The 196,750-nt window shown below is 71.9% G+C and carries 180 protein-coding genes and 1 pseudogene (1 of these 181 running past the window's edge); 100 read left to right on the top strand and 81 right to left on the bottom strand.

Annotation, left to right across the window (positions count from 1 at the left end; translation table 11 throughout):
• Together ABZ016_RS16475 and ABZ016_RS16470 are read left to right on the top strand one after the other, a co-directional pair.
• Positions 1–1,126: FUSC family protein (locus tag ABZ016_RS16475; protein WP_356917304.1), on the top strand; the 1,126-nt coding region annotated here is incomplete at its 5' end.
• 239 nt (positions 1,127–1,365) lie between these two features.
• Complete coding sequence (locus ABZ016_RS16470) at positions 1,366–2,031, top strand: MarR family transcriptional regulator (RefSeq protein WP_356917303.1); 666 nt, start codon at positions 1,366–1,368, stop codon at positions 2,029–2,031.
• 42 nt (positions 2,032–2,073) lie between these two features.
• Here the strand turns inward: ABZ016_RS16470 and ABZ016_RS16465 are convergent, their stop codons facing one another.
• Complete coding sequence (locus ABZ016_RS16465) at positions 2,074–2,835, bottom strand: VOC family protein (RefSeq protein ID WP_356917302.1); 762 nt, start codon at positions 2,833–2,835, stop codon at positions 2,074–2,076.
• A gap of 180 nt (positions 2,836–3,015) precedes the next feature.
• Here ABZ016_RS16465 and ABZ016_RS16460 point away from each other — a divergent pair, with 180 nt between their 5' ends.
• A complete protein-coding gene (locus ABZ016_RS16460) occupies positions 3,016–3,930 on the top strand; it encodes an N-acetyltransferase (RefSeq protein ID WP_356917301.1) in 915 nt (304 codons plus the stop codon).
• A gap of 1 nt (position 3,931) precedes the next feature.
• On the opposite strand, the gene ABZ016_RS16455 is transcribed toward ABZ016_RS16460, so the two are convergent.
• Positions 3,932–4,324 carry a VOC family protein gene (locus ABZ016_RS16455; protein ID WP_356917300.1) on the bottom strand — a complete coding sequence of 131 codons (393 nt, stop codon included), beginning with the start codon at positions 4,322–4,324 and terminating at the stop codon, positions 3,932–3,934.
• 71 nt (positions 4,325–4,395) lie between these two features.
• Between ABZ016_RS16455 and ABZ016_RS16450 the strand changes: the two genes are divergently transcribed.
• Positions 4,396–4,935, top strand: a complete 540-nt coding sequence (locus ABZ016_RS16450; protein ID WP_356917299.1) for a GNAT family N-acetyltransferase — start codon at positions 4,396–4,398, stop codon at positions 4,933–4,935.
• Positions 4,936–4,938: 3 nt separating this feature from the next.
• Here the strand turns inward: ABZ016_RS16450 and ABZ016_RS16445 are convergent, their stop codons facing one another.
• Positions 4,939–5,622 carry a glycerophosphodiester phosphodiesterase family protein gene (locus ABZ016_RS16445; RefSeq protein WP_356917298.1) on the bottom strand — a complete coding sequence of 228 codons (684 nt, stop codon included), beginning with the start codon at positions 5,620–5,622 and terminating at the stop codon, positions 4,939–4,941.
• A gap of 250 nt (positions 5,623–5,872) precedes the next feature.
• Here ABZ016_RS16445 and ABZ016_RS16440 point away from each other — a divergent pair, with 250 nt between their 5' ends.
• From ABZ016_RS16440 to ABZ016_RS16430, 3 genes are read left to right on the top strand one after another with little or no spacing between them, the layout of a single operon-like run.
• Positions 5,873–7,270 (top strand): DUF6421 family protein, encoded by a 1,398-nt coding sequence (locus ABZ016_RS16440; RefSeq protein ID WP_356917297.1) that lies wholly within the window; start codon positions 5,873–5,875, stop codon positions 7,268–7,270.
• 50 nt (positions 7,271–7,320) lie between these two features.
• Positions 7,321–8,070 (top strand): SDR family NAD(P)-dependent oxidoreductase, encoded by a 750-nt coding sequence (locus ABZ016_RS16435; RefSeq protein WP_356917296.1) that lies wholly within the window; start codon positions 7,321–7,323, stop codon positions 8,068–8,070.
• Entirely contained in the window at positions 8,067–9,137 is a 1,071-nt protein-coding gene (locus ABZ016_RS16430; protein WP_356917295.1) for a low specificity L-threonine aldolase, read from the top strand. The genes ABZ016_RS16435 and ABZ016_RS16430 overlap by 4 nt, the downstream gene beginning before the upstream one ends.
• 22 nt (positions 9,138–9,159) lie before the next feature.
• Here the strand turns inward: ABZ016_RS16430 and ABZ016_RS16425 are convergent, their stop codons facing one another.
• Positions 9,160–10,530 carry a hypothetical protein gene (locus ABZ016_RS16425; protein WP_356917294.1) on the bottom strand — a complete coding sequence of 457 codons (1,371 nt, stop codon included), beginning with the start codon at positions 10,528–10,530 and terminating at the stop codon, positions 9,160–9,162.
• A gap of 182 nt (positions 10,531–10,712) precedes the next feature.
• Between ABZ016_RS16425 and ABZ016_RS16420 the strand changes: the two genes are divergently transcribed.
• Entirely contained in the window at positions 10,713–11,285 is a 573-nt protein-coding gene (locus ABZ016_RS16420; RefSeq protein ID WP_356917293.1) for a transglutaminase domain-containing protein, read from the top strand.
• A 12-nt stretch (positions 11,286–11,297) separates the two neighbouring features.
• Here ABZ016_RS16420 and ABZ016_RS16415 read toward each other — a convergent pair whose 3' ends face one another.
• The gene (locus tag ABZ016_RS16415) at positions 11,298–12,026 is read right to left on the bottom strand and encodes a lysophospholipid acyltransferase family protein (protein ID WP_356917292.1); all 729 of its coding nucleotides are present in this window, start codon (positions 12,024–12,026) and stop codon (positions 11,298–11,300) included.
• Positions 12,027–12,214: 188 nt separating this feature from the next.
• Positions 12,215–12,631: a DUF4395 domain-containing protein gene (locus ABZ016_RS16410; RefSeq protein ID WP_356917291.1), complete on the bottom strand. Its 417-nt coding sequence runs from the start codon at positions 12,629–12,631 to the stop codon at positions 12,215–12,217.
• Positions 12,632–12,708: 77 nt separating this feature from the next.
• Here ABZ016_RS16410 and ABZ016_RS16405 point away from each other — a divergent pair, with 77 nt between their 5' ends.
• From ABZ016_RS16405 to ABZ016_RS16390, 4 genes are all read left to right on the top strand, one after another.
• Positions 12,709–13,122 (top strand): thioredoxin family protein, encoded by a 414-nt coding sequence (locus ABZ016_RS16405; protein WP_356917290.1) that lies wholly within the window; start codon positions 12,709–12,711, stop codon positions 13,120–13,122.
• 83 nt (positions 13,123–13,205) lie between these two features.
• Entirely contained in the window at positions 13,206–13,697 is a 492-nt protein-coding gene (locus ABZ016_RS16400; protein WP_356917289.1) for a flavin reductase family protein, read from the top strand.
• Positions 13,698–13,917: 220 nt separating this feature from the next.
• The gene (locus tag ABZ016_RS16395; protein ID WP_345662187.1) at positions 13,918–14,706 is read left to right on the top strand and encodes an electron transfer flavoprotein subunit beta/FixA family protein; all 789 of its coding nucleotides are present in this window, start codon (positions 13,918–13,920) and stop codon (positions 14,704–14,706) included.
• Positions 14,707–14,761: 55 nt separating this feature from the next.
• On the top strand, positions 14,762–15,724 hold the full coding sequence (locus ABZ016_RS16390) for an electron transfer flavoprotein subunit alpha/FixB family protein (RefSeq protein ID WP_356917288.1): 963 nt from the start codon (positions 14,762–14,764) through the stop codon (positions 15,722–15,724).
• A gap of 58 nt (positions 15,725–15,782) precedes the next feature.
• Here the strand turns inward: ABZ016_RS16390 and ABZ016_RS16385 are convergent, their stop codons facing one another.
• Positions 15,783–16,688 carry an endonuclease/exonuclease/phosphatase family protein gene (locus ABZ016_RS16385; protein ID WP_356917287.1) on the bottom strand — a complete coding sequence of 302 codons (906 nt, stop codon included), beginning with the start codon at positions 16,686–16,688 and terminating at the stop codon, positions 15,783–15,785.
• Positions 16,689–16,881: 193 nt separating this feature from the next.
• Here ABZ016_RS16385 and ABZ016_RS16380 point away from each other — a divergent pair, with 193 nt between their 5' ends.
• Complete coding sequence (locus ABZ016_RS16380; protein ID WP_356917286.1) at positions 16,882–18,183, top strand: aldolase/citrate lyase family protein; 1,302 nt, start codon at positions 16,882–16,884, stop codon at positions 18,181–18,183.
• Positions 18,184–18,318: 135 nt separating this feature from the next.
• On the opposite strand, the gene ABZ016_RS16375 is transcribed toward ABZ016_RS16380, so the two are convergent.
• Complete coding sequence (locus ABZ016_RS16375) at positions 18,319–19,134, bottom strand: hypothetical protein (protein WP_356917285.1); 816 nt, start codon at positions 19,132–19,134, stop codon at positions 18,319–18,321.
• 7 nt (positions 19,135–19,141) lie between these two features.
• Entirely contained in the window at positions 19,142–20,179 is a 1,038-nt protein-coding gene (locus ABZ016_RS16370; RefSeq protein WP_356917284.1) for a LacI family DNA-binding transcriptional regulator, read from the bottom strand.
• A 189-nt stretch (positions 20,180–20,368) separates the two neighbouring features.
• Here ABZ016_RS16370 and ABZ016_RS16365 point away from each other — a divergent pair, with 189 nt between their 5' ends.
• The 13 genes from ABZ016_RS16365 (at position 20,369) to ABZ016_RS16305 (ending at position 33,430) form a co-directional block, all read left to right on the top strand.
• The gene (locus ABZ016_RS16365) at positions 20,369–21,322 is read left to right on the top strand and encodes an ROK family protein (protein ID WP_356917283.1); all 954 of its coding nucleotides are present in this window, start codon (positions 20,369–20,371) and stop codon (positions 21,320–21,322) included.
• A gap of 121 nt (positions 21,323–21,443) precedes the next feature.
• Complete coding sequence (locus ABZ016_RS16360; RefSeq protein WP_356917282.1) at positions 21,444–21,884, top strand: AraC family transcriptional regulator; 441 nt, start codon at positions 21,444–21,446, stop codon at positions 21,882–21,884.
• Between the two features lie 10 nt (positions 21,885–21,894).
• Positions 21,895–22,311 carry a VOC family protein gene (locus tag ABZ016_RS16355; RefSeq protein ID WP_356917281.1) on the top strand — a complete coding sequence of 139 codons (417 nt, stop codon included), beginning with the start codon at positions 21,895–21,897 and terminating at the stop codon, positions 22,309–22,311.
• A 137-nt stretch (positions 22,312–22,448) separates the two neighbouring features.
• The gene (locus ABZ016_RS16350; RefSeq protein WP_356917280.1) at positions 22,449–24,842 is read left to right on the top strand and encodes an excinuclease ABC subunit UvrA; all 2,394 of its coding nucleotides are present in this window, start codon (positions 22,449–22,451) and stop codon (positions 24,840–24,842) included.
• Positions 24,843–25,003: 161 nt separating this feature from the next.
• Positions 25,004–25,279 (top strand): hypothetical protein, encoded by a 276-nt coding sequence (locus ABZ016_RS16345; protein ID WP_356917279.1) that lies wholly within the window; start codon positions 25,004–25,006, stop codon positions 25,277–25,279.
• A 50-nt stretch (positions 25,280–25,329) separates the two neighbouring features.
• Positions 25,330–25,554: a hypothetical protein gene (locus tag ABZ016_RS16340; RefSeq protein ID WP_356917278.1), complete on the top strand. Its 225-nt coding sequence runs from the start codon at positions 25,330–25,332 to the stop codon at positions 25,552–25,554.
• A 67-nt stretch (positions 25,555–25,621) separates the two neighbouring features.
• Complete coding sequence (locus tag ABZ016_RS16335) at positions 25,622–25,840, top strand: hypothetical protein (RefSeq protein ID WP_356917277.1); 219 nt, start codon at positions 25,622–25,624, stop codon at positions 25,838–25,840.
• 147 nt (positions 25,841–25,987) lie between these two features.
• On the top strand, positions 25,988–27,031 hold the full coding sequence (locus ABZ016_RS16330; protein ID WP_356917276.1) for an NUDIX domain-containing protein: 1,044 nt from the start codon (positions 25,988–25,990) through the stop codon (positions 27,029–27,031).
• Positions 27,032–27,335: 304 nt separating this feature from the next.
• Complete coding sequence (locus ABZ016_RS16325; RefSeq protein WP_356917275.1) at positions 27,336–28,367, top strand: ABC transporter permease; 1,032 nt, start codon at positions 27,336–27,338, stop codon at positions 28,365–28,367.
• Positions 28,368–28,443: 76 nt separating this feature from the next.
• Positions 28,444–30,120, top strand: coding sequence for an ABC transporter substrate-binding protein (locus tag ABZ016_RS16320; RefSeq protein WP_356917274.1), 1,677 nt, complete (start codon positions 28,444–28,446; stop codon positions 30,118–30,120).
• Between the two features lie 76 nt (positions 30,121–30,196).
• Entirely contained in the window at positions 30,197–31,189 is a 993-nt protein-coding gene (locus ABZ016_RS16315; protein WP_356917273.1) for an ABC transporter permease, read from the top strand.
• Positions 31,190–31,214: 25 nt separating this feature from the next.
• Positions 31,215–32,318: an ABC transporter ATP-binding protein gene (locus ABZ016_RS16310; RefSeq protein WP_356917272.1), complete on the top strand. Its 1,104-nt coding sequence runs from the start codon at positions 31,215–31,217 to the stop codon at positions 32,316–32,318.
• Between the two features lie 26 nt (positions 32,319–32,344).
• Positions 32,345–33,430, top strand: a complete 1,086-nt coding sequence (locus ABZ016_RS16305; RefSeq protein WP_356917271.1) for a dipeptide ABC transporter ATP-binding protein — start codon at positions 32,345–32,347, stop codon at positions 33,428–33,430.
• Here the strand turns inward: ABZ016_RS16305 and ABZ016_RS16300 are convergent.
• On the bottom strand, positions 33,427–34,143 hold the full coding sequence (locus ABZ016_RS16300; RefSeq protein ID WP_356917270.1) for an MBL fold metallo-hydrolase: 717 nt from the start codon (positions 34,141–34,143) through the stop codon (positions 33,427–33,429). The two genes, ABZ016_RS16305 and ABZ016_RS16300, sit on opposite strands and share 4 nt — an antisense overlap.
• A gap of 60 nt (positions 34,144–34,203) precedes the next feature.
• A complete protein-coding gene (locus ABZ016_RS16295) occupies positions 34,204–35,559 on the bottom strand; it encodes a dipeptidase (protein ID WP_356917269.1) in 1,356 nt (451 codons plus the stop codon).
• A 134-nt stretch (positions 35,560–35,693) separates the two neighbouring features.
• Here ABZ016_RS16295 and ABZ016_RS16290 point away from each other — a divergent pair, with 134 nt between their 5' ends.
• Positions 35,694–36,938: a geranylgeranyl reductase family protein gene (locus ABZ016_RS16290; RefSeq protein WP_356917268.1), complete on the top strand. Its 1,245-nt coding sequence runs from the start codon at positions 35,694–35,696 to the stop codon at positions 36,936–36,938.
• On the opposite strand, the gene ABZ016_RS16285 is transcribed toward ABZ016_RS16290, so the two are convergent.
• A complete protein-coding gene (locus ABZ016_RS16285) occupies positions 36,922–37,371 on the bottom strand; it encodes a nitroreductase family deazaflavin-dependent oxidoreductase (protein WP_356917267.1) in 450 nt (149 codons plus the stop codon). The genes ABZ016_RS16290 and ABZ016_RS16285 overlap by 17 nt on opposite strands.
• Positions 37,372–37,543: 172 nt before the next feature.
• Between ABZ016_RS16285 and ABZ016_RS16280 the strand changes: the two genes are divergently transcribed.
• The 3 genes from ABZ016_RS16280 to ABZ016_RS16270 all read left to right on the top strand — a co-directional run bounded on the left by ABZ016_RS16280 (position 37,544) and on the right by ABZ016_RS16270 (position 40,353).
• Entirely contained in the window at positions 37,544–38,257 is a 714-nt protein-coding gene (locus ABZ016_RS16280; RefSeq protein ID WP_356917266.1) for a TetR/AcrR family transcriptional regulator, read from the top strand.
• Between the two features lie 184 nt (positions 38,258–38,441).
• Complete coding sequence (locus ABZ016_RS16275) at positions 38,442–39,656, top strand: sensor histidine kinase (protein ID WP_356917265.1); 1,215 nt, start codon at positions 38,442–38,444, stop codon at positions 39,654–39,656.
• Between the two features lie 31 nt (positions 39,657–39,687).
• Positions 39,688–40,353: a response regulator transcription factor gene (locus tag ABZ016_RS16270; RefSeq protein WP_356917264.1), complete on the top strand. Its 666-nt coding sequence runs from the start codon at positions 39,688–39,690 to the stop codon at positions 40,351–40,353.
• On the opposite strand, the gene ABZ016_RS16265 is transcribed toward ABZ016_RS16270, so the two are convergent.
• Complete coding sequence (locus tag ABZ016_RS16265; protein ID WP_356917263.1) at positions 40,314–40,598, bottom strand: DUF6332 family protein; 285 nt, start codon at positions 40,596–40,598, stop codon at positions 40,314–40,316. The genes ABZ016_RS16270 and ABZ016_RS16265 overlap by 40 nt on opposite strands.
• Positions 40,599–40,678: 80 nt before the next feature.
• A complete protein-coding gene (locus ABZ016_RS16260; protein WP_356917262.1) occupies positions 40,679–42,160 on the bottom strand; it encodes an MFS transporter in 1,482 nt (493 codons plus the stop codon).
• Positions 42,161–42,246: 86 nt separating this feature from the next.
• On the opposite strand from ABZ016_RS16260, the gene ABZ016_RS16255 reads away from it, so the two are divergent.
• A complete protein-coding gene (locus ABZ016_RS16255; RefSeq protein ID WP_356917261.1) occupies positions 42,247–42,648 on the top strand; it encodes a MarR family transcriptional regulator in 402 nt (133 codons plus the stop codon).
• Positions 42,649–42,654: 6 nt separating this feature from the next.
• Here the strand turns inward: ABZ016_RS16255 and ABZ016_RS16250 are convergent, their stop codons facing one another.
• Genes ABZ016_RS16250 through ABZ016_RS16240 form a run of 3 tightly spaced genes read right to left on the bottom strand, consistent with a single transcriptional unit; the run spans position 42,655 to position 45,127 of the window.
• Complete coding sequence (locus ABZ016_RS16250) at positions 42,655–43,383, bottom strand: maleylpyruvate isomerase family mycothiol-dependent enzyme (RefSeq protein WP_356917260.1); 729 nt, start codon at positions 43,381–43,383, stop codon at positions 42,655–42,657.
• Between the two features lie 43 nt (positions 43,384–43,426).
• Positions 43,427–44,305 (bottom strand): SDR family oxidoreductase, encoded by an 879-nt coding sequence (locus ABZ016_RS16245; RefSeq protein WP_356917259.1) that lies wholly within the window; start codon positions 44,303–44,305, stop codon positions 43,427–43,429.
• A 33-nt stretch (positions 44,306–44,338) separates the two neighbouring features.
• Positions 44,339–45,127 (bottom strand): helix-turn-helix domain-containing protein, encoded by a 789-nt coding sequence (locus ABZ016_RS16240; RefSeq protein WP_356917258.1) that lies wholly within the window; start codon positions 45,125–45,127, stop codon positions 44,339–44,341.
• 156 nt (positions 45,128–45,283) lie between these two features.
• Here ABZ016_RS16240 and ABZ016_RS16235 point away from each other — a divergent pair, with 156 nt between their 5' ends.
• The gene (locus ABZ016_RS16235) at positions 45,284–46,789 is read left to right on the top strand and encodes an APC family permease (protein WP_356917257.1); all 1,506 of its coding nucleotides are present in this window, start codon (positions 45,284–45,286) and stop codon (positions 46,787–46,789) included.
• Between the two features lie 21 nt (positions 46,790–46,810).
• On the top strand, positions 46,811–48,478 hold the full coding sequence (locus tag ABZ016_RS16230; protein ID WP_356917256.1) for an amidohydrolase family protein: 1,668 nt from the start codon (positions 46,811–46,813) through the stop codon (positions 48,476–48,478).
• Between the two features lie 15 nt (positions 48,479–48,493).
• Here the strand turns inward: ABZ016_RS16230 and ABZ016_RS16225 are convergent, their stop codons facing one another.
• Positions 48,494–49,663 (bottom strand): MFS transporter, encoded by a 1,170-nt coding sequence (locus ABZ016_RS16225; protein ID WP_356917255.1) that lies wholly within the window; start codon positions 49,661–49,663, stop codon positions 48,494–48,496.
• A gap of 124 nt (positions 49,664–49,787) precedes the next feature.
• Here ABZ016_RS16225 and ABZ016_RS16220 point away from each other — a divergent pair, with 124 nt between their 5' ends.
• Positions 49,788–51,266: a glutamate--cysteine ligase gene (locus tag ABZ016_RS16220; RefSeq protein WP_356917254.1), complete on the top strand. Its 1,479-nt coding sequence runs from the start codon at positions 49,788–49,790 to the stop codon at positions 51,264–51,266.
• Between the two features lie 17 nt (positions 51,267–51,283).
• Here ABZ016_RS16220 and ABZ016_RS16215 read toward each other — a convergent pair whose 3' ends face one another.
• The 3 genes from ABZ016_RS16215 to ABZ016_RS16205 are packed head-to-tail and all read right to left on the bottom strand — an operon-like array spanning position 51,284 to position 53,988.
• The gene (locus ABZ016_RS16215; protein ID WP_356917253.1) at positions 51,284–52,405 is read right to left on the bottom strand and encodes a Gfo/Idh/MocA family oxidoreductase; all 1,122 of its coding nucleotides are present in this window, start codon (positions 52,403–52,405) and stop codon (positions 51,284–51,286) included.
• Complete coding sequence (locus ABZ016_RS16210; RefSeq protein WP_356917252.1) at positions 52,375–53,085, bottom strand: ThuA domain-containing protein; 711 nt, start codon at positions 53,083–53,085, stop codon at positions 52,375–52,377. Before ABZ016_RS16210 ends, ABZ016_RS16215 begins: the two co-directional genes overlap by 31 nt.
• 51 nt (positions 53,086–53,136) lie before the next feature.
• Entirely contained in the window at positions 53,137–53,988 is an 852-nt protein-coding gene (locus tag ABZ016_RS16205) for a methyltransferase domain-containing protein (protein WP_356917251.1), read from the bottom strand.
• Positions 53,989–54,065: 77 nt separating this feature from the next.
• Between ABZ016_RS16205 and ABZ016_RS16200 the strand changes: the two genes are divergently transcribed.
• Positions 54,066–54,494 (top strand): helix-turn-helix domain-containing protein, encoded by a 429-nt coding sequence (locus tag ABZ016_RS16200; protein WP_356917250.1) that lies wholly within the window; start codon positions 54,066–54,068, stop codon positions 54,492–54,494.
• A 107-nt stretch (positions 54,495–54,601) separates the two neighbouring features.
• Positions 54,602–55,870 (top strand): MFS transporter, encoded by a 1,269-nt coding sequence (locus ABZ016_RS16195; RefSeq protein ID WP_356917249.1) that lies wholly within the window; start codon positions 54,602–54,604, stop codon positions 55,868–55,870.
• 34 nt (positions 55,871–55,904) lie between these two features.
• On the opposite strand, the gene ABZ016_RS16190 is transcribed toward ABZ016_RS16195, so the two are convergent.
• The 3 genes from ABZ016_RS16190 to ABZ016_RS16180 are packed head-to-tail and all read right to left on the bottom strand — an operon-like array spanning position 55,905 to position 59,065.
• On the bottom strand, positions 55,905–56,714 hold the full coding sequence (locus ABZ016_RS16190) for a DeoR/GlpR family DNA-binding transcription regulator (protein ID WP_356917248.1): 810 nt from the start codon (positions 56,712–56,714) through the stop codon (positions 55,905–55,907).
• 57 nt (positions 56,715–56,771) lie between these two features.
• A complete protein-coding gene (gene pdxA, locus ABZ016_RS16185) occupies positions 56,772–57,824 on the bottom strand; it encodes a 4-hydroxythreonine-4-phosphate dehydrogenase PdxA (RefSeq protein WP_356917247.1) in 1,053 nt (350 codons plus the stop codon).
• Positions 57,821–59,065: a four-carbon acid sugar kinase family protein gene (locus ABZ016_RS16180; RefSeq protein ID WP_356917246.1), complete on the bottom strand. Its 1,245-nt coding sequence runs from the start codon at positions 59,063–59,065 to the stop codon at positions 57,821–57,823. The genes pdxA and ABZ016_RS16180 overlap by 4 nt, the downstream gene beginning before the upstream one ends.
• A gap of 219 nt (positions 59,066–59,284) precedes the next feature.
• Here ABZ016_RS16180 and ABZ016_RS16175 point away from each other — a divergent pair, with 219 nt between their 5' ends.
• From ABZ016_RS16175 to ABZ016_RS16130, 10 genes are all read left to right on the top strand, one after another.
• Positions 59,285–60,898 (top strand): ABC transporter substrate-binding protein, encoded by a 1,614-nt coding sequence (locus ABZ016_RS16175; protein ID WP_356917245.1) that lies wholly within the window; start codon positions 59,285–59,287, stop codon positions 60,896–60,898.
• 3 nt (positions 60,899–60,901) lie between these two features.
• On the top strand, positions 60,902–61,831 hold the full coding sequence (locus tag ABZ016_RS16170) for an ABC transporter permease (RefSeq protein ID WP_356917244.1): 930 nt from the start codon (positions 60,902–60,904) through the stop codon (positions 61,829–61,831).
• A gap of 3 nt (positions 61,832–61,834) precedes the next feature.
• Complete coding sequence (locus ABZ016_RS16165) at positions 61,835–62,761, top strand: ABC transporter permease (protein WP_356917243.1); 927 nt, start codon at positions 61,835–61,837, stop codon at positions 62,759–62,761.
• Positions 62,758–63,588: an ABC transporter ATP-binding protein gene (locus ABZ016_RS16160; RefSeq protein ID WP_356917242.1), complete on the top strand. Its 831-nt coding sequence runs from the start codon at positions 62,758–62,760 to the stop codon at positions 63,586–63,588. Before ABZ016_RS16165 ends, ABZ016_RS16160 begins: the two co-directional genes overlap by 4 nt.
• Positions 63,585–64,397, top strand: coding sequence for an ABC transporter ATP-binding protein (locus tag ABZ016_RS16155; RefSeq protein WP_356917241.1), 813 nt, complete (start codon positions 63,585–63,587; stop codon positions 64,395–64,397). The genes ABZ016_RS16160 and ABZ016_RS16155 overlap by 4 nt, the downstream gene beginning before the upstream one ends.
• The gene (locus ABZ016_RS16150) at positions 64,394–65,374 is read left to right on the top strand and encodes an aldo/keto reductase (RefSeq protein ID WP_356917240.1); all 981 of its coding nucleotides are present in this window, start codon (positions 64,394–64,396) and stop codon (positions 65,372–65,374) included. The genes ABZ016_RS16155 and ABZ016_RS16150 overlap by 4 nt, the downstream gene beginning before the upstream one ends.
• Before the next feature lie 28 nt (positions 65,375–65,402).
• Positions 65,403–66,197: an aldolase/citrate lyase family protein gene (locus ABZ016_RS16145; protein ID WP_356917239.1), complete on the top strand. Its 795-nt coding sequence runs from the start codon at positions 65,403–65,405 to the stop codon at positions 66,195–66,197.
• Complete coding sequence (locus ABZ016_RS16140) at positions 66,194–67,372, top strand: exo-alpha-sialidase (RefSeq protein ID WP_356917238.1); 1,179 nt, start codon at positions 66,194–66,196, stop codon at positions 67,370–67,372. Before ABZ016_RS16145 ends, ABZ016_RS16140 begins: the two co-directional genes overlap by 4 nt.
• Before the next feature lie 151 nt (positions 67,373–67,523).
• Positions 67,524–68,303: a carbonic anhydrase gene (locus ABZ016_RS16135; RefSeq protein ID WP_356917237.1), complete on the top strand. Its 780-nt coding sequence runs from the start codon at positions 67,524–67,526 to the stop codon at positions 68,301–68,303.
• A 111-nt stretch (positions 68,304–68,414) separates the two neighbouring features.
• The gene (locus tag ABZ016_RS16130) at positions 68,415–69,437 is read left to right on the top strand and encodes a LacI family DNA-binding transcriptional regulator (protein WP_356917236.1); all 1,023 of its coding nucleotides are present in this window, start codon (positions 68,415–68,417) and stop codon (positions 69,435–69,437) included.
• On the opposite strand, the gene ABZ016_RS16125 is transcribed toward ABZ016_RS16130, so the two are convergent.
• On the bottom strand, positions 69,434–73,393 hold the full coding sequence (locus ABZ016_RS16125) for a glycosyl hydrolase (RefSeq protein ID WP_356917310.1): 3,960 nt from the start codon (positions 73,391–73,393) through the stop codon (positions 69,434–69,436). The two genes, ABZ016_RS16130 and ABZ016_RS16125, sit on opposite strands and share 4 nt — an antisense overlap.
• 208 nt (positions 73,394–73,601) lie before the next feature.
• On the opposite strand from ABZ016_RS16125, the gene ABZ016_RS16120 reads away from it, so the two are divergent.
• The 3 genes from ABZ016_RS16120 (at position 73,602) to ABZ016_RS16110 (ending at position 77,944) form a co-directional block, all read left to right on the top strand.
• Complete coding sequence (locus ABZ016_RS16120) at positions 73,602–74,894, top strand: MFS transporter (protein WP_356917235.1); 1,293 nt, start codon at positions 73,602–73,604, stop codon at positions 74,892–74,894.
• A 15-nt stretch (positions 74,895–74,909) separates the two neighbouring features.
• Complete coding sequence (locus ABZ016_RS16115; RefSeq protein ID WP_356917234.1) at positions 74,910–76,373, top strand: L-fucose/L-arabinose isomerase family protein; 1,464 nt, start codon at positions 74,910–74,912, stop codon at positions 76,371–76,373.
• A gap of 254 nt (positions 76,374–76,627) precedes the next feature.
• Positions 76,628–77,944, top strand: a complete 1,317-nt coding sequence (locus tag ABZ016_RS16110; RefSeq protein ID WP_356917233.1) for a cation:proton antiporter — start codon at positions 76,628–76,630, stop codon at positions 77,942–77,944.
• Here ABZ016_RS16110 and ABZ016_RS16105 read toward each other — a convergent pair.
• Complete coding sequence (locus ABZ016_RS16105; RefSeq protein WP_356917232.1) at positions 77,911–78,570, bottom strand: response regulator transcription factor; 660 nt, start codon at positions 78,568–78,570, stop codon at positions 77,911–77,913. The genes ABZ016_RS16110 and ABZ016_RS16105 overlap by 34 nt on opposite strands.
• Positions 78,567–79,532, bottom strand: a complete 966-nt coding sequence (locus ABZ016_RS16100; RefSeq protein ID WP_356917231.1) for a sensor histidine kinase — start codon at positions 79,530–79,532, stop codon at positions 78,567–78,569. Before ABZ016_RS16100 ends, ABZ016_RS16105 begins: the two co-directional genes overlap by 4 nt.
• A 326-nt stretch (positions 79,533–79,858) precedes the next feature.
• Between ABZ016_RS16100 and ABZ016_RS16095 the strand changes: the two genes are divergently transcribed.
• A complete protein-coding gene (locus tag ABZ016_RS16095; RefSeq protein WP_356917230.1) occupies positions 79,859–80,146 on the top strand; it encodes a DUF3040 domain-containing protein in 288 nt (95 codons plus the stop codon).
• Positions 80,147–80,207: 61 nt separating this feature from the next.
• Here ABZ016_RS16095 and ABZ016_RS16090 read toward each other — a convergent pair whose 3' ends face one another.
• On the bottom strand, positions 80,208–81,104 hold the full coding sequence (locus tag ABZ016_RS16090) for a helix-turn-helix transcriptional regulator (RefSeq protein ID WP_356917229.1): 897 nt from the start codon (positions 81,102–81,104) through the stop codon (positions 80,208–80,210).
• Between the two features lie 107 nt (positions 81,105–81,211).
• Here ABZ016_RS16090 and ABZ016_RS16085 point away from each other — a divergent pair, with 107 nt between their 5' ends.
• The gene (locus ABZ016_RS16085; protein ID WP_356917228.1) at positions 81,212–81,592 is read left to right on the top strand and encodes a nuclear transport factor 2 family protein; all 381 of its coding nucleotides are present in this window, start codon (positions 81,212–81,214) and stop codon (positions 81,590–81,592) included.
• Between the two features lie 8 nt (positions 81,593–81,600).
• Here ABZ016_RS16085 and ABZ016_RS16080 read toward each other — a convergent pair whose 3' ends face one another.
• A complete protein-coding gene (locus tag ABZ016_RS16080) occupies positions 81,601–82,101 on the bottom strand; it encodes a hypothetical protein (protein ID WP_356917227.1) in 501 nt (166 codons plus the stop codon).
• A gap of 274 nt (positions 82,102–82,375) precedes the next feature.
• Here ABZ016_RS16080 and ABZ016_RS16075 point away from each other — a divergent pair, with 274 nt between their 5' ends.
• From ABZ016_RS16075 to htpG, 3 genes are all read left to right on the top strand, one after another.
• Positions 82,376–82,999 (top strand): hypothetical protein, encoded by a 624-nt coding sequence (locus ABZ016_RS16075; protein WP_356917226.1) that lies wholly within the window; start codon positions 82,376–82,378, stop codon positions 82,997–82,999.
• Between the two features lie 201 nt (positions 83,000–83,200).
• The gene (locus ABZ016_RS16070; RefSeq protein WP_356917225.1) at positions 83,201–83,842 is read left to right on the top strand and encodes a class F sortase; all 642 of its coding nucleotides are present in this window, start codon (positions 83,201–83,203) and stop codon (positions 83,840–83,842) included.
• An 87-nt stretch (positions 83,843–83,929) separates the two neighbouring features.
• Positions 83,930–85,831, top strand: coding sequence for a molecular chaperone HtpG (gene htpG / locus ABZ016_RS16065; RefSeq protein ID WP_356917224.1), 1,902 nt, complete (start codon positions 83,930–83,932; stop codon positions 85,829–85,831).
• A 12-nt stretch (positions 85,832–85,843) separates the two neighbouring features.
• On the opposite strand, the gene ABZ016_RS16060 is transcribed toward htpG, so the two are convergent.
• The 3 genes from ABZ016_RS16060 to ABZ016_RS16050 all read right to left on the bottom strand — a co-directional run bounded on the left by ABZ016_RS16060 (position 85,844) and on the right by ABZ016_RS16050 (position 87,394).
• The gene (locus tag ABZ016_RS16060; protein ID WP_356917223.1) at positions 85,844–86,095 is read right to left on the bottom strand and encodes a twin-arginine translocase TatA/TatE family subunit; all 252 of its coding nucleotides are present in this window, start codon (positions 86,093–86,095) and stop codon (positions 85,844–85,846) included.
• A complete protein-coding gene (locus ABZ016_RS16055) occupies positions 86,083–86,745 on the bottom strand; it encodes a hypothetical protein (RefSeq protein WP_356917222.1) in 663 nt (220 codons plus the stop codon). Before ABZ016_RS16055 ends, ABZ016_RS16060 begins: the two co-directional genes overlap by 13 nt.
• Before the next feature lie 73 nt (positions 86,746–86,818).
• Positions 86,819–87,394: a TerD family protein gene (locus tag ABZ016_RS16050; protein ID WP_356917221.1), complete on the bottom strand. Its 576-nt coding sequence runs from the start codon at positions 87,392–87,394 to the stop codon at positions 86,819–86,821.
• Between the two features lie 149 nt (positions 87,395–87,543).
• Here ABZ016_RS16050 and ABZ016_RS16045 point away from each other — a divergent pair, with 149 nt between their 5' ends.
• The 3 genes from ABZ016_RS16045 (at position 87,544) to ABZ016_RS16035 (ending at position 89,923) form a co-directional block, all read left to right on the top strand.
• Positions 87,544–87,930, top strand: a complete 387-nt coding sequence (locus ABZ016_RS16045) for a BlaI/MecI/CopY family transcriptional regulator (RefSeq protein WP_356917220.1) — start codon at positions 87,544–87,546, stop codon at positions 87,928–87,930.
• A gap of 6 nt (positions 87,931–87,936) precedes the next feature.
• Complete coding sequence (locus ABZ016_RS16040) at positions 87,937–88,959, top strand: M56 family metallopeptidase (RefSeq protein ID WP_356917219.1); 1,023 nt, start codon at positions 87,937–87,939, stop codon at positions 88,957–88,959.
• Positions 88,960–89,182: 223 nt separating this feature from the next.
• Entirely contained in the window at positions 89,183–89,923 is a 741-nt protein-coding gene (locus tag ABZ016_RS16035; protein WP_356917218.1) for a class I SAM-dependent methyltransferase, read from the top strand.
• Positions 89,924–89,970: 47 nt separating this feature from the next.
• Here the strand turns inward: ABZ016_RS16035 and ABZ016_RS16030 are convergent, their stop codons facing one another.
• The 9 genes from ABZ016_RS16030 to ABZ016_RS15990 form a co-directional block, all read right to left on the bottom strand.
• Complete coding sequence (locus ABZ016_RS16030) at positions 89,971–90,825, bottom strand: serine peptidase (protein ID WP_356917217.1); 855 nt, start codon at positions 90,823–90,825, stop codon at positions 89,971–89,973.
• The gene (locus ABZ016_RS16025) at positions 90,822–95,171 is read right to left on the bottom strand and encodes a hypothetical protein (RefSeq protein ID WP_356917216.1); all 4,350 of its coding nucleotides are present in this window, start codon (positions 95,169–95,171) and stop codon (positions 90,822–90,824) included. The genes ABZ016_RS16030 and ABZ016_RS16025 overlap by 4 nt, the downstream gene beginning before the upstream one ends.
• A 198-nt stretch (positions 95,172–95,369) precedes the next feature.
• Positions 95,370–96,386 (bottom strand): sporulation protein, encoded by a 1,017-nt coding sequence (locus ABZ016_RS16020; RefSeq protein ID WP_356917215.1) that lies wholly within the window; start codon positions 96,384–96,386, stop codon positions 95,370–95,372.
• A gap of 367 nt (positions 96,387–96,753) precedes the next feature.
• Positions 96,754–97,128, bottom strand: a complete 375-nt coding sequence (locus tag ABZ016_RS16015) for a hypothetical protein (protein ID WP_356917214.1) — start codon at positions 97,126–97,128, stop codon at positions 96,754–96,756.
• Between the two features lie 148 nt (positions 97,129–97,276).
• Positions 97,277–99,742: a CBM35 domain-containing protein gene (locus ABZ016_RS16010; RefSeq protein ID WP_356917213.1), complete on the bottom strand. Its 2,466-nt coding sequence runs from the start codon at positions 99,740–99,742 to the stop codon at positions 97,277–97,279.
• Between the two features lie 88 nt (positions 99,743–99,830).
• Positions 99,831–100,655, bottom strand: a complete 825-nt coding sequence (locus ABZ016_RS16005) for a carbohydrate ABC transporter permease (RefSeq protein WP_356917212.1) — start codon at positions 100,653–100,655, stop codon at positions 99,831–99,833.
• Positions 100,652–101,575, bottom strand: a complete 924-nt coding sequence (locus tag ABZ016_RS16000) for a sugar ABC transporter permease (protein WP_356917211.1) — start codon at positions 101,573–101,575, stop codon at positions 100,652–100,654. The genes ABZ016_RS16005 and ABZ016_RS16000 overlap by 4 nt, the downstream gene beginning before the upstream one ends.
• A 2-nt stretch (positions 101,576–101,577) precedes the next feature.
• Complete coding sequence (locus ABZ016_RS15995) at positions 101,578–102,909, bottom strand: ABC transporter substrate-binding protein (protein ID WP_356917210.1); 1,332 nt, start codon at positions 102,907–102,909, stop codon at positions 101,578–101,580.
• Between the two features lie 84 nt (positions 102,910–102,993).
• Positions 102,994–104,025 carry a LacI family DNA-binding transcriptional regulator gene (locus ABZ016_RS15990; RefSeq protein ID WP_356917209.1) on the bottom strand — a complete coding sequence of 344 codons (1,032 nt, stop codon included), beginning with the start codon at positions 104,023–104,025 and terminating at the stop codon, positions 102,994–102,996.
• A gap of 132 nt (positions 104,026–104,157) precedes the next feature.
• Here ABZ016_RS15990 and ABZ016_RS15985 point away from each other — a divergent pair, with 132 nt between their 5' ends.
• A complete protein-coding gene (locus ABZ016_RS15985) occupies positions 104,158–106,278 on the top strand; it encodes an alpha-galactosidase (protein WP_356917309.1) in 2,121 nt (706 codons plus the stop codon).
• 10 nt (positions 106,279–106,288) lie between these two features.
• On the opposite strand, the gene ABZ016_RS15980 is transcribed toward ABZ016_RS15985, so the two are convergent.
• The 3 genes from ABZ016_RS15980 to ABZ016_RS15970 form a co-directional block, all read right to left on the bottom strand.
• Positions 106,289–107,416 (bottom strand): acyltransferase family protein, encoded by a 1,128-nt coding sequence (locus ABZ016_RS15980; RefSeq protein ID WP_356917208.1) that lies wholly within the window; start codon positions 107,414–107,416, stop codon positions 106,289–106,291.
• A gap of 218 nt (positions 107,417–107,634) precedes the next feature.
• The gene (locus ABZ016_RS15975; RefSeq protein ID WP_356917207.1) at positions 107,635–109,266 is read right to left on the bottom strand and encodes a cellulase family glycosylhydrolase; all 1,632 of its coding nucleotides are present in this window, start codon (positions 109,264–109,266) and stop codon (positions 107,635–107,637) included.
• Between the two features lie 135 nt (positions 109,267–109,401).
• Complete coding sequence (locus ABZ016_RS15970) at positions 109,402–110,505, bottom strand: GDSL-type esterase/lipase family protein (protein WP_356917206.1); 1,104 nt, start codon at positions 110,503–110,505, stop codon at positions 109,402–109,404.
• A gap of 148 nt (positions 110,506–110,653) precedes the next feature.
• Between ABZ016_RS15970 and ABZ016_RS15965 the strand changes: the two genes are divergently transcribed.
• From ABZ016_RS15965 to ABZ016_RS15940, 6 genes are all read left to right on the top strand, one after another.
• Complete coding sequence (locus ABZ016_RS15965) at positions 110,654–111,790, top strand: CoA transferase (protein ID WP_356917308.1); 1,137 nt, start codon at positions 110,654–110,656, stop codon at positions 111,788–111,790.
• Positions 111,791–112,025: 235 nt separating this feature from the next.
• Positions 112,026–112,880 carry an ABC transporter permease subunit gene (locus tag ABZ016_RS15960; protein WP_356917205.1) on the top strand — a complete coding sequence of 285 codons (855 nt, stop codon included), beginning with the start codon at positions 112,026–112,028 and terminating at the stop codon, positions 112,878–112,880.
• Positions 112,877–113,764, top strand: coding sequence for a carbohydrate ABC transporter permease (locus ABZ016_RS15955; protein ID WP_356917204.1), 888 nt, complete (start codon positions 112,877–112,879; stop codon positions 113,762–113,764). The genes ABZ016_RS15960 and ABZ016_RS15955 overlap by 4 nt, the downstream gene beginning before the upstream one ends.
• A 17-nt stretch (positions 113,765–113,781) precedes the next feature.
• The gene (locus tag ABZ016_RS15950; RefSeq protein WP_356917203.1) at positions 113,782–115,431 is read left to right on the top strand and encodes an extracellular solute-binding protein; all 1,650 of its coding nucleotides are present in this window, start codon (positions 113,782–113,784) and stop codon (positions 115,429–115,431) included.
• A gap of 43 nt (positions 115,432–115,474) precedes the next feature.
• Positions 115,475–116,530, top strand: a complete 1,056-nt coding sequence (locus tag ABZ016_RS15945; RefSeq protein ID WP_356917307.1) for a LacI family DNA-binding transcriptional regulator — start codon at positions 115,475–115,477, stop codon at positions 116,528–116,530.
• A gap of 22 nt (positions 116,531–116,552) precedes the next feature.
• Positions 116,553–118,466, top strand: coding sequence for a DUF2264 domain-containing protein (locus tag ABZ016_RS15940; RefSeq protein WP_356917202.1), 1,914 nt, complete (start codon positions 116,553–116,555; stop codon positions 118,464–118,466).
• A gap of 52 nt (positions 118,467–118,518) precedes the next feature.
• On the opposite strand, the gene ABZ016_RS15935 is transcribed toward ABZ016_RS15940, so the two are convergent.
• Genes ABZ016_RS15935 through ABZ016_RS15925 form a run of 3 tightly spaced genes read right to left on the bottom strand, consistent with a single transcriptional unit; the run spans position 118,519 to position 121,533 of the window.
• The gene (locus ABZ016_RS15935; RefSeq protein WP_356917201.1) at positions 118,519–120,012 is read right to left on the bottom strand and encodes a tripartite tricarboxylate transporter permease; all 1,494 of its coding nucleotides are present in this window, start codon (positions 120,010–120,012) and stop codon (positions 118,519–118,521) included.
• 1 nt (position 120,013) lies between these two features.
• Positions 120,014–120,553 carry a tripartite tricarboxylate transporter TctB family protein gene (locus ABZ016_RS15930; protein WP_356917200.1) on the bottom strand — a complete coding sequence of 180 codons (540 nt, stop codon included), beginning with the start codon at positions 120,551–120,553 and terminating at the stop codon, positions 120,014–120,016.
• Positions 120,550–121,533 (bottom strand): tripartite tricarboxylate transporter substrate binding protein, encoded by a 984-nt coding sequence (locus ABZ016_RS15925; RefSeq protein WP_356917306.1) that lies wholly within the window; start codon positions 121,531–121,533, stop codon positions 120,550–120,552. Before ABZ016_RS15925 ends, ABZ016_RS15930 begins: the two co-directional genes overlap by 4 nt.
• 231 nt (positions 121,534–121,764) lie before the next feature.
• On the opposite strand from ABZ016_RS15925, the gene ABZ016_RS15920 reads away from it, so the two are divergent.
• Entirely contained in the window at positions 121,765–122,520 is a 756-nt protein-coding gene (locus ABZ016_RS15920; protein ID WP_356917199.1) for a response regulator, read from the top strand.
• A gap of 235 nt (positions 122,521–122,755) precedes the next feature.
• Here the strand turns inward: ABZ016_RS15920 and ABZ016_RS15915 are convergent, their stop codons facing one another.
• The 3 genes from ABZ016_RS15915 to ABZ016_RS15905 form a co-directional block, all read right to left on the bottom strand.
• On the bottom strand, positions 122,756–124,159 hold the full coding sequence (locus ABZ016_RS15915; protein WP_356917198.1) for an FAD-dependent oxidoreductase: 1,404 nt from the start codon (positions 124,157–124,159) through the stop codon (positions 122,756–122,758).
• Positions 124,160–124,166: 7 nt separating this feature from the next.
• Complete coding sequence (locus ABZ016_RS15910; protein ID WP_356917197.1) at positions 124,167–124,838, bottom strand: HAD-IA family hydrolase; 672 nt, start codon at positions 124,836–124,838, stop codon at positions 124,167–124,169.
• 151 nt (positions 124,839–124,989) lie between these two features.
• Positions 124,990–125,649, bottom strand: a complete 660-nt coding sequence (locus ABZ016_RS15905) for an SDR family NAD(P)-dependent oxidoreductase (RefSeq protein WP_356917196.1) — start codon at positions 125,647–125,649, stop codon at positions 124,990–124,992.
• Positions 125,650–125,815: 166 nt separating this feature from the next.
• Here ABZ016_RS15905 and ABZ016_RS15900 point away from each other — a divergent pair, with 166 nt between their 5' ends.
• Positions 125,816–127,159, top strand: coding sequence for an MFS transporter (locus ABZ016_RS15900; RefSeq protein WP_356917195.1), 1,344 nt, complete (start codon positions 125,816–125,818; stop codon positions 127,157–127,159).
• Between the two features lie 61 nt (positions 127,160–127,220).
• The gene (locus ABZ016_RS15895; RefSeq protein ID WP_356917194.1) at positions 127,221–128,780 is read left to right on the top strand and encodes a PucR family transcriptional regulator ligand-binding domain-containing protein; all 1,560 of its coding nucleotides are present in this window, start codon (positions 127,221–127,223) and stop codon (positions 128,778–128,780) included.
• A 12-nt stretch (positions 128,781–128,792) separates the two neighbouring features.
• Here the strand turns inward: ABZ016_RS15895 and ABZ016_RS15890 are convergent, their stop codons facing one another.
• Complete coding sequence (locus ABZ016_RS15890; RefSeq protein WP_356917193.1) at positions 128,793–130,337, bottom strand: alpha/beta hydrolase; 1,545 nt, start codon at positions 130,335–130,337, stop codon at positions 128,793–128,795.
• 339 nt (positions 130,338–130,676) lie between these two features.
• On the opposite strand from ABZ016_RS15890, the gene ABZ016_RS15885 reads away from it, so the two are divergent.
• The 7 genes from ABZ016_RS15885 to ABZ016_RS15855 all read left to right on the top strand — a co-directional run bounded on the left by ABZ016_RS15885 (position 130,677) and on the right by ABZ016_RS15855 (position 137,204).
• The gene (locus ABZ016_RS15885; RefSeq protein WP_356917192.1) at positions 130,677–131,801 is read left to right on the top strand and encodes a Gfo/Idh/MocA family oxidoreductase; all 1,125 of its coding nucleotides are present in this window, start codon (positions 130,677–130,679) and stop codon (positions 131,799–131,801) included.
• The gene (locus ABZ016_RS15880; protein WP_356917191.1) at positions 131,798–132,721 is read left to right on the top strand and encodes a PmoA family protein; all 924 of its coding nucleotides are present in this window, start codon (positions 131,798–131,800) and stop codon (positions 132,719–132,721) included. Before ABZ016_RS15885 ends, ABZ016_RS15880 begins: the two co-directional genes overlap by 4 nt.
• Positions 132,715–133,476, top strand: coding sequence for a cupin (locus ABZ016_RS15875; RefSeq protein ID WP_356917190.1), 762 nt, complete (start codon positions 132,715–132,717; stop codon positions 133,474–133,476). The genes ABZ016_RS15880 and ABZ016_RS15875 overlap by 7 nt, the downstream gene beginning before the upstream one ends.
• A 68-nt stretch (positions 133,477–133,544) precedes the next feature.
• Entirely contained in the window at positions 133,545–134,828 is a 1,284-nt protein-coding gene (locus ABZ016_RS15870) for an ABC transporter substrate-binding protein (protein ID WP_356917189.1), read from the top strand.
• Positions 134,825–135,763, top strand: coding sequence for a sugar ABC transporter permease (locus ABZ016_RS15865; RefSeq protein ID WP_356917188.1), 939 nt, complete (start codon positions 134,825–134,827; stop codon positions 135,761–135,763). Before ABZ016_RS15870 ends, ABZ016_RS15865 begins: the two co-directional genes overlap by 4 nt.
• Positions 135,760–136,620, top strand: a complete 861-nt coding sequence (locus ABZ016_RS15860; protein ID WP_356917187.1) for a carbohydrate ABC transporter permease — start codon at positions 135,760–135,762, stop codon at positions 136,618–136,620. Before ABZ016_RS15865 ends, ABZ016_RS15860 begins: the two co-directional genes overlap by 4 nt.
• Positions 136,617–137,204: a hypothetical protein gene (locus tag ABZ016_RS15855; RefSeq protein WP_356917186.1), complete on the top strand. Its 588-nt coding sequence runs from the start codon at positions 136,617–136,619 to the stop codon at positions 137,202–137,204. Before ABZ016_RS15860 ends, ABZ016_RS15855 begins: the two co-directional genes overlap by 4 nt.
• 287 nt (positions 137,205–137,491) lie before the next feature.
• Here the strand turns inward: ABZ016_RS15855 and ABZ016_RS15850 are convergent, their stop codons facing one another.
• Positions 137,492–138,193, bottom strand: coding sequence for a phosphatase PAP2 family protein (locus ABZ016_RS15850; protein WP_356917185.1), 702 nt, complete (start codon positions 138,191–138,193; stop codon positions 137,492–137,494).
• 165 nt (positions 138,194–138,358) lie between these two features.
• Between ABZ016_RS15850 and ABZ016_RS15845 the strand changes: the two genes are divergently transcribed.
• A complete protein-coding gene (locus tag ABZ016_RS15845; protein WP_356917184.1) occupies positions 138,359–139,015 on the top strand; it encodes a methyltransferase domain-containing protein in 657 nt (218 codons plus the stop codon).
• Between the two features lie 12 nt (positions 139,016–139,027).
• On the opposite strand, the gene ABZ016_RS15840 is transcribed toward ABZ016_RS15845, so the two are convergent.
• Entirely contained in the window at positions 139,028–141,280 is a 2,253-nt protein-coding gene (locus ABZ016_RS15840) for a heavy metal translocating P-type ATPase (RefSeq protein WP_356917183.1), read from the bottom strand.
• A gap of 3 nt (positions 141,281–141,283) precedes the next feature.
• Entirely contained in the window at positions 141,284–141,496 is a 213-nt protein-coding gene (locus ABZ016_RS15835; RefSeq protein ID WP_356917182.1) for a cation transporter, read from the bottom strand.
• Positions 141,497–141,687: 191 nt separating this feature from the next.
• Between ABZ016_RS15835 and ABZ016_RS15830 the strand changes: the two genes are divergently transcribed.
• Positions 141,688–142,647, top strand: a complete 960-nt coding sequence (locus ABZ016_RS15830) for a hypothetical protein (protein ID WP_356917181.1) — start codon at positions 141,688–141,690, stop codon at positions 142,645–142,647.
• A 3-nt stretch (positions 142,648–142,650) separates the two neighbouring features.
• Here the strand turns inward: ABZ016_RS15830 and ABZ016_RS15825 are convergent, their stop codons facing one another.
• Both ABZ016_RS15825 and ABZ016_RS15820 read right to left on the bottom strand, forming a co-directional pair.
• Complete coding sequence (locus tag ABZ016_RS15825) at positions 142,651–144,468, bottom strand: glycoside hydrolase family 15 protein (RefSeq protein WP_356917180.1); 1,818 nt, start codon at positions 144,466–144,468, stop codon at positions 142,651–142,653.
• Between the two features lie 70 nt (positions 144,469–144,538).
• Positions 144,539–145,318, bottom strand: a complete 780-nt coding sequence (locus tag ABZ016_RS15820; protein ID WP_356917179.1) for a DeoR/GlpR family DNA-binding transcription regulator — start codon at positions 145,316–145,318, stop codon at positions 144,539–144,541.
• A gap of 117 nt (positions 145,319–145,435) precedes the next feature.
• Here ABZ016_RS15820 and ABZ016_RS15815 point away from each other — a divergent pair, with 117 nt between their 5' ends.
• Both ABZ016_RS15815 and ABZ016_RS15810 read left to right on the top strand, forming a co-directional pair.
• Complete coding sequence (locus ABZ016_RS15815) at positions 145,436–146,317, top strand: SIS domain-containing protein (protein ID WP_356917178.1); 882 nt, start codon at positions 145,436–145,438, stop codon at positions 146,315–146,317.
• Between the two features lie 20 nt (positions 146,318–146,337).
• Positions 146,338–147,198, top strand: a complete 861-nt coding sequence (locus tag ABZ016_RS15810) for a class II fructose-bisphosphate aldolase (RefSeq protein ID WP_356917177.1) — start codon at positions 146,338–146,340, stop codon at positions 147,196–147,198.
• Here ABZ016_RS15810 and ABZ016_RS15805 read toward each other — a convergent pair.
• On the bottom strand, positions 147,188–148,330 hold the full coding sequence (locus ABZ016_RS15805) for a methyltransferase (protein WP_356917176.1): 1,143 nt from the start codon (positions 148,328–148,330) through the stop codon (positions 147,188–147,190). The genes ABZ016_RS15810 and ABZ016_RS15805 overlap by 11 nt on opposite strands.
• Positions 148,331–148,386: 56 nt before the next feature.
• Here ABZ016_RS15805 and ABZ016_RS15800 point away from each other — a divergent pair, with 56 nt between their 5' ends.
• The 4 genes from ABZ016_RS15800 to ABZ016_RS15785 all read left to right on the top strand — a co-directional run bounded on the left by ABZ016_RS15800 (position 148,387) and on the right by ABZ016_RS15785 (position 151,754).
• Complete coding sequence (locus ABZ016_RS15800; protein ID WP_356917175.1) at positions 148,387–149,028, top strand: alpha-ketoglutarate-dependent dioxygenase AlkB; 642 nt, start codon at positions 148,387–148,389, stop codon at positions 149,026–149,028.
• 36 nt (positions 149,029–149,064) lie between these two features.
• Entirely contained in the window at positions 149,065–150,303 is a 1,239-nt protein-coding gene (locus ABZ016_RS15795) for an ROK family protein (protein WP_356917174.1), read from the top strand.
• A 114-nt stretch (positions 150,304–150,417) separates the two neighbouring features.
• Entirely contained in the window at positions 150,418–151,302 is an 885-nt protein-coding gene (locus ABZ016_RS15790; protein WP_356917173.1) for an NAD(P)-dependent oxidoreductase, read from the top strand.
• A 29-nt stretch (positions 151,303–151,331) separates the two neighbouring features.
• Positions 151,332–151,754: a PPOX class F420-dependent oxidoreductase gene (locus ABZ016_RS15785; RefSeq protein ID WP_356917172.1), complete on the top strand. Its 423-nt coding sequence runs from the start codon at positions 151,332–151,334 to the stop codon at positions 151,752–151,754.
• A gap of 18 nt (positions 151,755–151,772) precedes the next feature.
• Here the strand turns inward: ABZ016_RS15785 and ABZ016_RS15780 are convergent, their stop codons facing one another.
• The 3 genes from ABZ016_RS15780 to ABZ016_RS15770 are packed head-to-tail and all read right to left on the bottom strand — an operon-like array spanning position 151,773 to position 153,830.
• Positions 151,773–152,681 carry a phosphotriesterase gene (locus ABZ016_RS15780; protein WP_356917171.1) on the bottom strand — a complete coding sequence of 303 codons (909 nt, stop codon included), beginning with the start codon at positions 152,679–152,681 and terminating at the stop codon, positions 151,773–151,775.
• The gene (locus ABZ016_RS15775; RefSeq protein ID WP_356917170.1) at positions 152,678–153,256 is read right to left on the bottom strand and encodes a DUF4865 family protein; all 579 of its coding nucleotides are present in this window, start codon (positions 153,254–153,256) and stop codon (positions 152,678–152,680) included. Before ABZ016_RS15775 ends, ABZ016_RS15780 begins: the two co-directional genes overlap by 4 nt.
• A 10-nt stretch (positions 153,257–153,266) precedes the next feature.
• Positions 153,267–153,830 carry a TetR/AcrR family transcriptional regulator gene (locus tag ABZ016_RS15770; protein ID WP_356917169.1) on the bottom strand — a complete coding sequence of 188 codons (564 nt, stop codon included), beginning with the start codon at positions 153,828–153,830 and terminating at the stop codon, positions 153,267–153,269.
• A gap of 203 nt (positions 153,831–154,033) precedes the next feature.
• On the opposite strand from ABZ016_RS15770, the gene ABZ016_RS15765 reads away from it, so the two are divergent.
• Together ABZ016_RS15765 and ABZ016_RS15760 are read left to right on the top strand one after the other, a co-directional pair.
• Positions 154,034–154,315 carry an SHOCT domain-containing protein gene (locus tag ABZ016_RS15765; RefSeq protein WP_356917168.1) on the top strand — a complete coding sequence of 94 codons (282 nt, stop codon included), beginning with the start codon at positions 154,034–154,036 and terminating at the stop codon, positions 154,313–154,315.
• Positions 154,312–154,452, top strand: a pseudogene (locus tag ABZ016_RS15760) (ABC transporter ATP-binding protein); the annotation flags it as partial. The gene ABZ016_RS15765 and the pseudogene ABZ016_RS15760, both read left to right, overlap by 4 nt.
• 56 nt (positions 154,453–154,508) lie before the next feature.
• Here ABZ016_RS15760 and ABZ016_RS15755 read toward each other — a convergent pair.
• Both ABZ016_RS15755 and ABZ016_RS15750 read right to left on the bottom strand, forming a co-directional pair.
• Positions 154,509–155,057, bottom strand: a complete 549-nt coding sequence (locus tag ABZ016_RS15755) for an ATP-binding protein (protein ID WP_356917167.1) — start codon at positions 155,055–155,057, stop codon at positions 154,509–154,511.
• Between the two features lie 183 nt (positions 155,058–155,240).
• Positions 155,241–155,564, bottom strand: a complete 324-nt coding sequence (locus ABZ016_RS15750) for a hypothetical protein (protein ID WP_345662070.1) — start codon at positions 155,562–155,564, stop codon at positions 155,241–155,243.
• A 354-nt stretch (positions 155,565–155,918) separates the two neighbouring features.
• On the opposite strand from ABZ016_RS15750, the gene ABZ016_RS15745 reads away from it, so the two are divergent.
• Positions 155,919–157,043, top strand: a complete 1,125-nt coding sequence (locus tag ABZ016_RS15745; protein WP_356917166.1) for a PLP-dependent cysteine synthase family protein — start codon at positions 155,919–155,921, stop codon at positions 157,041–157,043.
• Positions 157,044–157,140: 97 nt separating this feature from the next.
• Here the strand turns inward: ABZ016_RS15745 and ABZ016_RS15740 are convergent, their stop codons facing one another.
• Complete coding sequence (locus ABZ016_RS15740) at positions 157,141–157,971, bottom strand: DeoR/GlpR family DNA-binding transcription regulator (RefSeq protein ID WP_356917165.1); 831 nt, start codon at positions 157,969–157,971, stop codon at positions 157,141–157,143.
• Positions 157,972–158,260: 289 nt separating this feature from the next.
• On the opposite strand from ABZ016_RS15740, the gene ABZ016_RS15735 reads away from it, so the two are divergent.
• The gene (locus ABZ016_RS15735) at positions 158,261–160,606 is read left to right on the top strand and encodes a hypothetical protein (RefSeq protein ID WP_356917164.1); all 2,346 of its coding nucleotides are present in this window, start codon (positions 158,261–158,263) and stop codon (positions 160,604–160,606) included.
• A 4-nt stretch (positions 160,607–160,610) separates the two neighbouring features.
• Here ABZ016_RS15735 and ABZ016_RS15730 read toward each other — a convergent pair whose 3' ends face one another.
• From ABZ016_RS15730 to ABZ016_RS15715, 4 genes are all read right to left on the bottom strand, one after another.
• On the bottom strand, positions 160,611–163,046 hold the full coding sequence (locus tag ABZ016_RS15730) for a right-handed parallel beta-helix repeat-containing protein (protein ID WP_356917163.1): 2,436 nt from the start codon (positions 163,044–163,046) through the stop codon (positions 160,611–160,613).
• Between the two features lie 228 nt (positions 163,047–163,274).
• On the bottom strand, positions 163,275–163,880 hold the full coding sequence (locus ABZ016_RS15725) for a hypothetical protein (RefSeq protein ID WP_356917305.1): 606 nt from the start codon (positions 163,878–163,880) through the stop codon (positions 163,275–163,277).
• Positions 163,881–164,078: 198 nt separating this feature from the next.
• Positions 164,079–164,909, bottom strand: coding sequence for an MOSC N-terminal beta barrel domain-containing protein (locus ABZ016_RS15720; RefSeq protein ID WP_356917162.1), 831 nt, complete (start codon positions 164,907–164,909; stop codon positions 164,079–164,081).
• 44 nt (positions 164,910–164,953) lie between these two features.
• Complete coding sequence (locus tag ABZ016_RS15715; RefSeq protein ID WP_356917161.1) at positions 164,954–165,382, bottom strand: DUF6643 family protein; 429 nt, start codon at positions 165,380–165,382, stop codon at positions 164,954–164,956.
• Between the two features lie 296 nt (positions 165,383–165,678).
• Between ABZ016_RS15715 and ABZ016_RS15710 the strand changes: the two genes are divergently transcribed.
• Complete coding sequence (locus tag ABZ016_RS15710; RefSeq protein WP_356917160.1) at positions 165,679–166,950, top strand: TerD family protein; 1,272 nt, start codon at positions 165,679–165,681, stop codon at positions 166,948–166,950.
• A gap of 16 nt (positions 166,951–166,966) precedes the next feature.
• On the opposite strand, the gene ABZ016_RS15705 is transcribed toward ABZ016_RS15710, so the two are convergent.
• Positions 166,967–168,160 carry a glycosyltransferase gene (locus tag ABZ016_RS15705; protein ID WP_356917159.1) on the bottom strand — a complete coding sequence of 398 codons (1,194 nt, stop codon included), beginning with the start codon at positions 168,158–168,160 and terminating at the stop codon, positions 166,967–166,969.
• 39 nt (positions 168,161–168,199) lie between these two features.
• Between ABZ016_RS15705 and ABZ016_RS15700 the strand changes: the two genes are divergently transcribed.
• On the top strand, positions 168,200–168,985 hold the full coding sequence (locus ABZ016_RS15700) for an aspartate/glutamate racemase family protein (RefSeq protein WP_356917158.1): 786 nt from the start codon (positions 168,200–168,202) through the stop codon (positions 168,983–168,985).
• Positions 168,986–169,104: 119 nt separating this feature from the next.
• A complete protein-coding gene (locus tag ABZ016_RS15695) occupies positions 169,105–169,659 on the top strand; it encodes a hypothetical protein (protein ID WP_356917157.1) in 555 nt (184 codons plus the stop codon).
• Positions 169,660–169,695: 36 nt separating this feature from the next.
• Here the strand turns inward: ABZ016_RS15695 and ABZ016_RS15690 are convergent, their stop codons facing one another.
• A complete protein-coding gene (locus ABZ016_RS15690) occupies positions 169,696–170,769 on the bottom strand; it encodes an O-antigen ligase family protein (RefSeq protein ID WP_356917156.1) in 1,074 nt (357 codons plus the stop codon).
• 267 nt (positions 170,770–171,036) lie between these two features.
• On the opposite strand from ABZ016_RS15690, the gene lnt reads away from it, so the two are divergent.
• The 4 genes from lnt (at position 171,037) to ABZ016_RS15670 (ending at position 176,097) form a co-directional block, all read left to right on the top strand.
• Positions 171,037–172,653 carry an apolipoprotein N-acyltransferase gene (gene lnt, locus ABZ016_RS15685; RefSeq protein ID WP_356917155.1) on the top strand — a complete coding sequence of 539 codons (1,617 nt, stop codon included), beginning with the start codon at positions 171,037–171,039 and terminating at the stop codon, positions 172,651–172,653.
• 65 nt (positions 172,654–172,718) lie between these two features.
• Positions 172,719–173,198 carry an NUDIX domain-containing protein gene (locus ABZ016_RS15680; protein ID WP_356917154.1) on the top strand — a complete coding sequence of 160 codons (480 nt, stop codon included), beginning with the start codon at positions 172,719–172,721 and terminating at the stop codon, positions 173,196–173,198.
• Positions 173,199–173,252: 54 nt separating this feature from the next.
• Entirely contained in the window at positions 173,253–174,053 is an 801-nt protein-coding gene (locus ABZ016_RS15675; RefSeq protein WP_356917153.1) for a 3-hydroxybutyrate dehydrogenase, read from the top strand.
• Between the two features lie 73 nt (positions 174,054–174,126).
• The gene (locus tag ABZ016_RS15670; protein WP_356917152.1) at positions 174,127–176,097 is read left to right on the top strand and encodes a GAF domain-containing protein; all 1,971 of its coding nucleotides are present in this window, start codon (positions 174,127–174,129) and stop codon (positions 176,095–176,097) included.
• A gap of 45 nt (positions 176,098–176,142) precedes the next feature.
• Here ABZ016_RS15670 and ABZ016_RS15665 read toward each other — a convergent pair whose 3' ends face one another.
• Positions 176,143–177,525 (bottom strand): MFS transporter, encoded by a 1,383-nt coding sequence (locus ABZ016_RS15665; protein ID WP_356917151.1) that lies wholly within the window; start codon positions 177,523–177,525, stop codon positions 176,143–176,145.
• A gap of 189 nt (positions 177,526–177,714) precedes the next feature.
• Entirely contained in the window at positions 177,715–178,107 is a 393-nt protein-coding gene (locus ABZ016_RS15660) for a helix-turn-helix domain-containing protein (protein WP_356917150.1), read from the bottom strand.
• Positions 178,108–178,264: 157 nt separating this feature from the next.
• Between ABZ016_RS15660 and ABZ016_RS15655 the strand changes: the two genes are divergently transcribed.
• Entirely contained in the window at positions 178,265–178,996 is a 732-nt protein-coding gene (locus tag ABZ016_RS15655) for an alpha/beta fold hydrolase (RefSeq protein ID WP_356917149.1), read from the top strand.
• 120 nt (positions 178,997–179,116) lie between these two features.
• Here ABZ016_RS15655 and ABZ016_RS15650 read toward each other — a convergent pair whose 3' ends face one another.
• Genes ABZ016_RS15650 through ABZ016_RS15640 form a run of 3 tightly spaced genes read right to left on the bottom strand, consistent with a single transcriptional unit; the run spans position 179,117 to position 181,475 of the window.
• Entirely contained in the window at positions 179,117–179,371 is a 255-nt protein-coding gene (locus tag ABZ016_RS15650) for a non-oxidative hydroxyarylic acid decarboxylases subunit D (RefSeq protein ID WP_356917148.1), read from the bottom strand.
• Between the two features lie 33 nt (positions 179,372–179,404).
• Positions 179,405–180,829: a non-oxidative hydroxyarylic acid decarboxylases subunit C gene (locus ABZ016_RS15645; RefSeq protein ID WP_356917147.1), complete on the bottom strand. Its 1,425-nt coding sequence runs from the start codon at positions 180,827–180,829 to the stop codon at positions 179,405–179,407.
• 52 nt (positions 180,830–180,881) lie between these two features.
• Positions 180,882–181,475 carry a non-oxidative hydroxyarylic acid decarboxylases subunit B gene (locus ABZ016_RS15640; RefSeq protein WP_356917146.1) on the bottom strand — a complete coding sequence of 198 codons (594 nt, stop codon included), beginning with the start codon at positions 181,473–181,475 and terminating at the stop codon, positions 180,882–180,884.
• A gap of 179 nt (positions 181,476–181,654) precedes the next feature.
• On the opposite strand from ABZ016_RS15640, the gene ABZ016_RS15635 reads away from it, so the two are divergent.
• From ABZ016_RS15635 to ABZ016_RS15625, 3 genes are all read left to right on the top strand, one after another.
• A complete protein-coding gene (locus ABZ016_RS15635; RefSeq protein WP_356917145.1) occupies positions 181,655–182,551 on the top strand; it encodes an AraC family transcriptional regulator in 897 nt (298 codons plus the stop codon).
• A 184-nt stretch (positions 182,552–182,735) separates the two neighbouring features.
• Positions 182,736–184,103 carry an aromatic acid/H+ symport family MFS transporter gene (locus ABZ016_RS15630; protein ID WP_356917144.1) on the top strand — a complete coding sequence of 456 codons (1,368 nt, stop codon included), beginning with the start codon at positions 182,736–182,738 and terminating at the stop codon, positions 184,101–184,103.
• Between the two features lie 98 nt (positions 184,104–184,201).
• Positions 184,202–185,053 (top strand): alpha/beta hydrolase, encoded by an 852-nt coding sequence (locus tag ABZ016_RS15625; RefSeq protein WP_356917143.1) that lies wholly within the window; start codon positions 184,202–184,204, stop codon positions 185,051–185,053.
• A 177-nt stretch (positions 185,054–185,230) separates the two neighbouring features.
• Here the strand turns inward: ABZ016_RS15625 and ABZ016_RS15620 are convergent, their stop codons facing one another.
• The gene (locus ABZ016_RS15620) at positions 185,231–187,900 is read right to left on the bottom strand and encodes a SpoIIE family protein phosphatase (RefSeq protein ID WP_356917142.1); all 2,670 of its coding nucleotides are present in this window, start codon (positions 187,898–187,900) and stop codon (positions 185,231–185,233) included.
• A 96-nt stretch (positions 187,901–187,996) separates the two neighbouring features.
• Between ABZ016_RS15620 and ABZ016_RS15615 the strand changes: the two genes are divergently transcribed.
• The gene (locus tag ABZ016_RS15615) at positions 187,997–189,133 is read left to right on the top strand and encodes a PP2C family protein-serine/threonine phosphatase (RefSeq protein WP_356917141.1); all 1,137 of its coding nucleotides are present in this window, start codon (positions 187,997–187,999) and stop codon (positions 189,131–189,133) included.
• 26 nt (positions 189,134–189,159) lie between these two features.
• Here the strand turns inward: ABZ016_RS15615 and ABZ016_RS15610 are convergent, their stop codons facing one another.
• The 5 genes from ABZ016_RS15610 to ABZ016_RS15590 form a co-directional block, all read right to left on the bottom strand.
• Complete coding sequence (locus ABZ016_RS15610) at positions 189,160–190,590, bottom strand: Nramp family divalent metal transporter (protein WP_356917140.1); 1,431 nt, start codon at positions 190,588–190,590, stop codon at positions 189,160–189,162.
• A gap of 123 nt (positions 190,591–190,713) precedes the next feature.
• Positions 190,714–191,667, bottom strand: coding sequence for a phosphoglycerate dehydrogenase (locus tag ABZ016_RS15605; protein WP_356917139.1), 954 nt, complete (start codon positions 191,665–191,667; stop codon positions 190,714–190,716).
• A complete protein-coding gene (locus tag ABZ016_RS15600) occupies positions 191,667–192,449 on the bottom strand; it encodes an aldolase/citrate lyase family protein (protein WP_356917138.1) in 783 nt (260 codons plus the stop codon). Before ABZ016_RS15600 ends, ABZ016_RS15605 begins: the two co-directional genes overlap by 1 nt.
• 36 nt (positions 192,450–192,485) lie before the next feature.
• Positions 192,486–193,247, bottom strand: a complete 762-nt coding sequence (locus ABZ016_RS15595; RefSeq protein WP_356917137.1) for an aldo/keto reductase — start codon at positions 193,245–193,247, stop codon at positions 192,486–192,488.
• A 675-nt stretch (positions 193,248–193,922) separates the two neighbouring features.
• A complete protein-coding gene (locus ABZ016_RS15590; RefSeq protein WP_356917136.1) occupies positions 193,923–194,573 on the bottom strand; it encodes a carboxymuconolactone decarboxylase family protein in 651 nt (216 codons plus the stop codon).
• A 292-nt stretch (positions 194,574–194,865) separates the two neighbouring features.
• Here ABZ016_RS15590 and ABZ016_RS15585 point away from each other — a divergent pair, with 292 nt between their 5' ends.
• Both ABZ016_RS15585 and ABZ016_RS15580 read left to right on the top strand, forming a co-directional pair.
• Positions 194,866–195,873, top strand: coding sequence for an NADP-dependent oxidoreductase (locus ABZ016_RS15585; RefSeq protein WP_356917135.1), 1,008 nt, complete (start codon positions 194,866–194,868; stop codon positions 195,871–195,873).
• 54 nt (positions 195,874–195,927) lie between these two features.
• Positions 195,928–196,725 carry a maleylpyruvate isomerase family mycothiol-dependent enzyme gene (locus ABZ016_RS15580; RefSeq protein ID WP_356917134.1) on the top strand — a complete coding sequence of 266 codons (798 nt, stop codon included), beginning with the start codon at positions 195,928–195,930 and terminating at the stop codon, positions 196,723–196,725.
• Positions 196,726–196,742: 17 nt separating this feature from the next.
• On the opposite strand, the gene ABZ016_RS15575 is transcribed toward ABZ016_RS15580, so the two are convergent.
• A protein-coding gene (locus tag ABZ016_RS15575; RefSeq protein ID WP_003988209.1) for a DUF350 domain-containing protein crosses the window boundary here: on the bottom strand, positions 196,743–196,750 show its final stretch. 415 nt of this gene lie beyond the right edge of the window; the window shows 8 of its 423 coding nt (coding positions 416–423); its start codon lies beyond the right edge, outside the window; its stop codon occupies positions 196,743–196,745.

Genomic DNA, 196,750 nt, shown 5'->3' with positions numbered 1-196,750 from the left:
GTGGATCGGCGACAGTCCTGTGGCGATCCAGGTGCCCGGCGCGGCGGGCAGCTGCCTGGACGTCGCGGGCGGCAAGGAAGCCAATGGCACGCCCGCCGCGGGCTACGCCGCCGTGCACGCGGCCTGGCAGACGCTGCTCGCCACCGACGCCCGCTCCCGGACCCGGCGTGGCCTGGAACGGCTCGTGGTCCGGGCCGAGGTCGCCCTCGCCGCACCGACCGAGGCCGACGCCGGCCGGCTCCGCGCCTGGGCGCACTCCCTGCGCGGCACCGGGCCCGTCCCGCAGGCCGGTCTGCCCCGGGCGGCCGCCGACGAGCTCCTCGGCGTGGACGCGGCCAGGTCCCTCTGGACACGCCTGGGCCCGCTGGCCCCCCTCGCCACGCGTACCGCGCTCGGCTGCGCGCTCGCCGGTTACGCCTCCCTCGCGCTCGGCATCGGACGTCCCTACTGGGCGCTGGTCACCGCCGCCTCGCTGTACCAGGCAAACATCGCGCTGACCTGGAGCCGGGCCGTGCAGCGCGTCGTGGGCAACGTCGTCGGGGTGCTCGTCTTCGCGGCCGTCGTGCCGCTCGCGCACCTGGGCCCGACGGCCCTCGTGCTGTGCTGCCTCGCGTTCAGCTTCGGCGCGGAGCTGCTGATCAGCCGCAACTACTGGCTCGGCAGCGTCTGCGTCACCCCGATGGCCCTGCTCATCACCGAGTTCGCCGGACAGCAGAAGCCGGGCGAGCTGGTGACGGAGCGGGTCGTGGACACCGTCGTCGGCGTCCTCGTCGGCTTCGCCGCGGCCGTGGCCGTCACCAACCGGCGCGCGGGCGACCGGGTCGAACACGCCCTGACCACCGCCGACCGGGCCCGCGAGCGAACCGCCCGCCTCCTGGCCGAGCCGGACGCCGATCCCGCCGCCCTGGACGCCGCCCGTCGCGGTCTCGCCGTCGCCCTGGTCGACCTGCGGGCCACCGCCGACGCCGCGGCCGGTGAATGGTGGCAGCGCGCCCTTCCCCAGGAGCGGGTCGTGCTCACCGAGCAGTCCGGACACCGTACGCTCGCCGCGACGGTACGACGCCAGGGGCTGCTCCCGGACCGGGGCACGGGCACGGAGAACGAGACGGAGGACGTACGGCCATGACGGCGACGGATGGACCATCGCCCACAGGGGGAGCACCGGGGACCGGCCCGGATCCGGTGGCCGGGACCGCACCGGGGACCGGCCCGCTCTCCCCGGCCGGAGGAGAGCGGGTGACGGACGGCCGGGCGGACGCGGCACAAGCGGCGGGAGGCGACCTCGACGGCGGCCGGGAGGCCGACGAAAGGCCTTCGGCCGGTGCTGCGCCTTCGGCTGGTGGGGACCCGGCCGGTGGTGCCTCCGTGACCGGTGAGGGTCGGGACGGTGAGGTCTTCGCGGCTGGTGGGGATCCGGCTGGCGGTGCCTCCGCGGCCGGCGAAGGCCGGGACGACCGGACCTTCGAGACCGGCCGCGATCCGGCCGGTGAGCCCCTCTCCGGCGGGGACGGACCGGCCGGCGTCCGGCGGGGCGACACCGTCGCCTCCGTCGTCGGGCAGTGGCGGACCGTTCACCCCGGGCTCGACACCGGGCCCATGGAGATCATCGGGCGGATCAACCGCTGTGCGGCCCTGCTTCAGCAGGCCGAGGACGCCCCACTGCGCCGGGCCGGTCTCAGCCGCCCCGAGTTCGATCTGCTCGGTGCGCTGCGCCGCACCGGACACGAACTGACGCCGGGGGAGCTGGCCCGGGAGACCTTCTCCTCGGGAGCCGCCGTCACCAAGCGCGTCAAACAGCTGACCGAACGCGGTCTGGTCGAACGCCGTGGCGACAGCCGCGACCGCCGAGTCGCCCACCTCCGCCTCACGGACGCCGGACGTGACCTCGTCGACGCCATCCTGCCCGCCCAGCTCGCCTACGAGGCCGCCGCGCTGTCCGGTATGGACGCCCCCGACCAGGGCGAACTCGCCGCCCTGCTGGGGGCCTTGCTCGGCCAGCTGGAGGGCCGCCTGGGCGGGCTGCGGGTCTGAACCGGGCCGCCCCGGCCCTCCGCCCGCGCGGGCGGAGGGCGCTCAGCCCTCCTCGCCCGCCCGGTACACGCCGAACATCGCCCCCTGTGGATCCCGCAGCACCGCGATACGCGGCCCGTCGGGCACCGAGGTGGGCACCATCAGGACGTCGCCGAACTCCTGGACGACGGCGGTGGTGGCGTCCACGTCCGCCACGGCGAAGTACGGCAGCCAATGAGCCGGCACCTCGGGCGGGAACTTGTCGTCCATCGTCACCATGCCGCCGAAGTCCGCGCCTCCGACGCCCCACTGGGTGTAGCGCTCCGACGGGGCGACGGTCCAGCCGAACACCCGCGTGTAGAAGGCCACGGCCTGCTCCGGATCCCGGGTGTACAGCTCCACCCAGCCCAGTGCGCCGGGCGCGTTGAACAGTCCGGCGCCCGGGAACGTCCCCGCCTGCCACAGCTGGAACACCGCACCGGTCGGGTCCGCGGCCACCGCGAACCGGCCCACGTCGAACACGTCCATCGGGCCGAGCAGCACCGTCCCGCCCGCCTCGGTCACCGCACGAACGCCGGCGTCCGCGTCCGTCACAGCGAACGACACGTTCCACCCGACCGGCTGCGACGGCTGGTACAGCGGGGCGAGCGCGGCCACGGCCGCCTCCCCGAGGTGCGCGACGGTGTAGCCGCCCGCCTCCTGACGCTGATCGGTCTCGGGCCGCCAGCCGAACAGCCTGGTGTAGAACCGCTTGGCCGCCTCCAGATCCGTGGTCCCCAGCTCGGTCCAGCAGGGCCCGCCGGTCACCGGTGCGTCGAGCTTCATGGCGTTCCTTCCGCAGGGACAGCCCCGAGGCATGAGCTACCCCAGCACGCTAAGCCGCGGCCCGTTCCTTCTGCCATCCGGGCAAACCCACTGGTGTGCGGCTCCGGCCGCGACGTACTCTCGGCCCGTACCGCACCGAGTGGCGGCCACCGGCTCCTTCACCCTGCCCGGAGGTTTCCCATGCCCGCGCTCGAGGTGCGGCCCTTCCGCCGAGTCGACCGCGACCAGCTCACCGACCTGGTCAACCTGCACGTGGCGGCCGTCGTCCCCGGCGTCTCCGTCTCCGTGAACACCGTCCTCAGCGACCTGGAGCGGCAGCCCGGCGAGTTCATCACCGACCCCTGGGTGGCCGAGCGCACGACGCTCGTCGCGGAGCAGCGCGACCACGTCGTCGCCGCGGCGCACCTGCTGCGCTACCGAGCCGGCGCCGAGGTCGGCGAGGCCTACCGGGACGCCGCCGGGATCGAGTGGTTCGTGTGCCGTCCGGCGGCATCCTTCTGGCCGGACGCCGACCGGGCCGCGGACCTGCTGATGCGGGCGTGCCTGGCACAGTTCGCCCGCTGGGACGTCCGCGTGAGGTACGCCGACGGCGCGCTGCCCGCGCCCCTCGTGTACGGCCTGCCCCGCAACTGGCCGCACATCCGGGCCGTCTACGAGCGAGCGGGCTTCCGGCACGTCGGGGACACCGAGGTCATCCTGCTCACCCGGGTGGCGGACCTGCCGGAGCCGGACCCCCGGCCGGGCGTGACGGTCGAACGCACGCTGGGGGAGTGCGGCACCCGCTTCACGGCCCGCGCCGACGGGCACCCTCTCGGCTTCGTCGAGATCGACACGGCCCTGGCCCGGCCGGAACGCCACGCTCGCGCCGCCGGCCTGGCCGACGTCGGCAACCTGCATGTCGACCCCGGCCGGAACGGCACGGGCCTCGAGCACTGGCTGCTCGCCCAGGCCGCCGACTGGCTGCGCCTGTGCGGTGTCGACCGGCTCGCCGCCTACGCGTCCCCGGCCGACGGCACCGAGCTGGATCTCCTGACGGGCGCGGGCTTCCGGGAACTGACCCGAACCGACCGGGGCTGGGAGCACCGACCCGGGTGACTCAGATGCCCGGCCGGTAGCGCATCGGGTGGTCCGCCGGGACCTCCACCAGCACGATCGGCGTTCCGTCCGGATCCGCGATCCACATCTCGACCAGCCCCCAAGGTTCCTTCACCGGCGGCCGTACGATCTCCACCCCCTTCGCGAGCAGCTCGTCCTGCGCCGCCGTCACGTCGTCGACCTGGAGCCACAGCCGTGTGGCCGGCGCCGGGGGAGTCTCGGACCGCCCGGAGACCTCGAGGAAGCCGCCGCCGAGGAAGTAGACGGTGCCGCGTTCCGGTCCCGTGCCGAACTCGCGGTAGACGGCGAGGCCGAGTTGGCCGCCGTAGAAGGCCCGGGACCGCTCGGGGTCGGTGGGGCGGAGGAGGATCCGGCTGCTGAGTACATGCACCATGCACCGGAGCCTAGTGGTGGCGCTACTCTCGTCCCTGCCCGAGCCGTGCCAGAAGACGGAGACGTACGCCCATGGACACCACCGCCACCGGACTGACCTTCCGCGACGCCGCCGACGCCGACGTCGAGGAGCTTGTCGTGCTGATCGAGTCGGCGTACCGGGGTGACGCCAGCCGGGCCGGGTGGACCACCGAGGCGGACATTCTCCAGGGACAGCGGACCGACCCGGAGGGCGTGCTGGCCGTCATCAAGTCGCCCGAGAGCAGGCTGCTGATCGTGGAGCGGGAGGGGCGGATCGTCGCGTGCTGCCAGCTCGAGCACCGGGGTGACCACGCCTACTTCGGGATGTTCGCGGTCAGCCCGCGGCTGCAGGGCGCGGGGCTCGGCAAGGTGATCATCGCGGAGGCGGAGCGGCAGGCCCGCGAGACCTGGGGCGTGACGGAGATGCACATGACCGTGATCTCCGTACGCGACGACCTGATCGCCTGGTACGAGCGGCGCGGCTACCGCCGTACGGGACGCATGACTCCGTTCCCGTACGGCGACGACCGCTTCGGCATCCCGCAGCGCGACGACCTGAAGTTCGAACTGCTGGTCAAGGAGCTCGCGTGATCGCTAGGCCGTGAAACGGCCCGTGCGCTTGATGTCCGGGTGGTCGGTGGTCGCGCCGTCCAGACCGAACGCCCGGACGAGCCGCAGATGGTCCTGCGTGTTCACCACCCAGCCGATGATCCGCAGGTCGGCCTTGCGGGCGCGCTCCACGATCTCCAGGGTGAGCCGGCGGATGTTCAGGCAGACGGTCTCGGCGCCGACCGCGACGGCGCGGTCCACGATGTCGGTGCCGTAGCGACTGGCGATCAGCGCCGTGCGCACCCCCGGCACCAGTGGCTTGATCTCGGCGATCGCCTCGTCGTGGAACGAGGACACCTCCACCCGGTCGGCCAGCCCGCGCCGGTTCATGACCTCGGCCAGGGCCCGCGCCGCCTGCGCGTCCTTGATCTCCGCCTGCAGGGGTGACTGAACAGCGTCGAGGACCTCCTCGAAGACCGGCACCCGCTCGCCCCGGCCCGCGTCCAGGGCCCGCAGCTCCGCGAGGGTCTTCTCGGCGATCGGCCCGGTGCCGTCGGTCGTGCGGTCCACCTCCGTGTCGTGCATGACGACGAGCGCGCCGTCCTTGCTCAGGTGCAGGTCGAGTTCGATGGCGTCGAGGCCGGCCTCCTGCGCGGCGACGAAGGACCGGAGGGTGTTCTCGGGCTCCACACCCATGACTCCGCGGTGACCGATGGTGAGGAAGTTCAAGACGCGACTCTCTTCCGTCGACAGGCGGCACTGGGGGCCTGACGGCCCACCTGGACCGTATCGCCTGCGCGCGCCCTGTGCAGAGGGTGAGGGCATGGTCGGCGCGCATCCGGGCAGAAGCATGACGGACAGTAAAAAGTGCGGTGAAGCTCCGGGTGAGGCAGGATAATTTCCTGAGGTTTCCCTTGCTGGGAGGAACCTCGTGTGTATACCGTCAGGGCACGCGAGATTCTCCCGTGGAAGGTGGGACATGACGGAAATTCTTGTGCAGGTGGGTTCGGAGGGCCAGGTTCCTCCCGTGGCCAGGGTGGTGGAGCACCCGGCATGGCCCGTGCTCAAGGATGCCGTGGAGCGGATCAGGCCATGGCAGTCCAAGGACGGGTCGATCGACTTCGACGCCGAGGACGCGCCCGACCCCGCCGAAGCCGAGCTCGCCGTCCGCCGGGCCGCCGACGCGGTCCTGGAGCTCTCGGCGCTGCTCCCGCACGACCGCGCCTACCACGAGGCCCTGGTCAAGGACCTCGGACGGTGGGCCGACAGCGGCTTCCAGGTGCCCGACTTCCTCGACTCGCTGCTGGCCTTCCAGCCCGCCGCGCACCGCGCGGACGGCCTCCAGCACCTGGTCGTCTTCCCGATGTACACGCAGAACGGCAACCCGGACCGCAACCTGGAAGCGGTCGTGCTGCGCATGGTCTGGCCGCAGTGGCTGGCCGAACTCGAGCGCACCCGTTATGACAACCCTCTGTTCTGCGGCATCAAGTTCGAGGACTTCACGGCCGGCTACGACACCAACTCGGCCGTCCTCTTCCCCGAGACCATCGCCGTGCGCGAGGCCCCTGCGCGGTTCAGCTGGGGCGGCATCTTCTGCGACCGCGAGGCCGCGCGCTTCCGCCGCGTGACCGAGGCCGCCGTCGACATCCTCGGCCTGGAGCTGCCCGAGGACGTCGCCGCGATGGTCCACGACCAGAAGCGCTGCGAGGAGGCGTTCGTGCTGTGGGACATGGTCCACGACCGCACCCACAGCCACGGTGACCTCCCCTTCGACCCGTTCATGATCAAGCAGCGCCAGCCGTTCTGGATGTACGGCCTGGAGGAGCTGCGCTGTGACCTCACCGCCTTCAGGGAGGCCGTGAAGCTTGCCGCCGACGGCGTCCCGCAGGCCCGTGACGTGCAGGTCGCGGTCCTCTTCGACCGCATGTTCCGCTTCCCGGTCACCGGCGAGCGCGTGCGCAACTACGACGGCCTCGGCGGCCAGCTCCTCTTCGCCTACCTGCACAAGCACGACGTCGTCCGCTGGACCGACAACAAGCTGACCATCGACTGGGAGCGCGCTCCGCAGATCACCAACCAGCTCTGCGCGGAGATCGAGCAGCTGTACCGCGACGGCATCGACCGCCCCAAGCTGGTCCACTGGTTCGCCGGCTACGAACTCGTCTCCACCTACCTCGCCCCGCACCCGGGCTCCAAGTGGGCCAAGGGCCCCGACGCCCTGGACCTGACACAGCCGCCCCGGAAACTCGTCGATGACGTGCTTCCGGACGAGTTTCCGCTGAGCATGTTCTATGAGGCACTGTCCAAGAAGCTGAAGAACGTGATCGCCTCGACCAAGGGCATCACGGCGGACGGCGCCGAGCGGATCGCCGCGTGAGCGGCGGAGTCTTCCGCGGAACCGAGAACACTGCTCAGGAGGCGAAGAAGATGGCGGGGAACGGAGCTCTCAGCGGTGCGGTGATCGCGGTGGCCGGTGCGGGCGGGCCCGCCGGCCGGGCGGCGCTGCTGCGGCTGGCCGAGGCGGGGGCGACGGTCGCCGCCGCCGACAACGACCCCGAGCGGCTCGCGGAGGCCGTCGACGCGGCCCGGTACGCCTCGGGCGGCGCGACCGTCACCGGCGAACCGGTCGATCTGCTGGACCTTCAGTCGACCCGTGACTGGGCCGCTCACATCGAGAAGGAGTTCGGCCGCGTCGACGGCCTGGTCCACCTCGTCGGCGGCTGGCGCGGCAGCGAGACCTTCATCAAGACGAGCCTCGACGACTGGGACTTCCTGGAGCTGCTGCTCATCCGCACCGTGCAGCACACCTCGCTGGCCTTCTACGAGGGCCTCCAGCGCAGCGACCGCGGGCGCTACGTGCTGATCAGCGCCGCCGGCGCCTCGAAGCCGACGGCCGGCAACGCCTCGTACGCCGCCGCCAAGGCAGCCGCCGAGGCGTGGACGCTCGCCCTGGCCGACGCCTTCCGCAAGGCCGGGGGCGCCGAGGGCCCGACGTCCGCCGCTGCGATCCTGGTGGTGAAGGCACTGGTGCACGACGCGATGCGCGCCGACCGCCCCAACGCGAAGTTCGCGGGCTTCACCGATGTCAAGGACCTGGCCGAGGCCATCACCGAGGTCTGGGACAAATCCGCCGCCGAAGTGAACGGAAAACGTCTGTGGCTCACCGAGAAGCCGTGAACCCGCCGAAGACCGACGCCCGTCGCCATCACGACCCCGAAGTCCGCGGATTCGCCAGCGACAACTACGCCGGGGCCCACCCGGAGGTACTCGCCGCGCTGGCCCTGGCCAACGGCGGGCACCAGGTCTCGTACGGGGAGGACGCGTACACCGACCACCTCCAGGACCTCGTCCGCAGCCACTTCGGCCCCACGGCCGAGGCGTTCCCGGTGTTCAACGGCACCGGTGCCAACGTCGTCGCCCTCCAGGCGATCACCGACCGCTGGGGCGCGGTGATCTGCGCCGAGAGCGCGCACATCAACGTGGACGAGTGCGGGGCGCCCGAGCGGGTCGGCGGTCTGAAACTGCTCACCGTGCCCACCCCCGACGGCAAGCTGACGCCCGAGCTGATCGACCGGCAGGCGTACGGCTGGGACGACGAGCACCGCGCCATGCCGCAGGTCGTCTCCTTCGCCCAGGCCACCGAGCTCGGCACGGTCTACACACAGGACGAGATACGCACCCTGTGCGAGCACGCGCACGCGCACGGCATGAAGGTGCACCTCGACGGCTCCCGGCTGGCCAACGCCGCCGCCACCCTGAACGTCCCGATGCGGACGCTCACCAACGCGGCCGGCGTCGACATCCTCTCCCTGGGCGGCACCAAGAACGGCGCCCTGTTCGGCGAGGCGGTTGTGGTGATCAACCAGGACGCCGTGCGGCACATGAAGCACCTGCGCAAGCTGTCCATGCAGCTCGCCTCCAAGATGCGCTTCGTGTCGGTGCAGTTCGAGGCGCTGCTCGCCCGCGACCTGTGGCTGCGCAACGCCCGGCACGCCAACGAGATGGCCCAGCGCCTCGCCGAGGGCGTGCGGGCCGTGCACGGGGTGGAGATCCTCTACCCCGTGCAGGCCAACGCGGTGTTCGCCCGTCTGCCGCACGACGTGACCGAGCGTCTGCAGAAGCGGTTCCGCTTCTACTTCTGGGACGAGGCGGCGGGCGACGTCCGGTGGATGTGCGCCTTCGACACGACCGAGGAGGACGTGGACGCCTTCGTGGCGGCGCTCAAGGAGGAGATGGCCCGCTAGGCGTACTGCCCTGGAGCGCTGTTCACCGATTGACGACGATCTCCGTCCTGTTGTTGCGCAGGTTCGGGTCGAACTTCCTGATGGACAGCTCGGGGTCGTCGTTGAGCGTCTCGACGGTGGTGCGCGCACCGCGCACCACCCGGTCGATCCGCAACGGGATCCCGAAGGTGTACGACGCCTTGTCGTGCAGGTAAATCGGCGTCTTGCAGAAGACGGTGGGGCCGGAGTCCTCCGGCTGCTGCCAGCACTCCTCTTCCGGCAGATCGAGGACCGTCGTGCCCTGCGGCGCCCGGAACCTCACCGTGGCCACGGCCGCTCCGGCACCCAGCGACGCCACCCAGGCCGGACCGCGGTTGTGCACGGTGACCCGAGCGGTCACCGTGTCACCGGCGGCCCCGCTCACCCGGCTGCCGGTGAGCTTCAGGTCGGCGGTGTTCCTGGCGTCGAGGATGACGGTCCCGTAGTTGTCCTGCGGGTCGAGATCGGGCTCGGCGGCCGCGACCCTGGCGGCGGCCACGGGGCGCAGGTCCAGCTCGGCGCCCGTCCCCCGGGTCCACGTCCAGTCGCCGCGGGCCTCCTCCAGCGCCTCGTCCGAATACGGCTGCACGGAGTGGTCGAACCGTTCGTACAGCGCCTCCCGTCCGACGTCGAGGCCGGTGCTCAGTGCGTACCGCTGTCCCGGCGCCACCGGCTCGTCCACTACGCAGAGGGCGGACGTACCGGTGTCGTGCTCCCGGTACTCGCAGTTCGCGTGCCGCTCCCTGAGGCGCAGCCCGTACGAGGCGTAGAGCGTCACCAGGGTGCGTTCCGCGGTGCGGTTGCCGCTGTTGGACAGCGTCGCCCGCACACCGGTCCGCGTGCCCGGCGTGAGCCCCCGCTGGTCCTCGGCCCGGCTGAGCCCGAGGTCCGGCCCGTTGCCCACACCGACCCGGGTCTCTCCCGGGTGGGACGTCAGCCCTCCGGCGACGGCCGCATAGCGCACGTACCCCGAGGCGCTGACGTCCGCTCCCTGCAGCGCGCGCAGCTCGAACTCGGCGGCCGGGACGCTCTCCGTCCCGGCGGGCATCTCCGGGAAGTCGCAGACCGCCTCGATCTCCGACTCCGGCCGGCAGTTCGCGGGCCATGACACCCGGGCGAACGAGGCGATCTCACTCACGTCGACGGTCAGCCGCCCGGCCGGCACCCTGCCCGCGGCGACGTCGCGGCTGACCTGCACGGACAGGGTGCGCGCAGGTCCGGCGCCGTCCCCGTCCGCGCCGGGCAGCACCGTCTCGTACGGCGCGCTGATCCACAGCTGGTTCTCCACGGCGTACGCGGGCCCGGCCCCGGCTCCGGTGGCCGCCAGGGCACAGCAGACGAGCGCGGCGCCGAGCAGGCGGTGTGGGTCCTTCATCGTTTCCCCCTTGTCACAGATCTGCGCAGGACGAGACCCGTGGCCGGAAGGAAGGGTTGTGGGCGAGCCCGGGGTTGCGGCGGTGTTCAGCCGTTCTTCCCAGTCGCCGCGGTGATGCATAAATATGTGGTGAGCGGTAAATTGATTGACGGAGGTCACCCGTCTCTCTACGCTCTTCCTGTATGCAGCTGATCCAGGAAACCCCTGACCTGTCCGCCTATTTGGTCGCTGACGAGGCCATCGACCATCACCATGCGCTGGTACGCGAGACGGCTGCCAGACTCGCCGACGGCGTGGCGAACTCGTATGAGTATGCGCGGGTGGCGTTCGAGTTCGTGCGCGACACCATCCCGCACTCACAGGACTCCGGCGATCTCCGTGTCACCTGGCGTGCCTCCGACGTCCTGGAGCAGCGCACGGGCATCTGCTACGCCAAGGCCCACGCACTGGCCGCGCTGCTGCGGGCCGAGGACATTCCGACCGCGTTGTGCTACCAGCAGCTGGACGTGGTGCACGGGCTGGTGGCGGTGCGGTTCAACGGTGCGTGGCACCGGCAGGATCCCCGGGGCAACAAGCCGGGCGTGGACGCGCAGTTCTCGCTGGCCGGCGAGCGGCTCGCCTTCACACCTGATCCGTTGTCAGGCGAGTCGGACTGCCCGGTGCTGCACGCCGCACCGCACCCGGCCGTGCTCGACACCCTCAAAGCGGCACGCGACCGGCCGCATCTGTGGCGGACGCTCCCCACCGCGCTCTGAGGCAGTGCCGGGTCAGTGCGCCTCGGCCGCCTTCACCTGCTCCGGCGTCGGTGCCGTGCCGCCGAGGTGGGCCGGCATCCACCAGGTGTCGTCCGGGCCCTTCGGGCGCACGGGGTAGGCACGCTGGGCGGCTTCGAGGAGTTCCTGGACACGCTCGCGCAGTTGGCGGGTGATGGCGCCCGCGTACTTGTCGCGGGAGGCTTCGATCGCCTCGCCGACGCGGATCGTGATGGGGATGTGGCTGCGCTTGAAGTTGCGCGGGTGCCCCTTGGTCCACAGCCGCTGCGTGCCCCACACGGCCATCGGGATCAGCGGGACGCCCGCCTCCTGTGCCAGGCGCGCGGCACCCGATTTGAAGCTCTTCAGCGTGAACGACTGCGAGATCGTCGCTTCCGGGAAGACCCCGACGATCTCACCCGACCGCAGCGAGTCCAGGGCGTGCGCGTAGGCCGCCTCGCCCTGCTTGCGGTCCACCGGGATGTGCTTCATACCGCGCATCAGCGGGCCGGAGATCTTGTGCCGGAAGACGGACTCCTTCGCCATGAACCGCACGAGACGTTTCTGCGGCAGCGCGGCCAGGCCGTCGAAGACGAAGTCCAGGTAGCTGATGTGATTGCTCACCAGCACGGCGCCGCCCGAGCGCGGGATGTTCTCCGAACCCTGACAGTCGATCTTGAGGTCCCACACCTTGAACAGCGTGCGGGCGAAACCGACGACGGGACGGTAGACGAGCTCTGCCATGGGCGGGTCGGACCCTTCCTGCTCTGCCTGGGAAGGGATTCCCAGCGACGAAGTTACGCAGCCGTAGGTTTACGGCTTGTCGCAGATCGTGCCCGAAGAACGGCCGGGTAGCCAGTCCTCGTGCCCGCGCGTGAGGAGATTCTCGTCACGTCATCACCCGGATCCCACCTCGGGCTTTTACGGCTCCATTACTCCGCGCGTACCGCCACTCGCCGCACGAGCAGGTACAACTCGCAGCCCAGGCAGTACCCGAACGCCGCGTTCAGGAAGGCGGCCGCGAGCGCGGCGCCGGTCGCCGCGAGTCCCAGCCAGGCCGGCCCCAGCGTGAGGCCGACGAGGCCGAGTCCGGCGAAAAGCAGACCCACCGCCTGGGCGAAACGGGGCGGTTCGGGCGCCTCGAACTCGGTCGGCGGCCCGAGCCGCGGCCGTACGGCCTTGCTGAACAGCAGGCCGTACGGTGACCGGCTCACCCCGCCCGCGGCGCCCAGCAGGAACGCCAGCGTCTGCCAGGCCAGCAGCCACGCGCTGCCCGTGACCAGAACGGCCGCCAGGACGACGGTCGTCACGGTGGCGCCGAATCGTGGCCCTCTTGCGTCGATGTCCATGGAAGCAAGCATTCCGCAACATGGCCCCGTTGCGCGGCCGGGAATCTTTGCGGTCTCGTGAACGCTTGCACGGAGTGATGACCGGACTGGTGGTGTGCGTGGTGGTGCTCGCGGCGGCGAGCGCCTACGGAGTGCTGCAACGGCGGCGGAGCGGGAGAGTGCGGGTGCGCGGGCGGGACGACGGCAAGCGGCTCGATGCGGCGGAGCTGGGCACGGAACTCGGTGAGCGGGCCACGCTCGTTCAGTTCTCCAGTGCGTTCTGCGCGCCCTGCCGGGCGACCCGGCGCGTGCTCGGCGAGGTCGCCGGCATGGTCCCCGGTGTGGCTCACGTCGAGATCGACGCCGAGGCCCACCTGGACCTCGTGCGCCGGCTGGACATCCTCAAGACCCCGACGGTGCTGGTCCTCGACGCCGGCGGCCGGGTGGTGCGGCGGGCCACCGGACAGCCGCGCAAGGCCGATGTGATCGCCGCGCTGGGGGAGGCGGTGTGAGCGAGGTGACGCGGCCGGTGAGTCATCTCCCACATCACGGAACGAACTTGACTGCGCGTACCATTTATCGTCAGCCTGACCCCATGCCTTCGGACCTTCTCGCCACGACCGACCTCCTGCGCTCGGTCTTCCGGCGGCATGCGGCGGGGGTCGCCGTGATCACCGCGCAGGGTGCCGCGGGTCCGGTGGGCTTCACCGCGACGTCGCTCAGCTCCGTCTCAGCCGAGCCGCCACTGCTGTCCTTCGGGGTCGGCACCGGCTCCTCCAGCTGGCCGGCGATCGCCGCCACCGACCATGTCGGCATCCACATACTGGGGGAGCACCAGCAAGAGCTGGCCGCGACCTTCGCCCGCAGCGGAGCCGACCGCTTCGCGGTGCCCACCCGGTGGCGCGAGGGGCCTCAAGGTGTCCCCGTGCTCGACGGTGTGATCGCCTGGCTGGTGGGCCGGATCGTCGCGCGGGTGCCCGCCGGTGACCATCGGATCGTGATCGCGGAGGTCGTGCACGGCGACCCCACGGGCAGCGGTCGGCCGCTCCTCTACCACCAGGGACGTTTCCGTCGCCTGGGTGACTGAGCCGGGCGCCTCCCCGGGCTGCGGGACCGTCGAGTTCCGGTTACGCTGCGTTGCGAAGGTCACAGTTCAAAGCGCTTGCTTAGCGGGAATGAACTAGGTGTACTGACGAGTAATATTTCGCTCGGAGCGTGGGTCGCCCCGACCGGGATCGGCCGCTTGAGGCGCCTATGCTGCCTGCAAGTAGGCAGCATAGAAATGACGATGCAGTAGGAGAGCCGGCGTGAGCTTGAGGATCGTTGTCACTGTGAAGTACGTGCCCGACGCCACTGGCGACCGGCACTTCGCCGATGACCTGACCGTCGACCGGGACGACGTGGACGGTCTGCTCTCCGAGCTCGACGAGTACGCGGTCGAGCAGGCGCTGCAGATCTCCGAGAACTCCGACGACGACGTGGAGATCACCGTCCTGACGGTGGGCCCCGAGGACGCCAAGGACGCCCTGCGCAAGGCGCTGTCCATGGGCGCGGACAAGGCGATCCACGTCGAGGACGACGACATCCACGGCACCGACGCCATCGGCACCTCCCTGATCCTGGCCAAGGCGATCGAGAAGGCCGGCTACGACCTGGTCGTCTCCGGCATGGCCTCCACCGACGGCACCATGGGCGTCGTGCCCGCGCTGCTCGCCGAGCGTCTGGGCGTCCCGCAGGTCACCCTGCTCTCCGAGGTCTCCGTCGAGGACGGCACGGTCAAGGGCCGCCGCGACGGCGACGCCGCCTCCGAGAACCTGGAGGCCTCCCTCCCGGCGGTCGTGTCGGTGACCGACCAGTCGGGCGAGGCGCGTTACCCGTCCTTCAAGGGCATCATGGCCGCCAAGAAGAAGCCGGTGGAGTCCTGGGACCTGTCCGACCTGGACCTGGAGGCCGAGCAGGTCGGCCTGGAGGGCGCCTACACCACGGTCGACAACGCGGCCGAGCGCCCGGCCCGTACCGCGGGCACGATCGTCAAGGACGAGGGCGAGGGCGGCAAGCAGCTCGCTGAGTTCCTCGCGGGCCAGAAGTTCATCTGAGCCCCGTAGTCGCTGACCGTCCCTCATCTTTCGCAAGCAGGAGAGAAGAAGTCCCATGGCTGAAGTTCTCGTCTACGTCGACCACGTGGACGGTGCCGTCCGCAAGCCCACCCTGGAGCTGCTGACCCTGGCCCGCCGCGTCGGCGAGCCGGTCGCTGTCGCGCTGGGCAACGGCGCCGGTGACACCGCCGCCACGCTCGCCGAGCACGGCGCGGTCAAGGTCCTCACGCACGAGGCCGCCGAGTACGCCGACTACCTGGTCGTACCGAAGGTGGACGCCCTCCAGGCCGCGCACGAGGCCGTGTCCCCGGCCGCCGTGCTGGTCCCGTCCTCCGCCGAGGGCAAGGAGATCGCCGCGCGTCTGGCGCTGCGTCTGGGCTCCGGCATCATCACCGACGCCGTCGACCTGGAGGCCGGTGACGAGGGCCCGGTGGCCACCCAGTCGGTGTTCGCCGCGTCCTTCACCACCAAGTCCCGTGTCTCCAAGGGCACCCCGGTCATCACGGTCAAGCCCAACAGCGCCGCCGTCGAGGCCGCCCCGGCTGCCGGTGCGGTCGAGGCCCTGTCCGTGTCCTTCTCCGCGCAGGCCACCGGCACCAAGGTCACCGGCCGCACGCCGCGTGAGTCGACGGGCCGTCCGGAGCTGACCGAGGCCGCGATCGTGGTCTCCGGTGGCCGTGGCGTCAACGGCGCGGAGAACTTCGCGATCATCGAGGGGCTCGCCGACTCGCTCGGCGCGGCCGTCGGTGCCTCGCGTGCCGCGGTGGACGCGGGCTGGTACCCGCACACCAACCAGGTCGGCCAGACGGGCAAGTCCGTCTCGCCGCAGCTGTACATCGCCTCGGGCATCTCCGGCGCGATCCAGCACCGTGCCGGTATGCAGACCTCGAAGACGATCGTGGCGATCAACAAGGACGCCGAGGCGCCGATCTTCGACCTCGTCGACTACGGCGTCGTCGGCGACCTCTTCGACGTCGTCCCGCAGCTGACCGAGGAGATCAAGACCCGCAAGGGCTGATCGGCTCCCCGCTGTGGAAGGCCCCCGTGACCGCGCGAACGGTCACGGGGGCCTCTCCTCATCCCAGGGTCATCGAGGCCTGCACCGGCAGATGGTCGCTCGGATACGTCCCGTCCACGCTGAAGGTGTTCATCCCGGCCGAGTGCGTCGTCACCCCGGGCGTGGTGAGAATCCAGTCGATGCGCCGCCCGCCGGGCTTGGGCGCGCGGTAGCCGTGGTGCGTCCCGTACGCCGGACCCCGCGAGGCCGCCGCGTCCCAGGCGTCCACCAGTCCGATGTCCAGCATGAGGTCGTACACCCGGCTGTCGTGGGCGGCCGCGTTGAAGTCGCCGGTGACGACGACCGGTAACGATCGGTCCCACCCGGCGATCGTCTCGCCGATGAGCCCCGCCGAGCGTTCCCGGGCGTACTGGCTGACGCTGTCCAGATGGGTGTTGAGGACGTAGAACTCCCGTCGCCCGTGGGCGAGATCGGCGAAACGGACCCACGTCACCATGCGCAGCCAGTCCGCGCCCCAGGTGTTCGAGGCGATCGTGTACGGGGTGTCGGACAGCCAGAAGTGATCGAACTCGATCGGCTCGAGTCTGCGCGTGTCGTAGAAGACCGCCATGAACTCGTCCTTGCTGCCGCCCCCGCGTCCGGTGCCGATCCAGTCGTAGTGCTCGCCGAGATCCTTCTCGATCGCGCGCACCTGCCGGTAGAGCCCTTCCTGGGTGCCGATGACGTGCGGTCGCTCGCGGCGCAGCAGTTCTCGCATCACCGGTCGGCGCACCTCCCAGCGCGGTGTGCTGTCGACGACGGTCCCGAAGCGGACGTTGAACGTCATGACGTCCAGGGCGCCCGGGTGCTCGCCGGCGGAAGCGGGGTGTGTGGGGCCCGCGGTGGTGAGCAGCGGTCCTGCGATGGCGGCGGCCGCCGCTGCCTTGAGCCCGTGGCGTCGTGTCACTCCGACCTCGTCCGGCACGTGGTCTCCCTCCCCTTGCACGTCAGGATGAAGTTTGCCCTCTGAATACGGAAGATGAGGGCGGGTCGGCAGCGACCATGGGTGAAGGATGGGGAATCCCACTTCAAGACGGTGTTGACCAGTCCGAAGGTCGGCCGATAACTTCACTCTGCGGATTATTGATTCCGGACAGTGGAAAAAGGAGGGTCTCGGAATGGGTCAGGGCCAGCAGGAGAAGGTGGCGACGAGCCTCGCGGGGGCCGTCAGCGAGGAGATCAGCGCCTCCCTCGCCCGGGTCGACGCCGAACTGGAGCGCCACTACCCCGGCGACCCCGGCACCCGCCAGCCCGTCCACACCGTGTACGTCCCCGGTGACGTCTTCGCCGCCGACACCGTCCGCTCCTGGGGTGACCGTGCCCTGACCGCCCTCGACGAACACGCTCCCGACGCCGAGTCCTTCGCCGCCGTCCTCGGCCTCTCCGAGGAACTGGCCGGGCCCGTCCACGCGCGGGTGCGCGCCAAGCTGGAGCGCGAGCCGATCGAGGACCTGCGCGTCGACTTCGAGGACGGCTACGGCAACCGCCCCGACGCGGAGGAGGACGAGGCCGCCGCCCGTGCCGCCCGGCTGATCGCCGCGGCCTACGAGAACGGCACCGCCGCCCCCTACATGGGTATCCGCATGAAGTGCATGGAAGCGCCCGTACGGGCCCGTGGCATCCGCACCCTCGACGTCTTCCTCACCGGCCTGATCGAGGCCGGCGGCCTGCCCGGCGGACTGGTGCTCACCCTGCCGAAGGTGACGTACCCCGAGCAGGTCACCGCCATGGTGCGGCTGCTGGAGGCCTTCGAGAAGGCACACGGCCTGGAGCCCGGCCGGATCGGCTTCGAGATCCAGATCGAGACCAGCCAGTCCATCCTCGCCGCCGACGGCACCGCCACCGTCGCCCGGATGATCCAGGCCGCCGAAGGCCGTGCCACCGGTCTGCACTACGGCACCTTCGACTACAGCGCCTGCCTCGGTGTCTCCGCCGCCCACCAGGCCAGCGACCATCCCGCCGCCGACCACGCCAAGGCCGTCATGCAGGTCGCGGCGGCCGGTACGGGCGTCCGCGTCTCGGACGGCTCGACCAACGTCCTGCCGGTCGGCCCGACGGAGAAGGTGCACGCGGCCTGGCGCCTGCACTACGGCCTCACCCGCCGCGCCCTGGCCCGCGCTTTCTACCAGGGCTGGGACATGCACCCCGGACACATCCCCACGCGCTACGCGGCCGTCTTCGCCTTCTACCGCGAGGGCTTCGAGCAGGCCGCCGCCCGCCTGTCCCGCTACGCCAACCGCACCACCGGCGACGTCATGGACGAGCCCGCGACCGCCAAGGCCCTCAGCGGTTACCTGCTGCGCGGCCTGGACTGCGGCGCCCTGGACATCGCCGAGGTCGCCCGGCTGGCGGGCCTGACCCGCGCCGACCTGGAGAGCTTCGCGGCGCCCCGGCGAGGGGACCTGACGGCTTCCGCCTGACCGCGCCACCGGCCTGTCCTGTCGGCGCGTACCGGCACTGTCACAGCCGCCCGCAGCGGCCGTCACCTCACCGCCGCTCTGGTGGGCGAGGACCGACGACGACAGCGGCAACACGGACGTCTGGGTCAGCGACGTCTACGTCAAGGGCGGCGACAACGACGCGCCGGTCCCCGGACTCCCCTTGTGCTGAGCCCGCGCCGAGCCGTCCACGTACCGCTCCAGCCCGGAGGCCGTCACCAGCTTCTCCTCGATGAACAGCCGCGTGCCCCGCTCGCACAACCGCCGGTCGGCGCGCGCCCGTTCGCAGAACTCCTCGGGCACGACCCCGAACAGCTCCCGGAAGCGCGGCAGGCTCACGAGGAGTTCGGTGAGGATCTCCCGCTCGCCCGGGTGGGTGCGCGGCACTCCGGCGCCGTCGTGCAGGACACCGTGCCGGTTGACGTACGCGTACGCGCCCGGCAGGCGGGTGCCGTCCGCGAGGTCGATCCGTACGTCGGGCGCGGGCAGCCAGGCCCTGTCGAAGTTCCCGCCCGGCACCGGCGCGCCCTCGCTCGCGTCGATCACCGTGAGCTGTTCGTCGTCGAGCCAGATGACGAACAGCTCCCGCACCCTGTCCGGGGAGCTGACCGGCGAGGCCGACACGTACCCCATGCGGCTGACATGCGCCGAGACACCGGCGTCGACCCCGGTCACCCGTGCCTTCACCATCGGGATCGGGGACATGATCCCGAACTCCAGCATCTTGTGCCGCAGCTGCCCCGGGGAGGCGTTCGAGCCGATGGCCAGCACCGGCGTGCGGTCCTCGTGCACCAGCCGGTCCAGCGGCAGGAAGCGGTCCCCGTCGAGCAGCCCGGAGTCGGCGGGCCACGCGCCCGGATAGAGCAGGGGATGCTCGCGCGGCGCCTCGGCCAGACCGAGTGCCGTCAGTGTGCGATCGGCGTCGTGATCCATGGGCCGCTCAGTCCGCCGGGGGAAGTTCGCCCGAGCCACGCGTGATCAGCCGGGTCGGCAACTCGATGCGCTCCGGCGTGACCAGTGTGCCGTCCAGCTGCCGGAAGAGGCGTTCCGCGGCGGTACGGCCGATGTCCGCCGCGTCCTGCGCGACGACGGTGACGCCCGGCTGGAGCAGGTCGGCGAGCTCGATGTCGTCGAAGCCGACCAGGGCGACCCGGCGGCTCTGCTCGGCGAGCACCCGGATCACGGTGACCGTCACCCGGTTGTTGCCGGCGAAGACCGCGGTGACCGGGTCCGGGCCGGACAGCATCTCCTCGGCGGCCCTGCGCACCCGCTCGGGGTCGGTGACACCGAGGGACATCCAGGCGTCCGCCACGGGTATGCCCGCGTCCTCCATCGCGGCCCGGTAACCGCGCAACCGCTCGGCGGCGGTGTGGATACGGGGCATGTCGCCGATGAAGCCGATCCGGCGGTGCCCGTGCGCGATGAGGTGGGCGACGCCGCCCCGGGCGCCGCCGAAGTTGTCCGACAGGACCACGTCGGCGTCGATGTGCCCGGCCGGGCGGTCCACGAACACCGTAGCGACACCCGCCTTGAGCTCCGGTTCCAGATACCGGTGGTCGTCACCGGCCGGGATCACCACCAGTCCGTCCACCCGCCGTGCGCACAGGGCGAGCACCAGCTCCTGCTCACGGTCCGGGTCCTCCGCGCTGGAGCCGTTGATCAGCAGGGCGCCGTGCGCGCGCGCCACCTCCTCGACCGACCGGCTCAGCGGCCCGTAGAACGGGTCCGCGAGATCCTCCAGGACCAGCCCGATGCTCGCCGTGCGCCCCTTGCGCAGCACCCGGGCGCTGTCGTTGCGGCGGAAGCCGAGCGCGTCGATGGCCTCCTGGACCCGCCGCTCCGTCTCCGGCGTGACGCCCGGCTCCCCGTTCACGACCCGGGAGACCGTCTTGAGCCCGACCCCGGCGCGTGCCGCGACGTCCTTCATGGTCGGCCGGGTGCCGTAGCGCGCTGCGGATCGGAGGTTGGTCTGGGGCACGGTGCGGTGTCCTGTCCTGTCGTCCACGGGGGTGCGTCGGTCCTGGGTTTGTATGAGGATGTGGCGTCGAGCATAGAGCCTGGACAACGTTGTCAGGCTCGGGGGAGACTGTCCACCACATTCTCCGGACCGTGCCCCACCGCTGCCCGGGCCAGTCCTTTTCACAGTCGACGGGGAGATCCGACACTGATGCACACCGACCTCGTGGCCGCGCTCGACATCGGCGGCACCAAGATCGCCGGCGCTCTGGTGGACGGCCACGGCCGGATCCTGGTCCGCGCCCAGCGGCCGACGCCCGCCCGGGAGGACGGCGACACCGTGATGCGGGCCGTGGAGGAGGTGCTCGGCGAGCTCACCGCCTCGCCGCTGTGGGAGCGCGCCACGGCCGTGGGGATCGGCAGCGCCGGGCCGGTGGACAGGTCGGCGGGCACCGTGAGTCCGGTGAACGTGCCCGGCTGGCGCGACTACCCCCTCGTCGGCCGCGTCCGGGCGGTGGCCGGGGGCCTGCCCGTCGAGCTGATCGGCGACGGTGTGGCGATCACGGCGGCCGAACACTGGCAGGGTGCCGCGCGCGGCCATGACAACGCGCTGTGCATGGTCGTCTCCACGGGCGTCGGCGGCGGCCTGGTACTCGGCGGCCGGCTGCACGCCGGCCCCACGGGCAATGCCGGTCACATCGGCCACATCAGTGTGGATCTCGACGGTGATCCGTGCCCCTGCGGCGCGCGCGGCTGTGTGGAGCGCATCGCGAGCGGCCCCAACATCGCCCGGCGCGCGCTGGAGAACGGGTGGCGGCCCGGCCCCGACGGCGACACCTCCGCCGCGGCGGTGGCCGCCGCCGCCCGCGCCGGCGACCCGGTCGCCGTCGCCTCCTTCGAGCGGGCCGCCCAGGCGCTGGCCGCCGGCATCGCCGCGACCGCCACCCTCGTGGAGATCGACATAGCGGTGATCGGCGGGGGAGTGGGCAAGGCGGGCGAGGTCCTCTTCGCGCCCCTGCGCAAGGCCCTGAGCTCCTACGCGACCCTTTCCTTCGTCCGGCACCTGACCGTGGCACCGGCCCAGATGGGCACCGACGCCGGGCTGGTGGGCGCCGCGGCGGCAGCACTGACGGAACGGGCGGGCGTGGCCGCCGCGGGGGTGTGAGACAGGGCAGGAACGTTCCCCCGGGGTGCGCCGGCGGATCTTCCGTACACGCCCGTCCGGGATACCGGGATTTTTCCTGGACAACGGCCGAACGTCCGTGCGGTGTGGCACGATCTCGCATGTGAGCAGCAGACCCGCCCCGGCGCAGCGCCTGCACGACCTCGCCCGACTGCGCCGGGTCAAGGACCGGATCGACCGGGAGTACGCACAGCCCCTGGACGTGGAGGCGCTGGCCCGGGGCGTGCACATGTCGGCCGGGCACCTCAGCCGCGAGTTCAAGCTCGCCTACGGCGAGTCGCCCTACAGCTACCTCATGACGCGCCGGATCGAGCGCGCGATGTCGCTGCTGCGCCGCGGTGACCTGAGCGTCACGGAGGTGTGTTTCGAGGTCGGCTGCTCGTCGCTGGGCACCTTCAGCACGCGCTTCACCGAACTGGTCGGCATGCCGCCCAGCGCCTACCGCCAGGCGGCCCGCACCACCGCGGGCATCCCGACGTGCGTGTCGAAGCAGGTGACCAGACCGGTCAGGAATCGAGAAGCGCCCACCTCGAGCCGAAACTAGCGTGAGGGCCATGGACATCAGCATTCACGCCAGCTTCCTCCCGCACGACGACCCCGACGCCGCCCTGGCGTTCTACCGCGACACCCTGGGCTTCGAAGTACGGAACGACGTCGGGTACCAGGGCATGCGCTGGATCACGGTCGGCCCCGCCGGCCAGCCCGGCACCAACATCGTCCTGCACCCCCCGGCCGCCGACCCCGGCGTCACCGAGGACGAGCGACGCGTCATCGCCGAGATGATGGCCAAGGGCACCTACGCCAGCATCGTCCTGGCCACTCCCGACGTCGACGGCACCTTCGAGCGGGTGCAGGCCGGTGACGCCGAGGTGGTCCAGGAGCCCACCGACCAGCCCTACGGCGTACGCGACTGCGCCTTCCGGGACCCGGCGGGCAACATGGTCCGCATCCAGCAGGTGAAGGCGCCGTAGCGGCCTTCCGGCTCACGTGCCACCCCGCGGGACCCGCGTCCCGCGGGCTTCCCCGTCTCCCCGCGCCGCCCCAGGACCTGCGCGGGGGGACCGAGATCGTCCGCCCGTGACAGCACCGCCCGACAGATGGAGTCACCATGAGCAAGGCCGAGACGACGGACAGACAGTCGCCCGGGCCCCACGTCGCCGACAGCCATGACGTGATCGGCGTGCACGGCGCGCGCGAGAACAACCTCAAGGACGTCAGCATCGAGATCCCGAAGCGCAGACTGACGGTCTTCACGGGTGTCTCCGGCTCGGGCAAGAGCTCACTGGTGTTCGACACGATCGCGGCGGAGTCACAGCGGCTGATCAACGAGACCTACAGCGCCTTCCTGCAGGGTTTCATGCCGAACCTGGCCCGGCCCGACGTCGACGTCCTCGACGGTCTGACCACCGCGATCGCCGTGGACCAGCAGCGGATGGGTTCCGACCCCCGCTCCACCGTCGGCACCGCCACCGACGCCAACGCGATGCTGCGCATCCTCTTCAGCCGCCTCGGCAAGCCGCACATCGGCCCTCCCGGCGCGTTCTCCTTCAACACCGCGTCGGTCAGCGCGAGCGGTGGGCTGACGGTCGACCGGGGCGCCGACAGGACCAGGACCGAGAAGGTGACCTTCAGCCGCACCGGCGGCATGTGCACGCACTGCGAGGGCCGGGGCACGGTCTCCGACATCGACCTCACCCAGCTCTACGACGACTCCAAGTCGCTCTCCGAGGACCCGTTCACGATTCCCACCTACACGGGGGGCGGCTGGGTCGTGCGGGTCATCACCGAGTCGGGCTTCTTCGACAAGGAGAAGCCCATCCGCAAGTACACCAAGAAGGAGCGGCACGACTTCCTCTACCGCGAGCCGACCAAGGTGAAGATCAACGGGGTCAACCTCACCTACGAGGGGCTGATTCCGAAGATCCAGAAGACCTTCCTGTCCAAGGACCGCGAGTCGATGCAGCCGCACATCCGGGCGTTCGTGGACCGGGCGGTCACCTTCACCGAGTGTCCCGAGTGCGACGGCACCCGGCTCAGCGAGGCGGCCCGTTCCTCGAAGATCGGCAAGGTCAGCATCGCCGACGTCTGTGCGATGGAGATCCGCGACCTGGCCGAATGGGTCCGCGGACTTCAGGAGCCGTCCGTGGCGCCCCTGCTCGCCAAGCTCCAGCACACCCTCGACTCGTTCGTGGAGATCGGCCTCGGCTATCTCTCGCTCGACCGGGCTTCCGGCACGCTCTCCGGTGGCGAGGCGCAGCGCACCAAGATGATCCGCCACCTCGGGTCCGCACTCACCGATGTCACCTACGTCTTCGACGAGCCCACCATCGGCCTGCACCCCCATGACATCCAGCGGATGAACAACCTGCTCCTGCGCCTGCGCGACAAGGGCAACACCGTGCTCGTCGTGGAGCACAAGCCGGAGACGATCGCCATCGCCGACCATGTCGTGGATCTCGGCCCCGGCGCCGGAACGGCGGGCGGCACCGTCTGCTTCGAGGGCACGGTCGAGGGCCTGCGCGCCTCCGACACCGTCACCGGCCGTCATCTCGACGACCGGGCCAAGATCAAGGCGACGGTCCGCGAGCCCACCGGCGCGCTGGAGATCCGCGGCGCGTCGGCGAACAACCTCCGGCACGTAGACGTCGACATCCCGCTCGGAGTGCTCACCGTCGTCACCGGTGTCGCCGGCTCCGGCAAGAGCTCGCTTCTGCACGGCTCGATCCCCTCCGACGAGGGCGTCGTGGCGGTCGACCAGACCCCCATCCGCGGCTCCAGGCGCAGCAACCCGGCGACGTACACCGGGCTGGCCGACCCGATCCGCAAGGCCTTCGCCAAGGCCAACGGCGTGAAGCCCGCGCTGTTCAGCGCCAACTCCGAGGGCGCCTGCCCCACCTGCAACGGCACCGGGGTCATCTACACCGACCTGGCGATCATGCAGAGCGTCGCCACCCCGTGCGAGGAGTGCGAGGGCAGGCGGTTCCAGGCGTCGGTCCTGGAGTACCGCCTCGGCGGCCGCGACATCAGCGAGGTACTCGGGATGCCGGTGACCGAGGCCGAGGCCTTCTTCGGCGGCGGCGAGGCCCACACCCCGGCCGCGCACCGGATCCTGGAGCGGCTCGCCGACGTCGGGCTCGGTTACCTCACCCTCGGCCAGCCGCTCACCACGCTGTCCGGGGGCGAGCGGCAGCGGCTCAAGCTGGCCACGCACATGGCGGACAAGGGCGGTGTCTTCATCCTCGACGAGCCCACCACCGGCCTCCACCTCGCCGACGTGGAGCAACTGCTGGGGCTGCTCGACCGTCTCGTGGACTCGGGAAAGTCGGTCATCGTCATCGAGCACCACCAGGCGGTCATGGCGCACGCCGACTGGATCATCGACCTGGGCCCCGGGGCCGGCCACGACGGCGGCCGGGTCGTCTTCGAGGGCACGCCGGCCGACCTGGTCGCGGCCCGCTCGACCCTGACCGGGGAGCACCTCGCGGCCTACGTCGGCGGCTGACCGAGGCTCCAGGGACGGCCGTGGGGCAGCGCGCCGGGCCGCGCTCGCCGCACGGCCGTTCCAGGTAGACATGCACGACATAAAAGCCTGAATCGGGTGAATAACGGCAACGTCCCGAGGGCACTCCGTCTCCTGAACTCCCCGACAGAACGGAGTGCCTGATGATCATCAAGAAGATGCACGAGATGGGCATTCGCAGCGAGCACGCCTACCTGGCCGCCATGACGTCCGTCGGCCTGAGCGTCGTCGCCTGGATGGGTTCGATGAAGATGGAACACGGCACCGGCCTCGCCCGTGCCGACCGCTGGGGCATCTTCGTCGGCGAGTGGGCCCCCACCTTCTTCGGCCTCGGCCTCGCCCTGTCCCACTACGAACAGCAGGACGGCACTCTCACGGCCGAGGTCCACGAGTTCCGGCAGCCCCGGAAGGCAGGCTGAACGGCCCAGTCCGACGAGCCCGCGACGCCGTCCTCGCGCACCCTGGTGTCATGGCGTCCGTGAAACCCGTCGTGGTCTACCCGCCCGCCGCGGACGGTGGCCGGCGCGTCCGTGTGGACGGCCAGTTCCTCGGGATCGCGTACGGGCTGCTGGACGTCGCCGAATTCCTGCGGCGGGCCGGGATCGAGGACGCGGACGAGGCGTACGCGGCCGTGTCGGGGCTGATCGAATGGCGCGGCGGCGGCCCCGGCTCCTGGGGCGGCGAACCCTCCTGAAACCGCCGCTTCGCCCGGTCGGGTCCGGCTGCGTGACCCCGCGGCTGGTCCGGCAGTTGTGTCGGGCATGAAGAAGCGCAGCATGCTCGCCATCGCCTCCCTCGCCACCGGCTTCGTCGTCGCGGCGGTCACTCCGTCCCACGCCGTCGGGGAGGGCCTCGGCCCCATCAGCGTGGACGAGACCCTCAAGACGCTCGACCAGACCGTCGGCAAGGACGGCCTGCCCGTGGCCAAGAAGGGCGGCATCAAGAAGGTCGCCAAGAAGGACGTCAGGAAGAAGGGCTGACGAGCCGCTCCGGCTCCGGTCCACGGCGCCGGCGCTTCCCGGGTGAGGGGGGCGCCGGCGCCGTTGTCGTGCGCCCTCAACTGGGCCTGGTTTCCGTGGCAGGGTGGAGCGGGCAAGCCTCAGGGGGCCAACAGAAGAGGGGGACCTGTGACCGTCGTCTGGATCAACGGCGCGTTCGGTGCGGGGAAGACCACCACCGCACGGGAACTGATCGAACTGATCCCGAACAGCACGCTCTTCGACCCGGAGGTCATCGGCGGTGCGCTCGCCCACCTGCTGCCGCCCAAACACCTCGCCGAGGTCGGCGACTTCCAGGAGCTGCCGATCTGGCGGCGGCTCGTGATCGACACGGCCGCCGCGATGCTCGGCGAGCTCGGCGGGACCCTGGTGGTCCCCATGACCCTGCTGCGCCAGGAGTACCGCGACGAGATCTTCGGCGGCCTGGCCGCCCGCAGGATTCCGGTCAGCCATATCCTGCTCGCTCCGGCCGAAACGATACTGCGGGAGCGTATAGCGGGCCGCGAGGTTCCGCGGGACCTGCCCGACGGCGAGGCGCGAATACGTCAGTGGTCCTTCGACCACATCAAGCCGTACCGGGCCGCCCTCGCCTCCTGGCTCACCGCCGACGCCCACCTCGTCGACACCAGTGACCTCACTCCGTACGAGACCGCCGCCCGCATCGCCGAGGCCGTCAACAACGGCACCGTGCCCGTCTGCGACATCGTGCAGACGCCCGAGCCCACCGCCGAGACACTCGCCGCCGGGGTGCTCCTCTTCGACGAGCAGGACCGGGTGCTGCTCGTCGACCCCACCTACAAGGCCGGCTGGGAGTTCCCGGGCGGTGTCGTCGAGCCCGGTGAGGCGCCCGCGCGCGCAGGAGTGCGGGAGGTCGCCGAGGAGACCGGCATACGCCTCGACGAGCTGCCGAGCCTGCTGGTCGTCGACTGGGAACGCCCCGCACCCCCCGGATTCGGTGGCCTGCGGCTCCTCTTCGACGGTGGTCTCCTCGACTCCGCCGAGGCCGGACGGGTGCTGCTGCCCGGACCGGAACTGCGGGACTGGCGGTTCGTCAGCGAGGAAGAGGCCGCCGAACTGCTGCCCCCGGTGCGCTACGAGCGGCTGCGCTGGGCGCTGCGGGCACGCGAACGCGGAGCGGCGATCTATCTGGAAGCCGGAGTGCCGGTCGGCTGACGCCGACCTCTCCCGAGTCCGCTTTACCCGGCCCGGGGGATTCCGAGGGAAAAGCAAAAGGAAACGGCGCCGCAGCCACTGCCAATCGCTGCCCAAGGAATCTCCCGCACTCCTTCACGCCGCGGGTAATCACATTCCCCGCTCGCGTCAACACTTTTCCATGACCGCAAACAATCCCTTTTCTGCCCCCTGCTCGGCTTGACCGGACTCGCACGGCATTGCGAAAGTCCGCAATGTCTCAGGCGGCGCTGACGACCGCCACCCCAATTCCTTGCCCCAGGGGCAGATCCGGGATGTCCGTACGATGACCACGCAACACCAGCCGGTCGACACCGGCGGCGGCACCGCGCTGCTGACCGAGCCGTCGACGCAGGACTCCAGACCCGGCGGCACCGTTGCCGCCGGGCGTTCACCGGCCCGGACGGCCTGGAAGCGGATCAGGCGGGACAAGGTCACCACGGTCGCCCTGGCGGCCACCTTCCTCTTCGTCCTGATCGCGCTGCTCGCACCGGTCCTCACCGCGGTGACCGGCTGGGGACCGATCACCCCGGACAACAAGGCGATCGATCCGGACACGGGCAACTTCCCCTACGGATCCCTGGGCGGCATCAGCGGCCGGCATCTGCTCGGCGTCGAACCGGGCACCGGCTACGACCTGTTCGCCCGGGTCGTCTACGGACTGCGCACCTCCCTCTACGTGGGGTTCGCCTCCGCCGTGCTGTCCACCGCCGTCGGCGTCGTGGCCGGGCTGGCGGCCGGCTACTTCGGCGGCTGGGTCGACTCCCTGCTGTCCCGGATCATGGACGTGATGCTGGCGTTCCCGCAGCTGCTGTTCATCATCGCGCTCACCCCGGTGATCCAGAACGCGCTGCAGACCAACAGCCACGGCGGCACCGACGAGAACCTCCGCCTCCTCGTCCTGGTCCTCAACATCGCGGTCTTCGCCTGGGCGTACACCGCCCGCCTGGTGCGCGGTCAGGTGCTGTCCCTGCGCGAACGGGAGTTCGTCGACGCCGCGCGGCTGATGAGCGCCGGACGGCGGCACATCCTCTTCCGGCAGCTGCTGCCCAACCTGTGGGCGCCGATCCTGATCTCCTTCGCGCTCGCCGTACCGCAGAACATCACCACCGAGGCGGCCCTTTCGTACCTCGGCGTCGGTGTCATCCCGCCCAACCCGGACTGGGGAGCCCTGCTCTCCGACGCCTCCCAGTTCTTCCTCCAGGACCCGATGTACCTCTTCGTGCCCGGCGTCCTGCTCCTCCTGCTGGTCCTGGCGCTCAACCTCCTCGGGGACGGCGTCCGGGACGTCCTGGATCCCCGCGCCCGGCGCGGCTGACACGCCACCACCCGAGTGCCGGCCCGGCGGTCCCACGAACGGCCGCCGAGCCCGTAGCAAGAACGGAGTTTCCTCAATGACGCGCAGAACGCGCAGATCGCGCACGGCTGCTCTCACGGCGACCGCCGTGGTGATCGCCCTGGGGGCCACCGCATGCGGAGGGTCATCCACCAGCAGCGGCAGCGGCGCACCCGGCAAGGGCGGCACCCTGACCATCCTGAACAAGGCGGACTACGACCACCTCGACCCCCAGCGCGTCTACACGACCGAGGGTCAGAGCATGGACCAGGAGATCGTCCGGACCCTCACCGGCTGGGACGAGACGGGCTCCAAGCCGAAGCTGGTCGGCGACCTCGCCACCGACACCGGAACACCCAGCAAGAATGCCACGGTCTGGACCTTCCACCTGCGGCACGGCGTCGAGTACCAGGACGGCACCGAGGTCACCGCGGCGGACGTCAAGTACGGCGTGGAGCGCTTCTTCTCCTCCGACATCAACGGCGGCCCGCCCTACGCCTCCCAGTGGCTCGTCGGCGGCTCCGACTACAAGGGCCCCTACCAGGGCAAGCAGCTCGACTCCATCCAGACGCCGGACAAGTACACCGTCGTCTTCCATCTGAACCAGCCCGTGGCCGACTTCAACGAGACCACCACCATGACCGGCTGGTCAGCCGTGCCCAAGGCCCACGACACCGGCTCGACCTACGACACCAAGGTCTGGTCCGACGGCCCGTACATGATCAAGTCGTACACCAAGAACAAGGAACTCGTCCTCACCCGGAACACCCACTGGGCGCAGTCGACCGACCCGATACGGCAGCAGAACGTCGACGGGATCGACGTCAGGTTCGGCCAGGACGAGTCGGCCATCGACCAGCAGCTCAAGGCCGACGCCGGCACCGCCCAGACCTCGATCCAGCAGTGGCCGATCGCCGGGTCCGACCTGGCCCAGATGGCCAACGACCCTTCCCTGAAGGGCCGTTACTACAAGATCCCCGCGCCCGGCATCAACTACCTGGCGATCAACACCGCCCGCGTCAAGGATCTCCGGGTCCGCCAGGCCATCGAGTACGCCGTCGACAAGGCCACCGTCCGCGGCGCCTTCGGCGGCTCGGCCTACGGGGACTACGCCACCACGATGCTGAGCCCCGGCATCGGCGGCTACCAGAAGTTCAACCAGTACAGCGCCAACCCCGCCGGCAACCTCGCCAAGGCCAAGTCCCTGATGAAGCAGGCCGGCAACCCGAAGCCGACCATGTCCGTCGCGGTGGAGAACACCCCCACCCAGGAGCACTTCGCCGACGCGGTGAAGACCGCCCTGGGGCGCATCGGCATCCACGTCAACATCTCCCCGATCGACGCGTCGAACTACTTCAGCACCATCAACAACACGAAGAACCAGTACGACCTGACCTGGGGTGACTGGATCGCCGACTGGCCGAACGCCTCGACGGTGCTGCCGACCCTCTTCGACGGCCGGCTGATCAAGAAGAACCCGCAGGCCAACCAGGACCTGTCGTATCTGAACGATCCGAAGGTCAACGCGCTGATCGACAAGGCCGCCAAGCTGTCGGACGTCAAGCAGCGCAACGCCACCTACGGACAGATCGACCAGCAGGTCCTGAAGGACGCCGCCGTGGTCCCGCTGATGTACATGAACTTCACCGAGATGTCCGGCTCCAAGGTCGGCGGCGTCATCCCCGACACGATCGTGGCCGAGCCGAGTCTGGTCCACGTCTACGTCAAGCACTGACGGACGCTCCCTCTGAACCCCGCCGGCGGCCCGGCCCGCCGGCGGGCATCCCACTCACGTCAGGTCCCGGCACCCCATGTTTCGTTACCTCATCAGACGCCTGCTGGCAGCGGCCGTGATCATGCTGGTGATCACCACGATCACCTTCTTCATCTTCTTCGCCCTGCCGTCCGACCCCGCGCTCCTCGCCTGCGGCAAGACCTGCTCCCCTTCCCGACTCGCGGAGATCAAGCACTCGCTGGGCCTGGACCAGAGCTACCTGACGCAGTACTGGGAGTTCTTCAAGGGGCTCTTCGCCGGACGCGACTTCGGCGACCAGAGCGTGCGCATCCACTGCGGAGCCCCCTGCCTCGGCGTCTCCTTCCAGACCGACACCCCCGTCCTGACCACACTGCTGCAGGACTTCCCGGCGGACCTCTCCCTCGGTCTCGGTGCCGCCGTGGCGTTCCTGGTCCTGGGCGTCGGCCTCGGCACCGTCGCCGCGGTCCGCAGGGGCCGGGCCGCCGACAAGGCGGCGGTCGGACTGGCCCTGTTCGGCGTGTCGGTGCAGATCTACTTCATCGGTCTGCTGCTGCTGTACTTCTTCGTCGACAAGTTCCAGATCCTGCCGACCTCCGGCTACACGCCGATCACCGACGACCCGGCCGGCTGGTTCCAGGGGCTGATCCTGCCGTGGACCACCCTCGTCATCGTCTACCTCGCGATGTACACCCGGCTCACCCGCTCCTCCATGCTGGAGGTCTTCGCCGAGGACTACATGCGCACCGCCCGGGCCAAGGGCCTGCCGGCCGCCATCGTCGTCCTCAAGCACGGACTGCGGGCCGCCATCACCCCGATCATCACCATCTTCGGCATGGACGTCGGCTCCCTGATCGGCGGCTCCGCGGTCATCACCGAGTCGGTGTTCGGCATCAACGGCATCGGCAAGCTCGCCGTCGACTCGGTCCAGAACTCCGACCTGCCGGTCATCCTCGGCACCACGCTCTTCGCCGCCACGTTCGTCGTCCTCGCCAACGTCGTCGTCGACCTGGTGTACGGCCTCGTCGACCCGCGCGTACGCCTCGCCTGAGCCCTCCCAGTCCTTAGGAACACCTGTGTCCGTTCAGACCTCACCGCACCCCGCGGACGTCACAGCCGCACCCGCGCCCTTCCTCGACGTACGTGACCTCAAGGTGCACTTCCCGACCGAGGACGGCCTCGTCAAGTCCGTCGACGGCGTCTCCTTCACCCTGGAGAAGGGCAGGACCCTCGGCATCGTCGGCGAGTCCGGCTCCGGCAAGTCGGTGACCTCGCTGGCCCTGCTCGGACTGCACAAGGGCACCCGGGCCCGGGTCAGCGGCGAGATCTGGCTGGAGGGCAGGGAACTCGTCGCCCTGCCCGAGGCCGAGATGCGCGCACTGCGCGGCCGTACGGTCTCCATGATCTTCCAGGACCCGCTCTCCGCGCTGCACCCCTTCTTCACCGTCGGCTCCCAGATCGCCGAGGCCTACCGCGTGCACCACAAGGTCTCCAAGAAGGAGGGCAGGGACCGCGCGGTGGAGATGCTCCGGCGCGTCGGCATCCCGCAGCCCGAACGCCGGGTCAGGGACTATCCGCACCAGTTCTCCGGCGGTATGCGCCAGCGTGCCATGATCGCCATGTCCCTGGTCTGCGACCCCGCCCTGCTCATCGCCGACGAACCCACCACCGCCCTCGACGTCACCGTCCAGGCGCAGATCCTGGACCTGATCCGCGACCTCCAGGAGGAGTTCGGCTCCGCCGTCGTCATCATCACGCACGACCTCGGCGTGGTCTCCGACGTCGCCGACGACATCCTGGTGATGTACGCCGGCCGCCGCATCGAGTACGGCACCACCCGCGAGGTGCTCATCCAGCCCCAGCATCCGTACACCTGGGGCCTGTTGCGGTCGATGCCGCACCTCACCGGCGACATCGGCGAACGGCTGGACCCGATCCCCGGCACCCCGCCGAGTCTGATCAACCTGCCGGAGGGCTGCTCCTTCCACCCGCGCTGCGCCTACAAGGGCTGGGAGCCGGAGGGGCGCTGCACCGTGGACCGCCCCGAACTGCGCCTCGTCTCCGGCACCGCGGGACATGTCGCCGCGTGTCATCTCACCGGCGAGGCGAAACAGGAGATCCGCGGCGGGACCGGCCGCCCGGACGACCGCGGTCCCGGAACCGCACGGGCCGCGCAGTGACGGCGGCGGACGAAAGGGAGCATGCCGTGACCAGCACCCAGCCCGTTACCGGGCAGGCCACCGACCGCCCGACCGGAGAGAGCCTCCTCGAAGTGCGAGGCCTGCAGAAGCACTTCCCCCTCCGGCAGGGCATCGTCTTCCAGCGGCAGATCGGGGCGGTCCGCGCCGTCGACGGCATCGACTTCTCGGTCGGCCCCGGCGAGTCGCTGGGCCTGGTCGGCGAGTCCGGCTGCGGCAAGTCGACCACGGGCCGGCTGATCACCCGGTTGCTCGAACCCACCGGCGGTTCCGTGGTGTTCGACGGCGAGGACATCACCCACCGGACGGCCGCACGGATGCGGGAGGCCCGCCGCAACCTCCAGATGATCTTCCAGGACCCGTACTCCTCACTGAATCCCCGGCACACCGTCGGCACCATCATCGAGACCCCGATGCGCCTGGGCGGCATCGACCCGCCCCAGGGCCACAAGCGCCGCGCGCAGGAACTCCTGGAGACGGTGGGGCTCAGCCCCGAGCACTACAACCGCTACCCGAACGAGTTCTCCGGCGGCCAGCGCCAGCGCATCGGCATCGCCCGTGCCCTCGCCCTGCGGCCGAAGCTGATCGTCGCCGACGAACCCGTGTCCGCCCTGGACGTCTCCATCCAGGCGCAGGTCGTCAACCTGCTCCAGGACCTGCAGCGGGAGTTCGGCATCGCCTTCGTCTTCATCGCCCACGACCTCGCCGTCGTACGGCACTTCTCCGAACGGGTCGCGGTGATGTACCTCGGCAAGATCGTCGAGGTCTCCGGCCGCGAGTCCCTCTACACCCGCCCCCGCCACCCCTACACCCATGCGCTGCTGTCCGCCGTGCCCGAGGCCGACCCCGACGCCACACAGCGGCGCGAACGCATCCGGCTGGCCGGTGACGTGCCCTCACCGATCGAGCCGCCTTCCGGCTGCCGTTTCCGCACCCGCTGCTGGAAGGCCCAGGACAGGTGCGCCACCGAGGAACCCGTGCTGGTACGTGTCGAGGGCAGCCCCGCGGGCCATCTGACCGCCTGCCACTTCCCCGAGGCACCGTCGCTCACCGCCCGCGAGGAGGACATCGTCCTGGACCCGGCGCTCGACTAGGCGGTTTCATCACCACCCGGGACCGCGTTCCGCAGCGCCTCGGCCGCATGCCCCCGGACCGGATCCCCGTGACCGAAGCAGGCCACGTCCGCGTCCAGCTCCGCCAGAAGCCGGCAGGCCGCGAGGACCTGGGCGCGATCCAGGTTGAACACACCGGGGATCACCGTGCCGTCCACCGGTGACGCCGCGACCGTGTCGCCCGTGAACAGCACGCCGTGCTCCGGGAGATGGAGCGCGATGCTGCCGTGCGTGTGCCCCGGCACATGGACGACGTGCGCCCCGCCGCCCACGTCCAGTACGTCACCGCCGGACAACTCGGTGACCTGGGACGGGCGTACGTAGTCTCCCCGGGGGAGGAGTCTCACGGCCTGCTCGTGCAGCGGCCGCTCCCAGTCCTCGAACACCGGCGGCGGGCCCGGGACGTCACCGCGTACGGCAGGGGCGTCGAGCCGGTGCGCCAGCACCTCTGCACCGGTGAGCGCCGCCAACTCACCCGCCCCGCCCGCGTGGTCCTCGTGGAAGTGGGTGAGCACGACCCGCCGCACGTCCCCGGGGGCGTGGCCCAGCGCGGCCACCGCCTCGGCGATCGCGGCACCGGAACCCGCCGGGCCGGCGTCGATCAGCGTCAGTTCGCCCCCGTCGCGCCAGAGGTAGGCCTGGCCGACCGGGAAGCGCAGCAGATGCAGACGAGGGAGGAGCTCGATGACGTCCATGGGACGACACTAGGAAAGGCCCCCGTCCGCGGACGAGGGCCTCTGCTGTCGGCAGAGCGGTCAGCCCGCCGCGTAGTTCCGCAGGAACAGCGCCTCCGCCACCGACAGCCGCTCCAGCTCCTCCGGAGACACGCTCTCGTTCACCGCGTGGATCTGTGCCTCCGGCTCGCTCAGCCCGATGAGCAGGATCTCCGCGTTCGGGTAGAGCCCGGCCAGCGTGTTGCACAGCGGGATCGAGCCGCCCTGCCCGGCGTACTGCATCCGCTGCCCCGGGTAGGCCGCCGCCATCGCGTCCGCCATCGCCCGGTACGCCGGGCTGGAGGTGTCGGCCCGGAAGGCCTGGCCCTGGCCGATCTGCTCGGTGCTCACCCGCGCACCCCACGGCGTGTGCGCCTCCAGGTGCGCCTGGAGCAGCTTGGTCGCCTCGGCCGCGTCCACGCCGGGCGGCACCCGCAGGTTGATCAGCGCACGCGCGCCGGCTTGCACGGACGGGGTGGCGCCTACGACGGGCGGGCAGTCGATGCCGAGGACCGTCACCGCCGGCCGGGCCCAGATGCGGTCGGCGACCGACCCGGAGCCGATCAGCTCCACGTCGTCCAGCACCTTGGCGTCCCGCCGGAACTGCTCCTCGTCGTACTGAAGCCCCTCCCAGGCAGCGTCCGCGGCCAGCCCGTCGACGGTCGTCGAACCGTCCTCGGCGCGCAGCGAGTCCAGGACGCGGATCAGCGCCGCGAGCGCGTCGGGCGCGGCACCGCCGAACTGGCCCGAGTGCAGGTTGCCGGCGAGCGTGTCGATCCGGACGCGGACGAGGGTCATACCGCGCAGGGTGGAGGTGACGGTCGGCAGGCCCACGCGGAAGTTGCCCGCGTCGCCGATGACGATCGTGTCGGCCTCCAGCAGCTCCGGGTGTTCCTCGGCGTACCGCTCCAGGCCGCCCGTGCCCTGCTCCTCCGAGCCCTCGGCGATCACCTTCACATGGACCGGTACGCCGCCGTTCGCCTTCAGCGCGCGCAGTGCCAGCAGATGCATGATCACGCCGCCCTTGCAGTCGGCGGCCCCACGCCCGTACCAGCGTCCGTCCCGCTCGGTCAGCTCGAACGGCGGGGTGGTCCAGCCGGCCTCGTCCAGCGGCGGCTGCACGTCGTAGTGGGCGTAGAGCAGGACGGTCTTCGCCCCCGCCGGGCCGGGCAGGTGGCCGTACACCGACTGCGTGCCGTCGGGGGTGTCGAGCAGGGCCACGTCCTGGAAGCCCTCGGCCGCGAGCGCGTCGGCGACCCAGCGGGCGGCGTCCTCGCTCTCGCTCCTCGGGAACTGGTCGAAGTCGGCCACCGACCGGAAGGCCACCAGTTCGGTGAGTTCCTCCTTCGCCCTCGGCATCAGCGAGGCGACGGTCTCGGCGACCGGATTCGACGACATGGGCACGCTCCTCGTGGGTGCGACGTTGTAGCGGTGAGTGCTGTAGATCCTCCCACAGCGGTCCGTGACCAGGTCCGCCGTAGGATGCGGGAGGTAGCAGCGGCAGGCGGCTTGATCGGGAGCAGTAGACCATCGTGAGCAGCGAGAACTCTTCGGCGGACGACGTGCAACAGGTGTGGGACGTCGTCGTGGTGGGCGCGGGACCCGCGGGCGCTTCGGCAGCGTACGCGGCGGCGGTCGCCGGCAGACGTGTGCTGTTGCTGGAGAAAGCGGAGCTGCCGCGGTACAAGACGTGCGGCGGTGGCATCATCGGGCCCTCGCGCGACGCCCTCCCGCCCGGCTTCGAGCTGCCGCTCAGGGACCGGGTGCATGCGGTGACGTTCTCCCACAACGGCCGCTTCACACGCACCCGCCGTTCCCGGCAGATGCTGTTCGGGCTGATCAACCGGCCCGAGTTCGACCAGCAGCTCGTCGAGCACGCGCAGAAGGCGGGCGCCGAACTGCGTACCGGGGTGACGGTCCAGCGGGTCGAGCAGCACGGCTCGGCGGTGCCCGACCGGCGCACGGTCGCCGTGCTCCTCCAGGGCGGCGAGGTCCTGCTCGCGCGTGCCGTGGTCGGAGCGGACGGCAGCGCCAGCCGCATAGGCGCCCATGTCGGGGTCAAGGTCGACCAGGTGGACCTCGGCCTGGAGGCCGAGATCCCCGTGCCGGACACCGTGGCCGAGGACTGGAAGGGGCGGGTCCTCATCGACTGGGGCCCCATGCCCGGCAGTTACGGATGGGTCTTCCCCAAGGGCGACACCCTGACGGTCGGAGTGATCTCGGCGCGGGGTGAAGGCGCTGCGACGAAGCGGTACTTGGAGGACTTCGTCGGACGGCTGGGCCTCGCGGGCTTCGAGCCCAGCATCTCCTCCGGGCACCTGACCCGCTGCCGGGCCGACGACTCGCCCCTGTCGCGCGGCCGTGTGCTGGTGTGCGGCGACGCCGCGGGCCTGCTGGAGCCGTGGACCCGCGAGGGCATCTCCTTCGCGCTGCGGTCCGGGCGGCTCGCGGGGGAGTGGGCGGTACGGATCGCCGAGGCGCACGACGCGGTGGACACGCGCCGCCAGGCCCTCAACTACGCGTTCGCGGTCAAGGCCGGGCTCGGCGTGGAGATGAGCGTCGGCAAGCGGCTGCTGGCCGTGTTCGAACGCCGCCCCGGGCTGTTCCACGCGGCGCTGACGAGCTTCCGCCCCGCCTGGAAGGCGTTCAAGGACATCGCGCAGGGCGCGACGTCGCTGGGCGAGATCGTCCGCACGCATCCGTTGGCCCAGCGGGCCCTGGCCGCGCTGGACCGGCGTCCCGTCGTGCCGGACGACGAGGTCAGCCCTTCGGAGTGATCTCGAAGACCGGGTGGTCGGGGGCGATCCGGCGGAGCCGGTCGTCCGGGGAGTCCGGGCCCACGCCGTCGAAGAAGACCCCGACCTCCGCCTTCCAGCGCTTGAGGTAGGCGCGCAGGATCGGGGTCTTGTCGTCGTCGGCCACCTCGGTGGCGGTGAACGCCTCAACGCGCTTGCCGAGGTGCAGCTCGCCGCCGCCCGCCGCCCGCATGTTGTGCGTCCACTGGACATGACCGCGGGGTGCGACGAGGTACTGCCGGCCGTCCAGGGTCAGCAGGTTGACCGGGGTGGTGCGCCACTGGCCGCTCTTGCGGCCGCGGACGGCGAGGACGCGCGAGCCCCAGACGCTGATGCCGCGGCGGGTCATCCAGCTGACCAGGCGGTTGAAGACGTTGACGGTGAACCAGCCGGGCTTGCGGACGTGGGTCGACATGGCATCCCCTGAGGTTGTCGTGCGGAGCGTCGCTCTCTTTTGTGAGCGGTGCTCTCGCTTGCTGATGTCAGTCTGCCGGAGGTCGGTGCGCTGACGCAAGAGCACTGCTCTCTTTTTTGGGCGGCGCTCTCGTTTGTGTGCACCGCTCTGCTTTCGTGGCACACTGCCCCGCATGAGTACCGCACACGGCGCCCGCGCCCGGGCCAGGATCGAAGTCACCGCGGCCATCAAGGACGAGGCCCGCAGACAGCTCGCGGCCGAGGGCGCCGCGCGGCTCTCACTGCGGGCCGTGGCCCGTGAGCTCGGCATGGTCTCCTCCGCGCTGTACCGGTACTTCCCCAGCCGCGACGACCTGCTGACCGCTCTCATCATCGACGCCTACGACTCCCTCGGCGAGCGCGCCGAGGCGGCACATGAGCCGGCGGCCGACCCCTTCCGGCGGTGGATCGCGGTCTGTGAGGCGGTGCGGGGCTGGGCGCTGGACCACCCCCACCAGTACGCGCTGATCTACGGGTCGCCCGTGCCCGGCTACACCGCCCCCGACACCACCGTCCCGCCTGCCGCCCGCGTCGGCCTCCTGCTCATCGGCATCGCACGCGACGCCCACCACGGCTCCGGCCTGGCCGGACCCGCACTCCCGTCCGACCTGCGCCCGGAGGCCGAACGGCTCACCGCCGACCTCGCGCCGGACCTCCCTCCGGAGTCGGTGACCGCTCTCGTCGCGGCCTGGGCCCAGCTGTACGGCCTGGTCGGCTTCGAGTTGTTCGGCCAGTTCCACCGGGTCGTGGAGGACCGGGCGTCGTTCTTCCGCCACGCGGTGGGGCGACTCGCCGAAGGGGTGGGGCTGGTACCCGGAGCCACAGGGGATCCAGCGCCAGGCCGCTGATGCCGGCGGTGGGCGGGGCGCGCTCGCTCCAACGCGTCGGCGGAGCGTGCGGCTGAGGAAGAACGGTGCTCGGCGCAGGTGCGGGAGACCTGGCCGCGGGCGACGGCGTACTTCCCGGGGAGTACGTGTGATCACCACGCCGGGGTGACGCCGGTGCGGGAGTGTGGCGTCTAGCGTGGCCGGTATGGACGAGCAGCGTCTGCGGGGTGGTCCGCCGCAGTGGTGGCGGACCGGTCCGCCTTGGTGGGTCCGGTGGGAGGATGCGCCCCGGTGGCCCTGGCGGTCGACCGTCGCCGTCACGGTCTTCGTGCTGGCCGGCTCGAACTTCGCCGCCCATGCCCAGGACGGCGAGCGGGCGCCGCTGGATGTCTTCGCGCGGGTGCTGCTGCTGGTGGCCGGGGGACTGCTGCTGTGGCGGAAGCGGTATCCGGTGGCGGTGGTCTTCGGCACGGCGGGCGCCGTCATGCTCTACCTGGGGGCCGGTTATCCCTACGGGCCGGTGTTCTTCACCGTCGCTCTTGCGTGCTTCAGCGCGATCGTCGCCGGGCACCGCTGGGCGGCGTGGGTCGCGATGGGGGCGCTCTGGGCCGGGCACGTCCTGGTGGCGCACTGGCTGTACCGGTGGCTGCCGCCGTCGGGGGACTCCGCCGTCTCCTGGGGTGAGGAGGTCGTCGTCGCCACCTGGGTGGTGACGATCGTGGCGGTCTCGGAGCTGTTCCGGGTCCGGCGCGAGCAGTGGGTCCGCGAGCGGGCCGAGCGTGCCGAGGCCGCGCGGCGGCGGGCCGACGAGGAGCGGCTGCGGATCGCCCGGGAGCTGCACGACGTACTCGCCCACAGCATCTCCGTGATCAATGTGCAGGCGGGCGTCGGCCTCGCGCTCCTCGACACCGACCCCGAGCAGGCCCGGTCGGCCCTCACCACGATCAAGGCCAAGAGCAAAGAAGCGCTCGGCGAGGTGCGCCAGGTGCTCGGCACCCTGCGCGCGCCCGGTGACGCGCCTCGCGCCCCGGCGCCCGGCCTGGACCGGCTGCCCGAACTGGTGGCGCAGGCGGCGAGTGCGGGTCTGACCGTCGACGTCGAGGGCGAGCCGCCGCGCCTCGCGCCCGGCACCGACCTCGCCGCCTTCCGGATCGTCCAGGAGGCTCTGACCAACGTCGTACGGCACTCGGGCTCGCGGCACGCCCGCGTGTACCTCGCCCACGACTCGCGCGTGCTGCGGCTGCGCGTCGACGACGACGGGCCCGCGACCGGCGCCGAGGCCGGCGGCAGCGGCAACGGCCTGGCCGGTATGCGGGAGCGGGCCGCCGCGCTGGGCGGCACCATCGAGGCGGGTACCCGCCCGGACGGCGGGTTCCGGGTACTCGCCGTCCTGCCGCTCACGGCTTCCGCCGGCACATGAGCCCGGCCGCTGAACCACCTGAGGAGGACCGGTGATCCGCGTACTGCTCGCCGACGACCAGTCACTGGTCCGGGCGGGATTCCGGGCGCTGCTCGACGCGCAGCCGGACATCGAGGTGGCCGCGGAGGCCGCCGACGGCGAGGAGGCCGTGCGCCGGGTCCGCGAACTGAGGCCCGACGTCGTTCTGATGGACATCCGCATGCCCGCGCTCGACGGCCTGGCAGCGACCCGCCGGGTCACCGAGGACCCGGCCCTGAAAGACGTGAAGGTGGTCATGCTGACCACCTTCGAACTCGACGAGTACGTCTTCGAGGCGATCCGCTCGGGTGCCTCCGGTTTCCTGGTGAAGGACACCGAGCCGGACGAACTCCTGCGCGCGGTGCGTGCGGTGGTAGCGGGGGACGCGCTGCTTTCGCCGGGTGTGACGCGCCGGCTGATCGCCGAGTTCGCGGCCCGCTCCAAGGAGCCGGCGGCGGCCGACGTCCTGGCCCTGCTCACCGAACGGGAGCGGGAGGTGATGGCCCTGGTCGGCATCGGCCTGTCCAACGAGGAGATCGCGCGACGCCTGGTGGTCAGCCCGCTCACCGCGAAGACCCACGTCAGTCGTACGATGGTGAAGCTGAACGCCCGCGACCGGGCCCAACTCGTCGTGCTCGCCTACGAGTCGGGGCTGGTGCGGCCGGGCTGGCTGGGCTGACCCGCCGACCGGAACCGGACGAGCACGCTGACGACCCGGGCGGCGAAGAGGACGGGAGCGAGCACCAGTCCGGCGCGCGGCAGCAGGTGTTCCACCGTGTCCGGCAGGTCGAAGAGCAGCGCCGGGCCGGCCACGGCCCCGAAGACCACCGCCGCCGCGAAGGCCGCACTGCACAGCGCGTACCCGATCTCGACCGTGATGGCGTCCCGCTCGGCCTGAGTGCGCCGTCCCCCGTGCGTCGTCATACGACGAGTCAAACAGGGGTGCGCCCGGCGGGCAAGCAGGCCCGCCGGGCGCACGGTCGGAGGCGGTCCCCCTGGTTGCGCTAGTCGCGTACGGCGACGCGCTCCGCCTCCCGGGGAGTGGACTTGGCGACCACCACGGACGGCCGTTCCCGGCGGGTCCGCAGTCCGGTCAGGGTGATCAGCAGACCGGCGAGGGCGATGAGTGTCACCACCGTGAGGCCGGGACGGTAGCTGTCGAGGACGGCCTGCGGGGTGGCGTCGGTGCCCTCGGGGGTGTGCGCGGTCACCACCGCCGTCACGACGGCGAGGAAGATCGCGCCGCCCACCTGGACCGAGGTGTTGAGCAGCCCGGAGACCATGCCCTGCTCGTGCTCGTCGACACCGTTGGTGGCCTGGACGTTGAGGGAGGGGAAGGTCAGTGCGAAGCCCGAGCCGACCAGCAGCATCGTCGGCAGGATCACCGCCGCGTAGACCGGGTCGAGGTCGATGCGCAGGAACAGCACGTAGCCGGTGACCATCAGGGCGAAGCCGAGCACGATCAGCCGGGCCGTGCCGAACCGGTCGATGACGGCTCCCACCTTCGTCGCGGACAGCGCCACCAGCGCACCGGCCGGCAGGAAGGCGAGGGCGGTGTGCAGTGCGGACCAGCCGAGCAGCTGCTGCATGTACAGCGTGACCAGGAACTGGAAGCCGATGTAGCTGCCGACGAACGTCAACGCGCCCAGCTGGGCCCGCACTTGCGGTCCCGAGCGCAGCACGCCGAGCCGGACCAGCGGACTGGGGGAGCGCCGCTCGACGGCGACGAAGGCGGCCAGCAGGACGGCCACCGCGGCGAAGGACAGGACGGTCCGCGCCGACTCCCAGCCCACCTCGGGCGCCTCGACGACGGTGAAGACGAGCAGCAGCATCGAGGCGGTGCCGAGCACGGCGCCGGGGATGTCGTAGCCGCCCTCGCCCCGCTCACGCGCACTGCGCGGCAGCAACTTCAGGCCCACGAGCAGGGCGATCAGCGCGATGGGGGCGGGCAGCAGCATCGTGAGCCGCCAACTCGCCTCGGTGAGCAGGCCGGAGAAGACCAGCCCCATCGAGTAGCCGGTGGCGCCACAGGTGGTGTAGATGGCCAACGCCCGGTTGCGGAGCGGGCCTTCGGGGAACGTCGTGGTGATGATCGACAGGCCGGCGGGGGCCGTGAAGGCCGCGCTGAGGCCCTTGACGAAGCGGCTGGCGATGAGCAGCGGACCCGAGTCGACGATGCCGCCGAGCAGTGAGGCCAGGGCGAAGACACCCAGGGCCACCAGGAAGACCTGGCGCCGGCCCAGCAGGTCGGCGGTGCGGCCACCGAGGAGCAGCAGACCGCCGTAGCCCAGGATGTAGCCGCTGACGATCCATTGCAGCGCGGAGGTCGACAGGCCGAGGTCGGCGCCGATGGACGGCAGCGCCACGCCGACCATGGACACGTCCAGGGCGTCCAGGAACATCGCGGCGCAGAGCACCAGGAGGGTGCCCCAGAGCCGGGGAGTCCAACGCCCGTCGGACGTGGGGGTGGTGAGCGGAGAGGTCATGCCCGGGACACTACATGTGCATGCATGGAATGCAAGTGCATTTAATTCTGATGCAACAATCTTGGTTCTCTGTTACGGTGCCGCGCATGGCGGCGAAGCAGGCCGAGCAGGCCCTCGTGGAACAGTGGCGGGACATCCTGGCGCTGCACGCGCGCACCCAGTGCGAACTCGACCGGGCCCTGCACGGCCATGGCCTGTGCGCCAGTGACTTCGAGGTGCTCGACGTCCTCGCCGGGTGCCGGGTGTCGAACGGCACGTCCTCCTACCGCGTCCAGGAGATCTCCGAGCGGGTGCATCTCAGCCAGAGCGCGCTGTCGCGGCTGATCGCCCGGCTGGAGAAGGAGGGGCTCGTCGAGCGCTGCATGTGCCCGCAGGACCGACGGGGCGTGCAGGTCGCTCTCACGGCGAAAGGACGCACGCTGCACGGCGAGGTGCTGCCCGTGCAGCGCGCGGTGCTCGCGCGGATGCTGACCGACGACACGCCCTAGGTCAGGTCAGACCGCGGACGCCTCCCGCCACAGCGCGGCGAGCGCCCGGTCGCCCGTGACCCTGGGCAAGGGGGCCCGGTTCCACAGCGCCAGGTACAACTGCTCGGCGGGTCCGGACAGTTCGCACTCGGCCTCCCCGGACGCGCCCGGTGTGGTCACGGGCGGTTCCGGGGACAGCCGTACGGTCCACACCCCGTCGGTGTCGTCCGTGCGCACCCGCAGCACGCGCGCCTCGGGAGTGCGGACCCGGCTCTTCGCGCGGGCGTGGAACCCGCGCAGGAGTTCGTCGATGCCGTCGGTCGCGAACTCCGGGGCGAGCGCGGTCGCACCGCCCCCGCGTGCGGACTCCGCGTCGACTCGGTGCACCGCCGTCTCGTGCGCCTGCCGCCGGGCCCAGAAGGCCAGCGGGGACGGGGCGGGCAGGAAGGCCCAGCACGCCACCTCGGGTGAGGCGCTGGCCAGCGTGCCGACGAGCAGGCGGTGGCTGTCGCGGTACCAGGCCACCAGCTCCGCGCCGTCGAGGGCGGCGGGTTCGGGCAGGGGGCGGGGCTCGGTCAGGCCTTCCGCGACGTACGCGGCGGCCCAGCGGTGCACCGCGCCGGTGTGCCGCAGCAGGTCGCGCACCTGCCATTCCGGGCAGGTCGGCACCTTGGCGTCCGTCCCCGCCGCCTCGGCGGCCGCGGCCAGCAGGCGGCCCTCGTTCTCCAGTGCTCGAAGGAACTCGGCGGTCTCCATGCCGCCGAGTGTGCCGCATGGAGCGCGCTCCAGGTGCCCGGTTTTACGGCAGTGGTGTGCCGCCCGTCGCGTTGACGATCTCCGCGGTGATGTACGACGCCTCCTGGGAGGCCAGGAAGACGTACGCCGGAGCCATCTCGGCCGGCTGCGCGGGCCGCCCGATGGGGGCCTGCTTGCCGAACGTCTGCGTGTCCGGCAGCGTCGCCGGGATCAGCGGTGTCCAGACCGGGCCCGGTGCCACCGCGTTGACCCGGACGCCCTTCTCGATCAGCATCTGCGCGAGGCCCTGGGTGAAGGTGACGATCGCGCCCTTCGTCGTCGCGTAGTCCAGCAGGTGCGGACTGGGCTTGTAGGCCTGCACCGACGTGGAGTTGATGATGCTGCCGCCCTCCGGGATGTGCGGCAGGGCCAGCTTGCACAGCCAGAACATGCCGTACAGGTTGGTGCGCATCACCCGGTCGAACTGCTCGGTGGAGATCGACTCGATGCCGTCCGGCTGCGACATCTGGTACGCCGCGTTGTTCACCAGGACGTCGATCCGGCCGAACTCCTCGACGGCACGGTCGATCAGCGACTGGCAGTTCGCCTCCTCCCGCACGTCGCACGAGACGGGCACGGCACGCCGTCCGGCCTCCTCGACCAGCCGGGCCGTCTCGGCGGCGTCGTCCTTCTCGTCGTCCAGGTGGGTGAAGAGCACATCGGCTCCCTCACGGGCGAACGCCAGGGCGACCGCCCGGCCGATCCCGGAGTCCCCACCGGTGATCACGGCCTTGCGGCCCTCCAGCCGGCCACTGCCCCGGTAGGACTCCTCACCGTGGTCCGGGGGCGGGTCCATGGGGCCCGTCCAGCCCGGGTGCGGCTGGTCCTGGGAGGGAAACTCCGGGGTCGGGTGCTGCTCGCCGGGGTGCTGCTGTTCGGTCACGGGTCTGCCTCCTCGTCATGGCGTGCCCGGTGATCACCGGGGGCGAGCCCCGGGTACCCCGATGCCGGGGTGCCGATCACCAGGTGATGGACGCGGTGGGCCGAGCCGGTCGGCGTCACCTGCCTCTCGACGCTCGACCGGGGCCCGCGCCGCCAGCGCCTCCAGCATCAGGTCCACCGCCTCCTCGAAGGAGCTGTCCGCCATCCCGGGCAGTTCGGGACGGATCGCGGTCAGCGCCGGGTGTGTCGCCGGGTCCAGGCCCTGGTAGACGTTCCGCCAGGCGCGGTGATCGGCCTCGCGCCGCTCCCGCGGCAGCGCCTCGAACGCGGCGTCCGCGGCGGCGTGGCTGAGGACGGTGTCGATGAAGGCCAGGTAGAGCCGCGCCGCGCGGGCCGGCTCGAAGCCCGCCGACAGCAGCAGACCGATCCCCGTCTCCACGGCCTGGATCTCGTTCCTGCGCCGGGTCACCCGGTGCGCGGCGAGGGCGGCCGCCCGGGGGTGGGCGAGATACCCGGCGCGGACTCGCAGGGCCATCTCCCGCAGCGCGGCCACCCAGTCGTCCCCGGGGACGAAACCCGCCATCGCGTCGCCGATGATCCGGTCCGCGATGGCCAGCACCAGGTCGTCGGTGCCGTGGAAGTAGCGGTACAGAGCGCTCGGATCGCAGCCCAGGGCCGCACCGAGCCGGCGCACGCTCAGCGCCTCGGGGCCGTGCTCCCCGATCAGCCGCAGCGCGGTCGCCACGATCAGGTCCTCCGACAGCAGGACCCCGGAGCGGGTGGGCCGCCGGCGTCTGCGTTCCTGCGGCACACGGGTGGACATGACCGGGCTCCTCTCGTGGCGGCCGACCGGCTCTCCGGCACTCAGCGAACGGCCCCCGCCCCGTTATGTCAACAGGATTGACGCAATGGGGACGCCGGCTGTTCGATCGCATTCCCGCGCGGCTCTTCCCGTCCCCTCGTCCCCGAGGAGCCATTCATGTCGTCCACACCGAGCCCGTCCACCGGGCCACGCCCCGCACTGCGCCGATCCCTCGGCGTCGTCGACGGCGTCGCCCTCGCCGCCTCCAGTACCGCCGCCACCACCAGCATCGCCATCGGCATGGGGACGACCGCCTCCATCGTGGGCCTGCAGGCCCCGGCGCTCCTGCTGCTGGCGTTCCTTCCGGTGCTCGGCATCGCCACCGCCTACGCCCGGCTGAACCGCTCGGAACCCAACTGCGGCAACGGCTACGTGTGGGTCGGCAAGTCCCTCGGCCCCTGGCCCGGCTTCCTGACCGGCTGGGTCACCGTGGTCGGCTCGGTCGTCTTCTGCGCCTACACCAGCGCGATCATGGGCTCGGTCGTCCTGATCCTCGCCAACAGAACCGGCCTGCACACCCTCGCCGGCATCACCCTCGACCCCTCGTCCACCGGGGTCACCACGGCGGTGGGGCTGGTGATCCTCCTCGCCCTCACCGCCCTGACCGTCACCGGGATGCGCGCCACCACCCGCTTCCAGTTCGCCCTGCTGGTCTTCGAGTACACGGTGCTGCTCGGCTTCTGCGGCTGGGCCCTGATCACCGGCCACCACGCCTTCTCCCTGTCCTGGTTCAACCCCTTCGAGATCCCCGACGGCACCGCCTTCGCCCAGGGCCTGGTCCTCGCGGTGTTCTTCTTCTGGGGCTGGGACGCGGCCTTCAGCGTCACCGAGGAGACCAGGAGGCCGGGCGACTCGGCCCGGGGCGGGTTCATCGCCCTGTTCGCCATGCTCGGCCTGTTCCTGTTCGCCTCCGTCGCCTTCCAGCGCGAGATGAGCCTCGCCGAACTCGTCCGCAACGGCCCGCAGGCGCTGCCCTACCTCGGCGAGAAGCTGGCCGCCGAACCCTGGGCGACCCTGCCCCTGGTCGCGCTGATGTTCTCCGCCGTCGCCTCCGTGCAGGCCACCCTGATCCCCACGGCACGCGGGCTGCTCGCCATGGGCCGCGACCGCACCATGGGCCCGCTGTGGACCAGGATCCACCCGCGGTACGGCACGCCCGCCGTCGGCACGGTCGTGGTGATGGCCATCGCCGGAGTGATCGCCCTGCTCGCGGTCGCGCTGCCCAAGCTGAGCGACATGCTGCTGGCCGCCGTCAACGCCATCGGTCTGATCGTCGCCCTCTACTACGGCCTCACCGCGCTCGCCTGCGCCGTGCGTTTCCGTTCCGCGCGGCACGACGGGGTGCGCGAGGCGCTGCTCGCCGTCGGCGTGCCCGCCCTGTCCGGCCTGGTCCTGCTGGGCCTCGGCGGCTACCTCGGATACTCGTACCTGACCATGACCGACGACTTCGAACTGAGCCCGGACAACGGCTGGTTCATGTTCTCGCTGCCCGCCGTGATCGTGCTGGCCGGCCTCGGTATGGCCGCGGTCGCCAAGTACGTCAGGCACGCGCCGTACTTCACCACGGGGAGCGGCACCGACGCCGAGTCCCTCACCCTGCCGATGGACCGCACGGCGGTCTGACCCCTCATGGAGCTCATCCGCATGTCTCACCCCCAGGCCACGGGACCCGCCGACCTCGTCCTGACCGGCGGCCCCGTGCACACCGTCGACCCCGCCCGCAGCCGCGCCACCGCCGTGGCCGTGCGCGACGGGCGGATCGCCGCCGTCGGCCACGACGAGGTGCACGAGCTGATCGGGCCCGGCACCGAGGTCGTCGACCTGGCCGGGAAGCTGCTGCTGCCCGGCTTCCAGGACGCCCACGTCCACCCCCAGGGCGCGGGGCTCGAACTCGGCCTGTGCCACCTCGCCGACACCGTCGACCCGGACGAGTACCTGCACAGGATCAAGGCCTACGCGGACGAGCACCCCGACGCCGAGTGGATCACCGGCGGCGGCTGGTCCCTGGAGGCCTTCCCCGGCGGCTCGCCCACCGCGGCCGCGCTCGACGCGATCGTCCCGGACCGCCCCGTCTTCCTGCCCAACCGCGACCACCACGGCGCCTGGGTCAACAGCCGCGCTCTGGAGCGCGCGGGCATCGACGCCCGGACCCCCGACCCCGCCGACGGCCGCATCGAGCGCGACGCCGGCGGCCACCCCACCGGCATGCTCCAGGAGGGCGCGGTCCACCTCGTCGGCAGGCTGGTGCCGGACCCCACGCCGGAGGAACAGCTCGCCGCTCTGCTCAGGGCCCAGGCCGTGCTGCACTCCCACGGCGTCACCGCCTGGCAGGACGCCATCGTCGGCGCGTACGCCAACATGACCGACCCGGCGCCCGCCTACCGGGCGGCCCTCGACCGGGGCCTGCTCACCGCCCGGGTCGTCGGCGCCCTGTGGTGGGACCGTGAGCGTGGCGCCGAGCAGATCCCGGAACTCGACGCCCGGCGGGCGGAGTTGAGTATCGGCCGCTTCCGTGCCACCACCGTGAAGATCATGCAGGACGGCATCGCCGAGAACCACACCGCCGCCCTGCTCACCCCGTATCTGACCGGCTGCGGCTGCGCCTCGGACAACAGCGGCATCAGCTTCGTCGAACCGGGAGAACTGAGGAAGTACGTCACCGCGCTCGACGCGCTCGGCTTCCAGGTGCACTTCCACGCGCTCGGCGACCGGGCCGTGCGCGAGGCGCTCGACGCCGTGGAGGCCGCCCGCACGGCCAACGGATGGCGCGACACCCGCCACCACCTGGCGCACCTCCAGGTCGTGCACCCGCACGACCTGCCGCGCTTCCGTGCCCTGGGCGCGAGCGCCAACCTCCAGATGCTGTGGGCCGCGCACGAACCGCAGATGGACGAACTGACCCTGCCCTTCCTCGGGGCCGAACGCGGCGCCTGGCAGTACCCCTTCGGCGGTCTGCTGCGGGCGGGGGCGACCCTGGCCGCGGGCAGCGACTGGCCGGTCAGCAGCCCCGACCCGCTCCAGGCCGTCCACGTGGCCGTCAACCGGATCACCCCCGGCGCGCCCGACGGCACCCCGGCCTTCCTCCCGGAGCAGCGCCTCGACCTGGGGACCGCCGTCGCCGCGTACACGGCGGGCAGCGCCCATGTGAACCACCTCGACGACATCACCGGCAGCATCACCGTCGGCAAGGCGGCCGATCTCGTCGTGCTGGACCGCGATCCGTTCGCGGGCCCGCCCGAGGAGGTCGCCGCCACCCGCGTCCTGCAGACCTTCGTGGACGGGCGGCGCGTCCACGCGGCTCCCGACGCCTGAGCCGCCCGGCCGGGGTCAGCGGGCCATGGCGGTGCGCGTCGCGAGGCCGATGACCGCGGCCAGGGCGGCCAGGATCGCCACGCTGGTGAGAGCGGCGGGGAGGGAGAACCAGTCCGCCATGAAGCCGATGGCGGGCGGCCCCAGCAGCATGCCGCCGTAGCCCAGTGTGGAGGCGGTGGCCACTCCACCGGGGCCGGCGAGCGCGCCCGCCCGTTCCACGGCCACGGGGAAGAGGTTCGCGAGGCCGATGCCCGTCACCGCGTACCCGAGCAGGGCCGCCCACAGGGAGGGGGCGAGCGAGCCGAGCAGCATGCCCGCCGCCGCGGTGGTGCCGCCCGCGACGACGGTCCGGGTCCGCCCCAGGCGCTCCAGGAGCGTCGTGCCGGTGAGACGGCCCACCGTCATGGCGAGGGCGAAGCAGGAGTAGCCGACGGCCGCTGCGCCCGGCGAGGCGTCCAGGTCCTGTTCGAGGTGCAGGGCGCCCCAGTCGGCCAGCGCCCCCTCGCCGTAGGCGGTGCACCCCGCGATCAGGCCGAACACGAGCACCAGACCCCGGGTCCGGCCGGCTGGCCGGACCCGGGCACCCTCCTCGGGCTGCCCGCGCTCCGGCGGAGCCGGCGGCTCGCACCGCAGCAGCGTACGGCCCGCCACGGCGGTGACGAGCAGCCCGACGACGGTGAGCAGCAGCAGATGCCGGGTGGGGGAGAGGGCTCCGGCGACCAGCCCGCCCAACCCGGCGCCGATCATGCCGCCCAGGCTGAAGGCGGCATGGAAGCTCGGCATGATCGGCCGCCCCAGCGCGGCCACGAGATCGACGGCGGCGCTGTTGAAGGCGACGTTGATCCCGCCGTACGCGGCGCCGAAGAGCAGCAGGACCAGGCCGAGCGCCAGGGCCGAGTGGGTCAGCGGGGGCAGGGCGACGCTGAGGGAGAGCAGGACGGCGCAGACCACGGTGACCTGGTGGTTGCCGTAGCGGCGGCACAGGCGCCCGGTGAGGATCATGGTGACGACTGCTCCGGCCGAGACGCCCAGGAGGGCGAGGCCGAGGGCGCTGGCGGAGGCGCCGGTCTGTTCCTTGATCGCGGGGATGCGCACGACCCAGCCGGCGAAGACGAAGCCGTCCAGCGCGAAGAAGACGGTGATTGCGACACGGAGTCGGGTGAGGGAGTTGCCGTTGCCCGGCACGGCACTGTGCGTTCGGGGTTTGTTTATTTGCGGCACAAAGTCAGGCTAGGTGGGTGCGGCCGTCACGACAAGGTGCGACTCTTGGACCAGTAGGGATCCGCCGAGGGGACTCGGGAGGAGCACGATGGGACGTGACGTGCCGGCCCTGGTGTTCACACGGGAGGACCGCCGTCGGTACCGGGACAAGATGCACACCGACCTCGAAGCGCTGGCCCGGATGCTGCGCGAGTCCGGCTTCGAGAGCGAGCGCCCCCACGTCGGGCTGGAGATCGAGCTCAACCTGGTGGACGATCACGGTCTGCCGGTCATGCGCAACACCGACGTGCTCGGGGCGATCGCGGACCCCGCCTGGTCGAGCGAGCTGGGCCGCTTCAACCTGGAGATCAACATTCCGCCGCGGGAGCTGACCACCGGTGGCCCCGGAGCCTGGGAGCAGGCGATCCGGGACGCCCTCAACCACGCCGAGGACCGGGCCTCCGCCGTGGGCGCGCACCTGATCATGGTGGGCATCCTGCCGACCCTGGGGGAGTCGGACGTGAGCGGGTCCGCCCTCTCCGGCGATCCGCGGTACCAGTTGCTCAACGAGCAGATCTTCGCGGCGCGCGGCGAGGACCTGCGGATCACCGTCGACGGCGTGGAGCGCCTGTCGACGTACGCCGACACCATCACGCCCGAGGCCGCCTGCACCAGTACCCAGTTCCACCTCCAGGTCGCCCCCCGGCAGTTCCCCGACTACTGGAACGCCGCCCAGGCCGTCGCCGGGGTGCAGATCGCCCTGGCGGCGAACTCGCCCTTCCTGTTCGGCAGGGAGTTGTGGCGCGAGACCCGCATCCCCCTGTTCGAGCAGGCCACCGACACCCGGCCCGAGGAGATCAAGGCCCAGGGGGTACGGCCCCGGGTGTGGTTCGGGGAACGGTGGATCACCAGCGTCTTCGACCTCTTCGAGGAGAACGTCCGCTACTTCCCGGCCCTGCTGCCACTGTGCGACGACGAGGACCCGCAGGAGATGCTCGACCACGGCGGCATCCCGCAACTGGGCGAACTGACCCTGCACAACGGCACGATCTACCGGTGGAACCGCCCCGTCTACGCCGTCACCGGGAGCGGCCCGCACCTGCGGATCGAGAACCGGGTGCTGCCCGCCGGCCCCACCGTCGCCGACACCATCGCCAACGGAGCCTTCTACTACGGACTGACCCGCGCCCTGGTCGACGAGGACCGGCCGGTGTGGACGCGGATGTCCTTCTCGGTCGCCGAGGAGAACCTGCACACCGCGTCCCGCGACGGCATCGACGCCCGCCTGTACTGGCCCGGCGTGGGTGAAGTGCCCGTCACGGAACTGGTGTTGCGGCGCCTGCTGCCGCTCGCCCACCGGGGCCTGGAGCTGGCCGGCATGGACACGGCCTGGCGCGAACCCCTGCTGGGCATCATCGAGCAGCGCTGCGTCACCGGGCGCAACGGCGCCCTGTGGCAGGCCGAGACCGTCCACCACCTGGAGAAGGCCGGCATCTCCGACCGGCGTGAGGCGCTGCGGCAGATGACCACGACGTACATGGACTACATGCACATGAACGCGCCGGCCCACACCTGGCCCGTCGACTGACCCCGGGCTCCGCCGCGTCACGCGGGCCTCGGGGCGGCCCGGCCTTCCCACTCCTCGGCAGCCGTCAGCGGCACGGGGGCGGGCGGCTCCGCCGACGTCGTCAGCTCGATCCGCCGCCCCTCGGCCGACGAACGGAGCAGGGCGGTCATCGTCTCCAGCACGTGCAGTGCGAGTTCGCCGTTCGCGCGCGGCGCCCGCCGCATGTCGGCGGCGACGAAGTCGAGCAGTCCGACGCCGCGGGCGCCGTCGGCGTAGCCCGCGGACGGCGGGAGGGTCCGCCATTGTGTGCCGCCGAGTTCGAAGAGGCGTACGTCGCCGTCGAAGCGGTTCGGGTCCGGGACGGCGAGGGTGCCCCGCTCTCCGTGGACCTCGATCGGGGCCGCCGTGGTGGCCACCCCGTCGAAGCTCGTCGTGATCGTCGTCAGCGTCCCGTCGGCGTGCTCCAGCACACCGGAGACATGACTGTCCACCTCCACCGGTATGCGCTCGCCCGTACGCGGACCGGAACCGATGACGCGCTCGGCGCGTGGCCGGCTCGACGCCCCCGTCACGGCCCGCACCGGACCCAGCAGGTGGATCAGGGACGCGAGGTAGTACGGCCCCATGTCCAGCAGGGGGCCGCCGCCCTCGGTGTAGTAGAAGTCGGGGTGGGGGTGCCAGCGTTCGTGGCCCGGGGTGACCATCACCGCCGAGGCGAACAGCGGACGTCCGATGCTCCCCGCCGCCACGGCCGCCCGCGCGGTCTGGACTCCGGTGCCGAGGACGGTGTCCGGCGCGCAGCCCACCCCGACCCCCGCCCTCGCGGCGGCCTCGATGACGGCCTGCGCGTCGGAGAGTGAAGCGGCCAGCGGCTTCTCACCGTAGACGTGCTTGCCGTGGCCGATGGCGCCGAGGGCGATCGCCGCGTGCGCGGCGGGCGTGGTGAGGTTCAGTACCGTGTCCACGTCCGGGCTGCTCAGCAGCTCCTCGACCGTCAGCGCCCGGGCACCGGGCAGTTCGGCGGCGACGGTTGCCGACCGGGAGGCGTCCAGGTCGGCAACCGCGGTGACCCGCACGGCGGGATGGCCGGCCAGCGTGTCCAGGTACGCGCGGGAGATGACTCCGAGCCCTACGACACCGACGCGGTGCGCGTCGCCCACAGCATGCCCCTCTCGATGATGGTGCGGACGTGGGGGTTCTCCAGGATGTCGACGCTGTGCCCCGGCGTCGTCACCACGATCCGCCCGGCGCCCCAGCGGCGGGTCCAGACCGCAGGTGAGGTGACCGGCCGGTGCCAGGGCTCCCAGGGCCGGGTGGGGTGCGTGGTGGTGGCCAGGACGTCGATGAGGTCGTCGTGGAGCACCCAGTACTGCTCGGTGTGCAGTTCGAAGTCCTCGATGCCCGCGGTGACGGGGTGCTCGCGGCCTGCCTCGGTGAGAGTGATGGTGTGCGGCAGGAAGTTGTCCTCCGCCCCGCCGCGGCGCTCGCACGGCTCCTTGCCCGGGTGGGTGGCGAACTGGCCGCCCACCAGGTGCAGATAGTCGGAGGAAGCGCGGAACGAGTCGGCGATGCCGCCGTGCCAGCCGGTGAAGCCGGTGCCGGCCGCGACCGCGGATCTCAGTCCGGCCAGCTGCTCGCGCGTGATCTGCGACATCGTGACGCACTGCACGACGAGATCGGTGCCGGCCATCTCGGCGGCGTCGGCGTAGACGTCGGTCGACTCCTCGACCCGGACGGCGTATCCGTTGCTTCGGAGGAAGGGCAGGAACATCTCCGTGGCTTCGACCGGCTGGTGCCCTTCCCAGCCGCCTCGCACCACCAGGGCTCTCTTCTGCGTCATCGTGATCTCACTATGCGCAAGTCGTGAGCTCCCGGAAAAGGGGGCCGGGCCTCACGAAAGTTTCGCCGCCGAGGCTCGAGCGGAGACCACCCAGCAGGCCGCGGTGAAGCGGACCTCCGAGCCGTGCACGAAGGGGTCGAAGGCCGGGCGGACCGTCTCGACGACCTGCTCGCGGGTCTGCTCGTCCACCTCGGGCAGGAACATGCCGAGGGGGCCGAGCCGGGTGAAGTAGCGGACCAGTTCCCGCTCCGGCAGGGTGCAGACCACGTCGACCGGCCGGATGACGATCCCGTCCCACCCGCTCTCCGCCAGGACGCGGCGGATCCGGTCCGGGTCCGCGAAGGCGAACTGACCGGGCTGGTCGGGGCGCCGGGCGGGCAGGTCCGGCAGGAAGGGGGCGGCGGCGCGCTCGGCCGTCGTCATGAACGGGTTCTCGCCCGGATCGCGCCAGACGACGAACCGGAGCGCGGCCCGCTCCCGGACGGCGCGCCGAAGATTGGTGAAGGCCCGTACGGGGTCGTCGAAGAACATGACGCCGAAGCGCGAGATGACGGCGTCGAAGGTGGCCGGCTCGAAGGGGTGATCCTGCGCGTCGGCACGGACGAAGGACGCCGGAACGCCCTCCCGCTCGGCCCACGCGCGCGCGGCCTCGATCATCGGGCCGGAGATGTCGACACCGACGCACGGACCCACCCGTCGTGCGACGGCCCGGGTGATGCCGCCCGTGCCGCAGCCCACGTCGAGCACACGGCCCGCCCGCTCGGTGGCCATCGCCTCGACGAGCAGCTCCTCGAAGGGCCTGAACATCTCGTCCAGCACCGCCTGGAGATCGACCCAGGCGTGCCCGGCACGCCCGTTCCAGCGGGCGGCCTGTTTCTCGTCGGTCCTGCGCTCGGCGTCCATGCTCGTGGTCTCCTCCGCTTGCCTTCGTCGGGTCGTGATGACAGCGTTCTACTTCAAGTCGACTTGAGGTCAAGACAATGACAGTGCTGGACATCGCCGAAGTGGCGCAGCGCGCCGGGGTGCCCGCCTCGACACTGCGGTTCTACGAGGAGAAGGGGCTGATCACCTCGAGCGGCCGGCGCGGCCTGCGCCGCCAGTACGACCCCGGCGTCCTGGAACGGCTGGCGCTGATCGCGCTGGGTCGGGCGGCCGGGTTCTCGCTCGACGAGATCGGGCTCATGTTCACGCCGGAGGGGGAGCCGCGCATCGACCGGCGGATGCTGACGGACAAGGCCGAGGAACTGGACCGCCGGATCCGTGAACTGGGCGCCCTGCGCGACTCCCTGCGGCATGCCGCCGCGTGCCCCGCGCCCCGCCACCTCGAATGCCCCACCTTCCGCGGCCTCCTCGACGCCGCCGCGTCCGGCGGTGTCACGGCGCCGGGAAAGCGCGTTCCTCCCCGCTAGCGGGCCCCGCCGGCACTTGGCCCAATCCTGGTCCGTGCTTTGCCCGATCCCCGTTGTCCGCACCGCGGCCCGAACCTAGCCTCGGCTGCGGACTTCGGGAGGCCGCCATGCTGAACACGGCGAAAGAGCAGGCAGCGGGTCTGACCAAGGACCAGCGCAACGCCTTCGTGGCCGCCTATCTCGGCTGGGCGATGGACGCGTTCGACTACTTCCTGGTCGTACTCGTCTACAGCGAGATAGCCGACGACTTCCATGTCTCGCTGACCGACATGGCCTTCCTCACGACCGCCACGCTGGTGATGCGGCCGATCGGTGCCCTGCTCTTCGGCATGTGGGCGGACCGCAGAGGACGCCGCACACCGCTCATGGTCGACGTCGTCTTCTACTCGATCGTCGGGTTCGCCTGCGCCTTCGCGCCGAACTACACCGTGCTGCTGGTGCTGAGGCTGCTGTACGGCATCGGGATGGGCGGTGAGTGGGGCCTGGGCGCGGCCCTGGCCATGGAGAAGATTCCGCCCGCCCGGCGCGGTTTCTGGTCGGGCCTGCTGCAGAGCGGCTATTCGCTGGGGTATCTGCTGGCCGCCGTGGCGTTCTTCGTCATCGAGCCCGCCTTCGGCTGGCGGGGGCTGTTCGCGTTCAGTCTGCTGCCCGCGCTGGTCGCGCTGTGGGTGCGCAGCCGGGTCGAGGAGAGCGAGGTGTGGGAGAAGAGCGTCCGGCTCAACCGCACCCCCGCGCACCAGGTGTTCAGGAACCCGGCGGTGCTGCGGCGCTTTGTCTACCTGGTCGCGCTGATGACGGCCTTCAACTGGATGTCGCACGGTACCCAGGACATCTACCCGACCTTCGTGAAGAAGGGCCTCGGCCTGTCCGCGAACACCTCGATCGCCATCGCCGTGGTCTACAACATCGGCGCGATCATCGGCGGTGTGCTGCTCGGCGCGTACTCCGAGCGGCTGGGCCGCCGCCGGACGATCATGATCGCGGCGGCGGGGGGCCTGGTCGTGGTGCCGTTCTTCGTGCTCTCCACGGCCGTCGGGTGGCTGATGCTGTCGTCCTTCCTGATGCAGGTGTGCGTGCAGGGAGCCTGGGGCGTCATCCCCGCGCATCTGACCGAGATGAGCCCGGACGCCGTCCGGGGCTTCTACCCGGGCGTCACCTACCAGCTCGGCAATCTCATCGCCGCGCTCAACCTGCCGATCCAGGAGGCCCTGGCCGAGCGCCACGGGTATCCGTCCGCGATGGCGTGGACCATCCTGCCCACCCTGGCCGTGGTGATCCTGCTGAGCGCGATCGGCAAGGAGGCGAAGGGAATTCGCTTCGGCAGCAGCGGGGCCCGGGCACCGAGCGCCACGGCCCCGGGCACGGCACAGCCATGACCGGCACCGCCCGGCGGCCCGGGCCCGAGCGGCCCTACCCGTCGCCGCCGCGCGGCCCGGCCGTCACCGGCTCCGGAGTGGTCGTCACGGTCCTGACCCCACGCGCCCGCAGTGCTTCGAGCACATCCGGGTCGGCCGTGTCGTCGGTGACCAGCGTCCAGCCCTCGCGCAGCGCCGTCCAGGCGTGGAAGGGGCGGCGGCCCAGCTTCGCCGCATGGGCGAGGACGTAGACGTGGTCGGCGCGGCGGGCCATCAGTTCCTTGAGGCGGGTCTGGCGCAGGTCGGCCTCGCAGATGCCGTGTTCGGGGGAGATGCCGTCGGTGCCGAGGAAGACCCGGTCGAACGTCATGCGTTCCAGGGCCGCTTCGGTGAGCGGGCCGACGAAGCCCTGGCTGAGCGGGCGCAGCGTCCCGCCGAGGCACTCCACGTGCACCGTCTCGACGTCGGACAGCGCCTGCAGGGCGGTGAGTCCGGTGGTCGCCACGGTGATGTCCTCCGCCGTGCGCAATTCGTGGGCGAGCGCACCCACCGTGGAGCCGGCGTCGAGCAGCAGCGTCTCCCCGGGCCGGACCCGCGCCGCCGCCCACCGGGCGATGGCCTGCTTGGCCTCGAAGGCCTCGCCCACGCGCTGCCGCAGGGACGCCTCCGGGTGCGCGGCCAGCGCCATGGCGCCGCCGTAGGTGCGGGCCAGGCGGCCGTCCGTGGTGAGCTTGGCCAGGTCGCGGCGGATGGTCGACGCCGTCACGCCGAACAGCTGGGAGAGCTCCTCGACGCTCGCCAGGCCGGTGGTGGTGGCGAGGTGGACGATGCGATCCCGCCGCGCCTTGGATCCGATCACAGACATCGGTCTTCGCGTCCTTAAGGGTCCTGGGCCGTACACGTACCTGCCGCTGACCCGCGGTCAGCGGGCGGCCGGAGCGGTCGACATCTCGGCGGCCTGGCGCAGGGCCTCGACCATGCTACCGGCCTCGGCCCGGCCGGTACCGGCGATGTCGAAAGCCGTGCCGTGGTCGACGGAGGTGCGGATGACCGGCAGGCCGACGGTGAGGTTGACCCCGGCCTCGATGCCGAGGACCTTGACCGGGCCGTGCCCCTGGTCGTGGTACATCGCCACGATGAGGTCGTAGTCGCCGCGCGAGGCCAGGTAGAACGCCGTGTCCGCGGGCAGCGGGCCGCGGGCGTCGATGCCGTCGGCGCGGACCGTCTCCAGCGCCGGGACGATCTTCGTCTCCTCCTCGCCGTAGCCGAACAGGCCGTTCTCGCCGGCGTGCGGGTTGATGCCGCACACGCCGATCACCGGCTCGGCGGTCCCGGCGCGCACCATCGCCTCGTGGCCGCGGCGCACCGTGCGCTCCACCAGGCCGGGCTCGATGCGGTTCACGGCGTCGATCAGCCCGATGTGGGTGGTGACGTGGATGACCTTCACCCGGGGCGTGGACAGCATCATGGAGACCTCCTCGACGCCCGTGAGGTGGGCGAGGAGTTCGGTGTGGCCGGGGTAGAGGTGGCCGGCGGCGTGCAGGGCCTCCTTGTTGAGCGGCGCGGTGCAGATGCCGTCCACCTCGCCGCGCAGGGCGAGTTCGGCGGCGACGCGTACGTAGTGGTAGGCGGCGTCGCCCGCGACGGCGGACAGCTCGCCCCAGGGCAGGTCGGAAGGGAGCAGCCCGAGGTCGATCACATTGACGCGGCCGGGGGTGAACTCCGCCTGGGCCGGGGTGCCGACGGACACGATCTCGCAGGTGATGCCGAGGACGCCGGCGGCCTGACGCAGGCGCTCGGCGTCTCCCACGACCACGGGACGGCAGTCGCGCAGGGTGTCGGGGTGCAGCAGCGCCGGCACGATGACCTCGGGCCCGATGCCTGCGCCGTCGCCCATGGTCACCGCGATGACCGGGAGCGGCGCTGCGGTGGCCGCGGTGTGACCGGCGGTGGCGGCGGAGGGGACTGCGTTCACGGGGCTACTCCTGTGGGGTCGGTCGGAACGTGGTGTACGGGTGCGGGGCGCAGCGCCCGGACGATGCGCCGCAGCGAGTCGGACTCGCCGTAGCTGCCGGGCCTGGTGACGACCGAACGGCCGTCGGGCGTACGGGAGACCACCGCGCCGTGGTGGACCTGGCCCACCGGGCGCAGGTCGGTGATGCGCAGGACGTCCAGGACGCGGCGGGCGGTCTCCCCGCCGGTGAGGACCAGGTCGCAGCCGTGCGCGGCGTCGGCGACGGTGTCGGCGAGCGCGGCGACGAGCCGGCGCGCCAGGGCGGGGCTGGCCGCCCCGGTGATGCGGACGACGGTGACGGCGGCGACCGGGGGCGCCAGCCGTAGCGGGGAGTCCAGGAGTTCGCGGGTGCCGAGGGCGACGTGCTGGGCCCCGTCCGCGACGAGGTGCGCGACCTGTTCGCGGGCGGACGGCTCGGCCGTCCCCACGACGATCAGCAGGGGCCGGACGGTGTCCCCGGGGTGCGGGGCGAGGTGCGCGGGCACGGGCGCGCCCAGCAGCCGGCCCAGGGCGCCCGCGAGTCCGCCCGTGCCCAACAGCCGAACTCCGGGGCCCAGTTCGAGGGCCGCGGCGGCGATCGCGTCGAGGTCGGCTTCGGTCTCCGCATCGCACACCGGATGCCGATCTTGCGCGAAACACGCACGCAGCGCTTCCCGCAGTGCGCCGGGTGCGCCGCGCACCACCGTGAGCGGCACCTGAGCCGACGGCAGGTCACCGAGCGCGGCGGCGACCGAGAGCGGGGCGGGACGGGTCTCGGCACGCCACGCGTCCGTCTCGTGCAGCGGGACCCCGTCGAGGTGCACGACGCCGCCCCGGACCGTGCGCCGGGCCGGGGGCAACGCGGTCGCGATCACCACTCCTGAGCCGTCCTGCGCATAGGCGGCCGCCTCGGCGGCGAGATTGCCCCGCAGCAGTGAGTCGACCTTCTTGAACAGCACCGTGCCGGCGGGGGCCGCCTGCGTGACAGCGCGTACCGCACGCGCCGCCTCCGCCCCGGGCAGCTGCCGCGAGTCGAGGTCGACGACGAGGGCCTCACCGGGCGCGGGCGCCTCCTGCCCAGGGGCCGGCCCCAGCAGGATCCGGGCGGGCGAGCGCAGCGCCACCGCGGTCTCGGCGGCGCCGGAGAGATCGTCGGCCAGGGCGAGCACGGGCCGGTGGACGGCCCGGGCGGGGCCGCCGGAGCCGGCTGCGGAGAGGGACACGGGTACCTCCTCGGGCGGCCCGGTCGGGCTGCCTCGTGGAACTGATGATGACATGAGTTGCGCGAAATGCGCGAGACCCCTTGCGTGATTCGCGCAGCCGTGCCACCTTTTCCGGCGCGACACCTGTTCGTATCCCGCCGGCCGGGCCCCCGACCGGGCCGAGGCGAGAGCCGCACGAACACCGAGCCGGTCGCCTCCCGGAACGCGAGAAGGTCGACGATGACCCCAAGCCCGCACAGCGCACCCCCGGACCACCAGCCCCGGCGAGACCCCCTGGTCCGCCCCGTCCGCCGCCGCACCCTGCTCCGCCTGGGCGCGCTCAGCGGCACGGGCCTCGCCCTCGGCCCCCTGGCCGCCTGCGCCGGACCCACCGGAGCACCCGGCCCCGGCACCCTCACCCTCGGCCTGAACCGCTCCCTGGTGAGCCTGGACAACAAGCTCAACCAGTTCGACGCGGCCGTCACCGTGCAACGCGCGGTCCGCGAGGCCCTCACCCGCATCGGCCCCGGCATGCGGGTCCAGCCGGTCCTCGCCGACCGGTTCGCGATGACCGGGCCGACCACCTGGAGCGTGCGGCTGCGCGAGGGCGTGCGCTACTCCGACGGCAGCCCCGTGACCGTCGAGGACGTCGCGACCGCGCTGGAGATGTACGGCAAGGCCAACGGCTCCTTCCTTCTCGGCCTCTTCCCCGAGCTGCCCACCGTGGAGAAGACCGGCGAGCGCACGTTCGCGCTGCACACCAAGCGTCCGGTGCCCGTGCTCGACCGCCTCATGGCCAACATCCACATCACCCCGGCCGCCGCCAACCGCCCCGAGGAACTCCAGAGCGGCGTCGGCTCCGGCCCGTACAAGGTGATCGAGGCCAACAGCGGCGCCGGCGAGTACACCCTCGCCCGCAACCCCCGCTACTGGGGCCGCGCGCCCCACGTCGACCGGGTCCGCGTGCGCTTCGTGCCCGAGGAGTCCAGCCGGGTCATCGCCCTGCGCAGCGGCGAACTCGACGTCGTCGACACCCTCACCCCGGACTCGGCCGAGCAGCTCACCGGCCTGCCGGGCGTCACCGTCGAGGAGACCTCCGGTGTCCGCATCTGCCAGCTCTTCTACAACTTCCGCAAACCCGGCGACCACCCCCTGGCCGACGCCCGCGTCCGCCGCGCCCTCACCTACGCCATCGACGGCGAGGCCCTGATCAAGGACGTCCTCACCGACTCCGCCGAAGCGGCTCGAGGAGTCGTCCCGCTCGCCCTCGAAGGCGCGGTGCGCACCGGCTCCTACACCTACGACCCGCGCAAGGCCAGGGCCCAGCTGAAGCAACTGGGTGCCGCGGGCCTGCGGATCCGCATCCTCTGGGAGTCGGGCGAGTTCGCCGCCGACACCTCCGTCATGGAAGCCGTCGCCGACATGTTCCGTGACATCGGCGTACGGGCCTCCCTGCTCCAGTTCGAACCCGGCGGCGACATCCTCAAGTGGCGGCAGGGCCGCGGCGGCGACTGGGACGTCATCGGCAACGGCTTCCCCGGCACCACCGGCCAGGCCCTCACGTCCCTCCAGGGCATGTACGGCGGCACCCCCGAACGGGAACGCACCCGCGACACCTACATGGGCTACGTGGTGCCCGACGTACTGCGCCGCCTCGACGACGCCGCCACCGAGACCGACGCCGCCGTCCGTGACCGCAAACTGGCCGCCGCGCAGCACGCCATCTGGAACACCTGGCCCAGCCTGTGGGCGTTCGCCCCCAAGACGCTGCTCGCCCGCCGCGAGCGCGTGCGCGACCTGGGCCTGCTCAAGCTCAACTGCTACGACCTGTCCGCCGTACGACTGGAGGGCTGAGCCGTGGCCACCTACCTCGCCCGCCGCATCGGCCAGAGCCTGCTGGCGATCTTCCTCACCCTCACCACGGTCTTCCTGCTGCTGCGCCTCGCACCCGGCGACCCGGCCGCCGCCTACGCGGCACCCAGCGCGACCACCGCCGATCTCGACCGTATCCGCGCCCAGTTCGGCCTCGACGAACCACTCGTCACCCAGTACGGGATCTTCCTGCGCGACCTGTGCACCGGGAACCTCGGCACCAGTTACTCCTTCCACGCCTCCGCGTTCCAGGTCGTCATGGACCGGCTGCCGTACACCATCACCCTCGCGGTCTCCGCCATCGCGGTCACCACACTCGTCGCCGTACCGCTCGGCGTCTGGATGGCCCGGCGCGCCGACACCAAGCGCGAGCTGGGCGCCAACGTCCTCACCATCACCGGCCAGTCGATGCCGGACTTCTGGACCGGCGTGATGCTGCTGACCGTCTTCGCGGTGCTGCTCCCCGTGCTGCCCGCCTCCGGCTTCACCTCGTGGAGCGGTCTGGTCCTGCCCACCGTGACCGTGGCCGTACTCCAACTGGCCCTGGTCTCACGGCTGGTGCGCCGGGAGATGACCACCGCGCTCGCCGCTCCCTACACCACGGTCGCCCGCTCCCGCGGCGTCTCCGAACGCGCCCTGACCTGGCAGTACGGTCTGCGCAACTCCGCAGTGCCGCTCGTCACCGCCCTCGGTACCAGGTTCGCCGCCCTGCTCAACGGTGTCGTGGTCGTCGAGGTCGTCTTCGGCTGGCCGGGCGTCGGCTCGCTCGTGGTGCGCGCCCTGGCCACCCGCGACTACCCGCTCATCCAAGCCACCGTCCTGGTCACGGCCACCCTCGCGATCCTCGTCCAGCTCCTGGTCGACCTCGCCTACCCGCTGTTCGATCCGCGGGTACGACTCGGAAAGGCGGCCTGACCCATGGCCAGTGTCACCTCCACCCCGGCCGCCGAGCCGGCCGCCCACGCCGAGCGGCCCAGTGCCATCACCGCCCGCGACCTCGCCCGGTCCACCGCGGCCCGGCAGCGCCGCAGCTCCCGCTTCAAGATCTGGGCCGGATCCGTCTGCACGGCCCTCGTGGTTCTGCCCGTCGCACTGGCCGGCCTGCTGCCGTTGCCCGGTGCCAACGCCCAGGACCTGTCGGAGCGCAGGCTGCCCCCGCTCAGCGCCGGGCATCTGCTGGGTACCGACCAGCTCGGCCGCGACCTGCTCTCCCGGATCCTGCACGGCGGCCAGGTGTCCCTGTCGGTCGGCGTCCTCGCGGTCCTGGTGTCCGGACTGATCGGCATCGTCGCCGGGTCGGCCGCCGGGTTCTTCGGCGGCTGGGTCGACGCCGTCGTCTCCCGCTTCCTGGAGGCCCAGCTCGCCCTGCCCCTGCTGATGATGCTGCTGCTCGTGGTCGCCCTGTTCGGGCCGTCCGTCACCGTCATCACCTGCGTGATCGCCGTCGCGCAGTGGCCCGAGGTGGCGCGGCTGACCCGCTCCCTCGTCCTGGTCGAACGCGAGAAACCGTACGTCGCCGCCGCCCGCGTGCTGGGACTGCGCGGCTGGTCGGTCCTCACCCGGCACGTCGTGCCCAACGTCGTGAAGCCGGTGAGCCTCGTCGTCCTGCTGCTGCTCGCCCAGGCCGTACTGCTGGAGAGTGCGCTGAGCTTCCTCGGCGCCGGACCGCAGCGGCCCTTCGCCACCTGGGGCCGGATCATCTCCGACGGCCAGGCCTACATCACCACCTCGTGGTGGCTGGTCACCCTGCCCGGCCTGGTCATCGCCCTCCTCGTGGTCGGGGTCAATCTGCTGGGCGACGGGCTGCGCGACCGCACCCGCCGCAGGAAGGGAGCGGGAGCATGACACCGCTGCTGGACGTCCGTGATCTCCAGATCGAACTCATCACCGCACACGGCGTCGTCCGGGCCGTGGACGGCGTCAGCTTCACCGTCGGCCGCGGCGAGACCGTGACCCTCATCGGCGAGTCCGGCTCCGGCAAGTCGACCACCGCCATGGGCGTGCTGCGCCTGCTGCCGGAGGGCCTCGCCGTGCTGTCGGGCAGCGTCCGCATCGGCGGCCGGGACGTCGTCGCCGACCCCGGCGCGGCCCGCGCGGTCCGCGGACGGACCGTGTCCCTGATCCCGCAGGACCCCATGACCGCCCTGAGCCCCGTCCACACCGTCGGCAGGCAGCTCGGCGACGCGCTCCGGCTGCGGCACCCCGAACTCTCCAAGGCGCGGGCCCGGGAGAAGGGCATCGACCTGCTCGGCCAGGTCCGCATCACCCGCCCGGAGACCCGCTGGGCGTCCTACCCGCACCAGTTCTCCGGCGGCATGCTGCAACGCATCCTCATCGCCATCGCCCTCGCCGGCGACCCGGAACTCCTGGTCGCCGACGAACCCACCTCGGCCCTGGACGCGACCGTGCAGGCCAGCGTCCTGGACCTGCTGATGGAACTGCAGGAACGCACCGGCATCGGCATGCTGATGATCACCCACGACCTGGGTGTGGCCCGGCTGGTGTCCGACCGCATCCACGTCATGAAGAACGGCCGCTTCGTCGAGTCGGGGCCGGCCGGGCAGATCGTCGACAAGCCCGCCGAGCCCTACACCCGCGCCCTCCTCGCGGCAGTGCCCCGCCTGGGCGCCTGGGACGAGGACGAGACCGCCACCGAGGGAGCCACCCCATGACACTGTTGTCCGTCGAGGACCTGGTCGTCGAGTACCCGACGCCCAGTGGCCCCTTCCGCGCCGTCGACCAGGTCGGCTTCCAGCTCCACAAGGGGGGATCGCTCGCCGTCGTCGGCGAGTCCGGCTGCGGCAAGTCGACCCTCGCGCGGGCCCTGGTCCGCCTCCTCACCCCGAAGTCCGGCCGTATCGTCCTGGACGGCACCGACATCGCCGCCCTGCCCGAACGGAGACTGCGTCCGCTGCGGCGCCGCGTGCAAATGGTCTTCCAGGACCCCTACGGCTCCCTCGACCCCCACCTGACCGCGCAGCAGATCGTGGCCGAGCCGCTGCGTCTCGCGGGTGTGTCCGACCGTGCCGAACGCGCCCGCCGCGCCGCCGAACTGCTCGACCAGGTGGGCCTGCCCCCGTCCGCCCTGGAGCGCCGCCCGGCCGACTTCTCCGGCGGTCAACGGCAGCGCATCGGCATCGCCCGCGCCCTCGCCTCCCGCCCCGACCTGCTGGTGTGCGACGAGGCGACCTCCGCGCTCGACGTCTCGGTGCAGGCCCAAGTGCTGTCGCTGCTCAGGGAGTTGCAGGACGAGACCGGCATCGCCTACCTCGTCATCGCGCACAACCTGGGCGTGGTGCGCGAGATGAGCACGGACGTCGTGGTGATGCGGGCCGGGCGCGTGGTCGAGGCCGGGCGGACCGAGACCGTCCTCGCCGCACCCGCCGACCCCTACACCCGCGCGTTGCGCCGCGCCGCCCTCGACCCGACCGCCATCCACGGCGTGAAGCCGCGCCGCACCCTGGAAGGAAGCCCCTCGTGACGACCGGCATCACCCTGCCGAACACGCCTGTCCCGCTCTCGCGGCTGGTGCTCGGCACCATGACCTTCGGCGACACCGTCGACCGCGGGGGAGCGGCGGCCATGCTGGACGCCGCCCTCGACGCCGGTATCACCGCAGTCGACACCGCCAACGGTTACGCGGGCGGCGAGAGCGAGCGGCTGCTGGGGGAGCTGCTGCCCGGCCGCCGCGACCGGATCGTCCTGGCCACCAAGGCCGGCATCCCGCACCCCGATCAGGGCGACCACGCGCCCCTGTCACCCGCCGGACTGCGCCTGGCACTCGACGGCAGCCTGAAGCGGCTGGGCACCGACCACGTCGACCTCTTCTACCTCCACCAGCCGGACCGCTCGACCCCCCTCGCCGAAACCCTGGCCACCGTCGCCGAGTTCGTCGCCGAGGGCAAGATCGGCGCGCTCGGCGTCTCCAACTACGCGGCCTGGCAGATCGCCGAACTCGCCCGCACGGCCGACGAGGTGGGGGCTCCGCGCCCGGTCGTCGCCCAGCAGCTGCACAACCTCCTCGCCCGCCGCATCGAGGAGGAGTACGTCGAGTACGCGGCCGTCACGGGTCTGCGCACCATGGTCTACAACCCGCTCGGCGGCGGCCTCCTGACCGGCCGTCACCACTTCGGGCAGGAGCCCGGCTCGGGGCGCTTCGGCCATTCACGGCTGGCCGCCATGTACCGGCAGCGGTACTGGGACGAACGGCTCTTCACCGCCGTGGAAGCACTGTCCGTCGTGGCCGAGCAGGCCGGCCTCCCGCTCACCGACCTCGCCCTGCGCTGGCTGCTGGACCGCCCCTCCACCGACGCGCTGCTCCTCGGCGGGTCCCGGCCGGAACACCTGCTCGCCAACATCAGGGCCGCCGCCGCGGGCCCGCTGCCCGCCGACGTCACCACCGCCTGCGACGAGATCGGCGCCCGGCTGCGCGGCCCGATGCCCGCCTACAACCGCTGACCACGCCCCACCCAAGGAGCCCGCCCCCATGCCCCCCGCCCCCGGCACCCCCGCCGCCTTCGCCGCCGCCCTGCGCTCCCGCGCACCGCTCGTCGGCTACTGGTCCGTCCTGGACTCCCCGGTCTCCACCGAACGCATCGCCCGCCTCGGCTACGACTACGTCGCCCTCGACGCGCAGCACGGGCTCCTGGAGTACGCGGGCGTTCTACGCTCCCTGACGGCCATCGACACCAAGGGCTCGACAGCGGTCGGTCTGGTGCGCGTCGAGGCCAACGACCCGTCCCCGATCGGCAAGGCGCTCGACGCGGGCGCCACCGGCGTCATCGTCCCACTGATCGACACCGCCGCCGACGCCGCCGAGGCGGTGGCCGCCGTACGCTACCCGCCCCACGGCCGCCGCAGTTACGGTCCCATGCGCTCCGGCCTGCGCATCGGCCCCGACCCGGCCGACGCCCACGCCCAGACCGTCGTCCTCGCGATGATCGAGACCGCCGAGGGCCTGGCGAACGTCGAGGCCGTCTGCGCCACCGACGGCCTCGACGGCGTCTACGTCGGCCCCTCCGACCTGCGCCTCGCGCTCGGCGGAGCCACCTCCACCGACCCGGCGCTCGCCGACGAGTTCGAGGCCGCGCTCGTCACGGTGCGCATGGCCGCGGCCAGGGCGGGCATCGCCGCCGGCATCCACACCCCGGACGGTGCGAGCGCCGCCAAACGCCTCGCCGAGGGCTTCACCTTCGCCACCGTGGCCTGCGACCTCGTCCACCTGGAACAGGCGGCCGCCGGCCACCTGACCGCCGCCCGCCAGGCAGGCGAGGCCCGATGACCACCCCCGACGGCACCCTGCGCCCCCACCCCACCGAGCCGGGCCGCGCCGAGACCCACCTGGCCGCCCCCGCGGTGCAGAACCACGCCGCCAACCTCACCGTCCTGCCCGGCGGCGACCTCGGCTGCGTCTGGTTCGGCGGCACCCAGGAGGGCGTCGCCGACATCTCGGTGTGGTTCTCCCGCCTCGCCCCGGACACCGACACCTGGTCCGTGCCGGTCCGTCTCTCCGCCGACGACACCCGGTCCGAACAGAACCCCCTCCTGTTCCCCGCCCCCTCGGGCGACCTCTGGCTCCTGCACACCGCGCAGCGCGCCGGGCACCAGGACACCGCCGAGGTCCGGCTGCGCGTCAGCCGGGACGAGGGCATCACCTGGGGACCGGCCCGCGTCCTGTTCCCGGCCACCGAGCAGGGCGGCGTCTTCGTACGCCAGCCGGTCGTCCACCTGCCGGGCAGCGAACGGCTGTTGCTCCCGGTCTTCCGCTGCGTCGCCACCCCCGGCACCGCGTGGTCGGGTGACCGGGACACCAGCTCCGTCATGATCAGCGACGACGGCGGCCGCACCTGGCACGAGCGTCCCGTCCCGGGCAGCACCGGCCTCGTCCACATGAACATCCGCCCGCTGCCGGACGGTTCGCTCCTGGCCCTCTTCCGCAGCCGCCGCGCCGACGCCGTGCACAGCAGCACCTCGCACGACGGCGGCGAGACCTGGACCGAGCCACACCCCCTGGACCTGCCGAACAACAACTCCTCCGTCCAGTACACCGTGCTCGCCGACGGCCAACTCGCCCTGGTCTACAACCACAGCAGCGCGGCGGACGCCGTCGCCCGCAGGGTGTCCCTGTACGACGAGATCGACGACGAGGGCGTGGCAGGGACGTCCGCGGGAGCGACCCCCACCGGCGACGCCTTCTGGGGCGCCCCCCGGGCCCCGCTCTCCCTGGCCCTCTCCTCGGACCACGGACGCACCTGGCACCGGCGCCACGACCTCGAGACCGGCGACGGCCACTGCCTCACCAACAACTCCCGCGACGGCCTCAACCGCGAGCTGTCCTACCCCTCCGTCACCCAGAGCCAGGACGGCACCCTCCACGTCGCCTACACCCACCATCGCCGCACCATCAAGCACATCCGTCTGGACGGCGACTGGCTGAAACGGTGGTTCCCGGCCTGATCACCGAACGTCCGGCCCCGGCTACGACCCGCGTTTTGGACCAGCGCTTCTCCTGCGCTGCATCACCGCTGTACGTGCCCTAACGGGCCTCCCCCGACAGTGGCAGTCACCGCTCCCGCCAGGGGGGCGGAGACCGGAAGGGGACGTCCGCATGGGTAGCGCGAAGGCACCGCGGCGCAGGGCCGTACTCACCGGTGGGCTGGCCGCCACCGCGGCCATGCTCACCGCCTGTTCGTCGGGTCCGGGCACCACGAACGCGGGGAAGACGTCGGCCGTGGGCGCCGCGGGCACGCCCTCACCCTCTCCCGCCGGGGCCGCGACGCGACCGGACTCGCCCCGGTCGGCGTTCGCCCGGCTCATGGAGGGCAACGAGCGCTGGGTGGACGGCACGCTCCAGCACCCCGACCGGGACCCGAAGCGCCGGGAGTTCGTGGCCGAGGAGCAGAAGCCCTACGGCGTGATCCTCTCCTGCATCGACTCCCGCGTACCGCCGGAGCTCCTCTTCGACACCGGACTCGGAGACCTCTTCGTGATGCGCACGGGCGGGCAGGTCGTGGGGCCGGTGGTCGTCGGGTCCGTGGAGTACGGGCCGGTCACGTCCGGCACTCCGCTGATCGTGGTCCTCGGCCACCAGCGCTGCGGTGCCGTGAAGGCGTCCTACGAGGCCATGCGTGACGGCAAGAAGCTGCCCGGCAACCTCCGGTCGATCGCCGACGCCCTGCGCCCCGCCTACCGGGAGACCGTCCGGCGCGAGCACGCCGACCCGGTCGACGCGATGACCCGGATCCACACCGACCGGACCGCCGCCGGCCTGCGCGCCAACAAGGACCTCGCACCGATGGTGAAGAAGGGCGACCTGGCCGTCGTCAGCGCGTACTACTCGCTCGACACCGGCCGGGTGGAGGTCTTGTCCGGCGCTCCCTCCGCCTGACCGCAGACAACGTGACCGGGCGGAAAAACGTTCTACGTCCGGTCACGTTATACTTGCGGCGCCCGAGAAGGCCACCGTCGTGCCTGGTCGCACGGCCGCTACAGCGAGGGGGTGGACGCCGTTCCGGCACGCCCCGCCCGCATCCAGGACGTCGCGGCCGCCGCCGGCGTCTCGGTGTCCACGGTGTCGAACGTGCTGAACCGGCCCGAGCGCGTCAACGCCCGGACCGCCGAGCGCGTCCGCGTCGCGGTCGCCGCGCTCGACTACGTCCCCCACTCCGGAGCCGCCGGCCTGCGCACCGGGCGGGCCTCCGCCATCGGGCTGGTGCTGCCCGACGTGACCAACTCCTTCTACGCGCGCATCGCGCGGGGCGCCGCCGATGCGGCCTACGAGCACGGCTACTCCGTCGTCCTCTGCCACAGCGGGGACGCTCCGGAACGGGAGCAGGGCTACTTCAGCATGCTCGTCGAGCAGCGGGCCGTCGGTGTCGTCGTCGTGCCGCTCAGCGCCGACCCGGGCCGGCTGGCCCGGCTGCGCGAGCGGGGCATCCCGCTCGTCCTGGCCGACCGCGCGATGCCCGACCGGGACGGGTGCTCGGCCTCCGTCGACGACATCGCCGGCGGCCGCATCGCCGTGCAGCACCTCCTCGACCGCGGGGCACGCGACGTCCTCGTCGTCAACGGCGAGCGCGGGATACGCCAGTGCGCCGACCGGTACCAGGGGGCCAGGCAGGCCGTGCGCAGCCGGCGCGCGGCACGGCTGGACCAGGTCGTCGCCGAGCAGATGTCCGTCGCGTACGGCAAGAAGATCGCGGACGGCCTCGACGACCTGCCCGACGGGGTGTTCTGCACCAACGACTTCCTCGCGGCCGGACTGTGCCGGGGGCTGACCGAACGCGGCCTGCGCATCCCCGAGGACGTGCAGGTGGTCGGCTACGGGGACCTCGACATCGCGAGCTTCGGGGCCACCACCCTGACGACCGTCCGGCAGCCGGTCGAGGACCTCGGCCGGGCCGCCGTCGAGATGCTGCTCGACGAGATCGAGGCCCGCCCGGAACACGTCCACGAGACCCGCGTCTTCGCCCCCGACCTCGTCCTCCGGGACTCGACCCGACCGCCCTCGGCCACCCCCTAGCCCGGAACCCGCAGCGTCACCGGCCCCCACAGCCCCGACGACCGCTGGGACTCGAAGGCCCACGCGGTCGGCGTGGCCTCCGCCAGGTACGGCGCCAGGGTGCCCCGGACGGTCACCTCCAGCCGGACGGTACGCCCGGCCACACCGCGCAGCGGGAAACGGTACGGCGCGCAGAACGCCTCCCCGGCGAACTCCCCGTCGACCGACACCTCCACACTGCCCCGCACCCGCCCGAGATCCAGCACCGGATCGGCCCCCGGCGGCACCTCCACCGCCCGCGCGTACCTCACACCCCCGCTCCAACTGCCCAGCCCCAGCTCCCGCCAGTCGCCCAGCGGCAGCGGAGCCGGCACGGTACGCACCCGAACCGGTCCGTGCCACGCCGAGCCGCCCCTCAGGTCCGCCGTCGGTTCGGTGACCACCTCGACCTGGGTGGCCGCGGAGAGAGGCTGACGCATGTTCAGAGTCTCCTCGAACGGCGGGAGTTCCTCGCCGTCACCGACCCGTACCCGCGCTCCGAGCGCCAGCGGCAGGTCGAGTGACACCGTCCCCGCCGGCACCGTGAAGCGGAAGCGCTGCGGCACGTCCTCGACGTCGTCCGTGGAGCGCGAGGGCCACACGGCCTGCCCGAGCACCGGCCGGCCCGTCAGCCACACGCTCTCCGGCAGCGGGTGCGGCCGCACCACGGCATGGCAGTGCTGCAACTCGCCCCTCCTGCGCCCGTCCTCGATCGTCCGCCCCCGCCATCCGCCCGACTCGGCCTCCCAGCCGGCGCCGCTGACCAGGGCCGTCACCTCGGCCCCGGAGCGCACCACCAGGTCGGCGAAGACCGCGTCCCGGACGTCGGCGGTGTCGGCCACGACCTCCAGGGTGTGCTCGCCCGCGCCGAGCACAGGTTCGTGGCGGAAGAACATCGGCACGGCGCCCCAGTCGGCCTCGTAGTACTCCACCTTCTCCTGCCGTGCGACGGCATCGCCGTCGAGCAGCACGGTGACCGCCGAGGCGGCGCCCACGACGAGCACCGCCCGTGCGTCGTCGTGCGGGACGCGGAGCCGGGCCCGGTACGTCACCCGGCCGTCCGGCCGCACACCGTCCGGCGGGCGCATGAACCGGGGACGTGGCCCGAGTCCGCCCGGTGCGGACAGGCAGAAGAAGCTGCCCAGCGGGGCGCCGTCGTCGGCCGAGATGGTCGAGGGGCGGCCCTGGGCGTCGGAGAGTTCGTACTCGAGCACGTTGCGGCCCCGGCTCACCGTGATCCGGGCGGAGGCCAGGTAACCGCCGCCGTCCGGGTCCAGCGGCTCACCGTTCCACCACACCCGCTTGGCGGCCTCGGCGCCGACGTGCAGTTCCGCGGGTCCCCGCCGATCGGTCTCCACGATCGCACGCACCCTGGCGGCCGTTTGGCCGGCCGGCACGGGCACGCGCACGAACTCCTCGTTCACCAGCCCCTTGACGCCCAGCAGCCCGCCCGGATCCGGGACGCCACGGCTCGACGAGTACACCGCGACGTCCCAGCCCCCGTCCGCCGGCACGAGAGGCAGCTCACCGGCCAGGACGCGTTCGGCCGCGGCGGTGTCCAGTGGCCGCGGCACCTGACCGACCGGCACAGGCGGCAGGACGCGGACCCGGTTGCCGTACGTGGCCCGGGCCGGCTCCCACGCGGCGCCCTCGGTCCACTCCATGGACCAGATCTGGGGCTCGGCCACGGACGATCCCGGCGGCAGCGCCAGATCGCCCCAGGTGTTGTCCATGGTGGGGACCAGCCGGCCGTGCCAGCCGGTCGAGACGTCGATCACCCGCGCCGCCGGAGCCTCCCGTGCGGGACGCGTCGGTACCGGCGGGCCCTCGCGCCATACGACCAGGGCCGCGGGGGCGCCGTTCAGCGGCACGTCGATGGTGGAGTACGTACGGTCCTCGGAGACGGTGACGCGCGCGGGGCCGCGGGAGCCGGTCGCCGGATTCCAGACCTCGGCTTCGGCGACCTCGGCGCGCACCGTCACGGACGAGGTGACGTCGCCGTCGCCCGACGGGGCGCCGGTGCCGGTCCGCAGCGGATGGGCGCCGATCTCGGGGAAGGCCGCCGTGACCAGCGCGACGCCTGTGTCGCCCTTCCTCCGGACGAGCAGCGGAACGTCGCCCGTGGCGTGTCCGGCCGCGTCGGCCACCGCCGCCGCGCCGGCCTCGGGGCCGGGCACCCGCTCCAGCCGGGGATGAGCCATCAGCGCCGCCACCACCGAGTCGTCGCCGGACCGGCCGGCGGCCGTGGCGGGCGGACGGCCCACGACGACGACCCGTCCGCCCGCGTCGAGCAGTCCGGTCAACCGCCGCGCCGTGTCCTCCTCCAGCACGCTCGCCGACGGCAGCAGCACCGCGGTGTACGCCAGGTCCCTGATCCGCAGGGCGCCGTCGGCGGTCTCGGCGCGCTGCACCGAGTCGTCGTCGATGACGTCGAAGGAGATCCCGCGCCGGTCCAGGGCGCCGACGCGCGGGCCGAGCCAGTTGTTCGTGCCGCACAGGTCCAGGTAGTGGCGCTGCGTCTCGTCGGCCTCGGCGTGACCGTCGCCCAGCAGGCCGTCGCCGAAGTGCCGCACCGGCGTGTCCAGGGGCACCAGGGCCTGCATGGTGGCGGTCGGGTGCAGCACCGCCACGTCCGCCGCGTAACGGCCCCACGACATGATCGAGCAGATCCGCGCCACGGCCCGGGAGAACGCCGGGTACTGCTTCCAGTACGGCTGTCGCCAGTCCGTGGACGGCGGCGCCCACTCGAACCACCCGCCCGCCGTGCCGAAGTAACTGGCGTGCGGGTTGTACAGGTTGGCGCCGCTGCGCAGGAACGGCAGCAGCCAGTGGTAGGTGTCCTCCAGCGTGCCGCCCCAGCCGGAGGAGTGGAACGCCTCGATCCAGACCCGCTCGTGTCCGTAGAGGTGGGCCATGGAGGAGTGCACCTTCGCGTCGCCGTGGTGGTCGCTGCCCGCGGCGCTGTACCAGCGATGGGTGCGGAAGTAGTCGGTGTAGATCTGCGTCGACTGGGCCGGAAAGCCCGCGCGGGCGGGGTGGCTCTGGTCGCTGCCCAGCAGCATCCCGCGTTCCCGGTGCCATGCGGCGAGCGGCCGGAACAGGGCCTCCTCGGTCAGCTCCGCGCGGACCGCGTAGTAGTCGGCGCGGATCTCCGACTCCGCGACGGTGGCGCCCGTGCCGAACAGGGCCGGCAGATGGTCGAGCAGGTCGTAGCCGCGCCGGGCGCGGAACTCGGCGGCGAAGCGGTGGCTCCAGGCGTTGGTGCCCGGCAGTTCGTCCTGGAAGCTGCCCGCGATGACGGTGCCCAGGTGGTCGGGCACGCGCCGGTCGTACTCGTGGTGCACGGCGTCCATCAACAGGCCGACGGCGTCCGGATCCAGGTAGTCGAACGCCGTGGGGACCGAGGTGACGAGACGTACGCGGGTCCCGTCGGCGGCGAGGACGCGCACGGTACCCGGTCCGCCCACGGCGAGGTCCAGGCGCAGGCCCTGCGCGGAGTACGCGGCCAGCGGGGTCTCGGCATCCCGCAGGACGACCGACCCGTCGGCGACGGTGGTGTCGCGACAGCGCAACGCGGCACCTCTGGCGCCGGGGTGACGTCGCGTCACACTGCCCTGCACATTGGCGCCCGAGAAGCCGATCTGGTCGTAGAACCACAGGCGCGTGCCCAACTCCGCGGCGATCTCGCAGGCGTCGTTGAAACGCGCCCACCACTCCTCGCCGAACCACACCGGATCGTCGGCCCGGGCACCGAACGTCGGGCCGGCCGGGGCCAGGTTGATCACGACCAGGTTGTGCACCCCGCCCTCCGCGAACGCCCGCATCTGCCAGGCCAGTCGTTCGCGGGTGACCTTCGCGCCCGACCACCACCACAGGGGAGCGGGGCCGAACTCGCGGGGCGGGTCCTCGAACAGTCTCCGGAGCGCGGGGGAGATCACGGACATCGCCCTTCCCCTAAAACGTTTTTAGGCCACCTTCACCGTAGGCGACCTGGGGAGCTCACGCCATATCCGAGGACGGCACGGCGGAATCCGACGTGGACCCGCCGATGTCTGCACGACATCTTGTTGCAACGTTTTTCTCGCCCTATATTCGCTGCGATCAGGCCCCCGGAACCGCGATGTCACCAGACGACGGAGTCGCATCATGGCCGGTAACCGCCCCATCCCCAAACAGCTCTGGAAGGCCGCCGCCCTGTCGGGCATGGCCTCCTATCTCGACGCCGGGCTGATCGTCAGCATCTCCGTCAACCTGGCCATCTACCGCGACAGTTACGACATGGGCGTGTGGATGGCCGGGGCGATCAGCGCGATCGTCACCGGCTGCATCGCCGTCGGCTCCCTGGTCGGGGGACGGCTCGCCGACCTCTTCGGCCGCCGCCGTCTCTACAACTGGGACATCTTCTGCTTCGCCTTCGGGGCCGTCGTCATCACGCTGGCGCCGGACGACATCACGCTGCTGATCGGTGTCCTCGTCGCCGGACTCGCGGCCGGCGCCGACCTGCCGACCTCCCTGGCCGTCGTCTCGGACGCCGCCCCCTCCTGGGCCCGCGGCAGGCTCGTCGCCTTCACCCAGGTCATGTGGATGCTGGGCATCACCGTCGCCATCTTCCTCGGCTTCGTGCTGTCGAACACCGGCATGACCGGCGCCCGGCTCATCACCGGACAACTGGCCGTGGCCGCCCTGGTCACCTGGGCCATGCGCTCCCGGCTGAAGCTGTCCGGTGCATACGAGGACGAGGTCGATGGCGCCCGCGGCGCCGGGGGAGAGCAGGCCCCCGGCGGTATCGCGCTCAGGAACGTGTGGACGCGGGCCGCCCTGCTGCCGATGGCCGCGACGTTCGTCTTCTACGTCACCTGGGGCCTCGGGGCCAACACCTTCGGCCAGTTCGGCACCTATCTGCTCGTCACCGTCAGCGACGCCTCACAGAGCCTCGCCACCGGCATCAACCTGGCCTTCATCCCGATCGGCGTGCTGCTGACCATCGCCTTCGTCCGGTTCGCCGACACCCCCTGGCGCGACCGGCTGTTCTACACGGCCGCCACCGTGCAGATCCTGGCCTTCGTCATCGCCTCGCTGACCGCCGGGGCCCTCGCCGGCATGCTCGTGTTCTTCGTCCTGTACCAGCTCTCCAACCCCTTCGCGGGCGAGGCCAACTACAAGGTGTGGTCACAGCTCACGCTGCCCGCGGACACCCGCGGCACCACCCAGGGACTCACCTACGCCCTGTCGCGCGCGGTCTACGCGATCGCCGCGTTCTTCACCCCGGCGCTGCTCGACCACAGCCCGTCCGTCCTGCTCTGGTCGATCACTGTCTGCATGACCCTGGCGGCCCTCGCCGGCGCGTTCATCATCCGGGTCCTGGTCCCGCGTTCCACCAGCGGGGGCCGCGACAGAGCGGACCTGCGCGTCGCCAGCACCGAGCCGCGGCAGACCTGACAAGGAGCACCGACCATGGCAACGACCGCGGACCGCGCGGCCGCAGGGACCGCCGCCCTGCACGACCTGCTCCCGCCGGTCACCCGGCGCCGCACCCGCATCGGGCTGGTCGCCGGCGGACTCGGCACGTACTGGCCGCAGTTCCCCGGACTCCTCCCGCAGCTGAAGGAGTCCGCCGCCTACGTCGCCGAGCGCTTCCGGGCGATGGACGCGGAGGTGACCGACGCCGGATTCGTCTCCGACGCCCAGGAAGGAGCCCGCGCCGCCGAGGAACTGCGCAGGGCCGACTGCGACCTGATCGTGCTGTTCCTGACGACGTACCTCACCTCCTCGATGGTGCTGCCGATCGCGCGCCGCTCGCACACGCCGGTGCTGGTCATCGACCTCCAGCCCACCGAGAGGATGGACCACGCCACCTTCGACACCGGGGCGTGGCTGGCCTACTGCGGGCAGTGCCCCGTCCCCGAGGTCGGCAACGTCTTCCGGCGCGCCGGCATCCCCTTCCGGTCCGTCTCGGGCTGGCTGCGGCAGGAGTCCGCCTGGCGGCGTATCGAGCAGTGGATCCGGGCGGCGCACATCCGCGCCGCGCTCCGGCACGCCCGGCACGGCCTCATGGGCCACGTGTATCCCGGGATGCTCGACGTGCAGACCGATCCGACACTGCTGTCCACCACCTTCGGCTCGCACGTGGAGGTGCTGGAGTTCGACGACCTGCGGCACCGGGTGGAGCGCGTGACCGCGACGGAGACCCGGGAGCGGATGGCGCTCGCCCGGCAGGTCTTCACCCTCGACGACAGCGTGGTCGAGGAGGACTTCGCCTGGGGCGCGACCGTGTCCGTCGCCCTGGACCGGCTGGTGGCGGACTTCGAACTCGACAGCCTCGCCTACTACCACCGAGGCCTCGACGGCGAACTCCACGAGCGGCTCGGCGCCGGCATGATCCTGGGCGCCTCCCTGCTCACGGCCCGGGGCGTGCCGGCCGCCGGGGAGTACGAACTGCGCACCAGCGTCGCCCAGCTCGCCTCGCAGAGCGTCGGCGCCGGAGGCTCCTTCACCGAGATCCAGGCCCTCGACTTCGAGGACGGTGTCGTGGAGATGGGTCACGACGGGCCCGCCCACCTCGCGGTCAGCGCCCGCGATCCCCTGCTGCGCGGGCTCGGCGTCTATCACGGCAAACGCGGCTGGGGCGTGAGCGTGGAGTTCGACGTCCGGCACGGACCCGTCACCCTGCTCGGGCTCGGCCAGGACGCCGATGGCAGCCTGTCCTTCGTCACCTCCGAGGGCACCGTCGTGCCCGGACCGCTGCTGGAGATCGGCAACACCACCAGCCGTGTCGACTTCGGCCGCGACCCCGGTGAATGGGTCGACGCGTGGAGCGCCACGGGCGTCGGCCACCACTGGTCCCTGGCGGTCGGCCACCACGCCGCCGACTTCCGGGCGGCGGCGAGCCTGCTGGGCATCGACCACCGGCAGGTGTGACGGCGCGCGGACCGTCAGGGATGGGTGTCGCCCCCACCCGTGGATGGGTGCGGGCACGGATGGTGCGGGGCGCGGGGCACGTGTGAGGCTGGCAGCGTCGTCGAGGCTCGCGTTGATTGTCATGGCCGCGGCCTCGGGATGTGCCGAGTGCGCACGACGCTGCCCGCCGAAAAACCCCCTCGAAGGAGGAGCCCCTATCCATCCCCGCACGGTGAAACGATCCGCCCCCTGCGCTCCCACGAAGGCGGTGACCCGTGGGACACGCTGACAGCCTCCTCGCCATGGGTGGCGCCTTCCTGGCCGCCGCACTCCTCGCCCGCCTCGGCGGCAGGATCGGACTCCCGACGATCCCGCTGTTCATGCTCGCGGGCATCCTGCTCGGCCCGCACACCCCTGGTCTGGTCATCGTCGAGGACGCACACGACTTCGAGATGCTCTCCGCGCTCGGACTGGTGCTGCTGCTGTTCTACCTGGGTCTGGAGTTCCACCTCGACGACCTCAAGAGCGGCGGCCGGCGCCTGCTGACCGCGGGCGGGATCTATCTGCTGCTCAACGTCGGCGCGGGTCTGGTCTTCGGGTTCGCCCTGGACTGGGGCGTCCGCGAGGCGCTGGTGCTCGCCGGTGTCCTCGGGATCTCCTCGTCCGCCATCGTCACCAAGATCCTCATCGACCTGGGCCGCATCGGCCGCCCGGAGACCCGCCTCATCCTGGGCGTCATCGTGGTCGAGGACATCTTCCTCGCCCTGTACCTGGCCGCGCTCCAGCCGGTCGTCAGCGGCGCCGAGGGCCTCGGGGACATGTTCCTCCAGGGCGCCAAGGCCTTCGGTTTCCTGCTGGTGCTGGCCGCGGCGGCGCGCTACGGCACCAAACTGGTCGGGCGGCTCATCGAGACCCGCGACAACGAACTGCTCGTCATCAGCTTCCTGGGCGCGGCCGTCCTGGTCGCGGGAGTCTCCGAGACGCTCGGAGTCGCCGACGCCATCGGCGCGTTCATGGTCGGGCTGATCCTTGCCGGCACGCCCTCCGGACCGCGCATCAGGGAACTGGTGCACCCGCTGCGCGACGCCTTCGCGGCGATCTTCTTCTTCGCCTTCGGGCTCTCCATCGACCCCGGCGACATCGTGTCCGTCGTCGGACCGGTCACCGCGGCGGCCCTCCTGACCGTCGTCATGAACATCGCCGCCGGACTGCTCGTCGCCCGTGTGTACCGCTACGGCACCGAGCCCGCCGCCGAGATCGCCACGACCCTCGTGGCCCGCGGGGAGTTCGCGCTCATCCTGGCCGCCATGGCCGCCAGCGCCGGACTCGACGACCGCCTCGCCCCGTTCATCGCCGGGTACGTCCTCGTCCTCGCGATCCTCGGCCCCATCGCCGCCGGACGCGCGCACCTGCTCGCCCGCGCCCTCCGGTCCGCCCAGGACCTCCTGCCCGGCCGCACGCGGCCGCCACAGGACACCGGGCCGGAGCGCGAACCCGAACCCGAGGACACCGCGCCCGCCCCTCTGCCCGCCGAGGCCGAACGCCAGGCGCTCCCGGTTCAGGCCTCGATCAGTCCCACGCGGATGGCGTAGCGGGTCAGCTCCAGACGGTCCTTCAGGCCGAGCTTCTGGAGCAGGTTGGCACGGTGGCGCTCCACCGTCTTGGGACTGATGACCAGCAGCTCGGCGATCTGCTGCGAGGTGTGGCCCTCGGCGACGAGCTTGAGGACCTCCTCCTCACGGTCGGTGATGGCCCGGGAGGTCAGGGTGCGGCCCTCCCGGGCCCGGTCGAGGAAGTCGCGCACGAGCGCGTTGACGGCACCGGGATACAGGAACGGCTCGCCCCGCACGGTGGCCCGGCACGCCTCCACCAGATCACGGTCCGCGACCGACTTGAGGACGTAGCCCGAGGCGCCGGCTCCCAGAGCCTCGAAGAAGAACTGCTCGTTGTCGTACATGGTCAGGACGAGGATCCGGGTCTCCGGGCAGGTCCGGGACAGCTCCCGGGCGGCCTGGAGCCCCGTCAGACGGGGCATCGCGATGTCGAGGACGGCGAGATCGGGGCGGTGGGCCCGGGCCTGGGCGACGGCCTCGGCACCGTCGTCCGCCTCGGCGACGACGGTGAGATCGGGTTCGGCGTCCAGGATGAGCCGGACACCCCGCCGCACCAGGGCGTGGTCGTCGGCGAGCAGGATGCGGGTGGGGGACGAGTCGTTCATGATCGGCCGTTCCGGTCGGGATCGCGTACGGGGACGGGGACGGACAGGCGCACTTCGGTGCCTCTGCCCGGGCCGGCACCCAGACCGAGGTCGGCACCCACGAGCAGGGCGCGTTCCCGCATGCCGCGGATGCCTGCTCCCTCGGGCGCGTCGCCGAGGCCCGTGCCGTCGTCGTGGACACGCAGCTCCACGCCCGTCGCGGTACGCCGCAGGGCGACTTCGGCGTGCCGCGCCCGGGCATGGCGTGCGACATTGGTCAGCCCTTCCTGCGCGACGCGGTAGACGACGAGTTCGGCCTCCCGGCCGAGCGGCGGCAGGTCCGTGCCGAGGCGGTGCCGCACGGACAGGCTGGGGCCGGCGAAGTCCGTGGCGAGGGACTTCAGGGCACTGGCCAGACCGAGTTCGTCGAGCACGCCGGGGCGCAGCCGGCGGGCGATCCGGCGGATCTCGTCCAGGCCGGCCCGGGTGGTCTCCTGCACCTGGTGCAGTTCCTCCAGCAGGTCGGGCGGGGCGTGGCCGGCCACCCGCTTGAGTTCGAGCAGGACGGCGGTGAGGGTCTGTCCGACCTCGTCGTGCAACTCCTGGGCGATCCGGCGCCGCTCGGCCTCCTGGGCGGACAGCACCCGGGCGCTGCTCGTGGCCCGCTCGTCCTCCAGACGGTCGAGCATGGTGTTGAAGGTCGTGATCAGCTCGGCGACCTCGGCCTGGCCACCGACCTCCGGGCGTCGCCCCGGACGCAGCAGGTCGATCGTCGCCATGGCGCGGGTGAGGCGCTGGAGCGGGGCGAGACCGATCCGCAGCAGCAGGGCGTTGGCGACGAGCATGGCGGCCAGGCCCACCGTGAGCACCGCGGCCTCGGTCAGCAGGACCGGCGTGGACACGGTCACCGGACCCAGCAGCAGCGCCGTGGCCGTGATGAGCACGAGGGCGTTCAGCAGGAAGATCCGCCAGAACAAGGGCACCCGTACCGCCTCCTCGACACCGTCGTCCTCCAGCGTGTGCGCTGCCCCGCCGCGTCGCCATCCGTGACACCACCCATCCTCGAAGCGAACAGCCGCCTCCTCGCCCGGCGTTCGTACAGCACGGCCACCGGGAAGGATGAGCATGGGGCCCGATGGCGGCAGCCGCTGGAGGGGGGAGAGGCTGAAAGCCCCGGTGAGACCGGCCGCGCCGCGCATCGGCGGGCGGCCCGCCGCCGCACCGTCACGTGGCCCGGCACCCCGGCATTCGCCATGGCCTCGGCCGTGCGCTGCCTCGAAGCGCTGTCGGGTTCCGGAAGGGAGAAGCCGTGACCCAGTCCGAACACGAACGTCTCGTCGACCTCGCAGCACGACTCGAGCGGGAGGACCCCGGATTCGCCCGGGCCATGAGATCCGGCCGCCCGGCCCGGCCACGGGAGTACCGGCGTACCGGAGCGTGGTGGGGGCTGGCGCTCGGCATGGTCCTGCTGGGCACGGGCATCGCCCTGGCCCAGGGGTTGCTCATCGCCGCCGGCCTGGTCTTCGTCGGCATGGCGGCCCAACTGGTCGATCCGGACCCGGCCCGGCGGGGGCGCCAGGGGCCCGGGCGAAGGTGACGCGAGCGCGGCGCCCCCGCCCGGGCGCTCGTACCGCACGTACGGCCGGGACGGACGACAGTCACCTCGGGGTGTGCCCGCGGACCGTGTCGCGGAAGGCGATGGGGGACTGTCCGGTGCGCTGGTGGAAGTACTTGCTGAAGTGGGTGGCGCTGGAGAAGCCGAGGCGGCCGGCGATGCGGGCGGCTGTCCCGTCGCTGTGGGCCAGGAGGCGTTTGGCTTCGAGGACGACCCGGCGGTCGATGAACTCCTTGGCGCCGAGGCCGGCGGTGGCGAGGGTGGCGCGGGACAGGGTGCGGGCCGAGTAGCCGAGCGCGTCGGCGTAGTCCTCGACGCGGCGGGTGCGGGCGAAGTCCTTCTCCACCGCGTCTCGGAAGCGCAGGTAGGCGGCGTCGGGTTCGGGGGCGGGGTCGCCGCTGGACGCGGTGAGGTGGGCCAGCCGCAGGACGAGGACGGCCAGCAGGTGGCGCAGGGCGGAGGTGTGGATCTCCAGGGGCAGGTGTCCGAGCGCGTGGAACTCGGCGGTGAGATGGTCGGCGGCCAGGCGCAGGGCCGCCTCATCGTCGGGCAGGGGCCGGCGCAGGATCGGCGCGTGCGGGTCTTCCGTGCGGGCGCCGGCGGTGGTCGCCGGGTCGAGGAAGTCCTGGCGGAACAGGATCAGGGTGCCCTCCGCGTGGGTCAGGTCGCCCCACTGCTGAACCTGGCCGGGGCGGACCCACAGCCATGAGCCGGGTTCGAGGGCGTAGGCGGTGAAGTCGACCGTGTGCCGCAGCATGCCGTCGGCGAGGGTGATCAGGTGGTGGAAGTCCGGCCGCTGGGGGACCGTGAGCCGCTCGCCCGGGACCCGGTGGCACAGGTCGGCGAGGGACAGCACTTCGACGCCGGCGGGGGTGCCGGCGGGCGCCGCGAAGGAGATCTCCGGGATGCTCCGGTCGAGATCATGTCGGTTTTTGACCATCACTGGTCGCCAGAGTATCCGATTCTTCCTGTTCAACGGCCCTAGCGTGTGTATGTCAGCCCATCCGAGACCGACCCATGTCGGAAAAAGTCCCAGAGGACCACACCATGAGCGACCCGGAGAAGAACAAGGCCACGGCCGAGGCGTTCTACGACCTGATGTTCAACCAGTGCCGTCCCGCCGAGGCCATCGACCGGTACGTCGGCGCCACCTACATCCAGCACAACCCACACGTCCGCGACGGCAAGCAGGCGTTCATCGACTACTTCGAGCGCATGGCCGCCGAGTACCCGGGCAAGCGGGTGCAGGTCAAGCGCGCCTTCGCCGAAGGTGACCACGTGGTCCTGCACTGCCACCAGACCTGGCCCGCCGAGGAGTACGCCGGCATCGACATCTTCCGTTTCGACGCCGACGGCAGGATCGTCGAACACTGGGACGTCCTCCAGGTCGTCCCGCCCACCTCCAGGAACGACAACACCATGTTCTGACCGGCTCCCTACGCCCCGGCCCACTTCCGCAGCAGCGCCTCGCGCTCCTCGCGCGGCAACGTGCCCTCGGCCGCGTGGTCACGGCCCCACGCCAGCAGCTCGCCGATCTCGGCGTCACCGTCCGTGAGCGCCTGGAGCAGGGTGCGGGAGAGCTCGTACTCGGAGGGCAGGTAGATCCCTCCTGCGACGGCCAGGTGCGCGTCGACCTGCACGGATTCCTCGGCCGTCACCACCTCCACGGAGATGGCGGGCGGAAACTCGGCGTCCCCCGTGACCGCCACCAGTACGGCGTCGAACGCCATGGACGCCAGCCGCCGCGCCCCGGACCGCACGGGCACGTCGTGGGTCTCGATCCGGACCACCTCGTCCCACGTCCAGAACCTGCCCTCGCCGATGCCCGGCGCCTCGACGCCGTCCTCGGTCAGCCGCACTCCCGAGGCGGCTCCCGCGGGCTCGGCCCCCACGTACACCGAGTCCTCGCCGATCCAGAACAGGCCGACCATGGCCATGAACGCCTCCCGTGGGTGGTCGGGGGAGAGCGGTCCTCACCCCCTGTGCCGTCGCCGTAGGAGACGGCTGGCACCTGCGGAAGGTTGCGATCTTCGCGGCCGCACCCGGCAGGGCGAACGGGCGGCGTTGCCCGCCGTAAGAGTGCACCGGTAACCCGTGTGAGCGCCCCGGATGGTGGGGCGGCCCGACATGACTGACGGTGGTTCACGTCGAGGCCGGGTCCGTGAGCTGGCGTGGCGTCAGCTGCCCGGCCCGTGACGGAAGGACTCACCGATGCGCTCTGCCCGCATGCTGCTCGCGACGGCCACGGCCACGGCCGCCCTCGCGATCGCCGCACCCGCCGCCTGTGCCCAGGCGATGGGTGACTGGGACCACGACAGCAGTTCTTACAGCAAGGAGCACCACAAGGACGGCGAAGACCACGCGCCGCGCGGTGGGGTACACACGGGTGGCGGAGCGCTGTCCGTGGCGAGCACGAACGACGACTGGGACGACTCCAAGTACGACCCGGACACCTACAAGGACGAGAGCGGCGACGACTGGGGCGACAAGCAGGAAGAGGACCCCTACGGCGACGAGCAGGGCAACGACTCGTACGGCGACAAGCAGGACGAGCACGGGAAGTCCGAGGAGCACGGCAAGGACGAGGAGCACGGGAAGTCCGAGGAGCACGGCAAGGACGAGGAGCACGGCAAGGACGAGGAGCACGGCAAGGGCGACGACCACGAGAAGGGTGCCTGGCAGGGCGAGCACGACAAGCCGCGCGGCGGGGTGCACACCGGTGGCGGCGCCCTGGCCTCCATGCCCGGCGTCACCGCCGGCGGTCTCGCGGTGCTGGCGGTGGCCGGCACCGGCCTGTACGCCCTGAGGCGTCAGAGGGCGCAGGGCACGGCATGACCGATGCCTGACCTCATAGCCGCCGTGGCCGCCGCACGTGTCCCTCGCGTCGCGGCGGCCCGGCTCGTCACCCGCATGCCGCGCCCGCCACCGTGCCCTTTCCGCTGCCGTGTCCGAGTGAGGTGGTCTCCGATGGCAGCCAGCCCCCTTTGTTCCCTCGATCACGACCCCGAGCCGTCAAGACGTCGCTTCCGTACCGTCGTGACGATCCTCTGGTCCGTGGCCGCCCTGGTCCTGACCGTGAGCCTGATCGCCGGCGGGGACGAGTCGTCCGGCGCCGGCGCCCCGCCGCACGCCCCACCGGCCGTCTCGAGCGCCACCTCGGCCGCGCCCGACGCCCGGCCCAGGCCCGACGCGCACCGGTCCGCCCGCGCCGAGGCCGGCCGGCGTCTGCCGCGATCCCGGCCGGTCCGCCTGCTCATCCCGGGGATCTCGGTGAACGCGCCCTTCACCGACCTCGCCATCGACCGTTCGGGTCGGCTCGAACCCCCTCCGCCCGACAACACCAACCTGGTCGGCTGGTACGCCAAGGGCGTCTCGCCGGGCGAGGCCGGTACCGCGATCATCGCGGGCCACGTGGACACCGCGACCGCTCCGGCCGTCTTCGCGAGTCTCGCCGAGCTGAAGAAGGGGGACCGGTTCCACGTGGTGCGGGCCGACGGCCGCAAGGCGACCTTCGTGGTCGACGACGCGGACTCCTTCGCCAAGGACGACTTCCCCAGCGAGCGTGTCTACGGCGACACCCCCGACGCCCAGGTCCGGCTCATCACCTGCGCGGGTGCCTACGACCGTAAGGCCCGGGACTACACCGAGAACCTGGTGGTGTTCGCCCACCTCGTCTGACATCCGGGCCCACGGTCTGACATGGTGTTTTACAGTACTGACACCATTCCAGACGCGACCGTGGGACCTGTGAGGTATTCGCGAACCATGACGACAGAGACGTTTGAGTTCCAGGTAGAGGCACGTCAGCTGCTGCAGCTGATGATCCACTCGGTCTACTCGAACAAGGATGTCTTCCTGCGGGAACTCGTCTCCAACGCCTCCGACGCGCTCGACAAGCTGCGCCTGGAGAAGCTGCGGGACGACTCGCTCGACGCCGACGTGTCGGACCTGCACATCCGGATCGACGTCGACAAGGACGCCCGCACCCTCACGGTGCGGGACAACGGCATCGGCATGTCGTACGACGAGGTCGGACAGCTCATCGGCACCATCGCCAACTCGGGCACGGCCACCTTCCTGAAGGAGCTGCGGGAGGCTCAGGAAGGGGGTGACGCCGAGGGGCTCATCGGCCAGTTCGGCGTCGGCTTCTACTCCGGCTTCATGGTGGCGGACGAGATGACGGTGGTGACCCGGCGGGCCGGCGAGAGCCAGGGCACCCGGTGGACGTCGCGCGGCGAGTCCACCTACACGCTGGACAGAGTCGACGACGCGCCGCAGGGCACGTCCGTGACACTCCACCTCAAGCCCGCGGACCCGGAGAACCAGCTCCACGACTACACCTCCCCGTGGAAGATCAGGGAGATCGTCAAGCGGTACTCGGACTTCATCACCTGGCCCATCCGGTCCGTCCCGGAGCCGGGGGGCGAGGGGGACGCCGCGCCCGAGCCCGAGACGCTGAACTCGATGAAGGCGCTGTGGGCGCGCTCGCGCGACGAGGTGTCCGACGACGAGTACCACGAGCTGTACAAGCACATCAGCCACGACTGGCGCGAGCCGCTGGAGACGATCCGGCTCCAGGCGGAGGGCACCTTCGAGTACCAGGCACTGCTGTTCGTCCCCTCGCACGCCCCGCACGACCTGTTCACCCGGGACTTCCGGCGCGGTGTCCAGCTGTACGTGAAGCGCGTCTTCATCATGGACGACTGCGAGGCGCTGCTGCCGCCGTACCTCCGCTTCGTCAAGGGCGTGGTCGACGCGCAGGACCTCTCGCTCAACGTCTCCCGCGAGATCCTCCAGCAGGACCGGCACATCCAGATGATGCAGCGCCGGCTGACGAAGAAGGTCCTGTCCACGGTCAAGGAGCTCAAGACCAAGGACGCCGACCGCTACGCGACGTTCTGGCGGGAGTTCGGCACCGCCCTGAAGGAGGGCCTGGTCACCGACTCCGAGAACCGGGACGCCATCCTCGCCGTCTCCTCGTTCGCGACCACGCACGCCGACGACGAGCCGACCACGCTGGCGCAGTACGTGGAGCGGATGAAGGACGGCCAGGACGACATCTACTACCTCACCGGCGAGTCCCGGCAGAGCATGGAGAACTCCCCGCACATGGAGGCGTTCCGGGACAAGGGCGTCGAGGTGCTGCTGCTCACCGACCCGGTCGACGAGGTGTGGGTCGACGCCGTCGGCGAGTACGAGGGCAGGAAGCTGCGCTCCGTCGCCAAGGGCGAGATCGACCTCGACGGCGAGGGCGACGAGAAGACCGGCGAGGAGCGGGAGAAGCAGGCCGAGGAGTACGCCGGGCTGCTCGGCTGGATGCGGGAGCAGCTGGACGAGGACATCAAGGAGGTGCGGCTCTCGGCCCGGCTCACCGTCTCCCCGGCCTGCGTCGTCGCGGACGCGCACGACCTGACCCCCGCCCTGGAGAACATGTACCGGGCGATGGGCCAGGAGGTGCCGCGTACGAAGCGGATCCTCGAGCTCAACCCCGACCACCTGCTGGTCAAGAGCCTGAACCAGGCGTACAAGGAGCGCGAGGACCGCTCGGGCCTCGTCGAGTCCGCCGAGCTGCTCCACACGCTGGCGGTGCTCGCCGAGGGCGGTCAGCCCAAGGACCCGGCCCGGTTCGTCAAGCTGGTGGCCGACCGCCTGGAGCGCACGCTGTAGGCAGGGGACGGATCAGCGGTGGTCCGGGGCGTCCGCTCCGCCGGCGCCGGGCGGGGTCGTGCCGGTGCGCGGGGGGACGACCTCGCCCTGGACCACCCGCGGCGCGGGGCCCGTCCCGGCCTCTTCGTCCTTCGCGGCGCGGGCCTCCGCCTTGAGTATGCGCGCCGACTTGCCGGCCGAGCGGGCCAGTTCGGGGAACTTCTTGATCCCGATGACGGCGATGACGACGATGAGAATGATCGCGAGCTCGCTCAGTCCGAACATGATGTCCTGTCCTTTCCCGCCCGGGCCGGGCACGGCGTGAGCGTATCGGGCCGGCCGCACGGCGTGCCCGCCGCCTCGGAATCCGGGGCCAGGTGCCGGCGCAGGTGGGGCAGCATGCCGTGATCGAGCAGGGCCTGCCGCCAGGCCAGCCGGGCCTGTTCCACCCGGCCGGGCGTCGGCACACCACGCCGGCCCAGGGCCGAGCACAGCAGCGCGCCCAGGGCCACAAGACCGCTCACGGCCGCCACGAGCGCCAGCGTCCAGCCGGCCGCCACGAGCGACCCCGGCAAGGGGCCCGGTGCGCCGGTGACCTGGAGCAGGAAGCCGAGAAGCAGCAGGGCCCCGGCGGAGGTGGCCGCCACGAGGGGGGTGAGCACCGCGAGGGCCGGCAGCAGGCTGCCCGAGTCGGCCGGACGCCGCGCGTCCCGCCGGGCGGCCGCCCGCACGATCAGATAGGTCCGGTAGGGCTCGCCGGCCACGGCTGTGATCTCGTCGGCGTGGGCGAGCGCCTGGGCCCGCAGGCGGGCGGACGCCCGGCCGGTCGGGTCGGCGCGCAGGGCGCCACGAATGTCCGCGCTGCTCAGCGCCAGGTGCAGTACCGCTTCGAAGTCCGCGCGGTCCTCGGGGTGGAGGCGGGACGGATCGGTCACATCGTCTCCCGGTCGGTTGCTGATACGCCCGCCGGGCCCCGTTGTGGTGGCCCGGCGGTGCGTTCGGTCCGTGTCAGACGTTGACACCGAAGTCGGACGCGATCCCGGCCAGCCCGGAGGCGTACCCCTGGCCGACGGCACGGAACTTCCACTCCGCGCCGTGCCGGTAGAGCTCGCCGAAGACCATCGCGGTCTCGCTGGAGGCGTCCTCGGACAGGTCGTAACGGGCGATCTCCTGGCCGCCCGCCTGGTTGACGACCCGGATGAAGGCGTTGCGGACCTGGCCGAAGCTCTGGCCGCGGTTCTCGGCGTCGTGGATGGACACCGGAAACACGATCTTGTCGATCTCGGTGGGCACGGCGGCCAGGTTCACCTTCACGACCTCGTCGTCGCCCTCGCCCTCGCCGGTGAGGTTGTCGCCGGTGTGCTCGACCGAACCGTCGGGGCTCTTCAGGTTGTTGTAGAAGACGAAGTGCTGGTCCGAGGGGACCTTGCCGGAGGCCTCGAGGAGCAGCGCGGAGGCGTCGAGGTCGTAGTCGGTGCCGGTGGTCGTGCGTACGTCCCAGCCCAGGCCGACCAGGACGGCGGTGAGGCCGGGCGCCTCCTTGCTGAGCGAGACGTTGCCGCCCTTGGACAGGGAAACTCCCACGGGGTTACTCCTTTTTGACGTGTGCGTTCCGGGTCCGGGTGGCGAACCCGGGATTAAATCTACAGCACTGTAGAAGATAAGAGGCCGGTCCCGCGGATCTATACGATGTCCGAACGGGTCGGACAGGACGGCGGAAGGGAGGCAGGGCGGTGACGGATCCCCAGCAGCGTCCCCGGCGGGGACAGGGCGAGCTGGAGGCGCTGGTGCTGTCGGCGCTGCGGGAGGCGGACGGTCCGGCGACGGCCGGCTGGGTGCAGGAACGCCTCGGCGGTGACCTCGCCTACACGACGGTCATCACCATCCTGACGCGGCTGCTCGGCAAGGGCGCGGTCACCCGGGAGCGGGCCGGCCGGTCCTTCGCCTGGACGTCCGCCTCGGACCAGGCGGGGCTGGCCGCGCACAAGATGCGCAAGGTCCTGGACGCGGAGAGCGACCGAGGGGCCGTGCTCGCCAGCTTCGTCACCGGCCTCGGGCCGGACGACGAGCGGTTGCTGCGCGACCTGCTCGACCAGGCCCACGGCGAGGGGGAAGGCTGAAGCCTCATGGGGGTCTTCGTCTTTCTCCCGCTGGTCCTGCCGCTCACGGCCTGGCCCGTCGCGCGCCTGGCCGAGCAGCACCTGCATCCGCGCACCGCGACCCGGCTGCTGACCGTGATGGCCGCGGTACTGGCGCTGTGCAGCACGGTGTGCCTGGGGCTGGTGATGGTCGTCGGCACCGCTCAACTGCCCGGCAACCCGCTGCCGGACGGCTGGTCCGACCCCGAGGTACGGGCGGCGGTGCCCTTCGACGAGGTCGTCGGCAAGGCCGCCATCCCCGCGCTGTGCGCGGTACTCGTCGCGTGCTGCCGGACCCTGTGGCGGCATGCCCGGGTACGCCGCCAGGCCCACCGGGCCCTGACCGGCCTGCCGGACACGGAGGTGGCCGTACTCCCCGACGACGCCCCGTACGCCTACGCGCTGCCGGGCGGCCGCCGGGGCGCCGGTGCGCCGCGTGGCGCTGCCGGCCGCCCGGCTCGCGGAACCGGGGGCCGTCGGCCCGCTGCCGCCGCCCGCGGTCGACGCGAGGGCCGTGTCGTGGTGACCACGGCCCTGCTGGACCGGCTCCGGCCGGCCGAGCGCCGGGCCCTGTTCGCCCACGAGCGGGCGCACCTCGCCGCCCGGCACGACCGCTTCCTGCTCACCGTGCAACTCGCCGCCCGGGCCAACCCGTTCCTGCGGCCACTGCACACCGCCGTGGTCTACACGGCCGAGCGGTGGGCCGACGAGGAGGCGGCCCGGGAGGTCGGCAGCCGCCGCACGGTGGCCCGTGCCATCGGCACGGCGGCCCTCGTCTCCCGGGGCGCCCCCGCGCCCGCCTTCGCGGGCCTCGCCGCCCCGGGGCCGGTGCCGCGCCGGGTGGCGGCCCTGCTCGGCCCGGCACCCGTCGTGCACCACTGGCCCCCGGTGTTCACCTCGGTCGGCCTGGCGGCGTGGGCCGCGGCCGCGGGAACGGCCGTGTCGGCGATGTCCTCCGCGAACTCGGCCGTCACGATGGTCCTCATCCTGCACGCGGCGACACCTCTGTGAGGCAGGGCGGGCCCACGAGCCGCGGCGGTGCTGCCCCCCCCGGGCGGCCCTGGCGGCCCCAAGGGAGGCGAACGGGTGTGGGCCCGGTTGAGTCTTCCGCAGGGCGGGTCCGCGCACAGCGGGGCGGTGTTGCCGTGAGCCGAGGCAGGCCGGAACGAGGCGAGGGCCGGCCAGTGCCCTGATCGTGTTGACCGCCCCCAGCAGGCAGTGCTGGAGTCGGCACGTGGACAGCATCCCCGCCAACCGGCGGCTCTGGAACCGGATCAGCAGCGCCTACCAGCACGAGCACGACCCGCAAATCGGCGCCACACCCCGGCTGTGGGGCATGTACTCCATCCCCGACGCGCACCTGCACGCCCTGGGCGACGTCACCGGCAAGCGCGTCCTCGAACTCGGCTGCGGCGCCGGCCAGTGGTCCAGGGCGCTCGCCGCCGAGGGCGCCACCGTGGTCGGGCTCGACCTGTCCGAAGCCCAACTCGCCGCAGCGAACCGCGCGATGGGAGCGGCCCGCTACCCGCTGGTGCAAGGCGCCGCCGAACAACTCCCCTTCGCCGCCGACAGCTTCGACCTGGTGTTCTGCGACTTCGGTGGGCTCAGCTGGGCGCCCCCGCACCTGGCCGTCCCCCAGGCCGCACGCGTCTTGCGCCGAGGCGGGCGCCTGGTGTTCAACGTCGCCAGCCCATGGTTCGAAGCTTGCTACGACGAAGCCGCCAGCCGCGTTACCACGACGCTGCAGAAGGACTACTTCGGGCTGAACACCATCGCCGAAGACGACGGCGCGACCAGCTATCAGCTCACCTACGGCGACTGGGTCAGGGTCCTGCGCGGAGCGGGTCTCATCATCGACGACCTCATCGAGCCACGGCCCGAACCCGGAACACCCAACGGCTACAACGAAACCGACCCACCCGACTGGGCACACCGCTGGCCGGCGGAACTGCTCTGGGTAACCCACAAACCGTAAGGTCCGCCGCGCCGAGACGTGAAGGCATCCCCGCGCCGGACACGCCCTTAGCGGCCCACCAAGGGGCCCAGTGTCGCGGCGGTGGGTGCGCATCGCAGGTAATTCTTGGCGTGGTGGAAGCCGAAACCCCCGTGCACGGTCGTGGTCAGGTCCAGGTCGACGCCGTCGAAAGAGCGGGCCAGCCGCGGCGGGATGGCGACCGGGTCCCCCGGATCGGCGATGTTGACCCAGCGGTGGACGCCGGGCGGACGGCTGCCGCGGGCGCTGACCGGCGGTGGAAGGAGCCGTTCGAAGACCGCTTTGGGCAGCGCGAGCGGGGAGCCGAGCGTCAGCAGCAGCGGGACTTGCAGTTCCGGATGCGCGTGCAGCGCCTCGTAGGCGACGAGGGTGCCGAGCGAATGGGCGACGACCACGTCAGGGCGGTGGCGCGCGACGTGTGTGGCGACCTCCTCGCGGGCCTCGGCGCGCCACGGCGCCTCCGCCGAGCACAGATATCGGGCTACTTCCCGGAAGAACACGCCTATGAACAACCGGGTGAGCCGGCCGTCCAGACTGTGCTTGCGGGCCACCCACGCGGCGGTCTGCCGCAAGGGCATCGTGAGCCCTCCCTGGACAACCGGTGCCGGCGCGCCCATGGCGTCCAGCCACTCCCTGAGCAACTGGTCGGCCAGCGGGTCGTCGAACCGGTCGTCGTCGCTCTGGACCGTACCGGGGCGACGCAGGAACGGCGCGTAGTAGGCGAACGCCACGGCGAACGCGTCGGTGCCGACTCCGACACCGGCGGCGAGGTACTCCGCCCACTCCGCGGCGTGCTGATCGGCCACGGCCTGCCGGGCTCGGCACCGGTCCAGGTAGCCGACCCCGTGTACCCCCACCACCCGCAGCGAAGGGGGACGGCTCATACGCTCCTCCAGTTTTCCAGGGTGATGACGATGACGTCCTGCCCTATCGCGAGCGCCACCGTGCCGTCGGGAGCTGCCGTGACCGAAGCGCACATGGCAGGCAGCGAGATCGTGGTGAGCGGTCGGCCGGAGGAGAGGTCGTGGACCCGTACGGTCCGGTCCTCCGCGGCGGTGATCGCGAGGAGAAGGCCGTCGAGCGTGACGGTCGTGACATCGGTCAGCGGCGCTGTGTGTCCGTCGAGCGTCCGCACGCAGTGCCCTGAGGACAGGTCCCACACGTAGGCGGTGTGGTTCCTGCACGCCGTCACCACCAGGTCCCGGCCCCCCAGCCGGGCGCCCGCGGCCGCGGACACCGCGCCTCTGCGCCCGTGCAGCACCTGGATAAGCCTGCCCGAGGCGACGTACCACACGTGGGAGGTTCCGGCCACGTCGCTGGTCACCGCGACCGCGTGGGTGCCGATGCGGGTCAGGACGACCGCGGTGATCGCGGCGCGGTGTCCGGTGTACTCGCAGAGTTTCTCCGCCGCCTCCAGGTCCGACACGTCCCAGATCACGGCGACGGGATGCGGACTGCCGGTTGTCACGGCGATGATCGGATGTCCGTCCAGCGTGCCGGTCGCTACTCCTGTCACCGCCGAGCCGCGGTCCGGGAGAACGGCCACGGCGGCACCGCTCGCGGTGTCCCAGATACGGGCGGTCCGGTCGGCGCTGCCCGTCACCGCCAAGAGCCGGTCTCCTGACCGGACGAGTGCGACTGCCGTCACGGCGGCGGTGTGCCCCCTCATCTGGGCCACCTGACGGTTCGTCCGGGCGTCCCAGACGCAGGAGGTATGGTCCTCGCCGGCCGTGACCACGACCGGTGGCTGGTCCCCCTGGGCCAGGGCGACGCTCGTGACCGTGTCGGTGTGGCCGGTGGCGGCGCGGACCGGGGACCGCGTGCCCAGGTCCCAGATCCGCACCGTGCGGTCCGAGTCGCCGCCGACGGTGACCGCCGTCAGCCGGCGCCCCACCCGCTGGACGGCGACGCCGGTCAGTGCGCCGCTGTGCCCGCGGAGCGTCGCGAACGCCTCGCCCGTCTCCACGTCCCAGACCCGCGCCGTAGTGTCCCAGGAACTAGTCACTGCGATGGCCCGGCCGTCGAAGTCGGTGAGGGCTGCGCCGGTGACCATGTTGCGGTGCCCGCGCAGCACGGCGATCTCGCTGCCACTGCGCGGGTCCCAGATACGCGCGGTCCGGTCCCACCCCGTGGTCAGGATGACCGGATCGCCGCGCAGCCGGTCGACCGCGACGCTGCTCAGCGCGCCGTTGTGGCCCCGCAGGGCGCCGAGTCGGTCGCCGGTCTCGGCGTCCCACACCCAGGCTGTGCCCCCGTTGTCCGCGGTCACCAGGATCGCCCGGCTGTCCAGTTCCGTGATCGCGACGTCCGTCACCCGCGTGCGTCCTTGGGCGATGACGGTGATTTGCTCGCCACCCATGGCGTCCCAGACGCGGACTGTGCCGTCGGCGCTCGCCGTGACGGCGAGGGGGCGTCCGGCGACGTCGGCGACGGCGGTCGCCGACAGCCGGTCGGTGTGGCCGATGAGTGTGGAGACCGCGAGGCCCGTCGTCAGATCCCATACTTTCGCGGTCTCGTCCCAGCTCGCCGTGACGGCGAGGGGGCGTCCGGCGACGTCGGCGACGGCGGTCGCCGACAGCCGGTCGGTGTGGCCGATGAGTGTGGAGACCGCGAGGCCCGTCGTCAGATCCCACACCTTCGCGGTCTCGTCCCAGCTCGCCGTGACGGCGGCCGGCCGGCCGTTCACCGAAGCCGAGGCCACCCCGGTCAACCGGCCAGACGCGTCGTGCAGGGTGTTCAGCAGTGCCAGGGCGACGTCTCGCCCTGTCGCCCACACCGGGGCCCAACCGGACGGGCGGGCCAACCGCTCGCCCATCGCCGGCTCTGCGTGGCGTGCCGCGTCCACGGCAAGGATCTGCCGCCGCTGGTACGCCGTGAGCGGGCGGTGCACCTCGTAAGAGGCCCGGTAGACCGCCGCGACCAGGCGCGTCCAGTCGCTGCGGGCACTGCCCAGGACGGCGTCGACGGAGGCCGGATCCCCGTGCGCCAGGAACTCCATGTCGTTCAGGAGCGAGTCGACTGAGTCGGATGCCAGTGCGTGACCGGCGGCGTGCCGTAACGCGTAGGGGTCGGCCGCCTCCCACACACGTCCGCCGTCGGGGCTGGCCGGCACCGAGTCCAACAGACTCCGCAACACCACGGCCGCTGCCTGGCTGCTGGTCGCCGCCGCCTGCGCCTGCTGTGGTCCGCCCTGCCGGGGGCGGGCGCGCAGATGCTCGGCGAGGCCCTCGTGGAACAGCCGGTACAGGGTGTTGCCGTCGGTCTCGACGGCCTGCCGGAGGAAGAAGCGTCCCGCGTCGAGTGCCTCGCGCACGTCCTCCAGCGGCGCCGGGCCGACGCCCGTGCCAAATGCGCCCGCGACGTGTGCGACGATCCGCTCCGGCATGCCCATGCCCTCCGCCCAGGCCAGCGCCGTCAGTACCGGACCGAGCCACGGATGGCTGCCGGGCCGACGCAGCTCCAGGTCCAGCAACCCGGGCAGGTCGCGGGGCACTTCACGGGCCAGCCGACGGGCGTCGTCGGTGTCGGTGACCACTGGGCTGTCGAGCATGTGGCGGACGTACATGCCCGCGACGAGGAACTCTCCCCACCCCAGAGGCTGTCGCCCGTCCGGCTGCCGGGCCGGCATCAACTCGTCCGCGAGGCTCTCGGCGAACGCCGCGCCGATGGCCGCTCCGTCCACCACCGCGTACGGCGTGTCGACGGCCAGCAGGTCTCCGATGTAGTGGCGGAGCGAGGCGCGCACGCCCTCGGAGTCGGCGGCATCGAGGTCGATCAGTCCCCCTGCCTTCTGGGCGGCTGCCAGCAGCGGTGCGAAGCCCGGCTCGCGACGGGCGCCGACCAGCAGCCGCACAACGGGCCGGCCGTCCGGGGTACGCGTGTTGAGCAGCGGCATCAGCAGGGCGAAGACGACGTCCGACGGCCGCTCCGCCTCGTCCAGCGCGTCGACGACCAGGGTGAAGGGGCGGGCGGCGCCGTCCTGCGCCAGCGCGAGCAACTGCTCCACGCCCCAGCCCTTGGCGGACCGGGAGACGTCACCTCCCATCTGGCGGGCCAGCGACTCGGCGATCTCGGTCAGACTGCGCCGCCTGGCGTGCACCACGGCAAGCCGGTCGTTCGCCGCGGGCGTGTGCCGCAACCGCCACCACAGGCCGGGGGCGCGGGCGCGCAGGCCCGGGTGTGCCGCGCACACCAGGACGCCGAGCAGTGCGGACTTGCCCACTCCGGGCTTGCCCGTCACCACACGGAGTGGACCGCCCCCGCCGTTGCACCAGGCGGACAGGTCCGCCAGCTCCGCCTCGCGTCCGTGGAAGTATCCGCGGCCCGGCACCTGGCTCAGCGCCTCGGAGCCTGCGGCACGCAGCAGGAAGTGACGGACGTCCAGGCCCTCGTCGAGGAGGGGGAAGGTCCCTTCGTCCAGACCCGCCATCTGCTCGCGGGGGCCGCGGCCGCCGTACAGCGGGTTGGGGAAGAACGGCAGGTGGTCCAACTGGTCCGCGAACGGTACCCGGCTGGTGGTCACCCGCTGGTCCATGCCGTCGGTCAGGTTCATCTCGGCGACGACGCGGCTGATCTCCCGGGCCACCGCCGGCAGCGGGATGAACCGCTGGGACGGGTCCACCCGCAGGGTCGCCTCCTGGTACCTGCGCAGCACCATGGCGATGGCGCGGCTGAGCCGGAAGTCGAATGCCGGCTCGTCGGGCCCGCTGGCCGCGATCACCCAGGCGCGGCGCTCGCCTGTCTCGAGCCGCTGGTGCCACGGCAGCACGGCGGACGTGCCGGAGTAGCAGAGGTCGAGGAGGAAGAGGGTGAGGGGGCGGTCCGCGCGCGGGTGGTCCTCGATCAGCGAGATCCACTGGTCCACCGCCTCATCCACGGCTTCGCCGTCCGGCCCGACGACGTACAGGCTGCCGCTGCCCGCGCGGGCGAGGAGACCGTGGGCCGCGATGTGCACCACGAGGATGTCCGCCCCCGACTTCACGGCCGCGCGCAGCCGCACCGGCAGTTCGGGGGCTTCGCCGTCCCCGCCGGACGGCAAGGCGCGGTAGCCGAACGCCGCGAGGGCCTCGGCCACGGCCGCCGAGTGCTCCGGCGCCTCGTCGAGCGGATCGAGTCCACCGTCCAGGGGCGGCGGGCCTTCATGTCGCACCGGATCCAACGGCACGCCGGCTGCCAGGACGACGCGTGTGCCGTCGGCGGCGTTGTTCCCCTCCCGCAGCCCCGTTTCCACCGCAGCAGAGTAGAACGCGGACCCGGCCCGGGTAACCGGAACGGGCGAATCGCCGCGCCGGGGAGCCGGACCTCGGGACTCCCACAGCGCAGCCGGGAGAGCGGCTCCGCCAACTCGATCACCAACGTCGGGCCAGACATGCCGGGAGCCTGCTCAGAGCACTGGCGAACGAGCGCGCGCCCGCCCCAACGCCCGGTCTCAGCCCTCCTCTTCCTCGTCGCCCTCGAAGAAGTCCCCCACCTCGTCGACGACTTCCCCCGCGACCATGCCGCCGACGACACCCATCGCGAGCCCGGCCGCGCCGGCGGCGACGGCGGTGCCCGTGCCGGGGCCCGAGCGGTGGCCGTCAGGGTGATGCCCGTCGTGGCCGTGACCCTGGCCGCCCTGGCCGCCCTGGCCGAACGCGGCGGGGGAGCCGTAGCCCGCCGGGAAGCCGTACGACGCCCGGTGCTCGACCAGTTGCCGGATCCAGCCTTCGACGATCGCGGGCCAGTCCTGGTGCTCGACGCCCTCGGGGGAGACGCTGAACCGGGTGAGGGCGTCGTGACCGGAGGAGAGGAAGCCGCCGCGCTTGTCCGCCTCCAGCACCACCTCCGTACCGCCCGGGTTCGCGAGGAACGTCAGCTCGATCTCGTTGACCTGCTGCGCGTACTGGGGCGAGGGGACGAGCTCGATCTCCTGGTAGAAGGGCAACCGCTGGCCGGTGCCGCCGATGCGGCCGTACTCGAGGTCCGCCGACCGGAAACCGAACCCGAGCCCGCCGAGGGCTTCGAGCACGGCCTCCTGCACCGGTAGCGGCGCCACGTTCAGCTGGTCCAGGTCGCCCTTGTCCTTCGCGCCCGCCACCGACAGCTCGGTGCGCACGCCGAGCACGATGCCCAGACCCTGGCCGTGCAGTTCGGTGACCGGCGTCTCCCACGGCAGGGTCACACTGAACGGCACATCGCGCTGCTCGCCCTCGGCCAGCCGGAAGCCCCCGCCGACGGTGAAGCGGTCGAAGGCGACGGCGCCCTCGCTCTCACCACCCTCGTGCTCGGCCTCGACCCGGGCCACCAGCTCCAGGGTGATGTGCTCGATCTCGAAGTCGGCGTTGCCGCCCTGCAGCCGGACCTGACCGGTGAGCTTGCCGCCGGGCCGGGCGGGAGCCGGGTCGAGGATCGTGTCGACCGTGGGGCCGCCCACACCGAGCGCGCCGAGCAGTCGTTTGAACACCATGGTGGCGTCCACTCCTTCATGTGCGTGTGCTGTCTTCTACAAGCATGTAGAAGCATAGGGGGTGCAGAAGGGTGGAGACCGCACGGGGCGCTCGCGCGCCAGGAGTTGGCCGAAATGCGAGCGGCACGCCCCGGTGGCCGGCGACCCCGTGTCTGCATCGCGGGGGTACACCGCGCTCTGGCTGCCCACTTCGCGCTGATGCCTCTTCGTGTTCATGTTGCTACGGTGCGTACGGCCCTGGGCGTGGTGGACCGGCACGAACGAAGGGATCCGGGCCGCCTACTGGTACGAGTGAGAGCCCCGCGACACGGCGGTGCCGCAGCCCGCCTCCTCGGCGGACTGCGGCACCCGGCGCGCTGACATCACGTCAGCAGTTGCGGACGGGGTTGGTCTCGCTGTAGATCGCGGTGTCCTTCATCCAGCCCAGCTTCCCGTTGTCGGCCACCGTCAGCAGCCAGCGGGTCGGATGGGGGCCACCCACCCAGGCCTGGCCGTCCAGCTTGCAGTAGAACCAGCTGGGGTTGGAGTACATGTAACCGACCACCGTCGTCGGGTCCGGGTAGATGTGGTTGTTGCCTATGGAGCCGTACACCGGTGCACCGGACACGTTGCGGCACCAGGAGCGGATGCCGTCCCCGTCCGCCCAGCAGTTGTCCGCGGCGGACGCGCCGGGTGCCATCGCGACGCCCAGGCCGGTCGCCAGAACCGTCGCCGCCAGGATCGAACCGAGCTTCCTGCGCATGGAACTCCCCCTTGTCGTGGCCCGGGTCGGGCCGTCGCCAAGGCCGCCTGTCGTGCGGCAGCCATGACAACAGACGGTGCGTCCTGGTGCCGTGGTTGCGGAGGAGCACATCCCACTCCTCCGCAACCGTCCACGGTCACCCCACGGCTCAGCCCACGACCCGGCCCAGCTCGATCCGGTCGATGTTCGGCGCCCAGGCGCTCGCGTTGCCGAACGTCACCTTGTTCGCGCCCTTCGCCAGGTCGACCGGGACGCCGACGGTCCAGTAGTCGTCCCAGCTCCAGGTGTTCTTGAAGGTGATCTTCTGCGGAGCCGCCTTGCCGACGGTGACGTCCGCCGTACGGGACATGATGTCCGTGTTGTAGGCGTGGCCGTTGTCCCGGCGGTCGTTGTGGGCGTAGTGGACGACCAGCAGGTAGCGCCCGGACCTCGGCGCGTCCACCGTGAACCCGGCCGTGCTGGCGGCACTGTTGCCGAGCCGGCCGATGTACGAGCCGGCGGAGGCGTGCGGGGAGTCCACGAGCTCGGCACCGCCCGCGAGTTCGGCCGAGGCGCCCTCGTAGGAGAGGGTGCCGGCGGCCGAGCCCTCGCCGGAGACGTCCAGGGAGCGGACGGCGGCGTGGCCCGATGTCATCGCGATCCGGTTGTTGCCCGCGACCAGATAGAGCCGCAGCGGCCGCCCGGGCGCCGCTGTGACCGTCTGCCCGTGCAGCGACAGCTTCACCGCCGCCGAGGTCCTCGGCACCACCGTGAAGTAGCCGTCGCGCGGGGCGTAGACGTCGAACACCGCCTTGTCACCGGAACGCAGGACCAGGGCACCCGTGCCCACCCCGGCCGACGACGAGTAGTCGTACGACGGCTTGCCGCTGATGTCCGCCAGCGTGGCCTCGTACGACGCGGCGGGCGGGCCCGTGCGCGCGGTCAGATCGATACGGTCGAGCGTCACCTCGGCGTCGCCCTTGGCCAGGACCACCTGGTGCGTCCCGGCCTTCAGCTGGACGGTGACGTCTTTCTTGGCGCGGTACGTCCAGTTCTCGGTGGAGGGGTAGGTGACCGCCACCGGGTCGCCGCCGTCGACGATCAGCTTCTGCGTGGCGGGGCCGCCGGACTGGTTGCCGTACAGGACCGCCAGGTCGTACGCGCCGTCCTTCGGCACCGACACCGTGAACGCGACCTTGCTGCCGGGCTGGTTGAGGGAACCGACGTCCTGGGTGCCGGAGGCTGCGTAGCCGTTGGCGTTCTGGACCGTGCCCTGGGTGTAGACCTTGCCGTCCGTGATGGCCGCGTTCTCGGCCTCGTACGACGCCGACCAGGGGACGGAGGCCGCGGCCGGGGTGCCCGAGCCGCCGGGGGTGAGGACGACCCGGTACGCCGACATCTTGTGCAGGCCGCGCAGCGGGACGGTCACCGAACCGTCGTCCGCCACCTTCACCTTGGTGCGCGCGAGGACCTGAGGCGCCGCGTGCTGCCCCTCGTACCCGGACCAGGCCGCCTCGGCGACGGTCGCGGTGACCGTGCGGCCGAAAACGGACCGGGGCACGTTCCGCACGACCACGTCCGAGTCACCGGCGGAGCCGCCGAGCAGCACCTGCGCCTGGCGGCGCGAGGTGTCGAGGGAGGCGACTCCCTGCAGGGTGTCGACGGTGTTCGGCTGCGGCGGCGTCACCTTCATGGTGTCGCCGGTCAGGCCCGCGTACCAGCGGAACAGCCACCAGCCGCCGTTGGGGATGTTGGACCGCACCACCTGGCCGCTGAGATTGCCGGCGGCGTCCCAGTACGCCATGTTGGCGTACACCTTGTTGCGCTCGAACATGGACACCCACTGCACGAGCTGGCCGGGCACGGACAGGTCGCGGCGGTTGGCGTACTCGTCGATATTGATTTTCAGCGGGGCGATGCCCGCCTCGCGCTCCAGCTTGCGGTAGTCGTCGTAGTGCGCCTGGAAGTCGCGCAGGGAACCGGAGCCCAGCTCGTGCCAGGTCATCACCTGCGGCAGCACGTCCTCCCGCTTGGCGAAGGCGAGGAAGTCCTTCAGCAGGCGCGTGTGGTACGCCGCTTCGTTCGGTCCGGCGATCCGCGCGTCCGGGTCGATCGCCCGGATCCGCTGGTACACCGTCTTCCAGTCCTTGAAGAACCGGTCGCGGTTCTTCTCGTACTGGGTCTGGTCCTCGACGCCGAGCTTGTACCAGATCTGGTCGGGCTCGTTGAACGGGATGAAGACGAAGCGGTCGCTGTTCGGGTCGGCCGAGACCTCCTTGACGATCTTGTCGACCTTGGGGAGGTAGTCGTCGATGCCGAGGTCCTCGTACGGCCACTTGGCGTAGATGTCCTGCATCATCACGTTGATCTCGCCGCCGCCGCTGCGGAAGAACGACTTGGAGACGGTGAGCGCGTCGCCGTTGGGGTGCTGGGCGCCGCCCTCCGGCTTCTGCGAGATGCTGGTGATCTTCAGGGGCTCCATCGCGGCGTCACTGGGCACCCCGTCGTCGCTGAGCCCGTACAGGGAGCCGTTGGCGCCCAGCATCACCGGGCCCTCGGAGGATTTGAGGTCGACGGTGAGGCGTTGCGGGCCGGCCGCGGCCGCGGGGCCGGCCGCGGGAAGGGTGCCTGCCATGGCGGCTGCTCCAAGTAGTGCTGTGATCAGGGCGGTTCTTGTTCGGGATCTGGGGCGGGCGGGGGTGATCACGCTGCTGGACCTCCAGTCACTTGACGGCTCCACTGGTGATTCCGGACACGATCTTTCGCTGGCCGACGAGGAACACGGCGACCATGGGCAGGCTCATCACCACGACGTACGCGAAGACGAGATGCCAGTTGTTCAGGTAGAGCTGGGCGCTGGCGACCTGGTAGAGGTTGAGCGGCAGGGTCGCCCGGTCTCCGCCGCCGAGGACGAAGAACGCGTAGAAGACGTCGCTCCAGGCGTAGAGCATCACCATGATCGTCGCGGTGGCGATCACCGGCCGGAGCAGTGGCAGGACGATCCGCCAGAAGATCCGGGCCGGCGTCGCCCCGTCCATCCGGGCCGCCTCCTCCAGCTCCATGGGGATGGCACGGATGAAGCCGGTCATGAAGAAGATCGACGTCGACAGGTACATCCCGGTGTAGACCGCGATCATGCCGGGCCGGGTGTTCGCCAGGCCGAGCTGCCGCAGCTCCATCACGATGGTGATGACCGCGGGCGGCAGCAGCAGTCCGCTGATGCACAGCGCGTACGCCGCCGAGACCAGCTTCGACTTCCGCCGCGCGAAGACCCAGGCCGCACCCGCGCCCAGGATCAGCACCAGGACCACCGAAGGCACCACGACGAGCAGCGAGTTGAAGAACCCGCGCAGCATCTCGCCCTCGCTGACGGCGTCCGCGTAGTTCGTCGCGGGCTGCCAGTGCCGGGGCAGGTCCAGGTTCGGCCTGATGGCCTCCGCCTGCGGCTTGGCCGAGGTGACGGCGACCAGCCAGAGCGGCACACCGACCGCCAGGGCCGCCAGCAGGACGACGAGCGAAGGGCGGCCGTACCGCCACACCGCGGTCACAGCGTCTGCTCCCTTCGCCGGAGCCCCACGACCAGCGGGATCGCCACCGCGACCACCACCAGGAACAGCACGAGGCTCATCGCGGAGGCCTGGGCGTACAGGCCCTGGCCGAAGATCCGGAACATGTAGATGTTGAAGACCTCGGTGGAGGCCGCGGGGCCGCCGCCGGTCGTGGCCTGCACGATGTCGAAGGTGTTCATCGAACCGATCAGCGCCGTGGTGACGTTGAAGGTGACGGCCGGCGCCAGCATCGGCCAGCGCACCGACCAGAACGTCCGCCAGGGCCCCGCACCGTCCATCCGGGCGGCCTCGAGCATGTCCGACGGGATGCCCTTCAGCCCCGCCAGATAGATCAGCATGGCCAGGCCCATCCACTTCCAGCCGTGGATGAGGGTGACGATCACCAGCGTCCAGGTCGTCGAGCCCAGCCACGGAACGTCCGTACCGAGGATGGAGTTGAGGGCTCCGTCCTGGTCGAGCAGCGCCTGGAAGACGTAACCGGTCGCGAGTGCCGAGATCAGCACCGGCAGGAAGAACACCGCGCGGAAGAACCGGTTGAAGCGGCTGTCGTCCTCCAGCAGCAGCGCCAGCACGAGTCCGAAGCCGTTCTGGAAGAGCGCCGCCAGCAGCGCGTACACCAGCGTCGTGCGGATCGCGCGCAGCAGCGAGCCGTCCTCGGCGATCGTCTTGAAGTTGTCCAGGCCCGTGAAGGCGATGTCCGCGTGGTACGAGGACCAGTCGGTGAACGGGTAGTAGAAGTTGAGCAGGTTCGGCACCAGGAAGAAGGCCGCGAAGACCACGATCGCCGGCAGCGCGAACCACCAGGGGTGGTGCACGGCGGCGCGCGGAAGCCGTCCCACGCCCTTCGGTGTGCCCTGTGCAGCAGGCTGCTTACGCGTACGTACGACCGTGTCCGCCATGGTCAGAACCCGGGTGCGCCCTGGGCCTTGGCCACCTGGGCGAACTGGTCCTGGATCGCCTGCGCGACCTGCTGCGGGCTCTTCTTGCCGAAGATCATGTCGGCCAGGTAGAGGTGCGTGTCGGGGGCGACGATCGCCTTGGCCTGGAACACGCCGATGGCCTTCGGCAGGGCCGCCACCTGGTCCTTGGACGTCTCGGGCAGCCCGTCGGGGGTGGGCACGGACGGCTGCACGGACGGGATCTTCATCGCCTTGATGTAGTCGGCGTAGTCCGGTCCCAGCCAGAAGGCGAGGAACTGCCGGGCCGCGTTCTGCCGCTTCTCGTCACCGGTCTTGAAGGCGACCACACCGTTGGTCTGGTCGGGCGAGTACAGGCCGGTCGCCGAGGAGTTGGCGACGGGGAACCAGCCGATCTTCTTGTCGATCTCGGCGGTGGAGTACTTGGCCTGCAACTGGCTCTGGAAGGAGGTGACGTTGAGGACCATGCCGGCCTCGCCCTTCCACAGCGCGTCGGCCTGCCCGGTGAAGGTGCCCGTGCGGTAGTTCTTCTGGGCCAGCCCGGCGTCGAGCAGCTTGTCCTTGTACTTCTTGATCGCGCCGACGACGACCGGGTCGGTCCACTTCTTCTTGTTCCGGTTCAGATCGGCCCACCACTGCCGGTCGAGGTCGGTGAGCTGGATCTGCATCTGCCACTGCAGGGGCCACTTGTCGCCGCCGGCCTCGTAGAAGGCGGCCGCGTCGGTCTTGTCGACGACCTTGTGGCCGAGGGCGAGCAGTTCGTCGTAGGACTTGGGGAAGTCCTTCTCGGTCAGTCCCGCCTTCTTGAAGACGTCCTTGTTGTAGTAGACGCCGAGCATGGCGGGGCTGGTGACGATGGCCGCGTAGCGCTTGCCGTCGATGACGCCGAGGGTCCGCTCGGTGTCGCCGAGCTTGGCCTCCCACGGTTCCCCGTCCAGGGTGAGCAGGTTCTGCTTCGGCTGGACGAACGGCAGGGTGGAGACGGACGGCTGCCAGAACATCAGGTCCGGGCGGTCGCCGGAGGCGAGCTTGGTCGGCACGTTCTGCTCGTAGAGGTCCGGGATCGCCTGGGTGTCGACCTCGGCGCCGGTGGCCTTCTCGAAGGCGTCGATGACCTGCTTGGGCGCGTTGACCGTGTTCTGCGCGGTCCACATGGTCAGCTTCACGCCGTCCAGCCGGGCGGTCGGGTCGACCGCCGTCCGCTTGGCGTCCGAACCGCCCGAACCGGAGTCCCCGGCGGTCGGGTCGCTGCACGCGGTGGCCGCCAGTCCGGCGGCACATATCAGCGCCAGGGCGGGGAGAGCTCTTCTCTTCATCTCGTGCCTTTCGGAGCAGGCGGTTCGGTTCGGGAAGCGGGACTCACAACTGCTGGGCTCGACAGGACTCTTGGGAGGGACGGTTCAGGCGGGCGGTGGCCCCGAGCTCTCCCGCACCACCAGTTCCGGAACGGACACGGGATGCGGGGCGACCGGAGCGGACTCCTCCAGTGCGCCGTGCAGCAGGGCGAACGCGGCCCGTCCGAGGCCGGTGAAGTCCAGGCGCACGGTCGTCAGGGACGGCGTGAGGAAGGCGGAGTGGGGGGCGTCGTCGAAGCCGGCCACGCTGACCTCGCCCGGCACCGAGCGGCCGGTCTCGTGCAGGGCGCGCAGCACACCGAGGGCGAGATCGTCGTTGCCGCAGAGGATCGCCGTGGCGGACGGGTCCTTCGCGAGCTTCAGCCCGGCCGCGTGACCGCCCGCCGGCCCCCAACTGCCCTGCACGGGGCGGGGCTCGCGGGCGCCGGCCTCCTTCAGCGCCTGCCGCCAGCCGCTGGTGCGGGCGCTGGTGCGCCGGGTGCTCGACGGGATGGCGACGTAGTGCACGGTCTCGTGGCCCAGGGAGAGCAGGTGGCGGGTCGCCTGGTAGGCGGCCTCGCGGTCGTCGGCCCACACCCACGGGCGGTCGCCGCCGGGCGGGCTCGCCGGTGTCTCCACCACACCCACGACCGGCAGTCCGGCGGGCACCGCTCCGAGCGCCCGGACACCGGCCGGATCGTAGGCGATCACGATGATGCCGCCGCCCGCGTCAGCCGCGCGCTGCACCTCGGCGCTGACGGCCGGGTCCTCAGCGGATTCCAGCACCCCGATCCCGACCGAGTACGACGCGGCCCGGGCGGACTCCTCGATGCCCTGGAGGATCGAGGCGTAGCCGTAGTGGGTGGTGTTCGCGGTCAGCACGGTCACGGCACGGTTGCGTCCGCTGGCCAGGGCGAGGGCGGTCGCGTTGCGGCGGAAGCCCAGCTCGTCGATGGCGGCGAGCACCCGCTCCCGGGTGGACGGCCGAACGCTGGGATGGCCGTTGATCACCCGCGAGACCGTCTGGTACGAGACGCCCGCGGCGCCGGCGACGTCCCTGATGCTCGCCGGGCGCCTTGTGTGACCGGTCACATTCATGCGAGGATTGTGACCGGTCACACTTGGGTCGTCAAGAGACCGTAACGAGGGATTCACGCGGACCCGCGTTCCCGGGGACGGGGCGGGGCCAGGAGGGGGAGCACCTTGACCGGCACGGCGGAAGCGGCGCACATGGCCTCCAACCAGCGGCAGGACCAGTTCACTTGGGGGCACGAAGCCCTGCGGGCCGGATTCACGGTCGCAGCCGACGGGACCCTGCGGCTGACCCGGCTGGCCCACCCCGGCGACGAGCGGCCCGCCGACGGCCACGCCGGCCCAGAGTCCGCCCTCCCACTCGTGGAACTCACCGCGCTCGGCCACGGCAGCGGCTGGTCCGGCCCGCGCTTCACCGGCACCGCCTTCGGTACCCGGCTCGCCTACCGGTCTCACCGCACGGGCGGACGCGACGGCTGGGAACGGCTCACCGTCGAACTCCACGACCCGGCCACCGGGCTGACCGCGTTCGCCGAACTGACCTCACCCACCGGACTGCCCGTCCTCCGCTCCCGCGTCCGGCTCCGCAACGACGGCCCCGGCCCCCTGGTCGTCCAGTCCGTCAGCAGCCTCCTGCTCGGGGGCCTGCCCGCCCCGGACACCCTCGACGTCCACCGGGCCCGCAACGACTGGCTCGCCGAATGCCGCTGGTACACCGAGCCACTGCGTGCCGCCGTCGCCGACATCCACGTGGCCGTCCACGAGCACGACAGCCGCGCCGCGCTCGCCCTCACCGGCCGCGGCAGCTGGCCCACCGACGGGCATCTCGCCATGGGCGCGCTGACCGAGCGGGACGGTGACCGGGCCTGGGTCTGGCAGATCGAGTCCCCGGCCGGCTGGCGCTGGGACCTCGGTGAACGCGCCCACGGCACGTACCTCGCGCTGAACGGCCCCTCGGACGCGGAACACCAGTGGCGGATCCGCCTCGAACCGGGCGAGGAGTTCACCACCGTGCCCGGGGCCCTGGCACTCGGCTCCGGCCTCGACGAGGCGATGGGCGCCCTGACCTCCTACCGCCGGGCGATCCGCCGTCCGCATCCGGACCACACCGCCCTCCCCGTCGTCTTCAACGACTACATGAACACCCTCATGGGTGACCCCACCACGGCGAAACTGCTGCCGCTGATCGACGCCGCCGCCGACGCGGGCGCGGAGTACTTCTGCATCGACTCGGGCTGGTACGACGACGACACCCGGGGCTGGTGGGACAGCGTCGGCGCATGGCAGCCCTCGCCGCGCCGGTTCCCCGACGGCGGCATCCAGGCCGTCCTGGACCGCATCCGGGAGCGGGGGATGGTGCCCGGACTGTGGCTGGAGCCGGAGGTCGTCGGGGTACGCAGCCCCGTCGCGGCCGAGCTGCCAGCCGAGGCGTTCTTCCAGCGCGACGGCATACGCCTGACCGAACAAGGCCGTCACCAGCTCGACCTGCGGCACCCGGCCGCCCGCGCCCACCTCGACAAGACGGTCGACCGGATCGTCGGCGACTGGGGCGTGGGCTACCTCAAGCTGGACTACAACATCGTGGTCGATCCGGGTACCCGGGCCCCCGGCGACCTGGCACCCGGAGCGGGGCTCCTCGGCCATGCCCACGCTTATCTGGACTGGCTGTCCGGCGTCCTGGACCGCCACCCCGGCCTGGTCGTCGAGAACTGTGCCTCGGGCGGCATGCGCATGGACGGCGCCACCCTGGCCGTCGCCCAGCTCCAGTCCACCAGCGACCAGCAGGACCCGCTGCGCTACCCGCCCATCGCCGCCGCCGCGCCGACCGCGGTCCCGCCCGAGCAGGGCGCCGTCTGGGCCTACCCCCAGCCGGAGTTCGACGACGACCTGATCACCACGACCCTCGGCGGGGCGCTGCTCGGCCGCATCCACCTCTCCGGCCATCTGAACCACATGCCGGAACACCAGCTGGCCCTCGTACGGGACGCGGTGGCGGTCTACAAGTCGATCCGCGCGGACCTCGCGCGGGCCCTGCCGTTCTGGCCGCTCGGCCTGCCCGGCTGGAGCGACGAGTGGCTGGCGCTGGGCCTGCGGGTCCCCGGTGACCGTACGGCGTACCTCTCGGTCTGGCGCCGCGGCGGCCCCGCCGAACACCGTGTTCCCGTCCGGCACCTGGCGGGCCGGACCATCCGCGCGGACGTTCTGCACCCGTCGTCGGCGGATGCCGGCCGGGCGGTGTGGGACGGGGACGGGCTGACGGTGACCGTGCCGCGCACCCCCGGCGTCCTGCTGATCCGGCTCACACGGGACGACGGGTAGGCGCTTGTCGTCAGGCGCGTACGGCGCCGCGCTGCCGCGCCTGATCGTGCGCGTCCCGGCGGAACGCCCACGCCATCTCCGGCTCCATCACCGGGCGGAACAGCCGCCGCACCGGCGGCGTGCACAGCGCCGTCACCAGCACCGCGGCGCACACCGTCACCAGGATCTCGCCCAGCGGCCGGTGGACCCACGCCGGCTCGTACCAGCCCCAGAACTTGGAGCCCTGGGCGACGAAGCCGTGCAGCAGATAGCCGTACAGCGTGCCCGCGCCCAACGCGGTGAACCAGGTCCGGCGGCCCGGCACCCAGGCCAGGAAGCAGGCCACCAGCACCAGCGAACAGCCGAAGGTCACCAGGGTCATCACGGGCCCGTACCAGGCGGGCGCCGCGAGTTCCTCGGCGCTGTCGCGGTGGTAGAACCAGGCGCCGGACATTCGCGGCACCGCCCAGTAGGCCACCACGAGCGCACCGGCGAAGACCGGCACGGCCAGGATCCGTGCCGCGCGCCGGCGCACCAGCTGGAAGTGTTCCGGCCGCAGCAGCAGACCGAACACGAAGTACGGCAGGAACTGCAGGGCGCGTTGCAGGTCGAGGTCGTTGCCGATGGACGGCGAGAGCGTCGCCAGCATCGCGACGGCCAGGGCCAGCGGCAGCGGCCACCGCACGCGCTGCCAGATCGGCGTGGTCAGCCGCCAGACGAACAGCGCCGCCAGGAACCAGGTCAGGTACAGCGGGTCCAGCAGACTGACCGGCCGGTCCGGCTCCTGGTCGGTCCACCGGGTGAAGAGGGTGTACGCCGTCTCGAAGACGACGTACGGCACGGCCAGCCCGGTGACCAGACGCCTGATGCGTCCCGGGCTCGCGTCGAAGGAGCGCGAGAAGTAGCCGGAGATGATGATGAACGCCGGCATGTGGAAGGCGTACACGACCATGTAGAGCGCACCGGCCGCCCGGCTGCCGTCCCGCAACGGCTCCCAGGAGTGCCCCATGGCCACCAGCACGATCGCCAGGTATTTGGCGTTGTCGAAGAAGGCGTCACGCTGCCCGGCCGGTTTCGGCGTGGCGGCCGTCGCGGGCGATTCCTTGCCCTCGGCCCCGCCCGTCGCCACCGCGCGCATGCGCAGGGTGTCCTCGCTCATCGGAACTCCCGCGCGAAGTGGGGGGAACCGGGGCGGGTGCGTACGCGTCTCGCCGGAGATACGGCCAGGGGGTGCCGGTGCGACATCCCCGCCGCCTGACCACTGCGGAGTGGTGTAAACCGCTTTCCAGGTGGGTGTAGCGCGGATCACACCGAAGGCGACGGTGCCGCCGGGCCCGGAAGGCGCAGAGCCCGGCGGTACGGTCGCACGGGGCGCGGTCAGCTCACCGAGCAGGCCGTGCCGTTGAGGGTGAAGGCCGTCGGGCTGGGGTTCGTGGCCGCCCGGCCGGCCGTGAAGCCGAGGGTGACCGAGCCCGCCGCCGGGATGTTCGCGGTGTACGGGGCGGACGTGACGCTCACCTCGGAGCCGCTCTGCGTGGCCGTGCCGCCCCAGAGATTGGTGATGCGCTGGCTGTCGGGGAAGGTCCAGCGCAGCGTCCAGCCGTTGATCGCGGACGTGCCGGTGTTGCGGAGGACGATCTCGCCCTGGAAGCCACCGGGCCAGCTGCTCGTCACCCGGTAACCGACCCCGCAGGTGGATGTCGAACCGCCGGAGGACGTCGTGACCGTCACCGTCGCCGAGCGGGGCGAGCGGTTGCCGGCGGCATCACGGGCGTAGACCGCGAACGTGTAGGAGGTGGCGGGGGACAGGCCGGTCAGGGTGGCGGTCGTGGTGGTCGTGGATGTCACGGCCGTCTCGGTGCCGCCGTTGACCCGCACCACGTCGTAACCGGTCACGCCGGTCGCATCGGTCGAGGCCGCCCACTTCAGGTTGACGGAGGAGGAGGTCACCCCGGAGGCGCTCGGTGCGCCGGGAGCCGTCGGGGGAGTGGTGTCCGCGCCGCCCGGGGAGTAGACGGTGGCTTCCTTCGAGGTGGCGGCGATGCCGTTGGCGCCGTGGAAGACGCGCTCCCCCCAGGAGCTGAGCCGGGAGCGGTCGAAGTCGATCGCCAGGTCGAGCACCGGGTCCGTGTTGCCGCTCCAGGACCAGGCCAGCCAGCCGAGTTTCAGCTGCTGGGCGACGGCCATCATGGTGTCCTCGTCCGGGTCGCCGTACTGGTCGGCCGGGCCTCCGAACTCGCCGATGAGGATGGGCAGTTTCGCGTTGACGAAGGCGTTCAGGTAGTCGGTGATCTCCTGGGCGGTGTCGTAGACGCTGTACATGTGGATCGAGAAGATCAGGTTGCCGGTGGAGTCGGCGTCGTAGACGGACCGGGCGTTGGCGCGCATGACACCCTGCCAGTCCTGGCCCCAGTTGGGCGCGTCCACCATGATCGTGTGCGTGAATCCGGCGTTGCGCAGTTTCTTGACGGCGGCGATGGTGGGATCGGTCCAGCCCGCGGGATTCGTGTTGCCCCAGGGCTCGTTGCCGATGTTGATGACGACGTAGTCCTCCTGGCCGGCGAGCACCTCTTTCAGGCCGATCCAGTAGTCGGCCGCGTGGTCGAGGGTCCCGGCGGCGGCCTCCTCGCCGTAGCCGGTGGTGTCGTGCACCTCCAGCACACAGATGAGCCGGTTGGCCTTGCACTGGGCGATGACGCCCGCCACGTCCTGCGCGCTGTTCTTGGTCCAGCGGTGGCCGTCGGAGAGGACGACGCGGACCGTGTTGGCGCCCAGTGCCTTGATGTCGGCCAGTGACTGGGTCTCGCCCGGGTACCAGGTGTGGGCGTGGTTGACGCCGCGCATCACGAAGTCGTTCCCGGAGGCTTCCAGCAGCCGGCCGTTCTCGATACGGAGGCCGGTGGCCGCCGCGTGTGCCGGTGTGCCGAGGGAGAGCAAGGAGAGCAGGAGGCCGAGGAGGGCGACGGCCACGGTGGCCAGGCGTGGGGCGGGGGCGGTGCGGGGTCTCATGGCGGCTCCAGAGGTGGGGGTCGGGGTGGGGCCTGTGCGGTGAAGTGCGTCCGTCCTTGGGAGGGGTGGTGGGCAGCGCCGGTCGGTAGGGGTGGCGAGCAGTCGCCGGTCGGTCCTGGTCCGCGGTGCCGGAGGTCAGCCGGCGGCCGTCGCCGTGCACGTGACGGTCGCCGCCGGCGTGCCCGCCGTTGCCGGGGTGGTGGCGACGAAGCCGAACGTGGCGCTCGCGCCGGGCGCGAGCGCGCCGTTCCACGCCGCGTTCGTGACGGTGGCCGTGCCGTCGGCGGCCACGGTGAGGGTGCCGTTCCAGAGTTGGGTGAGGCGGGCGCCGTGCGCCGGTACGACGGTCGCGGTCCAGCCCGAGGCGGCGGATGCGGACGTGTTCGTCACCGTCACCTCACCCTGGTAGCCGCCCTGCCAGCCGGAGACGGCCCGGAAGCGCGCCGTGCAGGCGGCGGGTTCCCCCGGGTCACCCGGGTCGCCCGGGTCCTGCGGGACGCCCGCGTCGAGGGCTGCCGCCAGGGCCGGGTACCAGCGGGCGGCGATCTTGTCGTCGCCGGAGGCGTTGGGGTGCACACCGTCGTAGGTGTCGGTGGCGGTGCTGAAGCCCGTCCACTGGTCGACCACCGTGACCGGGGAGCGTTCCGTGCCGGTCGCCCGGGCCCAGTCGGGAATCCGCGCGTTGAACTCGACGACGCGCTGGGCACAGGCCGCGCAACTGCTCGGATTCATGGGGATGAGCTGTGCGACGAGGATCCGCATGTCCGGATCGGACGCCCTCATCTGCGTCACCAGTCTGGTGTACGCGGCGAGGATGCGGTCGGGGGCGATGCCGCTCCACACGTCGTTCGTGCCGAAGTGCATGACAACGATGTCCGGACGGGTGGCGGCGAGCCGTCCCGGCAGCAGGTTCTGGTCGGCCACGTTGGTCACCAGCTCACCGCCGTGCCCCTCGTTGTCGCCGTCGTGCGCCTGCCCGCAGCCCTGCGGCGGAAGGGTGCCGACGAAGTCGATGTCCGTGTAGCCGCTGTTCACCAGCCGGTTCCACAGCACCGCACGCCAGCAGCCCGGCGAGCCGGTGATCGAGTCGCCGAGCGGCATGATGCGCACGGGGTTCGCCGCCGGAGCGGCCGCGGCCCGGGGCGCGAGGGTGACACCGAGGGGGAGGAGCAGGGCGGCCAGCAGGCCGAGTAGCGGGACGATCCGTAAGTGCGGGGACGGGCGGCGGGTTCTGTGCATGGTGGGTCCCTTCCCTGGTGAGGTGGGAGCGCTCCCACCACATCAAGCCACCGTTGTCATTGACGCGTCAAGAGGGGTGGTGATGAGAGGGTGATGCCCGGGGCCCGTAACGACGCGCAGCGACGATCACCTGGAGGCAGGCGTGGACATGGAGCGTGGCGCCCTGCACGGGCTGCGCATCGCGGACTTCTCCCGGGTCCTCGCCGGACCGTACGCGACCATGCTGCTCGCCGATCTCGGCGCCGACGTGGTGAAGGTCGAGCGCCCGGGGGCGGGCGACGAGACCCGGCAGTGGCGTCCGCCGGCCGACGAGCACGGGACCTCCACCTACTTCCTGGGCGTCAACCGCAACAAGCGGTCCGTCGCCCTGGACCTGTCGGCCGAGGCCGACCGGGAGCGGGCCCGCGCCCTCGTCGCCGAGTCGGATGTGCTGCTGGAGAACTTCCGGCCCGGAACCATGGAACGGCTCGGTCTCGGATACGAGGACCTGAAGGCCCGTCACCCTGGGCTGGTCTACTGCTCGATCAGCGGTTTCGGCACCGGTGACGGGGCGGCGATCCCCGGCTACGACCTCCTCGTCCAGGCGGTCGGCGGACTCATGAGTGTCACCGGGGAGCCGGCTGGTGAACCGATGAAGGCGGGTGTGGCCCTGGTCGACGTGATCACGGGGCTGCACGCGGCACTCGGGATCATGGCGGCCCTGCGGCACCGGGACACCACCGGCCGGGGGCAGCGCGTCGAGGTGAACCTGCTCAGCTCGTTGCTCTCGGCGATGGTGAACCAGTCCTCGGCCTACGCCGTCGCGGGAGTCGTACCCCGGCGGATGGGCAACGCCCACCCGAGCATCGCACCGTACGAGACCTTCCCCACGGCCGACCGGCCGCTCGCCCTCGCGGTCGGCAACGACGCCCAGTTCGTCGCGCTGACCAGGGTCCTTGATCGCCCGGAACTCGCGGACGACGTCCGGTTCCGTACGAATCCGGAACGGGTGGCCCACCGTGCGGAGTTGCGGGAGGCGCTCGGCGAACGACTGCGCACGGCGGGGGCCGACCACTGGTCCGCCGCCCTGCTGGCCGCGGGAGTGCCGGCCGGGCCCGTCAACTCCCTCGACGAAGCCTTCGCGTTCGCCGACCGGCTGGGACTTCCGGGCATCGTCGCAGTGCCCGGTTCGGAGGCCCGGCAGGTGGCGAGCCCTTTCGCGCTGAGCGAGTCACCGACGGGCTACCTCCTGCCGCCGCCTGCTCTCGGGGAGCACACCGCAGAGGTTTTCGGCGAACCCGAGTAGGGCTCCCACCCGGGAAGACGACCTCTCCCCCGAAGTCCGGGCTGTGTCAGAAGTGTTGACCGGGTAGTGAAAACGTTTTAACTTCCCTTCACCGGACACGCCGAGGTGAGGGGGAGCCGTGGCAACTGCCTTACGGGAACCAGCAGGTACGAAGGGGGGCAGTCCACAACCGCGGCACCCTGGCGGCTCGCAGCGCAAACGTAAAGGTTTTCAGAGCCGTTCACTGTTCCTGCTGATGCTGCCCGGCGTTGCCTACTTCCTGCTGTTCCACTACGGCGCGCTCGCCGGCAACATCATCGCGTTCAAGGAGTACGTGCCGTTCGACGGCCTGTGGGGCAGCCCCTGGGTGGGGCTCGGCAACTTCCAGCGCATGTTCGAGGACACGGCCTTCTGGGACTCGGTCCTCAACACCCTCTGGATCGCCGTCCTTCAGCTCGTCTTCTACTTCCCGGTGCCGCTCGGCCTCGCCCTGCTGCTGCACACCCTCACCTGGAGCTCGGTACGCCGGTTCGTGCAGTCGGTGGCGTATCTGCCGCACTTCATCTCATGGGTGATCGTCGTCGCGCTCTTCCAGCAGGTGCTCGGGGACACCGGCCTGCTCAACAGCGGCCTGAGCGGGGCCGGTCTGCACACCGTCGACATCATCGGCAACCCGGACGCCTTCGAGCCGCTCGTCGTCGCCCAGGTCGTCTGGAAGGACGCCGGCTGGGGCACGATCATCTTCCTCGCCGCGCTCGCCCAGGTCGACGAGCAGCAGTACGAGGCCGCCGCCATCGACGGGGCCGGGCCCTGGCGCCGCTTCTGGCACGTCACCCTGCCCGCCATCCGCCCGGTGATCGTGCTGCTGCTCATCATGCGGCTCGGCGACATCCTCTCCGTCGGCTTCGAGCAGATGCTGCTGCAACGCGACGCGGTCGGCCCGGAGACCGCCGAGGTCATCGACACCTTCGTCTACTACCAGGGCATCGTCGGCGGCGACTACGGATTCGCCGCCGCCGCGGGCCTGTTCAAGGGGCTCGTCGGCGCCCTGCTCGTCTACGCGGCCAACAAGGTCGCCCACCGCCTCGGCGAACAGGGGGTCTACAGGTGAGCGCGTCCGCCCGTCCCGGCTGGATGGAGAAACCCCGGCCGCTCACGCAGGCCGCGAAGGGTGTCGCGCTCGCCGCGGTCGTGCTGCTGGTGTGCGTGCCGTTCCTGGTGATCGTGTCGACCTCGCTGGCCTCCACCCAGGAGGTCGTCGACAACGGCGGCTGGGTGCTGTGGCCCAGTGAGCCCACGCTCGACGCCTACCGCGACATCTTCGACGGCGGCATCGTCACCCACGCCCTGGGCGTGAGTGCCGGGGTGACGATCGTGGGCACCCTGCTCAGCCTCGCCTGCACGGTGACCCTGGCCTACGCGCTGTCCCGCCCGGGCGTCTTCGGCGGCAAGCCCGTGTTGCTGCTGGTGCTGTTCACGTTCCTCTTCCCGCCCGGCATGATCCCGAGCTTCCTGCTCGTGAAGGAACTCGGCCTGCTCGACTCGTACGCCTCGCTCGTCCTGCCCGTCCTGGTCAACGTGTTCAACCTGGTCGTGCTGCGCGGCTTCTTCCAGTCGATCCCCGAGGAGCTGTACGAGGCCGCCCGGCTGGACGGGGCCGGGGACTGGCGGGTGCTGGTGTCGGTGGTGCTGCCCCTGTCCAAGGCCGCGCTCGCCGTCGTCGGCCTGTTCTACGCCGTCGCCTACTGGAACTCCTGGTTCTACGCCTCGCTGTACCTGGAGAGCGACCACTGGCCGCTCCAGCAGGTGCTGCGCACCTATGTGGTGGCCGGGGCCGGGCTGACCGACGCGACGACCGGCGAGGCGACCGTCACCGCTCCGCAGACCGTGCAGATGGCGGTGCTCGTGATCGCCACCGTGCCGATCCTGCTCGTCTATCCCTTCCTGCAGAAGTACTTCACCAAGGGCGTGCTCACCGGCGCCATCAAGAGCTGACACGAGGTGGTTCATCCATGCCCCGCATGTCCCGACGCACCCTCCTGCGCTCCATGGCGGCCGGCGGCGCCGCCGTCTCCGCCCCCGCCTTGCTGACCGCCTGCTCCTCCGGTTCCGGCGACAGCGACGTCTCCAACGCCGGAAAGAAACTCGCCCCCTGGCCGGCCTACAAGCCCGCCAGAGGGCCCGAGCCCGACCTGGCCCCCACCGACGCCGGGGTCCAGGCCGGATACACCTCCTACCCGTCCGACCTGGTCAAGTCCGTCTCCCGCACCCCGGGCGACGGCTCCACCGTCCGCGTCATGACCGTCTCCTTCGGCACCCCGCCCAAGCCCGCCTCGCAGAACCGCTTCTGGGCTGCCGTGGAGAAGGCCCTCGGCGTGAAGATCGAGTACACGATCATCTCCCAGGCCGACTACCAGAAGAAGATGGCGACGGTCATGGCCGGCGACGCCGACGCCCTGCCCGACATCATCAACATGTTCTCCGGCTTCACCCTGCCCCGCGAGGCACAGTTCGTGCAGCGACGCGCCCAGGACCTCACCCCGTACCTGTCAGGCGACGCGATCACCGACTATCCGAACCTCGCCAACATCCCCACCCACGCCTGGCGCGACATGGGCCGCATCGGCGGACGCATCTACGGCATACCGCTGGAGCGTCCGCTGCCCGGTTCGACCCTCTGGATCAACCAGGACATGTTCGCCGACGCGGGCATGAAGGAGGGCTGGACCGCCGAGGACTTCACCGCGGTGGCGCGGCGGGGCACGCGCGGGAAGACGTACATGCTGGGCGCGGCCGCCCAGTCGGGGTTCGGCAACGGCTACCACTCCGCCGCCCACAACGCCCCCCAGAGCTGGGCCGTCACCGGGAACGGCACCTTCGTCCCGGCGGCGACCGACGAACGCTACAAGGCGTCGATCGCCTTCCGGGCACAGCTGCGCAAGAACGGCTCGTACCACCCCGACGCCACGTCCATCTCGCAGATCGACCTGACGACCCTCTACTACAACGGCACCGTCGGCTCCATGCAGGACGGGTTCGGCGCCTACCTGCCCAAGTACCGTGAGTCCAGGGGCAAGATGACCCCGGCGGCCGCCCTCCCGTACAGCGTCGGCGGCGAGCCCGGCGGAATCGTCGCCGCCCGCCGCTCCTTCGGCTACACCGTCCTGAAGCAGGCGAAGAAGGAGCGCGTCGAACTGCTGCTGCGCATCCTCGACTACCTCGCCGCGCCCTTCGGCAGCGAGGAGTGGGAGCTCACCCACTACGGCGTCGAGGGCGTCCACTTCACCCGGGCCAAGGACGGCTCGCCCGAGTACACCGAGCTCGGCGAGGTGGAGAACAACACCAACCTGCCGCTGAAGTACCTCGCCGAAGGCCCCCAGGTCCTGTTCGTGCCCGGCATGCCCGACGCCGTACGCGCACTGCACGCCTGGCAGCAGAAGGTCGTACCGCACGCCGTCCGCAACGCCTCGTTCGGGCTGCAGTCCGCGACGCACAACGCCCAGGGCGCCACCCTCCAGACGCTCCTTGACGACACCGCCACCGGGATCATCGCCGGACGTCTGCCGATGTCGCAGTGGGACGCGACGGTGAAGAAGTGGCGGAGCCGCGGCGGCGACAGAATGGCCGAGGAATACGCCAAGGACTACGCGGCCAACACCTGAACAGCGGTGGGCGGAAGAGGAGACGCGGGGGATGGGGAACGACATGGTGTCCAAGGGGCGGGTCACGATCCGCGAGGTCGCCGAGCGGGCGGGCGTGTCCACGGCCACCGCCTCCCGCGCGCTCAGCGGCAACCACCCGGTCCCCCCGGCGACCCGGGCCCGGGTGCTGCGCGCGGCCCGCGACCTGGACTACGTGGCCAACGCGCACGCCCGCGCCCTGGTCGGCGGTGGCCGCAAGATGGCCGCCGTGGTGGTCCGTCAGGTCACCAGCCCCTTCTACGCCCAGGTCGCCGAGGGCGTGGAGGCCGAGGCCGCCGACCGCGGGTGGCTCTGCGTGGTCGGCGCCACGGGCGGTGACGCCCAGCGCGAGATGGAGTTCGTGCAGCTCATGCGGGAGGAGGGAGCCCGGCTGGTGATCCTCGTCGGCGGGGTCGTCGAGGACGAGGCCTACCGTGAGCGCGTCGCCCACTACGCCCATGCCCTGGACTCCTCCGGAGCCCGGCTCGTGCTCTGCGGCCGGCCCGCGCCCGGCCCCGAGATCCCCGCGCTCGTGGTCGAGTTCGACAACGAGGCCGGCGCCCGCGCCGTCACCGCCCATCTGCTCTCGGCCGGGCACCGCCGGATCGTCTTCCTCGGCGGACTGCCCGGCAACACCGCCCTGGACGCCCGCGTCGCCGGCTACCGGGCCGCCCTCGCCGACCACGGACTGCCGCCCGGGGCCGCCGAAGTCGTCGACTGCGGGCTCGGCCGCGCCGCCGGCCACCGCGCGATGACCGAACTCCTCAAGAACACACGCGAGTTCACCGCCGTGTTCGCCGGTGACGACATGGTCGCCGCCGGCGCCCTGCGCGCGATCGCCGATGCCGGACTCCGCGTCCCCGACGACATCTCCGTCGTCGGCTACAACGACATCCCGCTCGCCGAGGACTTCAACCCGCCCCTCACCACCGTCCGCACCCCCGCCGAGGAACTCGGCCGCGCCGCCGTGCGCATCGCGCTGCGCGACCCCGAGCACGCCGCCGGGGCCCACCACCTGCTCGGCACCCACATCGTCGTACGCGAGAGCGTCGGCGCGCCCCCGCCCGGGCGCGCCCTGTGAGCAACGGAGGAACCGCACCCGCATGAGCGCGCCGCACGTGTCGCTCCCCGACCCCGCACACCTCCCCAACCTGCCCCACCTGCCGCCCCCCGATCCACTGACCTCGCCGCTCACCGGCTGGACCCGCGCCCACTGGGAGTCGATCGCCGACCGGCTCCTCGACGCCCTCACTCCCTACGCCTCCCCGGGCCTGGCCCAGTACCGGCTGCCCGGGCCGCCCAGCCACTCCGGGCCCTGGTCGGACGGTCTCGAGGGCTTCGCCCGCTCCTTCCTCCTGGCCGCCTTCCGCATCGCCGGCTCCGGCGGACAGCGGCCCGCGCTCGTCGAGCGCTACGCGGCCGGGCTCACGGCCGGCACCGACCCCCGCAGCCCCGACCACTGGCCGTCGATCACCGACCGCTCCCAGCCCATGGTGGAGGCAGCCTCCGTCGCGATCGCCCTGCACGAGACCCGCCCGTGGATCTGGGACCGGCTCGACGACCGGGTACGGCAGCGGATCGCCGACTGGCTGGGCGGCTTCGTCGGAGCCGACGTCAACGACTCCAACTGGCGGCTGTTCCAGGTCATCACCGAGGAGTTCCTCGCCTCCGTCGGCGCGCCCCACAGCCGCGGCGAGATCGACGCCGGCCTCGCCCGCCTGGAGGACTGGTACCGGGGCGACGGCTGGTACACCGACGGCGACGGCCGCAAGTTCGACTACTACAACGCCTGGGCGCTGCACCTGTATCCGGTCCTGTGGGCCCGGGTCGCCGGACCGCGCGCCGACCCGGGGCTGGTGGCGGGCCACCGGGCGCGACTGCGCTCCTTCCTCCACGACCACCAGCACTTCTTCGGCGCCGACGGCGCCCCGGTCCACCAGGGCCGCTCCCTCACCTACCGTTTCGCGACCACCGCACCGCTGTGGGCCGGGGCCCTCGCCGACGCCACGCCGCTGCCGCCCGGCCGCACCCGCCGCCTGGCCTCCGGCGCGCTGAAGCACTTCGCCGAGCGCGGCGTGCCCGACGAACGGGGCCTGCTCACGCTCGGCTGGTACAAGCCCTTCCTCCCGGTCACCCAGCGCTACTCGGGCCCGGCCTCCCCCTACTGGGCGAGCAAGGCATTCCTCGGCCTGCTCCTGCCCGCCGACCACCCCGTGTGGACCGCTCCGGAGGAACCCGGGCCGGTCGAGACGGGCGATGTACGCCTCGCGTTACCGGCACCGGGCTGGCTGCTGCACTCCACCGCCGCCGACGGCATCGTCCGGCTCGTCAACCACGGCAGCGACCGCCTGCCACCCCCGCCGGCGACGACCGACGACAGCCCGCACTACGCCCGGTTCGGCTACTCCAGCGCGACGGCACCCGAGACACCGGCGGACGTGGGCCCCGACAACCACCTCGCCCTGCTCGCCCCCGACGGCACGCCCACTCCGCGCGGCCGTATCCACCCCCTCGGCGTCGACGGCACCCGTGCCGCCTCCTGGCACCGGGCCGTGCTCCCGGGCGGCGGTGAAGGGCACCGCATCGAGACGGTCAGCGTCGTCCACGGTCCCTGGGAGGTCCGGGTGCACCGCGTCGACGCGCCGCCCGGCACGAGCGTGCGCGAAGGCGGCTGGGCCGTCGCCGACGACACCGAGCCACCGGCCTGCCGGACCGGCCCCGGCTCGGCACTGGTCCGGCGCGCGGACGGCCTGACCAGCGCGCTCGTGGGACTGCACGGCTGGGGCGACGCCGAGGGAACGGTCGCGGCGGCCGAGGGCCGCAACGCGTACGGTCACCACTCGGCGACGCCGCTTCTGACGCTGCCGTCCCACCCCGGTGGCACCTGCCTCCTGGTGACGCTGGTCGTGCTCAGCGCCGACCCGCACGTACCGGTCACCGGAGCCCGGGTCCAGACCGCCGCCGACGCCTCCGTGGAGATCCGTTTCCCCGACGGCACACGGGAATCGGTGCCCTAGGACATGCCAGGAGGGCGCGGCTCGAACGAGCCGCGCCCTCCAACCGTGCGCGTCAGGCCTCCACGCGCCCGCGCCTCACCGCCTTCTTCAGCAGGGGCCAGGCCAGCACCACCACGATCACCGTGTACACGGTCACCGCGAACGGCGTGTTCACCAGGCCCGTCACGCTGCCGTCGCTGATCTGCAGAGCCCGCCGCAACTGCTGCTCGGCGTTGGGGCCGAGGATCACGCCGATGACGGCGGGCAGCACCGGCAGGCCGTAGCGGCGCATGCCGAAACCGATCAGGCCGATGATCAGCAGGATCACCAGATCGATGACCTCACCGCCGACCGCGTACGCGCCGACCGCCGCGAAGAACATGATTCCGGCGTACAGGTACGGCCGCGGGATGCGCAGCAGCTTCGCCCACACCGGCGCCAGCGGCAGGTTGAGCGCGAGCAGCAGCACCATGCCGACGAACAGGGAGGCGATCAGGCCCCACACCAGGTCGGGTTCGCGCTCGAAGAGCAGCGGGCCGGGCTGGATGCCGTACTGCTGGAAGGCGGCCAGCATGACGGCCGCGACCGCCGTGGTCGGCAGGCCCAGGGTCAGCATCGACACCAGGGTGCCCGCCGCCGAGGCCGACGCCGCCGACTCCGGACCCGCGACGCCCTCGATGGCGCCCTTGCCCCACTCGTCCTTGTGCTTGGACAGGCGTTTCTCCGTCACGTACGACAGGAACGTGGGGATCTCCGCGCCGCCGGCCGGGATCGCGCCGAACGGGAAACCGATGAACGGGCCCCGCAGCCACGACTTCCACGTCCGGTTCACATCGCCGCGGCCCAGCCAGGGACGCCCGACCGGGATCGGCTCGGGCGGCCTGCGCCGCAGGTGCGCAGCGACCCACAGGGCCTCGCCGATGGCGAAGAGACCGACCGCGACGATCACCACGTCGATGCCGTCGGCCAGTTGCAGCGAGCCGAACGTCAGGCGCTGCTGGCCGGTCATCTGGTCCAGGCCCACCAGACCCAGGGTGAGACCGATGAGCAGGGAGGCGAGGCCACGGATGCGGGACGCGCCCAGCACCGACGTCACCGCGATGAACGCCAGCACCATGATGGCGAAGTAGTCCGGCGCGCCGATGTCCACGGCCAGTTTCGCGACCGTCGGGGCGAGCACCACCAGCAGGAGCGTGCCGATCAGGCCGCCCGCGAAGTGCCCGACGGCGGCCGCCGCGAGGGCCTGGGCGCCGCGCCCGGACTTGGCCATGGGGTTGCCCTCCATGGCCGCCACCACCGCCGCGCTCTCACCGGGCGTGTTGAGCAGGATGGAGGTGGTCGAACCGCCGAACATCGCGCCGTAGTAGATGCCCGCGAACATGATGAACGCGCCGATCGGGTCGAGCCCGTACGTCACCGGCAGCAGCAACGCGACCGCCATCGCCGGGCCGATGCCCGGCAGTACGCCGATCGCCGTGCCGAGCAGCACACCGATCACGGCCCACAGCAGGTTGATCGGGGTCAGGGCCGTACCGAAGCCGTCCAGAAGGGAGTTGAAGGCGTCCATGTCACAGCACTCCCATCAGCGGACCGCCCGGCAGAGGCACCCCGAGCAGGTTGTTGAAGACCACGTAGGTCACGAGGGCCAGCCCGGCCGCGATGAGCGGATCGCGGTCGATCCTGCGGCTGCCGAGCGCGAACGCCGCACCCCAGAACAGCAGCGCCCCGGCGATCGGGAAGCCGAGCGGCTCGATCAGGACGGCCGCGCCCAGGAACACCCCGGCGAGCAGCAGTACCGTGCGCCAGTCGGCGGGCTCCGACAGGTCGACGTCCTCGCCGCTCTCGGCCTGGCCGCGGCCGCCGCGCAGGACGTCCACCGCGAGCAGGGCGGCGATCACCAGCAGGCCGGCGCCGACCACGATCGGCACGGTCTTCGGGCCGACCGGGCCGCGCTGGGCGATGTCGACGTCCATGGTGAGCGCGTCGGTCAGGACGAGCACGCCCAGCACCAGCAGCAGCACGCACACGCCGAGTTCGGAGTGCTCCCGCAGCCACGAGCGCCTCTCGCTCCGCTCCGCGGGGGGAATGTCGGTGGTCTGCGTCGTCACAGTCCCAGCTCCTTCAGCACCGAAACCACACGCTTGTCCTCGGCGTCGAGGAAGGCGCCGAACTTGTCACCGGTGAGGAAGGCGTCGTCCCAGCCGTTCTGCTGCATGGACTTCCGCCACTCGTCGGAGCCGTGCAGTTCCTCGACCAGCCGCACGAGCTTGTTCCGCTCGCCGTCGTTCAGGCCGGGCGGGGCGACGATGCCGCGCCAGTTGGTGAAGTTCACGTCGTACCCCGCCTCCTGCAGCGTGGGCGCGTCCAGCCCCTCGACCCGCTCCGGGCCGGTGACCGCGAGCAGCCGCAGCTCGCCCGCCTTGATCTGGTCCAGGTACTCGCCGACACCGGACACCCCGAAGGCGACCTTGTTGCCGAGGATCGACGCGAGCAGCTCCCCGCCGCCGTCGAACGGGATGTAGTTGACCTGCTTCGGGGGGATCCCGGCGGCCCGCGCCATCAGCATCGGGGCGAGGTGGTCGGGCCCGCCGGGCGACGAACCGCCGCCCACCGGGAGCTTGCCCGGATTCTTCTTCCAGGCGCCGACGAGATCGTCGATCGTCTTGTACGGGGAGTCCTTGGCGACCACGACGACGTCCTGCTCCTCGGTGAGCCGGGCGATCGGCGTGGTGTCGCCGAGCGTCTTCGGCGCGTCGTTGGAACGGACGGCGCCCACGACCCCGAGGCCCATGGACATGGCGAGTTTGCCGTTGCCGTGCTCGCTCACCAGCCGGCTCAGCCCGACCGTGCCACCGGCGCCGGGCAGGTTGAAGACCTCGATGTTGTGGGTCAGTCCGGCGTCCTCGGCGTTCTTCGCGGCCGTCCGGGCCGTGATGTCGTAGCCGCCGCCGGGCGTGTTGGGGACCATGAAGCGCAGGCCCGGGATCTGTGTGCCGGTCTCGGAGCCGCTGCCGGTGGTCAGCAGCGGCGGTCCGACGAGCACGAGCACGGCGGCCACGAGCAGGGCGAGGGGGGTGCGCAGGCGCACGAGTGCCACCACCTGTCGGTACGTCGATGCGGTTGGGTAAAGGCCCTGTGAGGGAGGGTGATGTGGGCCACATGCTGCACCGGGCGTCGAGGAGCTGTCTCTCTTGCGGAACCAACGGAGGTTTTGGTCTTTGCGGTCGGCGTGAAAAGGCGAGCGCGGGCCCGCACGTCTCTTTCCCCCGCCGCAGGTGGACGCCATGATGGGCGGCCCCGGTGCGGAAGGAGCGGCACGATGACCAGCCAGTCCGGTACGTCCGGCAGGACCGACACGATCGACGTCCTCGTGGTCGACGACGACTTCATGGTGGCCAAAGTGCACCGTGCCTTCGTCGAGCGTGTCGAGCCGTTCCGCGTCGTCGGCGTCGCCGGTACCGGTGAGGAGGCCGTCACGGCCGTCGACGCCCTGCGCCCCGACCTGGTTCTTCTCGACCTCCACCTGCCGGACGTCTTCGGCCTCGACGTCATCCCCCGGCTGCGCACCGCCGGCCACGACTGCGACGTCATGGTGGTCAGCGCTGCCCGGGAGGCCGAGACGGTGCGCGGGGCCGTCCGGCACGGGGTCGTCGACTACCTGCTCAAACCGTTCGAGTCCGAGGAACTGCGTGCCCGCCTGGAGCGCTACGCCGACCGGCGCGGCCGGCTGCTCGGCACGGTCGTGCGCAACCAGGCCGACGTCGACCGCGTACTGGCCGGGGCGCCCGGTCCCGGATCGGCCGCTCCGGCTCTGCCCAAGGGCATGAGCGTGGAGACCGCCGAGCTGGTCGAGCGGGCCCTGCGCGCGGCGGACGGCACCCTCTCCGCCACCGAGTGCGCCGCGCTGACCGGCGTCTCCCGCGTGAGCGCCCGCCGCTATCTGGAACACTTCCACACCGTCGGCCGCGCCGAAGTGTCCCTGCGCTACGGCGTGGCGGGCCGCCCCGAACGCCGGTACCGCTTCCGCGAGGCGTCCCCCGGCAGGCGGAGGGACGGCGAGGCACGCGCCCGGTAGCGAGCGAGCCGAGACCGACTGGGACGCCGGGCGGCCCCCGGGGTTCTGGCCGCCGCCCTGGCCGACGTCCGGCTTGAGATCCGCACCGACCGCCGAACGGGGCCGGTCCGACCGTCGCCTTGTCGGCGGCACGGCTCCTGCGGACCGCGGCCAGGGTGCCGAGTCCGAGGCCCAGAACCGCCACCACCGCCGCCGCGGGACCGGGCGGCCGTGGGGCGGCCCGCTCGCGACCTCCTCAGGGGCGGCGGCTGATGACGTCGGCCAGCCTCGCGAGCCGCGACCCCCGCCCGTGCCCCGAGAGCTCCTTGCGGTCCGCCCGGCTGTAGGCCAGGTACATGGACCGCACCCCCAGCCACCGCAGCGGTTCCACCTCCCACTTGCGCGAGGTGTGCCCCACCCAGGGCAGCCGGGTCAGTTCGGTGTCGTGCCCGAGGACCAGGTCACGCAGGGTGCGGCCGGCCAGGTTGGTGGTGGTGAGGCCCTGGCCGACGTATCCGCCGGCGTGCCCCAGCCCGCTGGCGGGGTCGTAGACCGCGCTCGAGCACCAGTCCCGGGGCACGCCCAGGACACCGCACCAGGCGTGTGCCACGCGGTGGCCGCGAGCGGCGGGGAACCTGCGGTACAGGATCTCCGTGAGGGCACGGACGGTCGCCTCCTGCGTGGCGCCGTCGCGGTCGGTGGCCGAGCCGAAGCGGTAGGGGATGCCCCGGCCGCCGATCGCGATCCGGTCGTCGGCCGTGCGCTGGCCGTACATGTGCGAGTAGCACTTGTCGCCGAGGGTCTCGCCACGGCTCCAGCCGATCTCGTCCCAGACGGCCCGCGGCAGCGGCTCGGTGACGATCATCGAGCTGTTCATCGGGAGCCAGGTGCGCCGTTCCCCCGCCAGGGAGGCGGTGTAGCCCTCGGTGGCGCGCAGGATCACGGGAGCCCTGACGGCACCACGGTCGGTGTGCGCCGCGCCGCTCTCGATGCGGGTGACGGCGGTCGACTCCTGGATCGTGACGCCGAGGGACTCCACGACGCCGGCCAGGGCACGGACGTAGCGCGCCGGTTGCATCCGGGCGCAGTGCGGGGTGTAGGCGGCCTTCACCGCCTCCGGGATGCGGATGCGCTCGCGGAGTTCACCGTCGTCGAGGAGACGGGATTCGGTGACCCCCCACCTGTGGTCCTCGGCGACGCCCGCCGTCAGCCGCCGCACCTGGGCCGGGGAGGTGGCGATGCGCAGGGTGCCGCCCTTGACGATGTCGGCCTCGATGCCCTCCGCCGCGGCGACGGCGACGATCTCGTCGACCGCCTCGTGCATCAGGCGCTGCTGGTCCTTCACCGCGTCGACGCCGTACAGCCGCCCGAACCGGTCCCGGGAGCCGGCGAGCAGTCCGGAGGCCCAGCCGCCGTTGCGCCCGGAGGCGCCGTAGCCGGCGAACTCGCGCTCCAGGACGACGATGCGGAGGGCGGGGTCGGCCTTCTTGAGGTAGTAGGCGGTCCACAGGCCGGTGAACCCGGCGCCGACGACGCACACGTCCGCGGTGGTGTCGCCGGGCAGCGCGGGCCGCAGCGGGGGGCGCCCGCCGATCGCCTCGAACCAGAAGGAGACGTTTCCGTTGACCAGGTCCGCTTGGGGGTCGGTGGTCGAGTGCATGGCGTGATCAGAGCCCCAGCAGCGCCGGGAGCTCCGACAGGTCGCGGATCTCGTCGTACGGCTGGTAGGAGTCGCTGCCCTTGAGGCCGTAGCGGTTCACCCACACCCGGCGGGCGAGGCCGAGGTCCTTGGTCGGCATGATGTCGTAGTCCCAGCCCTGCGCTGCGTGGGTGATCCGGTCCCGGCTTTGGGGAAGGACCTCGAAGAGCTTCTCGAACGCCTGGCGGCGCGGCTTGTACGCGCCTGCCTGCTGAGCGGTGACCACGTAGTCGAAGGGAACTCCGATGGTCTCCAGGTGATAAGGGATCAGGTCGTCGTCGCTGTTGGTCAGTATGGCGAGGTCGTAGCCCTCCTTGAGCCTGCGCAGCGCGGCGGGGACGTCGGGGAAGACCGGGAACTTCTCGGCGGCCGCGATGAGCTGCTCGTAGTCCTCGTCGCGGTACTCGACACCGTGCAGCAGCATGCAGTTCTCGAGGGTGTCCCGCAGGATGTCGCGGTAGCGGCGGTAGGGCTGGACGACTCCCTGGAAGCGCATGACGCGCAGGTTGTCGAGGAAGACCTCGTGGTCGACGCCGACCTCGTCGAGGCGGTCGCGGACGATGGGCAGGGTGGCGCGGTTGAGGTCGAAGTCGATCAGGGTGCGGTAGCAGTCGAAGGAGACGACGGGCCTCGAGGACATGGGCGTTCCTTTGTGTCGTGCGGCGGGGTGCCGCGTGCGAGGAAAGTGCGTCGGGACGTCGTCTCTTCACTCTCGGCCGGGCGCCCCCCGGCGGACAGGAACAGACTGTCAGCGCATCACCGTGCCGCTTGACACGGCGTCGCGGCGCCTGTCACCAGGCGAGCGGCTCCCGGTCCCGGAAGAAGCCACCGGTGGGCCCGTCGTCGGGCAGGGTCGCGAGCCAGACCGGGGTGTCGGCGCCCTCGGCCGGGCCGCGCGTCGCGGACGGGCTCATGCCGGTGCGGACCCAGCCGGGCGAGGCCGCGTTGACCAGGACCCCGGTTCCGGTGAGCTCGGCGGCCAGCACCCGGGTCAGCGCGTTGAGCGCGGCCTTGGAGACGCGGTAGGCGGGCTCGCTCGGCCGGTCCATGAGATGGAGCGAGCCGAGCGTGCTGCTGACGTTGACGATGCGGCCCCAGCCGGCCTCGCGCATGGCCGGCAGGACCGCCTGGGCGCACCGCCAGGCCCCGAGGACGTTGGTGTCCCACACCCGGGCGGCCACCTCGAGATCGGCCGTGGCGGGAGCCTGCCGGCCGTCGGTGACCCCGGCGTTGTTCACGAGGATGTCGACGCGTCCGTCCGCGTCGAGAACGTGCCGTACCGCCGCGGTCACACTCTCCGCGTCTCGGACGTCCAGCCGCACGTCGTGTGCCGTGAGGACACCGTCCCGCACACCGCGCCACACCCGGATGCCCTGCGCGGCCAGACCGTCCGCGATGGCGGCACCCAGCCCTCGATTGGCGCCTGTGACCAGCGCGTTTCTTGTCTGCATGCGAACAGCTGTACCGCATCGGCGGGGGTGTGCGACATGCCCCCGCCCAGATCGGAACGCCGTGTCAAGCGGCTCCGGGACGACCTGACAGTCTGTCTCTGTCGGCCCCGGACGGCCTGGCCCACAGTGTCTGGACATCGTCACCGCCGACGAGAGGCACCGCACCATGTCAACCGCTCTGGACGACGTCCCCGTCAACCGTTTCCACAAGCGCCTGGTCGCCGTCGCGATGGGTGGGCCGTTCTGCGACGGCTACCTGCTCGGCATCATCGCGATCGCGATGAGCCAGATCACTCCCCAGCTCCACCTGGGGTCCGTATGGTCCGGCCTGCTCGCCAGTTCCGCCCTGATCGGTGTCTTCGTCGGGGCGCTGGTCTTCGGCGCGGTCACCGACCGGATCGGGCGCCGGCTGATGTACCTGCTGAACCTCGTGGTGTTCGTCGCCGCGTCGATCCCGCAGTTCTTCGTGCAGGAGGCCTGGCAGCTCTTCGTGCTGCGCCTGGTCATCGGCATCGCCGTGGGCGCCGACTACCCCATCGCCTCCGCCCTCACGGCCGAGCTGGTGCCCAGGAAGCTCCGCGGGGTCGCGCTGCCCGGGCTGGTGCTGTCGTGGTGGATCGGCTACGGCGTCAGCTACTGGGCGGGCCTGGCCCTGCTGAACCTGGGCGACGACGGATGGCGCTGGATGCTGGTGTCGGGCGCCGTTCCGGCCACGGTCTTCCTGCTCATGCGAACCGGCGTCCCCGAGTCCCCGCGGTGGCTGGCCAGCCGGGGCAGGGTGGACGAGGCGACCGCCATCGTGCACCGCTACGTCGGCCCCGACGTAGCGGTCGACGACCTGGTCGCGGAGAGCAGGGCGCCCCGGCGCGGCGGCACCGGCCTGAGCAACATCCGCGAGGTGTTCCGCCGCGGCTACGGCAGGCAGATCGTGTTCTGCTCGACGTTCTTCCTCTGCCAGGTGGCGACGGGCTTCGCGATCCGCACCTTCCAGCCGCAGATCCTCGAGTCCATGGGCGTCGGCAACGCGACGACCAGCGCCGCCGTCATGATGGTGATCCCCATCCTGGGTGTGTCGGCGGGGCTGCTCCTCGTCGACCGGATCGGCCGGCGGCCCCTGCTGATCGGCAGCTTCGTCGGCATCTTCGCGGCACTGTTCTGCCTCGCGGTGATCCCGATGCATCTCGCCCTGCCGGTCATCCTCCTGTTCCTGCTGTTCCACTTCGCCGAGGCCGCCGGCAGCGCCCTGCAGTTCCTGTACCCCAGCGAGCTCTTCCCGACGGACCTGCGGGCGACCGGAGTCGGATTCGCCTCGGCCATGAGCCGCTTCGGCTCCGCCGGAGGTACCTTCTGCCTGCCGCTGCTCATCGCCGGTGTGGGCGGCTCCGGGACGCTGCTGATCGGAGCCGGTGTCACCCTCGTCGGCCTCGTGGTCTCCCTCGCCCTCGCGCCGGAGACGAAGGGACAGGCGCTCACCACCGAGCAGCAACCCAGGGTTCCCGCCTCGACCTGAACCCGCTGGTGAAACCCGTGGGCCCATTGCGCGGCGAGTCGGAAAGATGCAACTTGTGAGAGTGAGCGACGGCGGGACGGTGACGGTGGCCGAGGTACTGGCCCTGCCTGTGCTGGCCCACGGGCTCCCGAAGGTCCTCGCCGGGCACGACCGGCTGGACCGGCGGGTGCGCTGGGTGCACATCACCGAGTGGGAGCACCCGGCCTCGGCACTGCGCGGCGGCGAACTGGTGCTCACCACCGGCGTCGGCTTCCCCACCCGGCTCGACGAGTGGGCCGCCGAACTCGCCGACATCGGCGCCGCCGCCGTGGTGCTCGAACTGGGACGCTGCTACCAGGAGGCGCCCTACGAGCTGGTCGCCACGTGCCGCACCCGGGGCATGCCGCTGATCGTGCTGCAACGGGGCATCAAGTTCGTCGACGTGACCCAGGAAGTCCACGCGATGATCCTGACCGGCCAGGTCCGCACCCTGAAAGCCGCGCAGCGCGTCCACGACACGTTCACCGCACTGTCCCTGCGCGGGGCCGGTGCCGACGAGGTCGTCCGGGCCGCCGCGGCCATGACCGGCAGCGCCGTCGTCCTGGAGAACCTGGCGCACCAGGCCCTGATCTGCGCGCCGGGGGAGGGCACGGTGGAGGACGCGCTCAACCGCTGGGAGGAGCGTTCCCGCGCCACTCCCTCACCCACCGGACGCACCGAGGTGTGCGGGCAGGAGGGCTGGCTGGTCACCTCGGTGGAGTTCCGGGGGCAGCGGTGGGGGCGCCTGGCCATGCTGCCCGGGAGCACCGCCGACCAGCACTTCCTGGTCGACCACGTGATGGTGCTGGAGCGCGCGGCCATCGCGCTCACCCTGGCCCGGCTCACCCACGACACCCGGTGGGAGGAGCAGGCCCAGCGCGACGCACTGCTCGACGTGCTCGAACAGCGGCACCTGTCCTGGCGCGACACCCGGACGAAGATCGCGGCGCTCGGCGTGTCCACGCACGGACGCCGCCTGGCCGTCGTGCTGGTCCGCACCCCCGAACGGGACGTGGTGCTCGACAAGCTGCGCGCCCGGCTCGAGGGCAGCGCGCTCGTGGGAGACCTGGGCGAGCGGGGCATCGGCGTGCTCCTCACGTTCCGGGAGCCCGGCGGGTGGCGGCCGCTCGCCGCCGAGATCGGTGAACTGGCCGGTACACCGGTGTCCGTGGGCGCCGAGGTGGGCGATCTGGCCGAGGTGCCCCGCTCGGCCGCGGAGGCCGAACAGGTCGCCGACGCCGTACCGCCCGAGGGCCCGCCGGCGGTCCGCACCCTCGCCGACATCGGTTTGCCGGAGCTGTTCTACTCGCTGCGCGACGACCCACGGGTGCAGGCCTACGCCGAGCGGCAGCTCGCCGCCCTGCTCGCCTACGACCACCGGCACGGCACGGACCTGCTGACGACCTTGCGGCACTATCTGGCGGCAGCGGGCAACAAGTCGATCGCGGCACGCCGCAGCCACCTGTCACGACAGGCCCTCTACCAGCGCCTGCACATCGTCGAGGACATCCTGGGCGCGGACCTGGAGTCCGGCGACCGCCGGGCACAGCTGCACGTCGCGATCGCCGCCCTCGACGCGCAACGGGCCCGGAAGCGCCCCTGAGACCGACGAGCGTCAGCGACGTTCAGGCGCGGCGCACTCCACGTCCCGTGCCGGCAGCCGGCCCGTGGCGAGGTACGCGTTGACGGAGTCGTCCACGCACGCACTGCCGAAGACGCCGTACACCCCGTGCTGGTCGGCGCCGCGCAGCGTGACCAGGCGCGAGGAGGGCCAACGAGAGCGGACCGTCGTGGCGCCGTTGTAGTAGGTGCGCGGATCCCCGGTGGCGTTGACCAGGAGCGCCGGCAGGTCGTCCCGGACCGTGGTCGGACGCTCGCGTGGCCGGTCCCAGTACGTACACGGGTTGAGGTTGTCGGTGACGGGTGCGAACAGCGGGTCCTGGACGCGGGCGCGCTGGACGTCGCGCCAGTAGACCTCCGGGTCGCGCGGAGCGGCGTTGTCGCCGCACACGATCGCCGTCTGGGCGCTGCCGTAGGGGGACTTGGCGCCCGTGAGCACGAAGTCGAGCACCCTGGCGAGCCACGGCGACGGCGTGGCCCGCCGCCCCTGCGATGCCCCCAGCATGTCCCGCACGCCCTGTGCGAAGTCACCGTAGGCGTCGTCGTTGTCCTGGGAGAGGCCGTTGAGGACGACGATGGGCATCACGTGGGCGTCCAGCCGGTGGTCGCCGAGCCGCAGCGGGGTGCGGGCGGCGGCGGTGCGGACCCGCTCCACGGTCGCCAGTACCTCGCCCCGCGTACGACCCAGACCGTAGGTGGCGTCACGGGCGGCGGCCCAGGAGGCCCACCGCTTCAGGGCCTGGCGGTTGGCCGGTTCCACGCCCCGCCAGAAGCGGGCGCTGTAGCGCTCCGGGTCGATCACTCCGTCCAGGACGACCCGGTCGGTGCGGCCGGGGAACATCGAGGTGTACACCTCGCCGAGGTAGCTGCCGTACGAGTAGCCGAGATAGGAGATCCGCCGCTCGCCGAGCGCGGCCCGGACGACGTCCATGTCGCGCGCGGTGTTGCGGGTCGTGGCGTGGGGGAGCACGTCGCCCGCGCGGCTGCGGCAGCGCTCGGCCAGGTCCTTCGAGAACGCCGCCGTGCGGTCGAACCCGGCCCGGTCCTCGCCCGCCCCGCGCCACGCCGTGCCGGTCGGCCAGTGGCAGTCCAGCGGTGTGCTGCGGCCGACGAAGCGGGGGTCCACGCCCACCACGTCGTAGCGTGCGGCGACGTCCTTCATCGCCTCGCGCACCGACGGCGCGTCGCCGAGCGACGGTCCGCCGGGGCCGCCGCCGTTGAGGAGCAGCGGGCCGACGCGGTGGGCGGTGTCGGTGGCGCGGATGCGGGAGATCGCGACGGTGATGGTGCGGCCGCCGGGTTCCGAGTAGTCCAGCGGTACGGTCACGTCGGCGCAGCGGGCGCCGGCCTGCTCCAGTTCCTTGCCGGCCGGGTCGTCCGGGCCGAGCACGCAGCTCTTCCACGCGAGGCGCTGGTGGTGGAAGCGGGCGAGGGGATCGGGGGCCGCCCGAGCCGTGGCGGGCAGTGCCGTGAGGGCGAGGGCGGCGGCTGTCAGGGTGAGGGTGAGTCTGCTCGCGGTTCCCGGGGAGCGGGATAACACGTGGGGTTCCTTTCTGTCGTGGATGTCCCCTCCGTCGCCTGGCAGGGACATGGCGGGGAGGGGTGTCGTGTGACAGAACGGTAGGGACGGCCCGCAGTCCGATCACTCCGGCTGGCAGCCGGATCATGGTGGGGCAAACCCCCGCACGGAGCCGGGGAATGCCGTTTCCATGGCCGCGGCAACAATCGGAAACTCCTCAGCAAGCTGGGAGAATGCTCGGGCAGACCTTGTGCAGGTCGGTGCAGGGGGGTTGTCCTGACATTCGCTCGCGCCTAGGGTCACCTTCCGAGTGCAAGCGCTTTCCAAGCGTGTGTCCGCCGGCCGTCCGAGGAGCGCCGCATGTCCTTGCCCCCAGGGTCTCCCGCCCGTCGTCGCGTGGCCGTCGTCGGTACCGGAGCCATCGTCAGCGGCAGCCACCTGCCCGCGCTGCGGGCCCACTCCGGCCGGGTGGAGCTGGTCGCCGCCGTCGACGTGGACCAGGAGCGCCTCGACGCCTTCCGGGAGCTGGCCGGCGGCCAGGTCGCCGGGTACACGTCGGTGGACGCGATGCTGGACGCCGAACGCCCCGACCTGGTCCTGATCGGGACGCCGCCCTCCCTGCACCGGGACCAGACGGTGGCCGCGCTCAAGGCCGGTGCCTGGGTGCTGTGCGAGAAGCCGCTCACTCTGTCGCTCGCCGAGTACGACGAGATCGCCGCCGCCGAGGAGGCCTCGGGCGCGTACGCGTCCGTCGTCTTCCAGCACCGCTACGGCTCCGGCGCCGTCCACGCCCGCGAGCTGATCACGAGCGGTGAGCTGGGCGTCCCGCTGGTCGCGCACTGCCAGACCACCTGGCACCGGGACGCCGCGTACTACGCCGTGCCGTGGCGCGGGAAGTGGGCCAGCGAGGGCGGCGGGCCCACCATGGGCCACGGCATCCACCAGTACGACCTGCTGCTGCACCTGCTCGGCGAGTGGGAGGAGATCCAGGCCATGGCGGCCCGGCTCGTCCACGACACCGAGAGCGAGGACGTCTCCACCGCGCTGGTCCGCTTCCGCGGCGGCGCCCTCGCGACCGTCGTCAACAGTGTGCTCTCCCCGGACGAGGTCAGCCGCATCCGAGTGGACTGCGCGAACGCCACCGTCGAACTCACCCACCTGTACGGCCACACCAACGACAGCTGGGTCTACACCCCGGCCCCGCACGTGGCCTCCGACCGGGCGACCGCCTGGCGCACCCCCGCGAACGACGTGCCCAGCTCGCACACCGCACAGCTGGGCGCACTGCTCGACGCCTACGACACCGGCACCCGGCCACCCGGCAGTGGCCAGGACGCCCGCGCCACCCTCGAGTTCGCCGCCGCCCTGTACAAGGCGGCGTTCACCGGCCGCTCCGTGCGCGCGGGCGAGATCGGCCCCGGAGACCCCTTCTACGAGGCCATGCACGGCGAGTACCCCGACTGGGCCCCCAAGGAGCGCGCATGAGCATCCGCGTCACCCACACGCACGGCGAGGACATCGCCGTCACGGCAGGCGGCACGGAGATCCTCCGCTACGTCTACCGCCCCGACCCGGACCCGTTCGAGTCCCGCAAGCCGTACGCCCACCCGGTGCGCACCCTGTCCGGCCGCACGGTCACCGGCTACCGCCCGAACGACCACCGCTGGCACAAGGGCCTGCAGATGACCGCGAGCCATCTGTCCGGCCAGAACTTCTGGGGCGGCAACTGCTATGTCCACGGCCAGGGTTATCTGCCCCTGCCCGAGCGCGTCGGCTCGATGCGGCACGACGGCTTCTCCGACTTCACCGTCGAGGACGACCGCCTCGACTTCACCGAGAACCTCACCTGGATCGAGAACGGCGGCGAGGAGTGGGCCCGCGAGGTGCGTGGCCTGACCGTGCACTCGGTGGACGAAGAGGCCGGCGCCTGGGCGCTGGACTGGTCGATCCGCCTCACCAACACCCGTTCCGAACCCCTGGCCTTCGGCTCCCCGACCACCGCGGGCCGTGAGATGGCCGGCTACACCGGACTCCAGTGGCGCGGCCCGCGCGACTTCACCGGCGGCACGGTCCTCGCCCCGGACACCGACGCCGACGCGGGCAAGCTGATGGGCACCCAGGGCCCCTGGCTCGCCTTCACCACCGAGCACGACGACGTCGACGGGCACTCCACCCTGGTGTTCGCGCACGCGCCCGAGAACCTCGACGAGAAGTCCGCGATCCACGAGTCCCACTGGTTCGTCCGCTCCGAGCCCTTCCCGACGGTCGCCTTCTCCTGGGCGTTCTTCGAGGAGTTCGAGCTGCCGCCGGGCGAGTCCTTCGGCTACCGCTACCGCCTCGTGATCGCGGACGGCGCCTGGGACGGTGACCGGGTCGGCACCCACTTGGAGGGACTGCCGTGGTGAGCGACCCGAAGCCCGCCCTGCCGCACCCGCTGCCCGGCGCGATCGGCCTGTCCCACCTCAGCGCCTACGACTGGGAGGCCGTCGACGGCGTCTGCGGCGGCAGCCCGCACCTGCACCTGGTGTGCACCGAGGCGTACGTCGTGACCGGCGGCCGGGGCGCGGTCCAGACCCTCAGCCCCGACGGCTACCGGGACATCCCCCTGGAAGCCGGCTCCCTCGCCTGGTTCACGCCGGGCACCGTGCACCGCATGGTGCAGGGCGGCGATCTGCGCATCACCGTGCTGATGCAGAACAGCGGCCTGCCCGAGGCCGGGGACGCCGTGTTCACCTTCCCGCCCGACGTCCTCGCCGACCCCGAGAAGTACGCCGCCGCGGCCGCTCTGCCGCCCGGCACCGGACCGGAGACGGAGGCCGCCGCCCGGCGCCGCAGGGACCTCGCGGTCCGCGGCTACCTCGCCCTGCGCGAGGCCCTCGTCGCCGGGGACAACGGCCCGTACCTGGAGTTCCAGCGGGCCGCCGCCCGGATCGTGCGCGACAAGGTGCCCACCTGGCGCGCCCTGTGGCGGGCGGGCGCCCTGGCCACCGCCGAACGCACCGGAGCCCAGCTCGACGCGCTGGCCGACGGTGAACCCGCCTACCTCGGCGAGGCCACCGCCCACGAGGCCGCGCCCACCCGGCTCGGCGGCTTCGGCATGTGCGGCCGGCGGGACGAGTACGCCCTGCCGGGCAGCACGCTGCCGTACCAGGGGGAGTAGCCCAAGGGGGGCCGAGAGGGATCTGAGGGGGGCTCAACCGATACTCCGAGGAGAGGAGTGACCTCGGCATGCCCGGACACAGGACAAAGGGGTTCTGCGCGTCGGCCGCCGCACTGGCACTGTGTGCCGTGCTGGCGGGCTGCGGAGGATCCGGGGAGTCCGCCGGCGGCGGCAAGGTCGTGCTGCGCTACACGTGGTGGGGCAACCCCGACCGCGCGGAACGCACCGAGCAGGCCGTCGCGCTGTTCGAGAAACAGCACCCGGACATCGACGTCGCGACGTCGTTCTCCGGCTACGACGCCTACAAACAGAAGCTCGCCACCCAGGCCGCCGGCGGTGACGCCCCGGACGTGATGCAGCTGGACTACCGCCAGATCGACCAGTACGCCTCCGGCGGCGTCCTGCTCGACCTGGCGAAGCAGAAGTCCGTGCTGCGCACCTCCGAGATCGACCAGGGGTTGCTCGCCACCGGCCGCGTGGACGACGTCCAGTACGCGATCCCGCAGGGCCGCGGCACCGAGACTGTCGCCTATGACGTCGAGACCTGGAAGAAGTCGGGCGTGCCGCTCCCCGGCGAGAGCTGGACCTGGAGCCAGTGGGCCGACACCATGCGCGCCCTCGCGAAGAAGACCGGCAAACCAGGGGCGACCGACCCCGGGCAGAGCGAGGACGCCTTCGAGGTCTGGCTGCGCGGCCAGGGCAAGTCCCTCTACACCGAGGACGGCAAGCTCGGCTTCACCGCCGGCGACCTCACCCGCTGGTGGACCTTCACCGACGAACTGCGCCGCGAGGGCGCCGTCTCGCCCGCCGAGCAGACCACCCAGCTCGACGGCACCGTCGAGAACACCCCGCTGGGTCGCGGCAAGTCCGTCACCGACGCCAACTGGGACGCCCCGGCCAGCGGTTTCCTCGCCCTCGTCCCGACCGGTGTCGCGCTCGCCCCCATGCCCTCCGGCGAGGACGGCACACCCGGCCAGTACTTCAAGCCGTCCATGTTCCTCGGCGTCGCCGCCAACACCGGTCATCCCAAGGAGGCGGCACAGCTCGTCGACTTCATGATCAACGACCGGCAGGCGGCCGAGATCCTCGGCGCGAGCCGCGGCATCCCCGTCAACGAGACCATCCGCGACGCGATCAGCCCGCAGCTGAAGGACTTCGACAAGACCATCGCCGACTTCCAGTCCTCCCTGGACGGCAAGCTCAAGGACCCGCCCCAGGCCCCGCCCTCGGGGGACAACGCCCTGCAGAGCACCTTCCAGCGCGACTACGACCAGGTGTCCTACGCGCGCATGTCGCCCCGCGAGGCGGCCGAGAACTACGTCACCGAGGCGAAGGCGGAGCTGAGGTCATGACCACCACCGCGATCCCCCCGGAGGCGAAGCCCGCCCCCGCCACCGCCCCGAGGCGCCGCCCCAAGCGTGAACGCGAAGGCGCCGCCTGGGTGTTCCTGTCCCCCTGGGTGCTCGGCGCGGTCGTCCTGACCCTGCTGCCGATGGCCGTGTCGCTGTACCTGTCGTTCACCGACTACGACCTGTTCAATCCGCCGAAGTGGGTGGGCCTGCGCAACTACACGCAGATGTTCACCGAGGACCCGCGCTACTGGCGCTCGGTCGTGACGACCCTGACGTACGTCGTCATCGCCGTGCCCCTGCAACTGGCCCTCGCCCTCCTCGTCGCGCTCGCCCTGAAGGGCATGAAACGCGGCAAGGGCTTCTACCGCTCCGCCTTCTACGCGCCCTCGCTGCTCGGCGCGTCGATGTCCATCGCCCTCGTGTGGCGGGCCGTCTTCAACGACGGCGGCCCGGTGGACAACCTGTTCGGCACCGGCGGCTGGGTCAACAAGCCCGGCTTCGCGCTGCTCGCCGTCGCCCTGCTGACGGTGTGGCAGTTCGGCGCGCCGATGGTCATCTTCCTCGCCGGGCTCCAGCAGATCCCCGCAGAGCTCTACGAGGCGGCGGCGGTGGACGGGGCCGGGAAGTGGCGGCAGTTCCTGTCGGTCACCGTGCCGATGCTGTCCCCGGTGCTGTTCTTCAACCTGGTCCTCCAGACCATCCAGGCCTTTCAGGTGTTCACGCCCGCCTTCGCGGTCAGCGCGGGCAAGGGCGGGCCCGCCGACTCGACCCTCGTCTACACCATGTACCTCTACGACCGGGGCTTCGTCGCCTCCCACATGGGCTACGCCTCCGCCATGGCCTGGGTGCTGCTCGCCGTCATCGGCGTCGTCACGGCGGTGCTCTTCCGCACCTCCCGCTCCTGGGTCTTCTACGCCTCCGAGGGGGAGCGGTGACTTCAACGACCGTTACGGACAGGCCCGTTCGGTGGGGCCGTGTCGCCGTACATCTCGGCTGCCTGGCCGCCCTGCTGGTCATGCTGTACCCCCTGGCCTGGCTGCTGGCGACCTCCCTCAAACCCGCCGACGAGGTCATAGCCAGCCTCAACCTGCTGCCCAGCCACCTGGAGTGGTCGAACTACACCACCGCCCTCGACGGCGTCAACGACGTCTCCATCTGGCGGCTGCTCGGCAACTCCCTGCTGATCGCGGGCGGCGCCGTCCTCGGCAACGTCGTCAGCTGCTCGCTCGCCGCCTACGCCTTCGCGCGGCTGCGGTTCCGGCTGCGCGGGCCGCTGTTCGCCTTCATGATCGCCACGATCATGCTGCCGCACCACGCGGTGCTGATCCCGCAGTACATCATCTTCAACCAGCTCGGCCTGGTGAACACCTACTGGCCGCTGATCCTGCCGAAGTTCCTCGCCACCGAGGCGTTCTTCGTCTTCCTCATCGTGCAGTTCATGCGCGGACTGCCCCGCGAACTGGAGGAGGCCGCGCGCATCGACGGCTGCGGGCCCTTCCGGAGCTTCTTCCAGGTCGTGCTGCCGCTCACCCGGCCGGCCCTGATCACCACCGCCATCTTCACCTTCATCTGGACCTGGAACGACTTCTTCACCCAGCTCATCTACCTCTTCGACCCGGAAAAGTTCACGCTGACGCTCGCGCTGCGCTCCTTCGTGGACGCCTCCAGCACCTCGGCGTTCGGCCCGATGTTCGCCCTGTCGGTCATCGCGCTGCTGCCGATCGTGCTGTTCTTCCTCGCCTTCCAGCGGTTCCTGGTGGAGGGCATGGCCAGCTCCGGACTCAAGGGGTGAGCGAGGTGCGGACACGTGAGGCCGGCGAGATCTTCGGACCGCGCATGACCCTGTTCGCCGACGTGCTGAGCGTCGGCCTGGTCACGTCGCTGGCATGCCTGCCGCTGGTCACCGCACCGGCCGCGCTGTCGACGGCGTGCGCCGTGCTGCGCGGGGCCGGGCAGGATCGTCCCGTCACGGCGGGGCGGTACGGCGCCCTGCTGCGTCAGCGCCTGCGCACCGGTGACCTGGTGGCCGGGGCCGTCGCTCTGGCAGGACTGCTGCTGCTCGCCGCGGACCTGGCGCTCGCCGGGGCCGGGCTGCCCGGGGCGCCCTTGTTCGCGGTGGCCGCCGCCGCCATCGGCTCCTGCGCGGCGGTCATCGGCCTGCGGGCCTGCGCACGGCCCGAGTCTCTCACCGACTGGCGGGCGGCGCTGCGCGAGGCGGCCCGGGACGCCGGAGCGGACACGGGCGGCAGCGGGCTCGTCCTGCTCGCCGTGGCAACGGCCGCGCTGTGCGCCTGGATGCTGCTGCCCCTGGCCTTCCTCGTCCCGGGGCCGCTGGCCCTGGCGCTCACCGCCGTCGACGTACGCCGGTCGGCTTGAGGACATGCCGGCGTACAGGGCTACGCTCAGCAAAGCCGACCCCTACAACCACATCCCGATCCCATGATCTGCATCGAAGACCTCTTCGCCGGCGCATACCGCGGCGGCGGATCCTCTTGACTGGAACCCGCTACGAGAGCCCGACGCCCTGCAGGAGGCAGGTCTCCTCGAGAAGTCGGCAAGGACCTACCGTGGTGGGATTCCGAGTGCACTGTGCTGCAGTCGGCCACCACGGGCGGTGAGTGACGCAGAGCGGCTGCCCCGTGTACGGAGTTGCCGCCCGCTGCTCAGCCGCGCACCAGGCCGCCGATGCTGATCCGCGGCCACGACCGGGCCGCCGCGAGCAGCGCCTGTGTCCTCGCCGACGGAGTGGCCGCTGCCGCAGCCAGCGCCGCGGCGGCGCTCGCGATGCCGAGGACCGCGCCCGCGGCGACGTCGCCCGGGTAGTGCACTCCCGTGTGGACACGGGAGTAGCCGACCGCGCTCGCCAGCGCGCCGAGCGGCACCGCCGCCGGGGGCAGGACCACACCGACGGCGGTGGCGAACGCGACCGCCGATGCCGTGTGCCCCGACGGGAACGAGGCCGAGGTCGGCATCTTGACGTGCCGGTCCACCGTCACCCGGGCCGCTTCCCGGTCCGGCCGGGCCCGGCGCACCAGGCGCTTGCCGAGCAGGTTGGCCGAGGCCGAGGCCACGGCGATCGCCCCGACACCGGCGATCGCGGCCCGGCGCGGGCGCTTGCCGGCCAGGGCCAGGGCGGCCGCGATGCCGAACGAGATCTTGGAGTGGTCGGCCGCGTGGGACAGGTGGCGCAGCGTCCGGTCGAGGGTGGGCGTGGGGGTAGCGGCCACCGCCGCGTACAGGGCGCCGTCCACGGCCCTGAGATCGCCGAGCACGGCGGCCAGGAGCCTGCCGCGTCCGCCCGCGGGCTTCCCGTCGCTCGGCAGCGGACGGGGGGCGTCCGCGTCTGTGGTCCTCGGATCGGTCATGTTGCTTCTCCCCGCAGTGGCCTTCCTCAGCAAGGTACCGGCACGCCCCGGGCGCACGCTCGGCGCCCCCGCAGGCCGGTACCTCCCGAGTGCCCAGGCGGCGGTCGGCCATCCTGGTGAGCCGTGGCGCGGCGTCCGGGTGATCGCGTCTGGTGGACTGAGCGCATGACGCTCCTGCCACGCCGGGCCCTGCGCGCTCTCGACCGCTTCCACGCCGCCCACCCCTGGGACCACAACGCCCACTTCCACCGCTGGATCCTGCGCCGACTGCCCGGACGGGTGGGCAGCGCCCTGGACGTGGGGTGCGGCAGCGGCGACCTCGCCCGGCTGCTGGGCGCCCGGGCCGAGCGCGTCGAAGGCATCGACGCCGACCCGGCGATCACGGCCCGGGCCCGGGAGCTGACTCCGGCGGCCGCCCCGGTGACGTACACGGTGGCCGACGCGCCGGGCGGGCTTCCCGACGGTCCGTACGACGTCATCACCTGCGTGGCGGTGCTCCACCATCTGCCGTTCACCGAGGCCCTGCTGGCCTTCCGTGACCGTCTGGCCCCCGCTGGGACACTGGTGATCGTCGGTGTCTCCCGTGAGCGGACGCCCGCCGACCACCTGCTCGGTGCCGTGTCCGTGCCGCTGAACATCGTCATGGCACTGCTGAGGAACTGGGGCCGCCCGGCGCCCCGCCCGATATCGATGACCGCCCGCACGAGCCCCGCGGACATGACCTTCCCCGAGATCGTCCGCGAGGCCCGTGCCGTCCTGCCCGGCGCCCGCCTGCGCCGCCGCCTGTTCTGGCGCTACACGCTGGTCTGGCACGGCCGCTGACCGGCCGCCGCCTCAGTCGGCGGCCCGGAAGGTGCGCAGCCGCAGCGAGTTGCCGACGACGAAGACCGAGGAGAAGGCCATCGCCGCCCCGGCGATCATCGGGGTGAGCAGTCCGGCCGCGGCGAGCGGCAGGGCCGCCACGTTGTAGGCGAAGGCCCAGAACAGGTTCGAGCGGATGGTGCCGAGGGTGCGGCGGGCGAGGCGGATGGCGTCCGCCGCGGCCCGCAGGTCGCCCCGCACCAGGGTCAGGTCGCCGGCCTCGATGGCGGCGTCGGTGCCGGTGCCCATCGCCAGACCCAGGTCGGCCTGTGCGAGGGCCGCCGCGTCGTTGACACCGTCGCCGACCATCGCGACCGAACGGCCCTCCGCCTGCAGCCGCTTGACGACCTCCACCTTGTCCTGCGGGAGCACTTCGGCGACGACGTCCTCCGGCGCGATGCCCACTTCCCGGGCGACGGACCGGGCCACCGCCTCGTTGTCGCCGGTCAGCAGGATCGGCGTCAGCCCGAGGGCGCGCAGCCGGCGGATCGCCTCGGCGCTGGTCTCCTTCACCGCGTCGGCGACCTCCAGCACCGCCCGCGCCTCGCCGTCCCAGGCGACCGCGATGGCGGTGCGCCCGGCCTCCTCGGCAGCGGCCCTGGCCCGGGCCAGCCCTTCCGGCAGCTCCATCGCCCAGTCCGCCAGCAGCCTCTCCCGCCCGACGAGCACGGCGTGTCCCTCGACGATGCCCTGGACGCCCAGACCGGGCACGTTGGCGAAGTCCTCCGGCGTGGGCAGCGTGCCCAGCTTCTCCAGCGCGCCGTCCGCGACGGCACGGGCGATCGGGTGCTCGGAGGAGTGCTCCAGTGCCCCCGCCAGTCGCAGGACTTCGGCCTCGTCGGTGCCGTCGGCGGTGTGCACGGCCAGCAGGGTCATCCGGCCGGTGGTGACGGTGCCGGTCTTGTCGAGGACGACGGTGTCGACACGGCGCGTGGACTCCAGCACCTCCGGGCCCTTGATGAGGATGCCGAGCTGGGCGCCCCGCCCGGTGCCGACCATCAGCGCCGTCGGAGTGGCCAGACCGAGGGCGCAGGGGCAGGCGATGACGAGGACGGCGACCGCGGCGGTGAACGCGGCCGTCAGCCCCACGCCGTTACCGAGCCAGAAGCCCAGCGTGGCCAGGGCGAGGGCGATCACGACGGGCACGAACACGGCGGAGATCCGGTCCGCGAGCCGCTGCGCCGCGGCCTTGCCGTTCTGGGCGTCCTCCACCAGCCGGGCCATCCGGGCCAGTTGAGTGTCGGCCCCGACCCGCGTGGCGCGCACGACGAGCCGCCCGCCGACGTTGATCGTGGCGCCGGTGACCGGGTCACCCGTGCCCACCTCCACCGGCACGGACTCACCGGTGAGCATCGAGGCGTCCACGGCGGACGAGCCCTCGACGACGGTTCCATCGGTGGCGATCTTCTCTCCGGGCCGGACCAGGAAGCGGTCACCGACCCGCAACTCCGTGATGGGCACGGTCTGTTCACGTCCGTCGGCACGCAGCACGGTGACGTCCTTCGCGCCCAGTTCGAGCAAGGCCCGCAGCGCCGCGCCCGCCTTGCGCTTCGCGCGCCCCTCGAAGTAGCGCCCGGCCAGGATGAAGGCGGTCACGCCCGCGGCGGCCTCCAGGTAGATGTTCCCGGCGCCGTCCGTGCGCTCGATGGTCAGCTCGAAGGGGTGCGTCATCCCCGGTGTGCCCGCGGTGCCGAAGAACAGCGCCCACAGCGACCAGAGGAACGCGGCCGAGATGCCCACCGAGATCAGCGTGTCCATGGTGGCGGCGCCGTGCCGGGCGTTGGTGAACGCCGCCTTGTGGAAGGGCCACGCCGCGTACGTGACGACGGGCGCGGCCAGTGTCAGCGACAGCCACTGCCAGTACTCGAACTGCAGCGCCGGGATCATGGCCATGGCCACGACGGGCACCGCCAGCACCACGGCCGTGATCAACCGTTCGCGCAGCGGCCGCAGTTCGTCGGCCTCGGCGGCGGGTTCGCCGGGCGCCTCGGGAGGTGCGGGCTCCTGCGCGGTGTAGCCGGTCGCCTCGACGGTGGCGACGAGATCGCCGACGGAGACGTCACCGGAGTAGCTGACCTTCGCCTTCTCGGTGGCGTAGTTGACGGTGGCGGTGACCCCGTCCATGCGATTGAGCTTCTTCTCGATGCGCGCCGCGCAGGAGGCGCAGGTCATGCCGCCGATGGCGAGTTCCACCTCGGCGGTGGTGCCGGTCGCACTGGTGGTCATGGCTCACACCCTCCCGGTCAGTTCGTAGCCGGCCTCGTCGACGACCTCCGCGATCTCGGTGTCGTCGGGCTCGGTGGCGGTGGTGACGGTGACACGGCCGGTGTCGAGATCGACCTCGACGCCACTGACGCTGTCCAGCTCGCCGATGGCCTTGGTCAGCGTGGCCTTGCAGTGGCCGCAGGACATTCCGGCGACGGCGTAGGTGGTGGCGGGCATCGGTGCCTCCTCCATGAGATGGCAGATATACGGGGCGGGGGTATCTCCTCGCCGAGTTCATATATACCCCCGAGGGGTATAGGAAGCAAGCGTGGGGGCGACTTGACTTGATACCCCCCAGGGGTATGGTGAGGTGCATCGAGGCCCCGCAGCCGAGCAGGAGGCCACGCTTCTTGAAGGAGACGCCGGCCATGAACACCGGACTCAAGATCACGACCTTCGCCGCCGCTCTGGCCGCGACCTTCGGCACGGCCTACGGCGTCGGCCGCGGCCTCGACCCCGTCGTCGCCGACAGCCCGCCGAAGCACGAGGGCGAGCACACCCGGCCCTCGCCCCGGGCGGAGGAAGGCGGCGGCCACACCGGACACGAGACGCCCCCGGCCGGCGGACTGCAGATCTCCGAGGACGGCCACACCCTCGACCTGCAGACCCCGCGCGTCACCGCCGGGGACCGCGCCGACCTGCGCTTCACGGTCCGGGACGGCAGCGGCCGTGCCGTCACCGCCTACCAGCGCGAACACGACAAGGAACTCCACCTCATCGTGGCCTCACGCGACCTGGTCACCTACCGCCACCTCCACCCCACCCGTGACGCGGACGGCACCTGGAGCACCCCCGTCGACCTCCCCCGCGCGGGCGGCTACCGCGTCTTCGCCGACTTCACCCCGGCGAAGAAGAACGCCCGAAACCTCACCCTCGGCGCGGACCTCGCCGCCTCCGGCCCGTACCAGCCGAAGAAACTCCCGCCGGCGAGCACCACGGCCGAGACCAACGGCTACGAGGTCGAACTGGCCGGCGCCCTGCTTCCCGGCAAGGCGAGCGAACTGAAGCTGAAGGTCTCCCGCGCCGGCAAGCCCGTCACGAACCTCCAGCCCTATCTCGGCGCCTACGGCCACCTGGTGGCCCTGCGCTCCGGAGACCTCGCCTACCTCCACGTCCACCCGAACGGCGAACCCGGCGACGGCAAGACCAGGCCCGGCCCGGACATCTCCTTCACGGCCACCGCCCCCAGCGCCGGCTCCTACCGCCTGTTCCTCGACTTCAAGCACGACGGGAAGGTCCACACGGCGGCGTTCACCGTCCGGGCCGGGGGAGCGGAGGCCGGCTCCGGTACCCCCGAGGGGCATACGGAGGACGGCCACGGGCACTGATCCTCAGCCGAGGGCCCGGTCCAGGTTGAAGGCCGCGCTGATGAGGGCGAGATGCGTGAACGCCTGGGGGAAGTTGCCCTGCTGCTCCCCGGTGTGGCTGATCTCCTCGGCGTACAGGCCCAGATGGTTGGCGTACGTCAGCATCTTCTCGAAGGCGAGGCGCGCCTCGTCGATCCGGCCGGCGTGCACCATGGCCTCGACGTACCAGAACGAGCAGATGGAGAACGTGCCCTCGTCACCGTGCAGCCCGTCCGGGCTGGACCGCGGGTCGTAGCGGTAGACCAGCGAGTCGGAGACCAGCTCCTCGGTGAGCACGTCCAGCGTCGACAGCCACTTGGGGTCGGTCGGGGCGATGAACTTCGTCAGCGGCATCATCAGCACGGACGCGTCCAGCACGTCCCCGTCCTCGTGCTGGACGAAGGCCCGGCGTGCCTCGGACCAGCCCCGGCTCATGATCCGCCGGTAGATCGTGTCGCGGCACTCCCGCCAGCGCGGCAGATCGGCCGGCAGACCGCGCCGGTTGGCCATCCGGATGGCCCGCTCGATCGCCACCCAGCACATCAGCCGCGAGTACAGGAAGTTCTTGCGCCCGCCCCGGGTCTCCCAGATGCCCTCGTCGGGCTGGTCCCAGTGCGCGCACACCCAGTCCACCAGTGCGCACACGTCGTCCCACTGGTCGCTGGAGATGGGCTGGGCCCACTTGTCGTAGAGGTAGATGGAGTCGATCAGTGCGCCGTAGATGTCGAGCTGGAGCTGGTCGGCCGCCGCGTTGCCGACCCGGACCGGCGCCGAGCCCTGGTGGCCCTCCAGATGGTCGAAAGTCCTCTCGGGCAGCTCGGTGCGCCCGTCGATGCCGTACATGATCTGCAGCGGGCCGGAGGGCTTGCCGTCGCCCGGACTGATGTGCCGGGTCACGAATCTCATGAACGCCTCGGCCTCGCCGGTGAAGCCCAGCCGCAGCAGGGCGTAGACGCAGAAGGCCGCGTCGCGCACCCACACGTACCGGTAGTCCCAGTTGCGTTCGCCACCGAGCCGCTCGGGCAGGCTCGTCGTCGGCGCGGCCACGATCGCGCCGGTCGGCGCGTAGGTGAGCAGCTTCAGCGTCAGGGCCGAACGGTGCACCATCTCCCGCCAGCGGCCCTTGTACCGCGACGCCGACAGCCAGCGCCGCCAGTACGCCACCGTCGCCGCGAACTCCTCCTCCGCCTCGGCACGGGCGCACCGGCGGGGCGTCACGTCGCCGCCGACCTTGTCCAGCGCGAACACCGCCGACTCGCCCTCGGAGAGCTTGAAGTCCCCGCACACGTCCGGCCCGTCGGTTTCCAGCGGCACGGTCGCGGTCAGCGCCAGCGCCAGCCCGTCGGTCTCGAAGACCGCCGTGTCACCCATGAGCCGGAGGGTGTGCGGCCGGGCGCCGTAGTCGAACCGGGGAGCGACGCGGGTACGGAACGGGATCGAGCCGCGTACGCACACCACCCGGCGGATCAGCCGGTGCCGCTCGGTCTCCGCCGACTCGCCGTCGAGCGGCATGAAGTCCTGCACCTCGCCGACGCCGTCCTCGGTGAAGAACCGGGTGATCAGGACGTTGGTGTCGGGGAAGTAGAACTGCTTGGTCCGCGCCGGTACCGTGGCCGCCAGTTCGAAGCAGCCGCCGCGCTCCGCGTCCAGGACCGAGGCGAACACGCTCGGCGCGTCGAAGGCCGGACAGCAGTACCAGTCGATCGTGCCGTCGGTCCCCACCAGGGCCACACTGCGCAGATCACCGATCAGCCCGTGCTCGGCGATCGGCAGATACCGCCGGCCGTCCGTCGTCGCCCGCATGGCAGCCTCCCTGGAACAGGTACGCGCCTCAGCCCCAGCTTAGGCGGACGGCCCGCACCAGGGCGGGGGATCACACCGTGACGACCCGCAGTCCCGCCTCCTCGAACCCCCGCACCGTCTCCGCGTCGGCCGCCGTGTCCGTGACCAGCGTGCCCACCGCGCCGGCCGCGCAGATCCGGGCGAACGCCCGCTGCCCCAGCTTGCTGGAATCGGCGGCCACCACCACCCGCTCCGCGCGCTCGCACAGCAGCCGGTTGATCGCGGCCTCGGCCTCGTCGTGCGCCGCCGCCCCGTGCGTCACGTCGAAGGCGACGACGCCGAGCACCGCGACGTCGACGGTGATCTGCCCGAGCACGCCGTCCGCGAGCGGACCGACCAGCTCGTACGACTGGGCCCGCGCCACCCCGCCGGTCAGCACGATCTTGAACTGGGGGCGCACGGCCAGCTCGCTCGCGATGTTCAGCGCGTTCGTCACCACGGTCAGCGCGGGCGACCCGGACGCCAGATCGCCGCGCACGGCCAGGGCCCGCGCCACCTCGGTGGTGGTCGTGCCACCGGTCAGCCCGACCGCCTCACCGGGGGCGACCAGGTCCGCCACCGCCTTCGCGATGCGCTGCTTCTCGGAGGCGTGGCGCGCCGTCTTGTAGCGCAGCGGCAGCTCGTACGACACGCCGTGCACCACCGCGCCGCCCCGCGTGCGCACCAGCATCTGCTGCTCGGCCAGCCCGTCGAAGTCGCGGCGGATCGTCGCCGCCGACACCCCGAGCTCCGCGGCCGCCTCCTCGACGTCCAGCCGGCCGCGCTCCACGAGCAGTTCCAGCAGCGCCTTCCAGCGGGCGTCGCGCGACATCCGCACCTCCACGTCTCGATCTCCCGGCGACCCTAGCGCACCCGAACGCGCTGAATGCTTGATGATGCTCGAAAGCTGGCGCTATCTTGCAGGAACAATCAGAGCGGAGGATGCGGCATGACGCATGTCGAGGACGAGCTGACCAGCCAGCCCGAGTGCTGGACCCGCGCCGCGGCGGAGGCGGCGCGGTACGCGGAAGCACTGCCGGCGCCGGGGGAGCGGGTCGCGATCGTCGGCTGCGGCACCTCGTACTTCATGGCGCAGGCGGCCGCCGCCCTGCGCGAGGGCGCGGGCCAGGGCGAGACCGACGCCTTCGCCGCCTCGGAGTTCCCGCACGGCCGCGCCTACGACCGGGTCGTCGCCCTCACCCGCTCCGGCACCACGACCGAAGTCCTCGATCTGCTCGGCCGGCTGAAGGGCCGCACCCGCACCACCGCGATCACCGCCGACCCCGGCACCCCGGTGATGACGGCCGCCGACGAACTCGCCGTCCTGGACTTCGCCGACGAACGCTCCGTCGTCCAGACCAGGTTCGCCACCACGGCCCTCACCTTGCTCCGCGCCCACCTGGGCCTCCACCCCGGCACCGCCGTCACCGACGCCCGCACCGCCCTCACGGAACCCTTCCCCGACGGCCTCGAGACCTGCGCCCAGTTCACCTTCCTGGGACGCGGCTGGACCATCGGCCTGGCCAACGAGGCCGGGCTGAAGATGCGCGAGGCCGCGCTGGCCTGGGCGGAGTCCTACCCTGCGATGGAGTACCGGCACGGGCCCATCAGCGTCACCACGAGCGGAACCGCGACCTGGATGCTCGGAACGGCCCCCGAGGGGCTGGCGGCGCAGGTGCGGTCCACGGGCGGGAGGTGGATCGAGGGGCGGCTCGACCCTCTCGCCGAACTGGTCCGGGCCCAGCGCCTCGCGGTCGCCGTCGCCGCGTCCCGCGGCCTCGACCCGGACAGCCCGCGCCACCTGACGCGCTCGGTGATCCTCGCGCCCTGACCATCGACCCTGGAGACACCGTGCCCCTCACCACCACCGGCGAGCTCGTCGCCCGGGCCGCCGCCGCCCGTTCGGCCATCGCCTCGTTCAACGTCATCACCCTCGAACACGTCGAGGCCGTCATCGCGGGCGCCGAGTCCGTGCCCGCCCCCGTTGTCCTCCAGGTCAGCGAGAACGCGGTCAGATTCCGCGGCGGGCAACTGTTCCCGCTCGCCCGCGCGGCCGTCGCCGCCGCCGAACGCGCCGCCGTACCGGTCGCGTTGCACCTCGACCACGTGCAGAGCGAAGCGCTGCTGCACCAGGCCGCCGATGCCGGCTTCAGCTCCGTGATGTACGACGCGGCCCGGCTGCCCTACGCGCAGAACCTCGCCGCGACCCGGGCGGCCGTCGACTGGGCGCACGCCCGAGGACTGTGGATCGAGGCCGAGTTGGGCCAGATCGGCGGCAAGAACGGCAGACCGCCGCTGGACGCCCACGCCCCGGGCGCCCGCACCGACCCCGACGAGGCCCGGGGCTTCGTCGCCGACTCCGGTGTGGACGCCCTGGCCGTCGCCATCGGCAGCGCCCACGCCATGACCACCCGCACCGCCACCCTGGACCACGCCCTCCTCGAGCGGCTGTCCGCCGCACTGGACGTCCCGCTCGTCCTGCACGGCTCCTCCGGCGTCCCGGACGGCGAGCTCACGGCGGCGGTCGCGGGCGGCATCACCAAGGTCAACGTCGGCACCGCCCTGAACGTCGCGCTGACCGGCGCCCTCCGCGACTTCCTCGCCGACCGCCCCGAGGCGGTCGACCCGCGCGCCTACCTGACGGTGGCGCGGGAGGCGATGACACGGGCGGTGACGCGGACCCTCCAGGTGCTCGCCGCGCCTACCGCTTGACGGCCTTCAGCACCACGAACTTCCGGTCACCGGCGACCAGGCGGCAGTTCCCGAACAGCCGCCGCAGCTTGACGTGGTAGCCCAGATGCCGGTTGCCGACCACCCACAGCTCACCGCCCGGCCGCAGTGTGCGCCGCGCCCCCGTGAACATCCGCCAGGCCGTGGCGTCCGTCGTCGCCTGGTGGGAATGGAACGGCGGGTTGTTGAGAACCAGGTCGACACTGCCGGACGGCACGCCCGCCAGCCCGTCGCCCACCCGGAACTCGGCGTGCCCCGGCACCCCGTTCGCCTTGTATGTCGCCTCCGCCGAAGCCACGGCCTGGAACGACTCGTCCACGAACAGCACCTCGGCCGCCGGATCGGCCAATGCCACCGCCGTACCGACCACGCCGTTGCCGCAGCCGAGGTCCACCACCCGGCCGCCCCGGGCACCCGGCAGATGCCGCAGGAAGAACCGGGTGCCGATGTCGAGCCGGTCCGCGCAGAAGACCCCCGCGTGATTGACGACGGTGCCTCCCGCCGCCGGGCCGATGTCGTCCGGGAGCGTGTAGACGTACGGCCACGGACTGGCGGGCCGCTCCAACTCCGGATCCGGCGTGCAGAAGATCAGCCGGGCCTTCTTGGCGGCGAGCGAGGTGCGGGTCGGGCCGAGGATCCGCTCGAACAGCTGGAGCGTCGAGGTGTGGATCTCCTTCACCATTCCCGTGCCGACGACGACCGTCCCCGCGTGCACCGCCGGTGCCAGCCGCAGCAACTGGTCCTCCAGCAGCGCCAGGCTCTTCGGCACCCGCACCAGCAGCACGTCGATCCGCTCCGGCGGAGGATCCTGCGTGGTGAGCAGCCCCACCGCACCGGGCTCCGCCCCGGCCCGTGCCAGGTTCGCCCGGGTCGCCTCCTGCGCCAGGCAGGAGTCGGTGATCTGCACCGGCCGGTGCGCCGCCAGCGCCGTGACCAGCGCGCCCCAGCGGTCACCGACGACCACCACCGTGCCCGACAGCGGGACCCGCTCCCCGGCCAGGTGACCCAGCAGATACTCGTCGGAGGCGTCCCAGGCGCGCAGCCTGTCACGCGGGTCCTCGGGAAAACGGCTCAGCGCGAGCTCGCCCCACGGCGTCGTCATACGGTCGTCCATCGTGCGTCAAGGCTAGCCGAGCCGCAGCTCACCACCGGTAGGGGAGGATGGGAGGCATGGACGCCGAACTGTTCCCCCGGGAGCGTACGGAGGTCGCGCCGGGCGCCGTGCATGTGCCCGGCTGGCTCGACACGCCGCACCAGTGCGAGCTGCTGGAGGCCTGCCGGGCGTGGGCGCGCCCACCGGCCGGGCTGCGCACGGTCCGCACGCCGGGCGGCGGCACCATGACCGCCCGGCAGGTGTGCCTGGGCTGGCACTGGTACCCGTACGCCTACGCCCGCACGGTCGTCGACGGCGACGGCGCCCCGGTCAAGCCGTTCCCCGAGTGGCTGGGCGAGCTGGGCCGCCGGGCGGTGCGGGACACCCTCGGCGAACCGGCGGCGGAGTACGACATCGCCCTCGTCAACTTCTACGACGCCGACGCCCGCATGGGCATGCACCGCGACAGCGACGAGAAGTCCGACGCGCCGGTGGTGTCGCTGAGCCTCGGCGACACCTGCGTCTTCCGGTTCGGCAACACCGAGACCCGAACCCGGCCGTGGACCGACGTCGAGCTGCGCAGCGGCGACCTGTTCGTCTTCGGCGGCCCGTCCCGGCTCGCCCACCACGGGGTCCCCCGGGTCCACGCGGGCACGGCGCCACCCGGACTGGGCCTCACCGGACGGCTCAACATCACGCTCCGGGTCAGCGGGCTGTAGACCACCGGCCCGGCGGATCATGGGAGACTCGCCACCATGAGCGGGAAGGCGGACCCCCGGCCGGCGGGGGATGGGAGCACCTCGAGGACGCGGCTGGACCGGGGGCGCTCAGCGCTCGGGCCCGCGCTGGAACTCGTGCACACCGGACGCGCCCCGACCCGTGCCGTGCTCACCGCCGAGCTCGGGGTGACCCGGGCGACGGCCGGTGCGGTAGCCGCCGAACTGGAAGCCCTCGGGCTGATCCGGGTCGACGCCAGGCCCGCCGCGGCGGCCGGTTCGCAGGGCCGGCCCTCGCACAAGCTGGCCGTGGCCGAGAACGGGCCGGTCGCGCTCGCCGCGCAGGTGCACGCCGACGGGTTCCGCGCGGCGCTGGTCGGGCTGGGCGGCCGGATCGTCGCCACCGCGCCCGGCTGCGAGGTCGTCGACGCCGACCCGGCGAAGGTGCTCGCCTCCGTCGTCACGGCGGGCGCCGAGCTGCTGCGGGAGACCGGCCGCCGGTGCGTCGGCGCGGGACTCGCCGTACCGTCCGCGGTCGCCGAACCGGAGGGCCTCGCCCTGAACCCGCTGCACCTGGCCTGGCCCGCGGGCGCGCCCGTACGGGACATCTTCGCCGAGCAGGTGCGCGCGGCCGGCATCGACGGACCGGCGTTCGCCGCCAACGACGTCAACCTCGCCGCGCTCGCCGAGCACCGGCACGGCGCCGGGCGCGGCGCCCGCGACCTGCTGTGCGTGGCCACCGGCCACCGGGGCGTCGGCGGTGCGCTCGTCCTGGACGGCCGCCTGCACCGGGGCAGTTCCGGCCTCGCGCTGGAGGTCGGACACCTCACCGTGCACCCCGAGGGCCGGCCCTGCCACTGCGGCAGCCGCGGCTGCCTGGACGTGGAGACCGACCCGCTGGCCTTCCTCACGGCGGCGGGACGCGAGCCCGGCCCCGAGGTGTCCCTGCTCCAGCAGTCCATCGACCTGGTCCGCCACCACTACGACGAGCCGGGCATCCGTACCGCCGCCGAGGCGCTCATCGACCGGCTCGGCCTCGGGCTCGCCGGCCTGGTCAACATCCTCAACCCGGACCGGATCATCCTCGGCGGTCTGCACCGCACCCTCCTCGACGCCGACCCCGGCCGGCTCCGCGCGGTCGTCGCCGACCGCAGCCTGTGGGGCCAGAGCGGCGGAGTCCCCATCCTGCCCTGCACCCTCGACCACAACAGCCTGGTCGGCGCCGCCGAACTGGCGTGGCAGCCGGTGCTGGACGACCCGCTCGGGGCACTCGCCTAGGACGGGCACCGGAAAGGGGCTTGTCCGCGCGGCTTCCGGGAAGGCTCGCCGCTGAGCGGGCAGGCTGGTCCACAGGCAGCACGCCCGCACCGCACCATCGAGGAAGTTGACGCAATGACCGACAAGCTCACCGTGAGCGTCCTGGGCACGGGCATCATGGGCGCCGCGATGGCCCGCAACCTCGTCCGTGCCGGGCACACCGTCCGTGCCTGGAACCGGACCCGTGCCAAGGCCGAGCCGCTGGCCGCCGACGGCGTGCACATCGCCGACACCCCCGCGCAGGCCGTCCAGGACAGCGACGTCGTCCTGACCATCCTGTACGACGGTTCCGCCGCCCTGGACACGATGCGCGAGGCCGCCCCTGCCCTGCGCGCCGGCACCGTCTGGGTGCAGTCCACCACCGCCGGCATCGACGGCGTCGCCGAGCTGGCCGCCTTCGCCCGCGAGCACGGCCTGGTCTTCTACGACGCCCCCGTCCTGGGCACCCGCCAGCCCGCCGAGACCGGGAAACTGACTGTGCTCGCCGCGGGCCCCGCCGAGGGCCGGGAGCGGGCGACCCCGGTCTTCGACGCCGTCGGCGCCCGCACCGTGTGGGCGGGCGAGGACGGGGCGGAGGGCGGCGCCACCCGGTTGAAGCTGGTCGCCAACAGCTGGGTCCTCGCCGTCACGGCAGCCGCCGGTGAGGCCCTCGCCCTGTCCAAGGCCCTCGGCGTCGACCCGCACAGCTTCTTCGACATCGTCGCGGGTGGCCCGCTCGACATGGGCTACCTGCGGGCCAAGTCCGACCTGCTCCTCGACGACCGGCTGACACCGCCCCAGTTCGCGGTGGGCACCGCCGCCAAGGACGCCCGCCTGATCGTCCAGGCCGGTGCCGCGGGCGGCGTCCGCCTGGACGTGGCCGAGGCGGCCGCCGCCCGCATGGAGCGGGCCGCCGAACAGGGCCACGCCGACGAGGACATGGTCGCGGCCTACTTCGCCAGCTTCGACGAGAAGAAGTAAGTCCGCCTGATCACCTGGAGGTTCACCTCATGTCCAAGCCGCCGCTGCCGCCCGAGGCCGACGCCCTGCTCAGCCGGCCCAACCCCTGCGTCATGGCCACCCTGCGCTCCGACGGCGCACCGGTCTCCACCGCCACCTGGTACGCGTGGAAGGACGGCCGGGTGCTGATCAACCTCGACGGGGGCCGCGTCCGCCTGAAGCACCTGCGCCGCGACCCGCGCGTGACGCTCACCGTCCTCGCCGGTGACGACTGGTACACCCACGTCACCCTCATCGGCCGTGTCACCGAGATGTACGACGACGAGGACCTGGCCGACATCGATCTCCTCGCCCGGCACTACATCGGCAAGCCCTACCCGGACCGCGACCGCCCCCGGGTCAGCGCGTGGGTCGAGGTGGACCGCTGGCACGGCTGGGGTGCGCTGAAGGACAGCGACCAGGCAGGCGGCTGAGGCCGCCGACCACGCCGGTCAGTGCCACTCCACGGCGAACGCCCGGCCGGGGTTCTCCGTGAGGACGCGCCCCACCAGGTCCTCGCCGACGGCGTGGACGAGGCGCGGACGCACCCGGCGCAGCAGGTACGGCATCCCGGGGCCGCCGCTCACCGAGCGGGCGGCGGCCGTCGTGGTGTCCGCGCCCAGCAGCAGCCGGTCGCCGAACCCGGCGTCGGCGAGCGCCCGTACGGCGTCCGGCATCCGCCAGTCCGTGGCGTGGTTCGCCTGTGACGGCCCGTCGAAGGCCAGATAGCAGCCGGACTCCGCGGCCTGCCGGTGCACCACGAGGTCGGGGGAGCGGTTCAGGTGCCCGAGCACCACCCGGTGCGGCGGCACCCCCAACTCCTCGCACAGCAGGTCCAGTACGTCCAGCGCGCCGGTGCCCAGTTCCAGGTGCACGGCGATGCTCGCTCCCGTGGCGTGATGCGCCTCGGCCGCCGCCGTCATGGTCCAGCGGGCGTGCGCGTCCAGGCCGTGGAAACCGCCCGCGACCTTCACCAGACCCGCCCGCACCCCCGACACCCCGATGCCCGTGGTGAGTTCGGAGACGAACACCTCGGCGAGGCGGCCCCGCAGCCCGGCGAGCGTGTCCTCGTCGTAGTGCACTGCCTGATGCAGACCGGTCGCGGCCACCACGTGCACGCCGGTCTCCCGGGACAGCGGCGGCAGGTCGGCGGCCCGCCGCCCGAGCCCGTACGGCGTCCACTGCACCACCGCCTGCCCGCCCTGCTCCCCGAACGCGACCAGCTCCGCCCGTGCCGCCGCCACGCTGCGCAGCTCCTGGCCGGGCAGCCGGGGACTGCCGAAGAACAGGTGGTCATGGGCGTCACACACGCCCAGGTCCCCGGGCGGCACGTCCCCCAGTACCGTCCGGACCGCGCTCACCACCGGCGTCCCCGGGGCAGCCGGTCCCGGCCCGGCGCCGACAGGTGCAGCACCTCGAACACGTCGCCGTCGGCCTCGGGCCGGTCCTGCTCCCAGAGGGAGAAGTGCACCAGCTCCCAGCGGCTCGTGTCGACGGCGGCCGCGGCGAGCAGGGCACCGTCCTGCGCGGCCAGCCGCCGGGCCTCGCGCACCGCTTCCTCCGCCGTCTCGGCCAACGGCCCCGACTCCGCCACGGGTTGGCGCCGCCGCACCGCGAACCGCGCGTGTGAACCGGTCCCTTCCTCGTACGCGAGTCCCGTCCACTGCCGCGCGGACGGCCGCCCGAAGTCGTCGCTCAGACCCTGGAAACCGCCGCCCCAGAGGAAGGCGTTCATGCCGTCGACGGTGTTCCACAGGTAGAAGGGCGCGTACTGGTTGACCGGCGAGCCGCGCCGGCCGTGCTCGCGCATCAGATAGGCCTTGAGCCCGAGCCCGTCCCAGTCGTCGAGCAGATGCCCCAGCCGGGCGACACGGTGGCGGACGACACCCATGTCGTAGTCGGCGGGCAGGGTGACTTCGTACTGCATGGCATGCATCGACGTCTCCTCAGGCGGTGCGGGGTGCCAGCAAGGACAGCAGGCCCCGCACCCCGGCGTCGAACGCGGCCGGGGAGCCGCAGGCGCGGGCGAGGACGTATCCCCCCTGGACGGTCGCGACGACCGCCGCCGCGATCTCCTCGCCGTCCAGCGAGGGCGCGAACTGACCCTGCTCCTTGCCCTCCTCGACGATCCCGGCGAGCCGGCCCCGGAGCCAGTCGAGCGTCTCGTCGACCGGTGCGCGCAGTTCGGCGCTGGCGATGACGTCCGGGTCCATGGTCAGCCGTCCGACGGGGCAGCCCCGCAGTACGTCCCGCTCGCGCCGCAGATACGCCTCGATGCGCTCGAAGGGCGTGCCCGGGCCGTCGAGTACTCCCGCGGCGGTGGCCCGCATCTCCTCGGCGGTCCGCCGGATCGCGGCCAGCGCCAGGTCGGGCTTGCCCTTGAAGTGGTGGTACATGCTGCCCTGCCCGGCGTCCGCGCGCTCCAGGATCGCCTTGGGGCTCGTGCCCACGTAGCCGCGCTCCCACAGCAGCTCGCGGGTGGACTCGATCAACCGCTCCGAGGTGCTCATGTGCTCACTGTACATACCAGTAGTTACAGAAGTCGAGCCTCGGGGAAGCAGCCGCGGACCGCCCGCCTACTCCCCACGAGGTACGCACGGTGCCGCTGGCCGTACGACGACCCGGGCCCCCTCACGGGACGACTCTCGGAAGCGACACACAGGACATCGCGGCACCGCATCACCGCGGCATCGCATCCGAGGAGTTGGACGACATGCAGACCCTGGCGAACTTCGGCGACGGCGGCCCCGGGCCGTGGATCCTGCTCTTCCCGGTGATCTGGGCCCTGGTCATCGGCGGCGGCATCGCACTGCTGCGCCGCACGGTGTGGCGCGGACGCCGCGGCGGTCCCTGGCAGCGGCCGACGGCCGGGAACGACTCTCCCATCACCGTGCTCGGCCACCGCTTCGCCTCCGGCGAGATCGACGAGGACGAGTACTGGCGCCGGCTGTCCGTGCTGAACGAGGAGTTCGGCCGCAAGGGCGGTGCGGCATGACCACGACGACCGCCCCGACGGCCACACGGCCCGCCGCCCGGGTCGTCGACGCGGTGAAGGTGTACGGCGCCGCCGACACCGCCGAACACGCCCTCGACGGAGTGTCCCCGGCCTTCCCGGCAGGCCGCTTCACCGCCACGGAGTGACGACGCCGGGCGCCCACCACGGGGAGGGAAGAGTGGTCACCGCCCGGTCAACCGGCAACGGCGGACCGGGCGGGAGCATGTTCGGGCCGGAGTCCGTCGGCGGCGTGCGCGACCTCGGCGACGGCGAACCTGCGCACGGGCTTCTCCTGGACCGCGCGCCGTGCCCGGCGGGGCGGTGCCGCGACCGCGGGGGCGGATGTCGGGAGCGTGAACCAGACGACCTTGCCGGACTCGCCGTCCGGCCGGACACCCCAGCTCTCGCTCATGGCGGCCACCATCGCGAGCCCGCGCCCGCAGGTCGCGAGCGGCGCGATGTCCTGGGGATCCTCCACCACGGGCATCCGCGGGTCATGGTCGCGTACCGACACCGTGAGCCGGTCGAGCAGCAGCTCTATCTCCACGGTGCACGTCTTGTCGGGCTGGGCATGCCGGTGGACGTTGGCCAGAAGCTCGGTCACGCCGAGCGAGGCCCGGTCGATCAGGGCGTCCAGATGCCAGTAGCGCAACTGCGCAGATACGATTCTGCGGACCTGGCCGATCCGCGACGGCAGGGCTTGGAGCTCCACCGTGCAGTGTCTGCTTGGGTAGCTGATCACGGCTGCGACTCCCCGACGTGAGGTCCGGAAGAACACGGAGTTCGGATCCAGCAGGGCGCCTTCGTGGCACTGCCGCCCGCTGTCGTGGCCGGCGGGCTGGTTCGCAGCGTTATCGCCGGTAAACCCAGAGTGACGTGAGACCAGAGTGACGCAGGGGGTGGGGTACCGCAACTCGCGGACATCTCAGTCGCCACGCCCCGCCGCCCGGCGCACGGCCTCGATGAAGCGCCGCGCGGCCGGCGGCCCCGGCTCGCCCGGAGCGGGGTCGTGGTCGCCCAGGGTGAGCAGGTACCGCTTGCCGTTGAGATCCGCCGTGGCCCGGTCCTCGGGGCCGAACCAGGGCTTGGAGGCGCGCACCGCCTGCACCGGCGCGCTGTCGATCTCACTGCCGTAACTGGTCAGCAGCTCGAGCCGGCCGTCGCTGATCCGGACCTGTCCGGCCCGGGTGAGCGAACGCAGCCGCTTCCCGATCCGCACGCCCGTGGCCCTGAACTCCGGCTCCGCCATGCCACCCGCCCCCTTGTGCGCGTCGGTGCACCGGCCCGCGCTCCCCGCGATGCCCGGTACAGGCTCGTGTCCTGATCCAGTGTGCCCCCGTCCGGGGCCTGCGTCCCGCGATGCAGTCTGCCCTCACCCCTCGTCGAGCACCAGTGCACGCGACCCCCTCTCCGGGGGGCGCCCGGAGCACAGGCGCATGTGCCCCCCCGGGACCGCGCGCCCCCTTGCCCCGGGTCCTGCCCCAGGGGGCGCTTTGGGGGGCTCAAAGCTGCGTTTATGCAGGTGAGAAGCGTGTGGAAGGTGCATATGATCGGGGTGTCGGCCGCGCGCCCCGTTGTCGGCGCGCAGCGTTAGGAGCCCCCCGTGAGCACTCCCCAGCAGACTTGGACCGGCGTGACCCTCGACGTCGACCACAGTGACACCGCTTACCGTGCGTGGCTGAAAGAAGCCGTCCGCAGGGTCCAGGCCGACGCCAACCGCTCGGCGGACACGCACCTGCTCCAGTTCCCCCTGCCGGAGCGGTGGGGCATCGACCTGTACCTCAAGGACGAGTCGACCCATCCCACCGGCAGCCTCAAGCACCGGCTCGCCCGCTCCCTCTTCCTGTACGGCCTGTGCAATGGCTGGATCCGGCCGGACAGACCCGTGATCGAGGCCTCCAGCGGCTCGACGGCCGTCTCCGAGGCGTACTTCGCGAAGCTCATCGGCGTTCCCTTCATCGCCGTCATGCCGCGCACCACGAGCGCGGAGAAGATCCGCCTCATCGAGTTCCACTCCGGCCGGTGCCACTTCGTGGACGACCCCCGCACGATGTACGAGGAGTCGGCCCGTCTCGCGGCCGAGACCGGCGGCCACTACATGGACCAGTTCACCTACGCCGAACGGGCCACGGACTGGCGCGGCAACAACAACATCGCCGAGTCCATCTTCCGGCAGCTGCGCCTGGAGCGGTTCCCCGAGCCGGCGTGGATCGTCGCCACGGCGGGCACCGGCGGCACCTCCGCGACCCTCGCGCGCTACGTCCACTACATGCAGTACGACACCCGCGTCTGTGTGGCCGACCCCGAGAACTCGTGTTTCTTCGAGGGCTGGACCACCGGCGACCCCGACGTCACCTGCGACTGCGGTTCCCGTATCGAGGGCATCGGCCGGCCCCGCATGGAACCCAGCTTCGTGCCCGGGGCGATCGACCGGATGATGAAGGTGCCCGACGCGGCCAGCGTCGCCGCCGTACGGGCACTGGAGCGCGCCATCGGCCGCAAGGCGGGCGGTTCGACCGGCACGGGCCTGTGGAGCGCGCTGAAGATCGTCGCGGAGATGGTGGGCGAGGGACGGCAGGGCAGCGTCGTGACCCTGCTGTGCGACCCGGGGGACCGGTACCTCGACAAGTACTACTCGGACACCTGGCTGGCCGCCCAGGGACTGGACATCGAGCCGTACACGGCGGCGATCGACTCGCTGCTGGACACGGGCGTCTGGCCCGACTGAGACCGGGCTGCGAGGCCCCGGCCGTCAATCTCGCACCAGGGACCCTCCTGGGCAGGAGCGGGCGGTGACCGCAGGAGTCAACCCAGCCGGCGCACCGTCAGATGTCCGCCTCCTCCTCGGGCTCCCCGGCCACCACCAGCCGCCGCAGATGCTCCGTGACCACACCGCGCGCCTCGTCCGGCAGACCGGCGTCCGTCACGAGCGTGTCGATCCGCTCCAGGGCGGCGAACGAACTCAGGCCGACCTTGCCCCACTTGGTGTGGTCGGCGACCACCACCACCCGCCGGGCAGACTGCACCAGCCGCCGGTTCGTCTCGGCCTCCGCGAGGTTCGGCGTAGACAGGCCGGCCTCGACCGATATGCCGTGCACTCCGAGGAACAGCAGGTCGAAGTGGAGCGCGGCGATGGCCTGGTCGGCGACCGGTCCCACCAGCGAGTCGGACGGCGTGCGCACACCACCGGTCAGCACGACCGTGGCGGCGCCCTGCCGGGGGCCCGAGGTGCGCTGTGCCGCGTGGAACACGTCGGCCACCCGCACCGAGTTGGTGACCACCGTCAGGTCCGGCACGTCGAGCAGCTGGTGCGCCAGCGCGAACGTCGTCGTACCGCCGGACAGGGCGATCGCCGCTCCCGGCGCGACCAGCTTGGCCGCGGCCCGGGCGATGTCCTCCTTGGCGGTCAGCTCCAGGCCCGACTTGGCCTCGAAGCCCGGTTCGTGCGTACTGGCCTCGACCACCGGCACCGCGCCGCCGTGCACCTTCTCCAGCACGCCCTGGCGGGCGAGCGCGTCGAGGTCGCGGCGGACCGTCATGTCCGACACGCCGAGCTTGCGGGTCAGCTCGTTGACCCGGACCCCGCCCCGGCGGCGCACCTCGTCGAGGATCAGGGATCGCCGCTGCTCCGCGAGGAGGTTCTGATTCTCGCTCACGTACGCTCCGGTCCTTTCGCCTCAATACCGTCCGACAAGCTCCGCACACCCTCCCGACTGGGACATTCTTCCCGTCTCCGGTGCGCGGACGTCCCATCCTTGCATGTCGTGGAGGGGACGGCGGCACCGACTGCTCGTCGCGCACACGTCACTCAGGGCTCATCTGCCGCCCCGCTTCATCACAGATCGGGGAGATTCCGTGACAGGAGGTGTGCGGCACCCCAGAAGTGGAGATCCTTGTGCCCGCACGGACAGAGCCGACGGCGTGTCACGGGGGAAGTGCGAATCAGTGGAACGTGCGCAGGAACACGCGCCGGCCGGAGGGCCGGACAGACCGGCCCCGCGGCCCGGTGAGACCGGGACCGCCCTGGAACTCCTCGTCCACGGCGTGGGCGGCACCACGCCGCAGGAGATGCTCAACGATCCGCGCACGGTGCGGATCACCGGCGACGGCATCGCGGCCGTCTTCCGCCGCGCCGACGACGTCGACGCGGAGACCAGCCCCGCCGCCCACCGCCGCGACGGGCCGGTGCCCGAGGCCTACGTCTGGTGCAATCTCACCTCCGGCAACGGCACCCGCGCCCTGTGGCTGTTGCTTCTGCCGTTCATGGTGGTCAACCTCGCCCACTGGATGCGCCCCTGCGCCCGGGGCCGCCGTCGCACCGTGCGCCTGTACGGCCTCCTGGTACGGCTCGCGGGGCTCACCCTGACGGTGCTGCTCGTCGCGGCGGCCTGTGAGGTCGCCCTCGACCTCGTGGCCTGGCAGTGCGCGGGCACCCGCGCGTGCGCCGACCGCCACTCCTGGCTGGGCTTCCTCTCGCCCACCGTCTCGGACGGCGGCTGGTGGAGCAGCCCCGGCCGCAGGCTCGCACTCGCCTCGTTCGTCCCCGCCGCCCTGACCGGTCTGCTGTGGTACCTGTCCCGGCGCACCTGGAGCGACTACGAGTCCCAGCAGCCGCTGGCCCGCGACCCCGAGCCCGAGGAGGGCGGCGGCCCGACCGCACTGGGCCGGCCGGGCTTCTGGTACGGACGGCGGCTGGTCGCCCGGCTGCGCGCCGCGCACACCGCCGCCGGACTGGTCACGGTCGCCGCCGCGGTCGCCGGCGCCGCCGCCCGCCACGACCGCCGGCCCGGCGGCCCCGCCGTACTGAACACCCTGGGCCTGCTCCTGGAGGCAGCGCTGGCGGCCTGCGCGGTCGCCGTGGTGTGGGTGGTGTGCCGCCGCGGGCGCAGCGAGAAACGCCTCGACCGGCGACTCGACGAACGTTTCGTACGGCGCCTGCCACTCGCCGCGCTGGCGCTGCTGGCCCTTTCCCTGCTGTACGCCGCGTGGGAGCGCCCCGGATGGGAGTCGTCGGGGCGGCTGCCCGGCGATGCGACCTTCGGCGGTGTCGTCCTCGTGCAGGGCCTGCTCGTGATCGTCCTGGCCGCCGTCGCCCACGTCCTGCACCGCACCGACCCGGACCGCCGGTCCGTGCTGCGGGGCCTCGGCGGACCGGCCGTCGCGATGCTGGCCTGCGCCCTCGGCGGTGTGATGTCGGGCGGCGTGTCCCAGCGCGTCTCCGACTGGCTGGACGGCACCGGCACGTCGATCGACGGCCCGCCGGTCCTGCTGACCTGGCAGGCGTCCGTGATCCCGCCCCTGATCGTGGTGCTCCTGGTGCTCTTCGGCTGGCTCGCCCACCGCGCCTGGCAGCTCGCCCGCGCCGAGCGCGAGGCCGTGACACGCGACTACCCGGACGAGGCACAGGACCGCGCCCGCACCCGGCGTATCGCCTACGCCCGTGCGATGGCCGCGCTCACCGACCGAGGACCCCGCGTCGTCGCCGTCACCTCCGGCGTGACCCTGCTGCTCGGCGCCGGTGCCCTCGTGGGCGCCCTGACCACCGACGAGACACCGGGCGAGGCGGCGCGGGGCGCGTCCCCCGTCGTGCACGGCACCGCGGAGACCGCCCAGGCCCTCGGCTCCTGGCTGATCGGCCTCGGCTTCATACTCTTCGTCACCTGCGGAAGACGCGCCTACAAGGACGCGGCCGCGCGCCGCACCATCGGCATCCTGTGGGACGTCGGCACCTTCTGGCCGCGTGCCGCCCACCCCTTCGCCCCGCCCTGCTACGCCGAGCGCGCCGTGCCCGACCTGACCTGGCGGATCGCGACCTGGACCCGGGCCACCGGCGGCCGCCTGGTCATCTCCGGGCACTCACAGGGCAGCGTGCTCGCCGCCGCGGCCGCCTGGCAACTCGCCCCGTCCACCCGCAGACGCGTCGCGCTGCTGACCTACGGCTCACCGCTGGAGCGCCTCTACGGACGCTGGTTCCCGGCGCACTTCGGCCCCGCCGCGCTCGGCTCCCTGCACCGGGAGGTCGACTGCTGGCGCAACCTGTACCGGCTGACCGACCCCATCGGCGGCCCGGTACGCCTGCCCGGCGACCGCGATCTCGGCGTCGACCACATGCCGTTGATGGACCCCCTCGCCTACGGCCGCACCGGCCTGCACCCGCTGCCCGCGCCGATCCTCGGCCACTCCGACTACCAGGCCGACCCGGCCTTCGCCGAGGAACGCCGCAAGCTGCTGGCCCGGCTGCGGCCGGATCTGCCGGCACCTCGCGACGAGCCCGAGCCGCCCGCCGCATAGGGGCTCAGGGCAGCTCGGGCAGGTCCTCGGAGTAGAGCAGCGTCAGGTCGTCCGTGCTCGGCTCGGCGATCTGGGCGACCCGGCTCGCGTGCCGCTCCACCATCGCCTCGAAGGTCTGCCGCGCGGTGCGGCCGTTGCCGAACGCCGGGCCCTTGGGGATCTCCGTGAAGTACTTCCCCAGGGCCTCGGCCGCGCCGGGTGCCAGCCGGTACTCGTGCTCCTCGGCCTGCTGCTCCACGATCCGCAGGAGATCCTCCGGGCCGTAGTCGCTGAAGGTGATGGTCCGTGAGAACCGGGACGCCACGCCCGGGTTGACCGACAGGAAGCGTTCCATCTCGGCCGTGTAGCCGGCCACGATCACCACGACGGCGTCCCGGTGGTCCTCCATCAGCTTCACCAGCGTGTCGATGGCCTCCTTGCCGAAGTCGCGGCCGGCGTCCTCGGGGGACAGCGCGTACGCCTCGTCGATGAACAGCACACCGCCACGCGCCTTCTCGAAGGCCTCCTGGGTGCGGATCGCGGTCGAGCCGATGTGCTCGCCGACCAGGTCGACGCGGGACACCTCGACCAGGTGGCCCTTCTCCAGGACACCGAGAGAGGCGAGGATCTCGCCGTACAGCCGCGCGACCGTCGTCTTGCCGGTACCGGGGGAGCCGGTGAAGACCAGGTGCCGCTTGACCGACGCCGCCTTCAGGCCCGCCTGCTGCCGACGCCGGCCGACCTCGATCATGTCGGTGAGGGCACGCACCTCGCGCTTGACGCTCTCCAGGCCCACCAGCGCGTCCAGTTCACCGAGGACGTCCTTGGAGGTGCGGGCGGGCTGCTCGGGCTCCACGGCCGGGGCGGGGGGCTCGGCCTCGGTCCGCGGTCCCGGCAGCGCACCCAGCAGGCCGGGGGAGTGGCTCGCCGTCTGCACGGCCGTCTCCTGTGGTGCGGGCGCCCGGAGCCCCGTGCTCTCGTCACTGGTGCAGTCCTCGACGAGGGGACCCGCCCCGGACGACGCGTCCGCACCGCTGTCCGCGAACTCGTAACCGCCGCGGGCGCACCGCTCCGTGCGGCACTTCCGCAGCGTCGTACGGCTGCCGTCGATCACATGGAAGCCGTAGCCGCCGCTGCCCGTCACCCGGCAGTTCTGGAAGCTGCCGCGGCCACCGGCCGAGACGTAGACCCCGGCTTCCGCCGGTGAGTCGATCGTGCAGCGCTCCACCGTGGGGTCGGCGCCCTTGGTGACGATCACGCCGGTCTGGGTGCCGTCCAGCGCGCAGTTGCTGAGGGTGCCGCCGCTGCCGTGGTCGCGGAACCAGGCGCCGGTCGCCGCGTCCCGGATCCGGCAGTCGTCGAGCTGCGCGGTGGCCCCGTCGCTCACCGACACGGCCGTGTTGCGCACCTGCGACAGGTCGCTGTCGACGACGTCCGCGCGCGAGCCGCGGTCGAGGACGAACAGGGCGTCCGGCACGTCGTGCACCCGGCACGAGTCGAGCACGGCGGTGGCCCCGTCGCTCACCCAGACCGCCGGGTAGTCGCCCGTGCTGTCGAAGATCTCGCACTGGTTGGCGTCCACGCGCGTGCCCGGGTCCCACACCGACAGGCCGTTGCGCCCGAACTGCCGCACCGTGGTGCGGGTCAGCGTGAGCACCGAGCGGGAGCGCAGGTCGACCGCGTTCTCCGGGATGTCGTGGATACGGCAGTCGGCGAGCGTCAGCACGGCGTCCGTGTCGAGCGTGACACCGTCGGCCGTGGTGCGGTGCACATCGCAGTCGGTGAGGTGCGCGGTGGCCCGGCCGGTGACCTGGACGCCGCTGCCCCGGACCTCGTAGACCTCGCAGCCCACGGCCTCCAGTGCCGAGTTCTCCCCGGTCGCCGACAGGCCCGAGCCGGACGTGTGGTGCACCCGGCAGCGCTCCAGCCGGGGATGGGCACCGCCCCGGACGGCAACCCCGGACTGCCCGGCCGCGACGACCTCGCACTCCTCGAACACCCCGCCCGCACCGTCGAGCACGGCGATGCCGACACCCGCCGGATTGTCGACGGCGCAACGACGGACCGTGGGCCGGGCGCTGCCCCGCACCTCGATCCCGGCCGCCGACCGCGTGACGACCCGTAGGTTGGTCAGTTCCGGAGTGCCCTCCTCCACCAGCACGGCCGGAGCGGCCGCGTCCTGGCCCTCCACGTGCAGGTCCTGGACGACCGCCGAGGCGCGCACCGTCAGTGGCACCCCGTCCACGGGCGCGATCCGCACCGAGCCGGGGGAACCGTCGGGGCCGCGCAGGGTGACCGCCCGCTGCACGACGAGGTTCTCCCGGTACGTACCGGGGGCGACCGTGAGGACGTCTCCGTCGGCCGCGGCCTCCAGGGCGGCACCGAGCGATGCGTACTCACCCGTGCGGCGCCGCCACCGCGACGTGCCGCTGTGCGTCACCTGGACCGTGCCCTGTGCCATGGTGTAGCTGTGCCCCCACCTCGGTCGTACTGATGGCTCGTTCGCCCTCGGGATGCGCCTGCCGATGCCAGGGCCACGACCGCGCCCGGCCCCTTCGGGTCTCGCGCGCACACGGGCTCGCCACCGGCGCGCCCCTCCTGCTCGCTCGCGCGCGGGTTGTGCCGAACAGTTCGGCCGGACCACCGTAGCGTGCGCGCGGGGGATGGGTTGACCAGAGCCGGAAGGCTGTCAGCTGCCGGCGCCCGTCCTGCCCCAGTCCGGGCCCGCCTTGTCCCACGCCTGGTCCCAACGGGCGTACCGGCGGCGGACCATGCGCCAGACGATCAGCCTCCTGCCGCCCTCGACGAGACCTCCGGCCGCCAGCGCCGCGCCGAGCCCGGCGAGGACCGCGTGCGTCGACGCCGTCGCGGAGTCGAGTGGGCGGGCCACCATCCGGCCGTGCCGGTCGGCCCATATGTGGAACTTGTCGCCCGGCCGCGGGTCCTTGAGGCCCGCCAGGACCGGTCCGTGGTGCGCGGTGCCGTCCGGAGCGGTCCAGTCGGCGAGGACGCGGTTGCGCAGATCCCTGCCCGTGGAGGTTTCCGGGTCGGCGTCCAGGGGCGAACGGTCCAGCTTGCGCACCACGGTGGCCGTCACCAGGTGCCGGGACTCGTGCTGAGCGCGGACGGAACTCTGCAGGGCGTCCTGCGCGGCGCCCCCGACGAGGAAGCCTGCCACCGGGGCGGCCAGGAGGATCAGCATCAGGGCGGCCAGCGCCACCCACGCCTCGGCCCGATCGGTCGCCCGGCACAGCGGATTGCGCCGCCAGCGCCAGAGTCCGCTGATCGCTCGCACTGCCTGCACCCCCTTCCCCGCTCCGTGATAACCCCCGACGGAGCCGTGTACGCGTCGAACCGGCGAAGAGAGAGCGACATCACCTCACCTCTCTCCGGCGGCTCTCACGAATTTCTCACACAAGTCCAACGCCCGGGCACCCGGCCCGGTTCCCGCGCCCTGGCGGGAGTGCTCCCGCCCGGCCGTCGAAGCCGTGGGCTACCGGTCGAGGATCCGGACCGGGTCCCCGACGCGGATCGTGCCCCGGGACAGGGGTACCAGGTTCTGGCCGAAGACCGGTTTTCCGCCGATCCGGCGGTGCCGTCCCAGGCTGTGCAGGGGTTCGCGGCCGCGCTCGCCCGAGCTCTGGTCGGTCGTGGTCACCACACACCGTCCGCAGGGCTTGGCGACGCGGAACGTCACTTCTCCGACGGCGACGCGCGACCAGTCGTCCTCCGCCCAGGCGGTGGTGCCCGCGACCACCACGTTGGGCCGGAAACGGTTCATGGGCAGCGGGCCCTCGTCCGCGTGGTCACCCCGCGCGATCAGGGTGTTGAGAGCGTCGAGCGAGGCCGTCGTGGTGAGCAGCAGGGGAAAGCCGTCGGCGAAGGAGACGGTATCGCCGGGCCGCGCGTACTCCGGGTCGACGGGCCGGCGCGTGGCCGGGTCGTCCATGTGCACCAGACGCACGCCGATGCCGAGCCAGGAGCTGAACCAGGCGTGCGCGGCGTCGTCTTCGGCCGGGACCCCTTCGACCTTGTCGCGCAAGATCTCCACCGGCACCGTGCCCAGCGGCCGGGGCACGGGCACCGTCAGCGGCTCCATGCCGGGCGCGGACAGCCGGACACCGCCACCGGGCAGGAGCTCGGCGGCGGCCGACGCGAGGCACGGCTGCCGGCGTTGCGTGAGGACCTTTCCCCCGTCGTCGATCAGCACCCAGCGCCGGTCACCGGCCAGCCCCCAGGGCTCCACGGCGGCCTCCCGGGGCGTCAGGCCCCGGACCGCCTTGACCGGGTGGAGGTGGATCGAGTGCAGGTGTGCGTTCCCCATGGGGCCATCGTGCCAGTCGGCACCGACGGCCCCCGGGAGGCGGCTCAGTAACCGCGGTACTGCTGGTTGTTGTACGGCTCCTGATAGGGGGCCGGGGCGGGCCGGGAAGCCGCGGGGCGCATCGCCTCGTAGCCCGCGGGCGCCGCCGGGCGCGGCTGCTGCGGCTGCGGGCCGGGATAGCCGCGCGGCGCGGTCGCCTGCTGCGGGATGTACGCCGCGGGCGCCTGCTGGAGCGGTGCGGGCTGCTGCGTCTGCGGATAGCCGTAGGCGGGCTGGGACGGTGCGGCCGGCAGGGCGGGGAGCGCCGACGGGAGGGCCGGCAGGCTGCTGCCCGGTGTGTCGTACTGAGCGGGGACCCGGATCGGGGCGATCTGCGGGGTGCCCCGCTCGGCGACGAGCCTGTCGTAGATCGGGGTGTCCGGGAAGGAGGCGGAGTAGTATCCGCCGCCGAAGGTGGAGCGGGGGGAGGTCATGGCACATAAGTTAAGCCCACGATGTGCTGGTTGGGGAGACCGATAAGAGGGTTGTTTTCCGTTCCCGCAGTGACCGGGGATCCCCAATGCGAGCGAACTCGGCAAAAAAGGGCGCCAAGCAGGGCGCTGATCGTGTAAAGGCCGAGTTCCGGGCGGGTTACCAGCGGTTGGCCGCGGGTCTCGGCGGCGCCGCGCATGGGAGTTCGCCGCGGGGAGGAATAAGTTGTGCGAACGGAACTCGTCGGACGGCCGGGATGTGCCCGGTGAGGTGCCACGCAATGGGGGCGGACATGCAAATGCTGAAAGGTTCAAACACTCCGGTGTCGACTACGGCGCTGCGGGTGGAATTGGGCTGGCGTACCGGACCCGGCGTGCCCGACGCCGACGCCTCCGCTTTGCTGCTGGTCGGCGGAAAGGTGCGCTCCGACGCGGACTTCGTCTTCTACAACCAGCCCGCGCACTCCTCCGGCGCGATCCGGCACGAGGGCAAGCGCACCACCGACGGCCGGGTGACCGACACGCTCCTCGTCGACCTCGCCCGCGTGGAGCCCGCGATCGAGACGGTCGTCCTCGCCGCCTCCGCCGACGGCGGCACCTTCGGTCAGCTCCCTGACCTCTGCATCGAGGTGCGGGACGCTGCCCAGGGCAGCCCGGTGGCCCGCTTCGACAACCCGGGCGCGACCGTCGAAACCGCTTTCGTGCTGGGCGAGTTCTACCGCCGCCAGGGCGCCTGGAAGTTCCGCGCCGTCGGACAGGGCTACAGCAGCGGACTGGAAGGCCTGGCCACCGAGTACGGCATCACCGTGGACGAGCCACAGCGTGCGGCTCCGGCTCCCGCACCGGTCCCTGCGCCGGTCCCGGCTCCTGCACCGGCCGTTGCTCCGGTGCCGCCTCCGCCCGTCGCGCCCCCGGCGGCGCCGCCCGCACCCGTCCGCCTCACCAAGGTGACGCTCACCAAGGCGGCCCCCTCGGTGTCGCTGACCAAGCAGGGCGGCACCTCCGGCGCCCTGCACGTGAACCTCAACTGGCAGGTGCGCAAGCAGTTCTCGGGCTGGAGCAGCAAGTTCGGCCGTCCGGCCGCGATGCACTCCGACCTCGACCTCGACCTGTGCGCGCTGTACGAACTCACCGACGGCAGCAAGGGCGTCGTCCAGGCCCTCGGCAACGCCTTCGGGGCGCTGCACCGGCCTCCGTACATCCACCTCGACGGCGACGACCGCACGGGTTCCGTGGCGAGCGGCGAGAACCTCACCGTCAATCTCGACCACACAAACGCCCTCCGGCGCATCCTCGTCTTCGTCACCATCTACGAGGGCGCCCGTTCCTTCGCCGACCTGAACGCCACCGTCACCCTCCAGCCGCAGCACGGCGCCCCGGTCGAGTTCTCCCTCGACGAGTGCACCGTCCCCTCTCCCGTGTGCGCGCTCGCCCTGATCACCAACACCGGCGGCGACCTGGTCGTCCAGCGCGAGGCCCGCTACCTGGTGCCCGAGCGCGGCGTGAGCCCGCAGCGGACCGTCGACCACGCCTACGGGTGGGGCATGAACTGGACCCCCGGCAGGAAGTGACTCCCGTCGGAGGCCGTCAGCCCTCGTCGGGCACCGCGTCAGGGCGCGCGTAGGTGCGGCCCTTCCAGGCCGCCCCCCGCCCCCGGTAGTGCTGCACCGCGGAATCGACCGTCATGAGGAGGTAGAGGAACGCGGTGAACGGCAGCAGGGGAGCGAGCCACAGCGGCTGCCGGTAGTAGCGGACCATCGGGACGTACGTCCCCGTCATCACGAGCCAGGCCGCCCCGCCGGTGACCGCTGCCGCCGTGTTCCCCGTCACCAGGCCGGCCGTCAGGGCCGCGGGCGGCACCAGATACACCAGCGCCAGCCCCGCGACCGTCCCGGCGAGCAGCAGCGGATTGTGCCGCAGCTGGGCGTACGCGCTGCGCGACACCATCCGCCACAGGTCACGCAGTCGCGGATACGGCCGCACACTGTCCACCCGGTCGGCGAGTCCCAGCCACACGCGACCGCCGCTCCCCTTGACGGCCCGCGCGAGCGCTACGTCGTCGATCACGGCGTGCCGGATCGTGTCCGGGATCCGAGCCCGCTCGGCGGCCTCCGCCCGCAGCAGGACGCAGCCCCCGGCCGCCGCCGCCGTCCGCGTCCCCACTCCGCCGATCCGGCGGAAGGGGTAGAGCTGGGCGAAGAAGTAGACGAAGGCCGGTACGACGAACCGCTCCCAGGTGCTCTCCACTCGCAGCCGGGCCATCTGGGAGACGATGTCGAATCCGCCGGCACGGGCCGCGGCCACCAGTTCCCGCAGGCTGTCCGGCGCGTGCGCGATGTCGGCGTCCGTCAGCAGCAGGTACTCGGGGTCGCGCTCGCGTGCCAGCCCGATGCCGTGTCGCACCGCCCACAGCTTGCCGGTCCAGCCCGCGGGCGGCTCGCCGGGCGAGCCCACGGTCAGCGGCAGCCCGCCGTGCCGGCGCGCCAGTTCGCGCGCCAGGTCACCGGTGCCGTCCGAACTGCCGTCGTCGACGAGGAAGATCTCCGCCCGTCCCGGATAGTCCTGCCGGAGCAGCGACGGCAGTGCGGCGGGCAGCAGCGGCGCCTCGTCGCGTGCCGGGACGACGACGCACACGGACGGCCACACGTCCGGCTCCCCACGCGGCGGCAGTCGCACATCCGTGCGCCAGAAGAAGCCCTGACAGAGCAGCAGCCACAGCCAGGCGAGAAGCGATCCAGCGGCAGTCCACACAACGGCGCTCACGGGCGCAGTCTGCCCCACAGGGCCGGGCCGGGACGGCTCATCGTCTATCGTGATCGGGTGAAGATCGCGCTCATGGACTCCGGAATCGGTCTGCTGGCGGCCACCGCCGCGGTTCGGCGGCTGCGCCCCGACGCCGATCTCGTGCTCTCCCTGGACCCCGACGGAATGCCGTGGGGCCCGAGGACCCCGCAGGACCTGACCGAGCGCGCCCTTGCCGTCGCCGAGGCCGCCGCCGCGCGCCGCCCCGATGCCCTGATCGTCGGCTGCAACACCGCGACCGTGCACGCGCTCACCGCCCTGCGCGCCCGCTTCGAACCGGACCTCCCGGTCATCGGCACCGTCCCGGCGATCAAGCCGGCCGCGGCAGGCGGCGGGCCCCTCGCCATCTGGGCCACCCCGGCCACCACCGGCAGCACCTACCAGCGCACCCTGATCCGCGACTTCGCCGACGGGGTGCCCGTCACCGAGGTGCCCTGCTGGGGCCTCGCCGAGGCCGTCGAGCACGCCGACGAGGCGGCGATCGACGCCGCTGTCTCAGCGGCCGCCGCCCTGACCCCCGACGAGGTGACCACCGTCGTCCTGGGCTGCACCCACTACGAACTCGTGGCCGAGCGCATCCGGACCGCAGTCCGGCGCCCCGGCCGGCCGCCCCTCGTGCTGCACGGCTCCGCGGGCGCCGTGGCCGCCCAGGCCCTGCGCCGGCTCGGCGAGCAGCCCGCGCCGTGGGCCACCCCCCTCGGCACCCTGACCGTGCTTCTGAGCGGACGCGAGGGCACCCTGCCCGCCCCCGCCCTGGCGTACGACGAGGGGCGGCTGCTCCAGGCGGTCACGCCGGCCGGCTGAACGCACACACAGGTCACCGGCGGCCGTCCAGCCGGTGGAGGCGGTTCCCGGGCGTAGCGGGGCCGGTCACGCTCCGCCACGAGGTACCAGCGGAGCGAAACCTGAGTAACCTCATACGCATGAGGGACCACCGCCACGGCGAGAACGCCTCCCACCAGCCGCCCGTCGTCTGGACCGGCCGGGCCACCAACCGGGTCCAGTGGCTGCTGGCGCTCATCGGCGCCGCCTGCATGGCGCTGGGCGTCGAGCTGGCCGTCGACTCGGCGTGGACGTCCGGCACCGCCCCCCTCGTCATGGCCGTCGTCGGGTGCATCGCCGCCGGGCTGCTGGTCCTCTTCGGAACGCTCGCCTTCGTGCACGTCGCCCTGAAGGTCGACGAGAAGCACCTGGAGGTGCGCTGCGGCCACATCGGACTGCCCCGGCGCCGTATCCCGCTCTCCCACGTGGCGGGCGCCACGTACACCTCGCACGTCACCCCGCGCCACTGGGGCGGCTGGGGCTACCGGTGGCGGCCCGAGAAGGGCACCGCGGTGGTCGTACGACGAGGTGAGGGCGTCGTGCTGGAGCTGTGGGACGGGCACACGTTCACGGTCACCGTGGACGACGCGGAGGCGGCCGTGCGGGTGATCGAGTCGCGGCTGGGTCCCGCGGAGCCGGGCGCCCCCGCGCACTGAGCCGCCCGAGGCCGCGATCGGACGGACCCGGGCGTATCACCGGGCGGGAGTGCGTCCGGCGCTCCGAGGGCGGGTCTCCGGCACCTGGTCCGGTGGTTCGTCGGCGAGCGGGCGAGCCGTGGCCATGCCCGCCAGCAGGCCCGCCCCCACCGACACCGTGGCGAAGCTCAGCGCGTTGCCGAGCGCGGCGATGGCCGCGAGCGCCGTCAGGGCCGCGCCCGCTGTGAGTACCACCGGTGTCGGACGCGGGCCGCGCCACAGCGCGTACAGCACCCACCCGAAGGCCGCCGCCAGGAGGACCACGCCGATGACGCCCTGCTCGGCCGCCTGCTGAAGGGGTGCCGAGTGGGGCTTGCCGTCGGAGAGCAGTGACTCGGCGGACGTCGCGCTCAGCTCTCCGAAGCGCCCCGGGCCGACCCCCAGGGCGGCGTCGCCGCGCATCAGGTGCCAGGCATCCCGCCACAGTTCCACGCGGTGCGGGGTCAGTCGCCCCTCCAGCGCGGCCACGGGCCCGCCCGGTACGGTCCGCGCGGCGACCGCACAGGTCAGACCGGTCACCAGGGCGGCGACCGCGGCCATGACGGCGAGAGCGGCTCCTCGGTGCCGGGTGCGGCCGGCGGCCAGCGAGCACACCAGCACCGCCAGGCAGCCGGCACACCCGCTGGTCGAGCCGAGCACCGCGGCCAGCACCGCGGTCCCGGCGGCCAGCCCCCGCAGGGCGAGCCGCACGGCCGGGACGGAAGCGGCCCAGGCCGCGCAGCAGGCGGCACCGGCCGACAGCGTCAGCACGGCAGCCGTGGCTCCGGCATGCCCCAGAGGCGTGGTGATCTGCGGGCCCGGAGCGAGGTGCGGTACGGCCACCGTCACCCCGGCACCGGCCAGCGCCCCGGCGAGGGGCGCGCCCACCGGCAGCAGCGCCCCGCCGATCCGCCCGGCGGCGTAGCCGGCCGCCACGGCCAGCACCGCGAGGAGTACTCCCTCCGGCCGTCCGCCGTGCGCGGCCGCCGTGATCAGGGACCAGCCGGCGCACGCCCCCAGCACCATCACACCGGCCGCATCGGAAACGATTCGTCTCTCACCGTCCGCGTCCGGCCCGGACGCAGACGTCATTCCTCTGGAACCCACCCCGCCCCCCGCGCACCACGTCGCCCCCGACCTGTGAAGACCCCGGCCGGCGGGCCGCCACGGGCCGCACGACTGAGGCTTCGGCACACCGTAGCCGCTGGTGGGCGGTTTGTGGATGTGTCGTGACGAAATGAGCAGGAACGTTGTTGCCGGGAGGGGCGGGGCCGTCCCGCGAGAAGGAGGCGGGCAGGTCCCGGGCAGCCCCGTGGACCGCGCTGTCGGCGTCAAGGTCACTCGCCTTACACTCCGGGAGTGACCGTCACCGCAACCTCCGTCGGCGAACCGGACCAGCTGGATCCGCGGGTCGCGCCCGGGGCGCGGGCCTGGGCCCGGCGGCTCCAGCGCCTCGTTCCGGCCGCCGCAGCCGCGCTCTCCGGCCTGCTCCTCTACGTCAGCTTCCCGCCGCGCACCCTGTGGTGGCTGGCCCTGCCGGCCTTCGCCGTCTTCGGCTGGGTGCTGCGCGGCCGCGGCTGGAAGGCGGGGCTCGGCCTCGGCTACCTCTTCGGGCTCGGCTTCCTGCTGCCGTTGCTGGTGTGGACCGGAGTGGAGGTCGGCCCCGGGCCCTGGCTCGCCCTGGTGGCCATCGAGGCGGTCTTCGTCGCACTGGTCGGCGCGGGTGTCACGGTCGTGTCCAGGCTCCCCGGCGGGCCGGTGTGGGCGGCCGCCGTGTGGATCGCCGGCGAGGCGGCACGCGCGCGTGTGCCGTTCGACGGCTTCCCCTGGGGGAAGGTCGCGTTCGGGCAGGCGGACGGTGTGTTCCTGCCGCTCGCCGCGGTGGGCGGCACCCCGGTGCTCGGCTTCGCGGTCGTCCTGTGCGGCTTCGGCCTGTACGAGGCCCTGCGTCTCGGTCTGGAGCGGCGCGCCACCGGCGTCGTGCGGCCCGCGGCGGCAGCCGTCGCCGTGCTCAGCATGGGCGTCCCCGTTCTGGGGGCGCTCGCCGCCCGGCCGCTGGTCAGCGACCGGGCCGAGGACGGCAGCGTGACCGTCGCCGCGATCCAGGGCAACGTGCCGCGCGCGGGACTCGACTTCAACTCCCAGCGGCGCGCCGTACTCGACTACCACGCGCGCGAGACCGAACGCCTGGCCGCGAAGGTCAGGGCAGGCAAGGTGGCGCGGCCCGACCTCGTGCTGTGGCCCGAGAACTCCTCCGACATCGACCCCTTCGCCAACCCCGACGCACGCGCCGTGATCGACGCGGCGGCCAAGGCCATAGGCGCACCCATCTCGGTCGGCGGCGTCGTCGAGCGGGACGGCAAGCTGTACAACGAGCAGATCCTCTGGGACCCGGCGAAGGGCCCCGTCGACACCTACGACAAGCGCCAGATCCAACCGTTCGGCGAGTACCTGCCGCTGCGTTCGCTCATCGGCGCCATCAACGAGAACTGGACGGCGATGGTCCGCCAGGACTTCAGCCGGGGCACCGAGCCGGGTGTGTTCACCATGGACGGCGCCAAGGTCGGCCTCGTCACCTGCTACGAGGCCGCGTTCGACTGGACCGTGCGCTCCGAGGTCACCGACGGCGCCCAGATGATCTCCGTGCCGAGCAACAACGCCACCTTCGACCGCAGCGAGATGACCTACCAGCAGCTCGCCATGTCCCGGGTCCGCGCGGTCGAACACAGCCGGACCGTGACCGTGCCGGTGACCAGCGGCGTCAGCGCGATCATCATGCCGGACGGCAGGATCACGCAGAAGACCGGCATGTTCGTGGCCGACTCGCTGGTGCAGAAGGTGCCGCTGCGGTCCTCGCAGACCCCGGCCACGCGGCTGGGCGTGCTGCCGGAGATCGCGCTCGTGCTGGTCGCGGTCGGCGGACTCGGCTGGGCCGTCGGCGCCGGCCTGCGCGGACGACGCGCCGATGACGTGTAGCCGTACGCCGGGAGCGCACCGCCCGAAACCCACCGGACCGCGACCTGCCGGTTAGGGTCGTCGCCATGGCTACTCCAGACTTCATCCGCACCCTCCGCGCCTCGGCCGGTCACCAGCTGCTCTGGCTCCCCGGAGTCACCGCCCTCGTCTTCGACGACGAGGGCAGAGTGCTGCTCAACCGCCGGTCCGACACGCGCCGGTGGTCCGTGATCGGAGGCATCCCGGACCCGGGTGAGCAGCCCGCGGCCTGCGCCGTGCGGGAGGTCTACGAGGAGACGGCCGTGCGCTGCGTCGCCGAACGAATCGTCCTCGTCCAGGCGCTGGACCCCGTCACGTACGACAACGGCGACACCTGCCAGTACATGGACGTCACCATCCGCTGCCAGGCCGTGGGCGGCGAGGCACGGGTCAACGACGACGAGTCGATCGACGTGGGCTGGTTCGACATCGACGCCCTGCCCGAGCTGAACGAGTTCGGGCTGCTGCGGATCAAGCAGGCCCTGTCGGACGCCCCCACATGGTTCGACCCCACTACCTCCAGCTGAACTATGGGGTAAGACCACATGGGGCGGTGCCGAGGTGCTCCCTAGGGTCGAGGCATGACCGCGCCCCGTGTCCTTCCGGCTCCCCACGCCTCCCCGCTCGACCTCGACGGCCGCACCGCGCTCGTCACCGGCGCCGCCGGCGGCATCGGCCGCTCCTGCGCGCTGCGGCTCGCGGCCGCCGGGGCGAAGGTGAGAGCCGTCGACCGGGACGCCGCGGGCCTGGACGCGCTCGCCGAACAGGGCCGCGGCCTCGCGGGCACCGTGGAGCCGCACGTCCTCGACCTCACCGACCTGGACGCCGCCGAACACGCCGCCGCGGGCACCGACGTCCTCGTCAACAACGCCGGACTCCAGCTGGTACGGCCCATCGAGGAGTTCCCGGCCGACGTCTTCCACACGGTGCTCACCGTGATGCTGGAGGCGCCGTTCCGGCTCATCCGTGGCGCCCTGCCCCACATGTACGGGCAGGGATGGGGCCGCATCGTGAATGTGTCGTCCGTCCACGGACTGCGCGCCTCTGCCTACAAGTCGGCCTATGTGGCGGCCAAACACGGCCTGGAGGGACTGTCCAAGACCGCCGCCCTCGAAGGCGCACCCCACGGTGTCACCTCGAACTGTGTGAACCCCGCCTATGTGCGCACCCCGCTGGTGGAGAAGCAGCTCGCCGACCAGGCGCGGGCGCACGGCATCTCCGAGGAGCGCGTCCTGACGGAGGTGCTCCTCAAGGACAGCGCCGTCAAACGGCTCATCGAACCGGACGAGGTCGCCGAGGCCGTGGCCTATCTGTGCGGCGAGCAGGCGTCCTTCGTGACCGGCGCCTCGCTCGTGCTCGACGGCGGCTGGACCGCCCACTGAGCGGCGGGCCCCGCGACCGGAAGGTTTTCCACAGGCCTGACACGACGGCCCGGCCATGGTGAATCCTGTGAGCATGTCCAGCGATCATGTGCAGTCAGCCGGGCGCCGGGCCGACGCCGCCGAGGTGCCGTCGGCCGACGCCGCCGAAGCGCCGCCGGCCGGTGCCGGGACGCCGTATCTCGAGCTCCTGGCCCGCGGCGCGTCCGCCGAGGCCTACGAGCAGCCCGTGCTGCTCGCGCGCGCCGAAGGACGCTCGGCCGAGTGGATCGCCGCGCTCGAGCAGGCCAAGCCGCTCGCCCTGCGCGTGCGCTCCGAGCTGGAGGGACGGCGCCGCCGCGAGGCCGAGCTGTCCGCCCTGTTCGAGACCGCACACGACCTCGCGGGGCTGCGTGACCTGGACGCCGTGCTCCAGGCGATCGTCCAGCGCGCCCGGTCGCTGCTGGGCACGGACGTCGCCTACCTCAGCCTGAACGACCCGGCCCGGGGCGACACCTACATGCGGGTCACCGAGGGTTCCGTCGCGGCCCGGTTCCAGCAGCTGCGGCTGGGCATGGGGGAGGGACTCGGCGGTCTGGTCGCCCAGACGGCACGCCCCTACGTCACCGACGACTACTTCAAGGACGAGCGCTTCCAGCACACCCTCACCATCGACACGGGCGTGCGCGACGAAGGGCTCGTCGCCATCCTCGGCGTTCCGCTGACGCTCGGGCACCACGTCATCGGCGTGCTGTTCGCCGCGGACCGCCGCGCCCGGGTCTTCGAGCGGGAGCAGATCGCCCTGCTCGGCTCCTTCGCGGCCCTCGCCGCGGCGGCCATCGACACCGCCAACCTGCTCGCCGAGACCAGGTCGGCCCTCGCCGGCCTGGAGCGGGCCAACGAGATCATCCAGGACCGCAGTGGCGTCATCGAGCGCGCCTCCGACGTGCACGACCGGCTCGCCGAACTCGTGCTGCGCGGCGGCGGGGTCCACGACGTGGCCGCCGCGGTCTCCGAGGTCCTCGACGGGACGGTCGAGTTCGCCGAGACCCCCGCGGCACCGGCCGAGGCCCTGACGATCTCCCGTGCGGAGGGGCACGCGGTGCGGCACCAGGACGACTGGATCGCCGCCGTCGCCGCCGGCGGCGAACTGCTCGGCGCGCTCGTGCTGCGCGGCCAACCGGGGCTCGACCCCGTCGACCAGCGCACCCTGGAGCGTGCCGCCATGGTCACCTCCCTGCTGCTCCTGGCCCGCCGGTCCGCCGCCGAGGCCGAGCAGCGCGTGCGCGGCGAACTCCTGGACGACCTGCTGGACGCCCGCGACCACGATCCGCGCCTGCTGCGCGAGCGAGCGAGCCGCCTGCACGCCGACCTCGACGCCGTCCATGTGGTGCTGGCCGCGCGCCTAGAGGGCGACGCGGCCGACGCCGACCAGGAGGCGGACGCCCGCAGACGCCTGGCGGCCGCCGCGTCCCACCTCGCCGCCACCCGGCACGGCCTGGCCGCCGCCCGGGACGGCGGTACGGTCCTGCTGCTGCCCCTCGGCCCGCGCGACACCGCCACCGACCTGGCCCGCCGCGCCGCCCGGCATCTGGGCACCGCGGTCCACGCCCCGGTCACCGTCGGCGCCTCCGCACCCACCGAGGACCTCGCCACCCACCCCGACACCGTGGCCACGGCCTACGGGGAGGCCCGGCGCTGCCTCGACGCCCTGCGGCTCCTCGGCCGCACCGGGGACGGGGCCGCCGCCGAGGACTTCGGCTTCCTGGGACTGCTCCTGGCCGGCGACCGGGACATCCCGGGTTTCGTCGACCGCACCATCGGCGAGGTCGTCGCGTACGACGCCCGGCGCGGCACCGAACTGCTGCGCACCCTCGACGCGTACTTCGCCTGCGGCATGAGCCCCGCCCGCACCAAGGACGAACTGCACGTCCATGTGAACACGGTGGCTCAGCGCCTCGAACGCGTCGGCCGGCTCCTCGGCGACGACTGGCAGAGCCCGGCCCGCGCCCTGGAGATCCAACTCGCCCTGCGACTGCACCGGTTGTCGGTACCGGCACAGCGCTGACCCCCGAACGCCCGTCGGACGCGCGGGGGTCGGTGCGGGGCCGCCTCACACGGTGCGGGCGTCCGCCGGGGACGTCGTCGGGTCCGTGTCGGCGGGAGGGTCGACGTCGGCCAGGTCCCGGTTGCGGGTCTCCTCGGCCGCCGCCACCGCGACCACCGTGAGCACGGCGGCGGCGATGACGTACAGGGCGATCGGCGTGGAGCTGCCGTAGTCGGACAGCAACGCGGTGGCGATCAGCGGTGCCGGAGCGCCGGCCGCGACCGAGGCGAACTGGGCGCCGATCGAGGCACCGGAGTAGCGCATCCGGGTGCCGAACATCTCCGAGAAGAACGCGGCCTGGGGCGCGTACATCGCGCCGTGCAGCACCAGCCCGACCGTGACGGCGAGCAGCAGGCTGCCGAAGCCGCCGGTGTCGATCAGCGAGAAGAACGGGAACATCCACAGCCCGACGCCGACGGCACCGATCAGGTAGACGGGACGGCGTCCGATCCGGTCGGAGAGCGCGCCCCAGGCCGGGATGACCGCGAAGTGCACGGCTGAGGCGACCAGCACCGCGTTGAGCGCCGTCTGCTTGGAGACACCGGCCGAGGTGGTGGCGTAGACGAGGATGAACGCGGTGATGACGTAGTAGCTGATGTTCTCCGCCATCCGTGCGCCCATCGCGACCAGGACGTCACGCCAGTGGTGCCGCAGCACGGCGACGAGCGGCAGCTTCTCCGCGTCCCCGGCCTGGTCCGCCCTGCGGGCCTCGGCCTGCGCCAACGCCTGCTTGAAGACAGGCGATTCATCGACAGACAGGCGAATCCACAAACCGACGATCACCAGCACTCCGGAGAGCAGGAAGGGGACCCGCCAGCCCCAGCTGCCGAACGCGGCGTCCGACAGCACGGCCGTCAGCAGGGACAGCACACCGGTGGCCAGCAACTGCCCCGCCGGCGCGCCGGTCTGCGGCCACGAGGCCCAGAACCCGCGCCGCCGCGCGTCCCCGTGCTCCGACACCAGCAACACCGCACCGCCCCACTCACCGCCCAGCGCGAACCCCTGGACCAGCCGGAGCACGGTGAGCAGGACCGGCGCGGCCGTGCCGATACTCCCGTGCGTCGGCAGCAGTCCGATCGCGAAGGTCGCCCCGCCCATCATCAGCAGACTCAGCACCAGCAGCTTCTTGCGCCCGAGCCGGTCTCCGTAATGCCCGAACACCAGCGCACCCAGGGGCCGGGCGGCGAATCCGACCGCGTACGTCAGGAACGACAGCAGCGTCCCGACGAGCGGGTCGGAGTCCGGGAAGAACAGCTGGTTGAACACGAGCGCGGCGGCGGAGCCGTAGAGGAAGAAGTCGTACCACTCGATGGTGGTGCCGATGAGGCTGGCTGCGACGATGCGCTTGAGGTTGCCCTGGGGCGGGGGAGCGGTTGCTGCGGAGGCCATGGGCGCCACTTCCTCGTGTGCGGTGGGGACGGGTACGTGTGTGCACACGGTAGGAACGTGCAGGTCAGGGGCACATGTGGTGGGGCTACATAGTTCGGGGGCGGGGTGTGCGTGTCTCCCCCATGTCGGTGCTTCGAGGGCCGCATTGAGGGCTTGATCAGCAGCAGATTCGGCGGTGTCCGGGTTGCGTCACGGCGAGGTGTCGGGGCGGGCGTCGTACACGGCGCGGGCGGCCTCGATGTGCGTCAGGTGCGTGATGCTCCACTCCAACAGGGGTGCGGTGGCTTCGCGGAGGGTCCTGCCCATCGGAGTGAGTTCGTAACTGACGTGCGGCGGCATGACGTTGCGGACGGTCCGTGTGAGGATCCCGTCGCGTTCCAGGCCGCGCAGGGTGACGGTGAGCATACGCTGGCTGATCCCGTCGACGGACCGCTTGAGTTCGGTGAAGCGGCGCGGCCCCTGGCTGAGGTTACGCACGATCAGCAGCGACCACTTGTCGCCCACGATGCCGAGCACTTCACGGGTCTGGCACGGGTCCTTGGGCCGTGCCGGCCGCGACTCGCCGCCCACTGTGCCGCTCATGGTTACCTCCAGAGAACCGGGGCACCGAAATGTGCCTTATTGATCGGGGTGTGGCAGGTGCAGCACGATGATTTCGGTTCCTGAAGAGTACCGAGGCACAAAGAGGAACCGTCATGCTCCCGCGCCTCCACGCCCCGAAGAGGAAAAGTTTCCCCTGATGTCTACTTTTCTGTTGGTACACGGCGCCTGGCACAACGGCCGGTGCTGGGAGCGGGTGGTCCCGCTGCTGGAATCGGCCGGACACCGCGTGTTCGCGCCCTCACTGACCGGCTACGGCGACAAAGCACACCTGCTCGGTCCCGAGGTGGGGCTCGACACGCACGTCGCGGACGTCGTCAAGCTGATCCACGAGGAGAACCTGACCGGGGTGGTGCTCGTGGGGCACAGCTACGCGGGGCTGGTCGTCTCGTCCGTGGCCAACGAGGTACCGGAACGCATCGCGCACTTGGTGTACCTCGACGCGATGGTCCCGGAGCACGGCGAGACCGCTGTCGACGTGCAGCCCATGACCCAGAACCTGATCGACCTGGCCGCCAAGTCCGACAACGGCTGGCGCATCCCGCCGCTGCCCGAGATGCCTCCGCCCCTCGGCCTGTTCGGAGTCACCGACCCGGCGGACGTCGCATGGCTGCGTGCGACGCTCTCCGACCAGCCAGTGCGCTGCCTGCGGCAACCAGTCCGGCTGGACAACCCTGCCGTGAACTCCATTCCGCGCACGCACATCCACTGCGTCGGCGCAGAGCCGGAAGGCATCGTGCGGCGGCCGGTCCCCGCGACACAGCCCGACGGCTCCCCAGCACGGATACGGGAACTGCCGACCGGGCACGACTGCATGATCACCATGCCGGCGGACCTGAGCGAACTGCTGCTTGAATCCACCCTTCGGTAGCGTCCGGACCGTGACTGCGGCAGCGAGCCGGAGAAGGCCCGCCACCGTCGGACAGCGGACCCGACCCAAGTGCCCGTCGGATCTCCTCCGGCGGGCACTCGGCGTGACGGGCCTGGCCGCTCACGCGGTCGGCTCTGGCTTCGTGCGCAGGGGCGGGACGGCGGGGACCTCGGGTGCGTTCCTGATGTCCTCGACGGTCAACCTGAAGCCGTCCGGGTAGGCATCCCGTTGGGTACGACGGGGCGGCTCGCTGGTGCGCCACGTGTACAGGCACTGGGCGCACTGCAGGACGTCCCAGGCGCCGGGGACGGGAGAGCTGTACACGTGCTCGATGGTCTCGTACGCGCAGCGGGGGCAGAGGGTCTTCTCGGGCATGGCGGATGTCTCCTCGCGGTGGGCCGGAGTGGGTCAGTTGCGGGCGGCGAGCTGCTGGAGCCTGGTGAGCCAGGTGCTCGTCTCGGGCAGGTCGCGGACCTGGTTGCCGTAGTTGCCGCGGCGGTCCGGCTCCACCGGGGTGGTGGCGTCGATCACGAGCTTGTCGGTGATGCCGGGGGTGCCGGCCTGCGGAGCGAGTTCCAGGACGGACAGGTTGGGGATCTGGACAAGGTCGCCTGCCGGGTTCATCTTGGTCGACAGCGCCCACATCACCTGCGGCAGGTTGAACGGGTCCACGTCCTCGTCGACGACGATGACCGTGGCCGCGTAGCCCAGGCCGTGCGGGGTGGTCAGCACCCGCATACCGACGGCCTTGGCGAAGCCGCCGTACCGCTTCCTGGTCGACACGATCACCACAAGTCCGTGCGTGTACATGGCGTTGACGGCCTGGACCTCGGGAAATTCCTTCTTCAGCTGCTGGTACAGCGGCACGCAGGTGTTGGCGGCGATCAGGTAGTCGCACTCGGTCCAGGGCATGCCGAGGTAGAGGTGCTCGAAGACGGGGCGCGTGCGGTGGGAGATCCGGTCGATGCGGATGACGGTCATGTTGCGGCCGCCGGAGTAGTGGCCGGTGAATTCGCCGAAGGGGCCTTCGATCTCCCGCTTGCGGCCCTCGATGACACCTTCGATGACGACTTCGGAGCCCCACGGCACGGGCAGGCCGGTGAGCGGGGCCTTCGTGATCGGCGCGGGGGCGCCGCGCAGGGCGCCGGCCAGCTCGTACTCGTTCTCGTCGTACGCCATCGGGGTGGAGGCGGCGATGGAGATCACCGGGTCGTTGCCGAGGGTGATCGCGACGGGGAGGTCCTCCCCTCGTTCCTCGGCCTTGTGCAGATGCTGGGCGATGTCGTGCATGGGCACCGGCTGGAGGGCGAGCTTGCGCCTGCCCTTGACCTCGATGCGGTAGACGCCGACGTTCTGCTTGCCGGAGTTCTCCGGGTCGTCGGGGTCCTTGGAGACGACCGCGGCCTTGTCGATGTAGAAGCCGCCGTCACCGTCGTTGAGGCGGATCAGCGGGAGGACGTCGAAGATGTTGACGTCCTCGCCCTCGACCGTGTTCTCGGCCCACAGCGGGTTGTCGCGGTGCTCGGGCGCGACGGGGAACTGCTCCCAGCGCCGGATGAACTCCTCCACCTGCTCCTTCGTCCCGGTCTCCTTGGGCAGGCCGAGTGCGAGGGCATGGTTGGCCCACGATCCGTGCACGTTCATCGCGATGCGGGCGCTCGTGAAGCCGTACACATGGTCGAAGTACAGGGCGGGGGCGGCGTCGCCCAGCCGTGGGGCGGCGTTCGCGGCGGCGGCGATGTCCGGCTCGGGCATCACCTCTTCGGTGATGCGGATCAGCTGGCCCTCCTCGTCGAGGGTGTCCAGGAAGCTGCGCAGGTCGTCGTAGGCCATGGTGAAGTCCTTTGCTGTGAAGGTGAGTTGTCGATGAGGGGGCGGAGGCGGCTCAGGCGGCGGACGACTGCTCCCGGCGGGCGGCGCGCATGCCCGGCCACCGCTTGGCGGCGGGGGCGGGCAGGTCGAACTGGTCCAGGACCCGCGCCGTGACGTGGTCGACGATGTCGTCGACAGAGCCGGGGTGGTTGTAGAAGGCCGGCATCGGCGGCACCAGCCGCACGCCCTGTCGTGCGAGCGCGAGCATGTTCTCCAGATGGATCTCGCTCAGCGGCGTCTCGCGCGGCATCAGCACGAGCCTGCGCCGCTCCTTGAGGACGACATCGGCGGCACGGGCGACGAGCCCCTCGGCGTATCCGGCGCGAATGCCGGCCAGGGTCTTCATCGAGCAGGGCGCGATGATCATGCCGTCGGTCCTGAAGGACCCGGACGAGATGCTGGCGCCCTGGTCCTCGGGACTGTGCGTCACGTCCGCGAGGCCCGACACCTCGCGCACCGACAGGCCGGTCTCCAGCTCGATGGTGGTGCGTGCCCAGCGGGAGAGGACCAGGTGCGTCTCCACGTCGGGGAGTTCGCGCAGGCTCTCCAGGAGGCGCACACCGAACACGGCACCCGTTGCGCCTGTCATGCCCACAATCAAACGCATGGTGTACGTCTCCTTCGTCGTTCGCTCTGATCGGGACCGCCGGCCGCTCCACACCATTTCGGTCACCCAGGCCCGCGGTCGGAGCTCAGCCGCCGTCGACGCGGTGGCTCTGATCAGCTCCGTTGTCCTCCACGTTAGGAGCGGTCGCGGCCCCGGCAGGCCTACACTGAGGACACACCATGGACAGAAACGGACAGGCTCGCATTACCGAAGTCCCGTTCCGGCCCTCGCCGGGCGGGCCGCCGGGCGCCGAGGTGTGGGACTTCGCCCGGCTTCGGGAGCGTGCCGCGCAGGACGGCGTGGACCTGCTGAAGCCCATGCGCGCCGAGTTCCATCACCTGATCTCCGTCAAGCGGGGCTTCCTGCGGCACTGGGTCGACGGCGTGGAACACCTCATGCCGCCCGGTGCCTGGCTGTGGATCCGCCCCGACCAGGTGCACCGATTCGACACCTCGGTCGAGACCGCTCAGGGTGCGGTGGTGTTCTTCATGCCCGGCTTCGTCGCCCCGGGCACCGTGGCCGCCGCGTACGTCGGTCCGTTCCATCCGCAGGGCACGCTCGTCCCCGACGCCGAAGAACGGGCCTCGCTGGATGCGACCCTGTCCCTTCTGGAGACCACCTACGACTCCGTCGGCGCCCTGCCCGTCGAGGCGTACATCGAGCTGATCCGCCACCTCGTGTCCGCACTCGTGCTGCGCCTGGCCCACCTGCACGACGACACCCGTACCACTCCCGTCGGCAACGACGTCTTCCGCCGTTACGCGGCGGCAGTCGACCGTGACCTCGCCACGACTCGCCGCGTGGACGACTACGCCCGCGCCCTCGGATACAGCGTCCGGACCCTCACGCGTGCCTGCCGCGCCGCCACCGGACGCAGCGCCAAGCAGTACCTGGACGACCGCACCGTCCTGGAGGCCAAGCGCCTCCTCGTCCACACCGGCCTGTCCGCGGCCGCGGTCGGTGAACGGCTCGGGTTCTCCAGCCCCACCGTGTTCACCAAGTTCTTCCGGACTCGCGCGGGCGAGACACCGGCGGCCTTCGCCTCTCGGGCGCGCGGAGGACGGCACGGCGAATGACCCGGCCCCGCCGGGGCGCGGACGGCAGTTGCGCGGCTGAGGTTGTCGTGTACTGGCGGTACGCCCAGGGCCGTTGACAGTCGTCCGCCCTGACCGGAGACTCATGCCACCACATTGGTGAAAGGAATTTCACCACGCGAACAACCGCTCATGTGTCGAGGCCCCCTCATCTCCAAGGACGAAGATGAACTCACCCCTTGCGTCCAACCCCTTGCCTCCCCCGCACTCGTTCCGCTCGGTGTTCCCGGTCCTGGCCCTGTGCTGGCTGGCCGTCTTCTTCGACGGCATGGACGTCAACATCTACGGCGCTGTCATGCCGCACATGCTCGAGGACAAGGGTCTCGGCCTGACTCCCGCCATGGCCGGCACCATCGGCAGCTGGACCACGTTCGGCATGCTCATCGGCGCGCTCACCGCCGGAAATCTCACCGACTGGCTGGGCCGGCGGCTGATGCTCGTCTCCAGCGTCACGCTGTTCTCGACCGGCTCGGCGATCTGTGCCCTGGCCGAGGGCATCGGCCTCTTCGGCTTCGGCCGCTTCGTCTCGGGCCTCGGGCTCGGCGGACTCATGCCGCTGTGCCTGGCCATGGTCATGGAGTTCGCCCCACCGCGCCGGGCCGCCCTGACCACCGGCCTGCTCATGACCTCGTACCACGCAGGCGGCATGGCCGCGACGGGCCTTGGCCTCTCCCTGGCGCCGGCGGCGGGCTGGCGCTGGGTGTTCTGGGCGGGTGTCCTGCCCGCCGTGATCGCCGTACCACTGCTGCTGGCCCTGCTGCCGGAGTCGCCCGGTGTGCTGCTGGCACGCGGCCGGCGCGCCGAGGCCGACACGGTCGCGGACCGCTACGGCCTGCCCCGGCCCACCGCTGTCGCCGCCCCGGCCGCCGGAGCCGCGGGCCGGCTGGCCGCCGTGCGCGCCCTGTTCCGCCCCGAGTCGCGCTGGGCGACCCCGCTGCTGTGGCTGGCCTCCTTCTGCGGTCTGCTGCTGGTGTACGGCGTGAGCACCTGGCTGCCGCAGATGATGCGCGCCGAGGGCTACGGTCTGAGCTCCTCCGTCAGCTTCCTCATGGTCATCAACGCGGGCGGCATCGTCGGTCTGCTGCTCGCGGGCCGTATCGCCGACAGGTTCGGCGCGGTGCGGGTGTCGGCGATCTGGTTCGTGCTGACCGCCGCGGGCGCCCTGCTCCTGCGCGCCCACCTGCCGCTCGGCGTGACGTACGCCGTCGTCGCCGTCACCGGCGTCTGGCTGTTCAGCGCCCAGGTCATGGTCTACGCCACGACCAACACCGTCTACCGGGACAGCGAGCGGGCGGCGGGGCTCGGCTGGGTCACCGGAGTCGGCCGTACCGGAGCGGTCGTCGGCCCCTGGCTGATCGGCGCGCTCGCTGCGAACGGTAACCAGAGTTGGGGCTTCACCACATTCGCCCTCGCCGGGCTGATCGGCGCGGTCGCCATCGCCCTGGTCCCCCTCTCCCGGCGGATCGGCTCGGCCGGCGTGCCGCCTGCGGGCGCCGTCGCGGCTACGGACGGCGCGAGCGCGTCGGAAGCCTGACCTCAACCCCTCGGCCTCACCTCAGATCAGTCCTCACTTGACGGAGATGACAGGACCATGTTCTTGCGTACGCGATCGAAGCCGGGCTCGATCTGTACGTGCCCCGCTCCAAGAAGCCCGTCCCGCTGGTGATCTCGACCCGCGGTTCAGCCTGGCTGGCCGACAACGGACGCCGGGACGCCGACAAGATCGCCGCCCGGCTCAACCCTGCCGGGTACGCCGTCGCCGGAGTGTCCATCCGCTCAAGTTCCCAGGCCCAACACCCGTCGCAGCTTTACGACATCAAGGCCGCCATCCGCTGGCTCCGCGCCCACGCCGAGCAGTACAACCTCGATCCCGAGCGCATTGCGATCATGGGTGACTCGTCCGGCGGCTGGACGACCGCGATGGCCGCTGTCACCGGCAACAACCCCGGGCTGGAAGGCGACGTCGGGGTGCGCGGCCCCTCCAGTGCCGTGCAGGCAGCCATCCCGTTCTACCCGCCGACCGACTTCCTGCAGATGGACGCGCACATGCCCGACAACTGCCGGGAGTTCAACGAGACCATGGGAATCACCGGCTGCCACAACGACCCCAAGTCACCCGAGTCGCGCCTCGTCGGCTGCACCATCACGGAATGCCCCGACAAGGCCGCCGCCGCCAACCCGCTCACCCATGTCGGCAAGCGCCCCGTTCCGCCAGTCATGATCTTCCACGGCGAGAAGGACGCCCTCGTGCCCTACCACCAGGGCCGCCTGCTCTACGAGAAGCTGGCCGCCACGGGGCACGAGGTGCGCATGTTCTCCTTCCCCGCGGCTCCGCACGGCACGCTGTTCGAGATGCTCACCGATGACGCGACTCGGGCCGGCGCCTACACGGAGAGCACACGCGCAGGCCACTCCACCCCGGCCCGTCCGGTCACCCCGACCTGGAACACCGTCATCACCTTCCTGAACCAGACCCTGCGCTGACCGGGGCGTCGGGACCCGCACAGCGGACCGGACGCCCCGGACGACGCCCACCGCGCGGTCGCGGGGACGTCTGGTGTGCTGTGTTTTGAAGATCGTGCGCGCGGTCGAGCAGACCGTCACCCGGGATCTGGCCGGGCCCCGGAGGCGAGGCCCCCGAGGCCTGCGCCTGGTAGAGCCCTAGGGCAGGGCCGTTTCGGCCCAGATCACCTTGCCCTGCGGGGTGTACCGGGTGCCCCAGCGCTCAGCCATCTGCGACACCAGGAACAAGCCCCGGCCACCCTCGTCCGTCGTCGCGGCGTACCGCAGATGCGGTGAGGTGCTGCTGCCGTCGGCCACCTCGCAGATCAGCGCACGGTCGCGGATCAGCCGCACGTGGATCGGCCCGGAGCCGTAGCGGATGGCGTTGGTGATGAGCTCGCTCAGGATGAGCTCCATGGTGAAACCGAGCTCCGCAAGGTCCCATGCTTCGAGCCTGTGGGACACGGCGTCGCGCATCCCCGCGACGGCGGCGGGGTCCTGCGGGACGTCCCAGTCGGCGATCCGGTCGGGCGGCAGTCGCCGCGTACGGGCGACGAGCAGGGCGACGTCGTCCTTGGGCCGCCCGGTGACCAGACCGTCCAGCACGTCCTGGCAGGTCTTCTCGGGCGGCCGTCCGGGGTGGCCGGTGAGCGCGTCGTGCAGCAGCTCCATCCCCACGTCCAGGTCGCGCCGGCGGTCCTCGATGAGGCCGTCGGTGTACAGGACGAGCTGGGTTCCCTCGACGAGGCAGAGCTCCGCGGTCTGGAACGGCATGCCGCCGAGGCCCAGGGGCGGACCGGCGGGCACGTCCGGGAAAGTGACGGTTCCGTCCGGCCGGACCAGGGCGGGGGCCAGATGCCCCGCGCGCGCCATGACGTAGCGGCGCGTCACGGGGTCGTAGATCCCGTACAGGCAGGTGGCGCCCACGACGCCCGCCGCGCTCTGGGCCGTCTCGTTCTGGTCGATGCTTCCGACCAGGTCGTCCAGATGGCTCAGCAACTCGTCGGGTGGCAGATCGAGGGCGGAGAAGTTGTGCACCGCGGTACGCAGCCGTCCCATCGTGGCGGCGGCGTGGAGGCCGTGGCCGACCACATCGCCGACGGCCAGTGCCACCCGGCTGCCCGGCATGGGGATCACGTCGAACCAGTCCCCGCCCACGCCCGACTGGGCGGGGAGGTAGCGGTAGGCGATGTCGAGGGCGTTCTGCTCGGGCATGGCCTGCGGCAGCAGGCTGCGCTGGAGGGTGACCGCCAGGGTGTGCTCGCGGGTGTAGCGGCGGGCGTTGTCGATGCTGATCGCGGCACGGGCCACCAACTCCTCGGCCAGCGACAGGTCCTCCTCGTTGAAGCACTCGTGCTGGTGCGTACGCCAGAAGCTGGCCATGCCCAGCACGACGCCACGGGCCTGGATGGGGGCGGTGATGAGCGAGTGGATGCCGTAGTCGATGATCGCCTTGGCCCGCTCCGGGTCCTGCACGCGCCAGCCCGTGGCGGTCGGCAGATCGCTCACCAACTGGGAGCGGCCGCTGCCGTAGCCGCGCGCCTGGGGCGTGGAGGGAACATAGTCGAAAAGCCGGCCCTGTTCGGTGAGCGGATGGTTGTCCACGATGCCGGACACGGCCGCGCGTCGCATGTCCGTCCCCGTGGGGGCCGGCTCCTCACCGTGCAGGACGGCGTCGGCCAGGTCCACGGTGACGAAGTCCGCGAAGCGGGGAATGGGGACCCGTGCCAGCTCGTCGGCGGTGCGCAGCACGTCCAGGGTGGTACCGATGTGGAGCCCGGCGTCGTACAGCAGCCTGAGCCGCTCCCGTGCCACCTCCGCCCTGCCCGTCACCGCCTGCAGCTCGGTGGAGTCGCGTAGTGTCACCACCGTTTCCCTGGGGCCTCCCTCACGACCCGTGGGCCGCTGGTTGACCGCGATCAGCCGCTCCCCTGCGAGGTGCACCTCGTCGGTGGCCTCGCGCCCCGAGGCGAGCAGCGCCTTCGTCTCGGGATCGAGGCCTGGCAGTTCCGAGACGAGCCGCCCCTCGATGTCCGGGGGCAGCTCCAGCAGCCGTCTCGCCTCGTCGTTCGCCAGCATCAGCCGCCCGTCGGCGGCCACGATCAGCACCCCTTCGCGAACGGAGTGGAGCACCGTGTCGTGGTGCTCGTACATCAGGGTCATCTCGTCCGGTGCCAGGCTGTGTGTCTGCCGTCGCAGCCGCCTGCCCACCAGCGCTGTCACACCGGTGGACAACACCAGCGCACCGGCCCCGGCGCCCAGGATGATCGGCAGTTGCCGGGTCAACTGACTCTCGACGTTCTTGACCTTCATCCCGGCCGAGACGAGGGCCACCACCTTGCTGCCCGCGTTCTTGATCGGGACCGTGGCCTGCACCTCGCGACCGAGCGGGCCGTCGACGCTCTCCGTGTAGACCCTCCCCGCCAGCGACGGCCCGATCTCGCCCACGAACCGCTCTCCGATCCGGTCCGGCAAGGGGTGTGTGTACCGGATGCCCTCGGTGTCCATGACCACGATGAAGTCCACGTCGGCGGCCCGCCGTGCCGCCTCGGTGAGCGGTTGGAGGATCTTGCTCGGGTCCGGGGTCCGCAATGCCGCCAGGACGCCCGGCGAGTGCGCGAAGGTCTGCGCCACGGCCGTGGAGCGGCGCTTGGCCTCGGCGCTGGTGTCCCGCTCCGACTGGAGGATGAGAGCGAAGATGCCGCAGGCCACGAGCAGCACCACCAGAGCCACCTGGAAGACCAGCACCTGTCCGGCTACGCTCCGCGTGCTCTTGCTGATCAGGTGCTTGACCGATAGGCGTGGAAAACGGGCGAAAAGACTCGCCATGCGACCTTTTTAACACCGGTGATCCCGAGTGGCCAGGGCTCGCCCGTCCGGACGGTCCGCGATCTTCCACCCTCGGGGTGCGATTAGACCGATATGATGCTGTTTGTGATCACGTCTGCATGGCTGTGGCGCCGTCGCCCCGCCTACAGCGGCCGATGGGAAGCCGCCCGGCTGTCGCCCCTGATCCTGACCGTTCTCATCGCAGGCCTGGCGTTCTCCACGCCCAGGGAGATCGCCTTCAGCCGCCTTCTGCCCGCCGCGCCCGCCCTCGCGGCCGCGATGTGGCCCGTGCTCCCCACAATGCTGCTGGGGGCGTTCTGTCTTCTGCTCATGATCGTCCTGAGCTTCTTCCACACCGACCTGGGGACGCAGTACACGTCGGCCGCGATCATCGCGGTCACCCTGGCGGCCGCGTACGGGAGTCATGTGCGACTTCAGCGGGAGGAGATGCTCTTCCAGGTCCGGCTCGTCGCCGACGCGGCCCAGAAGGTGCTGCTGCGCCCGCTGCCGCGCCGCATCGAGGGCGTCGAGGTCGAGTCGCTGTATCTGGCAGCCCAGGAACAGGCCAGGATCGGCGGCGACTTCTACGAGGCGATCGGTACACCGCACGGGGTCCGGCTGCTCATCGGCGACGTACGGGGCAAGGGCCTGTCCGCAGTGGGGGCGGCCTCGGCCGTGATCAGCTCGTTCAGGGAGGCCGCGTACGACGAGCCCGACCTGCGGGGCATCATCCACCGCCTGGAGACCACCGTCACGCGCCACAGCGCCGCGTTTCCCGTCCATGACCAGCCCGAGCACTTCGCCACTGCTCTCCTCGCCGAGATCCCGCACGGCGGCGGCCGGCTACGCCTTCTCAACTGCGGGCATCCCCCGCCGCTGATCTCGGACTGCGGGAGGATCCGCGTCCTGGAGCCGACCATCTCCTCCCCGCCCCTCAACCTCGCAGAGCTCATCGGGGACCGCTACTGGGTCGACGACGTCGCCTTCGCCCCGGGTGAGCAGCTGCTGCTCTACACGGACGGCGTATCGGAGGCCCGGGACCACACCGGCCGGTTCTTCCCGCTGCCGGACTGGATGCGGCGGCAGGACCTGGAACACCCCCGCGAACTGCTCGACCAGCTGCACCGGGATCTGCTCCGGCACAGCGGCGGAAGACTCGACGACGACATCGCGGCCCTCGCGCTGCGACGCCCCGTCGCACAGGATCGGGGCGTCGTCGGTGCTGGGGGTTAAGGGGCGACTCGGAGTGCCCGGCTGGTTCAGGCGCCCGGCGTGAGGCCCAGCGTGTCGAGCACCGCGTACACCCCGAGGAAGAGGATCGCCGCGCTGCTGAGGACGAGGGCGGCGGTCATCCAGGGGTTGGCGCGGAAGCGGGCCGGGACGCCGGTGTAGCGCAGGCGCCAGACCGCGATCACGACGGCCAGGAGGAAGATGCCGCCGCCGATGCCGCCGATCTGCACCATCAGCACCGGTGACTGGACCCACAGGAAGAAGCTCATCCACACCGGGGGCAGGCACCAGGTGAGGATCCGGATGGTACGGGTGCGGACACGCATGTCCGTCCAGTCGATCGCGCCGAGCAGACCGAGCGTGTTGGTCCACAGCCGCGGGACGCTGGCCGACGAGGCCACGGTGACGGAGAAGAGCACCGAGACCGCGCCGCCCAGGAAGAGGTACTCGGCCCAGGGGCCGAGCGTGTCCGTGTAACTGCGCGACAGCGTGGTGATCATGTCGTTGCCCTCGGGCACCAGGCCCTGCGGGTGCAGCACGGCGGCGCCGATCACGTAGAAGGACAGGGTGCAGACGGTGCACACGAACCAGGACACGCCCACGTCGAGCCGCATGACCTTGAGCCAGCCCTCGGCACGCCGGGCGCGCTGCTCGGTCCCGTCGTCGGGGCCGGTCCAGCGGGCGTAGCCCTTCTCGAGGCACCAGTAGGTGTAGGTCGTCATCTCGTCGGCGCCGACGCCGGTGATGCCGAACATGGCGAGGGCGATGCCGACCGTCCCGGCCGGGATCTGGAAGCTGAGCCCGTCGGCGAGCTGCTCGGTGCCGTACCCGAAGGCGGTGAGCGGCAGGGCGAGCGCCAGGCCGACGGTGATCACTGTCTTGAGCGTGATGCCGATGACCTCGACCCGCTCGACGACGTGGTACTTGCCCGTCTGGAGGATCAGGATGGCGGCGGCGGTGACGATCACGGCCCAGATCGTGAGGGACGTGCCGCTCAGCGACCCGCCGTGGATGGGGAAGAGGATGGAACACGCGGCCGCGGTGCCGCCGATGATGCCGCCCCGCTGGAACATCTTGGCGAAGTCCATGCCGATCCAGAGCCAGTTGATCCAGCTGAGGCGGCCGATGCGGGGGCCCACGTCGCGGAAGCCGTCCAGCGCGGGGCGGCCGTTGAGGATGGTCCAGCGGGCCAGCTCCATCTGCACCCAGACTTTGACCGCGGTGGAGATGATCACGAGCCACAGCAGGGCGAAGCCCGCCTTCGCGCCGAGCGAGGTGGTGGTGATCAGCTCGCCGGAGCCGACGACCGCGGCGGACAGGATGAGCCCGGGGCCGAGATGGCGCAGGCGGCCGCGGAAGGTGTCGGGGGCCGGGCGGGCGTCTTCGGCGCGCAGCGCGTACGGGTCGGTCTGCGCGGGGGGCGGCGCCGCCGCAGTGCCGTCGGTCGAGGTGATGGCCATGTCAGGTCCTAGGGATCTTCCGGCGTCGTCACCGGTATCCGGTACGGGGACAGAGGTGTGGCGTGGTGCCTGGGGGGTGAGCGAGTGTCCGGAGGGCTGGGGGCCGGACTTGGGGCGGAAGGGTCAGCGGGCCTGGTGGTGCGGCGCCCTGCCTGCCAGTGCGCGGACGACGTCCTCGGCCACCATCACGCCCATGGCCTGGTTGGCCTCCGGAGTGCAGGCGGCCATGTGCGAGGTGAGGAGGGTGCGAGGGGCCCCGCGCAGGGGGTGGTCGGCGGGCAGCGGCTCGGTGCTGAAGGCGTCGAGGGCCGCGGCCCTGAGGTGTCCGGAACGCAGCAGGCGAGCGAGCGCGCTCTCGTCGACGAGGCCGCCGCGCGCCGCGTTGACGAGGATCGCGCCCGGCCGCATCGCCTCGAGGCGGGCACTGTCCAGCAGCGGCGTGCCGGACGGGTCGGGCGGGGAGTGCAGGCTGACTGCGTCGGCGCGGGCCAGCAGGTCGTCGAGACCCGCCGGTTCGGCGCCGTGTGCGCGGACGTCGTCGTCGGGGACGTACGGGTCGTGGGCGAGCACCCGCATCCCGAAGGCGTGGGCGTAGCCGGCGAGGAGACGGCCGATACGGCCGAAGCCGACGATGCCGAGCGTCTTGCCGTGCAGTTCGGGGCCGAACACCTTCGGCCAGCCGCCCGCCGTCACCGCGGTGTGCGAGGCGGTGAGGGAGCGCGCCGCCGACAGCAGCAGGCCGAAGCTGTACTCGGCCACCGCGCGGGAGTTGCTGCCCGGCGCGCACACGACCGGTATGCCGCGGGCGTGGGCGGCGGCGACATCGATGGTGTCCACGCCGACGCCGTGTTTGGCGATCACCTTGAGGCGGGGGGCGGCGTCCAGCACTTCGGCCGTGACGGCGTCCATGCCGACGATCAGGGCATCCGCCTCGGCGGCGTGGGCGAACAGTTCGGCGGTGGGCAGGGGCGCGTCGGCGCAGGGGCGGAGCGGCCCGGCCCCGGACTCCTCGAGGATCTGCCAGGGGCGCGCCGAATGCCGTGCGAAGGTGGGTGTCGTGATGAGCGTGGTCGGCATCAGTGTGCTCCACGCGCCGCGTCGAGGTGCGACGTGGCGACCTGCTGCAGGTGGACGATGTCGGCCGCGACCGAGGCGAAGGTGAAGCCCTCGGCGAGGCGGCGCGCCGCGCTCGCGCCGTCGGCGTTGTGGATGCCGGCCGCGATGCCCGCCGCCTCGGCCGCCTTGCTGATGCGGGCCAGGGCCTGCTCGAACTCCTCCTGTACGGAAGGGTCGGTGGAGGTCGCGCCGCCGATGGCCAGGCGCAGGTCGGACGGGCCGACGTAGATGCCGTCGAGGCCGGGCGTCGCGCAGATCTCCTCCACGTCGGCGAGACCGTCGGCCGTCTCGATCATCGCGAGGACGGCGGTCTGCTCGTGGGTGCCCGCCGGGTCGGGCCCGATCCGGAGCTGGGCGCGCATCGGCCCGTACGAGCGGCGGCCCAGCGGGGGGTAGCGGACGGCGGCGACGGCGTCGGCGGCGTCCTGGGCACTGTCGATCAGCGGGACGATGACGGCGGTCGCGCCCGCGTCGAGCGCCTTCCCGATGTAGGTGGGGTCGTTGGCCTCCACGCGCACCATGCCGACGGCGGTACTGCCCTTGGTGTCGGTGGCCAGAAGGTTGCCCAGCATGCCCTGGTAGCCGAAGAGCCCGTGCTGGGCGTCGAAGGCGAGGTAGTCGTAGCCGATGCGGGCGAGGCGCTCGGCGGCGATCGGCGAGTCGAGCAGCGACCAGTAGCCGATGAGCCGTTCGCGGGCGCGCAGGGCGGCGGTGAACTCGGCTGAGGTGCGGCCGGTTGCCATGAAGGTCTCCGTAACGGTCTGGGTGGGGGAGGGGGCTCAGCGGTTGTAGGCCGGCATCGGGCCGCGCAGGCCGGCGCCCACCTCGTCGCACGCGGCAAGCACCTCGGCGGGCAGCTCGCCCTCGGCAGCGGCGGCGATGTTGGCCTCGAGGTGTTCGACCCGGGAACCGCCGAGCAGCAGTGCGTCGGTGGAGGGGCGGGACAGCAGCCAGCGCAGGGCGAGGGCGGTCAGCGGAAGACCCACGTCGGAGGCGATACGGGTGAGGTCGGTGACGGCGCGGAACAAACCCTCGTTCCAGTAGCGCTCGCGGTACATCGCGGCCAGCTTGGAATCACCGAAACGGCCGCTGTCCGGGTCCTGTTCGAAGGTGTGGCGGCCGGTGAGCAGACCGCCGCCGAGCGGGTTGTAGACCATCGTCCGCAGCCCGGTGACGGCCGCGTACTCGACGTACTCCTCCTCGATCCGCCGTGCGAGGAGATTGTGCAGCTGCTGGGCGACGACCGGGAGGGGCGCGCCGACCTCGGCGGCCACGCGGCTGAGTTCGGCGATCTGCCAGGCCGCGAAGTTGGAGACGCCGAGCGCGAGCACCTTGCCCTCCCGCACGAACCCGGCGACGGCCGCCAGGGTTTCGGCGACCGGCGTCGCACGGTCCGGCTGGTGCAGGTAGAAGAGGTCGACGTGGTCGGTGCCCAGGCGCTTGAGGCTGCCGTCGAGCGCGGCGCGCAGGCCCTCGGGGGAGAGCGGCGCGTGGTCGCCCTGGTCGGGGTGCGGGATGCCGGCCTTGGTGGCGAGGACCATCCGGTCGCGGCGGCCGGGCAGGAGCTCGGCGAGGATGCGCTCGCTCTCGCCGCCCGCGTGCCGTTGGCGGTGTCCACGCCGGTGATGCCCGCGTCGAGTGCGGTGTCCAGCATCGACGCGGCCGTCGCGCGGTCCGCGGTGTCGCCGAAGGTCATCGTGCCCAGGACGAGACGGGACAGCGGGACGGGGACGTGCGGGAGATCGATGCCGACGGTCACGGCGGTTCCTTCCGGGGCGGGTGGTGCGGCGGTGCCGGTGGTGCAGAGGCGCGGGTCGTGCCAGTGGCTTGTTGTCGCGTGTGCGATGCCCGAGTCACGGGGGGTGCGGGATGCGCCGCTTCAGACGCCTGATGTGCGTCGGAAGTGCGCGTGGTGCGCGAAGTGCGCAGGTGGCATCGCCGTCCGCTGGATGATGAGCGGCGGTGCCAGGGGAACGCTCGCATGACTGCGCGAAGTGCGCAAGAGTTCTCGCGCACTTCGCGCACTTCCTGGTGGCATCTGATGTGGCCGGATGCAATGCCGAGGGCGCGGTACGGAGGCGGGGAGTGGCGCTGTCGTGGAGAGGCCGGCGGGGACAGGAGGGGGCGGAAGTGCCGACGGCGCGGGAACGGCCGGGTCGGGAGGGCCCGACCCGGCCGGTCAGGAGGTCGGGGGAACGGTTCGCGGGTACCGCGGCTCAGGCCTCACCGGGTGCCGGTTCCGACGCCTCCGCGCCGGTCCCGGTGGGCGCGGGGAGGGTTTCCGTCTCGAAGCCGGGCTCAAGCCGGGTACCGGCGGAGTTCAGGAAGAACGCGACCATGTGGTACTGGCCGACGAGCATGGTGATTTCGATCAGCTGTGTCTCGTCGTGGTCGGCGGCGAGTTCGGACCAGGTGGCTGCGGACAGGCGTGCGTCACGGTGCAGTTCGTCGGCGGCGCGCAGCAGACGGGCGTCGGCCGGTGTCCACCCCTCGGCGTCCGGGCCCGCGCCGATCCGCCGGATCTCCTCGTCGGTGACCCCGACGGCCCTGGCCAGCGGTACGTGCCGTCCCCATTCGTAACCGGCCCGGGTGTTGCACGCGGTGCGCAGGATCAGCAGTTCCCGGGTCCGGTGCGGCAGACGGCCGTCGCGCAGCAGATGGCTGCCGAAGGGCAGGAAGTGCCGGAAGAGGCCGGGGTGGCGCACCAAGGTGGTGAAGACGTTGGGGAGGTGGCCGTCGGCGTCCCGTGGAATCAGGGCGAGCAACTCCCGGGCGGACGGGTCCCAGTCCTTCTCCGGCAGCGGCGCGAGACGCGGGCCGGTGTCCGGGGCGGCGCCGTAGGGGCTGTGCTGCTGCTCATCGGTCATGGTGGTCTCCGCACAGTTCGTCGGGGTGGGCGGTAGCACGGGCGGCTCTGGGCAAGGAGGACCGGCGCCGCGTCGGACGCGCGTCGACGCGGGCGCCATGTGCAGCCATGCCGATGAGTGCAGTTGTACAAGGGTCGGGTGCCGGGGGACCACCCCACACCCTGCCCAGCGTCGCGCTCCCGCGCCGGACAACGGTCGGCGGGCGATATGCCTCGGGTGTGGCGAACATCATGCAGCCTGGCATACCTACTGGTCGGTACTCTGCGGCGAAACGCGAACGACAGGAGACGCGATGTCTGCGACCAACCGCCAGATCCGTCTGGCAGCCCGCCCCGTGGGCCAGGTCACCCCAGAGGACTGGCAGCACTGTTCAGGGTCCGTCGACGAGCCGGGCCCGGGTTGCTTCGCGGGCCGGACACGCGTCATCTCCCTCGACCCGGCGATGCGGGGCTGGCTGGACGACCGTCCCTCCTACCTGCCGCCGGTGGGCATCGGCGAAGTGATGCGCGCCGGATCCGTCGTCGAGGTCACCGCGTCCAACCACCCCGACTTCCAGCCCGGCGACCACGTCGTCGGCACGTTCGGCGTCCAGGAGTACGTGATCTCCGACGGTCGGGGCGCCTTGAAGATCGACACGTCTCTCGCCCCGCCCTCGACCTACCTCGGGGCGCTGGGCATGCCCGGCATGACCGCCTACTTCGGCCTGCTGGACGTCGGCGCGCTGCGGGACGGCGAGACCGTCGTGGTGTCCGGGGCGGCCGGCGCGGTCGGCACCATCGCCGGTCAGATCGCGAAGGCCAAGGGCTGCCGGGTCGTGGGCATCGCCGGAGGACCCGAGAAGTGCGCCATGCTCACCGGCGAACTCGGATTCGACGCGGCGATCGATTACCGGGCCGACGACATCAAGAAGGCGCTGCGCGAACACGCCCCGGACGGCATCGACGTCTACTTCGACAACGTCGGAGGGGACATCCTCGACACCGCCCTGACCCGGCTGGCGATGCACGCGCGGGTCGTGGTCTGCGGCGCGATCAGCCAGTACAACAACGCCACACCGGTCAAGGGCCCCTCCAACTACCTCTCGCTGCTGGTGCGCCGCGCCCGCATGGAAGGCTTCGTCGTCTTCGACTACGCCAAGCGCTACGCGGAGGCCGCACAGGAGATCGCCGCCTGGATCGGCGACGGCCGCATCAAGGTCAAGGAACACGTCGTGAAAGGCACCGTGGACGACTTCCCTGAGACCCTGCAGATGCTCTTCCGCGGCGAGAACGTCGGCAAGCTCGTGCTGGAGCTGGCATGACCGGGGTCGCGAGCGATGTCACCACCCGGCCGGGACAGACGGAAGGCACTCACGATGACCACGTCTGACCACACCCACCACGCATCCGGTCTCACCTCGGCCGATCACCGCACGGCGGTCGCGGCGGAGACCGCCCGGTTCGTAGCGGTGGTCCAGGACGCCGACCTGGCCACGGCGGTGCCCGGCTGCCCCGGCTGGACGCTGGCCGACCTGGTCAAGCACACAGGCAGCGTCCAGCGCTGGTTCTCGGTCCTGTTGCGGGCGCGCGTCCAGGAGCCCCCGCGCACGCGGGACGTGGACCTTCGGCTCCCGGACCACGAGGACGGCTACGCTGACTGGCTGGCCGAGAGCGCGACCGTGGCCGCGGACGCCTTCGCGGCCACCGACCCTGACCTGCCGATGTGGGCCTGGGGCGACGATCAGCACGCCCGGTTCTGGGCCCGCCGGATGCTCTTCGAGACGCTGCTGCACCGGGCCGACGCCGAGCTCGCACTGGGGCTCCGGCCGGTGATCGACCGCCCGGTCGCGCTCGACGGGATCGACGAGTTCCTCGTCAACCTGCCCTTCGCCGCCTTCTTCGCCCCCGAGGTGGCCAACCTGCGCGGCCCCGGCAGGGCCATCCGCTTCCGCGCGACCGACGGGGACGACACCTGGGTCGTCCGCCTGCGGCCCGACGGTTTCGGCCTCGACCCGGACCACCCGGCCGAGGCCGACGCCGACGCGACCGTCCAGGGAACCGCGGCCGACCTGCTCCTGCTCGTCTACGGCCGACTGCCCTACCAAGCCGAGGCACTCGCCCACGAGGGGGATGAGCACCTGCTGGCCCACTGGTTCGCCAACTCCGCGTTCTGAGGACCGGGCCCGGGCGCCTAGGCGA

The sequence above is a fragment of the Streptomyces sp. NPDC006372 genome, from assembly GCF_040612515.1.
In the GTDB taxonomy this organism is placed as follows: Bacteria; Actinomycetota; Actinomycetes; order Streptomycetales; family Streptomycetaceae; genus Streptomyces.
Note: the sequence above shows the minus strand (reverse complement) of the source record. Positions and strands in the feature narration are given on the sequence as shown.

Coding starts and splice junctions, on each gene's coding strand:
- ABZ016_RS15695 (WP_356917157.1), top strand. CDS start 169,105: ATGAGGGACCACCGCCACGGCGAGAACGCCTCCCACCAGCCGCCCGTC.
- ABZ016_RS16190 (WP_356917248.1), bottom strand. CDS start 56,714: ATGTCTGTGATCGGATCCAAGGCGCGGCGGGATCGCATCGTCCACCTC.
- ABZ016_RS15650 (WP_356917148.1), bottom strand. CDS start 179,371: ATGCCCGAGAAGACCCTCTGCCCCCGCTGCGCGTACGAGACCATCGAG.
- ABZ016_RS16020 (WP_356917215.1), bottom strand. CDS start 96,386: ATGGTGTTCAAACGACTGCTCGGCGCGCTCGGTGTGGGCGGCCCCACG.
- ABZ016_RS15690 (WP_356917156.1), bottom strand. CDS start 170,769: ATGACGTCTGCGTCCGGGCCGGACGCGGACGGTGAGAGACGAATCGTT.
- ABZ016_RS16155 (WP_356917241.1), top strand. CDS start 63,585: ATGACACTGTTGTCCGTCGAGGACCTGGTCGTCGAGTACCCGACGCCC.
- ABZ016_RS16240 (WP_356917258.1), bottom strand. CDS start 45,127: ATGTCCACCCGTGTGCCGCAGGAACGCAGACGCCGGCGGCCCACCCGC.
- ABZ016_RS15885 (WP_356917192.1), top strand. CDS start 130,677: ATGTCCTTGCCCCCAGGGTCTCCCGCCCGTCGTCGCGTGGCCGTCGTC.
- ABZ016_RS15905 (WP_356917196.1), bottom strand. CDS start 125,649: ATGCAGACAAGAAACGCGCTGGTCACAGGCGCCAATCGAGGGCTGGGT.
- ABZ016_RS16090 (WP_356917229.1), bottom strand. CDS start 81,104: ATGGTCAAAAACCGACATGATCTCGACCGGAGCATCCCGGAGATCTCC.
- ABZ016_RS16010 (WP_356917213.1), bottom strand. CDS start 99,742: ATGGCAGGCACCCTTCCCGCGGCCGGCCCCGCGGCCGCGGCCGGCCCG.
- ABZ016_RS15655 (WP_356917149.1), top strand. CDS start 178,265: ATGTCTACTTTTCTGTTGGTACACGGCGCCTGGCACAACGGCCGGTGC.
- ABZ016_RS16390 (WP_356917288.1), top strand. CDS start 14,762: ATGGCTGAAGTTCTCGTCTACGTCGACCACGTGGACGGTGCCGTCCGC.
- ABZ016_RS16415 (WP_356917292.1), bottom strand. CDS start 12,026: ATGGCAGAGCTCGTCTACCGTCCCGTCGTCGGTTTCGCCCGCACGCTG.
- ABZ016_RS15730 (WP_356917163.1), bottom strand. CDS start 163,046: ATGGCACAGGGCACGGTCCAGGTGACGCACAGCGGCACGTCGCGGTGG.
- ABZ016_RS16455 (WP_356917300.1), bottom strand. CDS start 4,324: ATGGTGCATGTACTCAGCAGCCGGATCCTCCTCCGCCCCACCGACCCC.
- ABZ016_RS16140 (WP_356917238.1), top strand. CDS start 66,194: ATGACCACCCCCGACGGCACCCTGCGCCCCCACCCCACCGAGCCGGGC.
- ABZ016_RS16335 (WP_356917277.1), top strand. CDS start 25,622: ATGAAGAAGCGCAGCATGCTCGCCATCGCCTCCCTCGCCACCGGCTTC.
- ABZ016_RS15840 (WP_356917183.1), bottom strand. CDS start 141,280: ATGACCACCAGTGCGACCGGCACCACCGCCGAGGTGGAACTCGCCATC.
- ABZ016_RS16205 (WP_356917251.1), bottom strand. CDS start 53,988: ATGGACGCCGAGCGCAGGACCGACGAGAAACAGGCCGCCCGCTGGAAC.
- ABZ016_RS15950 (WP_356917203.1), top strand. CDS start 113,782: ATGCCCCGCATGTCCCGACGCACCCTCCTGCGCTCCATGGCGGCCGGC.
- ABZ016_RS15790 (WP_356917173.1), top strand. CDS start 150,418: ATGACCGACAAGCTCACCGTGAGCGTCCTGGGCACGGGCATCATGGGC.
- ABZ016_RS16425 (WP_356917294.1), bottom strand. CDS start 10,530: ATGAAGGACCCACACCGCCTGCTCGGCGCCGCGCTCGTCTGCTGTGCC.
- ABZ016_RS15985 (WP_356917309.1), top strand. CDS start 104,158: ATGGCCTCCAACCAGCGGCAGGACCAGTTCACTTGGGGGCACGAAGCC.
- ABZ016_RS15820 (WP_356917179.1), bottom strand. CDS start 145,318: ATGTCGCGCGACGCCCGCTGGAAGGCGCTGCTGGAACTGCTCGTGGAG.
- ABZ016_RS15920 (WP_356917199.1), top strand. CDS start 121,765: ATGACCAGCCAGTCCGGTACGTCCGGCAGGACCGACACGATCGACGTC.
- ABZ016_RS16175 (WP_356917245.1), top strand. CDS start 59,285: ATGACCCCAAGCCCGCACAGCGCACCCCCGGACCACCAGCCCCGGCGA.
- ABZ016_RS16000 (WP_356917211.1), bottom strand. CDS start 101,575: ATGGCGGACACGGTCGTACGTACGCGTAAGCAGCCTGCTGCACAGGGC.
- ABZ016_RS16410 (WP_356917291.1), bottom strand. CDS start 12,631: ATGGACATCGACGCAAGAGGGCCACGATTCGGCGCCACCGTGACGACC.
- ABZ016_RS16275 (WP_356917265.1), top strand. CDS start 38,442: ATGGACGAGCAGCGTCTGCGGGGTGGTCCGCCGCAGTGGTGGCGGACC.
- ABZ016_RS15915 (WP_356917198.1), bottom strand. CDS start 124,159: ATGCACTCGACCACCGACCCCCAAGCGGACCTGGTCAACGGAAACGTC.
- ABZ016_RS15990 (WP_356917209.1), bottom strand. CDS start 104,025: ATGAATGTGACCGGTCACACAAGGCGCCCGGCGAGCATCAGGGACGTC.
- ABZ016_RS15830 (WP_356917181.1), top strand. CDS start 141,688: ATGAACACCGGACTCAAGATCACGACCTTCGCCGCCGCTCTGGCCGCG.
- ABZ016_RS15675 (WP_356917153.1), top strand. CDS start 173,253: ATGACCGCGCCCCGTGTCCTTCCGGCTCCCCACGCCTCCCCGCTCGAC.
- ABZ016_RS15750 (WP_345662070.1), bottom strand. CDS start 155,564: ATGGCGGAGCCGGAGTTCAGGGCCACGGGCGTGCGGATCGGGAAGCGG.
- ABZ016_RS16325 (WP_356917275.1), top strand. CDS start 27,336: ATGACCACGCAACACCAGCCGGTCGACACCGGCGGCGGCACCGCGCTG.
- ABZ016_RS16465 (WP_356917302.1), bottom strand. CDS start 2,835: ATGAAGCTCGACGCACCGGTGACCGGCGGGCCCTGCTGGACCGAGCTG.
- ABZ016_RS15630 (WP_356917144.1), top strand. CDS start 182,736: ATGAACTCACCCCTTGCGTCCAACCCCTTGCCTCCCCCGCACTCGTTC.
- ABZ016_RS15605 (WP_356917139.1), bottom strand. CDS start 191,667: ATGCCGACCACGCTCATCACGACACCCACCTTCGCACGGCATTCGGCG.
- ABZ016_RS15615 (WP_356917141.1), top strand. CDS start 187,997: ATGCTGTTTGTGATCACGTCTGCATGGCTGTGGCGCCGTCGCCCCGCC.
- ABZ016_RS15775 (WP_356917170.1), bottom strand. CDS start 153,256: ATGCATGCCATGCAGTACGAAGTCACCCTGCCCGCCGACTACGACATG.
- ABZ016_RS15945 (WP_356917307.1), top strand. CDS start 115,475: ATGGTGTCCAAGGGGCGGGTCACGATCCGCGAGGTCGCCGAGCGGGCG.
- ABZ016_RS16075 (WP_356917226.1), top strand. CDS start 82,376: ATGCGCTCTGCCCGCATGCTGCTCGCGACGGCCACGGCCACGGCCGCC.
- ABZ016_RS15845 (WP_356917184.1), top strand. CDS start 138,359: ATGACGCTCCTGCCACGCCGGGCCCTGCGCGCTCTCGACCGCTTCCAC.
- ABZ016_RS15825 (WP_356917180.1), bottom strand. CDS start 144,468: ATGCGGGCGACGACGGACGGCCGGCGGTATCTGCCGATCGCCGAGCAC.
- ABZ016_RS15680 (WP_356917154.1), top strand. CDS start 172,719: ATGGCTACTCCAGACTTCATCCGCACCCTCCGCGCCTCGGCCGGTCAC.
- ABZ016_RS16400 (WP_356917289.1), top strand. CDS start 13,206: ATGCCTTCGGACCTTCTCGCCACGACCGACCTCCTGCGCTCGGTCTTC.
- ABZ016_RS15880 (WP_356917191.1), top strand. CDS start 131,798: ATGAGCATCCGCGTCACCCACACGCACGGCGAGGACATCGCCGTCACG.
- ABZ016_RS15580 (WP_356917134.1), top strand. CDS start 195,928: ATGACCACGTCTGACCACACCCACCACGCATCCGGTCTCACCTCGGCC.
- ABZ016_RS15640 (WP_356917146.1), bottom strand. CDS start 181,475: ATGCGTTTGATTGTGGGCATGACAGGCGCAACGGGTGCCGTGTTCGGT.
- ABZ016_RS16365 (WP_356917283.1), top strand. CDS start 20,369: ATGCACACCGACCTCGTGGCCGCGCTCGACATCGGCGGCACCAAGATC.
- ABZ016_RS15645 (WP_356917147.1), bottom strand. CDS start 180,829: ATGGCCTACGACGACCTGCGCAGCTTCCTGGACACCCTCGACGAGGAG.
- ABZ016_RS16440 (WP_356917297.1), top strand. CDS start 5,873: ATGACGGAAATTCTTGTGCAGGTGGGTTCGGAGGGCCAGGTTCCTCCC.
- ABZ016_RS16165 (WP_356917243.1), top strand. CDS start 61,835: ATGGCCAGTGTCACCTCCACCCCGGCCGCCGAGCCGGCCGCCCACGCC.
- ABZ016_RS16230 (WP_356917256.1), top strand. CDS start 46,811: ATGTCTCACCCCCAGGCCACGGGACCCGCCGACCTCGTCCTGACCGGC.
- ABZ016_RS16085 (WP_356917228.1), top strand. CDS start 81,212: ATGAGCGACCCGGAGAAGAACAAGGCCACGGCCGAGGCGTTCTACGAC.
- ABZ016_RS15795 (WP_356917174.1), top strand. CDS start 149,065: ATGAGCGGGAAGGCGGACCCCCGGCCGGCGGGGGATGGGAGCACCTCG.
- ABZ016_RS15970 (WP_356917206.1), bottom strand. CDS start 110,505: ATGCACAGAACCCGCCGCCCGTCCCCGCACTTACGGATCGTCCCGCTA.
- ABZ016_RS16380 (WP_356917286.1), top strand. CDS start 16,882: ATGGGTCAGGGCCAGCAGGAGAAGGTGGCGACGAGCCTCGCGGGGGCC.
- ABZ016_RS15600 (WP_356917138.1), bottom strand. CDS start 192,449: ATGGCAACCGGCCGCACCTCAGCCGAGTTCACCGCCGCCCTGCGCGCC.
- ABZ016_RS15800 (WP_356917175.1), top strand. CDS start 148,387: ATGGACGCCGAACTGTTCCCCCGGGAGCGTACGGAGGTCGCGCCGGGC.
- ABZ016_RS16265 (WP_356917263.1), bottom strand. CDS start 40,598: ATGACGACGCACGGGGGACGGCGCACTCAGGCCGAGCGGGACGCCATC.
- ABZ016_RS16160 (WP_356917242.1), top strand. CDS start 62,758: ATGACACCGCTGCTGGACGTCCGTGATCTCCAGATCGAACTCATCACC.
- ABZ016_RS15765 (WP_356917168.1), top strand. CDS start 154,034: ATGCAGACCCTGGCGAACTTCGGCGACGGCGGCCCCGGGCCGTGGATC.
- ABZ016_RS15995 (WP_356917210.1), bottom strand. CDS start 102,909: ATGAAGAGAAGAGCTCTCCCCGCCCTGGCGCTGATATGTGCCGCCGGA.
- ABZ016_RS15870 (WP_356917189.1), top strand. CDS start 133,545: ATGCCCGGACACAGGACAAAGGGGTTCTGCGCGTCGGCCGCCGCACTG.
- ABZ016_RS15850 (WP_356917185.1), bottom strand. CDS start 138,193: ATGACCGATCCGAGGACCACAGACGCGGACGCCCCCCGTCCGCTGCCG.
- ABZ016_RS16135 (WP_356917237.1), top strand. CDS start 67,524: ATGGGTAGCGCGAAGGCACCGCGGCGCAGGGCCGTACTCACCGGTGGG.
- ABZ016_RS15960 (WP_356917205.1), top strand. CDS start 112,026: ATGCTGCCCGGCGTTGCCTACTTCCTGCTGTTCCACTACGGCGCGCTC.
- ABZ016_RS15975 (WP_356917207.1), bottom strand. CDS start 109,266: ATGAGACCCCGCACCGCCCCCGCCCCACGCCTGGCCACCGTGGCCGTC.
- ABZ016_RS15670 (WP_356917152.1), top strand. CDS start 174,127: ATGTCCAGCGATCATGTGCAGTCAGCCGGGCGCCGGGCCGACGCCGCC.
- ABZ016_RS16235 (WP_356917257.1), top strand. CDS start 45,284: ATGTCGTCCACACCGAGCCCGTCCACCGGGCCACGCCCCGCACTGCGC.
- ABZ016_RS15665 (WP_356917151.1), bottom strand. CDS start 177,525: ATGGCCTCCGCAGCAACCGCTCCCCCGCCCCAGGGCAACCTCAAGCGC.
- ABZ016_RS16375 (WP_356917285.1), bottom strand. CDS start 19,134: ATGGATCACGACGCCGATCGCACACTGACGGCACTCGGTCTGGCCGAG.
- ABZ016_RS16315 (WP_356917273.1), top strand. CDS start 30,197: ATGTTTCGTTACCTCATCAGACGCCTGCTGGCAGCGGCCGTGATCATG.
- ABZ016_RS16450 (WP_356917299.1), top strand. CDS start 4,396: ATGGACACCACCGCCACCGGACTGACCTTCCGCGACGCCGCCGACGCC.
- ABZ016_RS16355 (WP_356917281.1), top strand. CDS start 21,895: ATGGACATCAGCATTCACGCCAGCTTCCTCCCGCACGACGACCCCGAC.
- ABZ016_RS16060 (WP_356917223.1), bottom strand. CDS start 86,095: ATGTTCGGACTGAGCGAGCTCGCGATCATTCTCATCGTCGTCATCGCC.
- ABZ016_RS15720 (WP_356917162.1), bottom strand. CDS start 164,909: ATGGGGAACGCACACCTGCACTCGATCCACCTCCACCCGGTCAAGGCG.
- ABZ016_RS16460 (WP_356917301.1), top strand. CDS start 3,016: ATGCCCGCGCTCGAGGTGCGGCCCTTCCGCCGAGTCGACCGCGACCAG.
- ABZ016_RS16405 (WP_356917290.1), top strand. CDS start 12,709: ATGACCGGACTGGTGGTGTGCGTGGTGGTGCTCGCGGCGGCGAGCGCC.
- ABZ016_RS16105 (WP_356917232.1), bottom strand. CDS start 78,570: ATGAACGACTCGTCCCCCACCCGCATCCTGCTCGCCGACGACCACGCC.
- ABZ016_RS16345 (WP_356917279.1), top strand. CDS start 25,004: ATGATCATCAAGAAGATGCACGAGATGGGCATTCGCAGCGAGCACGCC.
- ABZ016_RS16300 (WP_356917270.1), bottom strand. CDS start 34,143: ATGGACGTCATCGAGCTCCTCCCTCGTCTGCATCTGCTGCGCTTCCCG.
- ABZ016_RS15610 (WP_356917140.1), bottom strand. CDS start 190,590: ATGGCCATCACCTCGACCGACGGCACTGCGGCGGCGCCGCCCCCCGCG.
- ABZ016_RS15620 (WP_356917142.1), bottom strand. CDS start 187,900: ATGGCGAGTCTTTTCGCCCGTTTTCCACGCCTATCGGTCAAGCACCTG.
- ABZ016_RS16320 (WP_356917274.1), top strand. CDS start 28,444: ATGACGCGCAGAACGCGCAGATCGCGCACGGCTGCTCTCACGGCGACC.
- ABZ016_RS16260 (WP_356917262.1), bottom strand. CDS start 42,160: ATGACCTCTCCGCTCACCACCCCCACGTCCGACGGGCGTTGGACTCCC.
- ABZ016_RS15710 (WP_356917160.1), top strand. CDS start 165,679: ATGCTGAAAGGTTCAAACACTCCGGTGTCGACTACGGCGCTGCGGGTG.
- ABZ016_RS16435 (WP_356917296.1), top strand. CDS start 7,321: ATGGCGGGGAACGGAGCTCTCAGCGGTGCGGTGATCGCGGTGGCCGGT.
- ABZ016_RS16115 (WP_356917234.1), top strand. CDS start 74,910: ATGGCAACGACCGCGGACCGCGCGGCCGCAGGGACCGCCGCCCTGCAC.
- ABZ016_RS15635 (WP_356917145.1), top strand. CDS start 181,655: ATGGACAGAAACGGACAGGCTCGCATTACCGAAGTCCCGTTCCGGCCC.
- ABZ016_RS16145 (WP_356917239.1), top strand. CDS start 65,403: ATGCCCCCCGCCCCCGGCACCCCCGCCGCCTTCGCCGCCGCCCTGCGC.
- ABZ016_RS16210 (WP_356917252.1), bottom strand. CDS start 53,085: ATGACGCAGAAGAGAGCCCTGGTGGTGCGAGGCGGCTGGGAAGGGCAC.
- ABZ016_RS16200 (WP_356917250.1), top strand. CDS start 54,066: ATGACAGTGCTGGACATCGCCGAAGTGGCGCAGCGCGCCGGGGTGCCC.
- ABZ016_RS15940 (WP_356917202.1), top strand. CDS start 116,553: ATGAGCGCGCCGCACGTGTCGCTCCCCGACCCCGCACACCTCCCCAAC.
- ABZ016_RS16015 (WP_356917214.1), bottom strand. CDS start 97,128: ATGCGCAGGAAGCTCGGTTCGATCCTGGCGGCGACGGTTCTGGCGACC.
- ABZ016_RS15935 (WP_356917201.1), bottom strand. CDS start 120,012: ATGGACGCCTTCAACTCCCTTCTGGACGGCTTCGGTACGGCCCTGACC.
- ABZ016_RS15715 (WP_356917161.1), bottom strand. CDS start 165,382: ATGACCTCCCCCCGCTCCACCTTCGGCGGCGGATACTACTCCGCCTCC.
- htpG (WP_356917224.1), top strand. CDS start 83,930: ATGACGACAGAGACGTTTGAGTTCCAGGTAGAGGCACGTCAGCTGCTG.
- ABZ016_RS16420 (WP_356917293.1), top strand. CDS start 10,713: ATGCAGCTGATCCAGGAAACCCCTGACCTGTCCGCCTATTTGGTCGCT.
- ABZ016_RS16040 (WP_356917219.1), top strand. CDS start 87,937: ATGGGGGTCTTCGTCTTTCTCCCGCTGGTCCTGCCGCTCACGGCCTGG.
- ABZ016_RS16080 (WP_356917227.1), bottom strand. CDS start 82,101: ATGGCCATGGTCGGCCTGTTCTGGATCGGCGAGGACTCGGTGTACGTG.
- ABZ016_RS15965 (WP_356917308.1), top strand. CDS start 110,654: ATGGAGCGTGGCGCCCTGCACGGGCTGCGCATCGCGGACTTCTCCCGG.
- ABZ016_RS15805 (WP_356917176.1), bottom strand. CDS start 148,330: ATGGACGACCGTATGACGACGCCGTGGGGCGAGCTCGCGCTGAGCCGT.
- ABZ016_RS15595 (WP_356917137.1), bottom strand. CDS start 193,247: ATGGTCCTCGCCACCAAGGCCGGCATCCCGCACCCCGACCAGGGCGAC.
- ABZ016_RS16295 (WP_356917269.1), bottom strand. CDS start 35,559: ATGTCGTCGAATCCGGTCGCCGAGACCGTCGCCTCGCTGATGCCGAGG.
- ABZ016_RS15770 (WP_356917169.1), bottom strand. CDS start 153,830: ATGAGCACCTCGGAGCGGTTGATCGAGTCCACCCGCGAGCTGCTGTGG.
- ABZ016_RS16250 (WP_356917260.1), bottom strand. CDS start 43,383: ATGGAGACCGCCGAGTTCCTTCGAGCACTGGAGAACGAGGGCCGCCTG.
- ABZ016_RS15660 (WP_356917150.1), bottom strand. CDS start 178,107: ATGAGCGGCACAGTGGGCGGCGAGTCGCGGCCGGCACGGCCCAAGGAC.
- ABZ016_RS15785 (WP_356917172.1), top strand. CDS start 151,332: ATGTCCAAGCCGCCGCTGCCGCCCGAGGCCGACGCCCTGCTCAGCCGG.
- ABZ016_RS16340 (WP_356917278.1), top strand. CDS start 25,330: ATGGCGTCCGTGAAACCCGTCGTGGTCTACCCGCCCGCCGCGGACGGT.
- ABZ016_RS16195 (WP_356917249.1), top strand. CDS start 54,602: ATGCTGAACACGGCGAAAGAGCAGGCAGCGGGTCTGACCAAGGACCAG.
- ABZ016_RS15980 (WP_356917208.1), bottom strand. CDS start 107,416: ATGAGCGAGGACACCCTGCGCATGCGCGCGGTGGCGACGGGCGGGGCC.
- ABZ016_RS15910 (WP_356917197.1), bottom strand. CDS start 124,838: ATGTCCTCGAGGCCCGTCGTCTCCTTCGACTGCTACCGCACCCTGATC.
- ABZ016_RS16280 (WP_356917266.1), top strand. CDS start 37,544: ATGAGTACCGCACACGGCGCCCGCGCCCGGGCCAGGATCGAAGTCACC.
- ABZ016_RS15900 (WP_356917195.1), top strand. CDS start 125,816: ATGTCAACCGCTCTGGACGACGTCCCCGTCAACCGTTTCCACAAGCGC.
- ABZ016_RS15815 (WP_356917178.1), top strand. CDS start 145,436: ATGACGCATGTCGAGGACGAGCTGACCAGCCAGCCCGAGTGCTGGACC.
- ABZ016_RS15585 (WP_356917135.1), top strand. CDS start 194,866: ATGTCTGCGACCAACCGCCAGATCCGTCTGGCAGCCCGCCCCGTGGGC.
- ABZ016_RS16285 (WP_356917267.1), bottom strand. CDS start 37,371: ATGTCGACCCACGTCCGCAAGCCCGGCTGGTTCACCGTCAACGTCTTC.
- ABZ016_RS15865 (WP_356917188.1), top strand. CDS start 134,825: ATGACCACCACCGCGATCCCCCCGGAGGCGAAGCCCGCCCCCGCCACC.
- ABZ016_RS16120 (WP_356917235.1), top strand. CDS start 73,602: ATGGCCGGTAACCGCCCCATCCCCAAACAGCTCTGGAAGGCCGCCGCC.
- ABZ016_RS16030 (WP_356917217.1), bottom strand. CDS start 90,825: ATGAGCCGTCCCCCTTCGCTGCGGGTGGTGGGGGTACACGGGGTCGGC.
- ABZ016_RS16350 (WP_356917280.1), top strand. CDS start 22,449: ATGAGCAAGGCCGAGACGACGGACAGACAGTCGCCCGGGCCCCACGTC.
- ABZ016_RS16220 (WP_356917254.1), top strand. CDS start 49,788: ATGGGACGTGACGTGCCGGCCCTGGTGTTCACACGGGAGGACCGCCGT.
- ABZ016_RS15835 (WP_356917182.1), bottom strand. CDS start 141,496: ATGCCCGCCACCACCTACGCCGTCGCCGGAATGTCCTGCGGCCACTGC.
- ABZ016_RS15590 (WP_356917136.1), bottom strand. CDS start 194,573: ATGACCGATGAGCAGCAGCACAGCCCCTACGGCGCCGCCCCGGACACC.
- ABZ016_RS16255 (WP_356917261.1), top strand. CDS start 42,247: ATGGCGGCGAAGCAGGCCGAGCAGGCCCTCGTGGAACAGTGGCGGGAC.